Source organism: Sodalis sp. RH16, from assembly GCF_047324245.1.
Classification (GTDB): Bacteria; Pseudomonadota; Gammaproteobacteria; order Enterobacterales; family Enterobacteriaceae; genus Acerihabitans; species Acerihabitans ligni.
This window is the reverse complement of record NZ_CP178737.1, coordinates 5,170,147-5,400,832: the sequence shown is the minus strand read 5'-3', so window position 1 is coordinate 5,400,832 and position 230,686 is coordinate 5,170,147. Positions and strand designations below refer to the sequence as shown.

At 51.7% G+C, this 230,686-nt stretch carries 221 protein-coding genes, 3 tRNA genes and 9 pseudogenes (1 of these 233 cut by a window edge); 123 read left to right on the top strand and 110 right to left on the bottom strand.

What is annotated here, in order from left to right; all coding sequences use genetic code 11:
• Positions 1–289: 289 nt before the first annotated feature.
• The 5 genes from ACL2XJ_RS24820 (at position 290) to ACL2XJ_RS24800 (ending at position 4,003) form a co-directional block, all read left to right on the top strand.
• A complete protein-coding gene (locus ACL2XJ_RS24820) occupies positions 290–814 on the top strand; it encodes a sigma-70 family RNA polymerase sigma factor (RefSeq protein WP_413724863.1) in 525 nt (174 codons plus the stop codon).
• 9 nt (positions 815–823) lie between these two features.
• Entirely contained in the window at positions 824–1,780 is a 957-nt protein-coding gene (locus ACL2XJ_RS24815; protein WP_413724862.1) for a FecR family protein, read from the top strand.
• Between the two features lie 123 nt (positions 1,781–1,903).
• A complete protein-coding gene (locus ACL2XJ_RS24810) occupies positions 1,904–2,758 on the top strand; it encodes a TonB family protein (RefSeq protein ID WP_413724861.1) in 855 nt (284 codons plus the stop codon).
• 47 nt (positions 2,759–2,805) lie between these two features.
• Entirely contained in the window at positions 2,806–3,558 is a 753-nt protein-coding gene (locus ACL2XJ_RS24805) for a MotA/TolQ/ExbB proton channel family protein (RefSeq protein WP_413724860.1), read from the top strand.
• A gap of 22 nt (positions 3,559–3,580) precedes the next feature.
• Positions 3,581–4,003, top strand: coding sequence for an ExbD/TolR family protein (locus tag ACL2XJ_RS24800; protein WP_413724859.1), 423 nt, complete (start codon positions 3,581–3,583; stop codon positions 4,001–4,003).
• 456 nt (positions 4,004–4,459) lie between these two features.
• Here ACL2XJ_RS24800 and ACL2XJ_RS24795 read toward each other — a convergent pair whose 3' ends face one another.
• A complete protein-coding gene (locus ACL2XJ_RS24795; protein ID WP_413724858.1) occupies positions 4,460–5,005 on the bottom strand; it encodes a hypothetical protein in 546 nt (181 codons plus the stop codon).
• Positions 5,006–5,123: 118 nt separating this feature from the next.
• Here ACL2XJ_RS24795 and ACL2XJ_RS24790 point away from each other — a divergent pair.
• The 3 genes and pseudogenes from ACL2XJ_RS24790 (at position 5,124) to ACL2XJ_RS24780 (ending at position 7,067) form a co-directional block, all read left to right on the top strand.
• Positions 5,124–6,212, top strand: a pseudogene (locus tag ACL2XJ_RS24790) (IS3 family transposase).
• A complete protein-coding gene (locus tag ACL2XJ_RS24785; RefSeq protein ID WP_413726962.1) occupies positions 6,200–6,748 on the top strand; it encodes an enolase C-terminal domain-like protein in 549 nt (182 codons plus the stop codon). The pseudogene ACL2XJ_RS24790 and the gene ACL2XJ_RS24785 overlap by 13 nt, the downstream one beginning before the upstream one ends.
• Positions 6,749–6,773: 25 nt before the next feature.
• Positions 6,774–7,067: an IclR family transcriptional regulator C-terminal domain-containing protein gene (locus ACL2XJ_RS24780; protein WP_413724857.1), complete on the top strand. Its 294-nt coding sequence runs from the start codon at positions 6,774–6,776 to the stop codon at positions 7,065–7,067.
• A gap of 252 nt (positions 7,068–7,319) precedes the next feature.
• On the opposite strand, the gene ACL2XJ_RS24775 is transcribed toward ACL2XJ_RS24780, so the two are convergent.
• Complete coding sequence (locus ACL2XJ_RS24775; protein WP_413724856.1) at positions 7,320–8,210, bottom strand: LysR substrate-binding domain-containing protein; 891 nt, start codon at positions 8,208–8,210, stop codon at positions 7,320–7,322.
• Between the two features lie 539 nt (positions 8,211–8,749).
• Between ACL2XJ_RS24775 and ACL2XJ_RS24770 the strand changes: the two genes are divergently transcribed.
• The 12 genes from ACL2XJ_RS24770 (at position 8,750) to ACL2XJ_RS24715 (ending at position 20,980) form a co-directional block, all read left to right on the top strand.
• Positions 8,750–8,962 (top strand): tautomerase family protein, encoded by a 213-nt coding sequence (locus tag ACL2XJ_RS24770; RefSeq protein ID WP_132921094.1) that lies wholly within the window; start codon positions 8,750–8,752, stop codon positions 8,960–8,962.
• Complete coding sequence (locus ACL2XJ_RS24765; protein WP_413724855.1) at positions 8,959–9,780, top strand: 2-keto-4-pentenoate hydratase; 822 nt, start codon at positions 8,959–8,961, stop codon at positions 9,778–9,780. The genes ACL2XJ_RS24770 and ACL2XJ_RS24765 overlap by 4 nt, the downstream gene beginning before the upstream one ends.
• Positions 9,777–10,559 carry a 2-keto-4-pentenoate hydratase gene (locus ACL2XJ_RS24760; protein ID WP_413724854.1) on the top strand — a complete coding sequence of 261 codons (783 nt, stop codon included), beginning with the start codon at positions 9,777–9,779 and terminating at the stop codon, positions 10,557–10,559. The genes ACL2XJ_RS24765 and ACL2XJ_RS24760 overlap by 4 nt, the downstream gene beginning before the upstream one ends.
• Before the next feature lie 71 nt (positions 10,560–10,630).
• Positions 10,631–11,587: an acetaldehyde dehydrogenase (acetylating) gene (locus ACL2XJ_RS24755; RefSeq protein ID WP_413726961.1), complete on the top strand. Its 957-nt coding sequence runs from the start codon at positions 10,631–10,633 to the stop codon at positions 11,585–11,587.
• Complete coding sequence (gene dmpG / locus ACL2XJ_RS24750; RefSeq protein ID WP_413724853.1) at positions 11,587–12,630, top strand: 4-hydroxy-2-oxovalerate aldolase; 1,044 nt, start codon at positions 11,587–11,589, stop codon at positions 12,628–12,630. The genes ACL2XJ_RS24755 and dmpG overlap by 1 nt, the downstream gene beginning before the upstream one ends.
• Positions 12,631–12,905: 275 nt before the next feature.
• The gene (locus tag ACL2XJ_RS24745; protein WP_132921099.1) at positions 12,906–13,499 is read left to right on the top strand and encodes a DUF6640 family protein; all 594 of its coding nucleotides are present in this window, start codon (positions 12,906–12,908) and stop codon (positions 13,497–13,499) included.
• 641 nt (positions 13,500–14,140) lie between these two features.
• Positions 14,141–15,469 (top strand): ABC transporter substrate-binding protein, encoded by a 1,329-nt coding sequence (locus ACL2XJ_RS24740; RefSeq protein WP_413724852.1) that lies wholly within the window; start codon positions 14,141–14,143, stop codon positions 15,467–15,469.
• A 12-nt stretch (positions 15,470–15,481) separates the two neighbouring features.
• Positions 15,482–16,387 carry a carbohydrate ABC transporter permease gene (locus tag ACL2XJ_RS24735; protein ID WP_132921101.1) on the top strand — a complete coding sequence of 302 codons (906 nt, stop codon included), beginning with the start codon at positions 15,482–15,484 and terminating at the stop codon, positions 16,385–16,387.
• Complete coding sequence (locus tag ACL2XJ_RS24730) at positions 16,368–17,258, top strand: carbohydrate ABC transporter permease (protein ID WP_132921102.1); 891 nt, start codon at positions 16,368–16,370, stop codon at positions 17,256–17,258. The genes ACL2XJ_RS24735 and ACL2XJ_RS24730 overlap by 20 nt, the downstream gene beginning before the upstream one ends.
• A 3-nt stretch (positions 17,259–17,261) precedes the next feature.
• Positions 17,262–18,323, top strand: a complete 1,062-nt coding sequence (locus ACL2XJ_RS24725; RefSeq protein ID WP_413724851.1) for an ABC transporter ATP-binding protein — start codon at positions 17,262–17,264, stop codon at positions 18,321–18,323.
• Between the two features lie 46 nt (positions 18,324–18,369).
• On the top strand, positions 18,370–20,172 hold the full coding sequence (locus ACL2XJ_RS24720) for an alkaline phosphatase family protein (protein WP_413724850.1): 1,803 nt from the start codon (positions 18,370–18,372) through the stop codon (positions 20,170–20,172).
• Positions 20,173–20,218: 46 nt separating this feature from the next.
• Entirely contained in the window at positions 20,219–20,980 is a 762-nt protein-coding gene (locus tag ACL2XJ_RS24715) for an SDR family NAD(P)-dependent oxidoreductase (protein ID WP_132921105.1), read from the top strand.
• A gap of 81 nt (positions 20,981–21,061) precedes the next feature.
• Here ACL2XJ_RS24715 and ACL2XJ_RS24710 read toward each other — a convergent pair whose 3' ends face one another.
• From ACL2XJ_RS24710 to ACL2XJ_RS24700, 3 genes are all read right to left on the bottom strand, one after another.
• The gene (locus ACL2XJ_RS24710; protein ID WP_132921106.1) at positions 21,062–21,640 is read right to left on the bottom strand and encodes an NADPH-dependent FMN reductase; all 579 of its coding nucleotides are present in this window, start codon (positions 21,638–21,640) and stop codon (positions 21,062–21,064) included.
• A 132-nt stretch (positions 21,641–21,772) separates the two neighbouring features.
• Positions 21,773–23,272: a UbiD family decarboxylase gene (locus ACL2XJ_RS24705; protein WP_413726960.1), complete on the bottom strand. Its 1,500-nt coding sequence runs from the start codon at positions 23,270–23,272 to the stop codon at positions 21,773–21,775.
• 70 nt (positions 23,273–23,342) lie between these two features.
• On the bottom strand, positions 23,343–23,744 hold the full coding sequence (locus tag ACL2XJ_RS24700; protein ID WP_132921107.1) for an SRPBCC domain-containing protein: 402 nt from the start codon (positions 23,742–23,744) through the stop codon (positions 23,343–23,345).
• Positions 23,745–24,160: 416 nt separating this feature from the next.
• Between ACL2XJ_RS24700 and cyoB the strand changes: the two genes are divergently transcribed.
• The 6 genes and pseudogenes from cyoB to ACL2XJ_RS24670 all read left to right on the top strand — a co-directional run.
• Complete coding sequence (gene cyoB, locus ACL2XJ_RS24695; RefSeq protein ID WP_413724849.1) at positions 24,161–26,173, top strand: cytochrome o ubiquinol oxidase subunit I; 2,013 nt, start codon at positions 24,161–24,163, stop codon at positions 26,171–26,173.
• Between the two features lie 413 nt (positions 26,174–26,586).
• A complete protein-coding gene (locus ACL2XJ_RS24690) occupies positions 26,587–26,850 on the top strand; it encodes a hypothetical protein (protein WP_413724848.1) in 264 nt (87 codons plus the stop codon).
• A gap of 571 nt (positions 26,851–27,421) precedes the next feature.
• Positions 27,422–27,844: a DoxX family protein gene (locus ACL2XJ_RS24685; protein WP_413724847.1), complete on the top strand. Its 423-nt coding sequence runs from the start codon at positions 27,422–27,424 to the stop codon at positions 27,842–27,844.
• A 190-nt stretch (positions 27,845–28,034) separates the two neighbouring features.
• Positions 28,035–28,301, top strand: a pseudogene (locus tag ACL2XJ_RS24680) (IS4/IS5 family transposase); the annotation flags it as partial.
• A gap of 20 nt (positions 28,302–28,321) precedes the next feature.
• Positions 28,322–28,549: pseudogene (locus ACL2XJ_RS24675) on the top strand (DDE-type integrase/transposase/recombinase); the annotation flags it as partial.
• A gap of 352 nt (positions 28,550–28,901) precedes the next feature.
• A pseudogene (locus tag ACL2XJ_RS24670) lies at positions 28,902–29,375 on the top strand (IS66 family transposase); the annotation flags it as partial.
• Between the two features lie 51 nt (positions 29,376–29,426).
• Here the strand turns inward: ACL2XJ_RS24670 and ACL2XJ_RS24665 are convergent.
• Positions 29,427–29,888 (bottom strand): annotated as a pseudogene (locus ACL2XJ_RS24665) (tyrosine-type recombinase/integrase); the annotation flags it as partial.
• Between the two features lie 466 nt (positions 29,889–30,354).
• Between ACL2XJ_RS24665 and ACL2XJ_RS24660 the strand changes: the two are divergent.
• The 4 genes from ACL2XJ_RS24660 to ACL2XJ_RS24645 all read left to right on the top strand — a co-directional run bounded on the left by ACL2XJ_RS24660 (position 30,355) and on the right by ACL2XJ_RS24645 (position 35,013).
• Positions 30,355–31,428 carry an ABC-three component system protein gene (locus ACL2XJ_RS24660; RefSeq protein WP_413724846.1) on the top strand — a complete coding sequence of 358 codons (1,074 nt, stop codon included), beginning with the start codon at positions 30,355–30,357 and terminating at the stop codon, positions 31,426–31,428.
• Between the two features lies 1 nt (position 31,429).
• The gene (locus ACL2XJ_RS24655) at positions 31,430–31,924 is read left to right on the top strand and encodes a three component ABC system middle component (protein ID WP_040154917.1); all 495 of its coding nucleotides are present in this window, start codon (positions 31,430–31,432) and stop codon (positions 31,922–31,924) included.
• Positions 31,924–33,906, top strand: a complete 1,983-nt coding sequence (locus ACL2XJ_RS24650; protein ID WP_413724845.1) for a DUF3732 domain-containing protein — start codon at positions 31,924–31,926, stop codon at positions 33,904–33,906. The genes ACL2XJ_RS24655 and ACL2XJ_RS24650 overlap by 1 nt, the downstream gene beginning before the upstream one ends.
• 201 nt (positions 33,907–34,107) lie before the next feature.
• On the top strand, positions 34,108–35,013 hold the full coding sequence (locus ACL2XJ_RS24645; RefSeq protein ID WP_413724844.1) for an SMEK domain-containing protein: 906 nt from the start codon (positions 34,108–34,110) through the stop codon (positions 35,011–35,013).
• 181 nt (positions 35,014–35,194) lie between these two features.
• Here the strand turns inward: ACL2XJ_RS24645 and ACL2XJ_RS24640 are convergent, their stop codons facing one another.
• The gene (locus tag ACL2XJ_RS24640; protein WP_413724843.1) at positions 35,195–36,871 is read right to left on the bottom strand and encodes a hypothetical protein; all 1,677 of its coding nucleotides are present in this window, start codon (positions 36,869–36,871) and stop codon (positions 35,195–35,197) included.
• Between the two features lie 3 nt (positions 36,872–36,874).
• A complete protein-coding gene (locus tag ACL2XJ_RS24635; RefSeq protein ID WP_413724842.1) occupies positions 36,875–37,945 on the bottom strand; it encodes a hypothetical protein in 1,071 nt (356 codons plus the stop codon).
• Between the two features lie 649 nt (positions 37,946–38,594).
• On the opposite strand from ACL2XJ_RS24635, the gene ACL2XJ_RS24630 reads away from it, so the two are divergent.
• The 6 genes from ACL2XJ_RS24630 (at position 38,595) to ACL2XJ_RS24605 (ending at position 44,738) form a co-directional block, all read left to right on the top strand.
• Positions 38,595–39,539, top strand: a complete 945-nt coding sequence (locus tag ACL2XJ_RS24630; RefSeq protein WP_413724841.1) for an ArdC family protein — start codon at positions 38,595–38,597, stop codon at positions 39,537–39,539.
• Between the two features lie 366 nt (positions 39,540–39,905).
• Entirely contained in the window at positions 39,906–40,715 is an 810-nt protein-coding gene (locus tag ACL2XJ_RS24625) for a pentapeptide repeat-containing protein (protein ID WP_413724840.1), read from the top strand.
• 2 nt (positions 40,716–40,717) lie between these two features.
• Entirely contained in the window at positions 40,718–41,350 is a 633-nt protein-coding gene (locus ACL2XJ_RS24620) for a nucleotidyltransferase domain-containing protein (protein WP_413724839.1), read from the top strand.
• Positions 41,343–41,660 (top strand): hypothetical protein, encoded by a 318-nt coding sequence (locus ACL2XJ_RS24615; protein ID WP_413724838.1) that lies wholly within the window; start codon positions 41,343–41,345, stop codon positions 41,658–41,660. Before ACL2XJ_RS24620 ends, ACL2XJ_RS24615 begins: the two co-directional genes overlap by 8 nt.
• Positions 41,661–41,925: 265 nt before the next feature.
• Complete coding sequence (locus ACL2XJ_RS24610; RefSeq protein WP_413724837.1) at positions 41,926–43,467, top strand: hypothetical protein; 1,542 nt, start codon at positions 41,926–41,928, stop codon at positions 43,465–43,467.
• A gap of 338 nt (positions 43,468–43,805) precedes the next feature.
• Positions 43,806–44,738 carry a GIY-YIG nuclease family protein gene (locus ACL2XJ_RS24605; RefSeq protein ID WP_413724836.1) on the top strand — a complete coding sequence of 311 codons (933 nt, stop codon included), beginning with the start codon at positions 43,806–43,808 and terminating at the stop codon, positions 44,736–44,738.
• Between the two features lie 110 nt (positions 44,739–44,848).
• On the opposite strand, the gene ACL2XJ_RS24600 is transcribed toward ACL2XJ_RS24605, so the two are convergent.
• The 24 genes from ACL2XJ_RS24600 to ACL2XJ_RS24485 form a co-directional block, all read right to left on the bottom strand.
• Positions 44,849–45,136 carry a hypothetical protein gene (locus tag ACL2XJ_RS24600; protein WP_413724835.1) on the bottom strand — a complete coding sequence of 96 codons (288 nt, stop codon included), beginning with the start codon at positions 45,134–45,136 and terminating at the stop codon, positions 44,849–44,851.
• A 106-nt stretch (positions 45,137–45,242) separates the two neighbouring features.
• Positions 45,243–45,992, bottom strand: a complete 750-nt coding sequence (gene mobC, locus ACL2XJ_RS24595; RefSeq protein WP_413724834.1) for a MobC family replication-relaxation protein — start codon at positions 45,990–45,992, stop codon at positions 45,243–45,245.
• A gap of 10 nt (positions 45,993–46,002) precedes the next feature.
• The gene (locus ACL2XJ_RS24590; protein ID WP_413724833.1) at positions 46,003–47,877 is read right to left on the bottom strand and encodes a type IV secretory system conjugative DNA transfer family protein; all 1,875 of its coding nucleotides are present in this window, start codon (positions 47,875–47,877) and stop codon (positions 46,003–46,005) included.
• 731 nt (positions 47,878–48,608) lie between these two features.
• Positions 48,609–48,914: a hypothetical protein gene (locus ACL2XJ_RS24585; RefSeq protein WP_413724832.1), complete on the bottom strand. Its 306-nt coding sequence runs from the start codon at positions 48,912–48,914 to the stop codon at positions 48,609–48,611.
• Positions 48,915–48,928: 14 nt separating this feature from the next.
• Positions 48,929–49,231, bottom strand: coding sequence for a TrbM/KikA/MpfK family conjugal transfer protein (locus tag ACL2XJ_RS24580; protein WP_413724831.1), 303 nt, complete (start codon positions 49,229–49,231; stop codon positions 48,929–48,931).
• Between the two features lie 90 nt (positions 49,232–49,321).
• Complete coding sequence (locus tag ACL2XJ_RS24575; RefSeq protein WP_413724830.1) at positions 49,322–49,723, bottom strand: cag pathogenicity island Cag12 family protein; 402 nt, start codon at positions 49,721–49,723, stop codon at positions 49,322–49,324.
• The gene (gene virB11, locus ACL2XJ_RS24570; RefSeq protein ID WP_413724829.1) at positions 49,710–50,738 is read right to left on the bottom strand and encodes a P-type DNA transfer ATPase VirB11; all 1,029 of its coding nucleotides are present in this window, start codon (positions 50,736–50,738) and stop codon (positions 49,710–49,712) included. The genes ACL2XJ_RS24575 and virB11 overlap by 14 nt, the downstream gene beginning before the upstream one ends.
• A gap of 7 nt (positions 50,739–50,745) precedes the next feature.
• A complete protein-coding gene (gene virB10 / locus ACL2XJ_RS24565) occupies positions 50,746–52,011 on the bottom strand; it encodes a VirB10/TraB/TrbI family type IV secretion system protein (RefSeq protein ID WP_413724828.1) in 1,266 nt (421 codons plus the stop codon).
• Positions 52,008–52,901 (bottom strand): P-type conjugative transfer protein VirB9, encoded by an 894-nt coding sequence (gene virB9, locus ACL2XJ_RS24560; protein ID WP_413724827.1) that lies wholly within the window; start codon positions 52,899–52,901, stop codon positions 52,008–52,010. Before virB9 ends, virB10 begins: the two co-directional genes overlap by 4 nt.
• The gene (locus tag ACL2XJ_RS24555; protein ID WP_413724826.1) at positions 52,898–53,581 is read right to left on the bottom strand and encodes a virB8 family protein; all 684 of its coding nucleotides are present in this window, start codon (positions 53,579–53,581) and stop codon (positions 52,898–52,900) included. Before ACL2XJ_RS24555 ends, virB9 begins: the two co-directional genes overlap by 4 nt.
• On the bottom strand, positions 53,574–53,711 hold the full coding sequence (locus ACL2XJ_RS24550; protein ID WP_413724825.1) for a hypothetical protein: 138 nt from the start codon (positions 53,709–53,711) through the stop codon (positions 53,574–53,576). Before ACL2XJ_RS24550 ends, ACL2XJ_RS24555 begins: the two co-directional genes overlap by 8 nt.
• Positions 53,712–53,803: 92 nt before the next feature.
• Positions 53,804–54,844, bottom strand: coding sequence for a type IV secretion system protein (locus tag ACL2XJ_RS24545; RefSeq protein WP_413724824.1), 1,041 nt, complete (start codon positions 54,842–54,844; stop codon positions 53,804–53,806).
• A gap of 76 nt (positions 54,845–54,920) precedes the next feature.
• Positions 54,921–55,196: an EexN family lipoprotein gene (locus ACL2XJ_RS24540; protein ID WP_413724823.1), complete on the bottom strand. Its 276-nt coding sequence runs from the start codon at positions 55,194–55,196 to the stop codon at positions 54,921–54,923.
• Position 55,197: 1 nt separating this feature from the next.
• Entirely contained in the window at positions 55,198–55,926 is a 729-nt protein-coding gene (locus tag ACL2XJ_RS24535) for a type IV secretion system protein (RefSeq protein ID WP_413724822.1), read from the bottom strand.
• Between the two features lie 25 nt (positions 55,927–55,951).
• Positions 55,952–58,699 (bottom strand): VirB3 family type IV secretion system protein, encoded by a 2,748-nt coding sequence (locus ACL2XJ_RS24530; RefSeq protein ID WP_413724821.1) that lies wholly within the window; start codon positions 58,697–58,699, stop codon positions 55,952–55,954.
• Between the two features lie 9 nt (positions 58,700–58,708).
• Positions 58,709–58,987, bottom strand: coding sequence for a TrbC/VirB2 family protein (locus tag ACL2XJ_RS24525; protein WP_413724820.1), 279 nt, complete (start codon positions 58,985–58,987; stop codon positions 58,709–58,711).
• Positions 58,984–59,652, bottom strand: a complete 669-nt coding sequence (locus tag ACL2XJ_RS24520) for a lytic transglycosylase domain-containing protein (RefSeq protein WP_413724819.1) — start codon at positions 59,650–59,652, stop codon at positions 58,984–58,986. Before ACL2XJ_RS24520 ends, ACL2XJ_RS24525 begins: the two co-directional genes overlap by 4 nt.
• A 90-nt stretch (positions 59,653–59,742) precedes the next feature.
• Complete coding sequence (locus ACL2XJ_RS24515; protein ID WP_413724818.1) at positions 59,743–59,964, bottom strand: hypothetical protein; 222 nt, start codon at positions 59,962–59,964, stop codon at positions 59,743–59,745.
• Positions 59,965–60,374: 410 nt separating this feature from the next.
• Complete coding sequence (locus tag ACL2XJ_RS24510; RefSeq protein ID WP_413724817.1) at positions 60,375–60,584, bottom strand: TraR/DksA family transcriptional regulator; 210 nt, start codon at positions 60,582–60,584, stop codon at positions 60,375–60,377.
• Positions 60,574–61,158 carry a DUF2857 domain-containing protein gene (locus ACL2XJ_RS24505; RefSeq protein WP_413724816.1) on the bottom strand — a complete coding sequence of 195 codons (585 nt, stop codon included), beginning with the start codon at positions 61,156–61,158 and terminating at the stop codon, positions 60,574–60,576. Before ACL2XJ_RS24505 ends, ACL2XJ_RS24510 begins: the two co-directional genes overlap by 11 nt.
• A 26-nt stretch (positions 61,159–61,184) precedes the next feature.
• Positions 61,185–61,370 carry an AlpA family transcriptional regulator gene (locus tag ACL2XJ_RS24500; protein WP_413724815.1) on the bottom strand — a complete coding sequence of 62 codons (186 nt, stop codon included), beginning with the start codon at positions 61,368–61,370 and terminating at the stop codon, positions 61,185–61,187.
• 146 nt (positions 61,371–61,516) lie between these two features.
• Positions 61,517–62,443, bottom strand: a complete 927-nt coding sequence (locus ACL2XJ_RS24495; RefSeq protein ID WP_413724814.1) for a hypothetical protein — start codon at positions 62,441–62,443, stop codon at positions 61,517–61,519.
• Between the two features lie 381 nt (positions 62,444–62,824).
• Positions 62,825–64,159 carry an MFS transporter gene (locus tag ACL2XJ_RS24490; protein ID WP_413724813.1) on the bottom strand — a complete coding sequence of 445 codons (1,335 nt, stop codon included), beginning with the start codon at positions 64,157–64,159 and terminating at the stop codon, positions 62,825–62,827.
• Positions 64,160–64,592: 433 nt separating this feature from the next.
• On the bottom strand, positions 64,593–65,543 hold the full coding sequence (locus ACL2XJ_RS24485; RefSeq protein ID WP_413724812.1) for a YhfZ family protein: 951 nt from the start codon (positions 65,541–65,543) through the stop codon (positions 64,593–64,595).
• Positions 65,544–65,916: 373 nt separating this feature from the next.
• Here ACL2XJ_RS24485 and ACL2XJ_RS24480 point away from each other — a divergent pair, with 373 nt between their 5' ends.
• The 8 genes and pseudogenes from ACL2XJ_RS24480 (at position 65,917) to ACL2XJ_RS24445 (ending at position 76,311) form a co-directional block, all read left to right on the top strand.
• On the top strand, positions 65,917–67,317 hold the full coding sequence (locus ACL2XJ_RS24480; protein ID WP_413724811.1) for an FAD-binding oxidoreductase: 1,401 nt from the start codon (positions 65,917–65,919) through the stop codon (positions 67,315–67,317).
• Positions 67,318–67,429: 112 nt separating this feature from the next.
• Positions 67,430–68,923: an FGGY family carbohydrate kinase gene (locus ACL2XJ_RS24475; protein ID WP_413724810.1), complete on the top strand. Its 1,494-nt coding sequence runs from the start codon at positions 67,430–67,432 to the stop codon at positions 68,921–68,923.
• Positions 68,920–70,560: a glycerol-3-phosphate dehydrogenase/oxidase gene (locus ACL2XJ_RS24470; protein ID WP_413724809.1), complete on the top strand. Its 1,641-nt coding sequence runs from the start codon at positions 68,920–68,922 to the stop codon at positions 70,558–70,560. Before ACL2XJ_RS24475 ends, ACL2XJ_RS24470 begins: the two co-directional genes overlap by 4 nt.
• Positions 70,561–70,996: 436 nt before the next feature.
• Positions 70,997–71,506, top strand: coding sequence for an ureidoglycolate lyase (locus ACL2XJ_RS24465; RefSeq protein ID WP_413724808.1), 510 nt, complete (start codon positions 70,997–70,999; stop codon positions 71,504–71,506).
• Entirely contained in the window at positions 71,499–72,413 is a 915-nt protein-coding gene (locus ACL2XJ_RS24460; protein ID WP_413724807.1) for a PfkB family carbohydrate kinase, read from the top strand. The genes ACL2XJ_RS24465 and ACL2XJ_RS24460 overlap by 8 nt, the downstream gene beginning before the upstream one ends.
• Complete coding sequence (locus tag ACL2XJ_RS24455; RefSeq protein ID WP_413724806.1) at positions 72,410–73,741, top strand: sugar MFS transporter; 1,332 nt, start codon at positions 72,410–72,412, stop codon at positions 73,739–73,741. Before ACL2XJ_RS24460 ends, ACL2XJ_RS24455 begins: the two co-directional genes overlap by 4 nt.
• A 48-nt stretch (positions 73,742–73,789) precedes the next feature.
• Entirely contained in the window at positions 73,790–74,455 is a 666-nt protein-coding gene (locus ACL2XJ_RS24450) for a transaldolase family protein (protein ID WP_413724805.1), read from the top strand.
• 226 nt (positions 74,456–74,681) lie between these two features.
• Positions 74,682–76,311 (top strand): annotated as a pseudogene (locus tag ACL2XJ_RS24445) (ISL3 family transposase).
• A gap of 77 nt (positions 76,312–76,388) precedes the next feature.
• Here ACL2XJ_RS24445 and ACL2XJ_RS24440 read toward each other — a convergent pair.
• Positions 76,389–76,546 (bottom strand): annotated as a pseudogene (locus tag ACL2XJ_RS24440) (IS3 family transposase); the annotation flags it as partial.
• Between the two features lie 586 nt (positions 76,547–77,132).
• Between ACL2XJ_RS24440 and ACL2XJ_RS24435 the strand changes: the two are divergent.
• Positions 77,133–78,134: a LacI family DNA-binding transcriptional regulator gene (locus ACL2XJ_RS24435; RefSeq protein WP_413724804.1), complete on the top strand. Its 1,002-nt coding sequence runs from the start codon at positions 77,133–77,135 to the stop codon at positions 78,132–78,134.
• A gap of 114 nt (positions 78,135–78,248) precedes the next feature.
• Positions 78,249–79,406 (top strand): annotated as a pseudogene (locus ACL2XJ_RS24430) (IS4 family transposase).
• Positions 79,407–79,468: 62 nt separating this feature from the next.
• Here the strand turns inward: ACL2XJ_RS24430 and ACL2XJ_RS24425 are convergent.
• Genes ACL2XJ_RS24425 through ACL2XJ_RS24395 form a run of 7 tightly spaced genes read right to left on the bottom strand, consistent with a single transcriptional unit; the run spans position 79,469 to position 84,375 of the window.
• On the bottom strand, positions 79,469–80,134 hold the full coding sequence (locus ACL2XJ_RS24425) for a transaldolase family protein (RefSeq protein ID WP_413724803.1): 666 nt from the start codon (positions 80,132–80,134) through the stop codon (positions 79,469–79,471).
• A 60-nt stretch (positions 80,135–80,194) separates the two neighbouring features.
• A complete protein-coding gene (locus ACL2XJ_RS24420; protein ID WP_413724802.1) occupies positions 80,195–81,160 on the bottom strand; it encodes a KpsF/GutQ family sugar-phosphate isomerase in 966 nt (321 codons plus the stop codon).
• A gap of 60 nt (positions 81,161–81,220) precedes the next feature.
• Positions 81,221–81,571, bottom strand: a complete 351-nt coding sequence (locus ACL2XJ_RS24415; protein ID WP_413724800.1) for a transcriptional regulator GutM — start codon at positions 81,569–81,571, stop codon at positions 81,221–81,223.
• A gap of 49 nt (positions 81,572–81,620) precedes the next feature.
• Positions 81,621–82,400, bottom strand: coding sequence for a sorbitol-6-phosphate dehydrogenase (srlD, locus tag ACL2XJ_RS24410; RefSeq protein ID WP_413724799.1), 780 nt, complete (start codon positions 82,398–82,400; stop codon positions 81,621–81,623).
• A 14-nt stretch (positions 82,401–82,414) separates the two neighbouring features.
• On the bottom strand, positions 82,415–82,783 hold the full coding sequence (locus tag ACL2XJ_RS24405) for a PTS glucitol/sorbitol transporter subunit IIA (RefSeq protein ID WP_413724798.1): 369 nt from the start codon (positions 82,781–82,783) through the stop codon (positions 82,415–82,417).
• 14 nt (positions 82,784–82,797) lie between these two features.
• Entirely contained in the window at positions 82,798–83,811 is a 1,014-nt protein-coding gene (locus ACL2XJ_RS24400) for a PTS glucitol/sorbitol transporter subunit IIB (RefSeq protein WP_413724797.1), read from the bottom strand.
• Positions 83,812–83,826: 15 nt separating this feature from the next.
• On the bottom strand, positions 83,827–84,375 hold the full coding sequence (locus tag ACL2XJ_RS24395) for a PTS glucitol/sorbitol transporter subunit IIC (RefSeq protein ID WP_413724796.1): 549 nt from the start codon (positions 84,373–84,375) through the stop codon (positions 83,827–83,829).
• Positions 84,376–85,026: 651 nt separating this feature from the next.
• On the opposite strand from ACL2XJ_RS24395, the gene ACL2XJ_RS24390 reads away from it, so the two are divergent.
• Both ACL2XJ_RS24390 and srlR read left to right on the top strand, forming a co-directional pair.
• Positions 85,027–86,127, top strand: coding sequence for a glycerol dehydrogenase (locus tag ACL2XJ_RS24390; protein WP_413724794.1), 1,101 nt, complete (start codon positions 85,027–85,029; stop codon positions 86,125–86,127).
• 220 nt (positions 86,128–86,347) lie between these two features.
• On the top strand, positions 86,348–87,112 hold the full coding sequence (gene srlR, locus ACL2XJ_RS24385) for a glucitol operon DNA-binding transcriptional repressor SrlR (RefSeq protein ID WP_413724793.1): 765 nt from the start codon (positions 86,348–86,350) through the stop codon (positions 87,110–87,112).
• A 347-nt stretch (positions 87,113–87,459) separates the two neighbouring features.
• Here the strand turns inward: srlR and ACL2XJ_RS24380 are convergent, their stop codons facing one another.
• The 3 genes from ACL2XJ_RS24380 to mtfA all read right to left on the bottom strand — a co-directional run bounded on the left by ACL2XJ_RS24380 (position 87,460) and on the right by mtfA (position 89,919).
• Complete coding sequence (locus ACL2XJ_RS24380) at positions 87,460–88,728, bottom strand: tyrosine-type recombinase/integrase (RefSeq protein ID WP_413724791.1); 1,269 nt, start codon at positions 88,726–88,728, stop codon at positions 87,460–87,462.
• A gap of 161 nt (positions 88,729–88,889) precedes the next feature.
• Positions 88,890–88,965 (bottom strand) — tRNA-Asn (locus ACL2XJ_RS24375).
• A 144-nt stretch (positions 88,966–89,109) separates the two neighbouring features.
• Positions 89,110–89,919 carry a DgsA anti-repressor MtfA gene (mtfA, locus tag ACL2XJ_RS24370; protein WP_413724790.1) on the bottom strand — a complete coding sequence of 270 codons (810 nt, stop codon included), beginning with the start codon at positions 89,917–89,919 and terminating at the stop codon, positions 89,110–89,112.
• Positions 89,920–90,012: 93 nt separating this feature from the next.
• On the opposite strand from mtfA, the gene ACL2XJ_RS24365 reads away from it, so the two are divergent.
• Positions 90,013–90,102: transfer RNA gene (locus ACL2XJ_RS24365), tRNA-Ser, on the top strand.
• Between the two features lie 140 nt (positions 90,103–90,242).
• On the opposite strand, the gene ACL2XJ_RS24360 is transcribed toward ACL2XJ_RS24365, so the two are convergent.
• Positions 90,243–90,578, bottom strand: coding sequence for a hypothetical protein (locus tag ACL2XJ_RS24360; RefSeq protein WP_132921187.1), 336 nt, complete (start codon positions 90,576–90,578; stop codon positions 90,243–90,245).
• Positions 90,579–90,868: 290 nt separating this feature from the next.
• On the opposite strand from ACL2XJ_RS24360, the gene ACL2XJ_RS24355 reads away from it, so the two are divergent.
• The 8 genes from ACL2XJ_RS24355 (at position 90,869) to ACL2XJ_RS24320 (ending at position 96,882) form a co-directional block, all read left to right on the top strand.
• A complete protein-coding gene (locus ACL2XJ_RS24355) occupies positions 90,869–91,249 on the top strand; it encodes a S24 family peptidase (protein ID WP_413724789.1) in 381 nt (126 codons plus the stop codon).
• A 214-nt stretch (positions 91,250–91,463) separates the two neighbouring features.
• Positions 91,464–92,372: a cation diffusion facilitator family transporter gene (locus ACL2XJ_RS24350; protein WP_203521143.1), complete on the top strand. Its 909-nt coding sequence runs from the start codon at positions 91,464–91,466 to the stop codon at positions 92,370–92,372.
• A gap of 529 nt (positions 92,373–92,901) precedes the next feature.
• The gene (locus ACL2XJ_RS24345; RefSeq protein WP_413724788.1) at positions 92,902–93,324 is read left to right on the top strand and encodes a DUF6515 family protein; all 423 of its coding nucleotides are present in this window, start codon (positions 92,902–92,904) and stop codon (positions 93,322–93,324) included.
• Positions 93,325–93,806: 482 nt separating this feature from the next.
• Positions 93,807–93,983 (top strand): general stress protein, encoded by a 177-nt coding sequence (locus ACL2XJ_RS24340; protein WP_132921191.1) that lies wholly within the window; start codon positions 93,807–93,809, stop codon positions 93,981–93,983.
• A gap of 182 nt (positions 93,984–94,165) precedes the next feature.
• Positions 94,166–94,468 carry a hypothetical protein gene (locus ACL2XJ_RS24335; RefSeq protein WP_132921192.1) on the top strand — a complete coding sequence of 101 codons (303 nt, stop codon included), beginning with the start codon at positions 94,166–94,168 and terminating at the stop codon, positions 94,466–94,468.
• A gap of 272 nt (positions 94,469–94,740) precedes the next feature.
• Positions 94,741–95,802, top strand: a complete 1,062-nt coding sequence (gene apbE / locus ACL2XJ_RS24330; protein ID WP_203521144.1) for an FAD:protein FMN transferase ApbE — start codon at positions 94,741–94,743, stop codon at positions 95,800–95,802.
• A 177-nt stretch (positions 95,803–95,979) separates the two neighbouring features.
• Positions 95,980–96,333 carry a DUF305 domain-containing protein gene (locus tag ACL2XJ_RS24325; protein ID WP_413726959.1) on the top strand — a complete coding sequence of 118 codons (354 nt, stop codon included), beginning with the start codon at positions 95,980–95,982 and terminating at the stop codon, positions 96,331–96,333.
• A gap of 417 nt (positions 96,334–96,750) precedes the next feature.
• On the top strand, positions 96,751–96,882 hold the full coding sequence (locus ACL2XJ_RS24320) for a hypothetical protein (RefSeq protein WP_279433127.1): 132 nt from the start codon (positions 96,751–96,753) through the stop codon (positions 96,880–96,882).
• 375 nt (positions 96,883–97,257) lie between these two features.
• Here the strand turns inward: ACL2XJ_RS24320 and ACL2XJ_RS24315 are convergent, their stop codons facing one another.
• The 4 genes from ACL2XJ_RS24315 to ACL2XJ_RS24300 form a co-directional block, all read right to left on the bottom strand.
• A complete protein-coding gene (locus tag ACL2XJ_RS24315) occupies positions 97,258–97,632 on the bottom strand; it encodes a helix-turn-helix domain-containing protein (protein ID WP_413724787.1) in 375 nt (124 codons plus the stop codon).
• A gap of 201 nt (positions 97,633–97,833) precedes the next feature.
• Positions 97,834–99,054: a glycosyl transferase gene (locus ACL2XJ_RS24310; RefSeq protein WP_132921196.1), complete on the bottom strand. Its 1,221-nt coding sequence runs from the start codon at positions 99,052–99,054 to the stop codon at positions 97,834–97,836.
• A 45-nt stretch (positions 99,055–99,099) separates the two neighbouring features.
• A complete protein-coding gene (locus ACL2XJ_RS24305) occupies positions 99,100–99,927 on the bottom strand; it encodes a mannosyl-3-phosphoglycerate phosphatase-related protein (protein ID WP_413724786.1) in 828 nt (275 codons plus the stop codon).
• 506 nt (positions 99,928–100,433) lie between these two features.
• On the bottom strand, positions 100,434–100,667 hold the full coding sequence (locus ACL2XJ_RS24300; RefSeq protein ID WP_132921198.1) for a DUF2525 domain-containing protein: 234 nt from the start codon (positions 100,665–100,667) through the stop codon (positions 100,434–100,436).
• 202 nt (positions 100,668–100,869) lie between these two features.
• Here ACL2XJ_RS24300 and dsrB point away from each other — a divergent pair, with 202 nt between their 5' ends.
• Entirely contained in the window at positions 100,870–101,067 is a 198-nt protein-coding gene (gene dsrB, locus ACL2XJ_RS24295) for a protein DsrB (protein ID WP_132921199.1), read from the top strand.
• Between the two features lie 121 nt (positions 101,068–101,188).
• Here dsrB and rcsA read toward each other — a convergent pair whose 3' ends face one another.
• Positions 101,189–101,821, bottom strand: a complete 633-nt coding sequence (gene rcsA, locus ACL2XJ_RS24290) for a transcriptional regulator RcsA (protein WP_132921200.1) — start codon at positions 101,819–101,821, stop codon at positions 101,189–101,191.
• A gap of 1,019 nt (positions 101,822–102,840) precedes the next feature.
• On the opposite strand from rcsA, the gene otsB reads away from it, so the two are divergent.
• From otsB to flhA, 16 genes and pseudogenes are all read left to right on the top strand, one after another.
• Positions 102,841–103,629, top strand: coding sequence for a trehalose-phosphatase (gene otsB / locus ACL2XJ_RS24285; RefSeq protein ID WP_413724785.1), 789 nt, complete (start codon positions 102,841–102,843; stop codon positions 103,627–103,629).
• Positions 103,626–105,047 (top strand): alpha,alpha-trehalose-phosphate synthase, encoded by a 1,422-nt coding sequence (gene otsA, locus ACL2XJ_RS24280; protein ID WP_413724784.1) that lies wholly within the window; start codon positions 103,626–103,628, stop codon positions 105,045–105,047. The genes otsB and otsA overlap by 4 nt, the downstream gene beginning before the upstream one ends.
• A gap of 1,151 nt (positions 105,048–106,198) precedes the next feature.
• Positions 106,199–106,549, top strand: a complete 351-nt coding sequence (gene flhD / locus ACL2XJ_RS24275) for a flagellar transcriptional regulator FlhD (protein ID WP_132921203.1) — start codon at positions 106,199–106,201, stop codon at positions 106,547–106,549.
• Positions 106,550–106,551: 2 nt separating this feature from the next.
• The gene (gene flhC / locus ACL2XJ_RS24270; protein WP_132921204.1) at positions 106,552–107,133 is read left to right on the top strand and encodes a flagellar transcriptional regulator FlhC; all 582 of its coding nucleotides are present in this window, start codon (positions 106,552–106,554) and stop codon (positions 107,131–107,133) included.
• Positions 107,134–107,262: 129 nt separating this feature from the next.
• Positions 107,263–108,150, top strand: coding sequence for a flagellar motor stator protein MotA (motA, locus tag ACL2XJ_RS24265; RefSeq protein ID WP_203521147.1), 888 nt, complete (start codon positions 107,263–107,265; stop codon positions 108,148–108,150).
• A pseudogene (gene motB, locus ACL2XJ_RS24260) lies at positions 108,147–109,229 on the top strand (flagellar motor protein MotB); the annotation flags it as partial. The gene motA and the pseudogene motB, both read left to right, overlap by 4 nt.
• A gap of 404 nt (positions 109,230–109,633) precedes the next feature.
• Positions 109,634–111,784: a chemotaxis protein CheA gene (gene cheA, locus ACL2XJ_RS24255; protein WP_413726958.1), complete on the top strand. Its 2,151-nt coding sequence runs from the start codon at positions 109,634–109,636 to the stop codon at positions 111,782–111,784.
• 163 nt (positions 111,785–111,947) lie between these two features.
• Positions 111,948–112,445 carry a chemotaxis protein CheW gene (cheW, locus tag ACL2XJ_RS24250; protein ID WP_132921207.1) on the top strand — a complete coding sequence of 166 codons (498 nt, stop codon included), beginning with the start codon at positions 111,948–111,950 and terminating at the stop codon, positions 112,443–112,445.
• Between the two features lie 243 nt (positions 112,446–112,688).
• Positions 112,689–114,383 (top strand): methyl-accepting chemotaxis protein, encoded by a 1,695-nt coding sequence (locus ACL2XJ_RS24245; protein ID WP_413724783.1) that lies wholly within the window; start codon positions 112,689–112,691, stop codon positions 114,381–114,383.
• Positions 114,384–114,424: 41 nt separating this feature from the next.
• Complete coding sequence (locus tag ACL2XJ_RS24240; protein WP_413726957.1) at positions 114,425–116,044, top strand: methyl-accepting chemotaxis protein; 1,620 nt, start codon at positions 114,425–114,427, stop codon at positions 116,042–116,044.
• 33 nt (positions 116,045–116,077) lie between these two features.
• Positions 116,078–116,938, top strand: coding sequence for a protein-glutamate O-methyltransferase CheR (gene cheR, locus ACL2XJ_RS24235; RefSeq protein ID WP_203521152.1), 861 nt, complete (start codon positions 116,078–116,080; stop codon positions 116,936–116,938).
• The gene (locus ACL2XJ_RS24230) at positions 116,935–117,981 is read left to right on the top strand and encodes a protein-glutamate methylesterase/protein-glutamine glutaminase (RefSeq protein ID WP_413724782.1); all 1,047 of its coding nucleotides are present in this window, start codon (positions 116,935–116,937) and stop codon (positions 117,979–117,981) included. The genes cheR and ACL2XJ_RS24230 overlap by 4 nt, the downstream gene beginning before the upstream one ends.
• A 38-nt stretch (positions 117,982–118,019) precedes the next feature.
• Positions 118,020–118,409, top strand: coding sequence for a chemotaxis response regulator CheY (cheY, locus tag ACL2XJ_RS24225; RefSeq protein WP_203521154.1), 390 nt, complete (start codon positions 118,020–118,022; stop codon positions 118,407–118,409).
• Between the two features lie 12 nt (positions 118,410–118,421).
• Positions 118,422–119,057 (top strand): protein phosphatase CheZ, encoded by a 636-nt coding sequence (gene cheZ, locus ACL2XJ_RS24220; protein WP_413724781.1) that lies wholly within the window; start codon positions 118,422–118,424, stop codon positions 119,055–119,057.
• Between the two features lie 238 nt (positions 119,058–119,295).
• Complete coding sequence (flhB, locus tag ACL2XJ_RS24215; protein ID WP_413724780.1) at positions 119,296–120,438, top strand: flagellar biosynthesis protein FlhB; 1,143 nt, start codon at positions 119,296–119,298, stop codon at positions 120,436–120,438.
• Position 120,439: 1 nt separating this feature from the next.
• Entirely contained in the window at positions 120,440–122,521 is a 2,082-nt protein-coding gene (flhA, locus tag ACL2XJ_RS24210) for a flagellar biosynthesis protein FlhA (protein ID WP_413724779.1), read from the top strand.
• Between the two features lie 245 nt (positions 122,522–122,766).
• On the opposite strand, the gene ACL2XJ_RS24205 is transcribed toward flhA, so the two are convergent.
• Positions 122,767–122,982, bottom strand: coding sequence for a hypothetical protein (locus tag ACL2XJ_RS24205; RefSeq protein WP_413724778.1), 216 nt, complete (start codon positions 122,980–122,982; stop codon positions 122,767–122,769).
• Positions 122,983–123,097: 115 nt separating this feature from the next.
• Here ACL2XJ_RS24205 and ACL2XJ_RS24200 point away from each other — a divergent pair, with 115 nt between their 5' ends.
• On the top strand, positions 123,098–123,430 hold the full coding sequence (locus tag ACL2XJ_RS24200; protein WP_413724777.1) for a flagellar protein FlhE: 333 nt from the start codon (positions 123,098–123,100) through the stop codon (positions 123,428–123,430).
• A 51-nt stretch (positions 123,431–123,481) separates the two neighbouring features.
• Here ACL2XJ_RS24200 and ACL2XJ_RS24195 read toward each other — a convergent pair whose 3' ends face one another.
• From ACL2XJ_RS24195 to flgA, 3 genes are all read right to left on the bottom strand, one after another.
• The gene (locus ACL2XJ_RS24195) at positions 123,482–123,925 is read right to left on the bottom strand and encodes a flagella synthesis protein FlgN (RefSeq protein ID WP_413724776.1); all 444 of its coding nucleotides are present in this window, start codon (positions 123,923–123,925) and stop codon (positions 123,482–123,484) included.
• 12 nt (positions 123,926–123,937) lie between these two features.
• The gene (gene flgM, locus ACL2XJ_RS24190; RefSeq protein WP_413724775.1) at positions 123,938–124,240 is read right to left on the bottom strand and encodes a flagellar biosynthesis anti-sigma factor FlgM; all 303 of its coding nucleotides are present in this window, start codon (positions 124,238–124,240) and stop codon (positions 123,938–123,940) included.
• A 135-nt stretch (positions 124,241–124,375) separates the two neighbouring features.
• Positions 124,376–125,080, bottom strand: coding sequence for a flagellar basal body P-ring formation chaperone FlgA (flgA, locus tag ACL2XJ_RS24185; RefSeq protein ID WP_413724774.1), 705 nt, complete (start codon positions 125,078–125,080; stop codon positions 124,376–124,378).
• Positions 125,081–125,349: 269 nt separating this feature from the next.
• Here flgA and flgB point away from each other — a divergent pair, with 269 nt between their 5' ends.
• From flgB to flgL, 11 genes are all read left to right on the top strand, one after another.
• Positions 125,350–125,763 (top strand): flagellar basal body rod protein FlgB, encoded by a 414-nt coding sequence (flgB, locus tag ACL2XJ_RS24180; protein WP_413724773.1) that lies wholly within the window; start codon positions 125,350–125,352, stop codon positions 125,761–125,763.
• Positions 125,764–125,766: 3 nt separating this feature from the next.
• The gene (flgC, locus tag ACL2XJ_RS24175) at positions 125,767–126,171 is read left to right on the top strand and encodes a flagellar basal body rod protein FlgC (protein ID WP_413724772.1); all 405 of its coding nucleotides are present in this window, start codon (positions 125,767–125,769) and stop codon (positions 126,169–126,171) included.
• Between the two features lie 12 nt (positions 126,172–126,183).
• Positions 126,184–126,861, top strand: coding sequence for a flagellar hook assembly protein FlgD (gene flgD, locus ACL2XJ_RS24170; RefSeq protein WP_413724771.1), 678 nt, complete (start codon positions 126,184–126,186; stop codon positions 126,859–126,861).
• 62 nt (positions 126,862–126,923) lie between these two features.
• The gene (gene flgE / locus ACL2XJ_RS24165) at positions 126,924–128,168 is read left to right on the top strand and encodes a flagellar hook protein FlgE (protein ID WP_413724770.1); all 1,245 of its coding nucleotides are present in this window, start codon (positions 126,924–126,926) and stop codon (positions 128,166–128,168) included.
• Between the two features lie 19 nt (positions 128,169–128,187).
• Complete coding sequence (locus ACL2XJ_RS24160) at positions 128,188–128,946, top strand: flagellar basal body rod protein FlgF (protein WP_413724769.1); 759 nt, start codon at positions 128,188–128,190, stop codon at positions 128,944–128,946.
• A gap of 21 nt (positions 128,947–128,967) precedes the next feature.
• Complete coding sequence (gene flgG, locus ACL2XJ_RS24155) at positions 128,968–129,750, top strand: flagellar basal-body rod protein FlgG (protein ID WP_413724768.1); 783 nt, start codon at positions 128,968–128,970, stop codon at positions 129,748–129,750.
• A gap of 242 nt (positions 129,751–129,992) precedes the next feature.
• Positions 129,993–130,655, top strand: coding sequence for a flagellar basal body L-ring protein FlgH (locus tag ACL2XJ_RS24150; protein ID WP_413726956.1), 663 nt, complete (start codon positions 129,993–129,995; stop codon positions 130,653–130,655).
• Between the two features lie 16 nt (positions 130,656–130,671).
• Positions 130,672–131,799 carry a flagellar basal body P-ring protein FlgI gene (locus tag ACL2XJ_RS24145; protein ID WP_413724767.1) on the top strand — a complete coding sequence of 376 codons (1,128 nt, stop codon included), beginning with the start codon at positions 130,672–130,674 and terminating at the stop codon, positions 131,797–131,799.
• On the top strand, positions 131,799–132,794 hold the full coding sequence (flgJ, locus tag ACL2XJ_RS24140) for a flagellar assembly peptidoglycan hydrolase FlgJ (RefSeq protein ID WP_413724766.1): 996 nt from the start codon (positions 131,799–131,801) through the stop codon (positions 132,792–132,794). Before ACL2XJ_RS24145 ends, flgJ begins: the two co-directional genes overlap by 1 nt.
• Before the next feature lie 218 nt (positions 132,795–133,012).
• Positions 133,013–134,689, top strand: coding sequence for a flagellar hook-associated protein FlgK (flgK, locus tag ACL2XJ_RS24135; RefSeq protein WP_413724765.1), 1,677 nt, complete (start codon positions 133,013–133,015; stop codon positions 134,687–134,689).
• Positions 134,690–134,733: 44 nt separating this feature from the next.
• The gene (flgL, locus tag ACL2XJ_RS24130; protein ID WP_413724764.1) at positions 134,734–135,714 is read left to right on the top strand and encodes a flagellar hook-associated protein FlgL; all 981 of its coding nucleotides are present in this window, start codon (positions 134,734–134,736) and stop codon (positions 135,712–135,714) included.
• Between the two features lie 104 nt (positions 135,715–135,818).
• Here the strand turns inward: flgL and fliR are convergent, their stop codons facing one another.
• From fliR to fliF, 13 genes are all read right to left on the bottom strand, one after another.
• Positions 135,819–136,604, bottom strand: a complete 786-nt coding sequence (fliR, locus tag ACL2XJ_RS24125) for a flagellar biosynthetic protein FliR (protein ID WP_413724763.1) — start codon at positions 136,602–136,604, stop codon at positions 135,819–135,821.
• Between the two features lie 2 nt (positions 136,605–136,606).
• Complete coding sequence (gene fliQ / locus ACL2XJ_RS24120; protein ID WP_413724762.1) at positions 136,607–136,876, bottom strand: flagellar biosynthesis protein FliQ; 270 nt, start codon at positions 136,874–136,876, stop codon at positions 136,607–136,609.
• A gap of 33 nt (positions 136,877–136,909) precedes the next feature.
• Positions 136,910–137,683 (bottom strand): flagellar type III secretion system pore protein FliP, encoded by a 774-nt coding sequence (gene fliP / locus ACL2XJ_RS24115; protein ID WP_413724761.1) that lies wholly within the window; start codon positions 137,681–137,683, stop codon positions 136,910–136,912.
• Complete coding sequence (gene fliO, locus ACL2XJ_RS24110; protein WP_413724760.1) at positions 137,680–138,090, bottom strand: flagellar biosynthetic protein FliO; 411 nt, start codon at positions 138,088–138,090, stop codon at positions 137,680–137,682. The genes fliP and fliO overlap by 4 nt, the downstream gene beginning before the upstream one ends.
• Positions 138,091–138,510 carry a flagellar motor switch protein FliN gene (gene fliN, locus ACL2XJ_RS24105; RefSeq protein ID WP_132921235.1) on the bottom strand — a complete coding sequence of 140 codons (420 nt, stop codon included), beginning with the start codon at positions 138,508–138,510 and terminating at the stop codon, positions 138,091–138,093.
• Positions 138,503–139,504, bottom strand: coding sequence for a flagellar motor switch protein FliM (gene fliM, locus ACL2XJ_RS24100; RefSeq protein ID WP_132921236.1), 1,002 nt, complete (start codon positions 139,502–139,504; stop codon positions 138,503–138,505). The genes fliN and fliM overlap by 8 nt, the downstream gene beginning before the upstream one ends.
• 5 nt (positions 139,505–139,509) lie before the next feature.
• Positions 139,510–139,992: a flagellar basal body-associated protein FliL gene (fliL, locus tag ACL2XJ_RS24095; protein WP_413724759.1), complete on the bottom strand. Its 483-nt coding sequence runs from the start codon at positions 139,990–139,992 to the stop codon at positions 139,510–139,512.
• A 148-nt stretch (positions 139,993–140,140) separates the two neighbouring features.
• The gene (locus ACL2XJ_RS24090; protein ID WP_413724758.1) at positions 140,141–141,685 is read right to left on the bottom strand and encodes a flagellar hook-length control protein FliK; all 1,545 of its coding nucleotides are present in this window, start codon (positions 141,683–141,685) and stop codon (positions 140,141–140,143) included.
• On the bottom strand, positions 141,686–142,126 hold the full coding sequence (fliJ, locus tag ACL2XJ_RS24085; protein WP_413724757.1) for a flagellar export protein FliJ: 441 nt from the start codon (positions 142,124–142,126) through the stop codon (positions 141,686–141,688).
• 18 nt (positions 142,127–142,144) lie between these two features.
• Positions 142,145–143,503: a flagellar protein export ATPase FliI gene (gene fliI, locus ACL2XJ_RS24080; protein ID WP_413724756.1), complete on the bottom strand. Its 1,359-nt coding sequence runs from the start codon at positions 143,501–143,503 to the stop codon at positions 142,145–142,147.
• Positions 143,503–144,192 carry a flagellar assembly protein FliH gene (gene fliH / locus ACL2XJ_RS24075; protein WP_413724755.1) on the bottom strand — a complete coding sequence of 230 codons (690 nt, stop codon included), beginning with the start codon at positions 144,190–144,192 and terminating at the stop codon, positions 143,503–143,505. Before fliH ends, fliI begins: the two co-directional genes overlap by 1 nt.
• Positions 144,185–145,177: a flagellar motor switch protein FliG gene (fliG, locus tag ACL2XJ_RS24070; RefSeq protein WP_413724754.1), complete on the bottom strand. Its 993-nt coding sequence runs from the start codon at positions 145,175–145,177 to the stop codon at positions 144,185–144,187. The genes fliH and fliG overlap by 8 nt, the downstream gene beginning before the upstream one ends.
• On the bottom strand, positions 145,174–146,874 hold the full coding sequence (gene fliF, locus ACL2XJ_RS24065) for a flagellar basal-body MS-ring/collar protein FliF (RefSeq protein WP_413724753.1): 1,701 nt from the start codon (positions 146,872–146,874) through the stop codon (positions 145,174–145,176). Before fliF ends, fliG begins: the two co-directional genes overlap by 4 nt.
• A 235-nt stretch (positions 146,875–147,109) precedes the next feature.
• Here fliF and fliE point away from each other — a divergent pair, with 235 nt between their 5' ends.
• Positions 147,110–147,424 (top strand): flagellar hook-basal body complex protein FliE, encoded by a 315-nt coding sequence (fliE, locus tag ACL2XJ_RS24060; RefSeq protein ID WP_413724752.1) that lies wholly within the window; start codon positions 147,110–147,112, stop codon positions 147,422–147,424.
• A gap of 167 nt (positions 147,425–147,591) precedes the next feature.
• Here the strand turns inward: fliE and ACL2XJ_RS24055 are convergent, their stop codons facing one another.
• Positions 147,592–147,807: a hypothetical protein gene (locus tag ACL2XJ_RS24055; protein ID WP_413724751.1), complete on the bottom strand. Its 216-nt coding sequence runs from the start codon at positions 147,805–147,807 to the stop codon at positions 147,592–147,594.
• Positions 147,808–147,952: 145 nt separating this feature from the next.
• On the opposite strand from ACL2XJ_RS24055, the gene ACL2XJ_RS24050 reads away from it, so the two are divergent.
• Complete coding sequence (locus tag ACL2XJ_RS24050; RefSeq protein ID WP_413724750.1) at positions 147,953–148,792, top strand: hypothetical protein; 840 nt, start codon at positions 147,953–147,955, stop codon at positions 148,790–148,792.
• A 106-nt stretch (positions 148,793–148,898) separates the two neighbouring features.
• Here ACL2XJ_RS24050 and ACL2XJ_RS24045 read toward each other — a convergent pair whose 3' ends face one another.
• Positions 148,899–149,141 (bottom strand): general stress protein, encoded by a 243-nt coding sequence (locus ACL2XJ_RS24045; RefSeq protein ID WP_132921246.1) that lies wholly within the window; start codon positions 149,139–149,141, stop codon positions 148,899–148,901.
• A 616-nt stretch (positions 149,142–149,757) separates the two neighbouring features.
• Here ACL2XJ_RS24045 and ACL2XJ_RS24040 point away from each other — a divergent pair.
• The gene (locus tag ACL2XJ_RS24040; RefSeq protein WP_413724749.1) at positions 149,758–149,988 is read left to right on the top strand and encodes a hypothetical protein; all 231 of its coding nucleotides are present in this window, start codon (positions 149,758–149,760) and stop codon (positions 149,986–149,988) included.
• A gap of 49 nt (positions 149,989–150,037) precedes the next feature.
• Here ACL2XJ_RS24040 and ACL2XJ_RS24035 read toward each other — a convergent pair whose 3' ends face one another.
• The 4 genes from ACL2XJ_RS24035 to fliD form a co-directional block, all read right to left on the bottom strand.
• Complete coding sequence (locus ACL2XJ_RS24035) at positions 150,038–150,292, bottom strand: CsbD family protein (RefSeq protein WP_413724748.1); 255 nt, start codon at positions 150,290–150,292, stop codon at positions 150,038–150,040.
• A 304-nt stretch (positions 150,293–150,596) separates the two neighbouring features.
• Entirely contained in the window at positions 150,597–150,974 is a 378-nt protein-coding gene (fliT, locus tag ACL2XJ_RS24030; RefSeq protein WP_413724747.1) for a flagellar protein FliT, read from the bottom strand.
• Positions 150,975–151,114: 140 nt separating this feature from the next.
• A complete protein-coding gene (gene fliS, locus ACL2XJ_RS24025; RefSeq protein WP_413724746.1) occupies positions 151,115–151,507 on the bottom strand; it encodes a flagellar export chaperone FliS in 393 nt (130 codons plus the stop codon).
• A gap of 43 nt (positions 151,508–151,550) precedes the next feature.
• Positions 151,551–153,035, bottom strand: a complete 1,485-nt coding sequence (gene fliD, locus ACL2XJ_RS24020) for a flagellar filament capping protein FliD (RefSeq protein ID WP_413724745.1) — start codon at positions 153,033–153,035, stop codon at positions 151,551–151,553.
• Positions 153,036–153,315: 280 nt separating this feature from the next.
• On the opposite strand from fliD, the gene ACL2XJ_RS24015 reads away from it, so the two are divergent.
• The 3 genes from ACL2XJ_RS24015 (at position 153,316) to fliZ (ending at position 156,584) form a co-directional block, all read left to right on the top strand.
• Positions 153,316–155,007, top strand: coding sequence for a flagellin (locus tag ACL2XJ_RS24015; protein WP_413724744.1), 1,692 nt, complete (start codon positions 153,316–153,318; stop codon positions 155,005–155,007).
• A gap of 246 nt (positions 155,008–155,253) precedes the next feature.
• Positions 155,254–155,976, top strand: coding sequence for an RNA polymerase sigma factor FliA (locus ACL2XJ_RS24010; protein ID WP_413726955.1), 723 nt, complete (start codon positions 155,254–155,256; stop codon positions 155,974–155,976).
• Between the two features lie 98 nt (positions 155,977–156,074).
• Positions 156,075–156,584, top strand: coding sequence for a flagella biosynthesis regulatory protein FliZ (gene fliZ, locus ACL2XJ_RS24005; protein WP_132921252.1), 510 nt, complete (start codon positions 156,075–156,077; stop codon positions 156,582–156,584).
• A 336-nt stretch (positions 156,585–156,920) separates the two neighbouring features.
• Here the strand turns inward: fliZ and putA are convergent, their stop codons facing one another.
• Positions 156,921–160,991 carry a trifunctional transcriptional regulator/proline dehydrogenase/L-glutamate gamma-semialdehyde dehydrogenase gene (gene putA / locus ACL2XJ_RS24000; RefSeq protein ID WP_413724743.1) on the bottom strand — a complete coding sequence of 1,357 codons (4,071 nt, stop codon included), beginning with the start codon at positions 160,989–160,991 and terminating at the stop codon, positions 156,921–156,923.
• 391 nt (positions 160,992–161,382) lie between these two features.
• Between putA and ACL2XJ_RS23995 the strand changes: the two genes are divergently transcribed.
• Both ACL2XJ_RS23995 and phoH read left to right on the top strand, forming a co-directional pair.
• Positions 161,383–161,631: a hypothetical protein gene (locus ACL2XJ_RS23995; protein ID WP_413724742.1), complete on the top strand. Its 249-nt coding sequence runs from the start codon at positions 161,383–161,385 to the stop codon at positions 161,629–161,631.
• Between the two features lie 66 nt (positions 161,632–161,697).
• Positions 161,698–162,489 (top strand): phosphate starvation-inducible protein PhoH, encoded by a 792-nt coding sequence (gene phoH / locus ACL2XJ_RS23990; RefSeq protein WP_203521181.1) that lies wholly within the window; start codon positions 161,698–161,700, stop codon positions 162,487–162,489.
• Between the two features lie 71 nt (positions 162,490–162,560).
• Here phoH and ACL2XJ_RS23985 read toward each other — a convergent pair.
• The 4 genes from ACL2XJ_RS23985 to ACL2XJ_RS23970 form a co-directional block, all read right to left on the bottom strand.
• Positions 162,561–162,650: transfer RNA gene (locus ACL2XJ_RS23985), tRNA-Ser, on the bottom strand.
• Positions 162,651–163,272: 622 nt separating this feature from the next.
• Positions 163,273–164,121, bottom strand: a complete 849-nt coding sequence (locus ACL2XJ_RS23980; protein WP_413724741.1) for an ATP-grasp fold amidoligase family protein — start codon at positions 164,119–164,121, stop codon at positions 163,273–163,275.
• Entirely contained in the window at positions 164,102–165,412 is a 1,311-nt protein-coding gene (locus ACL2XJ_RS23975; RefSeq protein ID WP_413724740.1) for a flippase, read from the bottom strand. Before ACL2XJ_RS23975 ends, ACL2XJ_RS23980 begins: the two co-directional genes overlap by 20 nt.
• 446 nt (positions 165,413–165,858) lie before the next feature.
• Positions 165,859–166,575 (bottom strand): winged helix-turn-helix domain-containing protein, encoded by a 717-nt coding sequence (locus ACL2XJ_RS23970; RefSeq protein ID WP_413724739.1) that lies wholly within the window; start codon positions 166,573–166,575, stop codon positions 165,859–165,861.
• A gap of 967 nt (positions 166,576–167,542) precedes the next feature.
• Between ACL2XJ_RS23970 and ACL2XJ_RS23965 the strand changes: the two genes are divergently transcribed.
• Positions 167,543–168,484, top strand: a complete 942-nt coding sequence (locus ACL2XJ_RS23965; protein ID WP_413724738.1) for an NAD(P)-dependent oxidoreductase — start codon at positions 167,543–167,545, stop codon at positions 168,482–168,484.
• A gap of 89 nt (positions 168,485–168,573) precedes the next feature.
• On the top strand, positions 168,574–169,122 hold the full coding sequence (locus tag ACL2XJ_RS23960; RefSeq protein WP_413724737.1) for a molecular chaperone: 549 nt from the start codon (positions 168,574–168,576) through the stop codon (positions 169,120–169,122).
• Positions 169,123–169,158: 36 nt separating this feature from the next.
• Here the strand turns inward: ACL2XJ_RS23960 and ACL2XJ_RS23955 are convergent, their stop codons facing one another.
• Complete coding sequence (locus ACL2XJ_RS23955; protein ID WP_413724736.1) at positions 169,159–169,725, bottom strand: lipoprotein; 567 nt, start codon at positions 169,723–169,725, stop codon at positions 169,159–169,161.
• A gap of 126 nt (positions 169,726–169,851) precedes the next feature.
• A complete protein-coding gene (gene mdtH, locus ACL2XJ_RS23950; protein ID WP_413724735.1) occupies positions 169,852–171,057 on the bottom strand; it encodes a multidrug efflux MFS transporter MdtH in 1,206 nt (401 codons plus the stop codon).
• Between the two features lie 304 nt (positions 171,058–171,361).
• Between mdtH and rimJ the strand changes: the two genes are divergently transcribed.
• The 4 genes from rimJ (at position 171,362) to murJ (ending at position 183,492) form a co-directional block, all read left to right on the top strand.
• Positions 171,362–171,946 (top strand): ribosomal protein S5-alanine N-acetyltransferase, encoded by a 585-nt coding sequence (gene rimJ / locus ACL2XJ_RS23945; protein WP_132921261.1) that lies wholly within the window; start codon positions 171,362–171,364, stop codon positions 171,944–171,946.
• A 17-nt stretch (positions 171,947–171,963) separates the two neighbouring features.
• The gene (locus tag ACL2XJ_RS23940) at positions 171,964–172,869 is read left to right on the top strand and encodes a Gfo/Idh/MocA family protein (RefSeq protein ID WP_413724734.1); all 906 of its coding nucleotides are present in this window, start codon (positions 171,964–171,966) and stop codon (positions 172,867–172,869) included.
• A gap of 422 nt (positions 172,870–173,291) precedes the next feature.
• On the top strand, positions 173,292–181,811 hold the full coding sequence (locus tag ACL2XJ_RS23935) for a GH36-type glycosyl hydrolase domain-containing protein (RefSeq protein ID WP_413724733.1): 8,520 nt from the start codon (positions 173,292–173,294) through the stop codon (positions 181,809–181,811).
• Positions 181,812–181,956: 145 nt separating this feature from the next.
• Positions 181,957–183,492, top strand: coding sequence for a murein biosynthesis integral membrane protein MurJ (gene murJ, locus ACL2XJ_RS23930; protein WP_413724732.1), 1,536 nt, complete (start codon positions 181,957–181,959; stop codon positions 183,490–183,492).
• 70 nt (positions 183,493–183,562) lie between these two features.
• On the opposite strand, the gene ACL2XJ_RS23925 is transcribed toward murJ, so the two are convergent.
• The gene (locus ACL2XJ_RS23925) at positions 183,563–184,537 is read right to left on the bottom strand and encodes a GlxA family transcriptional regulator (RefSeq protein ID WP_413724731.1); all 975 of its coding nucleotides are present in this window, start codon (positions 184,535–184,537) and stop codon (positions 183,563–183,565) included.
• Between the two features lie 117 nt (positions 184,538–184,654).
• On the opposite strand from ACL2XJ_RS23925, the gene ACL2XJ_RS23920 reads away from it, so the two are divergent.
• Positions 184,655–185,296 carry an HD domain-containing protein gene (locus tag ACL2XJ_RS23920; RefSeq protein WP_413724730.1) on the top strand — a complete coding sequence of 214 codons (642 nt, stop codon included), beginning with the start codon at positions 184,655–184,657 and terminating at the stop codon, positions 185,294–185,296.
• A 184-nt stretch (positions 185,297–185,480) separates the two neighbouring features.
• Here the strand turns inward: ACL2XJ_RS23920 and argS are convergent, their stop codons facing one another.
• Positions 185,481–187,211 (bottom strand): arginine--tRNA ligase, encoded by a 1,731-nt coding sequence (gene argS / locus ACL2XJ_RS23915; RefSeq protein WP_413724729.1) that lies wholly within the window; start codon positions 187,209–187,211, stop codon positions 185,481–185,483.
• 707 nt (positions 187,212–187,918) lie between these two features.
• Between argS and ACL2XJ_RS23910 the strand changes: the two genes are divergently transcribed.
• On the top strand, positions 187,919–188,479 hold the full coding sequence (locus ACL2XJ_RS23910) for a VOC family protein (RefSeq protein ID WP_413726954.1): 561 nt from the start codon (positions 187,919–187,921) through the stop codon (positions 188,477–188,479).
• Positions 188,480–188,535: 56 nt separating this feature from the next.
• On the opposite strand, the gene ACL2XJ_RS23905 is transcribed toward ACL2XJ_RS23910, so the two are convergent.
• The gene (locus ACL2XJ_RS23905; protein ID WP_413724728.1) at positions 188,536–189,678 is read right to left on the bottom strand and encodes a MalY/PatB family protein; all 1,143 of its coding nucleotides are present in this window, start codon (positions 189,676–189,678) and stop codon (positions 188,536–188,538) included.
• Between the two features lie 98 nt (positions 189,679–189,776).
• Between ACL2XJ_RS23905 and cutC the strand changes: the two genes are divergently transcribed.
• Positions 189,777–190,535 carry a copper homeostasis protein CutC gene (gene cutC, locus ACL2XJ_RS23900; RefSeq protein ID WP_413724727.1) on the top strand — a complete coding sequence of 253 codons (759 nt, stop codon included), beginning with the start codon at positions 189,777–189,779 and terminating at the stop codon, positions 190,533–190,535.
• An 86-nt stretch (positions 190,536–190,621) separates the two neighbouring features.
• Here the strand turns inward: cutC and cmoB are convergent, their stop codons facing one another.
• The 4 genes from cmoB to ACL2XJ_RS23880 all read right to left on the bottom strand — a co-directional run bounded on the left by cmoB (position 190,622) and on the right by ACL2XJ_RS23880 (position 193,916).
• Positions 190,622–191,593 carry a tRNA 5-methoxyuridine(34)/uridine 5-oxyacetic acid(34) synthase CmoB gene (gene cmoB, locus ACL2XJ_RS23895; RefSeq protein WP_132921269.1) on the bottom strand — a complete coding sequence of 324 codons (972 nt, stop codon included), beginning with the start codon at positions 191,591–191,593 and terminating at the stop codon, positions 190,622–190,624.
• Positions 191,590–192,345 carry a carboxy-S-adenosyl-L-methionine synthase CmoA gene (gene cmoA, locus ACL2XJ_RS23890; protein WP_132921270.1) on the bottom strand — a complete coding sequence of 252 codons (756 nt, stop codon included), beginning with the start codon at positions 192,343–192,345 and terminating at the stop codon, positions 191,590–191,592. Before cmoA ends, cmoB begins: the two co-directional genes overlap by 4 nt.
• 143 nt (positions 192,346–192,488) lie before the next feature.
• Positions 192,489–193,304 (bottom strand): DUF72 domain-containing protein, encoded by an 816-nt coding sequence (locus ACL2XJ_RS23885; protein ID WP_413726953.1) that lies wholly within the window; start codon positions 193,302–193,304, stop codon positions 192,489–192,491.
• Between the two features lie 42 nt (positions 193,305–193,346).
• A complete protein-coding gene (locus tag ACL2XJ_RS23880; protein WP_413724726.1) occupies positions 193,347–193,916 on the bottom strand; it encodes a hydrolase in 570 nt (189 codons plus the stop codon).
• A gap of 383 nt (positions 193,917–194,299) precedes the next feature.
• Between ACL2XJ_RS23880 and aspS the strand changes: the two genes are divergently transcribed.
• The 6 genes from aspS to ruvB all read left to right on the top strand — a co-directional run bounded on the left by aspS (position 194,300) and on the right by ruvB (position 199,715).
• Entirely contained in the window at positions 194,300–196,090 is a 1,791-nt protein-coding gene (gene aspS, locus ACL2XJ_RS23875) for an aspartate--tRNA ligase (RefSeq protein ID WP_413724725.1), read from the top strand.
• Positions 196,091–196,534 (top strand): dihydroneopterin triphosphate diphosphatase, encoded by a 444-nt coding sequence (gene nudB / locus ACL2XJ_RS23870; RefSeq protein WP_413724724.1) that lies wholly within the window; start codon positions 196,091–196,093, stop codon positions 196,532–196,534. It begins immediately after the preceding gene.
• Positions 196,535–196,557: 23 nt separating this feature from the next.
• Positions 196,558–197,301: a YebC/PmpR family DNA-binding transcriptional regulator gene (locus ACL2XJ_RS23865; RefSeq protein WP_132921274.1), complete on the top strand. Its 744-nt coding sequence runs from the start codon at positions 196,558–196,560 to the stop codon at positions 197,299–197,301.
• A gap of 46 nt (positions 197,302–197,347) precedes the next feature.
• On the top strand, positions 197,348–197,869 hold the full coding sequence (gene ruvC, locus ACL2XJ_RS23860) for a crossover junction endodeoxyribonuclease RuvC (RefSeq protein ID WP_132921275.1): 522 nt from the start codon (positions 197,348–197,350) through the stop codon (positions 197,867–197,869).
• Positions 197,870–198,081: 212 nt separating this feature from the next.
• Positions 198,082–198,699, top strand: coding sequence for a Holliday junction branch migration protein RuvA (gene ruvA, locus ACL2XJ_RS23855; protein WP_132921276.1), 618 nt, complete (start codon positions 198,082–198,084; stop codon positions 198,697–198,699).
• 8 nt (positions 198,700–198,707) lie between these two features.
• Entirely contained in the window at positions 198,708–199,715 is a 1,008-nt protein-coding gene (gene ruvB, locus ACL2XJ_RS23850) for a Holliday junction branch migration DNA helicase RuvB (RefSeq protein WP_132921277.1), read from the top strand.
• 66 nt (positions 199,716–199,781) lie between these two features.
• Here the strand turns inward: ruvB and znuB are convergent, their stop codons facing one another.
• Both znuB and znuC read right to left on the bottom strand, forming a co-directional pair.
• The gene (gene znuB / locus ACL2XJ_RS23845) at positions 199,782–200,567 is read right to left on the bottom strand and encodes a zinc ABC transporter permease subunit ZnuB (RefSeq protein ID WP_413724723.1); all 786 of its coding nucleotides are present in this window, start codon (positions 200,565–200,567) and stop codon (positions 199,782–199,784) included.
• Entirely contained in the window at positions 200,561–201,319 is a 759-nt protein-coding gene (gene znuC / locus ACL2XJ_RS23840; RefSeq protein WP_413724722.1) for a zinc ABC transporter ATP-binding protein ZnuC, read from the bottom strand. The genes znuB and znuC overlap by 7 nt, the downstream gene beginning before the upstream one ends.
• Positions 201,320–201,393: 74 nt before the next feature.
• Here znuC and znuA point away from each other — a divergent pair, with 74 nt between their 5' ends.
• The 3 genes from znuA to lpxM all read left to right on the top strand — a co-directional run bounded on the left by znuA (position 201,394) and on the right by lpxM (position 204,766).
• Positions 201,394–202,338: a zinc ABC transporter substrate-binding protein ZnuA gene (znuA, locus tag ACL2XJ_RS23835; RefSeq protein WP_413724721.1), complete on the top strand. Its 945-nt coding sequence runs from the start codon at positions 201,394–201,396 to the stop codon at positions 202,336–202,338.
• 12 nt (positions 202,339–202,350) lie between these two features.
• Positions 202,351–203,679, top strand: a complete 1,329-nt coding sequence (gene mepM / locus ACL2XJ_RS23830; protein ID WP_413724720.1) for a murein DD-endopeptidase MepM — start codon at positions 202,351–202,353, stop codon at positions 203,677–203,679.
• A gap of 130 nt (positions 203,680–203,809) precedes the next feature.
• The gene (lpxM, locus tag ACL2XJ_RS23825; protein WP_413724719.1) at positions 203,810–204,766 is read left to right on the top strand and encodes a lauroyl-Kdo(2)-lipid IV(A) myristoyltransferase; all 957 of its coding nucleotides are present in this window, start codon (positions 203,810–203,812) and stop codon (positions 204,764–204,766) included.
• Positions 204,767–204,849: 83 nt separating this feature from the next.
• Here the strand turns inward: lpxM and pyk are convergent, their stop codons facing one another.
• Together pyk and ACL2XJ_RS23815 are read right to left on the bottom strand one after the other, a co-directional pair.
• Positions 204,850–206,292, bottom strand: a complete 1,443-nt coding sequence (gene pyk / locus ACL2XJ_RS23820) for a pyruvate kinase (protein WP_132921283.1) — start codon at positions 206,290–206,292, stop codon at positions 204,850–204,852.
• Positions 206,293–206,491: 199 nt separating this feature from the next.
• Positions 206,492–207,361, bottom strand: a complete 870-nt coding sequence (locus tag ACL2XJ_RS23815; RefSeq protein ID WP_132927720.1) for a MurR/RpiR family transcriptional regulator — start codon at positions 207,359–207,361, stop codon at positions 206,492–206,494.
• Positions 207,362–207,688: 327 nt separating this feature from the next.
• On the opposite strand from ACL2XJ_RS23815, the gene zwf reads away from it, so the two are divergent.
• Both zwf and ACL2XJ_RS23805 read left to right on the top strand, forming a co-directional pair.
• Positions 207,689–209,164 (top strand): glucose-6-phosphate dehydrogenase, encoded by a 1,476-nt coding sequence (gene zwf / locus ACL2XJ_RS23810; protein WP_413724718.1) that lies wholly within the window; start codon positions 207,689–207,691, stop codon positions 209,162–209,164.
• Positions 209,165–209,212: 48 nt separating this feature from the next.
• Positions 209,213–209,854, top strand: coding sequence for a bifunctional 4-hydroxy-2-oxoglutarate aldolase/2-dehydro-3-deoxy-phosphogluconate aldolase (locus ACL2XJ_RS23805; protein WP_132921285.1), 642 nt, complete (start codon positions 209,213–209,215; stop codon positions 209,852–209,854).
• Positions 209,855–210,072: 218 nt separating this feature from the next.
• Here the strand turns inward: ACL2XJ_RS23805 and purT are convergent, their stop codons facing one another.
• A complete protein-coding gene (purT, locus tag ACL2XJ_RS23800; protein WP_413724717.1) occupies positions 210,073–211,254 on the bottom strand; it encodes a formate-dependent phosphoribosylglycinamide formyltransferase in 1,182 nt (393 codons plus the stop codon).
• 229 nt (positions 211,255–211,483) lie between these two features.
• Between purT and ACL2XJ_RS23795 the strand changes: the two genes are divergently transcribed.
• Both ACL2XJ_RS23795 and ACL2XJ_RS23790 read left to right on the top strand, forming a co-directional pair.
• Positions 211,484–212,320: a YebF family protein gene (locus ACL2XJ_RS23795; RefSeq protein ID WP_413724716.1), complete on the top strand. Its 837-nt coding sequence runs from the start codon at positions 211,484–211,486 to the stop codon at positions 212,318–212,320.
• Positions 212,321–212,570: 250 nt separating this feature from the next.
• The gene (locus ACL2XJ_RS23790; protein WP_413724715.1) at positions 212,571–214,613 is read left to right on the top strand and encodes a S9 family peptidase; all 2,043 of its coding nucleotides are present in this window, start codon (positions 212,571–212,573) and stop codon (positions 214,611–214,613) included.
• Positions 214,614–214,639: 26 nt separating this feature from the next.
• Here the strand turns inward: ACL2XJ_RS23790 and exoX (ACL2XJ_RS23785) are convergent, their stop codons facing one another.
• Positions 214,640–215,323 (bottom strand): exodeoxyribonuclease X, encoded by a 684-nt coding sequence (exoX, locus tag ACL2XJ_RS23785; RefSeq protein ID WP_132921290.1) that lies wholly within the window; start codon positions 215,321–215,323, stop codon positions 214,640–214,642.
• 417 nt (positions 215,324–215,740) lie between these two features.
• Positions 215,741–215,968: a DNA polymerase III subunit theta gene (locus ACL2XJ_RS23780; RefSeq protein ID WP_203521207.1), complete on the bottom strand. Its 228-nt coding sequence runs from the start codon at positions 215,966–215,968 to the stop codon at positions 215,741–215,743.
• A 368-nt stretch (positions 215,969–216,336) separates the two neighbouring features.
• Here ACL2XJ_RS23780 and ftnA point away from each other — a divergent pair, with 368 nt between their 5' ends.
• From ftnA to ACL2XJ_RS23765, 3 genes are all read left to right on the top strand, one after another.
• A complete protein-coding gene (gene ftnA, locus ACL2XJ_RS23775) occupies positions 216,337–216,852 on the top strand; it encodes a non-heme ferritin (protein WP_413724714.1) in 516 nt (171 codons plus the stop codon).
• 330 nt (positions 216,853–217,182) lie between these two features.
• Positions 217,183–218,067: a copper homeostasis membrane protein CopD gene (copD, locus tag ACL2XJ_RS23770; RefSeq protein WP_132921293.1), complete on the top strand. Its 885-nt coding sequence runs from the start codon at positions 217,183–217,185 to the stop codon at positions 218,065–218,067.
• A gap of 42 nt (positions 218,068–218,109) precedes the next feature.
• Positions 218,110–218,451 carry a YebY family protein gene (locus ACL2XJ_RS23765; protein WP_203521210.1) on the top strand — a complete coding sequence of 114 codons (342 nt, stop codon included), beginning with the start codon at positions 218,110–218,112 and terminating at the stop codon, positions 218,449–218,451.
• A 333-nt stretch (positions 218,452–218,784) separates the two neighbouring features.
• Here the strand turns inward: ACL2XJ_RS23765 and ACL2XJ_RS23760 are convergent, their stop codons facing one another.
• The 17 genes from ACL2XJ_RS23760 to ACL2XJ_RS23680 all read right to left on the bottom strand — a co-directional run bounded on the left by ACL2XJ_RS23760 (position 218,785) and on the right by ACL2XJ_RS23680 (position 228,805).
• Positions 218,785–219,870, bottom strand: a complete 1,086-nt coding sequence (locus ACL2XJ_RS23760) for a tyrosine-type recombinase/integrase (protein ID WP_413724713.1) — start codon at positions 219,868–219,870, stop codon at positions 218,785–218,787.
• Positions 219,839–220,114 (bottom strand): excisionase, encoded by a 276-nt coding sequence (locus tag ACL2XJ_RS23755; RefSeq protein ID WP_413724712.1) that lies wholly within the window; start codon positions 220,112–220,114, stop codon positions 219,839–219,841. Before ACL2XJ_RS23755 ends, ACL2XJ_RS23760 begins: the two co-directional genes overlap by 32 nt.
• Before the next feature lie 66 nt (positions 220,115–220,180).
• The gene (locus tag ACL2XJ_RS23750) at positions 220,181–220,375 is read right to left on the bottom strand and encodes a hypothetical protein (RefSeq protein WP_413724711.1); all 195 of its coding nucleotides are present in this window, start codon (positions 220,373–220,375) and stop codon (positions 220,181–220,183) included.
• Positions 220,362–220,745 carry a hypothetical protein gene (locus ACL2XJ_RS23745; protein ID WP_413724710.1) on the bottom strand — a complete coding sequence of 128 codons (384 nt, stop codon included), beginning with the start codon at positions 220,743–220,745 and terminating at the stop codon, positions 220,362–220,364. Before ACL2XJ_RS23745 ends, ACL2XJ_RS23750 begins: the two co-directional genes overlap by 14 nt.
• 2 nt (positions 220,746–220,747) lie before the next feature.
• The gene (locus ACL2XJ_RS23740; protein ID WP_413724709.1) at positions 220,748–221,215 is read right to left on the bottom strand and encodes a hypothetical protein; all 468 of its coding nucleotides are present in this window, start codon (positions 221,213–221,215) and stop codon (positions 220,748–220,750) included.
• The gene (locus tag ACL2XJ_RS23735; RefSeq protein WP_413724708.1) at positions 221,212–221,463 is read right to left on the bottom strand and encodes a DUF4060 family protein; all 252 of its coding nucleotides are present in this window, start codon (positions 221,461–221,463) and stop codon (positions 221,212–221,214) included. The genes ACL2XJ_RS23740 and ACL2XJ_RS23735 overlap by 4 nt, the downstream gene beginning before the upstream one ends.
• Positions 221,460–223,061: a RecE family exodeoxyribonuclease gene (locus tag ACL2XJ_RS23730; RefSeq protein ID WP_413724707.1), complete on the bottom strand. Its 1,602-nt coding sequence runs from the start codon at positions 223,059–223,061 to the stop codon at positions 221,460–221,462. The genes ACL2XJ_RS23735 and ACL2XJ_RS23730 overlap by 4 nt, the downstream gene beginning before the upstream one ends.
• Before the next feature lie 65 nt (positions 223,062–223,126).
• A complete protein-coding gene (locus ACL2XJ_RS23725; protein ID WP_413724706.1) occupies positions 223,127–223,807 on the bottom strand; it encodes a hypothetical protein in 681 nt (226 codons plus the stop codon).
• Entirely contained in the window at positions 223,807–224,472 is a 666-nt protein-coding gene (locus ACL2XJ_RS23720) for an ATP-binding protein (RefSeq protein ID WP_413724705.1), read from the bottom strand. Before ACL2XJ_RS23720 ends, ACL2XJ_RS23725 begins: the two co-directional genes overlap by 1 nt.
• A gap of 1 nt (position 224,473) precedes the next feature.
• On the bottom strand, positions 224,474–225,133 hold the full coding sequence (gene exoX, locus ACL2XJ_RS23715) for an exodeoxyribonuclease X (RefSeq protein ID WP_413724704.1): 660 nt from the start codon (positions 225,131–225,133) through the stop codon (positions 224,474–224,476).
• Entirely contained in the window at positions 225,126–225,266 is a 141-nt protein-coding gene (locus ACL2XJ_RS23710) for a hypothetical protein (RefSeq protein WP_413724703.1), read from the bottom strand. The genes exoX (ACL2XJ_RS23715) and ACL2XJ_RS23710 overlap by 8 nt, the downstream gene beginning before the upstream one ends.
• Positions 225,263–225,658 (bottom strand): hypothetical protein, encoded by a 396-nt coding sequence (locus tag ACL2XJ_RS23705; RefSeq protein ID WP_413724702.1) that lies wholly within the window; start codon positions 225,656–225,658, stop codon positions 225,263–225,265. Before ACL2XJ_RS23705 ends, ACL2XJ_RS23710 begins: the two co-directional genes overlap by 4 nt.
• Before the next feature lie 140 nt (positions 225,659–225,798).
• Positions 225,799–225,984 carry a DUF1482 family protein gene (locus ACL2XJ_RS23700; protein WP_213993825.1) on the bottom strand — a complete coding sequence of 62 codons (186 nt, stop codon included), beginning with the start codon at positions 225,982–225,984 and terminating at the stop codon, positions 225,799–225,801.
• Positions 225,981–226,214, bottom strand: a complete 234-nt coding sequence (locus ACL2XJ_RS23695) for a hypothetical protein (RefSeq protein ID WP_413724701.1) — start codon at positions 226,212–226,214, stop codon at positions 225,981–225,983. The genes ACL2XJ_RS23700 and ACL2XJ_RS23695 overlap by 4 nt, the downstream gene beginning before the upstream one ends.
• Positions 226,198–226,419, bottom strand: a complete 222-nt coding sequence (locus ACL2XJ_RS23690; protein WP_413724700.1) for a flagellar FlbD family protein — start codon at positions 226,417–226,419, stop codon at positions 226,198–226,200. Before ACL2XJ_RS23690 ends, ACL2XJ_RS23695 begins: the two co-directional genes overlap by 17 nt.
• Positions 226,420–227,109: 690 nt before the next feature.
• Positions 227,110–228,153 (bottom strand): ParA family protein, encoded by a 1,044-nt coding sequence (locus tag ACL2XJ_RS23685; RefSeq protein ID WP_413724699.1) that lies wholly within the window; start codon positions 228,151–228,153, stop codon positions 227,110–227,112.
• A 259-nt stretch (positions 228,154–228,412) separates the two neighbouring features.
• Positions 228,413–228,805: a helix-turn-helix domain-containing protein gene (locus tag ACL2XJ_RS23680; protein ID WP_413724698.1), complete on the bottom strand. Its 393-nt coding sequence runs from the start codon at positions 228,803–228,805 to the stop codon at positions 228,413–228,415.
• 103 nt (positions 228,806–228,908) lie between these two features.
• On the opposite strand from ACL2XJ_RS23680, the gene ACL2XJ_RS23675 reads away from it, so the two are divergent.
• The 4 genes in view from ACL2XJ_RS23675 to ACL2XJ_RS23660 are tightly spaced (at most 42 nt apart) and all read left to right on the top strand, a layout consistent with a single transcriptional unit that may run on beyond the window.
• On the top strand, positions 228,909–229,136 hold the full coding sequence (locus ACL2XJ_RS23675) for a transcriptional regulator (protein WP_413724697.1): 228 nt from the start codon (positions 228,909–228,911) through the stop codon (positions 229,134–229,136).
• Positions 229,137–229,138: 2 nt separating this feature from the next.
• Complete coding sequence (locus ACL2XJ_RS23670; protein ID WP_413724696.1) at positions 229,139–229,699, top strand: toxin YdaT family protein; 561 nt, start codon at positions 229,139–229,141, stop codon at positions 229,697–229,699.
• Between the two features lie 42 nt (positions 229,700–229,741).
• The gene (locus ACL2XJ_RS23665; protein WP_413724695.1) at positions 229,742–229,987 is read left to right on the top strand and encodes a hypothetical protein; all 246 of its coding nucleotides are present in this window, start codon (positions 229,742–229,744) and stop codon (positions 229,985–229,987) included.
• A gap of 18 nt (positions 229,988–230,005) precedes the next feature.
• Positions 230,006–230,686, top strand: the 5' portion of a protein-coding gene (locus tag ACL2XJ_RS23660) for a DUF1627 domain-containing protein (protein WP_413724694.1). Its footprint extends 87 nt past the window's final position; the window shows 681 of its 768 coding nt (coding positions 1–681); the start codon lies at positions 230,006–230,008; its stop codon lies beyond the right edge, outside the window.

Here is a 230,686-nt window from a genome sequence, read left to right as displayed (position 1 = left end):
ATCAGACTAAATCGATATAGTGCAGTCAGTACAGGCCACACAGAATGTGGTGAGGAATCACATTTTGTAACATGTTAAACACATTTTTAAATATCAGACATACAACAGATATGTTAATAAATTAAAGATGTGATTTTCAGTTTTTGGTTGCCCGTTATGACAGATGCCTGAGGGTGGTTTTAAGGGATAGGATTGAGTGTTAAATATGTTATTTCATTCATATTTAATGGGATTATCGATGTCATCAGGAGGGTTTTGACTCGGTGAGTAAATAGTTGATTCATGTGATATGGGGATCATCATGGCGGTAGATTCCGGTGCACGTACCGAGGCATTAACCCTTATTTTTCGTAGCGATTATCGCTGGCTAACTGAGAAGCTCAGAAAGCGTATAAGCTATGGGACGGGGGCTGAAGATGTGGCTTCAGAGGCGTTTCTTCGCCTGGCAGAAGTTCCAGAGCTATTAAATATTCGTGAACCCAGGGCCATGTTAACCACGCTTGCACAACGTGTGTTATATGAAACCTGGCGCCGACGGGATTTGGAAAGGGCATACCTTCTGGCTCTGGCCAGCCATTCTGAACTTAGTCATCCTTCACCTGAAGAACGCGAAATGGTGCTTGAATCTTTGCTGGCTATCGACCGTGCTCTGGATGGTTTATCAATAAATGCACGTAAAGCTTTTTTATTTAACCAGCTGGATGGCATGACATATAGCGAAATTGCTGAAAATTTAGGGGTGTCAGTCAGTATGGTTAGAAAGTATATCGCCAAAGCATTAACAAATTGCTATCTGTCGATAAACTCTGATTGAGTATTTAAAATGAAATCGACTTCCTCAACTGAATCCATAGCTAAACAAGCCATTGAATGGATGGTATTTCTCCGTTCCGGCGAGGCCACGCACGTTGATTTTGAAAAGTTTGAAAAATGGCGCGCTGCAGATGAGGGTAATAACCATGCCTGTCGTCAGATAGAAGCGGCACTGGGAAAAATAGAGACGTTGTCTCAACTCATGCCTACGAAAGATATCCATCAGACGTTGTTGGCGCCCTCAAGCCGGCGTAAATTTATCCAGCATAGCTTGTGTGTGGCGGGCCTGGCAGGATTCAGTGGCCTGTTGGTCAATCAGCAATATCCGCTCGCCTTTACTTTTTCTGATGCTCATACAGATACGGCACAGCGGAAAAATATAGAACTCGACGATGGCAGTACCATCAGTATGAATGCGCGTACCGCTATCAATATCAGCTATTCAGATTTGGTAAGAGGGATAACATTAAAAGCGGGAGGGATCATTGCAAATGTCGTCAGCGATGCCAGGCCTTTTATTGTCGATACTGATTTTGGCCAAATCATCGCGTTAAATAGCCGCTGGCATGTCAGACAGGAAAACCAGGGCATCCACCTCGCAGTGTTAGATTCCGTGGTAAAAGTAAAAAATAATAGTGGCGCGACGCAGATTGTTAGGGCCAATCAGGGGTTATGGTTCAATGAAAATAACTTCATCCCGCAGACCATTTCGCCTTCGGCCGAGACAGCCTGGTTGCAGGGACGGCTTGAAGTCAATAATTCCTCACTTTCTTCGGTTATTAATACCTTACGTAGCTATACGCCTGCCTTTATCCACCTGGATTCCGCAGTGGCCGATTTGAGAGTCAGCGGGGTTTTTCCACTGGAAAACGTCCCTTATACCCTGGACTCGTTGGCACAAACGATGCCAATTGCAATCACGCGTACTACCGACTACCTGATCCGGATACACCCGGCCACCGTCTGATTTTTTTAAGGAAATTTTCTCCTGACGGTGTCACTTTTTCTTTCTTATTGTACAGAACTAGCAGGGCATTATGAGATTGCTCTGAACAGTGTCCTGGCAATCAGATGTATCGGAGAGGTTCGGGTGAAAGCACAGCAACTTTACGCACAAGGTACTATTGCAGTAGCGAAAAAACGAGAGTCTGTAATGTCGTTATCGCCAGTTCGGTTATTTGATATGAAAAAAAACAGACTGATCATCGCCGCGGTTATTTTGGCACATATCGGGATATTGGCGATTGCTATCACTAAAACCACGCAATATAAACCATTAAATATTATTAATCCGGCAGATCAGCAAAGCATTCAGGTCACGATGGTTGAATTACCGGAGCCTGAAGTTATTGCACCTGTTCAGACGCCGGACCCCGCGCCGAAAATTCTGGCCACGGAGAACAATGTCCCTGAAATAGTTGAGAGCCCGCCCGACATACCCGCAAAACCGGTTGAAAAGAAGCCGGTTATCCGGAAAGTCATCCCCAAACCTGTAGCAAAGAAAGTCGTGAAACCTTTGGTATCAGATAAACGACCCAGTGAACATAAAGCGGTTATCAGCCAGGAGAAGCCGCATCAGATTGAAGATGCCAGGGTAAGTGATAAGACAGCACTTCCGGCAACCGCGTCAGGACCTATGTTACAAAGTGCGCCACAGGCAGACCCTAAATCCGTTTTGACCGTAGGATGTGAGGTGCCGGCCCCGGAGTATCCGCGTCGTGCAAAACGTTTACAACAGCAGGGTCAGGTGCTTATCCGTCTGGTTATTGCCGCTGATGGAACCTTAACGCACAGTGAAATCGCACGCACCAGTGGCGTTGATGAGCTGGACCGGGCAGCACTTGCTGCTGTTTCCCGTATCCGTTGTGAACCTTATATAGAAAACGGACAGAGAATTTCTGTCATGACAATACAGCCAATAGATTTCAAAATCTCCGGCAACTAAAGAAATTATTTAGTTCATAACACTATGAAAAAGAAAGAGGCAATAGAATGAGTGAATTTGGTATTGAGCATGTGTGGAATCAAGGGGACTTCGTTACCCGTGCCGTGGCGGTGATATTAATGGTCATGTCGATAATGTCCTGGTGTGTAATTATTATTAAATTTACTCAGGGCGTCGGGCTGAATAAAGTGATAAAACGCAGTAAAGCTAAATTCTGGAAAGAAAAGAATTTAACAGCCGCAATAAATGTATTAGGTGATGAGCATTTTAATCCGATGAGGGAGCTGGCGATGTCCGGCCATGCCGTAATGTCTCATCAACACCACAAAGCGTCGGGTATCAGCCAGCAGCTGGATATCAGCGATCTGCTGGCAAGAGCACTGAAAAATAGTATTGATGATACGGTCACTCGATTGCAGGCCGGAATGGGGATTCTGGCCTCAATAGGGAGCACGGCACCTTTTGTCGGATTGCTGGGCACCGTCTGGGGAATCTACCATGCACTCGAGTCTTTAAGTCTGTTGGACCAACCTGATATCGCACATATTGCCGGTCCGGTGGGGGAAGCATTAATTATGACCGCGTTTGGCTTGTTCGTCGCCATTCCCGCGGTGCTGGGTTTCAATGCGATCAGCAGACGTAATCGTGGTTATCAACATTCCATCGCCGTTTTTGCGCACGACTTACATGCCTACTATCTGACAGGCGCACGGATGGTGATTGATCCGGCTGATTTGCAGAGAAAAAAATCCGTAAGTACCGGTCAGGTGCAACCCTTTCATGCAGATCAATCCCTTTAGTTGATGTACGGAGAGTATGGGTATGAGTATGTCATCGGGAACGCAATTTGAAACTGAAGAAGATTCATTAGTGAATGATATCAATATGACACCCTTTATTGATGTCATGCTTGTTTTATTGATCGTATTCATGGTGACCCTGCCGGTGGTTAACCATGCAGTGAAAGTCAATCTGCCTAAAGCCAGCGCAGCGCAAGTGGATAAAAATGTGCATTCTGAAGACATTTCTATTCTGCAAAACGGGGAAATCGCCTGGAATAAACAGCCGGTTGACGATATCACCTTCAGGCAAAAACTCGAAGAGGCGGCAAAGTTGCCACAGGCTCCCGGGTTAAGAATTTACGCCGATCAGGGGGCACAATATGGGCGTGTGGCGTTTGTAATGACAACTGCGCAAAGCCTGGGGCTTAATAAGTTTGAGTTTGTGGTGGACAACCCGAAATAAATGACTTCCAACGGCCATTATTTTAAAACTCTCTTCCCCGGCATTGATGATGATATTCCTATGCATGGCCGGATGGAGAAAAAGAAGAGGTCGGCAGACGATATTCCGAAACCCTGGAAACGAAGTGCCCTGCATGGATGGTGGTCCGGCAATCCTGTTGAATCGACATCAGATGAGGATTCGAAGGGAGGCATGAACACAGGAAATTGGCTCCTCTGACTGGGATCGCCTTAGCCAGTAAGTGGCTAATACATAAGCTATCTCAGTGGGGCAGTCCTGTCAAGATCACCAGAATGACCACCAATTTTTATTAATCTCTCGGTGGTAAATGCCTGCTATCACACCTGCGGTGATATCGGATATTTAGGTTCGATGTAACAATACTGTTAAGTTCTTTTATACTGTATTACTTAAAGCACCCTCAAGAAATTCAAAGTAGGGTCTATGTTACTAATTCTAATGTTTACTCTGTCGTGAAACATCTAAAACGAAAACATCGACTAAACCACGGAGATCAACCGCTAACACTGCTTCAATACTGGTTTTAAGTTCCTGAGCGGTTTTGATACCGTGGAGCTTGCGGCCTGCAACGGTCCCACTCTCTCCAAACCATATAACAAGAAAAATACCCTGCTGATCGGCATCTAGGTGGATGGAATAACGGTCATAGAGTTGGGCTGAAGCGGCAGAATATAACTCTCTGTGCCACTGGCCTTTGACTTCCGTAACCAGCAGCCGTCTTTTTCCGCCAATCAACTTAGATGCCGTGAAGTCACTCCTGTTTTGACCTTTCAACTGATGCTCAGGCGTTATCGATATGCCCTGAGGTTCGAGTCTTAAATTGAGACGTTCAGCAATGATCTCCGTAGACTTTACCTCATCAAGGTGTTCATTTTTTTCATAGAAGCGATCTGCCGAGTTAAACTCCCCGCCATCAATCGCTTTCTGGAAATCATGAAGCTCCTGAAGAACTAACTGACGCTGGCCTTCAACAGTAACCACTGAATCACAATCCAGATGTTGGACTATTTCATCTGGCGTCGGTGGTCCGGTAATCCCCCCGAAAAACTGGGGTACTCATAAGTAGAATTTTCTCGTAACATGAATCGAGGAGATTCGGATGAAAAAATCACGTTTTAGCGACAGCCAGATCATGACCATTTTGAAGCAAGCTGAGGCAGGTACACCAGTTTCTGAGCTTTGCCGCGAGCATGGTATGAGTAATGCCAGTTTTTATAAGTGGCGCTCACGCTTTGGCGGTATGGATGCCTCAATGATGGCCCGCCTGAAAGAACTGGAAGATGAAAATCGACGGCTCAAAAAGATGTATGCCGAAGAGCGTTTAAAATCCGAGATCATCCAGGAGGCCATGCAAAAAAAGTGGTAACGCCATCCCGGCGACGCGAGATGGCGCGGCACGCAGTCAGCGTTAAAGGTATCTCTATCCGGCCTGGCCTGTTCCATTTTTGGCCTCAGCGAAAGTGGCTACCATTATTGCACTAAATTGCGTGATGAAAATGTGCAAATAGCCAATTGGCTTACCGATTTAACGGCACGACACCGTAGTTGGGGATTTGGGCTGTGTTATTTATTTCTGCGTAACGTCAAAGGCTTTCATTGGAATCATAAACGCATTTATCGGATTTATTGCGAACTCAAATTGAATTTGCGGATCAAGCCAAAACAAAGGATTATCCGGTCTCATCCGGCCCCGTTAGTTGTGCCTGACAAGACCAACCATACCTGGTTAATGGATTTTATGCATGATCAATTAAGTGATGGCAGAAGTTTCCGCACATTCAATGTGATAGACGATTTTAATCGGGAAGGCCTGACCCTGGATGTTGATTTTTCCCTGACGTCAGAACGCGTTATTCGTTCACTTTAACAGCTCATCGAATGGCGCGGAAAGCCGGCCTGTATACGGTGCGACAACGGCCCGGAATACCTGAGTATCCAACTGCAAAAATGGACGATTAAACATCAAATAACCTTGCTTTATATCCAGCCGGGCAAGCCCCAGCAAAATGCCTATATAGAGCGCTTTAACCGCACGGTACGTTATGACTGGCTAAATCAATATATGTTTAGTTATATTGCCGAAGTACAAGATTTCGCAACGCGGTGGCTTTGGACCTATAACCATGAACGTCCCCATATGGGGCTAGGCGGCATAACGCCCATGCAGAAGCTCGCATTGGTGGCATAATTCTACTTAAAGCTCCCGTTGAAAACGGGGAGATTACCGCACGGGCTATCGAGGAATTCGATATATTTTATTACGAAGAGATCAATACTCCACTTAATCCGGAACTCCATAAATTAGCCAAAGAAAAAATCAATATTCCTATCGCTTCCGGCGAACGCATTTATACCCGCTGGGGATTTCTGCCCTTTCTGACCGAGCGTTCCCTGGACGTGGTACAGCCCGATTTGGGAACCAGCGGGGGGTTAAGCGAGCTGAAGAAAATAAGCGAATTAGCCCATATCTATGAAAGTACCGTCCAGGTCCATATCGCGGGTTCAGGGGTTATTGCCGCCGCCGCGCTGCATCTGGAAGCGACTATCCCCAATTTTATTATTCATGAACATCACCAAAAAACGCTGATACCCGGTTATATCGAATTATGTGAGCACAATTATCAACCGCTTGATGGTTTTCTTACCGTACCCGAAATACCGGGCATAGGTCAGGATTTGACCAAGACGGCATACCAAAAGTCCGATCGTGTGACGATCAAATAACCTATCCGATCATCTTGCTTCCGAAGTGGAAAAGCTGCGCGATACGCTTGGCCTGACGGTGGTTATTTCCTCATTCACCGATACCCAGGTGATAGTGACCAATATTATGAATGGGACGAACCAGCTGGGAATTTCGCTGCGGCTAGGCTCAAGAATTGAGCTGAACTCGGTGGCGCAGGGGAGAATCGTGCTGGCTTTTGGGCCGTCCTCGCTGGCCGAACATTATCTTTCCATGCCGCTTCCTTTCCAGACCTCCCGCACGATTACGTCGCCGGATAAATTGCGCGAAGAGTTGGCGTTGATTCGCAAACGGGGCTAGGCTGATGCGCCGGAAGAACTGTACGTGGGAATCAATGCTTTTTCGGCGCCCCTTTTCCAGGCTAGCGGCCGCCTGTTCGGCATTATTGCCATCATTGGCTCAATCCATTATTTACCGAAATAGCACAGCGACAAAAATATCGCTGCCTTACTCAATGCCGCGCGTGAAATTTCCCGCATCATGGGCTACAAATGGGAATTCAATTTCTGAATAAGGTTTCCGAGCACGTATTGAAGACCCATAGGCCTATGCTCATTGACCGACTCGTGACGTTTTAATCAACGCCAGGAAAGCGCGTAAAATAGGAGAATTATCTTCCCGGCGATAGAGGCAGCTCAGCTCAATATCTTTTAAATGCGCTGATTTCAATGGCCGGTACACTACGCCGGGCAAACGCAAATTACTGGCTGAAGCCGTTGTCACGCAGATACCAAAGCGGCTGGCCACCAGCGCGATGCAGGTCACCACGTCCTCCACTTTTTGCTCGATACGCAACGCTGCTTTTTCGGCCCGGAATGCGTCCGCGATCACGTCGATCAAACCGGCGACCGGCGCATTGGGATAGAGGATCATCGGTTCATTGTCCAAGTCGCGCAGTGTGAGCACCTTCTTTTTGCACAGGGGATGCTCTTCATAGAGCGCGACCAAATAAGGCTCCCGCTGTACCCAGTCCACTGCGACATCTTCGTCATAAGGCACTAACCGATTAAAGCCGATGGTAATGCGCCGTTCATGCAATGCGGCGATTTGCTCGGTTTTCGACATGCTGTACAAACCGATCTTCACTTCCGGGCGCAACGCATGGAAATCAGCCAGTAACCGCGGGATGATGTTCAGCACCCCGGAGGTAAAAATGCCGACATCGAGCCTGCCGATATACCCGCTGCCGGCAAGCTGTGCCTGTTGTTCCGCGCGCTTGGACAGGGCGAGAATATTCGGCACTTCCGCCAGCAGGGCTTGTCCGGCTTCGGTTAATTCAACCCCTTTATTGGTACGGATGAATAATGGCGTGCCTAATTCTTCTTCCAGCGTATGGATTTGCCGCGTCAAGGGTGGCTGGGTGATATGCAAACGTTCAGCCGCGCGACCGAAATTATTTTCCTGCGCCAGGGCAAGAAAGTAACGCATCTGTTTAATTTCCATATCTTTTCCTTTTCATCCACACATTCCGGCCTTCTATTAAGCTCATGGCATAACCCATGACAGGCCTTGAGATAGAAATGTTAACTACTTCACAATTTTGTCGACCTGATTTCCAGCCTCAATCGGATAAAAATGTGACATAGCACCGGCATATTTTATTGTCTGTCGGACTGTGCAGCATTCCTCGATCAGGTCTCACGCAGCGAAATTTTTATTACCCATCCGTATCGACTTGGACGTTCATAACGTTAACATTTTGTTAGAAAAACCATAATTTACCGGTGAAGCAGGCTGCCCCGGCGAACCACCGCCGGCATTTCTGCACGTCCGCGGATAGGCCTGATGGCTGTCTTCAATGTGATCCCAGAGCAATACTCAACCCGTATCGTAAATCATAAATTCGGTATTGGTCGCAGGTTAACGCCCTCACTATGATTCCACCATAAGGATCCGTCAAATTACTGATAACAAGGTCAGGATTTAACATCCATGGTAAATGGCGGATAGGTCTAATCGCTACAGATAAAAGGGGAATTACCATGCCTGTTGTTCATATTTCTTTTGTGGAAGGACGCAGCGATGACGTCATTAAAACCTGTCTGAAAAGCGTTGCCCGCGCGGTGCATGAAAGCACCGGGGCGCCGTTGGAGAGTATTCGAGTGTATGCCACGGTCGTCCCGGCGACGCATTGGGCCGTCGGGGACCGCACCAAAGATGAAATGCAACCCGTGACCGGAGGCAATACTAAATGATATCGCGCGACATGATTGAAGAGGCGGCGAGAGCACTTTTCACCGCCGGGGAAACGAGGGAATACCTCTCTCCGCTCAGCGAAAGGTATAGCGATTTATCAATTACCGACGCCTATGCCATTCAACAGATGAATATCGAAAGACAGGTCGCCTCAGGCCATCGCATAGTGGGCTGCAAGATTGGCCTGACCTCCAAAGCAGTACAGCAGCAGCTCGGTGTCGACACGCCGGATTTCGGCATTTTATTGGACAACATGCAATACGGCGACGGCGAACCCATCCCTTCATCGATTTTGGCGCAGCCCAAGATTGAAGCGGAGATTGCTTTTGTCATGGGGCGCGATATCACGGTGACCCATCCCGGCCATCTGGATGTGATTAACGCTATTGAATATGCGTTGCCGGCACTGGAGATTGTCGGCAGCCGCATCGCCAACTGGAAAATCCGCATCACGGATACGATTGCGGATAACGCTTCCTCGTCCGCTTTTGTATTGGGTACCAGCCCGCGCCTTATCTCCGAGTTCGATCTGCGTTTGTGCGGCATGGTGCTGGAGCAGCATGGTAATCCGGTCAGCGTAGGCGCCGGCGCCGCCTGTCTCGGCAACCCTATTAACGCTGTGGTCTGGCTGGCCCGGACCATGAGCAGCCTGGGGACCCCATTGAAAGAGGGTGATGTCGTACTTTCGGGGGCGCTGGGACCGATGGCTCTGGTGGCGCCGGGTGACATTTTTACTGCGCGCATCAATGGCCTGGGTACGGTTCGGGCGGTATTTGAGGCTCGGGATAATGAAGAAAATCATGAGGTGGCGGCATGAGCCAGGTAACAGAAATCGCAACGCTGCTCGATCAGGCCGCGCGCAACGGGACGGCAATCGGCCAGTTTGATCCCGAGGGGCATTTATCTCTTGAGCAGGCCTACGCCATTCAATCTGCGGTGGTTAAATGCCGTGAAGCCCGAGGGGAACGGCGCGTCGGGGTAAAAATGGGCTTCACCAGCCGGGCAAAAATGCTGCAGATGGGCCTGTCCGATGTGATTTGGGGCCGGCTCACCGAAGGGATGCAAATCGAGGAAGGTTCAGCAATAGACATTTCACGGTTTGTGCGCCCGCGCTGTGAACCGGAAATTGCGTTTATTTTGAAAAAAAACCTGGCGGGCAACGTAACCGGCCCACAGGCGCTGGCCGCGGTAGAAGCGATAGCCCCCGCGCTGGAAATTATCGATTCCCGCTATAAAGATTTTCGTTTCACTTTACCGGAAGTGATCGCTGACAACGCCTCATCAAGCGGTTTTGTCATCGGGCCCTGGTGCGATCCGCATATCGATTTTTCCAATCTGGGCCTCACGTTGAATATTAACGGACGTGTGACGCAGGTGGGTTCCACCGCGGCGTTGCTCGGCCATCCGCTACGCTCGTTGGTGGCCGCCGCACGCCTTGCCGCGGAGGCGAACGAACCCTTGCAGGAGGGCTGGATAGTGATGGCCGGCGGCGCTACCTCCGCAGACTGGATTGAAGCGGGACAATATATTTCAGTTGATATGGAACGATTGGGCAGCGCCGGATTCCGTCTCTCACCTTCGTCTGATGCTGAATGAGTAGCGCGCCCAGCCAGGTTCGACAGATAGCATCATATCAGCCGGCTGAATAATAATATGGAGTGGACATGATAAAAAAAGTGAAAGTGGGCATCATTGGGCCCGGTAATATCGGTACCGATCTGATGATCAAAGTGTTGCGTAACAGCAAATACCTGGAAATGGGTGCCATGGTCGGCGTGATTGCCAGCTCCGACGGCCTTGCCCTGGCTAACAAATGGGGCATTGCCACCACGTCCAAAGGCATTGAAGGCCTGCTCAAGCTTGATGTGTTCAAGGATATCGATATTGTTTTTGATGCCACCTCAGCCAGCGCCCATCCCCATCACAATGCGGTTTTACAGGCCCATGATATCCAGGTGATTGATCTGACGCCGGCGGCATTAGGCCCCTATGTAGTTCCCGCCATCAATCTCGATGGGGAAAATGCCTCCAACATCAATATGGTCACCTGCGGCGGGCAAGCGACTATCCCCCTGGTTGCCGCGGTATCCAGGGTCGCCAAAGTGCACTATGCCGAAATCGTCGCCTCCATCGCCAGTAAATCAGCGGGGCCAGGAACCCGGGCAAATATTGACGAATTCACGGAAACCACCCGCGCGGCAATAGAGAAACTCGGCGGCGCAACACGTGGCAAAGCAATCATTATCCTCAATCCGGCCGAACCGCCTTTAATGATGCGCGATACGGTCTATGTGCTTTCCGAGCCGGCCGACCAGCGGAAGATTGAAGAGAGCATTGACCTGATGGTCTCCCATGTACAGGAGTACGTACCGGGTTACCATCTCAAACAAAAAGTACAGTTCGAGATCATCCCGCCGGAAAAACCGGTCAATCTGCCGGGCCTGGGCATGACCCATGGCCTGAAAACCTCCCTTTTTATCGAGGTGGAAGGCGCCGCGCACTATTTACCTGCCTATGCGGGCAATCTGGATATCATGACGTCCGCCGCGCTGGCTTGTGCCGATAGGATCGCACAGCGTCGTATTGCCGCCGGTGTGGCCCGTGGCCAAAAGGAGACACTCTGATGACTGCCAGCACAAAAAAACTCTACATTTCCGATGTCACTCTGCGTGACGGCAATCATGCCGTGCGCCATCAATATAGCCTTGATAATGTAAAGGCCATTGCCACCGCCCTCGATCGCGCCGGTGTGGATAGCATTGAAGTGGCGCACGGCGACGGTATCGACGGGTCGAGTTTCAACTATGGCTTTGGTAGGCACAGCGATGTGGAATGGATCGCCACGGCTGCGGAAAACGTTAAGTCCGCCCGTATCGCCACGCTACTGATCCCGGGCATCGGCACGGTAAAAGATTTACGCAATGCTTACGATGCCGGCGCTCGCATAGTCCGTGTCGCCACCCACTGTACCGAAGCGGATGTATCACGCCAGCACTTGGAGTGCGCGCGCGAAATGGGTATGGATCCGGTGGGTTTTCTAATGATGAGCCATATGAACACGCCACAAGGTCTGGCTGAGCAAGCAGTGCTGATGGAAAGCTATGGCGCGAGCTGTGTGTATGTCGTGGATTCCAGCGGCGCCCTTGGCATGAGCGGCGTGCGCGATCGGGTGCGGGCATTGAAAGACCGGCTTAAGCCCGAAACTCAAGTGGGTATCCATGCCCATCATAACCTCGCCCTTAGCGTCGCCAATTCGCTGGTGGCGGCCGCGGAAGGCTGCGAACGCATCGACGCCAGTTTAGCCGGTATGGGCGCCGGGGCGGGCAACGCACCGCTGGAGGTATTTATCGCCGCCGCGGAACGTGAGGGTTTGCGGCACGGATGCGATCTCTATAGGTTGATGGATGCCGCGGATGAGATAGTACGCCCGCTACAGGAACGCCCGGTCCGCGTCGACCGTGAAACGCTGGCGCTGGGTTATGCCGGGGTTTATTCCAGCTTTTTACGTCATGCGGAAGCCGCAGCCGGCAAGTACAACCTCAAGACGGCGGATATTCTGCTGGAACTCGGCCGCCGCCGTATGGTGGGCGGACAGGAGGATATGATCGTCGACGTCGCCCTAGACCTTCTTAAGGACAAAGCGTCAGCCAATGAAGGAGGTTCTTAATGACCAAAATAGAGGGAAACCCGGTAGATCGCTTTTTATTTCCCCTATTGAATAGATAACATAATACAAGTTGAAATATGCTCGCAGATTGAATGACTTGTCTCATAGCTAAAGAATAGGTTGCATCTGTGTAATCGATTAAGTGCCTGATTATTTTTAATTCATCAATAGGTTTTGTTTGCCGTAAACCCGAACCCTGGGGATTCTTATTCAATGGCAAGCGGACTACAGATGATAAAAATAAAGTCAAAGACGCAGGAACCGGAGACAATATAATGAACATACTTACCCTACAAATTCTTCTTACCATAAGCACGCTGGGATACAGTGCTATCCCGGCGATATTCGATACTAACGACACGCATATGACTAACCCAAGATGGGTGCCCCATGCGCGTTTTCATGTTGTCTGGCAGGTTGCAAGTTATGTCGGCTTTGCCCTGATTGCCTTATTCTTTATTTGGGCGCCCAGTGATGAAGCAAGACTGCATTTATGGTTTGCCACCGCCATGTCGATTGCCGCCTACGGCGGCTTTTTCTTCGCGGTCCTGTCAAGGGCCTTTTACGACGGCGCCAATTACGACGAAAATGGCGTGGTTCCCTATCGCCCGCCATTTATTGGTAAATGGCTGGCGTTTGAAGTGAATATCACCCTTTTTAGCGCGGCGGTGCTAATCCTTACCCTGGCGGTCATTGGCTTATTGCTGCCGGAAAATGCACAAGGCGCGGCAATAAACGCTGTGTGGATCGTCATGGCTATTCTGTTCTTCATTCTGCTGAGCATTTTGATTGTTTTTGTCGGCGCATTTATTCTCGGCCGCAAGCACCCGCAGGATCAACACAACCTTTATCAGGTACAAAAAAAGTAACGTAGGGCAGGCCGCCAGGCTGTCTTGTCAGGGCAAAAGTGTCCGGGCAGTCTGGCCGCAGGGCTAACAACCTGCAATCCAGGGCGGCCCGTATGGATGTGGCACAGAAAGTAAGACCGGCGGCCCAATCACGCCAGATTCGCCCAGTGCGCTAAAGGCCGTCTTTCTGCGGGCGTAGCCGCAAACCCCAGTTTAGGCGCCATAATCAAACACTCCCAGGTAATAAGGTTTTCACCGACTTCCGCCATATGCACATCAGCGCCAACCAGTCTTTTTCGGGGAGCACTAATGTGGTTATCATTGCGTGGATTAATAGCTCATTATCTTTCTATGAACTCTCGCAGAGAGAATTTTGAATAGCGGGCTGATATGTAAAAATTCCATTTACTTTCCCTTATATGACCTAGACGGCTATAGCCTGTTAATAACTTAGCTTATGAGAATGTTGATAATATCAATATACCGAAATGGTCTTTTGGCGAGTTTAATTTCATTCCTATGATGTTTGCATGACAGCCGCGAAATAGCGTGTATTTTCGAATCATTGCAAAACCGTATTATTCGTCTGGCAAACACCGTGCGTTGGCAGCTGCGCCCTGCTGCGCCAGACGAATCCATCAATTACATCAAGGAAGCGGATAATGCAACGTCGTGATTTGTTAAAGGCAATGGCGGCCTTTGGTGTTTACGCCATGGTGCCCGCCATTGCGCGGGGTGCCGATAGCGCAAGGAAATACGAAGGGGTGACGCTCAACGTTTCTACCTTTAGCGCGGCCTGGCCGGCGCTCATACGCCGCTCCTTGCCGGAATTTGAAGCGCTGACCGGCGCTAAGGTTCAACTGGATACGCCGTCTTTCCCGGTGTACAACCAACGCGCCGACCTGGAGCTGTCCACACAAGGGTCGGCCTATGATGTGGTAAGCGTCACCTTTATCTACACCAGCCGCTGGATTAACGCCGGCTGGTTGACTCCGCTCGATGAGTTCATTGCAAATCCGAATCTCACTCCGGGCGATTGGGATCTGAAGGATTTTCTGCCGGGCACCTTGGCGCCGGAAACCGGGCGCGACGGCAAGCTGTATGGCATTCCCTGGGTGGTGGAAGCCATGCTGGCCGGGGCATCGCGCTACGACTTGATCCAGCAGGCCGGACTGGCGTTTCCACAAACCACAGATGACCTGCTGACAGTGCTGCACGCGATTAATAAAAAAGAACGGGTGGCAGGCTATATTACCGATAACCACTATGGTTGGACGTTTATCCCCTATCTGCAAGGGTTCGGCGGCAACGTCTTCCATTCCGCGCCGGATGATTTATTTCCCACCCTGGATACGCCGGAAGCGGTGGCGGCGGCGGATTATTTCGCCAATCTGATCCGCGAATTTGGCCCCAACGGCGGTATTACCTATAGCGCCGATCAGGCGCTCCAGGCACTGAAGCAAGGTCGGGTCAACTTCACGGATGCCAGCCAGACCTATCTCGCGCAATTAGGCGATCCCGCCACCTCCCGCACACTGAAAACCGCTCATTTCGGGCCGATGGTCAGCGGGCCGAAAGGGCGCTTCCCCGGGATGGCGGTACATGCGCTGGGAATCCCCGCCGGGTCGAAAAATAAAGAAGCGGCATGGGCCTTTATTCAATGGGCGCTGTCGAAGCCGCTTACGCAACGGGCGGTACAGGCAGGGTATGGTTCCCCGACCCGGCGCAGCGATATCGATTCGGCGGCATACCGTAGCAAACAGGTGATAAACGGCGTCGATCTGGCGCAGTTATCACTGGATGCCATTGAGCAGGCCGGTAAGGGCGGTTACATGAAGTACCGTACCGTCGACGTCTATCCTCAGGTAGACCAACAGCTCAATAAAGCCATCGCCTTGATTGCGTCCGGCCAGATGCCGGCGAAGCAGGCCATGGCGCAGGCGCAGGCCGGCACTATCGCGGACCTGAAACGGGCCGGCGTCAAAATATAATCGGGGCATGTGATGCAACAAACAAAAGTTACCTGGCATACCCGGCAGAGGAATGCATATCTGCTTGGATTGGCGCCTTCGCTGGTGGTATTGGCCGCGCTGACGCTGGTGCCCGCATTGGCGCTGGTGATCACCAGCTTGACGCCTTTTAGCCTGACCCATCCGCAGACATCATTTAATTTCGCCCATCCGTTGCAAAATTATCAGCAATTATTACATGACGATCGTTTTCTTCATTCTCTCGTCACGCAAATCAAGCTGTCGCTCTTTAGCGTTTTTTTTCAGGTGCTGACCGGTTTGCTGCTGGCATTATTGCTCAATGGCCGGACATGGATATTACAGGGCGCCCGCACATTGTTATTAATTCCCATGGTGTTGCCGCCGATTATTGTGGCGCTGGTTTGGAAGATTATTTACACCCCGGATATCAGCCCGCTGCATCAGGTTTTGGATAGGCTCGGTTACCCGCTGGACTCGCTGCTGGCCAATCCTTCCACGGCGCTGTGGGCCATTGCGGTGGCGGATGTCTGGCAGTGGTTTCCTTTTACCATGCTGATGGTGCTGGCTGCGTTGCAGATGATCCCGAATGAGCCTCAGGAGGCGGCCAGCCTTGACGGCGCGCGGGCATTCAACATTTTCCGTTTTATCGTTTTCCCCTATTTGAAACCGGTGCTGGCGGTATGCGTGCTGTTTCGTTTGATCGACAGTTTTAAAGCATTTCCGCTGATCTACGTGCTCACCGACGGCGGACCGGGTTCAGTGACTGAAGTGACCAATTATTATGGCTTTATCCAGGCGTTTAACTTTTCATGGTGGGGATATGGTAGCGCCATTGCTGTAGTCATCCTGGTGGGCGTCTTTGTACTAAGCTGGCTGATTGGCCAGGCGGGGTGGAATAATGACTATAAAACAACCTGATGGCGAAGCCAGCGCTGCGCTGACGCTAAACATGTCACAAAAGCGCTTGCGGCATCGTCCCCGGCGGGCGTACCTCAAAGGAGGGCGGGAGCTATTGACCCTTTTTCTGGTACTGCTGCTGCTGTCGCCATTTTTGTGGATGGTGATCATGGCGTTTCGGCCCGCCGCCGACGTCTTTGACCTGACGCTGTGGTTTCACCCCACCGTTGATGCGTTTAGGGCGCTTCGGGACGGCAATTTCCTTGCATCGTTCAGCAATAGCCTGTGGGTGAGCGCTATATCAACGGTATTATCTCTGGTGCTGGGCGTCCCCGCCGCCTGGGTATTGACCCGCTGGCGATTTCGCGCCCGAAGCCAGGTCGCGCTGTGGATACTGGTGACGCGCATGGCGCCCCCCATCGCCTTCACCATTCCGTTTTTCCTTGCCTGGCGCTGGTTGGGGCTGCTGGACACTGTCATCGGGCTGTCCATCGTCTATCTCACTTTCAATTTGGCTATTGTGATTTGGCTGATGCAGACTTTTTTTGCCGCGGTGCCGGTGGCGTTGGAAGAAGCCTCCTGGTTGGACGGCTGCGCGCTATGGCGCAGCTTCTGGCTGATATCCCTGCCGCTGGTGAAACCCGGTTTGGCCGCCACCGCTATCCTCTGTTTCATCTTTTCGTGGAATGACTTTTTTTACGCGCTGATTTTGACGCGCACTCACGCCATAACCGCGCCGGTCGCGATTGTGAATTTTCTTCAATATGAAGGTTGGGAGTGGAGCAAGATCGCCGCGAGCGGCACGCTGGTGATGTTGCCGGTGGTGGCGTTCACCCTGCTGATGCGCCGCTATCTGGTGCATGGCCTGACCGCTGGTGGACTCAAGGATTAACCCATGGCTACCCTGACATTACGACAGATAGAAAAACGTTACGAAGATAACCAGATTATCCGCGGTCTCGACTTGACCATCCTTCCGGGCGAGTTTGTCGCCCTGGTTGGCCCTTCCGGCTGCGGTAAATCGACTTTGCTGCGCATGATTGCCGGACTGGAAAGCATCACCAGCGGCGAAATCGCGCTGGATGGCGAGGTGATCAACGATTTGTCGCCCCAGGACCGCGATATGGCGATGGTGTTTCAAAACTACGCCCTGTACCCCCATATGACCGTGGCGGAAAACCTTGGGTTTTCGCTGCGGATGCAGAAGTTGGCCAAAACCGCTATTCAGCAGCAGGTAGAGCGGGTGGCCGTCACCCTCGGCTTGACGCCCTTGCTCAAGCGCCGGCCGGCCCAGCTGTCTGGCGGGCAGCGGCAACGGGTCGCCATGGGACGGGCTATCCTGCGCCATCCGCGCCTGTTTTTGTTTGATGAACCGCTCTCGAATCTGGATGCCAAGCTGCGTGTCGAGCTGCGTACCGAGATCAAAGCGCTGCACCAGCGCCTGAACACGACCATGATATACGTCACCCATGACCAGGTGGAAGCCATGACCATGGCGGACCGCATCGTGGTGCTGCGCGAGGGAAAAATCGAACAGACCGGCGCCCCGCTGGAGCTTTACGACCGACCTGCCAACGCCTTTGTGGCGGGGTTTATCGGTTCACCGTCCATGAACCTGTTTGCCGGACGGCTGGATAACGCCGGCTGGGTGGTTACGGATGACGGTATTCGCCTGCCGCTGCAAGAAATGCCTCGCCAGCCGGCGGGGCTGCGGGTGTTATACGGTATCCGTCCGCAGCACTTTGAGCTGCAGCAGCCGGGGGGGCTGCATGCACAGGTTAACGTGGTTGAACCCACCGGCAGCGAAACCCAGATCATGCTCAATATTGGTGACCAGAAAGCCACGGCATTATTTCATGACCGCATCACGGCGCGGCCTGGCGAAACGCTGAGCTTGCTGCCGGATACGCGCCGGGTGCATCTGTTTGATGACAAAAGCGGATTGCGGCTGAACTGATTCCCCCCAAAGGCTTGGGATAAATGCGCGAGAGAAGAAACCGGAAATGAGCAAAAAAGTCATTGTGTTCGGCGTCGATGGGCTAATGATGCCGCTTATCCAAAAATTCGCGGCCGAGGGCGCGCTACCCCACATCCGCACCATGCTGGAGCAGGGCGCGGCGGCGGAACTGTTGCCGTTTATCTCCGCCTGGGGGGACGTGAACTGGGTGTCGTTTTTATCAGGCCAAAGCCCGGGCACCGCCTGGGTGGGGCAGGCTATTCCCGCGGACAACGCCAGGAACGCTAATTTGCTGTATCAGCTTGAGCGCAACGGGCTGCGGGCCGCCCTGGTGCATTTCCCGGAAAGCATTGCCGCCCCGGCTCCGCATTTTACCTTTTCACCTTACTGGGGGCGCGCCGAGCCGTGCCCGTGGGAGCTATACCCGCCCGCCGTATTTACCACCCGCTATGAGGCTCGCCGCCAGGCACGAACCGAACGCAGCCAGACGCTGGGCTGGCCGCCGTCGTCGCCGCTGGCCTATCACGATAAAGGGCTCTGGCGGCCGCTGAACCCGACAGATGAAAAGAACCTCTATCGACTGGATTATCCCGCAACCGGTAAAACGTTTTTGCTGGACTGCCGCCATGCCACGCCGCTTATTCGCGACGGCGAACGGGGGACCGAGCTGGTGCCAGGCCGATGGAGCCCGTGGCTGGCACTGGGGCCGGATGAGGACTATGGGCAGGTGCGTTTCTACCCCGGGCGCTACGACCCGGAGCACAACGATATCGAAATCATCCAGAGCCAGGTTACGCTGCCTGGGCGCATGGCTTCTGATGCTCAGCTCGGCAAGGCGCTGGTGGGACAACTCGGTCCGTTTATCAGTCAGTGGGCGGTGAAAGCCGCGGTGCAGGAAACCTATATCCGCTCAACGTATCGGGATGCGGAAGATCAGTCGCTGTGGCTGGCGGACAGCGCGTTGTACCTCACCCATCAGCAGGGTTATGCCCTGTGGATCGCCGTACATCATCTGATTGATGAGTCGCACCATCTTTGCCTGGGCCAGTATGATCCGCGTTCGCCGTTTTACGATGCAGCGCAGGCGCCGCGCTACGAAGCGGTGATGCGCGAATGCTATCAGATTCTTGATCGCTCTATCGGCAAAATTATTGCCGCCATGGATGACGACTGCACGCTGCTACTGGCTTCCGATCACGGAGCGGTACCCAATGAGTACATGTGCGATATTCATCGTTACCTGGCGCGGCGCGGGCTGGTTACCCTGGATGCGCAGGGGCGGCCTTTGGCGGCCCGGAGCCAGGTCTATCTAAAGGACGAGCGCGGCGGTCTGGAAATCTTCATTAATCTTGCCGGACGCGAAGCGGGGGGCATTGTGCCTGCGGCCCGTTATGAAGCGGTGACGGAGCAGGTGCTGAAGGCGCTCGGCGAATGGCAGGTGATGCATGACGGCCAACCGCGCAAGGCCGTGGCCTGGGCGCTGCGCAAAGCCGATGCGGCGAGTGTGGGCTATTGGGGCGACCATGCCGGGGATGTGTTGTTTACCTATAATACGGGATTTGTCTGGGGTACCAGCCGCCATGGCGAGGATATCTGCCCGGTCAACGCCCCCGGCGCCAATCATGGTCCGCAGAAACCGACGGCGGAAACAGAGCACAGCGCTAATTATGGCGTGATCCTGGCCTATGGGGCGGGCATCAGAAAAGGCTACTACCGCGATCGTCTGCAACGGGGTCCCCATCGCATGACAGATCCGGCTGCCACCATCGCCCACTTGCTGGGCATGGAACACGACGCGCTGGATGGTAACGTTATGTATGACTTTCTGACGCGCGACGCGGCTCAGTGACCTTCGCCAGCGCGGCCGGGCAGCATAATCATAATAAGGAGTGCGCATGAGTGAACATCTTTATACCCAATACCAGAGCCTGGCGGGGAAAACGGTGCTTATTACCGGGGGCGCAAGCGGTATAGGGGCCGATCTGGTGGCGGCGTTTAGCCAGCAGCACAGCCGGGTGCATTTTCTCGACATCAATACCGTCGCCGGCGAGGCGCTGTCGGCGGTACATGGCGCGGTGTTTCATTATTGCGACCTGCGCGACATTCCGGCGCTGCGCACCGTAATTGGCGACATTGCTGCTCGCGAAGGGGGTATTGATGTGCTGATCAATAATGCCGCCGACGACGACCGACATGACATGTTTGCCGTTGAGCCGGAATATTGGCGCAATCGGATGGCGGTCAATCTCGATCACCAATTCTTCGCCACCCAGGCAGTGGCGATACCGATGCGTGAACGTCAGTCCGGAGCCATTATCCTAACCAGCTCCACCTCGGTGATGAAAGGACGTCCGGGCATGGTGGGCTACACCACCGCCAAGGCGGCGATCCTCGGCCTAAACCGGACCTTGACCCGAGAACTTGGGCCCTTTGGCATCCGGGTAAACTGCATCGTGCCCGGGGCCATCTCCACTCCACGACAGCAGGCGCTTTGGCGTACCCCGCTGGTTCAGCAGGAGATTATGGACATGCAGGCCATCAAGATAGATCTACAGGGCAGTGACATTGCCGCCATGGCGCTGTTTGTGGCCTCAGATGATGCGCGCGGCTGTACCGGCGCGCAGTTTGTGGTGGATGCCGGGATACGGCTGAATTAGGATTAGGGCACTCTGGTTATTCAATGGTCAAATGTTTTCACTGTTATAGTCATTGCCCCCTAGCGACTATAAAATAAAGCCTTATTTTTCATTGTTGCTGAAATGGCTGACGAAAGCAACGAACGCCTTGAGCTGTCCCGCGATGAAGTCGCGTGTCGTTGTATCAGTAAGTTCCAGCGTTTCAGAGTTCACCTTGCCAGCGACCTGTCCGATCATGACCTCAGGCTTATTAAGCACCTGGGCGTCAAGGAAAACAAGGCTTTGCCGCAGGTGATATTGCGCCCGCGCACCGCCGATCACCCCCTGTGACGCCGTTTGAATGGCAATCGGTTTGCCGGCGAAGGGTTGCGGAGTTAGACGGGACAACCAGTCGAGGCAGTTCTTAAGCACGCCAGGGACGGAGTAGTTGTATTCGGGCGAAACGATGATGACACCATCCGCTGCCTTGATTTGTTCAGCCATGGCTAGCACCGGCGCCGGAAAACCCGCTGCCTGCTCGTCGGCATCGTAATGCGGAAACTCGCGGACCGAACCCAAGGCGGTGATGTTTACGCCGTCAGGCGCCAGCGAGGGCAGGGCGCGTGCGACCGCCGCGTTGAAGGAACCTTTGCGAAGGCTGCCAAGAAGTGTGACGAAGTGAAGCGGAGTTGAATTGTTCATTTGATTATCTCCATGGGATGTTTACTGCTGATATGCATAAACAGGTAATTCAATAGACCCGTTCCATATGCGGCTAACGATGCCCACATTTGTGATTACGACAATGGGCAGTGTGTAGCGTGGGCGCCTCAGTCATACAGAATCCTTCCCGAAAAGGGACGGCGCCCATAGACTGGGGTCAACCTCCTTGAACTGCGCGCGGACGAAATGCTTTTTCAGATGGAACGGCACCGTGCAGTCGAAGATGGTCTTCGTCGTAGTGCCTTTGGCCGTCACTCGCGGGTCGTATTCCGGGGTCTGGGAGGGATCGAGCACGTGGCCCGCCAGTCCCGGTACGAAGATCGTATCCAGATCGCCTGAGAAGCGCGTCTGCATTGCCCAAAGCACGTCATTGGTATCGAACAAATCGACATCTTCGTCGACGAGTATCACGTTCTTAAGTTCGCGATAGACGGCGAGGGCGGTCATTGCCGCCTGTCTGGTCATCCCATCGTCGCCAGCGTTTTTCTTCTCCACCTGGAGGATGGCAAGAAACTTTCCGCCGCCGGCGCTGTGAGCATATACGTTCTTAACCAGTCCCGGCAGAGCGTCATGACATTCCAGATAAATGCTGGCTTCGGTCGGGATGCCTGCCAGGCTGACATGCTCTTCCCCGGGCCCAACCAGGGTTTGCAATATCGGGTTCTTGCGGGTAGTGATCGACTTGACCTTGATAACGGGCAGGGAAGGATTGGCATCGCCGGTATATCCGGGAAATTCCGGCATCGCTTTGCCGGTCTTGCTGTTTTGATCCTCGGCGACCCGCACATTTGGCAGAATCTCCCCTTCGATAACAATTTCGGCGCGGGCGATGGCCCATTGCGGCACGGTCAGGCATTCCACCAGTTCGACGGGACGGCCCCGCAGGCCGCCGGCCACACACAGCTCATCGAAACCGAACGGAGTCGTCGGCGCTTCAAAGGTTGCCCCGATGGGGATGGCCGGATCGAGCCCCATATTGATCGATACAGGCAGCGGCTTGCCATGGGCCTCGGCTTTCTGACGGAAGGCGTCGATATGGCGGCCGGGTGCAAAGAAAATCGACAATTCGTCCTTGCTCTGTACGCAAAGCCGGTGGATGGTTACATCGACATTGTCACGGTCATCAGGATCGCTCCCCAGTACCAGTCCCAGGCAAAAGTAGGGGCCTGCGTCCTCAGTGGTATTGGTTGGCGCGGGTAGGAGTTTGCGCAGGTCGAAACCTTCGTCATCGGCGCGATAGACCACTTCTTGGCAAGGCGCATCTTTCCTGTCGATCACCACCGGCGGTATCACGTTTTGTCGGGCCTGCGCCATTTGGATGCCAAGTTCCCGCACTGGCGCGCCGAGCAGGGCGCTGACGCGCTCTCGACTTGCCAGCATGCCCACCAGCACGCGCGAACCGGGATAACCTTTGATGGAATTGAATGTCATGGCTGGACCGATGCGCGTCGGTCGCATCACCGTGCCGCCGGCGCCGATATATCGGTAGACCCCGGCCAACTCGTCTTTTGGGTCCACCTCCCGGTCGGTTTCAATGTATTGACCGGGCAAGGTCTTAAGGAGTTCGATTGCCGAGCGCAGATCGTTCACCGGCGGGACCGTCCAGCCCATCGGATGAGGATCTCCCGGTTTTACGATGTGGTAGGTCGTTGCGCGTTTCTGCGGCATGTTTTTATATCCCTCAAATTTTTTCGATGTGAGTTTTAAGGCGATGCAGAACTTCGCCCCAATGTGTATTGCAGAATGCCCTGTGGGAGTCGTCCCGGGACCATTCACCATCGGTTAATTCAACAAGGGTACGGCCATCGTCCGCATCGGATATTTTTATGGTGAGTACCTTGCCGGGCGAGGTGCCCGATCCCTCGACGCAGGTCTGAACAATAGAGATATCGTGTTCGAGTTTATCTGTGCGCCAGCTGAAGCGCATGCCAGGCTTAGGCGCCAATGTCAGCACTTTGCCGGGTGTGATCTCACCTTCGATTCTGCCCAGATGCCAGGCGGCCATTTCAGCAATATCGGTGAGCGCTCGGTAAACTTCGGCGCGTGGCGCAGTAATCTTGATAGCGTGGTGAAGGGTGATCATGGCATTCTCCTTTGGGTTTCTTTGGGTTTCAGAAGCCGCTGACTTAAAACTATCCACTCCTTAATTTTTCACTGTATCTATTTTTCGTCTTCTCACGGGTTTTACGCCTGAATAAAATTACCCCCGGCTCCAATCAGGACGACAGCTGACATCGGAAGTGGAAATGGTTAATTTTCTCGCTGCATGAGTCATTCCCCGGTTTCAGCGATGGTCTTGTAACCCTTTATATCACCAAGTACCGGCATGGTGGGCCCCCGTTTTAGTCAATGCTCTGTTACCAAGAATAGAAGTACCGGCTATTTCAGTCTGCTGTTAGGTTAACGATAATGTTTACAATTTCTTCACTACGGTGCTGACATTACTCAACTTATCGATTTAGCTGTGGGCATTTTCATGCCCGGACCGAGGAATTGCTGATGTTCGGTTTATTAACGCTGGATTCGGTTCCGTATCATGAACCGATCATTATTATCACCGTGGCCGCCATTGTCGTTATCGGGCTGGCTCTGGTGGCGGCCATTACCTATTTTGGCAAATGGCAATATCTGTGGAATGAATGGTTTACCTCGGTGGATCATAAAAAAATCGGCGTAATGTACATGATTGTGGCCTTCGTAATGCTGCTGCGCGGCTTTGCGGACGCCATCATGATGCGCTCGCAGCAGGCGCTGGCCTCCGCCGGCGAAGCCGGTTTCCTGCCGCCCCACCATTATGATCAGGTGGTCACCGCTCACGGCGTCATCATGATTATCTTTATGGCGACGCCTTTCGTAATCGGATTGATGAATCTGGTTGTGCCGCTGCAAATCGGCGCCCGCGACGTGGCCTTTCCCTTCCTGAACTCCCTGAGCTTCTGGTTCTTCGTGGTGGGGGTGATACTAATTAATGTTTCCTTGGGGGTGGGTGAGTTTGCCCAAACTGGCTGGGTGGCATACCCGCCATTATCGGGAAAAGAGTATAGCCCCGGCGTAGGGGTGGATTATTGGATTTGGAGCATCCAGTTGACGGGTATTGGCACCACGTTGACCGGTGTGAACTTCTTCGCCACCATCATGAAAATGCGCGCGCCGAACATGCCGCTGATGAAAATGCCGGTGTTTACCTGGACGGCGCTGTGCACCAATATCCTGATTATCGCCGCATTCCCCATCCTCACCGTCACCATCGTTCTGTTGACCCTGGATCGCTATCTGGGCACCCATTTCTTTACCAATGACATGGGCGGCAACATGATGATGTATGTCAACCTGTTCTGGGCTTGGGGCCATCCGGAAGTCTATATTCTTATCCTGCCGGTGTTCGGGGTCTTTTCCGAAGTGGTGGCTACCTTCTCGCAAAAACGGCTGTTCGGCTACACCTCCCTGGTATGGGCCACCATAGCCATCACAATATTGTCGTTCTGTGTTTGGCTGCACCACTTCTTCACCATGGGCTCCGGAGCCAACGTCAACGCGTTCTTCGGCATCATGACGATGATTATCGCCATACCCACCGGGGTGAAGATCTTTAATTGGTTGTTCACTATCTATCAGGGCCGCATCGTTTTTCATTCCGCCATGCTGTGGTCCATCGGTTTTATCATCACTTTCTCCATCGGCGGCATGACCGGGGTGCTGCTGGCGGTGCCCGGCGCCGATTTCGTCCTGCACAACAGCCTGTTCCTGATAGCGCATTTCCATAACGTTATTATCGGCGGCGTGGTGTTCGGCTGTTTCGCCGGCATGACCTACTGGTGGCCGAAAGCCTTCGGTTACACCCTGAACGAGAAATGGGGCAAACGCGCCTTCTGGTTCTGGATTATTGGTTTCTACGTTGCGTTCATGCCGCTGTATGCGTTGGGTTTCATGGGCATGACCCGTCGTTTAAGCCAGCAAATCGACCCGCAATTCCATCCGCTGCTGATGGTGGCGGCCGGCGGCGTAGTCCTTATCGCCCTGGGCATTTTGTGCCAGGTGGTGCAAATCGTTCTCAGCGTCATCCAGCGGGATCAGAACCGGGATCTCACCGGCGATCCGTGGGGCGGACGCACCCTGGAATGGTCCACCTCCTCACCGCCGCCGTTCTATAACTTTGCCCTGGTGCCGGATGTCAACGATCATCGCGACGCCTTCTGGCAGATGAAGGAAGACGGAACGGCTTATCAGAAACCGCTGGCCTACGAACAGATCCATATGCCGAAGAATACCGGCGCCGGCGTCATTATCGCCGCCTTCAGCCTGTTTTTCGGCTTCGCCATGATCTGGCATATCTGGTGGCTGGCGATTGTCGGCTTTGCCGGCATGATAGTGACCTGGATTATCCACAGCTTTAATGAAGACGTGGACTACTACGTGCCCGCGGCGGAAGTGGAGCGTATCGAAAACCGGCATTTTGGGAAAATGAATGAAGAGAGCCTGGATGATGTCAGTATAAGAACCATCAAATCATGATAAACCGCCGTTCTCTGAGCGGGTTTAATTATTTGATCCCAGCATGGTAATCTGGCCAGTCCGCGATCTATAGGTTCTAAAATAGCGCTTCTGGTGGAAATCGGGAATTAGCGCGGGCAATCTCGTTTGTCCCCATTTATCCCCGCGTTCTTTGGATCGGTGTCGAGTAGTCGCGAAATGTGCGAACCAGTAAATGGGGAAGTCGTCCTTGGGGGCCTGGTTGATGGAAATGTACAGCTGGAATGGACACGATTAATTAGCCGTTAACATGTGTTCGCGATATTCGCTTGGGGTTGTTTATGCAGCTTAAAGTCTTTCAGAATATCCTTTGAAAAAAAACCTTAGAAAGACTTGAATATAAACTCATGTCAGTTTATTACGGTATAACCGATCAGCATTTAAGAGGGTAGATCATGTGTACAGAATTCAACATGGTCCGTATGCGCCAGCTTAGTAAATTCGCTATGACCCACAGTGCCGCTGGCGAATTTATCGTACTCCAAGTCTCTTACATCGATAGCCTCACCGGGACCAAATGGTTAACGTTGAAAGAGTTTCCCGATCAAATGGTCACTATTAAGCTGGTCGAAGCCAAGCGACTGCTCTCTGCACTGAAGAAATCAATTGACTACATTGAGGCCGGTATTGAGCACCCTGCCGATGAATTTCTTGACTGAGGATTGAATTCATTGAGGAAAATTTATGGTCATAGGAACATGTCTGTTCCAGACGAAAGGCAGATAGATTTATAGGCTGCTTGCGACTATAGGACACGCTGAAATAGTTCACCCAATATTATGGAATAGATTCCAACATCGACTTGGAAAATATAATGAAAAGAGAGAAATTTCAGGATATATGCCGCACCCTCTTATATCAATTAGTTATGTATTAGTGTAAATGACTTGCAAAATATATTTTTACCCTGGTAGTACTTCACCCGTTTATTCGTTACGGGATTTTTTTTCATTTAAAAGTCATCAGGTTATTTTGGTAAGGAAGTTGCGTTACCGGAGTGCAGATCGGCTTCTACATTCTTACGCTATACCGCGTTTCTCAGAGTATAGGGGAAATAAAACGATGCTACTTGTAAGGCGGCTCGGTTTGGGCAAATAATCCGCCGGGCCAAATATTGACCGCATTGATAGGACTTTTTTGACTAACTGTATCAGTTAATTTGATTATATTAGTTGGCGGATGTCGAGTAAATTAGTAATACACTCACGCATATATGAAAGAGAAGCTTTTATGTTTACGACAATGAATAATAAATTTGCCCGTTTTGTAGACGCTTCAGATGCGGGTAAACTGCTGTTAAGGTTAACTTTTGGTATTTTAGTACTGTTCCATGGTTATGCTAAAACCCAGAATGGTGTGGGTTGGATTGCCGGACTTTTGCAAACTCACGGTCTGCCCGGTTTTATTGCCTATGGCGCTTATATTGGCGAGATTGTGGCACCGATAATGATTATCGTCGGATTTCTAACCCGTTTGGCCGGTCTGGTATTTGCCTTTAATTTATTAGTTGCCACCCTGCTGGTCGGATTAGATCATTTTTTTAAAGTAACCGAAGTTGGCGCTTGGGCGCTGGAAACCGAAGCGCTTTATTTCTTCGGTGGCCTGGCGATTATGCTGATTGGCCCTGGGAAATACGCCATAATGAAAAACTGATCTTGACCTGCCGCCGGGTGGTTGACTACTGACTACCAGAGTGGTGGTTCGCCTGGAATGGCCCGCCTGAGTCCTGAGGAATACTGAGAAAGAAAGACAGGCATTGAGTTTTGTGATCTACTGATTATGCAACCAATTCAATGTGATCAACCCTATGCCTGCCCGCCAATTATACCTATGATTATTCAGAATTGCATTAGCTCCATTTCATACATACCGGCAGAATGCTCTGCGGGATGCCACCGTCGCGTTAATGAACGACGCGTCACGGACGGTCAATAGTGTCGGACGATTTATACCGAAATGAGCTCAGGTCAAAAACAAAATTACAGGTGTTGATCTTCCTCTTGGCAATAAGTCACTCCAGCAGGGGATCCCTCAGATTTACACCCGAATTATCGCCATGCTAACCCGTTATCTTCCGCTTTGCGTTATAGCCGCTGACTGGCGTGGATATCGTTGAATTCGGGCGGCACTGTGCAGGCCGACTTCCACGCGGCAGCCCCGAATGAGAAATGGCTCACTGACATCACAGAGTTCCATATCCCGCCCGGCAAAGTGTATCTATCGCCCGTGATCGACTGCTTCGACGGGTTGGTCATCAGCTGATCAATAGGTACGCGTCCGGATACCGAGCTTGTGAACACCATGTTGGATGCCGCCATCAAGACGGTGGCCAACAGCAACGACCGGCCAGTCGTCAACGTTGGCCTGTTGAAGCGATGTTACGCACATGCTGGCCCTGTTGGTTCAACGTTCTCCACAGGACTTTGGTTATCTTCGTTCACCCTGGGGTAGTGATATATTATCCATTTAAATCAATAATTTATTTAATAATGCTTCTCATCCGGCAACGCTGCTCAAGTGGTTGCCGAAAGCGGGTTTGGTCTGACGCAGGTCGGTCCTACCTTGCACTTCAGGCCGCTATCGAAGAGGGCGTTAGCCAGGAACTGTGCGGACCATCCAGTCTTTTATGAAGACGAAGTGGACATCGCTCTCAATCCAAAAATCGGTGCTGACTGGTAAAAGAAAAGACACCAAAAACGGATCCCGACACCGGATCGGTGAGTTGTATGCAATCGAAGCTGAGATCCGGGGGCGTCCGGCCGAAGAACGACGAGAGGTACGTGAAGCGCGAACCCGCCCGTTACTGATGAGCCTGGAGAGCTGGCTCCGGGAGAAGTTAACCACGTTATCTCGCCAGGCCGATACGGCGAAGGCTTTCAACTACCTGATGAACCACTGGCGGGCGTTGTATTATTACAGTACCTATGGCTGGACGGAGATCGATAACTACATCGCGGAAAACGTGCTTCGGGTGGTGAGCCTTAGCAGGAAAAATTATCTGTTCATGGGGTCTGGTAGTGGCGGTGAGCGAGCGGCGTTGATGTACACGCTGATCGGCAGTTGTAAATTGAACGGCGTGGAGCCGGAAGCGTATCTGCGCCATGTGCTGGCCACTATTGCAGATCACCCCACCAATAGGATCAAAGAACTCCTGCCGTGGAACCTCATAATACCTGCTGAATAAGCGTCAATACGTCACTGAGTTGACGCTTACGGCGTGTTCTCACTAATGTTTTTTTAACTGTTTTACGTTATCCGGCGGAATAAACCATAAACCGCGCGCCAGATCAAACTGCTCAGGTGTAGCCAGGCGTAGCTCGCCAGTGCGAACACCTGTCAGCAGCAGCAGGTGAAGCCCCAACTTTTACTAAAGCAAAGCGGAATAACTGATTCAACCAGCCGCGGACTTTTTCGGCAACGGTGAATGCGCCGCGATGTTCAATTCTGCCCAGGATTTGTAAGAGGTGGGTCCGGCGGAGATCATAAATAGATGTCTTCCCAATTCTCGGCAGGACATCATTCTTGAAAACTCGCTTGCATTGAGAAAGCGGCGACTTTCTACCTTCTTTCGACGTCAGTGCCTGGTATTCAGTCCATCATCGAATACGGTTTCAAAGCTGTTCTCAGAGGGTAGCAAGGTGACATAACGCTGCTGCTCGCGGGCAGCCCACGGATTAATGCCTTTCGCCAACAGGGCAGGCGATAGTTTTTATCTATCTTTCAATGACCTGTGGACATCAATAGACATCCACAGAACAGAAATTGGCTCCTCTGACTGGGATCGCCTTTGCCAGTAACTGGCTAATAAGTAAGCTAAACCTGAATTGCCGCTCTGTCAAGACCACCAAAATGACCACCTTCCGTGAAAGCTGTAATGCAGTAGCATTGTGGCTATGGTTGTAGAAAGATCACTGAAATGTCAGGGAATTGAACGTGGGCTACTGGGTATTACCTAGCTTTTCTCTATTGGCTTCTTGTAAAGTGTAGCAAAATGTGTGAGTTGGTATCTATTTGGAGGAAACAGGATGACGACTTCAAGAACGAAAGGTCAATCTCGAGCCAAGCGTAGAACCGAGGTTCCGGGCCAGGCGTTAGGATACAGCCTTCAATTTACACGACTTACTCATTTGTTGCTCCAAGCACCCGAGGGGAGTTTGTGCAGTTTGGAGCTTCTTGACGATGTAGCCCAAGAGGATGGCGCTGGCGGCGTTATACTGGTTCAGAGTAAAAGCGCACTTACAGCTAATCCTGTGGCTGACCGAGCAAAATCACTATGGAAAACGCTTTCAAATTGGATTGAGCTTGCAGCATCACCAGGGTTTGAAATAGACAAAGCTATTTTCGAGCTTTATGTTTCTCGCCCAGTAGAAGGGTCGATCGTTGAAAGTTTCGCAAAGGCTGATACTCCTGAAAGCGCTAGATTAGCCATCGCACAAGCTCGCACTTTGTTATGGGGGAGTGCTCCAGATTACAATATGAAGAAAAGAGTCTCTGTAGAAATTGCTCCATACGTCGAAAAGGTGTTTACAGCCGACCCGGATCTTTCAGAACGACTTATTTGCAATTTTCAGCTGACGCAGGGCAGTGGCAGTCCTCAGGCAGATCTTGAGGCGCTAGTTCGAAGTCACCCCGTATCACCATCTAAGGTTGGCGATATCACCAACCATCTTTGCGGTCAGGTGAAGCGCCACATCGATATGCTGCTAGAGACGGGAAAGCCTGCAGTCATTGCACGCAATGACTTCCATGTCTGGTACACATCGTTCGTACAAAAAATTGATCGACAAACAGTCCTATCGAGTCGTGCGCATCCACCATCAGAGGAAATATCACGGGAATATCTTCCTGATAATTTCATTCGACAACTAGATATCATTGGTCTGCCATACGAAGAGAAGCTCGAAGCTGTTAGCGATTACTTAATGGCTTCCTTCGATCGGACAGATTGGGCTGTTCGGGGAGAAGTTGACGAGAGCTCTTTTGACGATCTAAATGATGTCCTTAAGCGTTCATGGAAGAATAAACAGCGGGTTTGTAGGTTGAATCACAGAGAAAGATCCGAACAGGAGCAAGGGCAATTTCTTTATTCAGACTGCATGCAGTTCGCTGCCCCAGTGCAGGCAATGTATACGCCGGGGCACTTCATTCCTGGTTGCTTCCACATGCTTGCCGATGAGTTGGTTGTAGGCTGGCATCCTAACTACGAAACTCAGTTGAAGGGCAAGAAGGTGGCGTAATATGCTGGCAAGAGAAGTGCAAAATGTTCAGAATCCGGCACTAGGCGCTGCAATCGTCTGGCGTTTTTGTTGTGGATATGTCGAGACAAATCGTATAAGTGCCTCACCCCCTCTACCTCTTCTATTTCTAGTGCTCCCTATTATTCTTCATCAAGCAACCTCAGAATTTGTAAAGCGTACCTTCAAAAGTTCTGGCTTACGGGCGTTTGCGGCAAAGTTCGGGGACTCATCTGTATCCAAACAGGACTTGTTGTTGCAAATTCAAGAGCGCGCTATTCGTTGGCGTAAGCTCAGCTTGCTGTCCATTGAGCTCGCGGTTGCGGGAAAACTGATCAAACTTGAAGAAAACGGCGAAGTAATTTCATTATCGCAGACTAAGGCGAGGGGGTTATCCGATGAGGTGAGGCAACTTATGGATTTGGCCGAAAAACTTGGTGCTTGGTTCGGTGAACTCACCGTGCATGAAGTCGTAACAACATTGAGGGTGAAGCTCTAATGTATTTTCAAATTCGAGGTATCGTGCTTTGGCCGCGGAACAAAAAATTCCAACCTCGCAAATTGCGTTTTGAACTTGGTAAAGTCAACGTCATTAGTGGCGCCTCGCGCACGGGTAAATCAGCGGTCATTCCAATCATAGACTACTGTCTCGGCGCAAGCACTTGCTCTATTCCTGTAAATACCATTCGCAAATACTGTGAATGGTTTGGCATCGTTGTGGCGACCGAGCAAGGTGACAAACTCTTGGCCCGAAAGGAGCCAGGGTCTCAGCGTAGCACCAATGATATGTTCCTGTTGGAAGCAGAGAATATAACTAAGATTCCCAGCCGTCTTAGTAAAAATACAAACGTTATAGCAGTCAAAAGGCTACTTGATGACCTAGCCAATCTGTCTAATCTAGATTTTTCTGGTGGAGAGGATGTCTCGGGATTCGATGGGCGTCCGGCTTTTCGAGATTTGGCTGCTTTCACATTTCAACCACAGAACGTAGTTGCCAATCCGGATGTTCTATTTTTTAAGACCAACACTTACGAGCACCGTGAAAAATTGAGGAAGATCTTCCCCTATATACTTGGTGCAGTCACATCAGCATTGATGGCTAAGCAGTTCGAGTTGAACAGAGCCCGCCAACTTCTACGTCGTAAAGAGCGAGAACTCAGGGACGCCCAAGATGTCTCCGCACGGTGGCTTGCCGACTTGAGATCTAAGTACAGTGAGGCGCAGGAACTTGGTTTGATCCCCAAGCTGGAGGATGAAATATCGCGAAACCAAATGATTAAACATCTTGACGAAATAATCGCTCGAACAGACCTAACTTTGGCTGTTAGCACATTAACTATTTCAGATGCGCTAAGTGAGCTGAATGATTTGGAAAGTGAAGAGCGAGTTGTTTCGCGAGAACTTACTACGCTTCGTCATCGGCTGGAAGAAATGAACCGAATGCGAACTGGTGTGCAGCAGTACCAGACTGCATTATCAGTGCAGAGGGGGCGGCTTCAACTATCGAGTTGGTTGGTGTCGCATGCAAACGATGAATCGGATTGTCCCATGTGTGGTAGCCATAATGATTCAGCCAAACGAAAACTGCGGGTTCTGGCTCATCGTCTGGAAGAAGTCGAGTTGGCTGCGGGCGCAGATAAGGACAAAGAAGTACCTGCCGCCTTCGATCGTGAGTTTCAGCGCGTTACTGCAGAGGTTGATAGCGTGACCGAGCGACTGAGATCCGTACAAATCCGCAAAAGAGCGTTGACGAGTAGATCGAAGGAAGCTAATGACCAGCAATTTTCTGCGAAGCGTACCGAGCGTTTTATAGGCAACATTGAATCGTCATTGGATCTACATCGTAAATTGGGCAGCGACAGCGAACTTGTCGAAGAGGTGCGGATGCTCAAGGAATTGGTACAAACATTAGAAGGGGAACTCCGCGAACAAGATATCGAGGCTCGTAAGCATAAAGCTCTGCGAATTATCAACACAAACGCTGGGAAGCTTCTCCCCTATCTAGATGTTGAGAATCCACACGACCCGATTTCTTTAGAAGTCAATGATCTAACTATCAAAGTCCTTGGGGCTGAGCGCGATGACTATCTTTCAGAAATAGGAAGCGGTTCGAATTGGCTTTCCTATCATTTGGCAGTATTGCTCTCTCTTCACCAATTCTTTTTGGGCCAACGAAGCAGCCCTGTACCAGGATTTCTTGTGCTTGATCAACCTAGTCAAGTTTATTTTCCAAAACCCACGGTACATCAAGACATTATATTAGACGAAGAACCCAAGGTTCGGGATGAAGACGTGGAAGCTGTCCGGAAGGCATTCGAAGTTATGGGCAATGTCGTGCTTCAGGAAAATGGAAATCTCCAACTCATCGTTCTAGACCATGCTTCGAGTGTAGTGTGGGGAGAAATTGCTGGTGTTGTCGGCTTGCCGGAATGGCGTGATGGTACTAAATTGGTCCCAATGGAATGGTTTAGTGAAATTTAGCGGCGAAAATTTCCACTTCGAAGAAAGATGTCATTCGTATATATGAACATAGGACTTAACGATGATGATATGTCGGTGTTTATTCATAGAGAAAATTTTTTAGGATGTCCATGTAGTTACTTTCCTCTTCTTTAGTCAGTTGGATATTAATTCACTATGCCGCTGGATTTTAGTCGGAGCCAATCAAGTTAAGGAGCTATTTTGATCGAATCGCTGATGAAAAATTTAAATCAGGATATTGCTATTCTTCAACTTCGTATCGAGAGAGATAAGGACACGGGTTTTAACGATATGTCACGGCTACTTGAGGCAATTTCTATACAGTTATTCAAAGCATTAGGTATTGCTAACCTCAAAAGTAAAAATCAGATTAGAGTTAACTTTCCAGCCATTGATGCTGCGGAGGATAACAAAAATGGCGGAATAGCTGTCCAGGTTACCTCAGTAGCTAATGCAGCGAAGATAAAAAAGACAATTGAGACTTTCGAGAAAAAGGATAAAAACGGTAATTCCTTAAGGGACAGTTACGCGGTTCTTTACATTTTCGGTTTCTGTAAGATCTCAAAGGATGTGATAGTTCCGAATTATTGTAAAGTTGTGGAGCCGAGTTTTTTCCTTAACAGGCTTATTGACTTAAATGATGAAGAAAAGATACAGGTGGTTATCGATTCTATCCGTCGCCATGTAGACTATTCTTCTATACACCCCTACGATGATATTGACTGTTTGAAAATCATATTAGGTTATGTGAGCCGAAATGCGGTCAGACACTACATGTCCTGCGAAGGAAGTATTAATGATATGACAAAAGGACTTAAGGAAATCTCGGAGCTAATCGGAAAAGGTACTGTTAATGGTAGGCAGAAGTCAAAGGCCCACCACGAATTTGAAGATCAGAATATCGGGAGTTTTTTGAGGCAGGTGCTAAGCGAAATTGGTAGCATAATTGCGGTTATCAATCATGCGAGCCGGGATGGTTTTGTCTATCTTGACGAGCGTGATATGAAGAAAATTGATAATCAGAAGCGGGAAATTACAGTTGCAGCCCAGCGTGTAGCTGTTAACTACGGTATTGATATACAATTGGGAATGCATGAATTAGATTGATTTTCGTTGACGTGTGTAACAATAAGCTAAGCCCAGCTCTAGAGGGGGATAATCAGTTTTGAGATAATGGCGATACTTAATTTACAGCTTTCTACGAGGTTATAAAGAATATCAACTATGATTACTCTTGGAGTGGAGTGGCGCTTGAAATATTTTTTATGCCTTCTTGGATTTTAATGTTTTAATCAATCTTCTTTTTTGAAGTATCTAAATGGGGTATAAGTATTTCCGAAGAATTTATTGGTAACGCTTTAGGTTTTACCTGTTCTTTCGAATTGTCGGTAGAAACTTTATTTTTAATATTAGAGCTAGGTACAGCTACTTCTGTTGTTTGTGTGGTGCTAGTAATGTTAGAACTTGTTTGAGTGTTTTTACCATAAAAATATATTGCCGTAACTGTTAAAAACATCACTATATTAAATAAAATCCATATAGTACGATAAGTTCTTCTTCTATTCTGAATATATAACTGATCTTTTTCTTTTAATTTCTCGGTGTCAATTACCTTTTTTAAATCATCCTCATTAAGTAAGTCTTTATAACGATCTTTAATTGTAGTATATCGGTCAAAAAGGCGGGCTTTATCTTCATTAACTTCACACTCGGATAACCAGTGATATATGCCTGAGAAAAATATGAATATATATGTCATTATGGCAATTTCACCAGTGAATATGATACCTTCGCCTTTCGAAGTAATCAATCTAACTAATATGACTGTAATGAAAAAAGTAACAACACTCCAGAAACTCGTTTTTAATGTCCCGAGCATATTTTTCGTAATGTCAGATGCCTTATCAGATTGAGAAATTAAAAGTTCAGAAATTTTATTTTTAATCTCAATATACTGTTTTACATTTTCTTTAAGATAAATATCATAACCAGATTCAATAGATCTTAGAGCTCCACTTGAAAGTGAGGCTATGTCATTATTTGTCATGTGGATTGATATAATATTTTTTGCTAAACCTATTTTATCTACAAAATTTCCTTGATTATATATCCATTGATATATTCCATAAAGTTCCTTTACGGCTCTCAAATTAGCAGTGGAAAGGTCCATTTTATTACTAATGAGGCGGTAGCCTTTCATTTTATAATCAATAATAATTTTACTATCAATGTTAATTATTTCAGAATAATCGGAAAGATAGACTAAAGAAAACAACAATGTAAGTCGTTCTAGTTTTTCCTTTATTTCAGGGTATATACATTCAGTTGTTAAATTAAAATCATCTGGTGTGAATCTATATTCTGCATCATTAGTAAAGTGACAGCATTTATTTCGTTTGCTAATAATTGACTGCCTATCATCTAAGTTGTCCTCTGTTAGTAAAGGCTTATTTGAATCTTCAAAAATAATAGAGCTAGTCGAAAATTGGTTTAAAGACTCCCAGCATTTTATTTTGATTTTCTTAGATAAATCGAACTGCTTAAGGAAGTTTATGAATTCAAAATCTGATTTTAATATTGGACCGGAAATATAGTTTTTTAAATTAAATATATGAGACGTGTTGAGGTTGTTATGTGAGTTAGACTTATATATCTTAATGTCAATTTCAAGTTTGCAATTATCTTCAACAAATCGGAGTTGATTTACTATTTCAGTATGAATTTCCTCAGGGATACTGGCTTGGCTATAGGTGACCAGAGAGATACCATCACATTTTATTGCTATATCATAAGTTAACTGATGCAAAGCCAGCTGTTCTTTGACATAGTTAGCGCGAACAATATAATCATGTGAAACAGTTGTTTCATGCACCTGATAGATGGCACTGCAACGATTAAAATCATCGTTAATGTAAATTAGTTCAGCATTGAAGAATGTGTTTGCAATGCCATCCAAAAATTTCATTTGTTAATTACCTTGCCTTACAAAAGCATTATAACCAGTATCAGAGTATATTTTTATAAATTTACCATCCTGATCTGTCCCTGTGCGAATAATTTCTTTAATGTTTGGAATGTCTCCCATGATTCTTAATTCCAAATTTTCATCAAGAAATATATTGCTTTTCAATTTTGTCTTAATGACACTTTGGTCAAGATCGAATTGTGTGTCAAACTTGGCTTTCGGATTGGCGGGGAGTTTTTTTAATTTTTCAATAAAATCAGGGAATTTATCTTTAAAATCTTGGCTCTCAATATTGTGCGCTTCTAGGCGTTCAACTAACTCAGTATGTATAAAACTTTCATTGTTACGGAAATAAGAGTTAACGTCATTCCTCATGTATATATAATCAGGTTCAGAGAATTTTTTCACCGTTTGTTTCAACAAAAAATCTAGAGCATCATATGCAGTTTTAGTATTTAATCCGGCAGTCGTCATCTCCTTTGAACTAAGAAATCCTTCCCACCAATATTCACGTATAGTTCGACCACTATCAGAAAGGAGAAGCTCAGTTACTTCTCCGCTACTATTCAATGTAACAAGGCATGATTTCTGAAGTCTTTGCTTATTTAAGGGCAGTCCTCGACGGATTCTAGCCTCTATTTCATCAAAGAATGAGTCGACTTCTATTTTTAAAATAACAAATCGAGTTAACCCGTCATGCTCTAGGTGTAAAATTAGCAATGATCCTTTCTTTATTTTTTTATCCATTGCCGCGATTCTTTCTTGAGCTTTTATTTCTACTTCCAGCAATTTAAGAGCAATGCTTTCTGTTCTTTTTAACCAATTAGATTGTAACGAACTAGTGTTTTCAAGAAGCTCATTTTTCGTAATAGAACGAACATGAGAAACAACAAGCTCATTTTCATCAGTAAAAGAATACTGTTTACTTTTTTCATTTGCTATTAATTCGGTTAGCATTATCCTGCTAAATTCATCAAAATCCCGTCCATCAGCATCGGGTTCGACCAACTCTACACTGCAATCTTCAACACTAACGTTAAACAAGGCATGATTTAAAACAGCTGGGTCCGCCATATTTTTATTCCTTATCACTGTTCTCGCGATACTGTTTTTATATACAGTACCGCATGTTGCTGCATAGTCAAGATAAATGTTAACTTATTGTTTTTAAAGTAAATAAATATCACTGTCTCTGACATGTTACTTCATCTTCATACAGCATTTTATCAGCATAATAATTAAACTTTTTGCGGAGATAATCAATGGGTTATTTAAGATTAACTGTCAGTGATGTGGCGATAGCATGTTTTTTTTCGCTTACTCGAAAGTTAGATAACATTTTAAACTGCCTCGTTAGTCAAGTCCTTATTTTATGTCGTAATAGTTATGCCTAACTCGGGTAAACAGAACTTGATAACGAGATTTCCCTCGAGAAATTTGTGAGCCCCGCTACGACTAAGTTCTTTGTATCCTTGAAATAGCCCAAGCCCCTTTCACCGTTGCGGAGCAAGGGGTGCTATATCCGTGTATACAAAAACTGATTTTTTCTCCTGCGTGCTTTTCGTTCCCCGTATCTGCTTCCGGTTAATCGTTTCCCAACACAACCCGTCCCGCAAGGGTAAATGGCACGCATGCTGCGCCCTTGCGGGCCAGAACGATGCCGGAAAAGCGAACCGTCAGGCGATACGAAGACGAAAATCACACCACTGAAGGAGAAAAAACCATGACTATTTCCCTGCATACCCGGACTAGTGCCCCTAACACCGCAGCGGCGACCAGCGTATCCCCGCTGGACCCGTCAGGCTCCTCAAAAACGAAATTTTCCAAAACCACAACTGATATTTATCAGACCGTCACTGACAGCATCATTGCGGCACTGGAAGCTGGTGTTAAACCCTGGGCGTGTCCGTGGCAGCGTACCCCCGGTATGTCTGGTTTACCGTCCAATTACGCAACTGGCATGACATACAGTGGAATGAATATCATGTTGTTGTGGATCAGTGCGTCAGAACAGGGATTCAAAGATTCGCGGTGGATGACCTACAAACAGGCAAAAGCGGAAGGCGGGCAGGTACGCAAAGGAGAACACGGTACTACCGCCATTTTCTATACCACGCTGGAGAAGGAAAATGACGACGGAGAAACTGACTATATCCCGATGCTAAAGACGTTCACCGTGTTTAATGTTGAGCAAATTGGTGGTTTGCCCCTGAGGGACGAAGCAGTTTGCCCGGCAGAGACCTTTGAGCCGTTAGTGCGTGCGGAAGCGCTTTTCCGAAACAGCGGTGCAACCATCATTGAGAAGGGACAAAACGCCTTTTTTGCACCGACAACCGACGAAATCCGCTTACCTGAGCGTTGTCTTTTTACCGATGCTGCCAATTTCTACGCCACCGGCCTGCATGAGCTGATTCACTGGAGTGGGGCAAAAAGTCGACTGAACCGTGAAATGAAAGGGAAGTTTGGCAGTGAGGGGTATGCGTTTGAGGAGTTGATCGCCGAACTGGGAAGCGCGTTCCTGATGGCGGATCTGGGAATCGCTGGAGAGGTGCAGCATGAAAGCTATATCGCTTCCTGGCTGAAAGTACTGAAGAACGACAAACGCTATATTTTCAAGGCCGCCAGCGCGGCATCCAAAGCGCATCGTTACTTGATGGATAAAATCTGATCGGGAAGAAGCTGCAAAGGAATGCAGCTTTGTGTGTATAGGCAGGCTTAACAAGTATCGCTGTAGGGGCATGAGTGAGGCGGAGCGCAGCCAGGGCGAGCACCGAACAGTCATGCCCCTACAGCGAATAAAAAAGCTACGCTGTGTACTAATAATGTAGAATGGTACTCGCTGCTTAATGCAAAATAAGGGTGAAAACGCACGCCCCGAACTGGAGATAAAACGCTCGGTCCAGGATGTGGTCATCCTGATGGTCAGCTAAGTGCCACAAGCGGAAGTTGCTATAGTAGGTCAGCATGGCTTCAAATCAGCCAAAAAAAGCATTATGATTCATAAAGTTTAGTCTTTTAGCTTATAGAGAAAAAAATGATAAAAGATAGCGGAAGAGAAAAGCTGTCAGACAAAAGATTTGACTCTGTAGTAGCCAAGGATAAGTTTGTTAATAAATTATTTGAACGATTAGTTGCATTAAATATTGAATTCAAAAATGTGAACTTCAGCTTCTGTATTTTCGATGCTGCTTACATCAGAAACTGTAGTTTTCAGGACTGTGACTTTACCGGTTGCAGATTTTTAAATTGCAACTTAATGGGGTCAAGTTTTAGTGGCTGCAAATTTGACTATGCCACTTTTGATAAGACCCACATTGATAATGACATTCTCGAAAATGGGTGCCCTGGACTGGACAACCTTAAGCTCAAGTTTGCGCGTTCGTTACGCTTGAATTATCAGCAAATAGGTGATTCAAAATCAGCAAATAAAGCCATAGCAATCGAACTACAGGCTACAGGAGAGCACCTTCATAAAGCATGGAAATCCAAAGAATCTTATTACCGAAAGAAATATAAAGGATTTGACCGCTTAAAAATGTTTAGCGAATGGTTTGAGTTTAAGGCATTAGATCTTATCTGGGGAAACGGAGAGTCTGCTTTTAAATTATGCAGAGCTGTCATTGTTATTCTGTGCATAATAGCTTTACATCACGTCCTTAACTATGGTGATCCAAAACTAGTTAGCTCATATTTTGACGCGTTAGCAATGTCCCCACAGGTATTTTTGGGGACATTATTACTCCCTCAATATTCAGCATCGTTTCTGACAATGGTCGTTTTAGTAAGATTAATTATGTTTGGTTTCTTTATGTCCATAATAATTAAAAGGTTCAATAGGCGATAATTATGCATATCTATGCTTTTGGTTCGATATGTCGCGGAGAGGTTGATTCATTTTCAGACATTGACATGTTGGCTATTGTCAGTGGTCGGGATGAAAGGTTTAATCCGAGAGATTATTCGATTTACTCGTATGAACGGATAAATGAACTCTGGAAAGAAGGTAATCCATTCGCTTGGCATCTTTTTTTGGAATCCAAGCTCATTTATTCATCCGATAACGTTGATTATTTACGGAGCTTAGGTAAACCGAGCAATTATAATTCAGGCTTAGCTGATTGTGAAAAGTTTCTGGAGATATTTATCAGCGCTAAAAGCTCGATTGAAACATCTGATCTTACAGCGATTTTTGATCTATCTTCAGTGTTTTTATCGATACGAAATTTTGCGACATGTTTTTCTTTAGATTGTGATGTAAGGTCCGACTTTTCGCGAAATTCCGCGCGTAATTTGGGCATTCATAGTATACCAGTTTGTGATTTGACCTATCAATTATTAGAAAGGGCCAGAGTGCTTTGTACCAGAGGTACTGGTGAAATCCTGAATACTGATGACATTAAAAAAGTCAAAGCGCAATTACATTTGATTGAGCTTTGGATGCGAGAAAAACTAAAAATTATTGGCGGCAAGCATGAGTGAGTTTAGTAATAGAATTAAAGCTCAAAGAGAAGCATTAAAAGTAGTCAATGGTTCAGGATTATTCCGTGAACCGCTATTAAGTCTGACCGAGAAAGCCATAGACCGATGGTCTAATAACAATGATCTCAGCAATACAGATCGCGCTATTCTCTTGCTGAAAGCGATGTCAGGTACCTTATTTTTCCTAGCAAACAAGAGCCAAGAGCAGGTTACTGAAGACTATAAGACTCTTTCTAAAAAAGTAAATGACCAGTTATCTAAATTGGAAATTGAATTGAAGAATAGAGTTGTTTCAAAGACAATTCGTTGAGAACTGAATAACACATTCCTAGTGTAGTCAGTTTTGTTGAGGTTAAAAGTGCTAACCTCCGCTTCTAGCTCGAAGCAGACCTGACAGTAATTTGGTTTGTCTGCTCCGTACCATGAGCAGAAATTGCAGATTCCAGCGAAGCATCAAAATTAATAGGGCAGGATGATGCAGATCATTCTGCTGCAAAAGCCGTGACTTTTTTACAATAAGCATATGGTTTTAAACATTTATGAATCTTTAAATGTGACTTAATTCAGAGGTGATAATGGGTACCAATGGTTCATTAGCAGTCTTTGCCATACTTCTTGCCTGGTACACTCTCTTAACAGATGAGAGGCGAGTTGATTTAAAATTAAGAATATCTAAATTCAATATTCTATTTATTATCTTTTCTATATCAATAATCTTGGTGGTTATATATTCTAAGGTCTTACTAAGTTTCATCCCAATAAAACCAATCCCTTGGATATTGGGTTTTAACGAAGATACATTATCTTTTACTTGCCTTTGCATCATGATTGCATTTTTTGGCATTAAGATCCTAGGCAATAGAATACCAAAAGCAAATCTTACATATTGGATCAGTGTTTCAGAAAAATATTTGCGGGCAAAAAAAGTAGAACAACTGGGATATCTTTTTGATAAATACCATGAACAACTATTTAACATTATTAGTAATAAAAAATGGTATGTTCGCGTACATGATTATTTAAATCCTCCATTGCTGCCCTTGATAATAGACAAGGGTAATATCAAAAAAATACGATTTAAAAAAATCAGAAGATTTCTGTCAAAACCGTTTCCTTATAAAGACAAAAACCAAGAAGTCATTCAATTAAATATTTCTAAACTTCTTAAATCAAAACCATTCGCCCATCATTTAATTGATGCTCACCCTCATGTAGCAATGAAAGCTACCTGTTTACGGTTTAGGGATAATGATGAATATAATACAAACTTCTTTACGTATTTAATATCTAGCCAAAATAGCAATATTTATAGAGAGTTACGTGATAATCAGAATCGCTCTTATACTGGAGAGTATGCACTCGACGAAAGTAATGCCTTGCTCAATTTTTATTTAAATGATATTCGTACGGCGATAGATGTAGGGATATGGAAACCTGTGGGTGATTATATAGTTAGCTACATAAAAAAACAGAAAGGAAGTTCTAGTTTTTACAATCAACCGGATAATTACTTTTCGAGTAGTAATGAGCGATGGGACTGCCCTATCTTCGTTGGATTGGTATTTTTCGATGTCATGATATCTACAGCCATATTCAAACGTTCAAAACATCATATGTGGCTCATGTATTACCGTAATTTCCTAAAGGAAATAATTGAGAGTCATGAAATGTCGGGTAGTATAGATATAAATAGAGAGTTCCCAATACGATTTGATTATCTGATATTTGAATTAATCTATAACTGTAATATATGGGCAGGTGCAACAGAGCACCTTAGCTATGATGGTTGGACAACGGAAGATAAAAAACAATCTCCAGAGTACTTTGCCTCAACTACCTTGGGGGGAATGATGTATCTGATTATTACTTCAGACAAATTGCAGAGGAAGCAAAAAACATATCTTCTAGAAGTCATCATTAAAAGAATGAACTCCCTTGATCAAGAAAACAGGTCTTTTTACTCCGAGGAAATTTTCAACAATCTTATCCGACCGTACTCTTTTTCAGCCATTGATGCAAACGCAGTAAATGAATTGCGAAAACTTTATAAAGGTGTTGATCATGTTCTTAAGATAAACACGTCGACTTTTGAAGTGGAACTTTCAAAAATACCTTAGTCAATAAATTAACTTTTAATACTCTGTTCATTCATCACCTGCAACATAGGCAGGTGGTGACCTGCTTCCAGTTGGTCTATAGACCAAAATTTGAGTCATATAGTATTCAGATCTAAGAACAAAGGCAACTTCCGCTATTCACTGTGAGTACAATCGATGGTGATACCAAAATTGAGTGTTCCGATTATGCGAGATACTTACACAGCACTGTACAATCACTGGTAATAGTGAATATAACTTCACATGACTATAAAATTCATCAGACTTTAATTTAACTAGTTGATATCATTGTTAAATAATGATAAAAAATAACTTTAACGCAAAGATGGAATTTTAAAATGGAATGGAGATTTTTAGGTTCTATATCAGATGCCAGAAAGTCTGGCTGTAGTGGAGTTTATCTTATCGTTCATCAAGGGATTTTTAATCGTGTTGTGTATGTTGGAGTGAGTTGTAATGTAGGGAGAAGGATAAATGAACATTATGAAGGTTATCTGAGAGGAAATCGAACAATTTACAATGCAGGTCACAATGATGACGTCTATCGTCTTATGTCAACTTACAAAATTCGAAACCATATAAAATACTATCAGTCCTTGGCAAAGAGTTATGAAATATGGGGTTCAACTACACTGTATTTTGATTCACCTAAAAATATATTAGCAAAAAACCAGACTTTTGATGCTGCATGGGAGAGTATTGCATTTGAAAAGTATATCCCTCAACTGGTAGTGTGGGCCCTTCCAATGGCCAATTACTCTTATTCAAATGCAACTAAAATTGAAAGTGTAATCCAATCAAAGCTCATTAAATCTTTTGATTTAAGGGGCTTTTTTAATGCTACAGACTTAAGTATTTTGGGTAAAATTGAAAAGCCTTATTTAGAAAATATTAAATGTTTTATTATTGATTCTCCTGATGTAGACGCGGCGTCCAAAATTATTTTTAATAATTTATTTTCTAAAAAAATTGATGAAAACTTTAGCAAAGAATTCCATTCACAATTTGAAAGTGAGGTTTTTCAGAGAGAAAAAGAAACTCTGAGAAAGCGAGAAATTAGGAACCATAAGATTTCTCTTTATGAAAATCATGGCAAACCTTGGACTTTAAAGGAAATGGAAAAACTAAGAGTCATGCTAGTAGATTTTGACATGTCCCCAACAGAAATATCTGATTACCTTGGAAGGGAACCTCGCTCTATTTCTAAAAAAATAATCGAAAATGATAAAATTACTAATCATAAGTGGCGAGAGAGCGTCGGATGGTTGTGATGTTGCATATTGATAAAATAAACCAATCTAGCAACGTCAGCTCCTGGCACAGAGCTGCCTGTCAGATTAGGTTTGGCCCTGTGTCGTAGTTGTGCCAAGTCAAGTCTGAGCTAATACAAAATATCAGTATCTTTCTGAAGCGTCTGAAGGCGCTGTTCCAGGCTATCCAGTCTTTCTTCGAGGTCATGGCTCTGCTGCTCAATATCTTCCAGCGTTTCTGACAAAACATCACGTAGCAGCACAAAGTTTGCCTGTAGGGCGTACACAAAATCGCTGCCGCGAACCAGTAATGCTTCGCGCGGTATGTCGCGCAATGCGGAATGCGTCATCCATGTCACCAGCGCTTTTGCGCTCATTTCAGTTAGTACGTCCGAAAGTCGGTCAGTTTCTCTGTTCATTTTGGTGTCCTGTCTGTTCTGATTTTGGATGAGTATTTCGAGGGGTATTCTTTCAGGTCGTTGCGCTGCCGGTGGGCGGGGTGGGGCTGTAAGTGATACATAAGAACTATATGCAGTGGTGGCCTACATCGAGCCGTTGCAGCTCGTCTAGCGTGTAGATGCGAAAGACATTCCGGTGGCGGTTTTCCAGCGGGATGTGCTGATGGTTAACGATGACGTGCCGGATGCTGTCAAACAGCCGTTCAAGACCGCGCTTTTTCTGCGGGTCCGGCACGATATAAAAAACGTAAATCCAGTCTTTACGGGTCCGGGCCAGTAAATGGCTGGCGATGATTGACTGGTAACGGGCTTTGGTTTTCAGACGGCGCTCGGTCTCAATGGCGATCACGGTGCCGCCGGGCAGGGTGATCAACCCGTCCGGGCGGTGACTGACTTGATAACGGCTGAGGAAGGTTGTGCGATCGCCGTTTATCCATCCGGATGCGCCTTTTTGCTCAAGAATGATGCGGGCTGCCTGATTATCAAGGTGATGTTCCAACGTCCAGCCGGTGATTTTTGAAGGCTCAAACCGTGCCGGGAAAAGCGCATCGTCGGGGGTTAACACTATGGCCAGTCCGTCACTGGTAATGCCCCATAATGAAATTTTCATCGTGCGCGATACCAGGACATGCTTTTGTATCAAGCCCATACCCTCGACTTTTGAAAGCAGGGAATACAGCGATTTATGATCCCGGAAGCCGAACAGCAGCATCAGCGTTTTAAAGTCACTGTACGTTTCCTCCTTTAGAAAATTCAGCAGTCGTTGTATTTTTTCACGGTGTCGCCTCTGGCGTTCGCGGTATGCGGAGATCAGCATCGTTCCCCCTTTATATATCCAGCAATGGCGGTTTTTCCTCTTTATCGGCATTCGGTGTTGTCGTGTCTTTTTCGTCCGTATTATCAAAATAAAGATCGGATCGAGTTGTTGAGATATCCGGTGTTGATACGGGTTCGGGGGATGTTTCCTCCTCGTTAAAATCCAGGGATATGTTTACCGTTGCGGCGGTGGCGGCAATCGCGGGCGACACGGCACAGATCTTCAGTTCGCGTTTTTTCACCCTGATGGGCGAAATCAGAGAAGCAGAGGGGAGAGCCTTTGTCGTGAAGATGAAACTGACAAAATCGGGCAGGTTCAGGATCATATTGCTGTCGGTAAAGAAGCGCTCGGCCTGCCTGATGGTGCGTTCATCGTCGATAGTCTCTGTCAGCACGGCATCGGTTTTCGCTTTGCGGACCTCATCATCGACTAATATAGTACCGGACATTCTGGCCACCCATTCAGCGGTGTCCGGATCCATGACACGATAAACCAGTTTGAATTTGGCGTTCTCAACGACAGCGCCGACAACGGCGTCACCTTTCAAATCTGCCGGGCAGTCTTTTAAATCGGCAATAGACTGATGGTCCATAATAATATGCACGCCTTTATCGCGTGCCGCGCCTAAACCTTCCAGCGCGGGCCTGGATAAATGGTATTTCAGTTCGGAAAGATAAATAGCAATGGGGCGGGGCAGGTCTTTCACTCGCTCGCGCCTTTCTGCCAGCTGGTACAGGCGAACCAGCAGCATGCGCTGCGCGGTAATGATTTTGCTGTTGCGCATTGAGCCAATCACATAACAGCAACCGCCTTCCTCAAATATCTTTTTAAGCGAAAATCCGGTGGGGGCATTAATGGCATTGAGCAAGGCCAGTTCTTCAATTTTCCCGAAAAAGGCTTTTATCTTATCGGCAATACCCTGAACGTAGTCTCCGTTATAAACATCACGAATAGTTGCGGTGACATGTTGATTAACAAACTGTGCGGCTATCCGGGCCGCTTTCCGGTCGTCAATCCGGTAAAAGTCTGACTCCTGACCTTTCTCTGCCAGACTGAAACCAGCAACGAAAAGCTCTTCCAGTTCATCGGCGGTGATCTCTTCAATCAGGTTTAACTGGTATTGCGATTTTCGCAAGTCAATCAGGGCAAAAGGTTTTCCTGCATCCTCACAAGCTTTGCGGTAAAGGTGCGGAGCCCATTCATCATCCTTGGGGTCCATCACAAATACGCCTTCACCGGCCAGAATACTTTGGTAAAGCAATAACCCGGTGGCCACCCCTTTACCGGCGCCGGTGGTGCCGATGATATCCGCGTGTTGTTTTTGCCAGTCTTTTAACGGCAGGTACATCGGCTGAATATCGCGGTCCATGCCAATAAATAACCCTTTGTTCAGGTCGATATAATCCAGCGGGTCATAATGCAATGTTTCCGGCAGCAGTGATTTCACCGTACGGACATCGGTGCGTAATTCCCGTTCAAGCGTGGTTTTTCTGACGAGGCGTTTCTTTATTTTGTCTAATTCAGGTGTTAATACCCTGCGCAGCAGAATATGCAAAATAAAACCCGTTACGGTAAAAGTAATCAGGACCGGCCATGCCAGAACAGGAATGCTGGTGACTACACGGCCTTTATAAAGCCACTGGAAAATCCAGATAACAACCGGGGCCATCGTACCGGAAAGAAAACACAGCAGGGAAAAAGCAATCATCAGCTTTTGCCACAGCGGGGCTTTTTGCCGTTCATCGCTTTTCATCGACGCGAAAAATGGCATCGTCAGCCCCGATAACAGCGCCAGCATCAGCTGATGCTGTTTCATAAAAGCAATGAAGCTCAGCGCGCCATTCACTATCGGCGACAGTGAAACGGCCAGCTTATTCAAAATCACGATGCCTCCTTTGTCAGCAGTTCGCCCCATGACATCGCCCCATCAATTCGCCCCACGGTGTCGGGCGAAAAGGCGGGGCGAGCGTCAGGGGCGAAGAAGGTGGCCGCGTTGCGGCCATGTGCAGGAAAGCATGCTTTCCTGCACCAAACGGCGTGCGCCAGTACATGCGGGCTGGACGCCCTTATTGCCTGCCGCATGGGGGTAATGTCGCGGCTGTACGCCGCACCAAAACCCCCAGAGTCAACGGCGGCACACCGTCGCCCGCTACGCGCGACCACCCCCTTTAAGACGGTCGCTTTGACCCTTTTCTTCCCTTTGCTCGTTCCTCGCAGCGGGAATAAACGGGAAGCTGACCTTTAAAGGGGGTGGTCACGCCACGCTACCGGCTTCTGGCCGGAGACTTAGCCGCGACGGTGTGCGGGGCTGACGCCCCCCAAATAAACCGCTGTCGTGGGCGACAGCTATTTGCGCACTGGGGTGGCAAATTTTATTCGGCTCCCCCCGGCCTGCTCAGTTCGCGTGGGCGCGAATGTTCGCAGGTGGGTTCGGCGACGCAAATTAGCCATTTCTCTGAAATGGAATTTACTCGCCTTACGCCACGTTTTCATTCCTGCTGGCGCAGGCATGAAACCGCCTTAACCCCGCCACGCCCTGCGCCGGACTCGCCCAAATTACCCCCGTAATTTGCCCCGCCCCTGACGGGGTGACTGTCGTCATCCTTTGCTGCCGTATTACTGTTCACCGTGACGAATATCAGCCAGTGTCTCCAGACAACTCTGGCGACTGTCCTGAATACTGGCTTCATCCAGACTGAATCCGTGTCGGTCGGCGGCGTGGGTAAAAATAATTCTGTCAGCGGCGTTCATGTTTTCCAGCAACTGAAGTAGCTGACATAACACACGGTAGTGATAAATTTCGTAATACAGGCCACATCCGGGCATTGCATCATTTTCAATACGCTGAATAACACTGTCCGCGCAGAGTGAATCCCCGCGTTGATTCGTCCAGGGATGCTGTATAAAACCGGGCTTTGTCATTATCTTTTCCTTATTCAGTGGCGTATCCGGCCAAACTGGCTGATTATTTTGTCGATAATCGCCGGGTCGGCAGAAGTACATTGGTGAAGAAAGCTTTCACGGGCATCGGCGGTATGATCAGGCAGGAAACCGTATTTGTTCTTTCTCACAATATTAAAAAAAGACTGTTCAGCCGGGCGACATTCACTGCCACCGCCATTTTCGGTTGTTTTACCGTACAGGCATAAAACCATTTCGCAGGCATCGGCAGCCATGGCCGGAGACGAAAGGGGGAGGGCGAGAGTGATAAATAAAAGGGAGGTGATGCACTTTTTCATATTCATGACCGTTGGGGGTTGGATGTAATAAAGGCTGCATGGTGAGGGCGTGTTGTTATTAATGACTGGGATAATATGGTTGGTCTGTGATTACCGGGAGAATGTGATTACTGTTTTATGACAAGTCAGGCAGGTATTCTTCTCAGGCATAAAGGTAATGACGCCGGAATATCCCTTTTTTTGCAGCCATGATTTTGCGCGAAAATACTGTGCGCCATCAGGGGCGCTGACGATAACCTGGCGGGAATGGGCAAGGGCATACCCGATATCCGGGTGGTAGACATCATCCGAAGGGAAACGGATGCTGACTGACCCATGGTCCAGAATGTCAGGAGACGGGAAAATTGCATGGTTTTCTGACCATCGTGGCAGTGTGGTATTGATATTTTTCGCAGGTGTATTCCAGTCCGGTTGTGCAGGCTTGGGGGGAGAAGAACACGCGGAGAGAACAGCCAGTGTGGACATGGCGAATAAACCATTAACGGTGCGCATAGCCGAAGGCCTCCTTCATTTGAGTGAGGTGGACCGGTTTGAAATAAATATCACCCATCCGGCGAATGTCGCCGTGAATATCAATGCTGACGATAATGTCCACGCTGTTAAGCACCTTGCGTAACAGCACGTCAAACGGGATATTCTGGCAGTCGGGATGTTCATAGCAGCGGTCGATTATCCCTTCAATACATTCTTTTGCACTGCCTGCGTGCAGGGAAGTTATCAGCCCCTCATGACCGGAGCCGATAATTTTCAGCGCATCCCAGGCTTCCCGTCCGCGAATTTCTGCCAGCAGAATACGGTCCGGGTTCATGCGATAACAGGCCCGGATCAGCCGGCCCGGCGTGATAATGGCTTCGTCCCCGGCATCAGCCGGATAAAACAGATGCACATAATTGGTGTGGCGATAAAATTTTATTTCGGGATTATCTTCAATCGTGGTGAGCCTGAGAGTCAGGGGAATAAAATCCAGCAACGTCTTCATATAGGTGGTTTTACCGGAGCCGGTTTCGCCGACAATAAAAAGGGTCTTGCCGTACCCGACGGCCATCTCCATAAAACGGGGAATATCCCCGCTGTGATAGCAGCGGATGAGTTCATCCTCTTTGCTTTCGGCCCGCTCCCGGCCGGTCACCCGCTGATAAAATCCGGCATCGATCCAGGACTGATGGGTTGTCTGCCCGAATGACGGTTTGCGCAGCGTAATGGACACCGTATCCCGCTCGCAGGCCGGAGGGATCAGGGTCTGGATACGTTCGCCCGATCCCAGCGTGGCGGACAGGACGGGGGAGATATCGTCAATATTGTCCTCATGCCAGGAGGCCAGCGCCTTTGCAAAAGCATGGCACTGCCGGAGCGTGATCGGGGCATCATGCCGTTGCCACTTCCCTCTGACTTTGGTGTGGATCTCCCCTGGACGGTTAATGGCGATTTCCGTCAGCGCATCCAGCGGGAGAAAATCCCCGAACAGCTGATTTTTCATGAAATCAAGCGACAGGTTTTCAGCAGACATAGGGCCTCTATTGCATATGCAGTTGCCAGACGGAAGAGAAATCAATATCCGTACCGGTCATGATGCCGATAACGTCACCCTGGTTCAGGTACATTGTGGGCGGGATATTGATGCTGTTTTCCAGCGTGGTTTTCGCCATTTCTGACGTGGCGGCGCGGGTATTCTCGGTGTAGTCGGTGTTGCGATCTTTCCCCGGCGCAGAGTCCGCGGCGGCAGCGGCCACATCCTGCACGGTGCTCAGCATCAGGGCATTGCCGAAACGCTGCCAGAAATGGGTGTCGATCCAGCCTGCGATCCCGTTCTCACCGAGCGGACCGGTGGCGGCGGTCTCTGTCAGCGGTATCTGCAGGCTGCCGGGTTCCGGTGTGCGAAGTTCCGTCCAGATGACAAACAACCGGCTGCGTCCGTGTTGCAGTGCCCCGGTACGGTAGACCCCTCTGGCGACGGTGCCTGCCGGGAGCAGCTTCACATGGTTGCTGGCACTGTAAACGTCTTCGCCAATCAGACAGGAAAGCGTGCCGCCCACATCGGACACAAACCGGCGCATCATGGCGCACGGGATATACCGATCCACCGGGATATACAGATCCGGATCGAGTCCCAGTCGCCTGACGTCGGTCACACGGGCGACGCCCGGATTGTGGTCCCCGCTAGGCGACGTGACTGGCGCAGGGCACTGCAACTGCCCGTCCTCGCCGTTGACCATCACGGTAGTGCAGGGCGTGTACGGGGCGGGGGCCGTCGGGTCGCCGGTGGTCTCCGTGTCGTCGCGTGGGGCGCGCGTGTCGCCGTTCTGCGCCGTACCGGCTGTGCCGCTCAGCCCGTCGGCCAGTGCCGCCGCTTTGTTCAGCGCGGGCGGAGGCGTCGCCGCGACAGTCTGCACCGGAGTCCCGTTTGCTGCCGGTTCGGGCCTGTTCTGACTGAACAGACCGAACGGGTTGCTGTCCATACCGAGATTTTGGCGTTCATGCTGTACTGTGCCGGTTGCGGGGGGCGGAGCGGTGTCGGCTTCCTCTTCATCCCCCCTTTTCAGGGCACCCAGCAGGCGATCCCCGCCCAGTGCCAGCGCCATCAGCAGGATCAGACTCAGCAGGCTGACCATCAGCGTCCGGCGACCGGATGCTTTGCGAAAACGGGTCACTTCAGGCTGGCCGGGGGCGGCTTTGGGTTCCGGCGCCTGTGCTGCCAGGGCAGATCGGGCGCGTTCGCGGGCCTCTGCTTCCCGCTCTGCCGTTGTTTTTTCCGGTTCTTCAGGGAACGGTGTCGTTGTCATCGGGCCTCCAGCGTGACGGCGGGTGACACGGTGTCGCCACTGGCGACCGTGGCCTGCCCGAAAGCCGTGTTTTCAATACCGACCACCGCGCTGCCGTAGCGCAGGATCAGGCGTGGCGACAGCGCCTGTATCACCATGACGGTGTAATTTCCCTGTCGGGTGATACGGGGCGTAACGGCCTGCTCCTGACCGTTCACCTCCCGGACCGCGGAGGGCAGGATTTTGACGGGAGAAAAGCCGAGGTACATAAAGCGACCATCGTCGTAGGCGAAGTCGGGCGTGATGGACGCCGATCCCGCTGCGACCCGCTTGGTATAGCGCCAGTTGCGCGGTGCGGTGGTCTGCCGGAATGCCGCTGCTATCTGCTGTTTTTCCTGCGCTTCCTGTTGCTGTTTCAGGCGGACGGCGCGGGCCGCTTCTGATTGCATACGGGCATCAACCGGATAGCGGTAACGAATGACGAAAGCCTGTGCGGGGGTATCGCGGTCCAGTACGTTCAGCTCCAGGCTGTAGTTCCGCTTTGATGTCACCACAAACAAATTGGTTTTCCAGTCCTTTGCCGTGGGGAGAAATACCTGACTGACGTTATTACCGCTGGCATCGGTCACCGGCTGGGTGATGGGGTTCGGGCTGACCCCCACCCGGTTAGCGCTGCGGGTCACAGTCCAGCCTTTTGGAAAGCCCGCCTGCGCATCGACCACCTCTTCATCGTCATCAAACAGCAGCGTGGTGACGTAGCCGGGGCGGGTATTGGCCACCGTGGCGTTCTGGCTGTTGTACGTGACGTGCTGTATCCGGCTGTCATACGCGCTGCCACGGGGGACGGATGCGCCCCAGGCGGTGCAGGACGCCAGAAAAAGCCAGACAGTGAGTATCTTTTTCAGCATCATTCACTCCTCAGTTCTTTATCGCGCTGGTAACTGGTGACGATGAACCCCAGCGGATTGACTTCGCGCTGGCTGTCTGTCAGCTGCTTGCGGGGGAGATAGCGGTACGTCAGACGAATATTCCAGATATCCGTCTTCACCGAATTGTCGGCAATGCGGCGCAGGGTCCGTTTGATCCGCAAGGTTGCCAGATGATCGGGGGCCGTTGCGGGAGCGTGGACGTTGGAAATAATATCGACCGACACGACAACGTCCGCTTTATTAAAAATGACATCCGGTGCCTGACTGCCGTTAAATTCGTCGAGATAATCTTTATTAACGCTGTCGCTGTTAAATAACTGCACCTCGTCATAATCCCGCTGAAGAGAAAAGTAGTTATACCCTTCGCGGATTTTGACGTAACGGGCGGCGAAGGCCTGCGCAAGTGCCTTTTCTGAGGCAATATCCCGCGCTTTAATCCGGTTCATATAGTCATAGCGCCCGGTTTGCTTATCCACCGACCACAGTTCAATGTCAGTGGTTTTCAGCGGCAGCAGAATAATCAGGGCAGTGATGGCCATCGCGGCCAGAATAAAACCGAGCGAGGCCATCAGCCAGGCCACTTTTTTTTCGCGTGCATCCTTTTCCAGCATCACCGTCTCAAATGTCCGGGAGGCGGCAATGACGTTTTCTGTTTCAGACATGGCGTGTCAGTTCCTGAATGAGGGAGGGCGAATTTACCGGTTCGGGCGTGCCGGAAACGGCGGGGAGCGGGGCGGTGTGGTGTGCGCAGCCCGTGAGCACGCACAGCAGCAGGAAGAGGCTGAATTTCATGGGACACCTTTGGGTTAACGAAGACAGTACCGCCGCGCCGGACGGCGTGACGTGATAACGGGAAAGAGGGGAAAAAGTTTGTGGAGAAAGGATCAGCGGTGACGCTGCTGATTAAAACGCTTCATGCTTTCGATGGATGCCGCGCGTTTCTGCCAGGCGGTCAGGACCCTGTTCGCGCCCGTACCGACCAGCCTGCCTGTGGCCGTGGCTGCCGCCATACCCCCTTTGGCCGCCAGCCGGGCACCCGCCGCTCCGGCTTTCATGCCGGGTCTGGCGGCATCCGAAGATTGACGCATCAGCCCGCTCAGTCCACTCATGGCGGCCCCCTGTAAGACGGCCTGAACGGCCGCACCGCTGAGGGCACCGGCAATTTTTGCCGAGAAATACACCACCACACCGGTGGCAACCCCGGCCAGCAGGCATTGTGCCGCCAGTGTCACCATGTTGCTTTCATCGGCAGCGTTGGTGGCAGCGTCCAGTATCTTATTCAGGTAGTTGATGGCGATCCGGATAGATAAGGCGGAAAACATGATCGTCAATATTGCCGTGAAAAGGGTTTTCAGCCAGTTATCAAACATCGGCTTAAGAAAACCGTACAGCAGACAGAAAATAAAGAGCGGTGCCGTGGTGGTCATTAACAAAATAGTGATTTCGGCGAGCAGATTGACAAATGTTGCGGCCAGTAAAAGCACCGTTGCGCCGCCCCAGACCAGCACTTCGGCAAAGCCACCGTTCAGTTTAACGTAAGTTGACGTATCCTGATTAAACAGCGTTTGTCCGAGTGTCTGGGCTTTTCCCCAGACGGTATCGAGTAACGCCCAGACATTATCATTGCCGCTGACACCTTCTTTAAGTCCCTCGATCGCGGTGATGGTGGCATCCAGCCAGCCATCACGGTTTAAAATAAACGTGGTAATGAGCAACATCCGGCCCACATCCCAGGCGACATCTTCCACTGGCGTCTGGAGTTTACCGCCCAGGGTCTGATAACCGCGATACAGAATAAATAATGTGAACGAGCTGACAATAATAATGCTGATCATTGAACCGTACACAGAGGACTGTCCCTGTAATACGGCATTGAGTCCATCCATGATATTTTTGTCCATACCAACAAAAATGCCACCGGACATGGTGCCTCACTGAAGTGTTAAGCAGACTGGAATAAAAAACAGGAAGGGATCCTTGTTTTATCGAAGGAGGGGGGAATTACCCGGTGAACGCTTTTCTTTTGGCCGCTTCCTGCTGAAACAGTGCCTCGAACTTTTCCTTTATACCTGGCTTGCCTGTCTGAGCGAACATAATGGCTGCCCGATGGGCAAATTCACAATTATCACTGGTCTCACCCTCTTTAAGGCATTGCGTATAGACGTTATAGGTTTCATCGGGGTGTTGCTTATACCAGGCTTCGGATTTCGTCTCTTTACAGCCGGATAATATGACCGCGCCTGACACGACGCATAAGGTTAATAAACGTTTAAACATGTTAACCTCCCTGGATATTATTCAAATCGGCAACCGGAGCGTGCAGCTGCTGTTCCCTGAATGCATTCTGCTTTTGCTGCTCCAGCAGTTTTGTCCGCTGTTCAGCCTGTTTCACTGACATCTCCCACTGGCTGGTCAGTGCATTTAATTGTACGCTTTTTGCCGCAATGGCGTTAGCCAGGTCCTGGGATTCTTTGGCGTCCCAGGCGTTCGCTATCCGCTCAGATAAGTCTGATATATCGCTAAGTGTGCTGCTGATCCGGTTTTCAACGTCGGCCGTATTTTCGATGGCGACCGCCTGATTAAGGACCAGCTGTTTGCAGCTCGCCAGATAACGCGGTGAAGAACGGGACGGGGGGCAGGTATCGAAAGCCTGATATTTACTGTATAAACGCTGAAGTTCAGCAGAGTATTCCCCGTTCTGATTTGCGAGCAGATCATCCAGTGAAATACCGTTCCTGCGCAGTTGTTCAATATCCGTTTTAAGGCTTCTGGCCTCGTTGAGAAATCCCTGAATATCCCGGATGCCCGTTGCCGTCGCTAATTGTCGTTTATACGCATCCAGCTCGCTTTTATAGTGGGTGACGGTATCCTGCCATTGCTGAAGTTTCTGTATCCACTGATTAATGGATTCGGTATTTTGTATGCCATCGAAAACCGGTATTCCGGCACTGATGGCCTGCGTGGAAATAAAAAACACGAACGTCAGTATAATGTGTCGGGTAGACATCGTCGTGACCTCATCAGTCTATGGATTATATTGCCAGCTCAAGGAACTTCTCTTTCCATTCGTCGGGTGGCATGCCCTCCTGAAAGAGGGCATCAAATATTTTCAGGTTGTCTTCACTACCGCTCAGGATGCGGGTCAGTTTTCCCAGTCCCGACAGGTCCATTTTTGCCAGCGACATGAAGGGATGGGTTTCACCGGCACGCAGAGGGGTTTTCAGGATAACCATGTAGTATTCCCCCGGATCGAGTCGCCGGACAATGTCGTAAACCGGCAGCGGGACGTGCATCTTCTCCACATAATCCGCCTGGCTGGCCTTCGGGTTGGCGAGGAAAATCTGCGTACTGCACTGTTCGATAATGGCCGGGGCGATGGGATGCTTCACAATTTCATCCGGTGACTGGGTGGCCGGGACAAAAATACCGTTCAGCTTGCGAATGACTTTCAGCATGTTGAGCGAGAACGTAGAAAATTCCACGTCGGCCAGCCATTTCCAGAATTCATCCATGAACATCACCAGCCGCCGCCCGTCCAGCAGGCTGGTCACGCGATACAGCAGGTAAAAGGTGACGGGGCCGCGTATGTCGTCGTCATCGAGAAACTCCGTGCCGTCAATGCCGAAATTATCGATGTCGCCGAGGGTGAACGTGTCCTCTTCGTTATCGAATACCCAGCCGAACTCGCCCCCCTGCGCCCACTGTTTCAGCCGGATGCGCAGTCCGTTGGTGCGGGCCTCTTTGGTCGGCGGCTCCGGCAGCACCTCCAGCAGGCGGGTGATGCCATAACGGCGGTATTCCCCGGGGTAGTCCAGCATGATGGTGTCCACGGCGACGCTGATGCGCTCTTCATCGCGCGGATCGAGCGGTTTGCCGTCGCGGCGGCACAGCATTCGCACAAGTCGTTTGATAAAGTGGATATTTCGCCGGGTGGGCGGCAGTGAAAACGGATTAAAACCGGTGGGGACGCCGGTACGCAGGCGAAAGTAGCGGCCCCCCATCTGGCGGATCGCCATCTCTGCCGCCCGGTCTTTATCAAAGTAAATGGTCGTCAGCCGCTTGACGGTGGACGCGGCGGCGAAGGTGGCCGGATGGCGGTACTTCTGCATCAGTTGCATCATCATTGTCATCAGCAGGGTTTTGCCCGATCCCGTTTTACCGATAATGGCCGTATTCCCCGGCGTTTTTTCGTTGAAGTCATCCCGTCCGGCCTGGCTGTCATGCAGATTCAGGTAATAACCGCCCCCGCCGGGGGAGGTCAGAATGGCGATGGCCTCGCCCCAGGGATTGCCGTTCCGCTTGTGGGGATGGAAGTTATGCAGACCCGCCATATCCGCATAGTTCTGGCTGCTGATGGCAACCAGCCGGGGACGCAGGGTGTATACCCCCGGCAGTTGCGCCAGGTAGGCGGCGGGTAATGACAGCGTGGACAGGGTGGTCATGATGCCAAGGTCGGCAAAGGGTTGTGCCAGGGCGTTGGTCTCCCTGACCACCTGGTCGGCACTGTCTGACGAGACCAGCAGAGAAAAGTGGTATTTCCCGCACGACACATGCCCGGACTGAAGCAGGTCGCGTAACACAATCAGTTCTTCCCGTTGTGAAAGGGCGTCATCATCCGCCGAGTTCAGCCTTTTTTCCGCCAGCCGGATGTGCTTCTGTGCTTCATCCCGCGCCATACAGGTGAAGGACTGCGTCAGGACATACTCGCTTTCGGCATACAGCAGCGCATCCAGCAGGCCGGTATGGGTCTCCGGCGCGTAGTCCTTGATTTCCAGACTGCGGAAAAAGCGGGAGCCGCCGACCGTCTGACATTCGGCCGTATCGGTGGTAAAAAACACGTCCGGGGTACTGAGCGTCTCGTAAAACGGCGTGCGCGTGACCGCCACACGCTGCCAGTTGCCGGTGATGAGACGATGAAAGAACGCCAGCTGTGAGGAGTACACCCGGCCCTTTTCCTCAAAAACGCCCAGCGGGGTGGCCATATAGCGGGACAGGGCGGCATTCAGCGTTTCCCGGTGCTCCAGCATCACCAGAAGGGCCTCATCCAGCGCGGATTTGCGTTTACCGACCGGCTGCGCTTTCATGGCCTTTTTCTCCAGGACTGAGAATGGCGCATAACAGAGGGTAAAAAACAGCCGGTGCCGCCAGAACGGCCTTTCGTTGGCTGGCCGGTAATAGCGCCGGGTGACCTCATCGGCAAAGGGAATGCCCGACCCGGCGTCGAAGGCGTCATGGTACTTTTCCCGGAGGCGGTGAATATAGAAAGTGACCGGCAGCCCCTCAAAGGAACGAATGACATTATTGAGGTGGCTGGTCATTAACGTCAGCTGATGTTCATCCTCGCACTCAAAGACGGTGCCCCCCAGTTCCCAGGTGGCGACGAAATCCCGGTGGCGGTTCAGGATGACATACGGATGAATGTGAGAGGAACAGGGGATATATTTCTCCAGCGTGATGCGCTCGTTCAGTTTCATCTTGTCAGTCAGCTCCGCAATATCGACGGCATCATAGGGGCTTGCCAGCAGGGTATTCGCGCCAAAATGCCGACTGGTGGCGACGCGGCCACGGGTTTTAAAGGCCAGCCAGAGGAGGCCAAAGTAATGGCTGTCGGTTCTGGCTTTTGCCTTCATCTCCGCCCAGGCGGGGATCAGCAGTAACATCAGGTAATAGCTGATATAGACCGACAGCAGGACAATCGTCCCGCTGACGATCACGAACGGCACCAGGGGGATCCCCATGATGGCGGCGGGGCGCGTCAGCGCCTTGTTCAGCGTGGTCATCGGCGCCTCCTAGGCTGCCCAGTAAGCGCCGAAGCCCGAGGCACCGACAATCAGGATCGCGCCGATAATCACGTTACGCATGTCATGCAGGCTTTTGCCGTCAAACAGGACCTTGTAACCCACCCACATGGTTGCCAGCGTGATGGTGACGGCGGCCAGTCCGAGCAGACCGGAGGAGGTATTGCTCAGCGTATCGTTGGCTTTATTAAACCCACTGTCGGCTGCCGGGACGCGGGCAGACAGAAATGCGGCGACAGCAGGCCAGTACTTAAGTTTTCGCATAATCATTGCTCCTCTTGGGTCACTGTGGCGGACACCTCGCCACGAATAAGCGTGTCGGGATAATGCAGGTGCAGGGCGCTCTGCGCGGGGGGAGGCGTGGCGGGTTCACCGCGCAGCACCGCAGGGGGATAGTGAATGGCCGGTAGTGTGCTCAGCGCAGAAGGTCGTTGCCGGTCCTTCCGGGTTGACGGCACGACATAGCCGATACGTTGTACATAGCTCGCGTGGTTAAAGGCGGGTTCCGGTCGCTGACCGGTGGTGAAGTTGCCGGAGTAGTAGCAGCTGAGCGCACGTTTCAGGGTGCCGCCGCGCCGGTAGCAGTCGGTCAGGATGCGCTCAAACACGGACAGGTTCGTGCAGGGATCAAGCAGGTCGGCGGCGCTCACGCCATACTGGCGGAAATTGGTGCTGGTGATCTGCATCAGCCCCACCGAATAACGCCGCTGTTTCGCCGCCAGTCGCCTGACGAGTCTGAGCGCGTCATTCCGTGTCGCAGGTCGATGAGAAATGACCCCGTGACTGCCGGGTGCACGCTCACGTACCGGAACAATTTCTGCGACAGCGTACGGGTGAAAGCCGGATTCGACCCGTGCAACGTCAAGTGCGGTATCCGGATGAATGCTGGCGGCGCACTGCATGGCCGCCGCCAGAAAGACAGAGGTGGAAAGCATGGTGGCCCCGGAATTGTCTGCCGGTCAGCGCACCGCCTGCTGGCGGTGCTGTACCGAAGGAAGGAACACAGAGGTTTGCCGTGAACCGGGTTAACCGGGCGGGGCTTCCTGTGACGGGGGGTTATCCTCACGGGGTTCGAGCAGGACCAGTTTGCCGGAGACGGCAATACCGGGTGTCAGCACAATATTCAGACCGGGTTTGCCGTGATGAGCGAAGGCCACGCCGACTTTTGTCCAGTACGTGGTTTTTTCGCCGTCCGGACCGGGCGGGCTCTCCTGGGCGACATACGCGAGATAGACCGGTTTTCGCATGGCATTTTCCTGTTTACAGGTGGAAGCAGTAAATAAAATACGTCGGTCACATCCCGATCCTGCATTCCGGTTTTAACGGGTCAGCGAGAACATTCAGCGGCACCCTGAATTATGGTTGCGTGACAGCCCGATCCCTATTATTAAAGAGCGATACCCGACCCGGACGAATAAACGTCCATCAGGTCTGCCATTGAATAACGGCGTGCTCAGGGTGCAATTTCAGACGGGCGTTTAGAACAATAAAATCAAAACGCAGGCAGGAGAAAAAAATGAAAGATCACTGGGCTGGGCTTTTATTTTTATATTGCGGACCGTGAATGCCATCAATAAAGCACACGGGATGGTATTGCCCGGAATACAGAAAGACGTGTGGAGAAAACCCGTTCTCCACACGTCATATTGATTGTTTCTTAGCGCGGGTGGCGTTCAAGTCGTGACTGGCATTCCGTGCAGGTGGTCACACCCGGTAATGCCTGCCGACGTTTATCGGGGATGGGGCTGCCGCACAGACGGCAGTAATACAGGGAAGGCGTGGCAGCCGGTCTGAAACGGTTCTGTTCAATCATGGCCTCCAGGCACTGTTCATTAAATTCCTGATCGCGATCGATCTCATCCGGCATGGGTGGCCCTCCTGTTCGTCATGTCCTGTTCGCACAATGTGATACGGTTGTGGACTGCCGTAAGCGAGGGGATGTCGGGCCGGGAAGCCAGCGCCTCGGTGACCTGCATCATCGCTTCCAGCGCCTCGGGCGAGTCGAGGTTTTCCTGACGGCGCTGTTGCCACTGTCGCCAGATTTCGGCATCGGTATCTTCATCCGGGATCGGTGTCCGGCCATGCGGGATAGTGACTCCCAGTAACCGGCGGCGCAGGCAAACGTCATTGGAGGTGAGACCAAAGTACTGATTCAGCAGCGCAATGGAGCCGCCCAGCCGGACAGCCCGGTTGATCCGCTGCTGGCGGAGTGTTTCCTGGCGGGACAGCGTCAGCAACTGACGGAATACGTCATGGCGTACAGAGATATCCATGAGTGGTGCCGATGCCCGGCTCAGGGTAAAGAGTTCGTCCAGTGACAGCTGACTGAGGGCGTTCATTTCGTCGAACGTGAATCCCAGCGCTTCGCAGTGACGGATATTGCCTTCTTTCAGGGCATGCAGGGCGTCTGTTAGTACGGCGTAATTCAGTGACGGGATCATAATAGGTTCCTCACGCGTAACTGTTTTCAACGGCGGGTTAATTTAAGGTTGATCCATTCGTCAATTTCAGATTCGAGCCAGGCCACACTGGCGGGTCCGATTTTTATTGAGCGGGGAAAGTCGCCGCTTTTCATATACAAATAAATCTGTGAGCGTTTCAGACCGGTTTTTTCTTCAACCTGTCTCAGACGTAATAACTGATGGGATGTCATGATTTTCTCCTGTGCCGGAAATAAACGGGGCAGACCCGGAGAGGACAAAAAAACACAGGAAGGGTGGGGGAGGGAAGTGGTTAAGCCCGTATTACGGATGTCGTTATCCTTAATACGGACTTCTGTGCTGACAGATAACTATCATATTATTTTGAAGAAGAAGAGGAGTATGGAGAGCCACGCTCCAGTGCGGTTTTCAGCGTGTCGCCGCTGAGCCGGTCAGTGATGCCATCATCGGAGGCCCATTGTTCGAAGATGGACAGGAGCTTGTAAGGCTGCCGAATTAAGGGACTAATCTCCTCATTATGTTTGCAGGCAAGCCAGAACAGTCGGGATAAGGGTGTAGATATTCGTGTAGAATAGGGAGGGGGTGTTTTATTTATAAACGGGGTTTTTATTAATTTATCCAGCTCTGTATTCTTGATGACAAAACAGGCATCATTAGGTAGTATATGTATTGGAAAGTACCCTTTGCGATGAAGCTTACTGATCGTCTGTGAAGTAATGAGTTCATTAATGTCCAACGCTAGCTCTTTGGGTAACGACATAGCTTGCTGTTTTATCCTTTCTGCCCATGTCTTTCTTTCGAATATCTGAAATACCTCTCCTGAAAAAATTACAGTAATTCCATAATTGATCTCATTAGCACCTGTGATCGGTTGTGGTATACCAAGAGAATGAGCCAGTAATCTCTGGGTAAGGACATACTCATATCCGGTTAAAGTGGTATCAAGAATTCTTAGGGAAGGGTAAATATATCTACCTTCAGTGCTCAGAATTAAATTCCTTCCATTGAAAAAGCATTTTTTTTCAAGCTGACAAATTCGATTGATAGGTGAGGCGGTTATCAGCCGTAACTTTGCTTTATTGTCTGACATTCTAACTTTGCGTAATATTATTGGAGACTGAAAGTAGATAGAAAGGAATATATCACCACATAAAGCATGGCGATAAATACATCCTTCCGTCAGGTCAACATTTGCAGTTTGCTTAGCTATTTGGACAGCCTCCTTTATAGTAAGCCAATCTTTCATATTATTTTGGATATTAAATATGTTGTTATTTTTTGACATGATACATCTCCTTATACGAAGAAAATGTTTTTGAAAACTGACGGGGTTATTAGGTGGGTATTGATTAGTGTCAGTGCGGATTATATGAGGCTGCGTATATGGCTGGAAGGGAGCGATTTCTACTGTTCGCATAACTACACTATTACTATTTTTTACTCATGATTATTTTTTATTAGAATGCATAAGTAAGTGTCATCGTTCGAATCAGTAGTTGCATAAATATGAAGTAAAAGAGAGGTAGGACTAAATATAATAATAAAATTGTGAGTTAGTTTATTGTGTTAATGTGAGATTAATAAAGAGCGTTGCATTGGGCGACAGGAGTCTCCCGATGCATATAGAGAACAATTCTTAACACTTACTCTTTATTCTATGAAAAAATCAGCATTGTGAAGTGGCTTGTACTACAATATTTTTTCTCTGAGAGTGAGATAGCCAACAAAATATCAATCCCAGTAGGGTTCCGGTATAAATGGCGTAAAACCCACTGGCCCAACCAAAGTTATCAACGAGGAAACCAAATAATGTTGTGCCAAGTGAAGTACCGACTATATATGCCATAAAACCACACAGACCTACAGCTGAACCAATAGCAAAACTAGGAATAACTTCCATCGCTTGGACTCCTGCTAAAGCATGTGGAATGTAAATAAGACAACCAATTGCTGCTGCAAATATAGTTGCGATTATAATTGAATCTGTTGATACGTAACCGGCAACTGATACTCCCACAATACAGAAACAGAAAAAACACAGTTTCATAACCTTACCGACAAAAAATCGGTCAACCAACCATCCGGCAATTAACGTTGATGATATTGCTGCGAACTCAAAGAACATAAAAGCGGTACTCATCTCTGCTTTTGAGAATCCTTTTACATTAAGAAGATAAATTGGGATCCAGGTTATTGTCCCGAAACGCACCATATAAGTGAAAATAACCACACCTACTAAATACCAAGCATGAGGACTTTTCAATACATAGTGATAAAATATTTGGAATGCACTAAAACCGGGCGGTGCAGACTGCGTTGGTATGTAAATACCATGTACCGAATCCTCGACCTCGGGATAAATATCTTCAACTGGAGGCATACCAACACGAAATGGACGTTCCTTGATGAGGATAAAAGCTAGGACAACACCAACCATAGCAAAACAGGCCGGTACCAAGAATATTGCTATACGCCAGTGTTCGGTTCCTAGCCATGCGAGGGCAACACCAGTAATAGGGGCAACCAGGCCACCGCCTATGTTATGTGAGATGTTCCAACCTGTATTTGCTCTACCACGTTGATTGCGTGGGAACCAGTAGCTAATCACAACGAGCGCGGGTCCGGCCCCAGTACCCTGAAATATGCCAAGTAAGAAGACCAGCATGAGGAATAGATAGAATGACTCTGAGAAACCCATCACAATATTTATCAGTACACATGCAAGTAAACCAAACCCATAGAAATACTTAGGATTTCCAGTATCAGCTAAGACACTGAAAAATCCTTTACTCAAACCATAAGCAATGAACATCAAAGAAGAAATAAATCCAATTTGGGTAATTGATAAGTTCAACTCACTTTGTAAATAAGGAGAGCTTAAGATGAAATTATTTCTCACCAAATAGTAAGATATGTAACCCAGAAATATCCCTACAAGTGATTGGTACTGATAGGAGATAAATCGCTTTTTTACCTTAGCATCTACTATTAACTGTGTCATGCTAATAATTCCTCATATTAATTACTGTTGTGGTGTGTTTTATTTTTTTTGTGATTTTCGAGTAAATTAAATGGTGTGTTTACGAAAAGTATATAAATGTGATTTAATAACAACATAACACATCAATTTTAATCTAATTTATTACACCTTTTAAAAATACATTACATGGCAAGTTAGCGTAAAAACCTGCGGGACATCACATTTATCTTTTTAGAACTATATAAGTCGAAAGTGTTTTTCTTTCGTTTTTCGTTCTTGAATGGTATTACGGTCTTGGGAAGAGAGACGGTTGAGTTGTGTTCATTAAGGTTTGGCAGTCTGAAAAGTATAAATACTTTACATCTGGATTTACTTTGGAATGAACAGAAAAAACTAAAGAGAAAGATTGCTAGCGATACCAGCATAATAGTAGTGAAGATAAATATTCACCCGCTTATATTTCAAAAGGCATGTTCAATGGATCTTCTTTTTGTATACATTTTTGTTGTAATTCATGGATCATTTTATTATCTAATTTCGCAAGGATCGCAGATAACTCAATACGATGTGGATTTACTATAAAAACCCCAGCTGAAAGAGCATCATGTGCCTCTAATGATTCTTTCCTTGATAAGAGTTGACCTCTTAAACCTGCCTCCGATAACGGTATGGGGCTAGATGTCATGTGCCATAGACCAGCATCAATCTCTCCTTTCAGAATTTTAACTGGGATATGTCTATATTCTGTTTCTACATAAGAAAAACCATCTTTCTCGGGAAACTCAAGTTGCGTAAGTTTTAGATGGTCTAAAGACGAAGAATCAATTCCTATTCTCTGTGGAGGAAATAAATCATTTAAAGTCCTTGTGACTACTATAAGTCTGTTTATTGCATAATAGCTTCCCGTGTTTAGGATTTTTATTGTGTTATTATCAACGGGATTATAATGAGAATTTATGACTCCCAGAGAAGTTAATACAATATCAGATTTTCCCGATAATACTGAGTTTAAGCGAAAAGCTCCACCTGCCGCATAATTAATGAAATAGGGTATATTTAATCTACCAAGCTGTTGGGTGATAATTGACACAAGAGTATCCACTTCGACGGAACCGCTGTGTGGCATCAATAAATGAACTGGATTAAGTTTCGCGAGGTTCCAGCATAATCCAACATCAATGTATTCTATTATCCTACCTAAATGCCCCTTGGATACAGTTACGAGCGCACCACTATCAATTAGATTACGTAGAGCACGTTGTACGGTTCCTGCAACGATTCCATACTCGTCGAATAGCTGAGCATTAGTAATAAGTTTCTTGCCACAGCCAGAACTTAATGCATGCACAGCTATAACCTTTTTTGCATTCACTATAGCTTGCTGATCAATAACTTCTTTATTCATATTTTTGCCATTTATGCCTTTGTCACTACATCCATAAAATCAGCATTAAGTTTATTGAAATTAACAGCAGCATCGTAACGAACACCCATGAATATGGCAATCAACACTTTCACTTGGGGTTTTAGGTTGAAAAGCCAATGACAATTGTGATTAGTGTCGATGGAGAGAGAAATGAGCATTAATTGAATCTATCTTTTTGAATTATATGTATTTTATTTATTTTTGTTATTTTTTATTAGATCTAAATCACATACTGGAAACTTATTTTTGACATTTCCTGACTGATTAACAGATAGTCAATCGAACTAATACTCCATTTATGGATTATTGAGGCTTAGACGGAACAATCAGGTGTGTAATCAGAAGAGGATTTATGGATAATTATCAGCAAGTTGAAGAAATTTTAAAGTTATCAGTTGGCGGCGATAAGGTTCTAACCACTCAGGCGGCACTTGACGCTAGCAGTCACGATACATGGCCGTTAATGACCAAGCTGGATATGCTTGGACAGCATCCGAACAAAGCTGACATTGTCGTAAAAGCCACCCAAGTCGAAGACATCAGAAAAGTGCTTGAACTGGCAAATCAGAAGCTGGTTCCAGTAACAGTCCGCGCACTGGCATCTTCCGTTACTGGTCAACCATTACCTACCAAGGGTGGTATTGTTCTCGATATCTCGGGATTACCAGCTTCATACTCTGTAAATGAAAAAAACATGACAGTAACGGCAACCTGTAGTTTCAATGGTGGGGAGCTTGAAGATCTGCTACAAAAACAGGGGTGGACGATGGGGCATTCTCCCCAGTCTCTTTACCGTTCAACAGTTGGAGGATGGTTGGCGACTCTTGCGACTGGTCAATTCTCTTCGATGTATGGAGGCATAGAAGATCTCGCAGTGGCCTATGATGTCCTGCTTGCTTCCGGAGAAGAAATTAAATTACAGGCTAATCCACGAGCGGCCATGGGTCCAGACCTGCGACAGGTGTTCATTGGTTCTGAAGGTACTCTGGGCGTAATCACTTCGGTCACCTTAAAAATTTTTCCTCTGCAGGAAGCTGAGTCGTTAATGACATACTCGGTACCTAGTGTCGAGAACGGTCTGGAATTGATGAGAGAAATCGTGGCCTCTAATCTAAAACCTTTCTTGGTAAGGTTCTATGATACTGAGGAAGCTAAGCATGCTATGCAGGATAAAACGTTCAACTCACCTGTACTGTTTCTTGGAAGTCGAGGGCTTTCTCAGGTTGTGGAAACAGAACAAAACGTTCTCGCGAATATTGCTATTAAACATGGTGCAAAACCACTCGGACCGGAAGGTGCATTGAACTGGATGAATCGTCGCTTTGACTTTTCAACTGTAGAGAATTTACTGGCGAAGAAAGGTTGTTTCGGTGAAACAATCGAGATTGCCCATAACTGGGATTCAATTCATGAGCTATGGAAAGATCTAAAAACAGCCCTGTCTCCGTTCGCAGATGAAGTACTATCGCATTTTTCGCATATTTATACTCAGGGAACCTCAATGTATGTGATCCTTTTGGGGAAAGAGAATAGCGATGAAGAAGCTGTAGAATGCCTCAAAAAAATATGGGAAACGGCAATGGAGGTCTGCATCATACATGGTGCTGAATTATCACATCATCATGGCGGTGGACTCGCACGCTCTCCATACAGTCGTCGCTCATTAGGCTCTGCTCATACGGTGTTGCAGAAAATTAAAAAAGCATTGGATCCTAATGCGATTTTAAACCCGGGTAAATTAGGTCTGGATTAATTTATTGTATTTTAAATACTAAAGATGGATAAAATCGCTTTTATCCATCTTTGTTACTTACGTTTTAAGTCGTACTTATCACATGCAAAAAAAAATCAGAAAGGACAATAAGATGACTCCCTATATTTTAGTAATAGATGCCGGTACTACAGGGATCAGGGCTCTGATATACAATGACAGAAGTCATATCTTATCACAGGCTTATAGTGAGTTTCCGAAATATCATCCTGATTCAGAGTGTGTAGAGCAGGATGCTAATGAAATCTGGAGCACAACCTGCCGAGTAATTGGTGCAGCTTTAGGTAAACTACACATCACTTTAGGTGACATCAGTTGTATTGGTATTGCTAACCAGCGAGCTACTACTGTTGTCTGGGACCGAAAAACTGGGGTTCCTGTTTCCAGGGCCATCGTATGGCAAGACACCCGAACGGCCAATCGGGCTAAAGACCTTAAGCCTGTTTGGGGGGAAAAGGTATACCGAAAAACAGGATGGGCCTTAAGTCCTGTTTTTTCTTCTCTTAGCCTAGAATGGCTCCTGAATAATGTTGACGGTCTACGGTTAAAGGCTGAGAAAGGTGAATTGGCATTTGGCACTATAGATTCATGGCTTGTTTATTGCTTAACCGGTGGAAAAGAACACGTTATTAGTGCTTCTAACGCTTCTGTAACGGGTTCATATGACTTAGAAAATGATGAATGGTATTGGGAATGGCTAGAAGAGTTAAATATTCCTCTGAGTATGTTTCCAAAGGTGTGTGATGATTCTGGTATTGTAGGTTATACGGACGAATCAATAATGGGGTTCAGTGTTCCTATTTCTGGTTTAATAGCGGACCAGCATGCAGCGTTATTTTCTCAGGGATGTATAGAACCTGGAATGATTAAATGTACACATGGAACAGGTACATTCCTTGATATGTTGATTGGTGAAAAACCAATCGTGAATACCGAAAGCGGGATATGCTGTCAGATTGCTTGGCGAAAAAACGGTAAAACAAATTATGCCCTGGAAGGCTATGTCAGTTCGACGGGAGCCGCTATTCAGTGGTTACGAGATGGATTGGAAATTATCGACTCATCAGCAGAATCGATGGTGGTAGCATCACAGGTTGAAGATACTGGTGGCGTCTATTTTGTTCCTGCACTGACTGGATTGTCTGCACCTTACTGGGACCCGTATGCCCGTGGAACTATGTTTGGAATATCTCCAGGTACTACAAGAAGTCACATTGTGAGAGCAACGCTCGAAGCCATTGTTTACTCGGTTCGTGATTTTTTACAGACAATGGAGTCTATTTCTGGATTCAAAATAAAGAGTATTGCTGTAGATGGTGGTGCTTCAAAGAATGATCTCTTATTACAATTTCAGGCAGACCAATTAGGTGTTGATGTAATTCGCCCACGAAATGTAGAGGCTACAGCTCTTGGTGCAGCGTTAATGGCTGGGCTGGGAATAAAACTATGGGAGAATGAAGAGTCAGCTTTCCCTGTAGAAAGAAATAAAACAGTTTTCAGACCATCAATGGATGAAACATTACGTCAAGATAAATATGAAATGTGGATACGTGCTGTAGACAGATCAAGAGAATGGAGTAAAAAATGAAACGAGCTCGGCTAGAGGAAGTTAATAATAATGTCTTTGACATTATTATTATCGGTGGAGGTATTACGGGGGCGGCTATCGCTAGAGACGCTGCATTAAGAGGGTTAAAATGTATTCTTCTTGAAAAAGAGGATTTTGCTTCTGGAACCTCCAGCCGCTCATCAAAACTTATACATGGTGGGTTACGATATCTGGAAACTCTTGAATTTGGTCTTGTTGCAGAATCAGTGAAAGAGCGAGAATTAGCTTTAAAAATGGCGCCACATTTGACGAAAGTAGAATCTTTCATGTATATGTTTTATGACAATTATCCTGATAAAAAATGGTTGATGAATCTGGGATTATCATTTTATGATTTTGTTTCTGGTGACTGGAAAAACCGTAGACACAAGATGCTGAGCAGTGAAGATGTACTCAATATACAACCTCAATTTAAAAGTGAAGGACTAAAGGGTGCTGCATTATTTTATGATGTAGCAACCGACGATGCCCGTATTACCATGGATACAATAAAGAGTGCATACGAAAATGGTTCGATAGTCATGAATCATTGTGAAGTGGTAGGTCTTATTTTTGATGATAACAAATGTAACGGAGTCAGGGTCATTGATCGTATCACTAGGGAAGAAGGTGTTATTTATGGGAATTATGTCGTTAATTCTACCGGACCATGGAGTGATACCATATTAAATATGGAAGAAAGAAATGAAAGAGTCCTTAGGCCGACTAAAGGTGTCCATATTGTCCTCGATAGAAAGGACTTCCCAATAAAAAATGCTGTTTTTATGCGTTCACCAGATGATGGTCGTGTGGTTTGGCCTGTCCCTTCGATGGAAGAAGATCGCGTATATATTGGAACAACAGATTCAACCTTTGAAGGAGATCTTAATGACGTATATCCAGATAGAAGAGATGTCAAATATTTGCTGAATGTAGCAAATAGTCTCATGCCGAAAAATAAATTAACTGAAGAGCATATCATCGGTTCCTGGGCCGGACTTAGACCATTGATAGCACCAGGAAGTGAAAAGAATAACAGTAAAATATCGCGTGAGCATCAGATACTGCAGAGTAAAAATGGTCTTTTTTCAATTATTGGAGGGAAACTTACAAGTCATAGAATAATGGCAAAACACCTTCTTGATGCAATTATTGAAAAGGATAGAGGAAGCCTTCTTAAACATTCATTGGCAGTTTATAAATATGATACATCCCCAATTTCAGGGGGCATTGATGAACGGGGAAGGAAGTTTAACAAAACTGTGATAGTTAATGAACTAAAAGCAATGGGAATTGATATTGAACTTGCAGAACGATGGGTCAAACGTTATGGATGCAATGCATTAAAAGTATTAAAATATTGGATGAGAAATGACTTAAATAAAAAAATTCTGAGCAAAAGATTATTAACCGTAGCAGAAGTACATTATTGCGTGTCCGAAGAATCCACCTTTACAATAAATGACCTGATGATCAGAAGAACGTCTAGCTTCTTTTGGGAAAAAGATGGAGGTATGACTGAGTTAAATATAATAGCAGATGAAATGCAAAAACTTCTAGGCTGGAGTGATGAAATTAAGGAAGATCAAATGAAAGCGTATGAGATCGTTGTGAAAAAACACAGATGGGAAGTATAAGAAGAATAATCATCTCATGAATTTATACAGATAAAAGGTGGTATAAATGGCTGCCTTTTATTTGTATAAATATATTATTCATGCTCTGAATTTTATCATATATCTGCATGTTTAATCATCCCCCTTACAAACCTGCTAATTACCCCTCTAATTTTTTTGTCTTATATGAATCTTGGAAGCTGCTCTGCTAAAGCAGTGATGTCTGTTATCTAAGGATCCCGCAAGAAGATCATCCCCATACAGGATCGTAGATCTGTGATCAAAGTCTCTTTTGAACTTCAAAACAGGCGTTAGAATGCACATAAATGACAACGATGTCATTTGATTTTTACTTTGCGATATCAATTTATGTAATTGAATTGTATCATGTATTATATAATTTATATTTTTATTTTTTTATAAAATGACAACGATTGCATATATTTAGGAGCCTGAAATGACAAACACGATTACCATCCCCATGATTGCTGCAACACCAGAGAATCTCGCCCCATATGCTAAATATATCGGCTTACCGACCAGTCGTACTCCTTCGGTTGACCGTCATGACATCACCTATTTTCATGACATATGTGACACAAGTGATTTCACTGATAACCCTGTAGCAAGTTTTCTAAAAGCTAAGCCGCACGAGTTTAAATTATCAAATATTGAGCGCCATATGCAGACAGAAGAGGCCGTGATCCCCCTTACAGGTGAAAGTGTGATGATCCTTGGGCCCGCAGGCGAATTCGATGCTAATAAACTTGTTGCAATTCATCTGGACGGTACGTACGGAATTATCATGAACCGCAACACTTGGCATTTTGCCCCGTTTCCTTTGAATAATGACAATGCAACTTACATGCTGCTTTCTGGACGACATACCCCTAAAGATATTGAAGTTCTGGATATTGAAGCCGTACTTGTCCCTGAAGTAAAAAATCGGGAGGTTGCTGGTGTCTGATAAGAAACCTTCATCTCTACTTGCATGTGAAATTCTGTGGGACTGTGTTGGGGATAAACCACCCCTGTTGGGAGGAGCAACGCTGAATGTTGCATATCATTTAAATAAACTGGGCTGCAAAACCATTCCAGTATCAAGTGTAGGGTCCGACCAATTAGGCGATCATTCGCTTAGAGTTATCAAGAATGAATGGGGTTGCGATATCAGTGAAATTGAAGTTTTGAAAGATGTGAACACGGGGATTGTTAATGTAAACATTAACACTGAAGGTGACGCGACTTATGTGATTCATTCTCCAGCGGCATGGGATTATATCAATGTAAAGCCGTCAGCAAAAAATCTTGAGTGTGAGGCATTCATCTATGGTTCAGTTGCACTTCGTAGTACCTATAATCAGAAGTCATTTGAGAATTTTCTAAAAATTTATCAGGGGTTTAAGTGTTTTGATGTAAATCTGCGTGAAGGCCAGAATGATATTGCTGTCGTATGCAAGTTTATGCAGTCAGCAGACTTTATAAAATTAAACGAGGATGAGTTGAGTAAAATTGCAACTTTCCTCGGATTGAAATCGGGTAGTACTGAAGGTTTAATATTGTCTCTTATTGAGGCAACAGGCAATAAAATTATTTGCACCACACGAGGGAATAAATACCCTGTCCTCTACTGGAAAGGTAATCTTTACAGAGGTAAAGTGGTGTCAGTAAATGTTAATAATACTATTGGGGCAGGAGATGCGTTTTTTTCATCAATGATTCATTCATTGATAAGTTCTGATTTCGAGCCCGTCTTAGCTTTATATAAAGCTTCAGAATTAGGCTCTTGGGTGGCCACCAAGAAAGGTGCACAACCGGAATACGATGATTATATATTGAAAAGACTACTCAACCATGAGGCGTTACAGCAATGACTAAGCAAGGGTTATTCATTTCTTCGGATGGATGTAATCAATTAAAGATTTTCTGCCTCATCTCCTTATTGTTTCTTGTTCTTGGATTCAGTACGGGAATGATAGACATTCTTAATAAACATTTCCAAAATACACTTGAAATTACTAGGGCAAAATCTGCCCTGATACAATTTGCTAATTATATAAGTTACTTTTTTGTTGCTATCCCGGCTGGTATTCTTGCTCAAAAATATGGGTACAAGGCAGGGATAATTGTTGGTTTGTCTTTGATTATTTGTGGTACGAGTACATTCATGGTAGCAACTACAATCGGTGAATATATATTCTTTCTTGCTGGTATATTTATTCTGGCAGCTGGTTTGACCTTCATTGAAACCATCGCTAATCCGTACGTCATTATACTTGGAAGCAAGGATGGTGGCGCTGCCAGACTGAATATTTCACAATCAATAGCCGGTCTTGGTCTAATTTTTGGTCCATTGATTGGTGGTCATTTCGTTCTCTCTGCAACGGGAGAGGTTTCCAAAACAAATGATGGATTATTTGTACCTTATCTTGGTATTTTTATTGCGGTAACTTTAATTCTCTTGGTCTTTTCAAGAACGAAAGTTCCAGAAGTCGTACCGGAAGCCGATGAGAGAATTCGCATTTCTGATAGGACCTTCTGGAAATATCCACACTTTGTTTTTGCGGTTATAGCTCAATTTCTTTATGTGGCAGGGCAAACGGGGATTTTTAGTTTTTTCATCAACTATGTAGTTGAACATTCACCAGCTATGAGTGCAGAGGTAGCAAGTATACTTCCAGTAACATGGAGCTATAATGCTGCTGATCTTTATAGAATAACAGAGCGAGGTGCTTCGCAAATGCTGGCCTTCGGTGGTTTTGGTCTATTTATGATTGGACGTCTGACTGGAGGGATTCTCCTAAGTAAAATAAAAACTCATGTGGTTTTAACAACATTTGCACTTATTAATTCAGTACTGATGGTTGTCATTATTTATTCTGACGGTTATGTGGCTACGATATCTTTGATTTTAAGCTTCTATTTCATGTCGATAATGTTTCCTGCGATTTTCTCCCTTGGTATTGCAGGATTAGGCGGGCAGACAAAAAAAGCGTCATCAGTAATTGTAATGTCCATTGTTGGCGGTGCGGTAATGCCAATTGTTATGGGAGCTATTGCTGATCATTATGATATGGCTGTCGGCTTTATTATGCCGCTGCTTTGCTTCTTATTCATTCTTTTTTACGCGATAGTCTGGCCGAAACTCTATCGAGGCCCGAAGTCATTAGGTGGTGAAGGCCGACCAGCTACTACGCACTAAATCAGCAGTAACATTTTTAATAGCTCCTATGAATCAGAGGAATCAAATATGAAAATTTATGTAGATACAGCAGACCTGAACAAGATCACCGAGCTTGAAAAAAACCTGCCTCTTGGCGGCGTCACAATGAACCCCAGCATCACGGCAAAGTCAGGGCTCGCGCTCTCTGAACTCGTTCCGCAGATCCGTACTGTATTGGGTATGGAACGGCTGATTTTCGCGCAGGTTATCGCCTCAGATGCGCCAGCTATGATTGAGGAAGCCAAACATCTGAGCGCGCTGGACGATAATATTGTCATTAAGATTCCCGTAACAACGGAAGGCCTGAAAGCTATCAAGGCACTTAAAGACAGCAATGTCAGAACCCTGGGGACAGCGGTTTATAGCGTCACTCAGGGTCTTCTGGCTGCTCTGGGCGGTGCCGAATATGTGGCGCCGTATTTCAACCGCATTGATGCGCTGTCCGGTAACGGACTGGAAACAGTGAAGTCGCTGGTCAGTATCCTTGAAATGCACGCACCGCATTGCAAGGTGTTTGGTGCCAGCTACAAAAATAATCAGCAGTTCATCGACAGCCTGCTGGCTGGTTGTGAATGTGTGACGCTGTCCACAGAACTGGCAGAGAAGCTTCTTGATAACCCTTCTGTGGATGCGGCTGTGGGGCAGTTCCAGCATGACTGGCAGGCCGCCTATGGAAGCCTTGAAGTCAGATAACAATTGGATTGCCCCTATCCGCATATAATTTCTGTCCTCGTGGCGAGGCCTTTTCAAAGGCCTCAGGACTGATACTACCGTATCGAGTAATTCAAGGTAATGCCCGAGCCGAGTCCCGGGTTTTACATATCTGTCGCTACCGATGTAATTATGGGTCTTCCGCAACATAAGTGGAGAAATATTGATGACACTTTCTAACTAACAAGGATCTAAGCTGTTTTAAGTTATGCACAACGCAATGCTCTCACTTAAGACATTTTTTCAACTGCCCTGCGGATGGTTATTGACCCAACAATCCGTTGGTTCTGTTAGGGTTACCATCAATCTACGGTCCTCTCGGCAGACCGCTCACTTCCCGAATGCCTTAAACGCAGCAGTTCCGTACACAGCTTCCGACGGCGTCGGATACAGCATTTACCCTGTTCAGGCCAGACGCTCTGGCTAGTATTTGCCGTCCGCCACTGGTACTGCCGTAATCCATCCTGTTCGCGCAAAATTTTTGCCGAGTCGCTGGCTCCCCTTGCAGGTTCACGGCAGCAGTCTTCGCAGGCATTGCAAAATTTACAGCGCCAGTTGGGATTAATCGCCGGTGGTGAGGCTGGAAGACGGACTGCAACGGCAGTGGGCCTCCAAACCAGCGCAGATACTATTCTACGCCGAGTGATAAATATCCCGTAGGCAAAACCTCTAGGTACGCGCCACGTCGGTATTGACGTGTGGGCATGGCATCGGGGCTACCGTTACAGCACTTTAATCGTCAATCTTGATACTCACCGTCCCCTCGTCCTGCTTCCCGGCCGCGATCAGCTTACGCTGACTGCCTGGTTCTGGTTCAGAAAATATCCAGAAATACAGGTTGTCTGGCGCGATCGTGGTGGTATCTATGCTACAGCAGCACGCGAAGGTGCTCCTCAGGCTAGTCAGGTTGCAGATCGTTGGTACTTGCTGAAAAACATTGGCGATGCGCTCGAACGGATGATGTACAGACATATGCCTCTGATACGTCCTGTCGCCAGTGAGTTGTAGCCCAAGAAATCACCTGAGCCAGCACTGGTAGTACCGGCGCCATATATCCGTCGTCCGGAACGACTTAAGCAGCAAACACGTAATAAACGCCATCAACGCTGGGTGGAAGTAATCACTCTGCGTAAGAACGGATGTGGGCTCCGTGAAATATCCCGTACCACCGGGCTATCACGCGTAACGGTCAGGCGCTAGCTTCAGTCCGGTACATTCCCTGAAATGTCGACCCGACCTCCAAAACTAGACCTTCTGGAGCTTTGCGTGGGTGGCTCGAAGAACGGTGCGAAAGCGGGGATCATAATGCCAGCCAGATCCAGATATGGAGAGAAATGGCGGCAAAGGGCTTCCTTGGTAGCGAAACAACCGTCAGGGATGAGGTTGCCAAATGGGGTAAGGGTGGGGCAGCCCTGGTAACTGCTCCAGCTCGTCTTCCGCCAGCTTCGGACGTAAGTCGTTGGTTGATGCCCTGGCGAATAATAAGGGGTGAAGAAAATTATGTCTCCCGCTTCATCGGGCTGATGTGTGAAAAAGAGCCGCAGCTGAAAATAGCACAGTATCTGCCGCTGGGCTTCTACAGGATCCTTAAAACCAAAAACAAGCCGCAATTAAGCAGGTGGTTCACCCATGTCAGCGAAAGCGGTCCTGTTGAGATTCAGCGCGTTGCCGCCGGGATGGAGGCTGATGCAGCAGCAATATGTGAAGCCATTACCAGCAGATGGAGTAACGGTATAGTCGAAGGGCATGTAAATCGTCTGAAGATGCTGAAGCGGCAGATGTATGGGCGTGCCGGGTTCGAGTTACTGAGGCGACGAGTGATGAGTCCCCTAGATTGAAGGGGGGTACCCAAGTTTGAAGGGGGGTACCCAAGTTGCGGAAGACCCACTTTTACTTTGGCAGGGGACACAATTCAATCAATATTGACATATATCTGCTTTCTGATATGTTTTTTTGAGTGAACTGAAGAATGATATTGCCACCGCATTATACTAGCAACAGTCTGGGCAGCTCATATTCGGCCAAGTTATTGGTCCGGCAGAACCGCTGCCGGTCATTACTGCCATACTGGCTATCCTAGCCACAGGTTTCTAGTTACGCTCTGCGGATTTGTCGTAACCACGAGTATACCCCTTGACGGCTGCGTTTGCGAATGAGCTGGTGACCCAGGAAGCTAAATCCGTCGTTTACATGTCATGACTGGTCCGAATATCAGCCTGTCTTCGAGTACGCCCCGGAGCTCCCCCTGCTGGTTTCCTGATATGTTTTAGTACTTTTGACGGCGAGTAGGAGTCATCGGTGTATCGGCAGTACGCGATGGCGGGTTTGCATTGCTCGTTTTTCCAGATGGTGGTATCTCGGCGTCTCTGGATACTGTGATTCCAATAGCACTGATCCTTTCTGGCTTTCCCTCATAGGTAACTTGAAGATAAAGCTTGTCTATTGAACACTGATTAAGCACAAATTGATGCCTGTAGGATGATGTCGTGATAGAATCATCAAAAAGATAAAGGAGGGGGCATGTTTTTTATTTATTTCATTATTGATGAACTACACATGTAAAATTTAATTCTGGCAACGTTTTTTGAATGCGGTGTATAACTAAAAGTACAAGGTGATAATTGCATTTAATGTTGATTGAAATGGATTGAGGAAAAATATGGCAAGCATCGCAGATATAGCCAAAAAGCTTAATTTATCGAATTCTACAGTTTCACGAGCTTTACGTGATTCTGAGTTGGTAACTAAAGAAACACGTGAAAGGGTATTATTTGCGGCACAAGAGATTGGTTATGAAGTCAATGTAATTGCAAGAAATTTGAGAAGTGGGAAATCGAAAACAATAGGGGTGATTGTATCTGATATTACAAATCTCCTGCATGGTGAAATAATCACCGCCATACAAAAAGTTGCCATTGAAAATGGTTATACTGTAATTTTTGGAACTTCCTCCGAAGATGACAAAATTGAAAAAAAGTTATTAGATCTTTTGAAAAGTAATATGCTCCAAGGCTTGATTATTGTACCAACCTATAAGTCTATAGATAACCTAAAAACGCTTACACATTTGCCAATTGTTGAAGTTGATAGATTGTCGGGTCTTGAGTCAAGTGATCAGGTTTTGATTAGTAATAATGAAAGCATGAAGCTTGCGACTAATTATATTATAAGTCAAGGGCACAGGCATATTCTTTATTGTACTGGTGACTTGTCAATCACAACGTTTAATGAACGTTTAGCCGGTTTTACGAGTGCATTATCTGAATCAGATCTTAGTATTAAAAAAGATGTGTTGTTGATTCAAGATACTGAGAAGTTACAAGCAAGAACTTGTAGCGAAGTAATTAATTACCTCACAAAAAAAATCAAACCAACCGCAATTATTGCCGCTAATGACTATATTGGAGAAGGTGTTATCTCTGCAGTTTATAAATGTGGCTTCTCTGTGCCAGATGATATTTCATTTCTAATGTTTGATGATCCAAAATGGGCAAGTTTTTTCCCTACGGCATTAACCGTTGTAAAGCAACCGGCCTATCAGTTGGGACTAACTGCGGCACAACTGTTAATTTCAAGAATTGAAAAAAAAATTAATAAGAATAAAAAAATAATGCGTTTAACCGCAGATCTAATTGTTAGACAGTCAGTTACAAAAATTTGATATTTATAAGGGGCATATGCCATGAGCAATCCCCAGAAAAAAGAAGGATAAACGGGACAGGCATAGACCAGTGTGATCTACTATTTTTTCAACAAATTCAACAGGATCATTGCTATGCCTATCCGCCGCTTATGTCAGGACTTTTTCAGAGATGCTCTGGGGTCATTTCACAAATACCATCAAAATGCCCTGATAGATGCAACGACAACTCTGGTTACCGGCGCATCCCTCACCTTAACTAGTATTGGCCACTTTCTCCCGGTGGGGCCCGGGTTAAAAACAAAATTAAACGCGTTGACCGTCTGCTGGGCAACAAATCTCTTCAGCAAGATATTCCCATGATTTCAACAAAATTATTTCAATGCTGACCAACAGGTTCTCATTGTGCGTTATTGCCGTTGACTAGAGCGGCTATCCTTCCCAGGAATACCATGTGCTTCTGGTTGGTCTGATTTGTGATGGGCATTCTATTCCTTTGCTGAGCCATATTGCTCCGCCGGGCAAACAGAATAACGGTGACGTTCAGAAGGCGTACCTGAGCACACTCGCCAGAACAATAAGCCCGGATAAAAAAGTCATTATCATTACTGACGCCGGATTCAAAAATGCCTGGTTCAGACATATAAAATCACTGGGATGGGATTTCGTTGGTCGTATTCGTGGTAATACACAACTCAGACTGGAATGTAAAGGCGATGCCTGGTTAAGACCCGGAGATATTTTAGCCAGCAGCAGGCCAGAGCATTTGGGGCCCGGAACACTTTCACAGGCCGCTTATGCTCGATGTGACGGCCATTTTATCTTCAGAAGACAAAACCGAAAGGGCGGAATACGAAGGAGCAAGCAGGTTCGCTGTGGTTGCTCAGCAGCGAAAGAGCCCTAGTTGCTGTTCAGCAGTACCGCCGAGTTTAAGCCTCGTGAAACTATGAAGTTATACAGTCGCCGCATGCAGATAGAGCAAAACTTTTGTGATGAGAAAAGTGAACGCTTTGGATTTGGTCTTCGAGCTAAATACAGTCGTACCGAAGGGAGGATTCTGGTCCTGAGCCTGCTTGCGACACTGAATACGATAGTTTGGGCTACTACGCAGAAAGTAAAGGTCTGCACCTGAGGTATCAGGCCAACAGCATTAAATCGAGAAGGGTAATCTCATTCCTGACATTAGCGGAGAATGTCTTGAGACACTCTCCGCTAGTTTTAAGACGAATATCACAGTGTGATGTTCTCATCCATTTAACAAGGATCTACCGTAATATGGTGCTGATTTATTAGCTCCGGTTTATGGGGATCCCTCAGGGCATATGTCCCTAATGTGATACTAAAGGATCCAATTGTTAACTGACTTCAAGGCTTCCATAGGCGGCCTGCCAGTCATGCTGGAACTGCCCCACAGCCGCATCCACAGAAGGGTTATCAAGAAGCTTCTCTGCCAGTTCTGTGGACAGCGTCACACATTCACAACCAGCCAGCAGGCTGTCGATGAACTGCTGATTATTTTTGTAGCTGGCACCAAACACCTTGCAATGCGGTGCGTGCATTTCAAGGATACTGACCAGCGACTTCACTGTTTCCAGTCCGTTACCGGACAGCGCATCAATGCGGTTGAAATACGGCGCCACATATTCGGCACCGGCCAGAGCAGCCAGAAGACCCTGAGTAACGTTATAAACCGCTGTCCCCAGGGTTCTGACATTGCTGTCTTTAAGTGCCTTGATGGCTTTCAGGCCTTCCGTTGTTACGGGAATCTTAATGACAATATTATCGTCCAGCGCGCTCAGATGTTTGGCTTCCTCAATCATACCTGGCGCATCTGAGGCGATAACCTGCGCGAAAATCAGCCGTTCCATACCCAATACAGTACGGATCTGCGGAACGAGTTCAGAGAGCGCGAGCCCTGACTTTGCCGTGATGCTGGGGTTCATTGTGATGCCGCCAAGAGGCAGGTTTTTTTCAAGCTCGGTGATTTTGTTCAGGTCTGCTGTATCTACATAAATTTTCATAAAAATTTCCTCGTATTATTTAAGTTTCGGATCAGTTATTCAATTAAGTGAATGGCTTAACTAAAATATGCCTTCGTCATGGATAAGATGTATATTAATAGCTCCTATTATAAACCCACTATCATCTATAACGGGAGCTGCTGATATTTTATGGCTATGTAATAAGGTCAGTGCTTCAGTTGCTAGTTTATTCACAGAAAGAGTTTTGGGATTTCTGGATATTCCTTGAAGTATATTTTCTTGAATATTACCTCCTCGCATGAGCCAACGGCGTAAATCCCCGTCAGTAAAAACACCTATTAATTTTTCTTCATCATCTGTTACTGAAACCAATCCAAGACCAGTTCGAGTTAATTCAAAAAGAGCATCTCTTATTTTTAGATCTGAAGTAATTTTTGGGGTTTTATCTCCGCTTACCATAATGTCACTAACTCTGCATAGCAGACGAGTACCTAAATTTCCCGCAGGATGGGTTTTGGCATATTCATCCTCACCAAAATTTTTGGCTTGCATTAGAGCCATAGCTAAAGCATCACCCATGATTAATGTATTTACTGCAGATGAGGTCGGAGCAAGGCCAAGTGGGCAAGATTCTTTATTAGTATGAATATTAATAACGAAATCTGCACCTTGGCCCAAAGGGGATGAAATATTGCCAGTAAATGCAATAATACCAACTTTCATAGATCTTAATAAAGGTATTATGCGAATGAATTCTGTTGCAAATCCAGAATAGGATATAAGGATGACTACATCTCCAGGAGAAACCATTCCTAAGTCACCATGCAGGGCTTCTGCTGGATGCATATAGAATGATGATGTACCAGTACTGGATAAGGTTGCAGAGATTTTTCTGCCTATATGGCCCGATTTCCCAATACCACATACAATAATTTTTCCTGGGGCAGAAATTATCATTTGGCAAGCGTTTGCGAAAGATTTATCAATTCTTTCTGTTAATTCTGAAGCCCCGATGAGTTCAGTTTTAATAGATTCTCTCGCTGTTTTTAACATTAACTCTATCATATTTAACTCTTTGTTAATATTATAGCAAAACGATGTGTTGATAAGTTGTTAATGTTATTATTATTTTAATGCTGTCAGAGCTTGTTGGAGTTTTCTATCCTTTGGAAATAACTCCCTTGGTTTTATTTCTGTAATCATCTCTCCATTTAGTTTGCTTTCAGTAAAAGAACGAGAGAATACAGTCAAACCCTTCATTATAAAATTACCGGTCACTCGCTCTTGCTCATCCACACTTACTGCTACCACTATTCTAGGTGAGAAGCGACCTGTTGAGCGTCCAATATATATTTTACCTTTCTCCGAAAGTCTAGCCAAGGATTTGTTAAAGTGTTGAATTTGAAACCATCCTAATATAATTTGTACAACCCAAGAAAATAAGGCTAAAAAAATCAATATATTAATGGTGTGCATGTTATTCTTTTCCCTTTTATTTGGCTGGCAGCATAGCTGCCAGCATGTTTCAGAACATTACTTGTCCACCAGTAACATTTATTGACTGACCAGTACAATATGATGCTTTGTCACTTGCATAGAACAGTAGAATATCTAATACGTTCTGATATTCTAATCCTCTCTTCAATGGAACTTTATCAATATAATACTGTTCAACTTGTTCAGGTCTGATCCCAAGTTTTTTTGCATATTGAGGTAGAACTGACTGGAACATCGGCGATTTAAGCATATTCCCGAGCATGAGAGAATGCACGGTAATGCCGAATTCTGCTAAATCAAGTGCTAAGGATTGTGTTAAGCCAACACCACCGAACTTTGCTGCACTATATGCTGTGTTATGTTTGCTACCTACCTTACCGGATTTTGAGTTAATCTGAATAATTCGGCCTTCAATACCGTCACGTACCATCAGTTTTGAAAACTCACGAGAGCAAAGGAAATACCCGGTCAGGTTCACTTTAATTGATAAGTCAAAATCACTGAGTAATACATTAGAAATCGGTGACGATTTCGCCATCCCTGCACTATAAACAAGGAGGTCTGCACGACCAAATTTTTCGTCTACAGCGTGGGCAAGCTTTTCTACATTTTCTTCGTTTGTGGCATCAACGATGAATCCTGAAGCTACTTCCTTCCCCGAAATGTTATTGATCTTGGCGGCGACATTATTTGCATTTTCTCCATTAAGATCTGCAACAGCCACACGATAACCGGCCTCTGCAAGACCTTCGCATAAGAAGGCACCTAAAGTTTGGCCTCCACCAATTACAACAGCAACTTTATTCATTCTACATCTCCTAGCTAGTCACATAAAACACGAAATTTTTGGCCGGACTCGATACCTAGCGGTATCATGCCGGACACATGTATTGTTCCTGGAAACTCAGCAATTTCAGCGTTATCGAACCGAACAGTAATATGTCCAAGCTCACGAAGATTTTGTGAGGCAACATCACCAACAGCAGTAACGGAATATACAGAGTCTCCGATATTTATAATTGCCCCTACTTTAATATGGTCATCATTTTTGAAAATATTACGATGTATATAACAATATTCGACAACGTCTTTAGGGGCTCCCTCACCGAAAAGAATTATGAAGTTATCTTCAAGCGATTCACTAGCTAACTGACCGCTATCTGTAAAAGTAGACTCATATATAATTTTCATATTACTCTCTGTAATTATTGATAAATAAAACCTGATGCTACCCAGGCAATAAGTACTGTTGGGGCGCCTGTGAGGAAACGACCTACGAGAACAGAGGGAACTCCGACACGCACTGTTTCCTGTCGTGCTTCACTTAACGAAAGACCTACAGGAATAAAGTCACATGCTGCTTGAGCATTGATTGCAAAAAGTGCAGGAAGTGCCAGATGTGGAGGAATTGAACCTTGGCCTATCTGTACACCAACTAGTACTCCAATGACTTGCGCAATAACGGCACCAGGACCAAGAAAAGGAGACAAAAGTGGAAATGAACAGATTAAAGCCAGAGTTACCAGACCGATTGGACTATTTGCAAGAGGTGTCAGACCATGTGCGATAAAATCACCTAAACCGGACGCCATAATAATACCGATAAGTGCAGATACAAATGCCATAAATGGCAGGATAGTCTTCAGTACGGTATCAATCGTATCACGGCCAGCTTGGAAGAAAACCGCAACAACAGAACCCATACCCATACCTACTTTGGCTAGAAGTCCATCGCTTTGTTCTGTGATTTTCTTACTGCTATCATAGTTTCGTCCCCCAGATGAGTCAGAATTTGCGGAGGCATTTTTTGGCTCATTCTGGACTTTAATTTCCGGAATTTCCCTGTCATTCTCGTCAACTAATTGAATATTTTCAACTTTCACACCAGATACATAAATATCCTCAGTGATAAATTGAGCTAGCGGACCTGATTTTCCAGTGGCATGGATGTTGATAGTCGGAATACGCCTCTTTGGGTAAAGCCCACAACGCAAGGTCCCTCCGCAGTCGATTACAGCAACACCAATCTCTTCTGCCGGTGGTTCCCCTTCTTTAAAGCCATCAACTGCTTCCCAGCCTGTTAGTTCTTTAAGACGATCAACGATTGCAGGACGAGTTCCGGCTGTTACATAAACAATTTTTTTACCTAGTGTGGCAGTTAGCAGGAGAGGGCCACCCCATCCACTTTCACCTTTCTTTATTTCGATTCTGCTATCCATCTCTAGCTCCGCTTTTTATAAACGAACTTCACGATCTAATTTGATTCCCATCTTCTTCTCGAAGATGCTCGTAGTAAGGTCTGTTATCCAACCTCGGAAGAAATTCGTTAACATTCCAACTAATAAATAACTCACAGCTAAGGGGCCGAGTGGTAGATTAAGTGTCGTAAGCCCATTAGCTATGCCTAAATAAACGAATAGTTCACCGGGGTTTATATGCGGGAACAAGCCATTCATTGAATGACAACTATACGAAGATGCCGCATAGTAGCTTGGTTTATATTTTTCCGGTAAAAAACGGCCTAAACTAAGAGTCATAGGATTACAGAAAACAAAAGTACCTATTACTGGCAGGAATAGATATCGTGATACCGGATTGCCAGCACATCGCTGTGCTAGATTTTCAATGCGACGTTGTCCCACAAATACTATTAATGCATTCATTATAACCAGTAAACTGATGAGAAGGGGTAATATTCCTGTCACCATTCCTACAAACGTTTCACCACCTTTCTGAAAAAGGCCAATGAACCATTCAGCACCATGAGTAATGCCTTCGATCATTATTATGTCTCCTAATGCAGGGTGCTCTTAAATAATTATTTGGGTGAGTTTTAATCGCCAAGTATATTTTGGGTTTAACACGAAATATATCTATCAAAAAGAATCGTTAACATTAGTGCTGGGCGTTAACTTGTTTGAAACAGTAGACTAAAATAAACCTTTAAAATCCAATAGAGATCACAAAAAAATCATGTTTTCTTTCGTTTAGAGAACAATATGAAAGTTTTTTTGTTTCGTATAGGTGGGGTGTGGGATAAGGTAAGTTCACTTTGTGTTGTTTAACTATCTGATATTTAATAGTTGTTTATTTATAGTGAATCGGCATGGAGTACAAAGTGCCAAAAGCTTCTGGGTTTTTAGTGAATATCTAATTCTTGTTTTCAAAAATGAATTTTTATATCTAACGTCGTAGGTGATATAAATACCGAAAGATAAAAACTTTCGATTTCATAACCTGCCGGGGCATAAATGTGAACTTAAGCAGGTTTTGGATTTACATCATCTTGTAACGTTTTGTTTGAGGCGATGGTATTAATAATTTCTTGTGATTTTTTTGTATATGCTGCAAAGGAAATATTAATCATTGTGTGAATTAGTCAAGTGTTAGAAATACTTAGATTTTGGTTTATTTGACTGAAATGAGGATGTGTTATGAATGCAAAAATTATCCAGGCTCCAGGTAAATATATTCAAGCAGCTGGGGTGCTAAATACAGTCGGTATATATGTTAAACACCTGAATGCTAAGTTTCTTATTCTTGGGGATGACTTTGTTCTTGGGTTGACGAAAGATGTGTTCAAAACTAGTTTTGACAAAGAAAATATATCTTATCATTTTTCAACCTTTAGCGGTGAATGCTCAAAAAATGCAATTAGTAATATTAAATCTGATGCTGAGGAAAATAAATGCACTGCAATAATTGGTGTCGGGGGCGGTAAAACGATCGATGCAGCTAAAGCTGTAGCGTACTATCTTAATATTCCTTTGATAATTATTCCTACTATTGCATCAACAGATGCCCCTTGTAGTTCATGGTCAGTAATATATACAGATTCAGGTGAGTTCGATACTTATCTTGATTTACCGTTTAATCCAGCATTAGTTCTAGTGGATACACAGATTGTTGCAAATGCTCCTGCTCGGCTGTTGGCTGCTGGTATTGGCGATGCGCTAGCTACTTGGTTTGAAGCCAGAGCTTGTCTACAGCGGGGGGCTTTGACGATGGCTGGAGGTCTTCAGACGCTTGCCGCCGTTGCTATTGCGAAACAATGTTACGCAACCCTTTTAGAAGATGCTAGAAAAGCTATGGTTGCCGTTCAGCTTAATGTAGTTACCGAAGCTGTTGAACATATTGTTGAGGCAAACACTTACCTGAGTGGTCTAGGTTTCGAAAGTGGGGGGCTAGCTGCAGCACATGCTATACATAATGGCTTTACTGTATTACCTGAAACCCATCATATGTACCATGGTGAGAAAGTTGCTTTTGGATTATTAACTCAATTGATCCTAGAAAATGCTTCTTCGGAAGAACTAGAAACAGTAGCACAGCTTTGTACTGATATTGGTTTGCCTGTGACATTGAAACAATTGAAAGTAGTTGATAATATTGAAAATAAAATGAGACAAGTTGCTAAACTGGCTTGTACGCCGGGTGAAACAATTTTCAACATGCCATTCGAAATTAATGAAGATAAAGTATATGCCGCTTTGTTAGCTGCTGATAGTTATGGTTCTTTATTTGCTTTCGAATAATTAAGAATTTTAATGACTTTTGGTCTGACCAATTATATTGGTTGGGCCCTTTTTTTCATTAATTCACTCAATTATTTCAAGTTTAGCTAATGATTATGTTCTTTTAAAAATTAGTAGGTCGACTTCTGTCATTTATTGTGTATTTTTTCTATTTAAATGACTGTTTCATTTATGTGTTAATCTATGATATTATATGTTGGTTTTTTGATTGGGGGATATTATGAAGCCCAGAGAACGGCAGTTAGCAATACTTGAATTATTACAATCTAGAGGGCGGTGTGTTGTTTCTAATCTTGCCCGGTATTTTGATACTACCGAAACGACTATTCGTAAGGATCTAACTATTTTAGAAAATGATGGGTCAGTGGTCCGTACTCATGGCGCCGTTGTTCTCAATAGAGAGTATAGTGAGCTCACCTTTTATAACAGAAATAATGTTAATCTAGATAAAAAGAAATTGATAGCATCTGCCGCATCATGTTTAATTAATGACGGTGACTCAATGATATTTGATGTGGGCAGTACTGTATTGCAATTGGTTCCCTATGTTTCGAATTTTAGAAATTTAACAATTATGACCAATAGCCTTTATATAATTAATGCATTGGTGGAGCTTCCTGGAGATCATAATATACATGTCCCAGGGGGATCTTACAGAAGAAAATCATCTTCTTTTCACGGTAGCCTCGCAGAAGAAACTTTTAAGCATTTTAAATTCAATAAGTTATTTATTGGTGCGGATGGCGTAGATCTCACTACAGGTGTAACTTCTTTTTTTGAGGGGCATGAGGTTAGTCGTGCAATGTGTGATGCAGTTGAAGAAATAATTTTACTGGTTGATTCTTCAAAGTTTGGAAGAAAAGGTCCAAATGTAGTCTGTAGTGTTGAGAAGGTCGGAACGATTATCACGGATAAAGATATTACTGAAAGTTGTTTTTTAGATCTCAGAAAAAAAGGAGTAAAAGTACTTATTGCACGTGATTAAACATATTTATATTTATATTTATATTTATATGGTTTTTTAATATTTTCGAATTAATTGTTGTAATATAAAATTTCTCTAATGTGAAAAGTATAAAGTGGCCACTTCCTTAGCATAGAATGCATAGCATCACTGAAAGGCTGCAATTTTTAGTTGGGGCTTTCTAACCTTCCAATCATGATGGTTGAATCAGTTACTATACACACTAAACAAAAAAATATAGCCTGGTTCAATATTTTAGGATATTACAGTCGCCGTAATGATAAGTTATTAATGTATTAAATGATTAAAAGCAGTACCTGCGTTTGTAAATACTGCTTTTATGTTATTCTGGTCGGGGTCCTGTTGACTCAGATAATTCCATGGCTATTTCTGCAACTTCGGATATATGGCGGGATATAGGTTTTTCGACAAGTGTCCAGATAATCCGACCACCACTGCATCATCGCCTTGCGGGCTTCAAGGTGTTCCGCTTTATGGATGTAGGCCAGCCGCACGCTGTTGCGCTCCTGATGGCTCATCTGGCGTTCTACCGCATCCTGTGACCAGAGTCCTGACTCCATCAGGGCGCTGCACGCCATCGTCCGGAATCCGTGTCCACAGATATCCGCTTTCGTGTCATAGCCCATCAGTCGTAGTGCCTTGTTGACCGTATTTTCACACATCGGCCTGTAAGGGTTATGGTCACCGGGGAATACCAGTTCCAGATGGCCGGAGATTTCCTTTATTTGTTTCAGTATACCGATGGCCTGCTGGGACAGAGGCACGATATGCGACGTGCGCATTTTGGCTCCACGTCCGGAGTAACGAACGCCAGGAAGAGCTTCACGGATGGCGGGAAGAGTCCAGATTCTGTTTCTGAAATCAATCTCACCCCATCGGGCGAAACGCAGTTCACTGGAGCGGATAAACAGATGCAGGGTGAGCAGGACGGCAAGCCGGGTGAGTTCACGGCCCTGCTGATAGCCTTCAATGCGTTCCAGCAGTTCCGGCAGGCGCTCCAGGGGCAGGGCGGGATAGTGATGCTTAGCGGGCGGAGCCGTCACCCCATCCAGATTCGCCGCCGGGTTGTTTTCGATTAACCCCTGATGCACGGCATAACGCATGACGTTACACAGGTGCTGCCGCGTGCGGGACGCGACTTCCAGCAGACCTTTTGCCTCAATACCTTTCAGCAGGTCGATGAAATGACGGGGTTTCAGTTCCGTGACCGGCAGATGCCCAATCACCGGAAAGATGTGGTTGTTCATACTGGCAAGCAGACGGTCGGCGGTATTCTGCGACCATTTATTGTTGCTTTTATGCCAACCCAGCGCCACGGACTTAAAGACTTTATCCGGCGAGCGGGCGGCTCTTTCGGCGATACGTTGCCGGGCGGGGTTAATGTTCTGCGCCAGCAGCTTGCGGATACCGTCACGTTGTTGCCGAGCGCCAGAAAGGGATACATCAGGATAAGCGCCTAAACCAAGACGAGATTCTTTACCGTTGATACGGTACTTGAGATACCAGAGACGTGAACCGCCTGGATTGACTAAAAGGTACAAGCCGTGTGAATCGGAGACTTTGAAGGATTTATCTGAAGGCTTGAGACTGCGGATTTTTGTGTCGTTAAGAGACATATGGGGGTCACTCCATAATCGAACCAACATGACCCCAAATCTGACCACCAAATTCTCCCGATGCAGAGGGTAAAATCAAAACACATCGGGAAGATTTTTCACGCTAACTTATTGAATCTAAATCACATAAGGATTCGCAAAGCAGCATGAAAACAAGAATTTGGCTCCTCTGACTGGACTCGAACCAGTGACATACGGATTAACAGTCCGCCGTTCTACCGACTGAACTACAGAGGAATCGTTTGAACGGGGCGAATCATATCCGGCCCCTCCAAAGGTGTCAATGCAAAATAAAAACTTGCAGCGTGATTGCCTAACCCTTAGCCAAATTGTTCATCATTGGCGCTGTAAAGGGGGGTTTAGGGCGCTTAGACGGCTGTTTTAGTTTTCCGGCGCGGCTAAATCGCCGGGAGAGGCTGTCGGAGAGGAACGCTGCGCGTTAAGCCGCGCCAACGGATCCTGGCGGTAAAACTGTACAAAGCAGCGATAAAGTTCGGGAAACCTGTCGGAAAACAATTCTGTCGAACTGAAAAAATACTCCGACAGCACGGCAAAACATTCCGCCGGATCGCTGGCGGCATAAGCATCCATACTGGCCGCGTCTTCTCCCACCAAATCCACTTCGTCCTGCAAATCCTCCATTGCCGAGCGCAGGAGATTTTCCCAGCGGGCCACCTCACGCAGGGGGATCAGCGGCATACCGTTCACCACGCCGGTATTGCGTCCATCCAGCTTATGCGCGGTTTCATGGATAATCAGGTTGAAGCCGGAAAGATCGAACGAATCCTGAATTTCCTGCCAATTAAGCACTATCGGCCCCTGATCCCAACTTTGGCCGGAATGCACCATCTCGCCGCGGTGCACCAGTCCCGCGTCGTCTTGCCACTCATCGTTAACCACAAAGGGCGATGGATAAATCAGTATTTCATGAAAACCATCCAGCCAGTCCAGCCCCAACCCCAACACCGGCAACGAAAACAGCAGGGCAATTCGCGCCTCCATAACATCATTGAGCACCAGCCCCTGCAGGAGGACCAGCTTTTTTTGCTCCAAGAATTTGTCGGCCAGCAGGACCAGGCGATGCCGCTCTTCAGCAGACAAAGGCGAGAATAACGGGATCGCCAAGGCCTCTTGCCATAAGGCAAGCGTCTCCGGCGAGGGGGCAGAGCTTTTCCAAGGCCATTTCATCATCTACTTGCTCGATAAGTCGTCACTTGAATCGTCAGGCGCGGTTAAACACTATTAAAATGCCGCAAAACAGGGCATGATAGCAACCGCTAAAAAGGAGAGATGCCGGAGCGGCTGAACGGGACGGTCTCGAAAACCGTTGAAGGAGTAATCCTTCCGAGGGTTCAAATCCCTCTCTCTCCGCCACTATTCAAGCACTTATCCCCTTTGTTTTTTGTGACGAAAAGCCCGCGGAACGATTGTTTGTCCTTGTTTCCCCACTCATAATCTCACTTCACAAGCATATCAAACAGCAGCGGCGGCGAAGGCGCGCTACAGGACGAAAGCTAGGGGCAAGTGTAAGTTATCCATCTATCCTTGCGTGAATCGATAAGCGTGAATTTTTTATCTGAAACACGTTGAGCCAGATAACCTTCTGTTGTAACGGCGGAGGGAATATAAAGGGAGCGATCGGCGGACTGAAGCGTTCCGCTTTCAACCTTTTCTTGCGGCATAGCTACCGAAAACGAATTGTATCTGTCCTCAATCAATGCGCTGGTAGCCCCCAGCGGCTGGCCTGCCAGACTTTTTATATCCCCTTGGCATTGCACCCCCCGATAATGTGGCGAACAGCCGGAAATCAGCAATAAAATCGCCGGAGCTGATATCCATAACCGGTTCATAAGCTCATTTCTTCCTTAGACGGATTAGAGGATTGATTAAATATCTTGATTAATGAAGCAATTATAGTCCGGTTTTTTTAAAGTGTGCCGCGCTTAAGCGAAACGCTGCGGCACGGTGCGGTTGGATGTACATAAATGATAGCCTTCCCTTGGCGGCATCGGCCTGCCTGCGCCGGGCCATAATTTTATCCGCTGGATCAGTCGGCTATACTTTTACCGCCAAAGAACCCTTCACAGGTTGGGCAACCGTGTTTATACTGTATAAAAAATCAGTATTAAGGTGTTTGACCATGGGCTTCCCTTCTCCGGCACAGGATTACATTGATAGCAGGATCAGCCTGGACAAAACCTGTATTCTCCGTCCAGCCTCGACCTATCTGGTGCGGGTAGAGGAGGGCTGCATGGCGGTGGGCATTTTGCACGGCGCGATCCTGGTGGTGGATGCGGCGGTAAAAGCGGCCCATGGCAGTATCGTTGTTGCGGTGATCGACGGGGCTTATGTGATTCGGCGCCTGCGTTTGTTTCCGTTGCCCGCATTGGAAAGCCTGGGAAAACGCGGCGAAATCACCACCATCGATCTGGAGGAGGGAGAGCTGGTGATTTTCGGGGTGGTCACTTTTGCCATAAACGATCTGCAGGAGGTAAAAGACAAAGAGAATCCGTGTTTATGATGTGCGTCCGGCATCAGATAAATTTACATAGACTGAAAGACATTGATTTTGATAATATATTGCACCCTTGTTGAAGTTGGGCCATGTAAATCCTTCACATGTCTTCGCTGGCTGTTTTAGCAACAGCGAATTTCATCCAATATATTCGCTTTCGCAGCGTGCTATTTAATCGGTAAACATATGAATGTTAAAACTGATACTTGGGGATTCGCCAATGCTGTTTAATCTCCCAAGCAAAAAGCTCACGCGCCTGGCCTCATTAATATCTCTTAGCGTTGCGCTGATGCTCGTGGGCATTAAAATCTGGGCATGGCTGCTTACCGGTTCCATTTCCATGCTGACTTCCGCGGCGGACGGTTTGGTTGACGTGATGGCATCCATCGTCACCCTGGCGGGGGTTTATTATGCGCAGCGCCCGGCGGACAAGGGGCACCGCTACGGCCACGGCAAAGCTGAGGCGGTGGCGGCCTTTGTCCAGGCGCTGCTGCTTGCCGGGGCCGGGCTGGTGCTGGGTATTGAATCCGTGGGACGCCTGATCCATCCTCAGCCGCTTTCGCAGCAAGGCCTGGGTATCTGGGTCATAGTCGGCAGTACTTTCTGCGCCGGCGTACTGGTGACCATGCAGACGTTTGTGGTCAAGAGGACCGGTTCCACCGCCATAGCCGCCGATCGCGCGCATTATGTCACCGATATCGCCGTCAATATCGCCGTGCTGGCGGCGCTGGTTCTGGACGGCTTGTTCGGCTGGGCGCGCTCCGATGCGGCGGGGGCACTTGGCATTTCCTGCTATATGCTATGGAATGCCCGCGGCATGGTGCTCTCCGCGCTTATCCAGCTTTTGGATCAGGAACTGGACGTGAAGGACCGGCGGCGCATTCGGGCTGCCGCCCTGAGCTGCGAGGGGGTGCAGGGTGTCCATGATATCCGAACCCGTAACGGCGGCGATCGGGTGTTTGTTGAATTACATGTGGAAGTGGACGGCCAGCTTACCGTCGACGTGGGCCATGAAATCGGCGATGCCGCTGAAGCGGCGGTGAGAAAACTTTTCCCGGCGGCGGAAGTTTCAGCCCACCTTGAACCGGCGGGTATTGACGATGAACGTCTCGACAATCTGGTGAAGTGAAACCCCACCCCCGGTCTTCAGGCAAAAAAAACACCCACACAAAACAAAAGTGGGTGTCCAACATCACATTACCCCGCTCTGGAGCGAGAGGGGTAATGGCAAAATAACATCTGGCCTTCAATGCATCAAATCATAATGATTAATTATTATGTCAATAATATTCATATATATTATAAGTTTACACAACCTTTCAAGACTTTACCAAACCTTAGCATATCAACGGCAGCTTTCCGTCATTCACAATTGCTAATGAAAAAGTCATGGTTTTGTTCAGGCTTTTATATCCGCAAAGCTTCGCTATCGACTAAAATTCAGATAAAGCCCGGGGCAAAGGAATGCCGCGTGTTTACCGCTTTCAATGAGGGTGAAACACAGGGATGGTATTGATTTGCAATACACTTTTACGTATAGGTAAGGATTTCGTTAAACCTGACAAAAGATGCGTAAATGGTCTTGCATAATGGTCAGGGAAGGTCTGTTATGAAAGCATCGGCATGTATTAATAGGTGAGAGTCTTAATAGGTAAATTATGATGAAAAAAGTTCTGATTCTTTTATTTTCCCTTAGCCTGGTTATGCCGGTAGCCGGTTTTGCCGCGCCCGGCTGGCACGGCGGTCATTATCCTTATCATTACGGCCCCCATGGCTGGATAGGTGGCCGGCCTCACTATGGCGAAAGGTTTGGTTTTTTGCCTGGGGTGGCGGCGACCATCTTAGCAGCGGGTCTGACCTATTATGTGTTGGACGGGGTTTATTATCAACGCCAGAACAATGAGTATGTGGTAGTCAATCCACCGGCCGTAGTGCCCGCGCCGCAGGCTTATGTTTCCGGACCCGGCAATATGACGGTATTGGATATGAATGGCGAAAGATATTATGTCAATCAAGGACATTATTATCGTCGCGATATTAACGGCCAATATCTCGAAGTGCCCAGACCAGCCGGTCTTTAAAGCCACTTTATCCACAATGCCTGCTCAACGCAGGCATTTTTTTTAGCCATGCTAACGCCATTCATTATCAATATACTTAATACGCTAATGAATAAATAATAATAAGTTATTGACTGATTGTTGGTTTTTGCCGATTATTTCCGCTATCTTGCAATAATGGTTAATAAATCACGATAATCAAAGGGTTAAATTATTTAATTGAATATTGCAGTTAAAGCTTAGATTCTTGAGTGTATTAAAATATATATTCTTCAATGCGTTATAAATTAATCTATGAATGTAAATGACGCAAGGTGATAGATGTTTGGCTGGTTTTTCGTTTTTAAATGAGAATTAGGTTGAGAATCACTTTGGCAATAATAAGAATCATGTTCTAGGATAAAAACGTTGAGAGGCATAACATCACGCTTCTTCAATGTCTTGGCAAAAGACCTGGTGAAATATCAATTTATTGATTTCGACATTCACGTTTGGAGGTTTACATGGCAGATCAACGTAAAGGTTCTGGTAATTTTGCGGACGATAAACAAAAAGCATCTGAAGCGGGTAAAAAAGGCGGCCAGCACAGCGGCAGCGGGGGTTTTAAAAACAACCCGGAAAAGGCGTCAGAAGCCGGTAAAAAAGGCGGTAAAAGCAGCAATAGCGGCAACCACTCTTAATTGATGGTTCCACCCGATAAACTGTCGTGACCTGTCACGACAGTTATTCAGTTCTCACCCGCGCTTCGCTCCCCCGCGATCTCTGTATCGGGCATTTGTTGTATACTCAGTTTTTTAGCCGGCGTGATGCATATGCATACATTGCCTCGTGCCGGCGCCGGCTCTACCAGGGGGAAGCCGAGATGGATAATGATCCGCACTATCTAGCACTGCTCGAACGCATTAAAGTATTGGAGGCCCGCGAACGGCAGTTAACCGTAACGTCCCATGCCTACCAGGTAGTGATCACCACTATTTTGGGTAATCTGGATGCTGAAACACGCGGCCGTATTATCAGCATGGTGGATGAAGCGCATGAAATTGCCTATTCACAGGCGGTCAACCGCAGCGACAAGAATCTGTCGGAAATTATCAAAGGCGCTGATGAAATCGTGCAGCGAATGTTTAATTATGCCCAGGGCGGGTCTCACTCCGACCTGTCGTAACCTCATCATCCCGGGGCGGCATACGCTTGGGTTAGTGATGGTCCTTATCTCAAGCATACTCCTTTGCCTTCACCGTGCCTGGCAAGTCCGGTGACCCCGTTATTTCCCCGTCAGCCTGCCGCTTTAGCTCCGCGCATCCCTTCTTCGTTCCGCTCGCTGCGACTCCGCTGTGCCTTTAGGCGGATCGGTCTGATTTTTGCAAAGCCCATAATAGGTAATAATAGGGTGCTGGCTGCATGGCCTGATGTGGATTTTTACAATAGGGAAGAACAATGAACAAGTATGCGGTGATTATAACCGGCGCAGTGATGTTATTGGCCGGCTGCGATAAACCCTCGCCGCCCTCGGCGGACAATCAGGCCTGGATGGCGGAAGGGAAAACCATGGGCACGTTTTATCGGGTTACGTTGGCTTCGCCGCCGGCGGACGCGCTGGTGGGATTGAAGGAGCAGATAAGCCAGGTGTTGGAACAGGACAATCATGAATTGTCTACTTACCGACAGGATTCGGTGTTGTCGCGGTTTAATCACTATAATGGTACCGCGCCGCAGCCGATTTCCGCCGCTATGGCCGACCTGATAGCCACCGCGCTGCGCATTGGCGCCAAAACCGGCGGGGCAATGGATATCACCGTGGGTCCCTTGGTTAATCTTTGGGGGTTCGGGCCGGATAAACAGCCGGTGTTGATGCCGACCCAGGCCCAGATCGACAGCGCGCGGGCGCGGGTGGGGCTGCATCATCTCCGTCTGACCGAAGAGGTAAGCGGACAATGGCTGCAAAAAGATTTGCCGGACCTGTACGTTGACCTTTCAACGCTGGGTGAGGGATATGCCACCGATCATCTCGCGGCTTTGATGGAACGCCGGGGCATCACCCGCTATCTGGTCTCGGTGGGCGGGGCGGTAATTTCCCGGGGGCTGTCGCCACAGGATAAACCCTGGCGGGTGGCCATTCAAAAGCCCACCGATCGCGAGGTGGATGCACAGGCCGTTGTGGATTTACAGGGGCACGGCATCAGCACCTCGGGCAGTTATCGTAATTACTATGAATTACAGGGTAAACGGTTGTCCCATATTATCGATCCCGCCACCGGGAGGCCCATTGATCATAAATTGGTGTCCGCGACCGTTATCGCCACCACCGCGATGGAGGCCGATGGCTGGGATACAGGCCTGATGGTGCTTGGCACTGAAAAGGCAAAGGCACTGGCGGAACAGCAGGGATTGGCGGTGTATCTCATCACTAAAACCGAGACGGGATTTGAGACCTGGATGTCGCCGCAATTCAGGCCATTTATTATTCAGGCAACGGATACGCAGCCGGAGAAGCGTTGAATTGTCGCCGGATCGACGTTACCCGGCCGGCGTTGCGTTAGGCTATGGTTCTTAAGGCGAATCAAGCGGATGTTGTGATGCGGGATGCCGCCATAGCGGACGCCTTGGTGTTCGGAGCATGCGGTATTAGACAATAAACAGGAGAAAATCATGAGAAAAAGCATGGTCGGATCGTTAATGGCTATCTTGTTCCCCCTGGTGGCGCAGGTCGCCGTGGCCGACGATAACATGGCCGGCATGAAGATGGATAACGCGCAGGGATTAAGTCCCGCCAGCCAGTCTTATATGAATTCAATGAAAGACATGCACGCTAAGATGGCTGAGGGGGTGAAAGCAAGCGATCCGGACGTTGCCTTCGCCCAGGGCATGATTCCTCATCATCAGGGCGCTATTGAAATGGCGCAAACCGAATTGCAATACGGTAAAGATCCTCATATGCGGCAGTTGGCGGAGAATGTGATTAAAGCGCAGAAAGGGGAGATCAAGACCATGCGGGACTGGCTGGCGGCACATCCAAAGGCGGCGGACTGACGAGACGTACAGCCGGCTTGCAATTCGTCCCCAGGTTTGGTAACTCTAGAGTACCCAGGTGTTATCGGGGAGCCTTTTGGACTAACCACCTAATCTGACAAATAAGCGAGGCGTTTATGAGTAGAGGTAAGGATAAGTCAGCCAAGAAGAAGCCGGAGAAAACACTGAAGGAAAAACGGGCAGATAAAAAGAGCAAAAAGGGGCTTGAAATATAGTCTGATTTTTTTGCTGCCCAAACCCCGCCATGCGGGGTTTTTTTGGCCCGACAGGCCGCCGTCGTACTGAACGTGGCGCTTTCACTCAACTCAAGACCCGCGTTCGCGGCGCCTTTCTTGCTCCGCCAAAGGCCATGATTGTGTCTCTTTTACCCATAAAGTCGTTATACTGTACCGACAGTTGAAAAGGAGGCTTGAAGCCATGAATGACGACGTATTTGAATTTGATATTGATGCCGAATTGGCCGTAGCGGAAGAAAACGCCAGAAAAAAAGCGCAGGCAATACCGGAACCGCCGGCAGAAGAAGAGGATTGTGAAGGCTGCAAGATTTAACCTTTGCCCACCGGAGACATTAATATCACCAGATAAAAGCGCTCTTGACCTTGGGTAGCCGATCATATCTAGGCAACACAAAAAGGCCCGCTAAAAACGCGGGCGAATAATTGCTTAAGTTACACCAGGGAAATTGGAGATATCAGGGTATACTACGCCAAATTTTCAGAATTACTATAGGACCTCGTGAGGTTTGTGCTGTTTTATATCATTAATTTTTAATAATTTCTTGCTTGATCAAAACACAAAACTGAACAATTCTGGTTAGCTGATTGATTATGTTGATTTATAATATGATTGCCGTAAAAAGCTAAAGAGGATCAATCAAAAAACTATATAACTAAAGTAAATAACATAAGTTATTTACTTTTTAGATCATTTGAAACGAAGCGGGTGAGTTAAGTTAAGGGGTAATGAAGGATCATTACGGCACAGTTGAGGCGTCACGCCAAAATATTTTTTGAACAAGGTAGTAAATTGAGATTGTGAATTAAATCCATAATCCAGCGCTATGTCAATTATACGGTGATCGGTATTGCGCAAACGCAGCACGGCCTCGGTCAGTTTACGTTCCCGTATATAGCGGCCAACGGCGATACCGGTGGTGGCACGGAACACGCTTTGCATATGCCAGACCGAATAGCCGGACCGTTCCGCCAATTCCGGCAGGGCTATATCGCGGTCCAGATGATCCTCTATCCAGCCGGCGAGGGCCGCCGCCAGAGGTTCATTGGGTTTAAGTTCGCGCATATCGGCACTTTCCGCTATAGCGGCTACTGAAGAAAGAGACGTTCATTCTAAAGGTCATCCCGTCAGGAGCAAGTTAAAACATCGTCTTTTTCAGCGGCATCACGAACTCACCGTGGGAAATATCCCCCGCCGGGCAGGGGAGTGATTTACGACAGCGGCGCAGCCGCCAGCCCTATAATGTCGCGCCTGCGCCTTCCGGGGTCAGACATCCCCTTTGTTGTCTTCTTCCACTGCGTCGTAGATGCGTTGCATAATATCGGGAAAGGCGGATTGCACCCGGCTCCAACTGGGAATAAAGGGCTTATCGTTGGGCCGTTCGATAAACGCCTGTCCCGCATCCAGAATACATTGCATGAATAATTCCACCGCCGCTTCCTCGCTGTGCTGATCAAACTTGAGCCCGTTCATAATGGCATCATGGTGATAGAATTCCAGAATATCGAGAGCATTGCGGTAATAGGTGGCTTTTAGCACCCGGAATGAATCGCTGGTGAGATTGACCCCCATGGTGGCCAGCTTACGGTACAGCGACTGTATAATATCGTTGCTCATGCGTTTTAACCCGCCCGAGCCATCCTCTTCCGCCAGGGGCTGGTGTTTATGGTCGTAGTTATCGGCGATTTCAACCTGGCAAATATGGTTCGGTGAATAGTTGCGATAGATCTCCGACAGCAGGCCGATTTCCAATCCCCAGTCGCCGGGAATTTTCATGTCATGCATAACCCGGGTACGCATGGCAAACTCACCTGACAAGGGATAACGAAAACTATTGAGATAATCGAGATAGGGCGACTGACCGTAGACATTCTCCAGGGAACGCAATAACGGACCCACCAGCAGCCTTACCACCCGGCCGTTCATTTTGCCGTTGGCCACCCGGGCATAGAATCCTTTGCAGAATTCATAGCTGAATTTGGGATGCACGACCGGATAAAGCAAACGGGCCAGCATGCCTCGTTCGTAGGTGACTATATCGCAATCGTGCAATGCCACCGCCAGGGTACGATCCGAGGCCAGAGTGTAGCCGGTGCAAAACCAGACGTTCCTGCCTTTTCCCGGTTCGGTGGGTGAAAGGCCCTCTTTTTCAAGCTCGGCGTCAATGGCTTTTAAACGCGGGCCGTCATTCCACAGGATGCGATGATGCTGAGGCAACCGGGAAAAAAATTCACGGGCATAGAGGAACTGATCGCGGTCGGCGCGATCGAGCCCGATAACTATTTCTTCCAGATAGGGTACTTTTGCGATCTCATCGATAATGTTGGCCAAAGCCGGACCTTCCAGCTCTGAAAACAGCGAGGGGAGTATCAATCCCATTTTGCGTTTTTTGGAAAATCCAATCAGTTCGGTTTCCAACTCGGTGACGTTGCGATCCGATAGATTATGAAAATTTGCAATGATCCCATTTTGATGAAAATCACTCATAAATATTCTCCCCAATCATAAAAATTTCTTTTGAATTATTGTCAATCACTCCAATCCGTCTGAAGTGATAAAATGTTCCAATCCTTCGCTCCAGCCTTCGGGGCCATAGGCAGCGGTTCTGTAGACATTTTTTTGTGATGGGCCGAGATCCAGCGGGGTTTTGCTGTAACCGCGGATAATAACCGCATAGTCCACCGCCTGCAGCATCAAGACGTCATTAGGGCCGTCTCCCAAACCCAATGATTGCCATGGGCGTCCGTCATTCCGGCGAAACAGACTCAATAGCCAGCGTACCGCGGCGCCTTTGTTGCTGCCTTTTGACAACACGTGGTAAAAGCGTCCGCCTTGAATCAGCGCCAGGGACCGGGCTTCAAGCTCCTGGACGAATTCGGTCATCCTTTCGTCACTATCGCGCCAGATCAATGCTTCCGAGGCCTGGCGCTGTTGAGCCAGGAGCGCATCGTGGGGAGCCAGACCGGTCCATTCTCCAATCAATTGTTCATTAACGTCGCCGAAGCCAAAAAATTTAAATCCATGGGATCGGCGCAGCGTTTCCAGCGCCTCCCTGATGGCGGCATAATCCTGCCCCAATAGGGTGGTTACCGGTTCGTCGGGCTGTTGCCCTTGTCCTAAGGCGCCGGCATGCAGCAGAGCGCCGTTTTCAGCGATAAAAGGCGCGCCTTCCAGGCCCATGCCTGTTTGCAGCGTTTTTATTTCCGCCGAGGTCTTGCTTGAGCAGATAACCACCGGGATGTGGCTGGCCTTGAGTTTTTCCAGCCAGCCCGCGGCGGCTTGCCAGCTATAGGTATGATGGTCAAGCAACGAACCATCCAAATCGGTCACGACTAATAAGGGATCTTTTAAGCTGGGCATTTTGAGTCCGCCTTGTCCGTCAATAGTGACAATCTTTCTGTCACCTCTATTACTCATGAGTATATACGATGCTTCGCTATACTATGGGAGATTATGCCGGGCCGGTCACGTTTCTTGCCTGACGCTTGGGAAATACTGTATTTTAGCTAATTAATATTGGGAAAAATCCTAATTATAAATTGCCTGAGCGTTATGTTTATCCAGGATGATAACCGGAAAAAATCAGAATGGTGGGAATGTTATACATTGATATACATGTATTTTATTTTCTTTCCGCCAGGTTGATTCCCGTTTGCCGCTCCGGTGGTAGCCTTAAACGATTCAGTAGCTGGCGTAATCAAACTTGCCAATCCCTCTTGGCTGATTATTATTAAAAAGCAATCTGATTTCCCTGTGTAACGAACTTTAAAATCATCCCGCACGGCGGGCAGTTTCCCCGGAGCTTTTTGCCGGGGATTTTTTTGCCCAGGGCGTGGTTGCCTGGCGCAAGCGGGCATAGGTGACCGCTAACGGTTAACTTCCGTGACGGTATAGTTGCGGATGTCCAGATGGTAGGCTTCGGCCAACGCGCCATAGTTGTTATAACGTTTACCTTCAGCCGTCACCATATGGGCGTGATCGTTGCTTTGATGCTCATGCACATCATGGCCGGCGGCCTCTCTTACCGCTTTAAGCAATGAATCCACATCAATGCTGATTTCCCGCTGCAAATGTTGGTTATACTCTTTCGCGAAAGGCATGGTATTTTCCTCATCTTAGCTGTCATTTTGCCTATTGTTCCCTTTATTAAGTATAGCGCCTAGGCTCGCGGGCGCATGACCGCTGCGCGTGAGATCTCCGTTTTGCCAAAAAGCGGAAATTTACAGGTATAAAGCCATCACCGGCTGACCGCTCGGGGCCTTTTGTACTAAACTATTAGCTTGGCATATTATGAGGTAAGTCATGAAATTACATGATCGGGTGTCGGTCAAAACCGACGGCGGACCGCGCAGAAAAGGAACCATCCTGGCCATTGAAGAGTTCAGCGAGGGGACCATGTATCTTGTGGCGTTGGATGATTATCCCACCGGGATCTGGTTTTTCAATGAAACCAGCCATCCAGATGGCATTTTTGTGGAGCAGCTGGCAGGCGATGCCTGAACGGATTCCCCTGCGCCCTGATCACCAGGGCAAAGAGGTGGAAAGACAACGGGCCGGTATCATGTTAAACAGGATACCGGTTTTTTCAGTTCCCTTCGGCCAGCGGTAGTCATGGCGCACTCTATCGCACATTGACATAGATGCCGCTGGTGACGGTATCGGTTAACCTGACCACGTGATAGATGACCTGTTTGTTATGCGTCTTGATTTTCCGTTTGATATTGCCTTTATGGGAAGAGACCGTTTTGGCTTTGATTTGCATACTGTCGGAAATCTGGATGGTATCGTGGCCGGACATCCACATCCGCAACATATTTGACTCGGTTTGACTTAAACGGACCGGGTTGAGATCCAGCGGGGATTTATGGGAATTGTCCGCCGCTTTGTTCTTGCTGCAGCCCAGGATCAGCGAGTTCAGCGTCTCGGGTTTGATGGACTTGGAGGTGATAATCAAGTTCTTGCGCACAAAAAGAAAATCTTCAAAATGAATATTGGTCATGGCCATAAAGATGAAAAACAGCGTGTCGGGATGCTGGGTGATGACCCTTTTGATCTTTTCCGTGGCGTCAGGCTCGTTAATAAAACACTCTTCGTTAACAAAAACCACATCGGGCTTGATACGAGCACATTTGCTTTGCAACTGGCTGAAGTCGTTTACCGTGTTGATATTTCGCTTTTTTACGCCGGTATCGGTTAGAAAACCCGTTAGACCGAGGCGGGTATAGCTGCATGAATCCATGATGATCGTTGGCATAGCGCACCCTCATTTAAATTCGTTTATCTGTTTTAATCAACGATAAAATGCTTCTCTCTGGCCTGAAAATTTCATAAAGCGTCACAGTTAGCCAATGTTTTATCAACAATCTATAAGCGAGTTCAACGACATTTTTTTGGGATCAGTCTCCCAAAAGAAGATCTATAAATTTGACTTAAGTCTGAAGTGGGCGCTTTTAGAAACTTACCCTTTTGCTACCTCTACATGACGGCAGGGGGGTCGAGAAAATTATCAAGCCGTGCGCGCTTTCATGTAAAGGCAAGCAGATTTTATACGCAATCATATTATAAAATTATCTAACTAAACATAAGAAAAATTCACCTTTTTTGGATGGGCTTTTCTTTACATATCTGTCCAACGGAAATCGCTTGTAACGCTTTTGACAGGATGTTTTTTTTAAATTTATCAATTTATTAATGAAGAATGCATATCAAACGGTATTGATAATCATTTACCATTGCTCAATAAACATCCACATAGGCTAATTATTACGCAGATATGTAAATAAAATGACAAAATTTTAAACATTTTTTTCCTTTTAAAGCGTGGATAGCATACAAATCATCTGTGCTAAGTGGCACAAACTGTGTGGACTTATCGGAATTATTGAAGTATCCGGACGGCTTAAAAGGTGAAGGGCGGGGATTTATGACATACCCTACATTATTGTCTATACTAACTAATGTCTTTAGCCGTCCGAGGGATAGGCGGGATAGAAAGCGGTTTCAAAGCTGGCTTCGCGTCATGACGGCGCTGTTTCAAGGAGAATGACGATTATCAGAATTCACTCCCTTATCATGTGTACTCCTTTGTTACCCGCTTACCTTTTCACCTATCTCCGTCGGGCTGTTTGCGTAAAACGATAGCGCGCCAATAATTAATCTGCGAAGCGCCTACAGCGCTGCGCGCTTATCCAGCGAGGTGCACCAGCGCTGTCCGCTTGTTCGCGAGGCGTTTGGCACGCTGTTCGCTTGCGGTTTTAAACGAGGATAAAAGGTATGACTGACAGTGAACCATTACCCCCGATCCCCCTGAAATCATTTGCGCTATTTTTTGATTTGGACGGCACGCTCGCCGGTATCGAAAAACGGCCTGAGTGGGTGTCCATTCCCAACGATATCAAGCAGGCATTAATGGAACTTCTCTCTTTAACGGGCGGGGCCGTAGCGCTGGTCTCCGGCCGCGCCTTGCAAGAGCTGGATGCGCTGTGCGCGCCGCTGAAGTGTCCCGCCGCGGGAGTGCACGGCGCTGAACGGCGGGATGCACGGGGGCATATCCATCGGACCGAATTATCGCCGGCGTTAATGGCAACGCTCGGTACGGAACTTAACGTGGCCATTGCCGCCTATCCCGGGTGCCATGTGGAAGGAAAAGGCATGGCATATGCGTTGCACTATCGGCAGGCTGAGGCTTATGCCGATGAGATACTGGCTCTGGCTGAAACCTTTACCCAACGCTACCCGGAACTGGCCTTGCAGCCGGGAAAATGCGTGGTCGAACTTAAACCCCGTGGTGTAGATAAAGGCGCCGCCATTCACGCTTTTATGCACGAAGCGCCTTTTGCCGGCCGAACACCGCTTTTTATCGGCGACGATCTCACTGACGAAGCCGGTTTTTCGCAGGTTAACGCCCTTGACGGCGTTTCCATCAAGGTAGGGCCAGGAGAAACCACCGCGCGATATCATTTGGATGATGTTGGCCAAGTCCATCAATGGCTGTTGTCATTGGCAAAACAACAAGAGAGTCAATCTATTAAAACCATCATCTCGGTTGGGGAGGATTTATGAGTCGCTTAGTGGTCGTTTCAAATCGCATTGCCGCCATGGAAGGCAAAAAAGAAAGTGCGGGCGGACTTGCTGTTGGCATTATGGATTCATTAAAGGACGCCGGCGGTTTGTGGTTCGGCTGGAATGGGAATATCAGCGAGGAGGAACTCCCGCTGGAACATCATCAACAGGATAATATCTCGTTTGCCGCTTTTAGTCTCAAGCAGAGTGAATACGATCAGTATTATTTGAATTTCTCCAATACGGTGATTTGGCCTGCTTTCCATTACCGTCTCGATCTGGTGCAATATCAGCGGGAGGATTACGATGGTTATTGCCATGTTAATGAAAAATTGGCAAGACGTTTAAAACCTTTGGTTAAAAAAGATGATATCTTATGGATCCATGATTATCATTTATTACCCTTTGCCGCCGCGTGCCGCAAATTAGGCATGACCAATCGTATCGGCTTTTTCCTGCACATCCCTTTTCCCACCTCGGAAATATTCAATGCGCTGCCGCCGCGTAAAGAATTACTCGAAATGTTATGCGAATATGACCTGATTGGTTTCCAGGCCGAAACCGATCGTTTGGCATTTATTGAAAATTTATCGTTAGTGACCGACGTGGAAGAACTTGGGGAAGATCAATTTTCCGCATACGGGAAATTTGTTACTGTCCGCGTTTATCCCATCGGCGTCGAGCCGGACAGTATTCGCGAACTGGCGGAAGGGCGGCTGCCGCCCAAACTGGCCCATTTGCGGGATAAGCTCAACGGGCAGCTGATTATCAGCGTCGATAGGCTTGACTACTCGAAGGGCCTGCCGGAGCGATTCCAGGCTTACGAAACCCTGCTGGAAAATTATCCTCAGCATCGAGGCAATATACGCTACTTCCAAATTGCGCCGACTTCCCGGGGCGACGTTCAGGCCTATCAGGATATCCGCCACGAGCTGGAGATGGAAGCAGGGCGCATTAACGGTCATTTCTCCACCCTGGAGTGGACCCCCCTGTTTTACCTGAACCAGCATTATGAGCGCAGCCTGCTGATGAAAATTTTTCGGCATTGCGATGTCGGACTGGTGACGCCTTTACGCGACGGCATGAATCTGGTGGCGAAAGAGTATGTGGCCTCCCAGAACCCCGCCGATCCCGGGGTATTGATTTTATCCCGCTTCGCCGGCGCGGCCAATGAATTGACGTCGGCCTTGCTGGTCAACCCTTACGATCGCGACGGTGTCGCCTCCGCCCTTGATAAAGCGCTCCGTATGCCGCAGGCGGAAAGAATCGAACGCTATAAGGCGATGATGGACGTCATTACCAAAAATGATATCGTCCATTGGCGTAAATCCTTCCTGAATGATTTGAAAGCCGTACCGCACCAGCTTGAACCCGGACGGCAGCCGCTGAAAGAAGGGTCGCTGCCTAAACCTGCATAAAGTGTCTTCTATATAAAGAGGCTTTCACGCCGTGTGCCGTCCGTCCTGTGGCTACAGGACGGCGGTATGCGCCGTATCCGCCGGGCGCCTGTGGCAAGGTAAAATGATGCCCCTCTCTGCATAGCCTACGTGTTCATTTCCAGGCGCTGTAATACCGTTCATACCGGCTTCCGGGAAGCTTTAGCCAATAAATCCATATCCGATTGTTGAGTGATGGCAAGGATTTACGACTATTGATGCATTTCAATCGATAGGCCTTCTTTTATTCCGTCTTTGGTATAAGAATTAAGCTAAATTAAATTTTCCGCCTGTCCGCTGCTAAAATATTGATCAATTTTTGACTCAAGTTTTGGTTATCAACGCCGATGATAGAGTGACACAGCTAATTTCTGCCGTGGTATTCATTACGCCTCCGCTATCTCCACACACTGATTTACCATTGATTTCACCATAATGATTGAATATGAACAGTCTTAACGTTTTTTGGTAAAGAGGTTAAAAAATGTACAACTCCCAGAGGTCAATTCCTGTCGCCGGTAAGCATATGTTTCATGAATGTTATTGATGCATTCAAAGTAGAAATCAGCCATAAACAGCATATCTGCTGGAAATTCATTTTTAACAACATATTTTAGGCCGAGAATTTGAATAAAGGAATGATATTCTGTCATTTTGCGTCAATTTGGCATAAAGCGCTGAGGAAAACATCGTAAATGATAATTATTATCATTTAAAACGGTTATGTGCTTATTATTTAATCACTCATCATGTCTGACCAGTAGCAATTCTGATCAAGTAAACTCATTTTCTGTGATGTAGATCACACTTTATCTAAAATTTGCCTGGGGGTAGATTGTATGAACGACGGATTCAGCGTTAGAGTTGCGGCGCTATTAGGAATAATCTCACTAAATTGTAAATATGTTTCAGGGAAGAAACCCTAATGAACCAGGACGATTGTGGGCAAACTTATTCGGAAGACTATTAACGGTTTGGCTTTAAAAAATTGGCCGTTGGGCTTGCCGGATAATTAAATCATCGTCTGGTACCGCTGATTTTCATTAGCCACCCAGGGGAAAGATCCCCGGATACCGGGCGATATTTTTATCACCCAAGTTATGTTTTTAAACATAGTCTAGAGGGATGGGAAAATGAATACGAGTGAAATACGCAAACATGTTTACGATATTAATTTATCGTATCTTTTATTAGCGCAACGACTAATCAATCAAGAAAAAGCATCAGCTATGTTCCGTTTGGGTATAGATGAAAGAATGGCGGATGTATTACTGCAATTGACTTTGCCGCAAATGGTCAAATTGGCTGAAACGAATCAGTTATTATGCCTGTTCCGCTTTAACGATCATCAAACCATAACCCAGCTCACGCAAGATTCGCGAGTGGACGAATTGCAGCAAATACATACCGGTATTTTATTATCGAGCCAATTACAAGAACGGCTGGCCTCGAAAGAAAGTCAAATGCCGAAAAAAAGGGCTTAGCGATGGTCGGAAAAAGTATTGTGCAAGAGGCGAAAGATATCCAGCTTGCAATGGAGTTGATAACGCTAGGGGCAAGATTGCAAATGCTGGAAAGCGAGACGCAGCTGAGTCGCGGTCGGTTAATCAAACTGTATAAAGAACTGCGCGGGAGCCCGCCGCCCAAGGGAATGTTACCGTTTTCAACGGATTGGTTCATGACATGGGAGCAGAATATCCATTCTTCCATGTTTTATAATATCTATCAGGTTCTGGTGCAGAATGGTCAGTCACTCGGCGTCGAAGCTGTCATCGGCGCCTACCGCCTGTATTTGGAACAATGTCCGCAAGCGGACGGTGAAGTGCCGCTGCTGGCGCTGACCCGTGCCTGGACGCTGGTAAGATTTGTCGATAGCGGAATGCTGCAGTTGACGCCATGCAGTCATTGCCATGGCCATTTCATCACCTATGCCCACCAACCAGAATACGGGTTTGTCTGCAGTTTATGCCAGCCCCCTTCACGAGCAGTAAAAAGACGTAAACTTTTGCCGAGCACGGCCGATATTAACCCCAAGCTGCTGGATGAACCGGCAATACGCGCGGTCTGAACGGGTCGTTTTCCCTGGATGACAACACTCATGGCGTCGCCTCGGAAGGAGGTCGCCATGGTTAACGTCTTTCGGTTCCGGCCGATTTGACTACGTGTTAGCCGACATCTTTTTACCGGGGGATCAGGCGTGTTAGTGATATTGGGATACTTAGTCGTCATTGCCGCGGTGTTTGGCGGTTATGCCTTGGTTGGCGGTCATTTGGGCGCGCTGTATCAACCTTCCGAATTTTTGATTATCGCAGGCTCGGGAATCGGCTCGTTTATCGTCGGTAACAATGGGAAAGCGATCAAATCAACGTTTCATGCCCTTCCGCTCCTTTTCCGCGGCTCAAAATACAATAAATCTCTTTACATGGATCTCATGGCGCTGCTGTTCCGATTGATGGCGAAATCGCGTCAGCAAGGAATGTTGGCGTTGGAATTCGATATCGACAGTCCGCAGAACAGTGAAATATTCAAGCGCTATCCGCGTATTCTGATGGATAATTTACTGGTTGATTTCCTTACTGATTATTTGCGGCTGATGATTGGCGGCAATATGAACGCCTTTGAAATCGAATCGCTGATGGATGAGGAAATCGAGACCTATGAGCATGAGTGCGAGATTCCGGCCGGGAGCCTCGGACAGATGGGGGATTCGTTACCGGCGTTCGGTATCGTTGCCGCCGTGCTGGGCGTGGTGCATGCGCTGGCCTCGGCCGATCGTTCGGCCATTGAACTGGGTGCGTTAATCGCCCAGGCGATGGTGGGGACGTTTTTGGGCATTTTGCTGTCTTATGGTTTTATTTCGCCCCTGGCGTCGTTATTACGGCAAAAACGCGCTGAAACCACCAAAATGATGCAATGCATCAAGATCACCTTGCTCTCCAGTATACATGGCTATGCGCCGCAGATTGCGGTGGAGTTCGGACGCAAAACGCTTTATTCCGCGGAACGTCCTTCGTTTACCGAACTTGAGGAACACGTCAGGCATGCCAGAGAGCCGGTGAAGGCTGCGGCGGAAGAAGATGCATGAAGAACCAGCCGGTAGTGGTGATACGCAAACGCCGATCGTCCCATGGTCAAGCGCAGCATGGCGGGGCCTGGAAGATTGCCTACGCCGATTTTATGACCGCCATGATGGCGTTTTTCCTGGTGATGTGGCTGTTGTCCATCGCCAGTCCGCAGGAATTGACCACCATAGCCGAGTATTTTCGTACGCCGCTTAATGTGGCCTTGACCGGCGGCCCGCGAAGCAGTACGGACAGCAGCCCGATTCCGGGCGGTGGCGACGATCCGACCCGCCAGCAGGGGGATGTGCACAAGAGTCTCGATAATCTGATGGAAAAATTGGAAAAGAAGCGGCTCAATCACCTGCGTGAACGGCTTGATCAACTTATCGAATCCGATCCGCGCCTGCGGGTGTTGCGGCCTCAATTGCTGATTAACATGGTGCAAGAGGGATTGCAGATACAGATTCTGGACAGTCAGAACCGGCCGATGTTTGAAACCGGCAGCGCATTGGTAGAGCCCTATATGCGCGATGTATTGCGCGGCATTGCCCCCATTCTTAATGATATTCCTAATAAAATCAGCATTTCCGGCCATACCGATGCCGCCCCTTACGCTAACGGCGAGCGGGGTTACAGCAACTGGGAATTGTCTGCCGACCGCGCTAACGCTTCAAGGCGTGAACTGATTTCCGGCGGGTTGGCCGAGGGGAAAATTCTGCGGGTGGTGGGGATGTCTTCCACCATGAGTATTGCGCCGAAACAGCCCTATGCCGCGATAAATCGCCGTATCAGCCTGGTGGTGTTGAATAAGCAAACGGAAGAGATGATCGAACATGAAAATGTGCAAAACCCGGCGGTAGAGGTAACCGGATCTGAAGAGCTCTCGGCGCAGCCGGCCCTCAAGGAAGCGGCCGATGCCCGCAGAGGCGCGTCGCCGGCGCCGCAGGCCCAGCCGTCGGTTCCGGCAGCGAATCCGCCGACGCCGCAGGCCCAGCCGCCGGCACCGGCAGCCAATGCCCCGGCGCCGCAGGCCCAGCCGTCGGTTCCGGCAGCGAATCCGCCGGCGCCGCAGGCCCAGCCGTCGGTTCCGGCAGCGAATCCGCCGGCGCCGCAGGTCCAGCCGCCGGCACCGGCAGCCAATGCCCCGGCGCCGCAGGCCCAGCCGCCGGTTCCGGCAGCGAATCCGCCGGCGCCGCAGGTCCAGCCGCCGGCACCGGCAGCCAATGCCCCGGCGCCGCAGGTCCAGCCGCCGGTTTCGGCAGCGAATCCGCCGGCCGCGGCCCGCGCCAGGATAACCACGGACATTCCCCCGGCGCCGAATGCTTTTCCGGCGGCGCCGGCCAAACGCCAAAGCGCTCCGGTGCCCTCCGCTTCAGGTGCCCGGGTCAACAGATTGTCAGGTACCCTCTACGGAGTCAGGGTTCATCTGCCTAACGAGGATATAACAGCGTCGCCGACGGCCTTGTGGCCTAAGGGACGTGATTCAGCAGGGGTAATGTCATGAGCATGGATATTAGCGCATTTTACCAAACATTTTTTGATGAGGCCGCCGAGCTGCTGGCGGATATGGAGCAGCACCTGCTGATACTGGATCCGGAAAATCCGGATAGCGAGCAGCTGAATGCGATATTCCGCGCGGCGCATTCCATCAAGGGCGGGGCGGGGACGTTCGGCTTTACGGTATTGCAGGAGACGACCCATTTACTGGAAAACCTGCTGGATGAGGCGCGTCGGGGTGAAATGGCCCTCAGCACGGCAATCGTTAACCTCTTTTTGGAAACCAAAGATATCATGCAGGATCAACTAGACGCCTACAAGACGGCTCAGGAACCGGATGCGGCGAGCTTTGAATACATTTGCGCCGCGCTGCGCCAGCTGGCTTTGGAGGCCAAAGGCGTGGCGGCTGACGACGGGTCGAAAAGCGGTGCGGAACCTGGCGCGCTGATATCGTCGGACGCGGTGCTGCATATTCGCTTGAGCGCCTTGAAGGAAACCGAGATCCCCCTGATGCTTGATGAGCTGGGCAATCTGGGCACCGTGCTCGAGCACGGTCAAACCGGTGACAGCCTGAGCGCCACGCTGCAGACCACCGTAAGCGAAGACGATATCTGCGCGGTGCTCTGCTTTGTGCTGGATGCGGAACAAATCCATTTCGATGAAGCCGCTATCGCGGATGAGACGCCGGAGAAGGGCGGCAATACTGCGTCCGAGGACGATGGGGACTTACCCGTAAGCGCCGCGGGCGGGCTTGAAAACACTACGGCGGAATCCTTGCCCGAGCACGGCGGCGCCGTGATGAATGATGCCGCCGGCGACACGGCGGCCGATGCTATTACGCCGCTGAATCCGCCAACGAACATTGCCGCCGGCGAAGGCGACGGCAGCCGTGATAACGTGACGCCAATCCATGCCGCTGCCCAGCAATCGGGCCGGCAGGCGGACACCGCCGTTGCCGCGCCGCGCATAAAGCCGGCTGATACCAGTATCCGGGTGGCGGTGGAGAAGGTGGATCAGCTCATCAATCTGGTGGGGGAACTGGTTATCACCCAGTCGATGATCGCCCAGCGATCCGGCAATCTGGATCCGGCCCGCCACAGTGATTTGCTCAACAGCATGGGCCAACTGGAGCGCAACGCCCGCGATTTGCAGGAATCGGTGATGTCCATCCGTATGATGCCGATGGAATATGTCTTCAGCCGGTTCCCCCGTCTGGTGCGCGACCTGGCCGCCAAGCTGGATAAGCAGGTACAGCTGACTCTTGAGGGCAGTTCCACGGAGCTGGATAAGAGCCTGATTGAGCGGATCATCGATCCCTTGACCCACCTGGTGCGCAATAGCCTGGATCACGGTATTGAATCCCCCGATATCCGCAGCGCACTGGGTAAAAATCCCGTCGGTAATCTGTTGCTGCGCGCCGAGCATCAAGGGGGAAATATCTGCATCGAAGTCATTGATGACGGCGCCGGACTGAACCGGGAAAAAATTCTGGCCAAGGCGCTGTCTCAGGGCATGGCGGTGAGCGACAGCATGACCGACGAGGAGGTGGGTATGCTGATCTTCGCGCCGGGGTTCTCCACCGCTGAACAGGTCACTGACGTTTCCGGGCGCGGCGTCGGCATGGACGTGGTGAAGCGTAATATCCAGGCGATGGGCGGCCATGTGGATATTCTGTCCCAGGCGGGCAAGGGCACCACTATCCGTATTCTGCTGCCGCTCACCCTGGCCATCCTCGACGGGATGTCGGTCCGGGTCAATCAGGATGTCTTTATCCTGCCGCTGAATACGGTGATGGAGTCCCTGCAGCCGCAGGCGGAGGATTTGCATCCCCTGGCCGGCGGCGAGCAGGTGTTGCAGGTCAGGGGGGAATACCTGCCCTTGGTTGAACTGCATCGTTTGTTTGATGTTTCCGATGCCAAAACCGACCCCACCGAGGGTATTGTGGTGATTTTGCAAAGTGCGGGCCGTCGCTACGCACTGCTGGTGGATCAGTTAATCGGCCAGCACCAGGTGGTGGTGAAAAACCTGGAAAGCAATTACCGCAAGGTACCGGGCATTTCTGCCGCCACTATTCTGGGGGACGGCAGCGTGGCGTTGATCATTGATGTATCCGCATTACAGGCCCTGAACCGTAATAAACGGATGGCCGGTGCTGCTTAATTTTTTAAATTTATACCCTAAATAACTCGAGTTGCAGGAAGGCGGCGACGCAGCGAATCCCCGGGAGCTTACTCAAGTAAGTGACTGGGGTGAGCGAGAAAAGCCAACGTACCTGCAACTTGAAGTATGACGGGAATAGCCGACTGATTAAAAGGTGAAAACCATGGCAGGACTCGCAAACGTCACCGCGCTGACGGGGGAAACCGTAGGGCAGGAATTCCTGATCTTTACCCTGGGCGATGAAGAATATGGCATAGATATACTTAAGGTCCAGGAGATCCGGGGTTACGATCAGGTTACGCGTATCGCCAATACGCCGGCCTTTATCAAAGGCGTCACCAATCTGCGCGGCGTTATCGTGCCGATTCTCGATTTGCGGATTAAATTCGCGCAAACAGACGTTTTGTATAACGACAACACGGTAGTTATTGTACTGAACCTGAACCAACGGGTAGTGGGAATCGTCGTAGACGGCGTCTCGGACGTGCTCTCCCTTACTGCCGATCAGATTCGTCCGGCGCCGGAATTTGCCGTTACTCTGGCCACCGAGTATCTCACCGGTCTCGGCTCGCTGGGGGAACGGATGCTGATTCTGGTGGATATCGAACGTTTATTGAACAGCGAGGAAATGGCGCTAGTGGATACCGCCGCCGCTCATTGAGTGTTTGCCCGCCGGCGGAATCGGCTGAATCCGCCCATGGGCGCTTATTTACCCTATAGCTTTCACGCTGCAGCAAGGCGGCAAACTCGCTCACCCAAGGAGCTTAGATAACTAAGTAACTGGGGTGCGCGGGCGCAGCCAACACCGCTGCAGCGTGAAAGATGACGGGTATATGCAATTAGCGATAAAGTTTGCCTGCCCCCTGCCGATAAAAATAACACCAGGTGTAGTGGGACTTCAGGCATGTTTAACCGAATAAAAGTTGTTACCGGCTTAGTTCTTATATTGATCATTTTTGGTTTATTGCAAATCTCATCGGGAGGCGTGTTTTATCGCTCGCTAAATAAAGATCAACAGTATTTTGATATCTATCAGAATATCCGTAAGCAGCAAACCTCTCTCAGCGCAAGCTGGGTGGCGCTGATACAAACCCGCAATACCTTGAACCGCGCGGGCATACGTTTTCTGCTGGATGCCAACAAGATGGGCAGCGGCCCGACGGTGACCGAACTCTTGACGGAAGCCCAGGGAACCCTGACCCGCTCTGAACAGACCTTCGCCGCTTTTGCGGCTATGCCCCCGGTTGCCGGGCAGGATGAAGGCACGCTCAAGTCGCTTAAGCAGCAATATGACCTGCTGCATACCGCGCTGGCGGCGCTGAATACCAGCCTGAGCGGCGGCGATATCAATGCATTTAATGCCCAGAGTACGCAGGATCTGCAAAATAAATTCGAGGATTATTATAACCGGTTTCTGGCGGGTAATATCCAGCTGTACAACGATGCGGTGGACAGCAGCAACCAGGCTTATACCCAGTCCATCAGCGTTTTGGCGGGAGTATTGGTTTTGGTGGTTTTGATCTCCCTGCTGGTTTGGTTGGGTATCCGCCGCCTTCTGCTGCATCCGCTGAATTATCTCATTAAACATATCCGCGGTATCGCCGATGGGGATTTAACCCATGAGCTGGAAGTGCAAAGCCGTAACGAGATGGGAAAACTGGCGGAAAGCCTGCGGGATATGCAGCAATCGCTGGCCGGCACGGTACAATCCGTGCGCCTGAGCGCCAACACCATTTACAGCGGCGCCACCGACATTGTCGCCGGCAATAACTCCCTTTCCTCTCGTACCGAACAGCAGGCTTCCGCACTCGAGCAAACCGCCGCAAGCATGGAACAGCTTACCGCTACGGTAAAACAGAACGCCGAGAATGCGCGCCAGGCTAAACAGCTGGCGTTGAACGCTTCCGAAACCGCGCAAAAGGGCGGCAAGGTGGTGGATAACGTGGTGAAGACCATGCATGAAATTGCCGGCAGCTCGCAGAAAATCGCCGATATTACCGGCGTGATCGACGGTATTGCCTTCCAGACCAATATCCTGGCGCTCAATGCAGCGGTGGAAGCGGCACGGGCCGGTGAACAGGGCCGGGGATTTGCGGTGGTGGCCGGTGAAGTCCGCAGTCTGGCGCAGCGCAGCGCCCAGGCCGCGAAGGAAATCAAGGGGCTTATCGACGACTCGGTGAATCGGGTGGATGTGGGGTCGACATTGGTGGAAAGCGCGGGTGAAACCATGTCGGAAATCGTTAACTCGGTGACCCGCGTAACCGACATCATGGGAGAAATTGCTTCTGCTTCAGATGAGCAGAGCCGTGGCATCGATCAGGTGGGGGAAGCGGTGGCCGAAATGGATCGCGCCACCCAGCAAAACGCTGCCCTGGTGCAGCAGTCCGCCGACGCCGCCGCGGTACTGGAAACCCAGGCCGGGCTATTGACCCAGGCGGTTTCCGTCTTCAGCCTGGCTGATAACACGGCGCCGGCGGAAGGGAACGCGCAAGCAGACGCCCCTCGCCCCGTTCCCCCCGCCGGTCCGGCCAAAACCCCGGCCCGGACGCCGATAAAAACGCTTGAAGCAACGTCTCAGGAAAATTGGGAAACCTTTTAATTACGCATTGTATTAGTTAAAAAACCAGCAAGAGGTTAATGATGTTAACGCGTATTCGGATTTCCACCAGCCTGATCATGATTGTCCTGATCTTTGGTTTAATGCAATTGTTAAGCAGCGGACTCTCCTTTGAAGCATTCAGACACAGCAAAGAAAATTTCACTCACGTTGAGACGGACAACCTGAAACGGAATTCCCTGAGTCTGAGCTGGACGGAAATATTGCAGACCCGTAATTCCCTCAACCGGGCCGCCACCCGCTTTGCGTCCTATACGCCGTTGGAGCAAATTACACCGATTATGGACGAGGCTAAACGGACCCTTGCCCATTCACAAACGGTGTATAAGGAATTTAACGATTCACCGGTAAGCAACGATACGGAACGAGCGCTGCGCGCCCAGACCGCCAAACGTTTCAATGAATTGATCGGCGCGCTGAATGATGCGGTGGGCATGCTGGATAACGGTAATGTCCAGGCCTTTATGGCGCAGCCGACCCAACAATTCCAGGACGCTTTTGAGCAGCAGTATACTGCCAACATGAATTATCTCTCCGGCGTCATTGCCGATTCCGGTGACGACAATCTCCATGCCTACCGGCTGTCCGGCTGGATACTTGGCGGGGTTACCGGGGTTACCCTTGTCCTTATCCTGCTGTCCCTGGTATGGCTGAAAAATATGCTGCTGCGCCCGCTGGCGGTGATGAGCGGGCATTTTAACGCCATCGCCGGCGGCGATCTGGGCAATCCCATCGTCGCGAGCGGACGTAATGAAATCAGCCGGCTGTTCCATCAGTTGGAAGCCATGCGCGACGAACTGGCGAAAACGGTATACGCCGTACGCGAGGGAACCGATTCCATGCTGAGCGGTATTCAGGAGATAGCCAGCGGTAATAACGACTTATCGTCTCGTACCGAACAGCAGGCGGCATCGCTGGAAGAGACGGCCACCAGCATGGAGGAGCTGACTTCCACCGTGAAACAAAACGCCGAAAACGCCCGTCAGGCCACGCAATTGGCCCGGGATGCTTCCGCCACCGCCCATAAGGGGGGCGAGCTTACCGGCAACGTGGTGCAGCGCATGGCGGACATAGCCACCAGCTCACGTAAAATCAGCGATATTACCAGCGTTATCGACGGTATTGCCTTCCAAACCAATATCCTGGCGCTGAACGCGGCGGTGGAAGCGGCGCGGGCCGGCGAGCAGGGCCGGGGATTCGCGGTAGTGGCGGGAGAAGTACGCAGTCTGGCGCAGCGCAGCGCCCAGGCGGCCAAGGAAATCAAGGGATTGATTGACGAATCCGCGTCACGGGTGCAGCAGGGGTCCGAACTGGTGGCCTCCGCCGGCAATACCATGGACGAGATTGTCCGCTCGGTAAGCCGCGTCACCGATATTATGGCTGAAATCGCCTCGGCCTCGGATGAGCAGAGCCGCGGTATCGACCAGGTGGCCGCCGCCGTGAATCAGATGGACGCCGCTACCCAGCAAAACGCGTCGCTGGTGGAACAATCCGCCGCCGCCGCCGGGGCTCTGGAGTCGCAGGCGGAATCCCTGATGCAGGCGGTACGCGTTTTCAGACTGCAGCATCATGACCAGCAGGAAGACGCCGGCGAGCAGCAGGCAGTGGATCTCATTTCCCGTCCCATCGGGCAATCAACCTAAGCCCGGCGCAAGCATGGCTCAATGAGAAAGCGTATGCCTAATCAGGCTGAAAATGCCGCACCATGGTCAAATTTGGCACTTCCTGTGCCCTTATCCGATGCGCATTTCCAGCGCATCTGCCAGTTGATATATCAGCGGGCCGGCCTTGTCTTGGCCAGCCACAAGCGGGAGATGGTTTACAACCGCCTGGTGCGGCGGTTGCGCACCCTTGGGATGTCCGATTTCGGCACCTATCTGGCGCGTCTGGAAGCTGACGCCAACGGTGAAGAGTGGGAGGTGTTCATTAACGCCTTGACCACCAACCTGACCGCTTTTTTTCGCGAGCTGCACCATTTCCCGATCCTGGCGCGCCACGCCAAGGAGCGGCCGGGGGCCTACAGCGTCTGGAGTACCGCGGCCTCCACCGGCGAGGAGCCTTACTCCATTGCCATGACGCTGTTGGAAACGCTGCCGGGTTCCCTGAGCCAGGTGCAGGTCATCGGCAGCGATATCAATACCCAGGTGTTGGAGAAGGCCCGGGCCGGGGTTTATCGCCATGAGGAGCTGCGGGGGCTCAGTACCGCGCACCGGCAACGGTTTTTCCTGCGTGGTACGGGTCCCCATGACGGTCTGGCGCGGGTTCGTCCGGAAGTGAGCGCGCTGGTGCGTTTTCAGTACCTGAATCTCCTGGCCTCGGACTGGGCCCTGCCGGGTCCTTTTGACGCTATTTTTTGTCGTAATGTGATGATCTACTTCGATAAAGTGACCCAGGAGCGGATCCTGCGCCGTTTTGCGCCGCTGCTGAAACCCGGTGGCCTGCTGTTTGCCGGCCATTCGGAAAATTTCAGCCAGATCAGTGATGACTTCAAGCTGCGCGGACAGACGGTCTATCAGCTGACTAAGGAAAGAAGATGAATAAAATCAGGGTGCTGTGTGTTGATGATTCCGCATTGATGCGTCAATTAATGACTGAAATCATTAATGGTTTTCCCGATATGGAAGTAGTGGCAACCGCCCCTGATCCCCTGGTGGCGCGGGAACTGATTAAAAAACTCAATCCGGCGGTATTAACGCTGGATGTGGAAATGCCGCGCATGGACGGGTTGGATTTTTTGGAAAAGCTGATGCGCCTGCGGCCGATGCCGGTGGTGATGGTGTCATCCCTCACCGGCCGCGGATCGGAAATTACCCTGCGGGCGCTGGAGCTGGGCGCGATAGATTTTGTCACCAAACCGCAAAGCGGCCTGCGTGACGGCATGTTGGCCTACAGCGAATCCATTGCCGAAAAAATCCGCACCGCCGCCCGCGCCCGTTTGCCCAAACGGCAGGGGGGCAGCGCGCCGGCGGTGCTGAACGTTCCGCTGCTGAGCAGTGAAAAATTGATCGCCATCGGCGCGTCCACCGGCGGTACGGAGGCCATCAGGCATGTGCTTGAACCGCTGCCCGCCACCAGTCCGGCGCTGCTCATCACCCAGCATATGCCCCCCGGATTTACCCGATCCTTCGCCGAACGCTTGAATAAGCTGTGCCAAATCACGGTAAAAGAAGCGGAAGACGGGGAACGTATATTACCGGGACATGCCTATATCGCCCCCGGCGCGCGGCATATGGAGCTGGCGCGCAGCGGCGCCAATTACCAGATCCGACTGCACGACGGCCCGCCGGTAAACCGGCATCGCCCGTCGGTGGATGTGCTGTTCAAGTCGGTGGCGCAATACGCCGGTCGTAATGCCGTCGGCGTCATCCTGACCGGCATGGGCAACGACGGCGCGGCCGGGCTGCTGGCCATGCGCAATGCCGGCGCCTATACCCTGGCGCAGGATGAAGCCAGCTGCGTGGTATTCGGCATGCCCCGGGAGGCTATCGCCATGGGGGGCAGTAACGAAGTCGTGCCGTTACATCAAATGAGCCAACGGATGATGACCCAGATAAGCGCCGGCCAGGCATTACGTATTTAGCGACCCGATAGCGGGCAATATTGATAACAGGAGTAGGTATGGCTGATAAAGAACTCAGGTTTCTGGTGGTGGACGACTTTTCGACAATGCGTCGCATCGTTCGTAACCTGCTGAAAGAACTGGGCTTCATTAACGTGGACGAAGCTGAGGATGGCATTGATGCCCTCACCAAGCTGCGCGCCGGCAACATCGATTTTGTCATTTCCGACTGGAATATGCCGAATATGGACGGTCTGACATTGCTGAAAAGTATCCGCCAGGACGGAGCCCTGGCTTCGCTGCCGGTGCTCATGGTCACCGCGGAAGCCAAAAAAGAGAATATCATCGCCGCCGCCCAGGCGGGGGCCAGCGGTTATGTGGTGAAGCCCTTTACCGCGGCCACGCTTGAAGAGAAGCTGAATAAAATATTCGAAAAGTTGGGGATGTAATCAGGAGAGAGTATGAATAATACACCAGCCATGCCGAACGCCAGCGCCACGGATCTTATTGCCCGCATCGGGCAATTGACCCGCATGTTGCGGGATAGTCTGAAGGAATTAGGTCTGGATCAGGCTATTGCCCAGGCTGCTGAAGCCATTCCCGATGCCCGTGACCGGCTGGATTATGTAGTGCAGATGACCGCTCAGGCGGCTGAACGGGCGCTTAACAGCGTCGAGGCGGCCCAGCCCCGGCAGACTGAAATGGAAAAGGGCGCCAGGACCCTGACCACGCGGTGGGACGATTGGTTTGAAAATCCTATTGAACTGGCGGATGCCCGTGAACTGGTGACCGATACCCGCCGTTATCTGAAAGAAGTGCCTGACCATACCGCTTTTACCCATAAGCAATTGCTGGAAATCATGATGGCGCAGGATTTTCAGGATCTCACCGGCCAGGTGATCAAGCGCATGATGGATGTGATCCAGGAAATCGAAAAGCAGCTGCTGATGGTGCTGTTGGAGAATATGCCTGAGCCGGTTCAGGCCAAACGCGCCAGCGACGGTTTGCTTAACGGTCCGCAGCTCGATCACAGCGTCGACGGAGTGGTGGCCAATCAGGATCAGGTGGACGACCTGCTTGACAGCCTCGGTTTCTGACAGGTTCTGACGAGCGTCTCGGTCGGGCGGGAAAACCACGCCCGATTCGACCCCATCAGCACGATTTCCCTTTAACAGGTTTGCCGCACGTTAGGCGATAGCGGGCTTACCGCGCTGTCCAGGCGCGGCTATCCGTTAAATAGCCCCCCCTTTAGCCCGTTGTTCACGCCATAAGATCGGGGCGTTTTTGTCATGCTATACAGCGAATTTGCATGCCAAGGGCTGACCGGGACAATTGATGGCGGACGACAGCGATCTGGAAAAAAGCGAGGCGCCCACCGCCCACCGATTGGAGAAGGCCCGCGAAGAGGGGCAGATTCCCCGATCCCGTGAATTGACCTCGGTGCTGATGCTGCTGGCCGGGCTGGCCATACTGTGGATGGGCGGCGAATCATTGGCCCGCCAGCTGGCGGCGATGATCGCGCAGGGAATGCGTTTTGACCACGGTATTATCAGTGACGATCGCAATATTCTGTTCCAGGTCGTCTCGCTGCTCAAGCAGACGCTATGGGCGCTGCTGCCGGTGTTTATCGGCCTGGTGATTATGGCCTTGGCTGCGCCGACGTTGCTGGGCGGCATTATGTTTAACCCCGGATCGATTAAATTCGATCTGGCCAAGCTCAATCCGCTGCCGGGACTCAAACGCCTCGTCTCCTCCCAGTCCCTCTCTGAATTGTTCAAAGCCGTCTTAAAATCACTGCTGGTGGGGTGGGTGACCGGATACTATCTCTGGTATCACTGGCCGCGCATGCTGCATCTGGTGATGGAACCGCCGGTAACGGCCATGGGCGATGCGCTGAAGCTTATCGCCGTTTGCCTGCTGATGATTATCTTGTCCCTTACCCCAATCGTGGCATTTGACGTGTTTTGGCAAATATGGAGCCATAACAAAAAGCTGCGCATGAGCCGTCAGGACATTCGGGACGAGTTCAAGGAACAAGAAGGCGATCCCCATGTCAAGCAGCGCATTCGCCAGCAACAGCGCGCCTTGTCTCGCAGGCGCATGATGAGCGATGTGCCGAAGGCGGATGTTATCGTCACCAACCCCACCCACTATGCCGTGGCGCTGCGTTATGAAGACGGTAAAATGAGCGCGCCGAAGGTCATTGCCAAAGGGGCGGGAGAAATTGCCTTGCGCATTCGCGAATTAGGGGAAAATTACCGTATTCCGACGCTGGAAGCTCCGCCGCTGGCCCGAGCGCTCTATCGGCACTGCGATATCGGCCAATCGATCCCGACCACGCTCTATGCCGCCGTGGCTGAAGTGCTGGCCTGGGTTTACCAGGTGAAACGCTGGCGCCGAGAAGGCGGATTGATTCCAAAATCACCGACACATTTACCGGTGCCGGCGGCACTGGATTTTGCTCACGAGAAAGAGTGACATGGCTTACCTGATAGCGTTATTACGATTGCCCGGCGACATCAAATCCATCCAATGGCAAATATTGGCAGGTCCGGTATTGATCTTGATGATCTTGTCGATGATGGTGCTGCCTTTGCCGCCCTTCGTCCTGGACCTGTTGTTCACCTTTAATATTGCCCTGTCGATTTTGGTGCTGCTGGTGGCGATGTTCACCAAACGTACGCTGGAGTTCGCCGCGTTCCCCACCATATTGCTGTTTTCCACCTTATTGCGCCTGTCTTTGAATATCGCCTCTACCCGTATCATTTTGCTGCATGGTCATACGGGTACCGCGGCGGCAGGACGGGTGATTGAGGCATTCGGCCATTTTTTGGTGGGCGGTAATTTCGCCATCGGTATCGTGGTATTCATTATCCTGGTGGTGATTAACTTTATGGTTATCACCAAGGGGGCGGGGCGGATCGCGGAGGTTGGAGCGCGATTTGTCCTCGACGGTATGCCGGGCAAGCAAATGGCCATTGATGCCGATCTTAATGCCGGACTTATCGCCGAGGCCGAGGCAAAAAACCGACGCAGCGAGGTGGCGCAGGAAGCGGACTTTTACGGTTCAATGGATGGCGCCAGTAAATTTGTCCGCGGCGACGCCATCGCCGGCTTGTTGATCATGGTGATCAACCTAATAGGCGGTTTGCTGGTGGGGATGATTCAGCACGGCATGGCCTTGGGCGACGCCGCCTCGAGCTATACTTTGCTGACCATTGGCGACGGACTGGTGGCGCAAATCCCGGCGCTGGTGATTTCCACCGCCGCCGGGGTCATTGTTACCCGGGTGGGCACCAACGAAGATGTCGGCCAGCAGATGGTCGGCCAATTGTTCAACAACCCGAAAGTCATGGTGTTGTGTGCCGGCGTTCTGGGATTGCTGGGCCTGGTGCCCGGCATGCCGAACATGGTGTTTTTGCTGTTCACCGCCATGTTGCTGGGTCTGGCCTGGTGGTTGCGGGGTAAAATCACCACCGAGCCGGCGGCCGGGGCCCTTCCCGCCAAGCGCGACGACGCCCAGGCTAAGGAGGCCAGTTGGAATGATGTCCAATTGGAGGACCCGCTTGGCATGGAGGTGGGGTACCGATTAATCCCTATGGTGGATTTTCAGCAAAATGGCGAATTATTGGCCCGTATTCGCAGTATCCGGAAAAAATTCGCCCAGGAGACCGGCTATCTGCCGCCGGTGGTGCATATCCGCGATAATCTGGAGTTACAGCCCGCCAGCTACCGGATCCTGCTCAAAGGCGTTGAGATGGGACATGGGGAAGCCTATCCCGGGCGCTGGATGGCGATTAATCCGGGTAGCGCGGTAGGAGAGCTGGCGGGGGATAAAACCCAGGACCCGGCCTTTGGTCTGCCGGCGGTCTGGATTGACAGCGCCCTGAAAGAACTGGCGCAGACCCAAGGCTATACCGTGGTGGAAGCCAGCACCGTGGTGGCCACCCATCTTAATCACCTGATCAATTTACATGCCAGCGAACTGTTGGGCCGGCAAGAGACCCAGCAGTTACTGGATCGGGTAACCAAGGATATGCCCAAGCTGACGGAAGATTTTATCCCCGGAGTGTTGACGCTGACCATCTTCCACAAGGTACTGCAGAATTTGCTGGCGGAGAATGTGCCGATCCGCGATATGCGCACCATTATCGAAACCCTGGTGGAACATGCGCCGATTCAAAAAGACCCGGCTGAATTAACCGTGGTGGTGCGGGTTGCCCTGGGCCGGGCCATAACCCAGCGCTGGTTCCCAGGGGAGAGCGAAATACAGGTTATCGGTTTGGATCTGGCGCTGGAACGGGTGTTATTGCAGGCACTGCAAAATGGCGGCGGTCTGGAGCCCGGCATGGCGGATCGGGTATTGGCCCAGGCCAGAGAGGCGCTGCAAAAACAGGAAAGCCTCAACGCGCCGCCGGTATTATTGGTTAATCACAGCCTGCGTCCGCTGTTGGCCCGTTTCCTGCGCCGCACGCTGCCGCAGCTGGCGGTACTGTCCAATCTGGAAGTGAGCGACCAACGACAGATCCGCATGACCTCCATGCTGGGGGGAAGCAAGTGACGGATCGGCAATGGTGCGCATACCGCATCCGCGAACGCCGGAACCGCACGGCCTTTGCCGGGCGGAAGCATACGGCAGGCGACCGTTGCCGCAACAGGGCTTCACTAAGGCCCGGTCCGGACGCCGGACCGGGGTACCGGGATGAAACTTAATAAAACGCCATGCCATCATTCAAGGCATCTGCTTTTTTTATTTTACTCGATTTTGTTCCTCTTGCCGCAGCGAGTCGCGGCGCAGGAGACGAATCAGCAACTGCCGCCGGGTATCAAGGCGCTGGTGAGTAACGGCAGCAGCACAAACACACTGGCCGCAAAATCACCTTTATCCGGAACCGCAAAATCGACCTTGTCCTCCGCCCTGGCCGCTAAATCACATCCAATCTTATCCGCCACCGGGTCCGCCAAAGCAGGCCTGCCCCCCGCCTTGACCTCAACATCAACGTTGGATTCGACATTAACCACCTCTTCGCCCCCGACAGGCGCCGCCGTTGCCCCCAAGCGACATCCGATCTCATGGGCAAAAGGCATCATGTCAATAGAGCGCAGCGCTGACGGGGGGTGGTCCGCAGAAGGGCATATGTTGATATTGAGTCAGCGCGGGTATGTTAAAAGCAGTCCGCCGATGCGTCCGCTAAGCCATCTGCCCGCCGCCGCGCAGGTGACGTCGGTGTATTGGCGGATTAACACGGACGGCGCGTTGCCGCCGGGAGTGTCCATGATGATTTGCATGCCGGGTAAATGCTTGCCGCTGGATGGGCTGGCGGGACGAAGCGATGCCCTGGCCGGTATACCGGCGGATAATCCGCTGGTGCTGGAGCTCAATATGGCGGGCGGCGGCGCTATCGTCCCGCCGGTAATGCTGAAATCCTACCAGATACAGGTGAATTACCGCACCGGGACGATACGCTAAAGCATGCGTTAAACGCTACGCAACAAGCGGTATGCACTCAATAAGGTGGGTCTACACGCTGAACTTGCGGCCGAGAATATAGCCGCCCTGGGCTTGTCCGTCCGGTCCGTAAAGGCGCTGGCGGGATTGATATTCTTCCAGTACCGCCATGATTTGCCGGTTTTGTTGCATATGCTGATTCAACAACATACCGTTACGTGTATTGCTGCGATGTAAACTTGCGGTCAATTGGGTAATGGTCTGCCATAACTGATGCAATTCCGGATAGCTGCTGTAGGGAGGAGCTCCTGCGCCCAAGGATTGCGCCGCCTGTTTCCGTAGCCCGTCCGCATATTGCAGGGTCGCCAACTGCTCGTTTTTATTTTCCGTCACGCGATGCAATAGGGCAGAATTCACCTGACCGGCGCTAAGCAAACGCTGTTCTTCTATCAAAATCAATTCCAGCTGTTGCAGGATGCCTAGCATTCGGCTGCAAAGTTTTTCCAATTCGTTCATGGGTTTGCTTATTTATTCCGGGTCATTCAGCATCTCTTGTGTCTGGCTGATGAGCGCATCGGCTATTTTACCTGTATCCACTTTTAACTCGCCGTTGCGGATGGATTGTTTTAGGCTTTCTACCTTTGCGCTATCAATATCCAGGCTGCTTGACTGGCGCAAGCTGCTTTGGGCGTCGCTGAGATTAACCTGGGTCTCTTCGCCGGTGGCCCCCGTACTGCCGGTCGCTTTGTTTTTTTGCGGCTGGAGAGTACCTATTTCTGAACCCTGTATCGGGGTCAGCGGGGTGATTGGACGGGTACTATCAATACTCATACAGCCTCGCTTATTGCCATGTTTTGTAATACTGTTGGATTGCTTAGAGTTATCGGTCTTAGTAAGGGAAACTTTAATGTTTTATAGCGTTACCAGAGAATAATAAATATAGCATTTATTCATAACAATGCGTGTTCATAAGCCCATCCGGACGCTGCCGTCGGGCATCAGCCGGCCGTTGACTACCTGGCCGGAATCCATGCGTACTTGCAAGGCATCGTTAACCGCCGCGTTATTCATCGCCTTGCCGGTGCTTCGTATGGCAAAACCCTCGCCCTGAGCCGACACCTGTACCGGCTGGCCCATCTTTATTAGCCAAGGTCGCCGCAACATGGCGGCGGTGAGGGGCTGGCCGCTGCCGATGGCTCTTTCGGCGACGCTGCCGGTCGCCCAGAGCTTGTCGGTTAACGGCAGCGAAGAGAGCAGATCCAACCGTCCGGTTTGCCAGGCGATATCATCCGCCGACAAGGTCTCGTTGCCGGAGATGGGCCGTGCGGCCACCAGGTAACGATCGGTCACTTCAACCTCAGCCTGCAGATAACGCTTTTGCGTGCCGCAGACCACGGCGATACTGATATTGCCCCAAACACGATTGCGGGAGGGCAGTGAAAACTGCGGCGCCTCGCAATCCGGTCGTTGTCTGGCGGGAGTTTTAACCACTACCGCTAAAGAGACCGGCGGAGTGGCAAATTGCCTTTGCATAAACGTGGTTAATTGATCGGTTAATGGATCCGCCGCACTGATCGCCGAGAACAGCAGCAGGCAAATCGCCGTAAGTTCCCGGCAGCGAAAGGAAGCAAGTCGATGCCGCGGAGCTTGGCCGTTTTTGGCCGGGGTCATAGAACTTATTAATTGCCGGCCGTCACTGTTGACACCTGCATCAAATAGTTTGATTACGCTCACGTCTTGCCTCTGATCGGTTATTTCGCCTGAAGGTTGCCGCGTCGCTCATATAACGCGTCAATGCGATCGGGCAATCATAGTGTACTGATTCCTTTTCCGGCCAATGGCGAAAATAGCGCTGCAATTAATGCTTATTCCGACGATAGGTAAGAGGGTGTTGCGTCTAAGCTGACATCCAATAATTATCACTGTCTCGCGGAAATACCATGCTTGATAAACTCGATGCCGCCCTGCAATTCCAGCAGGAGGCCCTTAACCTGCGTGTTCAGCGCCAGGATATCCTGGCTGCCAATATTGCCAATGCAGATACCCCTGGTTATCAGGCGAGGGATATCGATTTCGCCAGCGAATTAAAAAAAGCCCTGACACAGGGCCGAGACAGCGGTAGCGGACTCTCTTTAACCACCACCTCTCCCCGTCACATTGAGGCCTCCGGCGCAGGTGAATCTTTCAGTCAATTGCTTTATCGCGTGCCGGATCAGCCTTCTCTTGACGGCAATACCGTCGATATGGACAGGGAAAGAACCGCTTTTGCCGACAACAGCCTGCAATATCAAACCAGCCTGACGGTATTGGGCGGCCAGATTAAAAACATGCTCGCTGTCCTACAGGATTCATAAGCCATGAGTATGACCTCCATTTTCGATATTTCCGGTTCGGCTTTGACCGCCGAATCGCAGCGTATGAACGTGGCCGCCAGTAACCTGGCCAATGCCGACAGCGTTACCGGACCGGATGGCCAACCCTATCGAGCTAAGGAAGTGGTTTTTCAGGTGGCGGCGCCCGCCGGACAGGAGATTGGCGGCGTACAGGTCAGCGGCGTAGTGGAATCACCGGCGGCGGACAAATTGATCTATGAACCGGGCAATCCGTTGGCCGACGGTAATGGCTATGTCAGGATGCCGAATGTGAACGTGGTGGATGAAATGGTCAACAGCATGTCGGCATCGCGCAGCTATCAGGCCAACGTCGAAGTGTTGAATACCGCTAAAACTTTAATGCAAAAAACCCTGACATTGGGCCAATAACCGGAGGATCGAATGGGCGTCTCAGTCAGTCTTAATGACCCGGTGGACAACACGCAAGTTACGAATACCAGCAGCACCGGTGACAGCAGCGCGGATTTGCAAAATCAATTTTTGACCTTGTTGGTGGCGCAAATGCAAAACCAAGATCCCACCAACCCGATGGACAATTCCCAGCTCACCAGCCAGCTGGCGCAAATCAGCACCTTGAATGGTATTGAGAACCTCAATACCACTCTGGGTTCCATTTCCGGACAAATCAATACTTCCCAGTCGCTGCAGGCCGATACGCTGGTGGGGCATGGGGTAATGATTGACGGGACGTCCATTCAGGTAGGCAGCGACAGCTCCACGACGCCCTTCGGCATCGAGCTTGATTCCGCCTCAGCCAATACCACCGTGACCATCAGCGACTCCACCGGCAAAGCGGTTCGTACGGTACAGCTTGGCGCGGTAGGCGCGGGCGCGCACAGCTACACCTGGGACGGTACCGACGATTCAGGCACGGCAGTGGCGGCGGGCAATTATACCGTGTCGGCAACCTCAACCTCTTCCAGCGGCGGCACGGTGGTAACCACGCCGCTGGAGTACGCGGAAGTATATGGCGTAAGCACCGACAGCAGCGGCGCAACGGAATTGAATCTCGGTCTGACGGGTAATGTCACCCTCGATAAAATCGTCCAAATCATTTAACCGGTAACCGGCACAAGTGCCCGGTCGCGGCATGCCTGCCGTTATCACCACAGGAGAGTATTATGGGTTTTGCACAAGGTGTCAGCGGGCTAAATGCCGCCTCCAGCAATCTTGATGTGATCGGCAACAATATCGCTAACTCGGAAACCACCGGTTTCAAGGCCGGCACCGTCTCGTTTGCCGATATTTACGCCGGTTCCCAGGTGGGGTTAGGGGTGCAGGTCACTGGAGTGACGCAGGATTTCAGTGACGGCTCGGTGAATTCCACCGGTGAAGGGCTGAATGTCGCCATTTCCAATAATGGCTTTTTCCGGGCGGTGGACTCCAGCGGCACGGTGTATTACACCCGCGACGGTGATTTCCAATTGGATGACAATCGCAACCTGCTCACCAGCACCGGCATGAACGTGACCGGGTATCCCGTCAGCGGCACGCCCCCCACCGTTCAACAGGGCGCCACGCCGGTGAATCTGAGTATCCCTCTGACCGGCATGTCGGCTACCGCCACCACCACCGCCACCATGGCGCTGGATCTGGATTCCGACTCCACCACGATTGACACAACCGCGACTCCGTTTGACGCCAATGATTCCTCCACATACAGTTTCTCCGAGCCGTTGACCACCTATGACAGCCTGGGCAATCCGCATAATATCAGCCTGTATTTTACCAAAACCGCGGACAATACCTGGGATGTTAAAGCCGTGGACGGCAGCGTTTCCCCCGCCTCGCAACAGGATCTCGGCACCCTGAAATTTAATACCAACGGCACGCTGGACACCGCTGACTGTACCGATGCCGCCGGCGATGCTAATGGCGGTATCAGTACCATTAGCATGGCCAGTCTGGACGGTTCCGCAGCCTCCACTTTCACGCTTAACTTTGCCGGGAGCCAACAGCAATACAACTCCGCCAGCAGCGTCAGCGCCCAGAATGCCACCGGCTACCCCGCCGGTGATTTGACTAAATATACCATTAACGACGACGGAACCATTACCGGCACCTATTCAAACGGTCAGACCCAACTGCTGGGTCAGATTGTGCTGGCCAACTTCGCCAACCCGCAGGGCCTGACTTCCGACGGCAATAACGTCTACAGCGCCACCTCCGCGTCGGGCCCGGCGGTACTCGGCACCGCCGGCACCGGTAATTTCGGCACCATGACCAGCGGCGCGCTGGAAGGCTCCAACGTCAATCTCAGCAACGAGCTGGTGGATTTGATCGTCGCGCAGCGTGATTACCAATCGAATGCGCAGACCATCAAGGCGCAGGATACCATCATGCAGACCCTTGTCAGCATGAGCTGATAGCCCGGACGGACTCACCATGGATCACGCAATTTATACCGCAATGGGCGGGGCCAGCCAGTCACTTGAACAGCAGGCCATTATTAGCAACAACCTGGCTAATGCCTCCACCACCGGGTTCCAGGCCCAACTGTCGGCCATGCGGGCGGTACCCATCCAGGGAGAGACCTTGCCGACGCGTACGCTGGTGGTGGCCTCAACCCCCGGCACGCTGACCACGCCGGGGCCGCTGGACTACACCGCGCGACCGCTGGATGTTGCGGTGCAGGATCAGGGCTGGCTGGCGGTGCAGTTGCCCAATGGACAGGAAGCCTATACCCGCAACGGCAATATCCAAGAGGACAATACCGGCCAATTGCTGATCCAGGGTTATCCGGTGGTGGGACAAAACGGACCGCTGGTGGTGCCTACCCAGGCGTCCCTCACCGTGGCGGCCGACGGCACGGTGTCAGCGCTGGGGGCCGGGGATCAGCCCAATACCGTCGAAGAGGTGGGACAGCTGAAGCTGGTCAAACCCACCGACGGTCAATTGGTGCGCGGCGATGACGGTCTGTTTCATTTGACCGCCGCCGCCGCGGCGCAGGTGGGCCAAGCCTTGCCGGCGGACAACACCGTCAAGGTGATGCCGGGGGTACTGGAAGGCAGCAATGTGAATACCGCTGAATCGCTGGTGGACATGATTGGCACCGCGCGACGCTTTGAAATGCAAATGAAGGTGATTTCCGACGCTGATGATAACGCGGATAAAGCCAACGAACTGTTATCGGTGAGCAGTTAAATTACTCGGGAGTACCAACGGATGATCCGTTCACTATGGATTTCCAAAACCGGTCTGGACGCTCAGCAGACCAACATGGATGTTATTTCTAACAACCTGGCTAACGTTAGCACCAACGGATTCAAGGCCCAACGGGCGGTGTTCGAGGACTTACTGTACCAGACCGTGCGCCAGCCCGGCGCGCAATCCTCTGACCAAACCACGCTGCCCTCCGGCCTGCAACTAGGCACCGGGGTCAGGCCGGTTTCCACCGAGCGGCTATTCAGCCAGGGAAACCTGCAACAGACGTCCGAGTCCAAGGATTTGGCCATCAACGGTCAAGGGTTTTTCCAGGTACTGCTGCCGGACGGCACCACGGCCTATACCCGCGACGGGTCGTTTCAGGTGGATGCCAACGGGCAATTGGTGACCTCCAGCGGCTATACCATTCAGCCGGCCATTACCATTCCGGCCAATGCACAAACTATTACCGTCTCCCGCGACGGGGCGGTGAGCGTGACCGTTCAGGGGCAAACCAATGCCCAGCAGGTGGGACAACTGACCTTAAGCAACTTTGTCAATAACGCCGGGCTGGAAAGCCTGGGTGAAAATCTTTATCAGGAAACCGAAAGCTCGGGGGCGCCAACGGAATCCAATCCCGGCCAAAATGGCGCCGGTTTGCTTTATCAGGGCTACGTGGAAACCTCCAATGTCAACGTGGCCGAAGAGCTGGTGGATATGATTCAAGTGCAGCGCGCTTATGAAATCAACAGCAAAGCCATAACCACTTCCGACGATATGCTTGAAAAGCTGACTCAGATGTAATGGCTGAACAAAGCGGGATTGCCAACCGCGTTTTTGCGATAGAGCGGCGCTAGTGCGGCGGTTGTCTTGGAATAATTCACGGCGATCATGGTCAGATAAAGTGACGCTGTAACATATGCGCGTCTCTGGTGGGTATGTCTGCCGATCAGGACGCAACGGGCCTTATGAAACAAAAAGAGACGATTTTCACCACGCCGCCGCGCGGGGCGCGATGCGACGGTTTATCCACGACGGGCGCCTTTATGGCGCTGGCCGTGCTGATATTGGCCGGGTGCGGCTCACACCACGAAACTCTGGTGCAGGGGCAGACCACCGCGCAGCCGGCACCGGCGTCGGTGCCGGTGGCCAACGGTTCGATTTTTCAATCGGTACAGCCGATGAACTACGGCTACCAGCCGTTATTTGAAGACCGCCGTCCGCGCAATGTCGGCGATATTCTGACCATTACCCTGCAGGAAAATGTCAGCGCCAGCAAGAGCTCCACCGCCAGCGCCGATCGGGCGGGCAGCGGTACCCTGAAAGTCACCACGGCGCCGACGGCATTGAATGGCCTGATAGGCAATGGTAAAGCGGATGTCAATACCAACGGCACCAATGACTTCTCAGGTAAAGGGGGCGCCACTGCCCAGAATACCTTTACCGGCACGATCACGGTAACCGTTGACCAGGTCATGTCAAACGGCAATCTGAGGGTGGTGGGCGAGAAACAAATCGCTATCAATCAGGGAACGGAGTTTATCCGTTTCTCGGGCGTGGTTAACCCGCGCACCATCACCGGCGATAACTCGGTACTGTCGACGCAGGTAGCGGATGCCCGGATCGAATATGTCGGCAAAGGTTATATCAATGAAGCGCAGGAAATGGGTTGGCTGCAACGCTTTTTTCTTAAATGGTCGCCTTTTTAAACAGGTAACGATAAGCATGTGGATTTCAGCCTTGATATTTTCCCGGCGCTACCGTGGGATTTTTTTGCTGGCGCTGACGGTGCTGGCCACCCCCGCCGGCGCGGAACGGTTAAGGGATCTGGTGGATATCCAGGGCGTGCGGGGGAATCCGCTGATTGGGTACGGGTTGGTGGTGGGTCTGGATGGCACCGGTGATCAGACCACCCAAACGCCGTTCACCACCCAAAGTCTGACCAATATGCTGTCGCAATTGGGCATTACGGTCCCCACCGGCACCAATATGCAGCTTAAGAACGTTGCCGCCGTGATGGTGACCGCCAATTACCCGGCCTTTGCCCGCGCCGGGCAAAATATCGATGTGGTGGTGTCATCCATGGGGTCGGCCAAAAGCCTTCGTGGGGGTACCTTATTGATGACGCCGCTAAAAGGCGCGGATAACCAGGTCTATGCGCTGGCGCAAGGCAACCTGCTGGTGGGCGGGGCGGGGGCCTCATCCGGCGCCAGCCGGGTGCAGGTCAATCAGCTGGCCGGGGGGCGCATTAACGATGGTGCCGTCATCGAGCGGGAACTGCCCAACACGTTCGGCAGCAGCCGTCTGCTTACGCTGCAATTGAAACAGGAAAATTTCAGCCTGGCGCAGCGGGTCAGCGATACCATTAACGGACAAGGGGGCATGGGTTTGGCCAGAGCTGTGGATGCGCGCACCATTGAATTGCAACTGCCCGCCAATAATAGCAGCCAGGTACGTTTCCTATCGCAAATCGAAGATATCAATATCGATATCGGTGAAATAGATGCCAAGGTCATCGTCAATTCACGCACCGGGTCAGTGGTGATGAACCGCAACGTGATGCTGGAAAACTGCGCTGTGGCCCAGGGTTCCCTGTCGGTGGTGGTAGATAACCAGCAAAACGTCAGCCAGCCGGATACGCCGCTGGCGGGAGGACAAACGGTGGTGACCCAGCAAACGCAGATTTCGGTCAACCAGGGTGGCGGTTCGTTGAAAAACGTCAGATCCAGCGCCAATCTCAGTAGCGTGGTGCGCGCGTTAAATGCCTTGGGCGCGACGCCAAACGACCTGATGTCCATCCTGCAAGCCATGCACAGCGCCGGGTGTTTACAGGCCTCACTGGAGATCATCTGATGCGGGTGAATGACCCGGTCGATCCCACCTCCGCCGCCTATGACGCCAATTCATTGGCAAAGCTGCATACTGCCGCGGCACAGTCATCTCCGCAGGCGCTTAAGGCCGTGGCGAAGCAGGTGGAGGGGCTGTTTGTGCAGATGATGCTCAAGAGCATGCGCGAGGCGTTGCCAAAGGGCGGATTGACCGACAGCAGCCAGGCTGATCTCTATACCAGCCTCTACGATCAGCAAATGTCCCAGCAGATGTCTTCAAAAGGCCTGGGGCTGGCGGATATGATGGTCAAGCAACTGAGCCGCAACGGCAGCGGACCGGACGATGCCGGGGTCGCCGCCGCCGGGGACTCCGCCAAGGCGGCGCCGATGGATATGACCATCGTCCATGGTCACGCCGCCGGCAGCGTGGCCTACAGCCCTTGGTCGATGCCGGGGGGATCCTATCAACAGGGACAGCGCCAATCCCGGCAGGGTGAAGAATCCGGCAATAACACCGCCGGCGGACAGGGTTTTACCGACAAGCTCACCATACCGGCCATGGTCGCCAGTCAGCAAAGCGGTATCCCGCACCATCTGATTTTGGCCCAGGCGGCGCTGGAATCGGATTGGGGACGGAGGGAAATCCCCGCCGCCAACGGCCAGCCCAGTTATAACCTGTTCGGTATCAAAGCCTCCGGCGATTGGCATGGTAAAACCACCAGCGTGATGACCACGGAGTATCAAAACGGCCAATCGGTTAAGGTCATGCAGCGCTTTCGCGTGTATGACTCCTACCTGGACGCCATCAAGGACTATGTCCATGTGCTCACCGATAATCCCCGTTATCGCGAGGTGGTGAACGCCGTTCAGCCTGAAGCGGCCGCTTACGCATTGCAGCGGGCGGGTTACGCCACCGATCCCGACTACGGCGCCAAGCTGGTGCAGATCATCAGTCAGTTGAAGAACGCCGCCGCCCGCGGGGCATCCGCGTATACCCGCGATATCGGCGGGCTGTTTTAGCGCCGCCGTGAAATCACAGCAAGCAGCCACTGCCGGCCACGATTTTTTTTTCCGACACTCAAGTTTGGCCCGGCCGGGACGATATAACAAAAAAGGGTGTGGCGGATTGCCGCGATTGAGAACGGCGCTATAAACCCTGGATAGTTCGGCTGAGGGATACCTACGTACCCACAGCTTGAAGTATGACGGGTATACGCTCCCCGGAATAAGGAAAAACGATGTCCAGTTCATTAACCAATATAGCCGCCAGCGGTATCCAGGCTGCGCAGATTGCTTTGAATACGGTGGGGAACAATATCTCCAATGAGCCGGTTGCCGGCTATAACGAGGAAAAAACCCAGCTTTCCGAAAGCCTGGGATCCGGGTTGAGCGGTAATGGCGTGACGGTCACCGGAGTGACCCGGGTATATGACTCGCTGGTGGTGAGTCAGTTGCAAACCGCGTCGGCCACTGCCGATGCCACTACTACTTATTACAATCAGGTGTCTCAGATAGACGATATGCTCTCTACCAGCGATACCGATTTGTCCTCGGCGATGAGTACATTTTTCACCAGCATCCAATCGATGAGCAGCAACGCCTCTGATACCTCCGCGCGGCAAACCGTCATCGGCAGCGCCGGCAGCATGGTGGATCAGTTCCAAAGCGCCGCTACCTATCTGCAAAGCATGGGTACGTCGGTGAATCAGCAGGTGAGCACCAGCGCGGCTGAAATCAATAATTACACCAAGGAAATCGCCAGCCTTAACAGCGAGATTGTCAGCTCCGGCGGCAGCCAGGCGCCCAATTCCCTGCTGGATCAAAGGGATGAGCTGGTAAGCGAACTCAACGGTATCGTCGGCGTGACCTCCAGCGTGCAGGATAACGGCTCCGTCAATCTGACCTTTGCCAACGGCATGACGCTGGTGCAGGGCAGCAGCGCCTATCAGGTGCAAGCGGTGCCCTCCAGCGCCGATGCGTCTAAAACCGTTCTGGCCTATGATCGGGGAACCGGCACCCCGGTGCAGATTAATGATGCCAGTATCACCACCGGCAGCCTCGGCGGGCTACTGTCGTTCCGGGACGGGGCACTGACCGATGCCACCAACGCACTCGGCCAGTTGGCCCTAAGCCTGGCCAGCAATATGAATCAAACCAACGAGGCGGGGGTCGATTTGAACGGTGACGCCGGCAGCGCGTTTTTCACTTATGCCGATCCTACCGTTACGGCCAATAGCAAAAACAGTGGCACTGCTCAGGCCTCCGCCACTTATGACGGCGACAATACCGACCAGGTGCAGGCCAGCCAATATCAGGTCAAGTACGTTAACGGCAACTGGCAGGTAACCCAAAGCAGTACCGGCACTGTCCTCGCCGCGGCCGATGTCCAGCAGGTTACCGATAGCACCACAGGGGTTACGACCTTGACCTTTGACGGGTTGAACGTGGCCGTAACCGGTACGCCGGCCAACAACGACAGTTTTACCGTCGATCCGGTGTCCAATGTGATCGGCAGCATGAAGGTGGCGATTACCGACCCGGGGGATATCGCCGCCGGCCTGCCTGATGATGACGATGACGGCACCGAAACCGGCGCCAGCGATAACCGCAATGCCGAAAACATGTTGGCGCTGCAAAACGACCAGATCGTCGGCGGTTCCGCCACCCTGAGCACCGCCTATGCCACACTGGTAAGCAATGTCGGCACCGAAACCAGCAATGCCGAGGTCACCAGCACCGCCCAGGCCAATATCGTTACCGCGCTGACCAATCAGCAGCAATCGTCATCCGGTGTCAACCTTGATGATGAATACATTGATTTGACGCGCTATCAACAATATTACCAGGCCAATGCCCAGGTGATTTCCACCGCCAGCGACTTGTTCAACTCATTGTTATCGGCGGTGGCAGGTTAAGCGGCCGTCCGCTTTTTTCAGTATTATCGTAAAGGATAAACGCCATGCACATGAGCACCAGCATGATTTATCAGCAAAGTTTAAATGCCATTGATAACAACTACAGCTTATTGCAGTCCAGCCAGATGCAGCTTTCCACCGGCAATCGGGTTAATGTGCCCTCCGATGATCCCATCGCCGCGTCGCAAGCGGTGATCATAAATCAGACTCAATCGATGAACACTGAATACAGCGCGGCGAGCACCTCGGCCAACAACAGCCTTTCGCTGGAGAGTTCGGTGCTCGGCCAGATCACCACCGTGATCCAAAATGCCCAAACGCTGATCATCCAGGCGGGAGACGGCACTTTGAGCGACTCGGATCGCCAGTCGCTGGCGACCACGCTTGAATCCTATAAAGCGCAGCTATTGTCACTGGCCAATACCAAAGACAGCAACGGCAACTATATCTTTGCCGGTTATGACACCGGTTCCGCGCCCTATAGCGAAGCTGCGTCCACCGGCGCCATCAGCGGCGTCGTCAGCTACAGCGGCGGGAACCAGGCCATCACCCAGCAGGTAGATGCCACCACCAGCATGGCGGTGGGGGATGTCGGCTCGGATGTGTTCGATCGCCTGCAGGCGGGCGCTACGCCGGAACCGGACGGCTCGGACAGCGACGCGGATATCTTTAGCACTATCGACGATGCGCTTACCGCGCTGACGACGCCGCAGGATGACGCGGATTCGGACACCACCGCCGCCTATACCGCCGCCATGGCCAAAGCCACCCGCGGTTTGGGCAACTCGCTGAACAATGTACTGGCCGTCCAGTCATCCGCCGGCACCAAGCTGAATCAATTGGACGCTATCGACAGCATCAGTACCGATCGTTCCACCATGTATCAGACGCAAATCGGCGATTTGACCGGGACTGACTGGTATTCGGCCATCTCGGCTTACAGTATGCAACAAGCGGCCCTGCAGGCCTCCTATACCACCTTCAGCGCCATGAGCAAGCTGTCTTTATTCCAGATGAACAGTTAAGCACTGCGCCCCAACCCGTCCGGTGGCTCTGGCGGGTTCTTTGGGAGGCTAACGCTTACGCCTCCTGTATTATGCCGCGCGTCTGGCGACGGGCGGCACATTTTTTATCCCTGCGGCAATTCCCGCAACATGCCGGCCATTAAATCAAAGGCTTCCCCCATTAGCCTTTCCCAAAAAGGCACCATCAAGGGCAGCAGCAGGCTAAAAACCAATATGCCGATGGTCAGGGTCAGCGGAAAGCCGATGACAAACACCGTCAGCTGCGGGGAGACACGGTTCAACAGGCCCAAGGCGATATTCATCGTCAGCAGCAAGGTTATCATCGGCAACGCCAGCATCAGGCCGTTGATGAAAATCATCCCACTGGCGCGGCACAGTGCCATAAATCCCTCGGCGTTCAGCGGCAAGGCGTTAATGGGCAGCGTTTGAAAACTATCGGCCAGTAAAGATATCATCCACAAATGGCCGTTCAGGCTAAGAAAAACCAACAGAGTAAGCATGTTCATGAACTGAGCCAGTATCGGCATATTCAGGCCGCTGGCGGGGTCCAAAAAGGTGGCGAAAGAGAGCCCCATTTGCAAACCGATCACTTCCCCCGCCATTTCAATGGCGGCAAACGCAAACTGCATCATCAGCCCCAGGGCGGCCCCAATCAGAAATTGCTGGATACCCAGCCAGAAACCGGCCACCGAATAAATCGGCGTCGCCACAGCGGGCAGCAACGGCGCGAGAAGCGAGGTTACGGCAACCCCCAATCCCACCTTGACCCAGGAGGGAATGCTGGCCTGGCTGAAAAGCGGGGCGGTGCCGATCAGCGCCAAAATGCGGACCAGCGGCCAGAAACCCTGGGTGATCCAATGGGACAACTGGGCAATATCAAAGGGCATCATCGTTAACCGGCGAGGGAGGGCAGGCTGGCGAACAGGGCGCGCATATAATCCAGTATCAGGTTGAGCATCCAGGGACCAGCGATAACGCCGGTGGCAACCACCGCCAGGATTTTGGGGATAAACGATAGCGTCATTTCATTGATTTGCGTGGCGGCCTGAAGCAGACTGACTATCAACCCGCTGAGCAGCGCGGCGATCAATAACGGCGCCGCCAATGCCAACGCCACCAATATTGCCTGATGGCCCATGGACATCACTGATTCCGGTGTCATTTTTTTGCCTGGGTTATGGGTGAATATTCTGGGTTAGGTATAAAAACTTTGCGCCAGCGAACTGAGCAACAGCTGCCAGCCGTCCACCAGCACAAACAGCATAAGTTTAAACGGCAGTGAAATGGTGGCCGGCGGCACCATCATCATCCCCAGCGCCATCAATACGCTGGCCACCACCAAATCAATAATCAAAAATGGGATAAAAATAGTAAACCCGATTTGAAAGGCGGTTTTCAGTTCACTGGTGGCATAGGCGGGCAACAGAATCCGCATCGGCACCGCTTCCGGTCCCTGCAGCGGGCCCTGATTGGCTAAACGGGCAAACAACGCCAAATCCGCCTGCCGGGTTTGCCGCAGCATGAAGGCTTTCAGGGGTAGCGCGCCTTTATCAATGGCGTCCTGCATGGTGATTTTGTTTTCGCTCAGGGGCAAATAGGCCTCGGTATATATGTTATCGAATACCGGGGCCATCACAAAAAAGGTCAGAAACAGCGCCAATCCCAATAACACCTGATTGGGCGGCGCAGAGGGCGTGCCCATGGCGCTGCGCAGCAGGCTCAGCACAATGATGATGCGGGTAAAGCTGGTCATCAACATTAACGCTGCCGGGATAAAGGCCAGGGACGTGAGAAAAACCAGCGTTTGTACCGGCAGCGACCAGCTTTGACCGCCGCCGGCCAAGGGATGGATGGCGATGCCCGGCAATTGCGCCCAACCGGCGGGGGACAGACTCAGTAATCCCACGGCCAGGGCCGCAAGCGCGACGCCGCGGGACGGTAAAAATAGCCGAAGCCGTCTGTTGCTCATTGATCCTTTCCTGTCCGGCGCATGACCTGGCGCAAACGCCGGCGAAAATCCCCCGCCAGGGCGGCGGAGCGGGCATTCGCATCCGCATCGGCAGCCGGCGCGGGCAGGCTGTGCAGCGGGGTGATGTTCTGCGCCGTCACCCCAAGCACCAGCCAGGTGCCTTCCACTTCCACCACCACCACCCGCTCCCGCGGTCCCAGGGAACAGCTGGCCTGCAGCGTCAGCCGCTGCGACTGTTTGGCCGCCGGCGCCAGGCCGAGCTTGCGCACCAGCCAGGCCACGATGATGATTACCAAAAGTATGCCGCCCAGCGCGCTGCCCACCTGGGTCAAGGCGCCGGCGGCGTCAAATCCACGGGCAACGGGTACGGCGATTTGGACGGCGGATTGGGGCTGCGCGTCGCTCATTTAGCGGCTTAACCGGCGCATACGTTCGGAGGGAGTGATAATATCGGTAATCCGCACACCGTATTTGTCCGCCACCACCACTACTTCTCCCTGGGCTATCAGATAGCCGTTGATGAGAATGTCCAGCGGTTCTCCCGCCAGGCCGTCCAGCGCCACCACCGAACCCTGCGACAGCCGCAGCAATTCCTTGATGGTCATTTTGGTGCGCCCCAGCTCGACGGTGAGCTTCACCGGGATATCCATAATCATATCGATATCCTGCAACGGTCCGGCGCTGTCTTCCGCGGTCAGTTGATGAAATATGCCGTCAGTGGACGCCGGCCGTTCTTTGCTCACGGCCTGCTGTTCGTCAAACGCCTCTGCCCACAGATCGTCGGCGGATGGCTTATCTTCACCGGACGGTTTCTTTGGGTCACTCATCGGGCAGTTCCTCATCAAGGGAGTTCAATACGGGATTAATCAGTTGTTTTACGCTCAGTGCGTACTGACCGTTCAGGGTGCCGTAGTTACTGGTCAGCACCGGCACGCCGTCCACATGGGCAATCAAATAGTCAGGTTTATCTATGGGCAGTACATCACCGGGCGTCAGTTTGAGAATTTCCGACAGCCGCAGGGTGACTTCGGCGAAGTTGGCCACCAGCTCCAGTTCAGAATGCTGCACTTGCTTCACCAGGTTTTCGCGCCAGCCCTGGTCTTCCATACGGGAGTTTTCCAGCGGCGGATTGGTCAGCAATTCCCGCAACGGTTCGATCATGGAGAAGGGTATACAGATATAAAACTCACCCACCATCGAACCGATTTCCACATGGAAGGGGGTGGTGACCACGATATCGTTGGGAGAAGTCGTGATATTGGTGAATTTCACCTGCATTTCGGCGCGAACGTATTCCACGTTCAGCTTGTAGATGGCATTCCAGGCGTCTTCATAGCCGTCCAGCGCCAGCTTCAGCATCCGGCGGATGACCCGTTGTTCGGTATGGGTGAACTCACGGCCTTCCACCTTGATGGGGAACCGGCCGTCGCCGCCGAACAGATTATCCACGGCAATAAACACCAGGCTCGGTGAGAAGACGAATAACGCAGTGCCCCGCAGCGGCTTGAGGTGGATCAGATTCAGGTTGGTGGGCACCGGCAAATTACGGGCGAAATCATGGTAAGGCTGGATCTTGATGGCGCCGACGGTAATATCCGGACTGCGGCGCAACAGGTTGAACAAACCCATGCGAAAAGATCGCGCAAAGCGTTCATTAATGATTTCCAGCGCTTGCAGCCGTTCGCGCACCACCCTGCGCTGGGTATTGGGATCGTAGGGTTTAACGTCATTGTCGCTGCCGCTGCTCACCGGCAGTTGCTCATTGTCGTCGCCGTTCAGCAGCGCATCGATTTCAGCTTGAGAGAGAATGCTATCGCCCATGGTATTCAGCGCAATATAAAGGCGGTAAAAAGAACATCGTTGACGACCGGTCGCGGTTGACCGTTCACCAAGGGTTCGCTCAGCACCTGTTTAATTTGATCCACCAACCGTTGCTTACCCTGGTCGTTGGCCAGGGCGTCCGCGTCCTGGCGGGAAAGCAGTAATAACAGTCGACTGCGTACTGCGGGTAAAAAGTCGTTAAATTCCTTGCGCGTTGCTTCGTCCGGCAAGCGCAAAGTCAAACCGATATAAAGCACCCGGTCGGGATCGTTGGTCGGATTAACCAGGTTTACCGTAAAAGTGTCCAGCGGCAAAAAGATGGGGGTCGGCGGCACCGGCGGGGCGCTGGTGACGGTGGCCAGCTCACCGGGCAAGCGGTGTTGCCACCAGTAATAACCCGCTGCTCCGCCGGCAGCCAAAATAATGACTGCTAAAACTACTTTCCATTTGGTTTTTTTACCAGCCGAAGGAAGCACATTCTGAGACATAACGTTTAGATATTCCTATAATCATGACGGCATTTTTCCTTTGCAGAACCCGCAAAATGCCGATTATTGTTGGCATTATCCCGTCTCCATTGGATTTCAATAGGACGAATAGACGGGATAATTTGCGTTAACTTGAGCGTTTGCTGACTTAGACAAAGGTATCGATGCCGGCGGCGCGGCCGATGGGGGGCTGCGTCGGCGTTACCTGGGTATTATCGGCCTGGGCGGCAACTCTGTTAATGGAAAATGTCTCACCCGTTTGACCGCCGGAGGAGGCATTCTGGCCGTTGCCTCCCCAGTTAGGCATGGCATCGCCGCCGACGCTGCTTTGCCCAAGATTAATGCCGCTTTGCGCCAGCGAGTCGCGTAGCTGCGGCAGCGCATCCTCCAGAGCGGCGCGTACCTGGCTATGTCCCGACGCCAGGTGGATTTGCATCTGGTTATTGGTGTCCACCTGCATACTGATTTGCACCGTGCCGAGACTGTCCGGATGCAGGCGCAGTTCGGCGCTTTGCTGACCGTCGCGGCTGTACATCACCACTTGCTGGCCGATGGCTTGCTGCCATTCATCACTGCCTAATTGCGCGCTTATCAAGGCGCTGGCGGGCGTCGGCGTGGTAGCGGCATTGCCGCCGGGGGCGCTTAAGGTCGGCATGACTACCGACGCGGTGCCGCCCTGGGATGAACCGCTGTCCATAGACACATCGCCGATTTTTTTCAGGGTGATAACGGTATCGTTTGTTCCGCTATTGGTCTGGGCTGAATTCGTGGTCTCAAGGGAAACGGGAACTACCGCCGCCTGAGCGGCGTCGCTGTCGGTTGTCGAAGGTTGATCCTTGGCCTCCGTGGCCACGGGTGAAGCCTTGTTGTCCTGGGACTCGAGGGCCATGGCGGTGGTGGATTTTTTCAGGGCCGCCGACAGGGCCGCCGGAATCGTGGTCTTGGACGCATTGTGGTTATTGGCGACGGTTTGATGATAATCGGCGTTGGTCTGTGCGAGGAGTGCACTGTTATCCGCCGCGGCGGACGTTTGATTTTGCGTCGTCGCTTCCGGTGCTGCATTACCACTGTCTGCGTTTTTGTCCGGCGCAGTATCGTCCGCGGCGCTGTTATCGGCGGTGAAAAACGTTGACGCCGTGCCGATGGCGGCACTCGCCGCGGTGTCAGCAAGGGAAGGGATGCCGCTGACGTCGGCCGCCAGGGCTTGCCCGTCTGAAATCGTCTGGGCAATCGGCAACGAGACCGAACTGGTCTGAGCCAATAATGCCATCAGGTTTTGTGCGGCGCTGCTGTCCAGGGCGGGATCGGCGTTTTTTTCCGCCGCGCCGCCGGCGGCGGTTTTCGTTGCGGGGTCAATACTCTTAGTGATGCCGGCGGGCGCCGGCGTAATTACGTCCGAATCGCTACTGCCATCGCGATCTTCTTGCTCGTTTCGTTGACGCGCCGCGGAATCCGTCTGTGTCGATAGGCTGTTAGGCGTTCCCTGCACATACGGCGAGGCGTCGGAGGAATCATTGGCGGACGTGGTTCTGCTTTCAGCGGACGAAGCAGGCTGCTGCGGTTGCCGATTGTTAAGCTTGCTGTTCAACAGCGAGCTGAAACCCTGGTCGCCGCCATCGGCAGCCACCGCCGTCACGCTTCCGACGGCGGCAACTCCCGCCGTCGGGGTGATCTCATTGGGCAGTGTTATCATTTATAATTTCCTCGCCGTAGCCTGCTGGGCAAACTCATCCATTTGTTTCTGGTCAAGCCGATTTTCTTTAGACTGCTGAATCCGCATATAGCGGGAATTCAACGTGGAAAGGGCATTGAGACGCTGCTGCTTGGTCTGCCACTGCTGGATCGCCTGCTGCACCCGCTGGCCCCATTGGGTCAATAAATTGCGATGCTGCTCAATGGCGGTTTCCAGCGTGTTGATAAATTGCTGGTAGTTATACCAACTAGCGGAGGCCATGCCTTTTGTCATGCCGCTTTGCAATTTTTGCCGGTACTCTTTTTCGTATTGCTGCAATTGCTCCAGTTGATTTTTGGCCGATAGCTGGGACTGGCGGACTTCACCCAATCGGATCGCCGCCTGGTCCAGCTCTTCTTTCGCCTTTTCCCGCAAAATATCAAGGGCAGTGTGACTGTTCATCTAACCTCGTTACCCGACTTAGCCAAATAATCCCTGCAGCTGCTCGCAAGCCTGCGGATAATCGCTGCGCTGATGCATATTCTGCTGCAAAAAAGCCTCTATGGCCGGATAGAGCGCGATGGCCCGGTCCAGTAGTGGGTCGCTGCCGGCGGCATAGGCGCCGACGCTGATTAAATCCCGGTTGCGCTGATACCGGGACAAGAGCTGTTTGAATTGCCTCACCAATTGTTCCTGTTCCGGAGGAACGATGGCGGTCATGGCGCGGCTGATGGACGCTTCAATATCGATGGCCGGATAATGGCTTGATTCCGCCAGCTGGCGCGACAGGACGATATGGCCGTCCAGAATGGCCCGCGCCGCGTCGGCGATGGGGTCCTGCTGGTCGTCGCCCTCGGTGAGCACGGTATAGAACGCCGTAACGGAGCCGCCGCCGCTGACCCCGTTGCCGGCGCGCTCCACCAGGGCGGGCAGCCGGGCAAAGACCGAAGGAGGATATCCTTTGGTGGCCGGTGGTTCCCCCACCGCCAGGGCGATTTCCCGCTGCGCCATGGCATAGCGGGTCAGGGAATCCATAATCAGCAAAACGTGATAACCGCGATCGCGAAAATCCTCGGCGATACGGGTGGCGTATGACGCGCCCTGCATTCGCAGCAGCGGCGAGACATCCGCCGGGGCGGCTATCACCACCGAGCGTTTCAAGCCCTCGGCGCCAAGGATATTATCGATAAAATCCTTTACCTCGCGGCCGCGTTCGCCAATCAGGCCCACCACGATCACATCCGCCCGTGTGTAGCGCGCCATCATGCCCAGCAAAACGCTTTTGCCCACGCCGGAACCGGCAAACAGCCCCATACGCTGTCCGCGACCCACAGTCAGCAGCGCATTGATGGTGCGCACTCCTACATCCAGCACATCGGCGATGGGGGTGCGCTGCAGCGGATTCACCGGCGCGGTGTTCAGCGACGCGCTATAACCGGTATCCGCCGCGGGCAAACCGTCCAGCGGCTTTCCGCTGCCGTCCAGCACCCGGCCCAGCAGCTCGACGCCCAGGGGCAACTGTTTGCCGGACTGGCCGTCTTCACGTACGCGGGCATAGACCCGGGCGCCGGGCACAATACCCTCCACCTCTTCCAGCGGCATCAAAAACAGCTTATCGCCATTGAAACCCACCACTTCACAATCAATTTCGTCAATAACATCCTGGCGCAGGCGTTCGATAAGACAGGGCGCGCCGAGGGGCAATTGCAAGCCGGTGGCCTCCATGATAAGGCCGGTGGCGCGGGTCAAACGACCGTAATGACGCACCATCGGCGTCCCTTCAAGGCGCTGTTCGAGGGAATCCAGCGACTTCAGCCAACGCCCGAGGCGCGCGGTCATTATAATTCTCCCGGAGCGGCCAATCTGCACAGCTCATGCCAGCGGGTAGCCAGGCTGGCGTCAAGGTCCCCTTCCTGCGCCGTTACCTTACAGCCGCCGGGATGCACATCGGTATCGGGAATGAGCCGCCAGCCGTGCAAATCAAGCGTCGCCCCCAATTGTTTTTCCACCAGAGGCACCAGCGACGGATGCACGTGCAGTTGCGGTTTCCCGCTGAGCATCGGTTCTTGCTGCATTAATTGCTGAATCTGCCGCAGCATGGCGGTGCCTTCTCCCACCGGGGCCTGGCCCAAAACCTTTCTGGCGGCGGTCAGCGCCAACTGCGCCAGGCGTTCCGCCATCACGCTGTCCAGCGCATCCAGCGTATGCTGAAATTCGCTCACCAGCAGCTGCAGCTGCGCCACGGCGGGCTGCTGCTCCTGGAATATCTGCTGGCGGCCTTCCTCCTGGCCGGCCCGCAGCCCGGCCTGATATCCGTCCTGCCGGCCTTGCTTAAAGCCCTCATCAAATCCGTTGCGCTGCGCATCCGCCTGGATTTTTTTGCGCATCTCATTAAGCGCCGCCTGCTTGGCGGATTCTTCCGTCGCCGGTTCATCCAGCGGCGAGGGCATTACCGGCGGCAATACCGGCTGGGCCAGATCGTCCAATGCCCAAGGCCGCCAGGGTAAATGATTGAATGCATCAGACATACGTATCCTCCCCACCGCCAATAGCCATCTCGCCGCTTTCCGCCAAACGGCGGACAATCAGCAGAATGGCCTTTTGTTCGTTCTCCACCTGAGACATACGCACCGGTCCGCGGGTGGCTAAATCGTCGCGCAGAATCTCCGCGGAACGCTGCGGCATATTGCGCAGGAATTTTTCCCGCAGCGGCGGGGCGGCATTTTTCAGCGCGATAAGCAGGGATTCCGATTCCACTTCCTGCAGCAAACGCTGGATGCTGCGATCGTCCACTTCCACCAGATTTTCGAACAGGAACATCTCGTCGATGATTTTTTGCGCCAATTCGCCGTCGAAGTCCCGCACGGCGCTGATAACCGCCTCTTCCTGCTGGGTTTTCATCAGGTTGATTATCTCGGCCGCGGTACGCACGCCGCCCATTTTACTGCGTTTCATGTTCTGGCCGTCGAGCAGGCCGTTAAGCACCTCGGTCAATTCCGCCAGAGCGGAAGGCTGTACGCCGCCGAAGGTGGCGATACGCAGCATTACGTCGTGGCGCAGTTTTTCATCAAACAAGGCCAGAATATCGGCGGCCTGGCCGCGGCGCAGATGCACCAGAATGGTGGCGATAATTTGCGGATGCTCTTCGCGGATAAGGTCCGCCGCGCTTTGCGGCTCCATAAAGTTGAGGGTCTCCATGCCGGTGGTGGTTTCCCGGGTTTCGAGAATATCCTCCAGCAGGCTGGAAGCGCGCTCCTCGCCAAGGGCTTTGATCAACACCGAGCGTAAGAAATCCCCGGCATTGATACTCAGCGCGGCATACTGTTCCGATTCCGCCTCAAACTCTTTCAACACCTCCAGCAGCTGCTGCTGGGAAGTTTGCTGCATGTTGGCCATGGCGCTGCTGAGCTGCTGCACTTCCCGCGTCGATAAATGCTTGAAAACCTCCGCTGCCCGGTCCTCGCCCAGCGTCATCAGCAGGATGGCGCTTTTTTCGGTTCCATTCATCGTCATTGCTCGTTGCTCATCCATTGGCGAATCACTAACGCCACAATTCGTGGATCCCCATCCGCCATATCCCGGATGCGCTGACTGCGGGCCTCGGTATTTTCACGCTGCTGCGCCCGTTTCTGCTCGTCTTGCTGATCGCGGCTGAGCTTGACCACCACATCTTCCGCCGCGCGAGGAGCCGGGGGCTGCGGCGCTACAGGCTCAGCTGCTTTAGCCCTCAGTAGCGGCCTGACCACTTTGTACCAAAGGATCACGGCCACCAGCAGTACCAGCAGCCAGCGTCCGGCGGTCATCAAGCCATCAAAAAATCCGGCCTGTTGCCAGAACGGTAGGTCACCTACGCTGAGTTCAGAATCAACGAACGGTGTATTAACGACATTGAGCGTGTCTCCCCGTTCAGCGGAAAAGCCCATGGCTTCGCGCGCCAGATCTTGCACCTGCGTCAATTGCTGCGGCGTCAACGCCACCGGTGGTTTACCGCCTTCTCCCGGCAGATAATTTACCACCACCGCCACAGATAGCCGCTGCAGGTTGCCTACGCTGCGTTCCACATGAACCACTTTATGGTCCAATTCGTAATTGATGGTTTCATCATGATGCGTATTGGACGGCACGGACAGTGTTGCCGGAGCGTTGCGGTTTTGCGCGCCGTTTACTCCGTTGGGATTATTGGCTGGCTGTCGACCGGTTTGCGTGGCGACCGTGCCGTTGATAGGCGCGGTCGCGGCGACCGACGGCTGGTTGGATAAAGCCCCCGGTATTCCCCCCGGCTGGTTCGCCCCTAACTGTTCGCTTTGCGTATCCTGTTTAGAGCGAATAGCCGAATTGTCATTACCGCCGTTAGGCTGATAGTGTTCATCCGTTTGTTCCTGAGCATCAAAATCTATCTGCGCGGTAACCTGCGCATGCACGTTGGCGCTGCCCACCATCGGGGCTAGGATATTTTCAATATTTCGCTGATAGCGGCTTTCCAATTCAGTGCTGAATTTCAGCTGGCTGGCGTTAAGCATCCGGCCATTGGCATCGGCCTGGGTCAGCAGGTGGCCTTGCTGATCCACCACCGTGACATTGGCGGGGGGCAACCCGGCCACGCTGCTGGAAACCATGTAAACGATGGCGTTGACCTGTCCATCATCAAGTGCGCGACCAGGTTGCAACACCAGGGTGACCGACGCGGTTGGGTTTTTTTGCTCCCTGACGAACAATGAAGGTTTCGGCATGGCCAGATGGACCTGCGCCGACCGAACCGGCCCCAGCGTTTCAATGGTCCGCGCCAGCTCGCCCTCCAGGCCGCGCTGGTAATTAATCTGTTCACTGAATTGGCTGATGCCGAATTTTTCCTGATCCATCAATTCGAAACCCACCGAACCGCCTTTCGGCAGACCCAGGCTGGCCAGTTTGAGCCGGGTTTCATACACCGACTCCGCCGGTACCAGCAAGGCGGTACCCTGGTCGCTGAAATGATAGGGGATGTTCATTTGGGTCAATTGCGCAACGATATCGCCGCCGTCCCGATCGTTAAGATTACTGTACAACACGCGGTAATCGGGACTTTTTGCCCAAAGCGCCATTACCACTACTATCGCAATCGCGGCGGCGGCGGCGATTGCAGCGGAAATTTTTGGATGGCTGCGCAGATGTTTCAATATCGGCATGAACAAATTCTTGCCCGGTCCGGAACCGTTTTTAACCGTACTCATGACATTGTCCTGGCATGAATTGAACGGGGCTGCTTAATGGCTAATAACAAAACACTCTCCATGCTTGTGCTTATCGGGCGTTGCCGGCGGTTCTGGATTTATGTGGATGTCATTATTTGCTTTTAGTGAGGCATTCGATGGCTGAAATAACCGGGTTTTTTAGCGTTATTTAGCCCGTTAGCCGATTTAGGCTTCTGGTAAGGTAGCTTATCGTAAAAAAATCTAGGGGGATCATATGGCTATTCCAGGCATTGAATCAGCGGTACAGCAGCTGCATCGCGCGGCGTCCCAGGCGGCGGGCAACGCCGGCGATACACCGGTGACCGGCGGCAGCTTCGCCGATCAGCTCAGCGCGGCGCTGGATAATATCAGCGATTCGCAAAACAAGGCCACCATGGAATCGCAAGCCTACACCACCGGCAACTCGCCGCTGGGACTGAATGACGTGATGGTGGATATGCAGAAATCTTCCATTTCCCTGCAAACCGGCGTACAGGTGCGCAACAAACTGGTTGCCGCTTATCAGGATATAATGAATATGTCGGTATAATAGTATCAACGCTATGATTAATATGAGTTAAATCATCGCATATTTCGCTGGGGGGCCTAAGACGATAACGTTGGGAATTGAGCCCCGCCGGCACAAAGCGCTCCGTGCGAGGCGGCTACCGGGGGATAATTCGGCGAGCAACCGCTTGATGCTCGCCAGAGTTTCTCTTAACGCCCCATTAAGTTTAGTGGATGTGTTTTAATCACTTGAGATCCCGGCTTATCTTTCAATTCCGCTGCTTTTGGGTCACCCGTGCTTAGCCATTTGTCGTAATCCTCATACACCTCCATAAAAGTACGGAAGAACACATGATGAGTCGACAAATTCTGTGTTAGAACATACGATTTTGCCAGCTCGTAAGCAGCTTCATTTTCCAACTTCATAACAATCTCCTTATGTTGAATCAAAATTGACCTTAGGCTGCTTCGAGCATGCAGGTATCTCGATAAAAAATCAGTGATCAATTGCATCCCTTTGCGATCCGTCAGTGCTAGGATGTGACGCAGTGTTGAATACGGACTTTGTGTTATGAAGATGAATGAATTGAAACCCATAGTCACTTTGGTTGCGGTGATTTTTTTTGGCGTGGTGGCCTACCTCAATAGCGGCGGGGAGGAGACAACAGCCCCTGCCATGCCCGCTGTTAACCCGCCGGCGCAGGCGAAGCCGGCAAAGGCCGCGGTAAATAAATTCTTGAATACGGCTAATTGCGCTTCATCTTCTTGCAAGTCAAGCGTCCCAAAACCCGCCAAATCCCTGCCTTTCGTCATTGAACATATTACCCTCAATAACGCCTTCAAGGATAATCACCGGCTGGTGAAAATCGAAGCGGGCGTTACCGGCGGGAACAGGATGGAGTGGGCGGCGACATCCATCGCCATCGCCGAAATCGCCTCCAGGACCGGGGCTGATTCTATTGAGGTATTGCTGAATAGAAATGAAATACCTGCCGATCAATCAACGATGTTCCGGCAATTATCTAATGTATATTATGCCCCGAACCAAAAAAAGAGCATTTGGGGTAACGCAATAAAAAGTAAATGGGAAATCTACGTGGCAAAGGAAAAAAATATCGCTACCAAGAGAGATATCGATATCAATAATTTTTTCGATAAAACAAATCAAAAGCTTATCGATAGCGGAGTGGATTACGATAAAGCCGATGAAAAAGCCGGCGTCATTACGGTGAATAAATTCCACTTAAAAAATGATTGGATTCTCTTTAGCGGTAATTTGAATGAAAGCGATGACGGCATTCCGAGGCAATCTATCCGTATCGTTCATAATAGCAAGGATGATTCACTTAAGGCATTGAATCAATGTCTTTCAGCAACCAATGCCAGTGTGGATTTATGCCATAAGTCCTAAGCCTAGAAAATAAATAATTATCTTTTAAGGTGTTCTGACGGGAAAAAGATGATGAAATACAAAACCACCGGCAATAATAACCGGTGGCTTTATATCAAAAGGTTATTCAAGAGCTGCGGCCGCCGCCATGGCTGTGTTCACCGCCCTTTCTACCGGCTTCCGACGCTTTTTCAGGGTCATTCTTGAAGTTGCCCCCGCTATGCTGCCCGCCTTTCTTGCCGGCTTCGGAAGCTCGTTCAGGATCGTTTTTGAAATTGCCGCCGCTGTGCTGGCCGCCTTTCTGGCCCGCGCTTGATGCTTTCTCTTTATTTTCGGCAAAGTTACCTGAACCACCGCGATGTTCTGTCATGATAAACTCCTGCTCTAGTTGATGATGCTATTGAGAAATTGATAATTATAAATGGCATCATTTAAGATACCTAGATGGAAATATAAAGCTATTATGTGATAAAGCATAAAATATATTAATGCTTTTCACCTTTTAAATATTAGAAGAGGTTGGGATGTCTCGCAATAAAAAGCTATCGTTTAGGATTAATCTCAGCCGTAAATGTTAATTATTTTTAGCGGCGATTGTGTATGTCATTAATATTTTCATTTCAATTCAAACCATTATATTCGTTCATTAATCTTGATTTTATTAAATAGCGAAGCGGCAAATTAAATTTTGACATGGTAAATTTATTAGCCGCTTCGCTTACGCTAAATTAACCGCTTCGATGCGGTTGGAAGTCACTTAAAATAGGCATAACCTTATGAAAATTTTTAAGGTTGTCTCATTATTGTATTAGCAAATAAATATTTGCCCAATGCCCCAATGCCCCAATGCGCATGGTGTCCGGGTCGCCTCGCCACAGGGACGAGGGCGGTCTATGCCGTTAACGTATCCAGCGGCGCCGTCGTGTCTTTAGCCGGCGCATTGAACGAAGAGCGTCTTCATTTTTCTGTCATAAAGGGACGGTAAAGTGGGCAGGAATGATTGGGAGGCGATAATGGGCATACCCGGACAAGCGTTGCAGCATAGCCATGAAACCTTAAGCCAGATCATCGGTCAGGCGATAATGGAGCTGCACCGGCAAGGGGTCAACATTCAGCTAGGCAATCTTCTGGCTTACCTGACCGGCGAACAGGAAAAAGAATCCGACGAGGCCAGGCGGTTTTTCATCGGCTTAGCCATCGGCCTGTTGTCAATCTGACCTGGCCGACAGCAGCTTATCAGTCCGGTTATTGCTCAGGCTGATTTTTCTAATGATGGCGAGCCCGGAAGATTTTTGCCAGCAAGAAACCCACACCGCCGGCAATCAACAATGCCGGTATCGGGTCCTCTGAAGTTTTGGCTTTGATGGAATCAATGTAATCATTAACGCTGTAGCAAGCCTTCGCCGCCTGTTTGCGCACTTTTCCTTCCAGCGTCATAGCGCTGTCGCCGGTGGCCTTGCCCAGTGTTTCCTGACCTTTGCCGGTCACTTCTTCCGCTTTATTTTTGGCTTTATCGAACATGGTTAATTTCCTTCTATATATGGAACCCATTTAAATATAGGCGAAAATTTGTATGTTTTCTTGAATAGGCGGGGCGGGGGCTGCTTTTAAGAGCATTCCATACGCGCTCTATCAAGTAATGGGCCCAGGATTTCCACATGACGTTTCAAAATGAAGTTCTGTGGATCAACGAAGGGATTGCCTTTGCGCCGGCATTAATCGGGGAGTGATGCCTGCTGAATGAGTAGGCATCACTGTTTGATATAGGCATTCAGACCAACTTCTCATACTGGGCTGCAGGATTTTTAACCAGTTATGCATGAGGTTATTTTTTTATTTCACCCGGCAACATGGAAGTTCTATCTGAAAATTTGTGATAAGTGGAGTTGATCTTTTGCTGGCGATTAGATTGGCCAATGAGATTGCGTAACTGGTTTAGACGCGCCTGTAATAATTGATTAATCTCCTTTTCATTATCCAGCAGTTGACGCAATATCAGAGTAATTTCGTCCTGCGTCGCGCCGGAAAGCGGGTCCTCTTGTTTGACATTCAATTCGGAAATCTTCGCTACAGCATGTACATATTTTTCTTCGATATAGACCAGGTTATCCCATTCTGATTGACGAGCCATTAACAGCATGTTTTCACTTAATAGAAGTATTTGCTGATAATGAGCTAAAAGGGAGGGGCAAGCATCCATCATGGCTATCCTAAAAGGTATTTAACACAAAAAGTGGGTTATTCCTGCTCATTCACTCGCGACTTTCATCACACGTCTCAATATATTGGGATAACCATTATCAGCAGTGTAACATGTCTAATCTCGCTAAATCCTTCTTATTGTTAGGATTTAACGGGGCTTCCCGGAGCGATTTCTTTCCATGCATCGGCGATTTCGCTTAACAATTGACGGATTTGTTGAAGGAGCTCACGGTCATTATCCCGATTAACCCGGATCAATTTACGAACGAAATAATCGTAAAGACCAGAAAGATTTCGGCTCAGTTCCCCACCGTTCTCGATATCCAAACCCAGCTTCAAGCCGTTATTAATGATATTGATGGCATGGGTGATGGCCTTGCCTTTGGCGATGGTATTGTTCTGTTGGATATAGATATCCGCCTTAGCCAGGGCGCTAAGCGCCCCGTCGAATAACAGCGTAATCAATTTATGCGGATTGGCGCTCATCACTCCGCTTTCTAAGCCGACAGTGGCGTAGGCTTGTGAACCATACATACGAAATTCCTTTTGTTTTTCCCGCTATCGCAACTATGGCATATCAACTGCTGGTGCTGCTGGTGCCTAAGGAGGTGCTGGAACTGCTTGAACTGTCAAACTGCTGCGTCAGAAAGTTACTGGTCTGCTGCAACGAGGACATCAGCACGTCCAGATTGGTGAACTGTGTTTGGTAACGGGCAATATCGGACGTGATTTTGTCCTGGACCTGGGTGTATTGCTTGCCAAGATCGGTCAGTACGCTGTTGACGCCGGCTTCGGCCCCGCTGATGACTCCGCTGGTGCCGGTAAAGTCATTGGTGATATTCACCAGTTGGGTGGCCAGACCGGTGGTCTTGCCGTCCCCGACGAAAAAGGCCGACACCTGACTGGTATTGTTGGTGAGGCTGTCCACCAGCGTGGTTTCATCCGTGGATAATTCGCCGGTGGAAACGTCTTGGGTGATGCCTAATTGGGATAGCACTTTAAAGGTGGAACTAGACTGGGCGGTAGTCAGTGCGCTCTTAACCTGATTTTCTACCGAATCCAGCACGCTATCGCCCAATAACGGACCGTTGGTGGAAGACTGTGTCTGCCCGGCGGTCACCGCGGTGTATTGGCCCAAGGTATTAAAGGTGGTCAGCAGGCTATTGTAAGCGCTGACCCAATCGTCAATAGCGGAGTCGGCGTCGGTAACGCTTAGGCGTAAATTCAGGGTCTGCGTCGAGGAAGTGGTGGAATTCAGCGTCAAGGTTACGCCTTGGGGCACATTGCTGATGGTGTTGCTGCTGCGATCGATGGACACGCCGTTAACCGTCAACAAGGCATCTTGCCCGGCCACGGTCTGCGTCATGCCGGAACCGGTGCCGGTGGTGGCGGTGGCACTGGTCCCCGTGCTGGAAGTCACATCAGCGCTGGAACTGTAGCCGAGAATGGCATTCAGGGTATCGTCGCCGCTGACGCTCATATTGATATTTGAGCTGGCGCCGGAGGCGTTGGAGGTGATCACCAATTGATAGCCGCTGTCGCCGGATTGCACATAGCTGGCGGTGACGCCGGCGTTGGCACCGTTAATGGCGCTTATCAGGCCGGACATACTGGTTTGGCTATCGGACAGGCTGATGTTAACCGCGGCGCCGGTGCCTACCTGAATGGATAAGCTGCGATCGGTGGCGCCGGTGGTGCCTAACTGGGTGGAAATGCTGGAAAACGTTTGTCCGCTCACCAGGGATTGCGCCTGTGCCAGCTGCGAAATATCGATACTGTAGTTGCCGCTGGTGGCACCGGTGCCTACCGTGGCGGTGAAATCGTCATTGGTGCTGGCGACCTGCTGAGTATAGAGCGTCGGGTCCGCCAGCGCGGCTGAGGCGGTGTTGAAGGACTCAAGCGCGCTGGCGAGCGTGCCGTAAGCGGTAAGTTTGGTATTCTCGGCGGTTTGTTTCGTGGTTATCGGTGTCAGAGCTTCTTCTTCGTTGGTCTGCAACGACGTCAGCAGACTGCTGAGATCCAAACCCGATCCGACACCTAATGAAGTGATGGCTGCTGTCATTTTGTTCCCTCTTTATGCATGCATGATAAGCACAGCAGTTATCGGCAAGGAAGGCAGGAAGTTTATCGGATTTTTTATGTGGCAAAGGCAGGAAAAAAACCGCTGTTGTTAGGGTAATTCCACCTATTGGTTTTTTAAGGGTCAAAATCAAAATTTATGATTTTAGCTAAAGGTTGCCTTGGGTTCGCCGATACAAGGGGGGACGGGCATGCAGGCCTTGCGGCATAAGTGCCTGAATTTATTACTTCAGTTTTGACGCTTCTTTAAAAGGAACATTGCCATGGCAGAGTTTATTAACACAAATACCATTTCGTTGATTGCGCAAAACAATCTGGCCAAATCGCAGTCCGCGCTGGGCAACGCCATCGAAAGTTTATCGTCGGGCCTGCGTATCAACAGCGCCAAGGATGACGCCGCCGGCGAAGCCATCGCCAACCGCTTTACCTCGAATATCAATGGATTGACCCAGGCCTCAAGCAATGCCAACGACGGTATCTCCCTGGCGCAAACCACTGAAGGCGCGCTGGATGAAATCAATGACAACTTACAGGCCATCCGTACCCTGACCACCCAGGCGCAAACCGGCACCAACTCCGCCAGCGACCTGCAATCCATACAGGATGAAATCACTCAGCGTCTGGCTGAAGTCGACCGTATCTCCCAGCAAACCGACTTTAACGGCGTCAAGGTGCTGAGTGATAACAAAACCCTGAATATCCAGGTGGGCGCCGATGACGGCCAGACCATCAGCATCAATTTGAAGCAGGTAGATTCCCAGACTTTGGGCCTGGGCACATTTAATGTGAACGGAACTCAGGGTCAAACCACCACTGTGCAGGCGGGGAGCGTTGGCGATGTAAGCTTGGCTGGTACTACGTCTCCCACTGCGGTGACTGCTGGTTCAGTTAGCATAGGCGGTACCACAGCCACACTCAGCAGCTCGGTGTCATTTACAGACGCTTCCGGTAATGCCGTCACTGGCACTTTGGTAAAAGACGCTGATAATAATTATTATGTGACAACATCTGATACTGATGGCGATACCACCATGTATAAAGCCACAGGCATTAGCAGCGATGGTTCAACCATTACGGTCGGCGATGCCACCAGCGGGAAGCTTGACGGCCTTGATTTTACAGCCAATAGCGATAAAAGCCTCACTGATCTGAGCGCTGCCGGCGCCACTACTTCGGCCGTCACCTTGACTGCCGGCGGGACCACGACATCGATCGCATCAGGCTCTGCCTTAACCTTTAAGGATGCATCGGGTAAAACCATTTCTGGCGGCACATTAGTGCAAGACGGTGACAATAACTATTATGTCGCTACCAAAAACGGCCTCTACAGCGTTGCGGGCGTCTCGCAGAGTACATCAGGCGGCACTACCAGCACCACCATCACCATGGGTAATGAAACTGCCGGTACTGTCGATGACGCCACCGCTCCCACCAAATTTACGGTAAGCACTTCCGCCAGCACTATCGATGGCACCGATGTTTCCGCCATCAATATCACAGATATGAGCGGCAATAACAGCTCCGCCCTCACCGGCGGCACGCTGACTGAAGACAGCGACGGCAATTATTATGTGCAGGATGCACAGGGCAATGACTACGCCGCCACCGTGTCCATCGACAATACCACCGGTGTGGCCACGGTAACCGCCGATTCCACCAAAGCCATCTCCAATCCGGCTTCCTCGGATCCGTTGGCCACCCTGGACCAGGCTATCTCCGAAGTGGATACCATGCGTTCCAACCTGGGTGCTATCCAGAACCGTCTGGATTCTACCATCGATAACATTAGCAACACCACCACCAACCTGAGCAGCGCACAGTCACAAATTCAAGATGCCGACTATGCGACAGAAGTCTCCGCCATGAGCAAGGCGCAGATTCTGCAACAGGCCGGTACCGCTGTATTGGCCCAGGCTAACCAGATTCCGCAAACCGTATTATCGCTGTTGAAATAATAAACGGCTCAAACGCTTTTTGGTCATGCTAACTCAAACCCCGCTTCGTCGGGGTTTTTAGCTAAAAGCGTGCTTTTATATTTACTTTTTTTGAATGCAAAGAAAGCGTTATCTCATCGTCGGCTTTCACTGCGGTTGGGTGACAAGGTGTAAATAGAGGGTAATTGAGTGACTATTCCGACGATTGATCCGGCACGGTGAAGGGATAATAACATCGATAACGGGATCAATGTAGGGTGAGGCATGGTGAGCGATTTGTATACTGCCGCGGGCGTAATCGATAAGCAGACCCTTTGGCAGCGCTATATCCCCCTGGTCCGTCACGAGGCCCTGCGATTACAGGTCAGGCTTCCCGCCAGCGTAGAGCTGGACGATTTATTGCAGGCCGGGGGAATCGGCTTGTTGAGCGCGGTGGAACGGTACGATTCCCTGCAGGGAACGGCCTTTACCACCTATGCGGTACAACGCATCCGCGGCGCGATGCTTGATGAACTGCGCAGCCGGGACTGGGTGCCGCGCAGCGTGCGGCGCCATGCGCGGGAAGTCGCACAGGCCATCCATCAGGCCGAGCAGCAATTGGGCCGGTCCGCCTCGGAACAGGAAGTGGCTCAGACGCTGAATATTTCGCTGCAGGAGTACCGGCAGATATTATTGGATACCAATAATAGCCAGCTCTTCTCCTATGATGAATGGTGTGAAGATCATGGCGACAGCGTCGATAATTTACTGCCGGGGCACGAAGAAGCCAATCCGCTTAATGTATTAATGGAAGGCAAGTTACGCGAACGTGTAATAGAAGCCATAGACGCATTACCTGAAAGAGAAAAAATGGTGTTGGTGCTTTATTACCAGGAAGAACTGAATCTGAAAGAGATCGGTGCGGTCTTGGAAGTGGGCGAATCGAGGGTAAGCCAATTGCACAGTCAGGCAATTAAACGTTTAAGGTCGCGATTAGACAGCGATATCTAACCGCATTCTTACCTGGACGGTTTTAGTTTATACACCCTTACCAACACTCTTTAACATCGCTATTTATTAGCTCTATTATCAGCACTAGGGAAAACACTATGTTAGCCAAAGTGGAAAAAAAGCGGCCGCTGAGCCGTTATTTAAAAGATTTCAAGCATAGCCAAACGCACTGCTGCCAATGCGGCAAGCCGTTGGACCGCATGACCCTGGTATTTCGCGGGCAGATCATCAATAAAGAAGCCATCGCCGGCATGGATCAACTGATTGACGATCAGGTCTGGCACAATCTGAATAAAGAACTCATGGCATTATGCCGGTTTTGCAGCGTAATATCCTGCCATGCCGAGCCAAATTATTTCGACATCAAAGCTTTCAAACAATATCTATTTGAGCAGACGGCAATGAGCCACAGCACTATTCGCGAATATGTGGTTCGCCTGCGGCGCCTGGATGAAATACTGGCGGCAAGGAATTATCCCCATGATAAGTTTGAGCGCCCGAGCGGACCGCAAAACCTTATCGACGAAGTGCCCGATGCCGGGCAAAGCAATTATCGCATAGCGCTGCGAAAATATAACCAATATCTGGATTGGCAACGCAGTTTCTGATATGCAGGGAAAATAATCCTTCCCTTCCGGACCCGCTGCGAAATATTCATTCAGTCGAACAGCGCCGAGGCTTAAATCTAGCGTGTTAAAGGGAGACCGCGCCAATGGGGTCGAAGCAGGCGTGGTTTTACCGCCTGCCGGAGCGCCCCATGGCACGGTAGGCCCGCGATCGCCGGTCGCGCAACGAATGTGTGTTAAAGGGAGACCGCGCCAATGGGGTCGAAGCAGGCGTGGTTTTTCCGCCTGCCGGAGCGCCCCATGGCACGGTAGGCCCGCGATCGCCGGTCGTGCAACGAACCTGTCACGATGAAACCGCGCCGATGCCGCTTAAAATCCCTACCCCAACGTCATCAGGCTGGTATTGCCGCCGGCGGCGGCGGTGTTCACGCTCACCGAACGCTCAATCAGCAGCGGCTCCAGCAGAATGGCCGTGTCGCCCCGGGCGTAACCGTGCACCTGAATGATGGGGCCGGGGCGCCGGGCCACAGCGCCGCACAGGGTAAGCAGTTTATCCGAATCGCCGTGAAACAGTACCGCATGTATGGGTTCGGCGGCGGCGGCCCAGTCCGGATTGAACAGGATTTTTTGCCGGACAGGCAATGGCAGGGCGTTGAACAATAAACGCGCCGCCGGCGTATCGGCCCACAGCGCGGTGGCGTCCATGGCGAACACAGCGGCCAGTTGGGTCAACAGGTCCGTATCGTCTTCCGCCAGACACAGCACCCGCTCCCTGGGCAGCAGGCGATAGGCATTCTGCTCTCCGGTGGGGCCGGTCAACAGACGCGTTGTCCCGGCCTGGGACAGCGTGCCGAAACGACGGAACAGAGCGGCCCGCTCGGCGCCGTACTCTTCCTCCGCCCAAACCGCCAGCGCCCGGAGCGCCGGCGTGAGTTCTTCCATCGGCTGCACCGCCGCCGGGCCGTTATCCAGCACCCGCAGCGATGCCGGTGGGCAGTCTATCGGGCGGTGGGACAGCAGGCGATAAAGATAAAGGGGACCGCCGGCTTTGGGACCGGTGCCGGAAAGGCCTTCGCCGCCGAAGGGTTGTACGCCCACCACGGCGCCTACCATATTGCGGTTGATATAAACATTGCCCACCCGCGCCAGCGACACCACCTGCTCGATGGTCTCATCAATGCGGGTATGCAACCCCAGGGTAAGCCCGTAGCCGCTGTCATTGATTTGGCCCATTAACCGGGCCAAATCGCTGCGCCGGTAGCGCACCACGTGCAGCACCGGACCAAAGATTTCTTTATCCAGTTGGCCGACATGGTCCAGTTCGATCAGCGTCGGCGGCACAAAGGTGCCCGCTTCAAGTTTCTCAGGCAGTGGGGCCGCCTGCGTATCGGCATCGTCCCGAGGAGCCTGCCACACAGGATGCCCGGCCTCGCCCATGGCGGCAATATGATCTTCAATCAACCGTTTGGCTGACAAATCAATGACCGGCCCGATATCGGTGGAGAGGCGGCGGGGATCCCCCAGTACGCACTCCGCCATGGCGCCCCGCAGCATGGTGAGAGTGCGTTCGGCCACCTCTTCCTGTAGACACAGCAACCGCAGCGCCGAACAGCGCTGGCCGGCGCTGTCAAAGGCCGAGGCGATAATATCGGTCACCACCTGCTCGGTAAGGGCGGAGGAGTCCACGACCATGGCGTTAAGCCCGCCGGTCTCGGCAATCAGCGGCACCGTGCGTCCGTGGGGATTCAAGCGGGTTGCCAGGGTTTTATTAATGGCGGCCGCCACGGTTGTGGACCCGGTAAACAAGACGCCGCGTATCCTTGAGTCCGCCACCAGGGCCGCGCCGACGGTTTCTCCGTCGCCGGGCAACAGCTGCACCGCGCCGGGAGGCACTCCGGCTTCCAGCAGCAGCGCGACGGCCTGGGCGGCAATCAGCGGTGTCTGTTCCGCCGGTTTGGCCAGCACGGTATTACCGGCCGCCAGCGCCGCCGAAACCTGGCCGATAAATATCGACAGTGGAAAATTCCACGGACTGATACAGGCCACCGGGCCCAATGGCCTTAGATCGCCGTCGTCGATGCACTGAATCTGGCCGGCGTAATAACGGAGAAAATCCACCGCTTCCCGTACTTCGCCAACCGCATTGGCCAGGTTTTTACCGGCCTCGCGTACCAGTAAGCCCATCAGCGTCTGCATCCGCGTCTCCATCAGCGCCGCCGCCCGCTCCAGGATTGCCCCCCGCTCATTGGCCGGCGTGGACGCCCACATAGGGGCATAATGCAGCGCAGCGTCTATGGCGCGGCGCACCTCGCTCTCGGTGGCGTCGCGGCAAATGCCTACCCGGTCGCGGCGGTCGGCGGGATTCACGATCGGACGGGATTCACCCCTGGGCAGTCCCTCCGCCGGGACGATTAGCGGGGTATCGGGACTGTCGTGAACGGCCGGAAAAACAGGCTGGTTAGCCGCCGGGTCATTGGGCAATCCGCCGGCGATGACCGGTTCGGCCAGCCACAGCCGCTGACCGCTGTTAAGCAGGCCGCTGGAGAGGGACGCCAGACGGTGTTCATTGGCCAGGTCGAGACCGGCGGCATTGAGCCTATCCGCGCCATAGAGATGGCGGGGCAGGGGAATGGCCGGGTGCGGCAGACCGATACAGCCCTCCTGCTCCCCCAGCCGGACCACGTCCTCCACCGGGTCGGCAATCAGTTGGTCCAGGGGAATGGCGGGATCAGCGATACGATTGACAAAAGAACTGTTGGCGCCGTTTTCCAACAATCGGCGCACCAGATAGGCCAGCAGGGTTTCATGGGTACCCACCGGCGCATAGATGCGGCAGGGACGGTTTAGCTTGTCCTCGGTGGCGTTGCCCACCACCAGGTCGTACAAGGGTTCGCCCATGCCGTGCAGGCACTGGAACTCATACTGGCCAGGGTAATAATTCTGTCCGGCAGCGTAATATATCGCCGCCAGGGTTTGTGCGTTATGGGTGGCGAACTGTGGATAAATATATTGCGGCACCGCCAGCAAACGGCGCGCGCAGGCCAGATAGGAAATATCGGTGTAAGCCTTGCGGGTAAATACCGGGTAGCCCTCTAGCCCGTCAAGCTGGGCGCGTTTGATTTCACTGTCCCAATAGGCGCCCTTGACCAGCCGGATCATCAGTCGGCGGCGGCTTCTTTTGGCCAGATCCACCAATTCATCGATAACCCAGGGGCAGCGCTTCTGGTAGGCCTGGATCACAAAACCCACACCGTTCCAACCCGCCAGCGCCGGCTCAAAACAGAGTTTGGCGAGCAAATCGAGGGAAAGCTCCAGCCGATCGGCTTCTTCGGCATCGATATTGATGCCGACATCATAATGCCGCGCCAGCAGGGTTAGCGCCAGCAGGCGCGGGTAGAGTTCCTCCATTACCCGCCCGTATTGAGCGCGGCTGTAACGGGGATGCAGCGCCGACAGCTTGATGGAGATGCCCGGTCCTTCATAGATTCCTCGGCCGTTGGAGGCTTTGCCGATGGCGTCAATGGCCTGCTGATACGAGACCATATACGTCTGCGCGTCGGCATCGGTCAGGGCGGCTTCCCCCAGCATATCATACGAATAGCGAAAGCCTTTTTGCTCTAGCCGGCGGGCATTGGCCAGCGCCTCGCCGATATTTTCGCCGGTAACGAACTGTTCCCCCATCAGCCGCATGGCCATATCCACCCCTTTGCGTATCAGCGGTTCGCCGCTTTTGCCGATGATACGGTTCAAAGACCGTGTAAGGCTGGCTTCGTTATGGGTGGAGACCAAACGGCCGGTAAACAGCAGGCCCCAGGTAGCGGCATTGACGAACATCGACTGGCTGCGGCCGACATGGGCCTGCCAGTTGCCCTGGCTGATTTTGTCTCGGATCAGCGCATCGCGGGTGGCTTTGTCAGGGATACGCAGCAACGCCTCCGCCAGGCACATCAGCGCTACCCCCTCTTGTGACGACAGGGAAAATTGCTGCAATAAATGTTGTACCATCCCGGCCCGGCCGGTGCCGCTTTTTTGCGTGCGCAGCGTTTCGGCCAGCCGCGCGGCCAGCCGGTTTACGGCCTGCGCCTGGGGAGCCGGCTGGCGGGCCTGCTCAAGCAGTAGCGGGACCGTATCGGGTTCGGGCCGCCGCCACGCCGCGGTGACGGCGGCGCGCAATATGGACTGGGGCAGAATGTCCTGAGCAAAATCTAGGAAAGGGCGAGGCGCCGCTTCCAAGCCAAGGTCGACGATATTTTCGCTGTCGGCTATCTCAGCGGCGGCGCTGTCGGCATCATTATCCGGCATGGCGCCGTCGCGCTCCAATACCTCAAGGTAGCGGAAAATGGCCTGTTTTATTAACCAGTGCGGAGTACGATCAATGCGTTGGGCCGCCAGTTTTATCCGTTCCCTGGCCGCCTCATCCAGTTTAACCCCCATCGTCGTGCTTGCCATGCTGACACCCTGCTGAACAATAGATGCAACACTATCGCTAAAGTTGCAACTAAGTGCAACTCAGTTAAGAAATGTTTAACTTATGGTTAAAGTCTTGGCCGACCGCAGTGAAAATGAGAATTGTCCGGCTGCGATTATTATATAAATATAATATTATTCATAATCTAACCATTTTATTTGTAATAAATAATTTCACCGTAAAGCGAAGCGGTAATTCCCCATTTAGCGATGAATTGATTATTTATTGGCCTCTTGCAAAAAAAATTGTTGCAATGAGGCAGCAGTTTGTAGCAATGTCATTATACTCAAGTTAGGAAGCGCCAGTTAGCAAGCGCGTCGGTTCCGGCAGTAGCGGCGACGCGAAATATAAACCTCACTATGGGGATCGCTAATGACAGTGTCCTTTTATGGGCTGACTTTACCACCGGATGTTTTTCAATCGCCACCGAAGCGCTCGGCGATTACCACCTCAACACTATTCCCGATTTACGGCAACGCTTTCGCCCCCCGCAATTCCCGATATCCCTATTTTCCTCCTGATGAAAAAACCGCCACGCATTTTTCAGACATATGCAAAGGGTTTATTTCATCCCGTCCAACGGCTCGCTATGGCTTTAAAGGAAGCCACAACCTCATCTGAATGTGAAGCGTAATCACCGGGGTTTACTCCCTTGTGAATGGTGAAACAAACTGTAAGGTGCCACTTATGGGAAGACAAAAAGTAGTGATCAAAGCTCGTCGCGAAGCTAAACGTGTTATCCGGCGTGAGTCACGCAACCATAAAATGCGTGAAGAGGACTCGGTCACTTCTCTTGTTCATATGAGCGGGATTGAATCGATTGGCATGGCGCGGGATTCCCGCGACACTAAGTTAATTGAGGCACGTAATGAAGTTCAGGAATATTACTTAACTGCCATAGAAACCAAACAGTTGATATTCGCAACCGGCGAGGCGGGTTGTGGTAAAACCTTTCTGAGCGCCGCCAAGGCGGCGGATGCGTTAATACATAAAGAGGTCGAGCGCATCATTGTTACCCGGCCGGTGTTGCAGGCCGATGAGGATCTGGGTTTCCTGCCCGGGGATATTGCTGAAAAATTCGCCCCTTATTTTCGACCGGTCTACGATATATTGTTGCGCCGGCTGGGATCGTCTTTTATGCAATATTGCCTGCGACCGGAAATCGGCAAAGTGGAAATAGCGCCATTTGCCTATATGCGGGGTCGGACTTTTGAAAACGCGGTGGTCATCCTGGATGAAGCGCAGAATGTCACCGTCAATCAAATGAAAATGTTTTTAACGCGCCTCGGGGAAAATGTCACGGTAATTGTGAATGGCGATATCACCCAGTGCGATTTACCTCGCGGCGTTAAATCGGGTCTGGAGGATGCCCTGGAGCGATTTACTGAAGAGGACGACATGATTGCCGTCGTGCGTTTTGGTAAACAGGACTGCGTTCGTTCGGCACTGTGCCAGCGCACGCTTAACGCCTATCGATAAAGACCGGGGAAACAACTTCCCCACGTTCAGGTAATAAAAAGCCCGGCATAAAAGCCGGGCTTTTTTTATTCTGGCGGTGAGAGAGGGGTTCGAACCCTCGATACGCTTTCGCGTATACACACTTTCCAGGCGTGCTCCTTCAGCCACTCGGACACCTCACCACGTCGTTACCGCAGGGGTAACGGGGCGGTACTATAGGGATTCGGTCCATTCCGGTCAAGTATAATTTCTCGCTCACCGCCTGTTTGCTCAGGCTTTGAGCGTAGGAGACGAATTTCTAATGTCCGGCGGCCTAAAAGAAATACAAGGCCGTTAACGTTGATCGCTGCCGGTATTCATCCCGGCTGTTTACTATGGCTAAAAAGCTCTCCGGCCTGGCAATTTTCCCGAGCTTGGGTAAAGCAGGGAAATTTTCACAACTTCTGTTAGTCTCATCCGGGGCAGGGGAGGGGGCTTTTCAAGTACTGCCATAACGGATTGCATCTGCAGATGGCTGCGCAACGCCGTGCGGCGTTGTGCTGAATCGGCGATACTGTTTTCCTTTGCATAAGATTGACCGGCATAAAACAGCCAAGGCAAGCCGGAAGCTGCAAAAAAAACGCTAACCCAATTTTGACAACCGGATTTGAACACGTGTAAAACGGGGGGAGACCGGCCGCAAATTTCCTTCCTGCAGCGGCATAGTTTTTCCCCCGGCCTTCAAGCACCGAAATGGCGAGATAAGAAACATCACAACAACAAGCGGCACTGAACAATCGGGTCGATAAATATAAGTATTATTAATCAATCGGTGAAAAAATCACCCCATTGCCGCTGCGTCTCCTGCGGATACATTTTGCAAAGTCCACCGCCTGGAGTGAATGTCAATTCGCCAAAATAGATTTTGCCGTCAGCCTCATAAAAATCAATTCGCAAATAAGAAAATTGCTCGGTGATACGCGTGGCTAAGGATAGCATTTCTTCCAGATTGTCTGGAGCGGGCATAGGTTCCGGATTGTTGGGCAGCCCCATCCGTATATTGGTTCTGTTCCACTGGGTATCGAATATATCACGCCGATGAATGCCAAACCGATCGTAGTCCACTTGGATGAATATATGCATTTCTCCCATGCGGTTAAAACAATGAAATTTTATATCGTTAGGAACCTTGCCCTTATGAAGCAATAATTGTTCAACTAAAATACGCGGTGGAATAGCTTTGTAATGCTTTTCTCGAGAAAGTTTATAATAATTACTTTCTGTCCATTGCTCGGTAATTGTGCTTAATTTCTCAAATGTAATTTCAGATTTGTTATGGACAATCATATTAAAGCCACAACCATGGTTAGCCTTAATCACAAAAGACTCAGGTAATTCATCAAAAATTGAGCGAGTGAGTACAGGAAATGAAGCATGCAATTTAATGAGATATTTTTCACCGATAGTGCTAGCTATATAATCCCGCACTTTTAATTTGTCCGCCAGCTCGGTATAAATTGACTTAGGCTTAAAATTGCGCACGATTATTTTTTCACTAAAGGTCTTGGGCTTGATGACGTTTGGCCATTGTTTGAAGACCCGAGCATATTTTATCTGATGATATAATACATCGGGTAACAGCTTACTGGCCTGTTTAGCGAGCGGATTTAACATAGCTTCGAACCTCGTTTATTAAGAGTGGGACGCTTTTATAGGCACAAAACAGCGGGTATGTAACGAGCCCATTTTTGAACAACGCATTAAGACATATTAATGAGACCATTTCGGCGGTTAAGGTGGACAGAGCAGCGCCCTTAATCCCATAGAGAGGTATAAAAAAATAATTCAGACCAATATTAAGCAAAGCAATCACGGCCATTTTCACGGAGACAAAATGATAGCCGGAGTGCAGAAGGATGACTCGGTAAGACAGCGTGCCCAATACGCTGCAAAGTGAGGTCAAGGCACACATCCAGAGAATATCCGCGGCGTCGGCAAAACGAATGCCATAGATTAACAGTATGATTTTATTGCTAAATATTGAAAATGTCAGTATCACTGGCAGCGATAAAACCAGAATAATCAAATAAAGCGAGCGAATCCTCTCAGTGCTTCGGCGGCTATCCCGCTCTGCGGCGATAATGGTCATGTAAGAGGTAATGAAGGCCATCGGCACGATGGCCCAGCCCTGGCTTAACGTCAACGCGGCGTTATAAATCCCCACCGCCTGGAAGCCTAAAAATTTACCCAGTAAAATCTGATCAATGCGGGTATAAATTACAATAGAGAGGCTGGAAATCAGCAAAGGCATGCCGACCTTCAGCAGATAAATATTATAAAAATCGAAATATTTAACCTTCAAAGGTTTTTTTAACACTGCCCGTGCTTTTTTCTGGGTGCGATTGAATAATACTCTACGCCATAAATAGGGTATAAAGCTGCGTACGACCATTGAAAAAGCAAACCAGATCAGGCTGAATTGATAATGCACCCAGATGAGATTGAGGCAAACAAAAATAACCAAGGAGACATTGTTAATGATGAGGTTGGTTTTTGACGCCAGGGTGGCGTCATAATAAAGCTTATAGATATCTCGTAGCGTGAAGAAGTTCGCCACAATCAGTACTATCATCACTTTTTGCTGGGCAATCGGCAACGCATGCTTTGCCCATAACAATAACCCCAGGCTAAATACTATAAACAGAACCAGCTTTAATCGTAGTGAGGCCGCCATTAGCAATACGCCACTGGCAGGCTTTTTGGCGATGCGGTTAAATAAAACGTTATCGCTGCCTAACTGAATAAAGGGTGTTACCAGCGCCATGATGGAAAGTAAATAACTTAATGTGCCGAAATTTTCTGGCCCAAGAAAACGGGCTACATACATGGCGGAAATGATGCCGGCTAACGCGAAGCACGATTTCTCCAAGATAACCCATAAAGAGTTAAAAATGATTTCCTTCATAATCCCCTTACTTCTCACGTTCGCCATTTGACAGAAGATTATCTTTAAATTGAACAGCCCAATTTAGAACCCTTAATAAGCAGTCATGCCAGCATCAGGCTGTCGTCAATACGCATTGTTATGTTTTCTTAGATATAACTTTATCGAATGGTTAACAAATAGCGGACTAAGAGAGTTTCTACAAGTGAAAAAGTATAAAACGGAGTGGGTGACATAAAATGAAATATATCTCACTATAAAATGGTATGAAATTTATCTAATAAGAAGTGAATTTTATTTTTTCTGCACGTTGATTTTTTATATCGGATCAAAAAAAGCCCGCTATACAACGCGGGCTTAGGGGTAGTTTGGAGGAAAACCCAGTTAATAATGCTCAATCTCGACTTAATTGCTTTAATTAGCAGTATCAATATTAAAATTGAGCATTGACTGTTAGCGAATTATGTTCATGAGCCATCAGGTTCGTATTTGAAACCTAAAGGGCAGGTTAGCTGCACCGATGAAAACCTGTTATTAAAGTTCAGCCATTCCAGATTGTAAGAGGCAAGGGATATTTTGATGATGGTATAGAAATAAACTAGAACTATCATTAAGATAACTGAAGTTAAAAAAACAAGGATTAATCTATTTTTATATTGATAAAATTTCTCTGCATAAATATAAAAAATCTTTTTAAATCTATTCAACTGGAACACTGTTGGCCTGGAAACGGTTCTCGACAGCCGAGCGTGGGTCGGGAAATCCCACATGGGCCCTGAATATATCTCCTCATCAACTGACCGGGTCGGTTTTGCAGCCGTCTCTATGGCCTGCTTCGGCAGGTCGAGCGTCGGCGGGCCTTCGGTGGATATTTTGTCGAAACTTATATTAACCATTTGTTTTTCTTCAATAATATAGCCAATACGCGGTATGGTCTTTATGATCCTATGCTCATGATCGCCCAGTTTTTGACGTACAGATTTGATGGTTTGATTAATCGTCGAGTCTGAGCAATACGTGCCTTTCCAAATATGGTTTACCAGCTGTTCTCGCGTCACCACTTGGGGTGAGTTTTGGACCAATAGACTTAGAATTTGATACTCTTTCCAGCGTAGTCGTGTATGTAAATCAGGTGCAATTCTTACATCGAGATGATCGATGATGATAGTTGGTGTAGGTTTCATCTCAAAATACCTCACTTTTAGATTTTTTTTTATGGCATTGCTGTTGAAAGCGTTACATGTAAAAAAAAAGTTTTCAAGAACTCCTAATCTTACCAAATATGGCTATTTTATTTTTTTCATCTGTTATTGGCATGTCATTGACCCCTCCTGTTAGCGTTATGCTTGATATAAAAATTATTCAATAGAACGCATATAACGATAGCTGAGGCCGTCAGGCTATGGGAGGGTAATAAATCTGAAATTGATCTGACGTCAGTGCGTGAAACTTGCAGTTATGAAATTTTTTTTGACCTGGTTTTTATGTGGATATAAAATAAATTTCATTGAAATTTTATTAGATTTCATCTATCAAACTGAATTTTATATTGACTTAAATTTTAGCAATGGTCTTTAGGTATGATGATTAAAAAAAGTAAGAAAAATCTGTCTCAAAAAGGAGGAAGAGAAAACGCTTGCGATAAAGATGATATAACTATATGAAAAATAAGATCTTAAAATTCATGGAGGAAGTTGTTTTTTTTAAAAAGCTATTTTAAATTCATCAAAATGAATAATTATTCAAGCCAGTCCATAATTAATGCGATCCAGTTATGGTAAAAAACGCTAACGATTGGCATGCTTATAAATTTAATGACATCATACAAATTATTTTTTCTTCATAATTGTTTTTCATAAACCTAAGTCTTTTCTTAAGGGACCAACGCTTTTTTTATGGCGTCCTTCCGGTTTTATGGACAAATCCTGGCAATGGGATGGCAAAAAAATCCCAAAAAAAGAGCATTAAATGTTAAATCAAATCCTGATTTCCTCATTTTTTTTCGTAAAACGTCATGTGGTGTCGTATTCATGATTCTTGCCAATGCGTGCAGCTCTTTTAGGCCGACTGTTTGCAGGGATTGTTCACCGCCTCGTCAGACGGTATGTTCAGATAGATTAAAGCGTTGCATTCATCAATAGGACCCGCGCCGTGGACATTATCTTTTATCATCCTTCCGAGCCTGTGGCACCGTGGATAGCCGGCATGGGGGCGCGTTTATCCGGCGCACATCTGCGGGCATGGCTGCCTGGAGACAGGCTGCCGGCGGATTATGCCCTGGTTTGGCATCCGCCGGTGGGCATGTTGACCGGGCGTACCGCCTTGAAGGGCGTTTTTATTCTGGGGGCCGGGGTAGATGCGTTAATGCAGACCCTGCGACAGCATCCGCGGATGCTGCCCGAGAGCATTCCTCTGATGCGCCTGGAGGATGCCGGCATGGCGGAACAAATGGTTGAGTATGTGCTGGCCGCAGTGCTGCGTTATTATCGCCGGCTGGACGAATACCTGTTGTGCCAATCCCGAGGAACATGGCGGGAGCTGCCGTTGTACGATAAGCGCCGCTTTATCATTGGGGTGGCGGGGGCCGGGGTCCTGGGACAGAAGGTGGCGAAATCCCTGGCCGATTGCGGCTTCCCGGTACGGTGCTGGAGCCTGACCCGCAAGAGCATACCTGACGTCGACAGCTTTGCCGGAGACGGGCAATTGCCTGGCTTTTTAGCCGGACTACAGGTATTGGTGAACCTCTTACCCAACACGCCCCGGACCGAAGGCATACTTAACGCGGAACTCTTCGCCCTCCTGAATCGGGGAGCATTTGTGATTAACGTCGCCCGCGGTGCCCATTTGGTTGAGGCCGATCTGCTGGCGGCGTTGGCGCAGGGGCAAATCGCCGCCGCTACGCTCGATGTTTGCCGTCAAGAGCCCCTGCCGCCCGACCACCCGTTTTGGCATACGCCACGGATCACCCTCACGCCGCATATCGCCGCCGTCACCGTATCCTCTTTAGCGATGGATAGCATAGCCGAAAACATAAGGCGCATTGAGGCCGGCGAACCTCCCGTTGGCTTGGTGGATCGCGACGAAGGATATTGAATTTACACGAGCAAAAAAACAAGCCGCCCATTGCGGAATTCATCAAATTATGACAAGGTCTGCAACCGTTTAATAATGCGGGTATTGCAATGAATGATTTTTCGATGGTTTGCCGGGTATTGGGAACCCTGTTTTACCGGTCGCCGCAGGATGCGGTACTGGCGCCGCTGATGGTGCTTATCACGGAAGGCAAGCTGACCGAACATTGGCCCCTGGAGCAGGATGCGTTATTGGCTCGCCTTGGCAAGAGCTGCGTGCCGCAGGCGTTAGCGGACGACTTTTCCGCCCTGTTCGCCGGAGAAACGGCCAAGGTGCCGCCTTTTCGCTCTTCCTGGCTCGACGCTCCGGAAAGCGACGTCCGCGCTTTTTTGGGAGAAGTAGGCATGCCGGTGTCGGAATCCGCCACCGACCATTTCGGAGCGCTGCTGCTGACGGCTTCATGGTTGGAAGATCATGCACAGCAGGATGAGATTATCGCCCAGTCCCGGCTGTTCGATGAGTTCCTGCTGCCCTGGAGCGACCTCTTTTTAGGCAAGGTGGAAGCCCATGCCGGCACCGATTTTTATCGGGTCCTGGCGGCTATCAGCCGGGAAGCCTTGCAGGCGATGCGAGAAGAGCTGGCGGAGGAGTCCGAGTAGGTGCGAAGCCGGCTCCGTTAACCGGCATCACGCCGTTTAGCCGCCGGTGAAAGGAAAAATCAGTTCGCCGGGTTTTACTTCCAGTCCCTTGGCCAGCTTTTTGGCCAGCGCCTCGGTTTTACTGCGGTCGGCTTCCAGCACGTAGGCCGGCGTACTATCGAAATAAGACTTCAGAGAATTATCAAGATAAGGCGCCAATACCTTGAACGTCGACTGGAGTTTTTCCGGCTGCACCTGATAATCCACCAACTGCATGTCTTTGAGATAAATAGCTCCCTGATCTCTATCGTAATAAGGCTGCGCCTGCAGGGTGAGTTTCAAATCCGCCCGTTGGGAACCCCACAATGACTGGATATCCAGATGGGCATTGCCGGACAGGCGGACTTTATCCGGCTCGGTCCGGCCAATCTGGCTGCTGAGTTCGGTGAGTACGATATTGGCATTCAGCAAGCCAGGCACGCCGATGGCCTTCTGGAAATTATTATGTTTTTGCAGATAGCCGTTAACGTCCTGCTCGCTGAGCCGGTATTCGGTCAGCTTATTACAGCCGGTCAATGCCAGGCTCAATATCACGGCCAGCGCCGCAAAAGTTCTTTTTTTCATTCCTTTTCCGTTTTAGCTCGTCACATGATTTGACCTGCCGCAGCATATCATGCGACGCGGCGGGATAAGAGCGAAACAGCCCGCAATATCACCTGGGATAATCACCGGGCGGCCGACCGAAGGGAATCAGTGGCCGCTTAACATGGCCGGTTCGATGCGCCGCTGGCGGAATTGCCGGTATAAACCAAAGAGCGTCGCCAGCCCGATAGCGCCGAGCATGCACCAGGGCAGTTCCGGCAGGTCCAGCCGGTGCCCGGCATCGTATAACCAGCCGCCGCCGCTGTAGCCGATGGCGCCTCCCAGGGCCAGGCCCAGACGGCTAAAACCCAGATAGCTTCCGCGGGCGCGGCTGTCCGCCAGCGAGGCCCCCAGGGTTTCCCGCGCCGGTTCGGCGATGATTGACCCGATATAAAACAGGCCGATCAGGCCGAACAGGGTCTGCAGGCTATCCACCAGCCCGATGGGGAACATGCTTAAGGACATGATAAACAGACCCGCCATCAAGCGCATCTCCAGGCTGAAGCGCTTCTCGCTCCAGCGGGCGACGGGATACAGGAACAGCAGGGACAGCATGGCTTCGATGGCATACATCCATTTCACCGCCGAGGGCCGGCCGGCCACCTCATTCACTTTAATGGGCAGCATCAGCAACACCTGCACCGCCAGCATATAATAGCCGGTGAGGGTCAGGACGAAGGTGACAAAGCGGTGATCCCGCAGCACCCTGCGCATGCCTTCAAGGATCGGCGCGCGGGTAGTGGAAATACGGTAGGCCGGCAGCATCCAGGCGTTAAATATCGCCGCCAGTATAAACAGCAGGGCGCCCGCCCAGCATACCAGGTGGAAGTCATATTTCAGCAGCCAACTGCCGATAAGCGCCCCTATCACCGAACCGGCGCTGTCTTGCATCATCAATAGCGAGAAAAAGCGGCCCCGTTCGTTAGGACGGATAAGCTTAACCACCATTGCGGTCCGGGGCGGATCGAACAGCGTCCCGCCGAGGCCGGAAAGGACGCATGACAGCCATAACAGCCAGGGTTCGTCGGCAATGGCCATCAGGGCGAATGCCACGGCGCGCAGCAGCATGCCGGCGATGATCATCGGTTTGGCCCCCAGGCGATCGGCAATGGCGCCGCCAAAGATGCCCAGCCCCTGTTGGACAAATTGGCGTAATCCGAGGCCGATGCCCACCATCATCGCCGCCCAGCCCAACTGGTCGACAAATCGGATGGAAATGAGCGGAAACACCACAAAAAAACCCAGCACCACCAACATATTATCCACGAGGAGGAAATATTTACCCAAGCTCCTAGCTTGCGAAACCGATGACATACTTCACCAAAAGGTTAAATCTTTGCAAAGGATCTTCATTCTGACCGTTATGACGCCATAACGAAACCCCTGCCGACAGGATATTTTTCATCGAAAAATAATAGTAAAAACGATAATTTATGAGGACGATCTCTTTTCTGTCCCCCTGGGATGAAAAAAAAGTTCCCGCCGGCTTTTATTATGGTGAAATGAAAAGGTTATAGTTATTACAGCGCGCGACGAGGCTCTTGCCGTAAGGGTGATGATGGCCCATGATCGGGGTGCCCCATGATGGTTGTTAAATAGCCCTGATAGCGGAGGAAAGATGTTTGGCTATCGCTCAGCGTCGCCGAAGGTGCGACTGGTTACCGCCAGAATGGTGGTACGTTTGGTCCACGAACGCGACGCGTATCGCCTGGCCGATTATTATGCCGGCAATCGGGCCTTCCTGAAGCCCTGGGAACCCATTCGTGATGAAAGCCACTGTTTCCCGTCGGGCTGGCAGGCGCGGCTGGGGCTGATAACCGAGATGCACCGGCAGGGAACCGCCTACTATTTCATTTTGCTCGATCCGGAAGAAAATGAAATTTATGGCGTGGCCAATTTCAGCAATGTGCTGCGCGGCTCTTTCCATGCCTGTTTTCTCGGTTACTCGCTGGGGGAAAAATGGCAAGGGCAGGGGCTGATGTACGAAGCCCTGCAATCCGCCATCCGCTATATGCAGCGGCAGCAGCAGATGCACCGCATTATGGCCAACTATATGCCGCACAATAAGCGCAGCGGCAATCTGCTGGCGCGGCTCGGGTTTGAACGGGAAGGATATGCCAAGGATTATTTGATGATCGACGGCAAATGGCGGGACCATGTGTTGACCGCGCTGACCTATACCGGCTGGACGCCGGGACGCTGACATTCTCTGGAGAATATATGACCCTACGCATCGGCATTGTCGGATTGGGCGGCATTGCGCAAAAAGTCTATTTGCCGCTGTTGTGCCAGGAGCAGGACTGGCGGCTAATGGGCGCGTTCTCTCCCAACCAGGCCAAGGCGCAGGCCCTTTGCGCGGGTTACCGCATTGATTGTTTCGGTAGCCTGGACGCCTTGGCGCAACGGTGCGATGCGGTATTCGTGCATACCAGCACCGCCACCCATTTCGACGTGGTGGCGTCTCTGCTCACCCGCGGTATTCACGTCTATGTGGATAAACCCCTGGCGGACAGCCTGGAACGGGCGGAACAGCTGGTGGCCCTGGCCGCGCGCCACAAATGCGCGCTCATGGTGGGGTTCAACCGCCGTTTCGCGCCGCTTTATCTGCAGTTGAAACAGACCTTGCGCCAGCCGGCCTCCATCCGGATGGATAAACACCGCGAGGACAGTATCGGTCCACGGGATCTGCGATTCACGCTGCTTGACGATTACCTTCACGTGGTGGATACCGCGCTGTGGCTGGGGGGCGGAGCGGCGACACTGCTCAGCGGTACGGTGCGGGCCAACGAAGCCGGCCAGATGCTCTACGCGGAGCACCATTTCCAGCAGGGAGAGTGCAGCGTTACCACCAGCATGCATCGCCAGGCCGGCAGCCAGCGCGAAACGGTGGACGCGGTGACCTCGGGCGCGCTGTATCATATTGAAGAGATGCGGCTGTGGCGCAGCGAAAGCCGGGGGATTATCAGTGAATTACCGGTCCCCCCCTGGCAGACCATTTTAACCCAGCGCGGCTTTACCGGCGCGGTGCGGCATTTTATCGAGGCGGTGAGCAATCAGACCTCCCCTTCGGTGAGCGGCGAGCAGGCCATACTCGCCCAGTCCTGGATAGAACGGTTGCCGGTGTAGACCTGGTCTCCGGTCCGGTATCCACTCCTTGTCAACGTGGCGGGGCGGCGTGATGTCGTGCCGCAAACCGCCTATTTTTTATGCTGTTTGCGATAGCGGATGCAAATTTTTATCGGCTGATTGGCGCAAATGGGGTTTATGGTCCATATTCAGAGGACCCGCTCACTGCCTCAAGGTTTCACTGCATAAACGCACAGGCCGAGCGGGTCTGGCAATCCGGTTGCCTTCATATTTATTATCACATGTCATTTATGCCTCAAAAGGCATATCTCATCCCGGCACTGCCGTAAGGTGCTGCTTTTCCCAGGGTTAAGAAACCGGCCATGACATGGCGGAATGTATTATCCGCCGGAACGGTATTTCGTTTTTTTTATTATTTTATTCACCCCCCTGTGACACGATGCCGCAGGTTTAAGGCTCCTATGAAAAAGATGCTCGCTGATATTCTGCATTTGCATAAAACCACGTCCCCCTGGAATGACAGCGCTCCCGTCAGGAAAGAATTATTCGGCGCCGAACGCCTGGAGCAGCATGCCGAGAGCCTGGCGGCGGCCCAGGACGTCACGGACCGGCCGCCGAAGGTGTTGTCGCTGCATGAGCGCCTGAACGACAATGCGACGGTATTGCTGGCCGCCTATCGCTCCAGCGCCATGGAGCTGGAAAAGGGCAATACCGTGGTTCCCGCCGCCGAGTGGCTGCTGGATAATTATCATTTGGTTGAAGCTCAAATACGTGAAATCCGCGAGGATTTGCCCCCCAGTTTTTATCGTCTGCTGCCGAAACTGTCTCAAGGGCCTTTTGCCGGCTATCCCAGGGTATTCGGGCTGGCCTGGGCGTTTATCGCCCATACCGATAGCCATTTCGACCCGGAAAACCTCAAACGCTTTATCAATGCCTACCAGCGGGTCCAGCCCCTGACCATCGGTGAACTTTGGGCGGTGGCCATTACCCTGCGCATTGTATTGATTGAGAATTTGCGGCGGCTGGCGGATCAGATAGACGAAGGGCGCGAGGCCCGCCAGCGGGCGGAAAATCTTGCCAACCGCCTGTTGACCAAAGGCGACGCGCTGGCGGCCATGGCTGCGGCGCATCTGGACAGTTACGCCTCGCCGCTGAACGAACATTTCGCCGCGCAGCTGGCTAAACGCTTGCGTAATCAGGATCCACGCACCACACCGGCATTGAGCTGGCTGGAAAAACGATTAGCCCAGCAGGACAGCTCCATTGAAGCCATCGTGCAGAATGCCCAGCAGCGTCTGGGGGCATCCAACGTCACGGTGCGCAACATCATTACCAGCATGCGCTTAATTTCGGATATTGATTGGGCGACGCTGTTTGAAAGCGTCAGCCTGGTGGATGAACGGCTCGGTCAGCACAGCACCTTTGACGAGATGAATTTCACCACCCGAAATCTTTACCGCAGCGCCATCGAACTGTTGGCGCGCGGTTCGTCTTACAGCGAACTGGACATTGCCGGACGGGTATTATCCCTGGCCCATGACGCCGCCGCCGATCAAACCGACCCTGACGAAGCCGCCCGCGTGGGCGATCCGGGTTATCATCTCATTGCCGGCGGACGGCAGGCATTGGAGAGGGATCTCGGCTTCAAGGCGCCCTGGCGCCTGCGTATCAGCCGCTATGTTATCCAACCCGGCATTACCGGCTATGCCGGCGCAATCGTCCTGCTGGGATTGCTGGCGGCGGTGGAAACGGCGGCTCTGTTCCGTCACGCCGCCGGGATCGGCTGGCTTATCGGATTCGTCATCCTGGTACTGCCCGTGGCCAGCGAGGCCGCCTGCGCCTTGGTCAACCGCCTGGTGAACTGGCGGCTCGGCGCCTCGCCCCTGGCGGGACTGGCCCTGAACGAGGGCGTGCCGACCCGGCTTCGCACCATGGTTGTGGTACCGGTACTGCTCGGCGATGAAAATGATATCAATGAACAGATTGAACGCCTGGAAGTGCATTTTCTGGCGAGCGGCGAAGGGGATTTAACCTTTGCGCTGCTCTCCGACAGTTTGGATGCCCCGCTGGAAAATCTGCCTGGGGACGAGGCGTTGATCGCCTGCGCCAGGGAGGGGATCGACCGGCTGAATCAGCGCCACGGTCCCGGCCCGGCGGGGGAACGTTTTCTGTTGCTGCACCGCCGCCGCGTGTTCAATGAACAGGAAGGCTGCTGGATGGGGTGGGAGCGTAAACGGGGAAAACTACATGAACTGAACCGTTTTTTGCGCGGCGCCGCCGACACCAGTTTTATTGACGGCAGCCGGGTGCCTGAAAACGTGCGCTATGTGATAACCCTGGATGCCGATACCCGCCTGCCGCGTGATACCGCGCTGCAATTGGTGGGTAAAATGGCCCATCCCCTTAACCGGCCGAAATTTGACCGCCTGGGTAAACGCATCATCGCCGGCTACGGCATCCTGCAACCCCGTGTGACCCCTTCCTTGCCGCTGGGTACCGACGGTTCCGTCTACCAACGGGTCTTCTCCGGCCCGGGCGGCCTGGATCCTTATGCCTCGGCGGTGTCGGATGTCTATCAGGATTTATTCGGCGAAGGCTCCTACACCGGTAAAGGCATCTACGATGTGGACGCTTTTGAAGCGGCCCTTAACAATCGCATCCCCGCCAACACGCTGCTCAGCCACGATCTGTTCGAAGGTATCTATGCCCGGGCCGGGCTGGCATCCGATGTGGAACTGGTGGAAGATTCTCCGGCACGTTACGACGTGGTGCTCAAAAGGCAGCATCGCTGGACCCGGGGAGACTGGCAATTATTGCCCTGGATCCTCAACGGACACGGTGGATTAAGCCCGGTTCCCGCCGTGGGCCGCTGGAAAATGATCGACAACCTGCGCCGTTCGCTGATGGCGCCCTGCTGCCTGCTGGCCCTGGGCTGGAGCTGGCTGCTGCCCGCGCCTCTGGCGCTGACGGCCACCGGGTTTATCCTGGCGGCTATCGCCATTCCTTCGCTAATACCCATTTTCTGCGATCTTCTGCCGCGCCGCCGTCGGATTCCCCTGAGCAAGCATTTAATCAATGTCGCCAGCGATTTTCGCTATGCCCTGCTGCGGATCCTGATGCAAGTGGTTTTTATGGCCGATCATGGCTGGCAGATGTGCGACGCCATTGCCCGCTCGATTTATCGCATCTGTTTTAGCCATCGCAAACTGCTGGAGTGGACCACCTCTGCACAGACCGGCGGCAGCCCGCGTCCCACGTTATGGAATTATTGCCGGCACATGTCGTTCAGTCTCCTGTTGGCGCTGGTCATGGTGGCGGCGGTACTGGTTTTCGCACCCTGGAATTGGCCGCTGGCGGGGGTATTTGTCCTGCTGTGGCTCTCGGCGCCGGTGATGGCGTATTGGGCCAGCCGGGCGCCGGTCATCAAGCCGAAGTCTAAGCTTGATGCCGATGAAACCCAGGAAATGCGGTTGATTGCCCGCCGTACCTGGCGGTTTTTCGAAACCTTTGTGACGCCGGAGGACAATATGCTGCCGCCGGATAACTTCCAGGAAGATCCGCGGCCGGTTATCGCCCACCGTACCTCACCCACCAATATCGGCCTGTATCTGCTGTCTTCGGTAACGGCGCGGGATTTTGGCTGGACCGGAACCGGCGCGACATTGGAACGGCTTGAAGCGACCTTTGAGTCCCTGCTCAAGCTGCAGCGCTACCGCGGGCACTTTTTCAATTGGTACGAAACCCGGACGCTTGAGGCATTGACGCCGGCCTATGTCTCGTCGGTAGACAGCGGCAATCTGGCCGGCCACCTCATCGCATTGGCCAATGCCTGCGAAGAGTGGCTGAATCACCCCATCGCTCCCACCTGGCGCGCCGGCACCCGCGATCATTTGCTGCTGATCCGCCAGGCGCTGAAAGTAACGCCGGAACTGGACAATCTGCCGCTGACGGTGGCCCTGGATGAAATCGATCGCCAACTGACGGAAGGCCAGCCGGAGGAAATCCTGCTGCCAAAGCTACAGGTACTGGCGGAAGAGGCGCACGGGCTGGTTATCGATATGCTGGCCTTGATGGAGGAGACCCCCGAGTCCACCCTGCTGTTCTGGCTGGAGTCCCTTAAAAACGGTCTGACCGCCCACTATGAAGATCTGCAAATCGCCCTGGCGCCGGCGGCGACCCTGAACGTTCGTCTGCAATCCCTGGCGGACACCGCCCGCGCGCTGGCTCTGGACATGGATTTCCGTTTCCTGGTGGACGACGAACGCAAACTGCTGTCCATCGGCTACTCCTTCACCGATAACCAGCTCGACAGTAGCTGCTATGACCTGTTGGCGTCCGAAGCCCGCCTGGCCAGCCTGTTCGCCATCGCCAAGGGGGATATACCCACCAAGCACTGGTTCCGGCTGAGCCGCGCCGCTATCCGCTCCGGCAAAGGCGCCGCGCTGATTTCCTGGTCGGGTTCCATGTTTGAATACCTGATGCCGTCGCTGGTAATGCGCGCGGCGGCCGGCACCCTGCTGGAGCAAACCAACCGGGTGGTGGTGGCGCATCAGCAGGCCTACGGCCACTCCCTGCATATCCCCTGGGGGATTTCGGAGTCGGCCTACAATGCCCGCGATCTGGACTTTACCTATCAATACTCCAATTTCGGCGTGCCGGGCCTGGGGCTGCAGCGCGGATTGGCGCAAAACAGCGTAATCGCTCCCTACGCCACCGGTCTGGCCTCCATGGTGGACAGCCTGGGGGCGGTGGAAAACTACCGCCGGTTGGCGCAGCTGGGCGCGAAGGGTACATTCGGTTTTTACGAGGCCCTGGATTTTACCGCCGCCAGACTGCCTAAAAAACAGAAGGTGGCGGTGGTGCGCAGCTATATGGCGCATCACCAGGGCATGACGCTGGTGGCGCTGAATAATACCCTGCAGCAGGGTATTATGCGTGAACGTTTCCATCGGGAACCGATGATCCAGTCGTGCGAACTGCTGTTGCAGGAAAGAATGCCGCGCGAAGTGGCCATGGCCAAACCCCATGCCGAAGAAGTGAAACGGGCAGTGGATAAATCCGGTCTCAACCTGATGAGCCAACGTCGTTTCTCCGCCATACCCGCCGGCGCGCCGGTGGTCCATATGGTTTCCAACGGGCATTATGCGGTGATGCTTACCGTCGCCGGCGGCGGCTACAGTCGCTGGGGCGATATCGCCATCACCCGCTGGCGGGAAGACGTCACTCGTGACGACGCCCGCTCGTTTATCCGTTTTCGCGATCTGCGCAGCGGAAAAATCTGGGCGGCGGGTTTGCAAACCCAGGGCATGACCGCCATGAGCGAACGACGGGTTCGCGCCTTGCAAGGCAAGTCCTTCAACCAGGTGATTTTCAGCGAAGACGACGCGACCTTCATTCACCATGACCGTACCCTTACCACCACCTTGAATGTCCTGGTGTCCGGCGAGGACGACGGTGAAGTCAGGCGCGTCATGCTCACCAACAGCGGCCGCCGCGTGCGGGAAGTGGAGCTGACCTCCTACGCGGAGCTCGTGCTGGCCTCCGCCAATACCGATGCCGCCCATCCGGCGTTCGCTAAAATGTTCGTACAGACCCACTATTTGCCGGAGTTCACTGCCCTTATCGCCACCCGCCGCCCCCGCACGCCGCAGGAACCGCGGGTATGGGCGGCCCATTTGGCCATTGTCGAAGGTGAAAGCATCGCTGACCCGCAATATGAAACCGATCGGGCGCGTTTTATCGGCACCGGTATTTCACCACTTCACAGCGAGGCGATCCAGGGCCGGCAGCCGCTGTCCAATACCGTCGGCACGGTGCTTGATCCCATCTTCTCCCTGCGCCGCCAGGTGCGTATTCCCGCCGGCAGTTCGGTGCGCGTCACCTTCTGGACGCTGGTGGCCGGCAGCGAAGCGGAATTACTGGCCCTGATTGATAAACATCATGACCGCAGCGCCTATAAGCGCGCAAAGACCCTGGCCTGGACCCAGGCGCAGGTACAGTTGCGCCATTTGGGCATCAACGCCGAAGAGGCGGCGGATTTCCAGCGCCTGGCCGCGCCGCTGCTGTATACCGACGCCCGTTTCCGTCCGCCTTCCGATACCATTATCCGTGGGGCGGGCAAACAATCCGATCTTTGGCCTTTGTCCATCTCCGGCGATCTGCCCATCGTATTGCTGCGTATCGACGATATCCAGGACATCGCCCAGGTGAAACAGCTGCTGCGCGCCCAGGAATATTGGCACATGAAGCTGTTAAGCGTTGATGTGGTGATCATCAATGAGCACTCTTCCTCTTATATGCAGGATTTGCAGGTGGCCATCGATACCGCGGTGCGCAGCAGCCAGTCGCGTCCGCGTTACGCCGGTGAATCTTCCAGGGGCAGCGTCTATACGCTGCGCGCCGATTTGATAAGCCATGAGGCGCGGATGCTGTTGCAATCCGTGGCACGGGTCTCGCTGTTGGCCAGACGGGGCCGCATCTCCACCCAATTGGCGGAGCTGGAACTGCCGCCGGTGACGATGCTGCCGCAGCGCAGGTTGAAACTGCCGGTGGCGGCGCAGATCCCGTTGCCGGCGGATCTGGCGTTCTTCAACGGCACCGGCGGCTTTGCCCGCCATGGTCGTGAATATGTCACGGTCATGGATGCCCAGACGAGGCCGCCCGCGCCCTGGATTAACGTTATCGCCAATCCGGACTTCGGGTTTCTGGTATCGGCCCGGGGCAGCGGTTACAGCTGGTCGCAAAACAGCCGCGAAAATCAGCTCACTCCCTGGCTGAACGATGCGGTGGCGGACAATGGCGGCGAAGCCATTTATATCCGTAATGAAGCCACCGGCGAGCTATGGAGCCCCACGCTGCACCCCATCGACGATGGCGGCCGTTATCTGGCCCGCCATGGTTTCGGCTACTCACGTTTTGAACACCATACCCAGCACACCGCCGTCGAACTGTTGCAGTACGTTCCGCTGGAAGATTCCATTAAAATTTCCCGGCTTACCATACATAACCTTAGCGATCAGCCGCTGCGCTTATCCATCTCCGCCTATACGGAATGGGTGCTGGGCACCTCCCGCGGCGCGTCGGGACCCTTCATTATTACCGAGCGCGATGAAAGCACCGGCGCGTTGCTGGTGCGCAATTCGTGGTCCACGGCCTTCCAGGGCCGCGTCGCATTCGCCGATCTCGACGGGCGGCAGGATGGCTTTACCGCCGATCGTACCGAATTCCTCGGCCGCAACGGCAGCATGAATTCCCCGGCCGCCCTGGTGAACGGCAGCCGTCTCAGCGGCGCATGCGGTGCCGGTTTCGACCCTTGCACGGTGTTGCAAACCCATATTGAGCTGGGGGCCAATCAAAGCCAGGAAGTGGTGTGGTTTATGGGTCAAAGCGACTCGGCGCAGGGTGCGCGGCAGATGATTGAAACCTACCGCGCCGCCGATCTGAACGCGGTGCTGAATCAGGTCACCCAGCATTGGCAGCAGCGGTTGGGGGCGATACAGGTCACCACGCCGGATCCCGCCATGGACATCATGCTTAACGGCTGGCTGCTCTATCAGACCCAGGCCTGCCGAATCCAGGCCCGGTCCGGCTTTTATCAGGCCAGCGGCGCTTATGGCTTTCGCGATCAGCTGCAGGACGGCATGGCGCTGACCTTTGCCCAGCCCCAGCTGACCCGCGGCCATCTGCTAAGGGCGGCGGGACGCCAGTTTATCGATGGAGACGTACAGCATTGGTGGTTGCCGCATTCCGGCCAGGGCGTCCGCACCCGCATTTCCGACGACCGGGTCTGGCTGTCCTATGCCGTTGCCACCTATATCAACTGCAGCCGCGACGAAACGGTGCTGGATGAAGTGCTGTACTATCTGGACGGGCCGCATCTGGCGCCGGAAGAGCATGATGCTTTCTTCCAGCCGATGGCCGCCGCCGAAAGCGCCACCGTTTACCAGCACTGTGTGCAGGGCCTGGAGCAGACCCTGACGCTCTTTGGCGAGCATGGACTGCCGCTGATGGGAACCGGCGACTGGAATGACGGCATGAACCGGGTGGGAGAGGGCGGTAAAGGGGAAAGCGTCTGGCTCGGCTGGCTGCTGATCAGAACCCTGGCGCTGTTTACCCCCTGGGTTGAGCAACGGGAACCGGAACGGGCAGCCCAATGGCGGATTCGCGCTGAAGCCCTGCGCGCCGCCATCGAGCGGGAAGCCTGGGACGGAGAATGGTACCGCCGCGCGACCTTCGATGACGGCACCTGGCTGGGCAGCAAGGATAACGACGAATGCCGCATTGATTCCATTGCGCAATCCTGGTCGGTATTATCAGGCGCGGCCGATCCCAAGCGGGCCGCCCAGGCCATGACATCGCTGGACAAGCTGTTAATCCGTCGCGAGGATATGCTGGCGCTGCTGTTTACGCCGCCCTTCGATAAAACCGAGCACGATCCGGGTTACATCAAGGGCTATCCGCCCGGACTGCGGGAAAACGGCGGTCAGTATACCCATGCCGCCATGTGGGCCATCCTGGCGTTCGTCGGGCTCAATCAAGGGGATAAAGCCCATGATTTGTTCTCGCTGCTCAATCCCATCAATCACGCCCGCACGCCGGACGACGTGGCGCGCTATAAGGTGGAACCCTATGTAATCGCCGCCGATGTCTACTCAGTGGCGCCCCATGTCGGCCGCGGCGGCTGGACCTGGTATACCGGTTCGGCGGGCTGGATGTACCGCGCCGGGGTGGAAGGCATCCTGGGCATCCGCCGGGAAGGGGATAGGCTGGTGGTCGATCCTTGCATCCCGTCAAGCTGGCCGGGCTTCGATGCCGAAGTGAACGTCATGAATACCCGCTTCAGTATTGAGGTCACCAACAGCGGGCTGCGCTCCCGCGGCATTACCGAGGCGCTGTTGGACAATCATCCGCTGGACTTGACCGAAGGCCGGGTACACACCCTATTGGATGGCGGCAGCCATCTGCTGGTGCTGAAATTGTAGCCCTGGTCTTTACCGCAGGTTACAACTGATGGTAGCGATTTCTGAAACAGAGGGTAGACTAGGCGCACCATAAAAGATAAGGATGTCGGCGGGGGCCGGTTGCGTTTGCTTACCCCCGGCATCCGGGCGTAGTAGAAATCATTCTATGAACTTATTGAAGTCACTGGCCGCCGTCAGTTCCATGACCCTTTTTTCGCGGGTGCTGGGTTTTGCCCGCGATGCTATCGTTGCCCGTATTTTCGGCGCCGGTATGGCGACGGATGCGTTTTTTGTCGCTTTCAAGCTGCCGAACCTGCTGCGCAGGATCTTTGCCGAAGGCGCCTTTTCCCAGGCTTTTGTTCCCATTTTAGCGGAATACAAAAGCCAGCGGGGAGATGAGGCCAGCCGCACGTTTGTCGCCTATATCGCAGGCCTCCTGACGCTGGCGCTGGCGCTGGTGACCGTGGCCGGCATGCTGGCCGCGCCCTGGGTTATCATGGTTACCGCCCCCGGCTTCGTGGATTCGCCGGACAAGTTTGTCCTAACCTCATCGCTGCTGCGTATTACCTTTCCCTATATCATGCTGATCTCCCTGGCATCCTTGGCGGGAGCGATCCTCAATACCTGGAATCGTTTCTCGGTGCCGGCGTTCGCCCCGACCTTGCTTAACGTCAGCATGATCCTTTTTGCCCTGTTCGCCGCTCCCCATTTCCACCCGCCGGTTCTTGCGCTGGCCTGGGCGGTGGTGGTGGGCGGCGTATTGCAGCTGGGTTATCAACTACCCCATCTGAAAAAAATCGGCATGCTGGTGATGCCGCGCCTACAGTTCAAGGATGCCGGCGTCTGGCGGGTACTGCGGCAAATGGGCCCGGCAATCCTGGGGGTTTCGGTGAGCCAGATATCGCTGATTATCAATACCATCTTCGCCTCGTTCCTGGTGTCCGGCTCGGTTTCCTGGATGTACTATGCCGATCGTTTGATGGAGTTTCCTTCCGGGGTGCTGGGTGTGGCTCTGGGGACGATTTTATTGCCTTCCCTGGCGAAAAGCTTCTCCAGCGGCAATCACGATGAATACTCCCGCCTGATGGATTGGGGGCTGCGGCTTTGTTTCGTTCTGGCGCTGCCCAGCGCCGTCGCCCTCGGCATCCTGGCGAAATCACTTACCGTCGCGCTGTTTCAGTACGGACGTTTTACCGCTTTTGACGCCTCAATGACCCAGCGGGCGTTGATGGCATATTCGGTGGGGCTTATCGGGCTGATTATGGTCAAGGTACTGGCGCCGGGCTTTTACTCCCGGCAGGATATCAAGACGCCGGTAAAAGTGGCGATTTTCACCCTGATCATGACGCAGGTGATGAACCTGGCGTTTATCGGTCCGCTGAAGCACGCCGGATTGTCCCTCTCCATCGGGCTGGCCGCCTGTCTGAACGCCGGGCTGCTGTATTGGCAACTACGCAAAAAGAATATGTTCCAGCCGCAGCCGGGCTGGACCTCGTTCCTGATTCGTCTGGTGATCGCGGTACTGGTGATGTCGGCGGTGTTGCTGGGCATGCTCTGGGTGATGCCCGATTGGGCCCAGGGCAATATGCTGGCCCGACTGCTGAGATTGGCGCTGGTGGTGGCGGTGGGGGCTACATCCTATTTTGCGGCGCTGGCCGCCATGGGATTCCGGGTGCGGGATTTCGCCCGTTCCGTCAACTGACGATACCGAGTATTTCCGTCAATTGACGGTCCCGAGCACTTCCGTCAACTGATGGTCCTGTGCATTTTCGTCAGCTGATTCCGCCGTTGCTGGCAAAATACTTACGGTATTGCGCCGGTGTGATATGCAATTGTCGAACAAAGGCACGCCGCAGAATATCAGTGCTGGAAAAACCGCAGTCGGCGGCAATTTGCTTGAGGGGTGACCCGACGCTTTCCAAAAGGCGGCGGGCATGGGCGACCCTTGCCTGCTCCAGCCACTCTCCCGGCGTCAAACCCATTTGCTGCTGATAGAGCCGGTTGAAATGACGCGGGCTCAGTCCCATTCTCGCCGCCATGGTCTGCACATTATGACTTTCGCTGATATGGGCCTGTACGTAGCGTTGCACATCCTGCAGCGCCGAACGCCCGCTCAATGAGGCCTCCCCCTTGCGGCTGAATTGCGACTGGCCCCCCGGACGCTTGAAATACATTACCAGCTGCGCGGCCACCGCCAGGGCGGTTTCCCGGCCGACATCCTCTTCCACCATGCTTAATGCCAAATCCAGGCCGGACGTCACGCCCGCCGCGCTGCGCACCGGACCGTCAGACAGGGTGATGGCATCCGTATCCACCATCACCTCGGGATAGCTGTCGGCCAAATAGCCGGCTACCGCCCAGTGGGTGGCCACATGGCGCCCGTTAAGCAGGCCTGCCGCCGCCAGCATTAACGCACCGCTGCAAACCGACCCGAACCGGCGGCTGTTAAGCGCCCAACGGCGCAGGCCCTCCAGCAAGGCCGCGTCGTCGATAAAGGACCGAATTCCCGGCGCCCCCGCCACCAGGAAGGTATCCACCGGTTCGGTCAATTCATCATCCAGCATCAGATCCGGCATAAGCCTTACGCCGGAAGAGGAATGAATCACCTCCCGCCGCCAGCCCATCACCCGAAGGCGATACACCTCCCGACCCCGCTGTTCATTCGCCTCGGCGAATACATCAAGGGGACCGGAAACATCCAGCAACTGCACCCCCGGCAAAGCCAGGATTACCATATTCTTGATCATTCGTCGGTCTCCATGTCCCCAGCGATAGGAATGTCCTAAAACGTATCTTTAATACGATTGAGGACATTAATTTTGCGCTTTATGCTGGACGTTATCAACCACAGGAGGAATTTAATCATGACTTTCACCGTTAACGGCATCCGCATCCCCGATAGCCGGCTGGCCCGCGCCGCCACTGAAATGGTACGTGACACCGAGTCGCCGCTGTTGTTTCATCACTCCAGCCGGGTCTATTATTTTGCCGCGCTGGCCGGCCGCCAGCGTCAACTGGCGTTCGATCCCGAACTACTGTACGTCGGCTGCATGTTCCACGATATGGGACTTACCCATGAACACTGCAGCTGCGATAAACGTTTTGAAGTAGACGGCGCGAATACGGCGCGGGAATTCCTGGACAGCCACGGCATCGGCAAGGCGGATATCGATAAGGTCTGGACGGCCATTGCCCTGCATACCACGCCCGGTATCCCGGAATTCATGGATCCGGTTATCGCGCTGGTCACCGCCGGCGTTGAGATGGACGTTTTGGGTATTAACTACGAGGGATATGAAGATGACATCCGGCGGAAGATCGTGGCCGAACACCCCCGCAGCCTGAATTTCAAGGAAGAGATCATCCAGGCGTTTTATGAGGGCATTAAAGACAAGCCGCAAACGACCTTCGGCAATGTCAAAGCCGACGTCATTGCCGACAAAGAGCCTGACTTCGTAAAAGGCAATTTCTGCTCGGTGATTCGCGCCTCACGCTGGCAGGGCTAGGCTAGTAGTCCCGCCATCACCGATCGTGCAACGAACGTGCAACGAACGTGTCAAAGGGAGAGCGTGCCGATGGGGTCGAAGCAGGCGTGGTTTTACCGCCTGCCGAAGCGCCCCATGGCGCGGTAGGCCCGCCATCGCCGATCGTGCAATGAACGCGTGTTAAAGGGAGAGCTGACCCACCTCCCTACATCCGTTCCACCGTCTGAATACCCAGCAAATCCAGACCCTGCTTCAAAGTGCGGGCGGTCAGCCGCGCCAGCTTCAAACGGCTTTGCAGAATATCCTGACTGTCCGCGGTGAGAATTGGACAACGCTCGTAAAACACCGAAAACAACCCCGCCAGATCGTATAAATACGCGCACATAACATGAGGCGTCCCGTCGCGCGCCACCGTGGTAACGGCTTCCTCAAACTGCAGCAAGCGGGTTGCCAACAGCGCCTCATGATCGTCGTTCAGCACTACCGGTAAGGTCAATTCACCTTCATCCAAACCGCTGCGTTTAAACACCGAGGCCACGCGGGTATAGGCATACTGCATATAGGGCGCGGTATTGCCCTCAAAGGCCAGCATATAATCCCAATCAAATACATAATCGGTGGTACGGCTTTTGGACAAATCGGCATATTTCACCGCGCCGATCCCCACCACCTGCGCCAGCGTTTCCAATTCCTCCTCCGTCATATCCGGATTTTTACCGGCTATCAGGCGGCGGGCGCGTTCCAGCGCTTCATCCAGCAAATCCGACAGCTTGATGGTGCCGCCGGCGCGGGTTTTGAAAGGTTTGCCGTCCTTGCCGAGCATCATGCCGAACATATGGTGTTCCAGCGGAACGGATTCCGGCACATAGCCCGCTTTGCGCACGATGGCCCAGGCCTGCATTAAATGCTGATGCTGCCTTGAATCGATATAATACAGGACGCGATCGGCTTTCAGCGTCTCGTAGCGGTATTTGGCGCAGGCGATATCGGTAGTGGTATAAAGGTAGGCGCCGTCTTTTTTCTGGATAATCACCCCCATCGGCTCGCCTTCCTTGGTCCTGAACTCCTCAAGGTAGACCACGGTGGCGCCGTCGCTTTCCACCGCCAGCCCCTTGGCCTTCAGATCGGCCACAATACCCGGCAGCATGTCGTTATACAGGCTTTCGCCCATCACATCCTTGCGGGTCAGGGTGACGTTCAGGCGATCATAAATCTTCTGGTTTTGCGCCATGGTGATATCCACCAGCTTACGCCACATCCGGCGGCAATAGTCGTCGCCGCCCTGAAGCTTCACCACATAGCCGCGGGCGCGCTCGGCGAACGCGGCATCTTCATCGTACGTTTTCTTGGCGGCCCGGTAGAACTCTTCCAGGCTGGACAACTGCATATCCGGCTCACCGCTGGATTGAATCTTTTCCAGGTAGGCTATCAGCATGCCGAACTGCGTGCCCCAGTCACCCACGTGGTTGGCGCGGATAACGTTATGGCCCAGAAATTCCAGGGTCCGCACCGAGGCATCGCCGATAATGGTGGACCGCAAATGGCCCACGTGCATCTCTTTGGCCACGTTTGGCGCGGAGTAGTCCACCACCAGGGTCTGCGGCGCCACCGGCGAAATATTCAGCCGCGGCGAAGCCAGGGCGGCTTCAACCTGGGCCGCCAGCCAGCGGCGGTTCAGGAAGATATTGATAAAACCCGGTCCGGCGATGTCGACTTTATCCGCAATGCCTTCAAGCTCCAGCAGCGCTACTGCTTTTTCAGCCAATTGTCGCGGCGGCATACCGAGTTTTTTGGCCACGGTCATCACACCGTTAGCCTGATAATCGCCAAACTGCACTTTTGCGGATTGACGCACCTGCGCTTCACTTGCCGCGGGAGCACCGGCGGACAATAACGCCTGACTGACTTTATCTGAAAGGAGAGCCTGAATATTCACCGTATTACCTTTGTTACCCGCGCCGTGGCTGCGAGGCGCTGCCTCACATCCCGGCCGTTTGATATAACGATCCCTGCCGACCGATGGCTGAAGGCCCCGGCGCAAGCCGTTAAGTAAAAAGAAACACCGCTTATACCATAAATGGCGGCCCGCGTCAGTATGGCCGGCTACGCTTAGCAGAAAGTTGCAGCGTCGTAAGATCCGGTCAAACCGATGGATATGAGCAGGTGAAAGAAAGGACAAAAGGATTCGGTGAGCAGCGCCATAACCCGAAAGGAGATAAATTGCTAGCGGCGGCGGCTTTTACGTGACACGCCCAGCTGATTACGATTCCTGGTACGAAGATGTAATATAATAGAAAATACAGCAATTACAACAAGTACCATACACAATATAAGTAACATCATAATTATATTCTCATATCACTATTGATCTTGAAATTAACTTATTTCCAATGTCTATACAATCCCCCTCCAGAGCTTTAAGATTATACTGAGCATTAAAAGTCCATCTTGGCCGCAAGCCCGCTTCTGACGGGCTTTACAGCACAATTTGTCAAATGAGGGCGCTATTCCCATATAACAAATAAGCTTAATCATTAGCAATATGATCATTACAAAATTAATAATAATATTTGTAATAGTTAATTTTATATTAATTTTACTTTAGCCCTAACATAAAATATGCCGGAAAGAAAAGTGAAAAAAATGAAATGGCAACAAATAGACCAATTAACGGATTTATCCGAAGATATAATAGGGTTCGGAATGCAACTGGCAACGTTGGCTCACCGCCTTGGTTTGGATCTCAGCGTTTGTCATATCGATCATATCGCGCTGCGCTGCCATCAGGATACCACCGCCCGGCGATGGTTCGACGGCTGGGAGCAATGCGGCCTCTGTTTGAAAAAGAGCGCCGTTAACGGCCGGGACATTGCGCTGTTCCATTTGACTGAACCCATTGAATTCGGCGGGTTACGCACAGACTGTGTGGAGCTGCCCTGGCCTGGTAAACGCCGTTATCCCCACGAAGGCTGGGAGCATATTGAGATAGTCCTGCCGGGACCGGCGCCTTTACTGGCGCAACGCGCGCTATCCTTGCTGAGCGACGGGGCGCTGGCGTCTCCCGATATCAGGATCAGGCACAGTGCGCCGCAGGGAGAAAATGAATCTTTACCCAACCCGACGCTGGCGGTGACCGATGGCAATGTGACCATCAAGTTTCATCCCCATAGCCTGCGCTCCATTGTGGCCGGGGAGGGGGATTAATTTTTGCGGCATCATTCTGGCCCGGCATTCAATACCCCTCCTAAGACGGACAAGAATCAGCCGGCATTGACGGCAGCAGCCATGCGCTCAACGCCTTCTTCCAGCAATGCCCGTGGGCAGCCGAAATTTAGCCTGACGAATCGCGGGTCGCCGAATTCGGCGCCGGGAGAGAGACCGACGCCCGCCTGTTCAAAAAAGCGCTGAGGATTTTCCACCGCCAGCTCATGCGCATCTATCCACGCCAGATAAGTGCCTTCGGGAGAGGCCATATGCAAACCCGGTAATTCATTGATGCGCGCCCTGAGCCAGTCCCGATTCCCACGCAGATAGGCCAAATGCTCGTCCAGCCATGGTTGCCCGTCACGCCAGGCTGCGGTGGCGGCCACAAAAGCCAGCACATCTACGCTTGGGACGATGCCGCTGCGTTGTGCGATAAAACGCATCCTTAGCCGGGGATTGGGGATCACCGCCAGCGACGCGCCCAGTCCGGCGATATTAAAGGTTTTTGACGGCGACATCAGGGTCACCGAGCGCTGTTCCGCGTCACTGTCCAGCGAGGCGAACGGTATATGCTCCACCCCGGGTTCCAGCAGCAGATCGCAGTGAATTTCGTCGGAACACACCAATAAATCGTGGCGTTGGGCAAAGGCCAACTGCTGTTGAAGCTCTTCGCGGCGATAAACGGTGCCGCCGGGATTATGGGGATTGCATAACATCAGCAGTTTTTCAACGCCGGTCAGTTCGGTTTCAACCGCGGTCAAATCCGCCAGCCAGCGCCCGTCATTCAACACCATGGGGGCGAGGCGTTGCCGTCGGCCGGCGCCGCGCGCCGCGGCGCGAAACGGCGGATAAATAGGGGTAGGGATGACAATGCCTTCATCCGGCCCGGTTAAAGCGCGGACCGCCAGATTAATACCGCTCACCAGACCGGGCAAAAAGACCAGCCATTCCGGTTGCACCCGCCAGTGATAGCGCTCGGCCATACGTGCGATAAACAGTTCCGTCAATTCCGGAGGAGGGAAACCGTAACCAAAGACGCCATGGGCGATACGTGCCTGCAGTGCCTCGATAATGCAGGGCGGTGAGCGAAAATCGGTATCGGCGACCCAAAGAGGAATGACATTCTGTTCATAATACTTTTGCCACTTAAAACTGTCGCTGTGACGTCGGTCGATACTTTCGTCAAAGTTGAATGCCATAGTAATTTCCTTGGGCGATAAATAAGAATCTATCGCAACAGATGGATGGTCACGTTTTCATATGCCTGTTAACCTGGCGTGTCAAGAAGGAGTATACAATGCCTAAACTGGAAGTCTGCTGCTATAGCGTCGAGTGTGCGTTGACGGCGCAGCAAGCGGGCGCGGATCGTATCGAGCTGTGTTCGGCGCCCAAAGAAGGCGGTTTGACACCAGGCTACGGGACGTTAAAGCTGGCCCGCGAGAGGGTAACGATACCCGTGCATCCCATTGTCCGGCCCCGGGCCGGCGATTTTTGCTACAGCGACATTGAGTTCGAAATCATACTTAATGAGCTGGCCTTTATCCGCGACATGGGTTTTCCCGGCGTGGTGGTGGGCGTGCTGGATGCCGAAGGGCACATCGATTTAGCCCGCATGCGGCTGATTATGCAGCAATGTTCAGGGATGGCGGTGACCTTTCATCGTGCCTTTGATATGTGCTTCAACCCGCATCAGGCATTAATCCAGTTAACCGATCTGGGAGTGGCCCGCATCCTGACATCCGGTCAGCAGCAGAGCGCCGAAGCTGGTTTGGCATTATTAAGGGAACTGACGGGGCGTAGTCGTGGTCCAATCATTATGGCCGGTGCGGGCGTACGCTTAACCAATTTGCATAAGTTTCAGCAAAGCGGCATACGTGAATTGCACAGTTCGGCAAGGCAGGTCATACCGTCCGGTATGCGTTACCGGAAAGCGGGGGTCAGCATGAGCGTTGACTACGAAGCGGATGAATTCAGCCATTACTGTGTTGACGGCGACATGGTGGCGGCGATGAAACATGCGCTGACGTTATCCACTCTCTCTCCTCGTTTGGCCTGAAGACAGTTTTTGCCGCGCACACGAACTAACCCACGTGATGCTTGCAAGTACCAAGCCCCAACATTTTTCTTGGGGCTTTTTTTTGATCAGGCTTTGCGCGCAACCATGATGGCCCGCAGCGGCGCGGGGTAACCCTCCACCGTTTTACGCGGGTCGTCCGGGTGAAGAAAATCCTCCAGCGATTCGCTGGTCATCCAGGGGGTGCGGCGTTGCTCCTCGGTGGAGGTTGCCGTCATATCCACCAGCCGGATTTGGCCGAAGCCGCATTTTTCCAGCCAGGCCGTCAATGCATTTACCGAGGGGATGAAATACACGTTCCGCATCCGGGCATAACGTTCTCCCGGCACAAGCACCTGCCGGTCATCCCCTTCAATCACCAGGGTTTCCAGCACCAGTTCGCCGTCATCCGCCAATTGGTTTCGCAACTGCAACAAATGATCCAGCGGCGAGCGGCGATGATAAAGCACGCCCATGGAAAATACCGTATCAAACGCCCGCAGATCCGGTAATTGCTCGATGCCCAACGGCAACAGGTGCGCCCGCAAATCACCGCCGAGCAGTTTACGCACCGCCTCGAATTGGCATAAAAACAGCTGCATCGGATCGATTCCCACCGCCAGCCGCGCGCCGGCGCCCACCATACGCCACAGGTGATAACCGCTGCCGCAGCCCACGTCCAGGATCAGCCGTCCGGCCAAGGGGCCGATATGGGGCAAGACCCGCTCCCATTTCCAATCCGAACGCCATTCCGTCTCTATTTCAATATCGTAAAGGGAAAAAGGGCCCTTGCGCCAGGGCATCAATTGCCGCAGCAAGGCTTCAATACCCTCTTTCTGGCCTGCGGCAAGCGGTGTCTCGCCCTGGGCGGTGACGCCGTGCAGCAAATCGAGCCGCGCCGGCGTCATCACCGGCAATCTTTCCACAGCGTTAAACCACTGTCTGAATTTGCCGTGCAGGGATTCCTGCTGCCAGGCGCTTAACTGAGCGGGCAGGGTGTTGAGCCAGGGGCTGAGGGGACCTTTGGCAATCAGCTGATAAAAATCACCAAAATCGGTCATCCCGCGTTCTCCGGCCTATGGGCGGGTTTGATAGCGATAAGGGAGCCGAAATTGAAACACTGAAACCAGATTTCCCCGTGGCCGAATCCGGCCTGCCGCAGGCGGTCCTTGTGGGTCTCCACCGAGTCCGTCAGCATGACGTTTTCAAGCATGCTGCGTTTCTGGCTGATCTCAAGCTCGCTGTAGCCGTTGGCGCGCTTGAAGTCATGATGCATATTGAACAGCAGTTCGCCAATTTCCGCGTCCTGAAAACTCATTTTTTCAGACAATACCACGGCGCCGCCGGGATTGAGGCCGGCGAAAACGCGATTAAGCATCTGCTGGCGATCCTCCGGCTCAAGAAACTGCAAGGTGAAGTTCAGCACCACCAGCGAGGCGTTGCTTATCGGCACATCGCGAATGTCGGCATGCAGCACTTCTACCGGTATATCGGCGCGAAATGCCTCGAGATGCCGCCGGCAGCGATCCACCATCGGGGCGGAGTTATCCACTGCGATAATCCGGCAGTCCTCGGCGGTAACGGCGCGGCGCATGGCCAGGGTCGCCGCGCCGAGGGAGCAGCCGAGATCGTAAATCCGGGAGCCGGGGCGGGCAAATCGTCCGGCCAGCATGCCGATCATGGAAATGATGCTGGCGTAGCCGGGCACCGAGCGCTGGATCATATCCGGGAAGACTTCGGCGACACGTTCATCGAACGTCCAATCGCCCAAATTGGCAATGGGCGTCGAGAAAAGCTTATCTGGGTTAGTCATGGCGATATCGGGGATTATTCATGGAAAGGCCATATTCTACCAGATCCCCGGCACAAAGCATGCGGCGGCATGCATCTAGGTGTAAGCATTCCGCTGCGGCGACGCTCTTCCGTCTGGATGCGTCTCGCCGCGGCGGCCGGCGTTCAGAACAGCGTATCTTGCTGCGGCCAGCCTGGAAACGGGCCGATGGCGGGAATTCTCGCTTCAAGCAGCGGCCACAGATGCTGGGCCAGGCGCGGCGCCTGCGCGATGTCCGGCGTATGAATAAACAGGAAGGGCGTCTGATGCGCTTGCCATTGCGGCAGTTTGTCCAGCCAGGGTTGAAACAGCCGCAGGCTGTCCTTGATGTCGTCATTGCCGATATAACGAATCAGCGGACGGTGGGCGGTAAGCAGCGCATGGGGCGGCACCTTGGGTTTCTGGCGCTGAGCCGCCAGCAGGGCGGGACTGGAGGCGCGGGACAGATGGACCGGACGGCTGTCGAGAATCACCCGATTGACCCCCCGCTCCCGCAGACCGCGGTTTAACGCCAGTTCGTCTTCGCCTTTGGCGAAAAACTGCTCATGGCGGACTTCCACGCCATAGCTGAATGCGGGGGAGAGCGCGTCGAGAAAGGTCCACAGGGCGGGAAGGTCCGGCGGCCCGAAGGTCGCCGGCAGCTGCAGCCAGTATTGGCCGATCCTGTCCGCCAGGGGCTCCAGGGTCTGGTAAAACTGCGCCAAGGGTTGCTGAAAATCCCGCAGCCCGCCCTGATGGCTGATGGTCGCCGGAAATTTAAAGCAAAACCGGAAATCTTCCGTCGTCATGGCGCGCCAGTCGTAGACGCGATCAAGGGCGGGCAGGGCATAGAGCGTGGTATTCCCTTCCACGCAGTTGAAATAACGCGCGTAATCCGCCAGGGTGCGCATGCCAAGCTTACCCCAGCCGCTATGCTGCCATTGCGGCAAGCCAATATACATCATGGCCTGGGCCCTCGCCGGCCGGCCCGTTGCGGACAAAACTCACCCCAGGGCGGCAAGCACCTCGTCGCTGCTGCGTACCCGGCCGATGCGCGGAAAAATATTCTGCATGCTGTTATCATGCTGCTCCTTATCATGGGCACTGCAGACATCTTCCACTACCACCAGTTTAAAACCCATTTCCCAGGCGTTGCGCGCGGTGGATTCCACGCCGATGTTAGTGGAGATACCCGCCAGTACAATAGTATCGATGGCGCGGCGACGCAGCTGCATCTCAAGATCGGTGCCGTAAAATGCGCCCCATTGACGTTTTATAATGCGAATATCGCTTTCCTGTACCTTTAGCTCTTCGGGGAATTGCCACCAGTTTTCCGGCAATCCGTTGCCGCCCATGGCGGCATCCACCGGCTGTTTCAACGCTTCGCCAAAATCCGGCGACCAGCCCACCCGCACCAGAAATACCGGCGCGCCGATCTCCCGAAAGCGGCTGGCCAGCTTTCCGGCTTTGGCCACCACCTGCTGGGCGCTATGCGGTCCGCCGGCAAAGGGCAGGATACCCTGTTGCAAATCAATCAATACCAGCGCGCTACCTTTGGGATCGAGTTCCAGCATAATACGTCTCCTATAATTCATAAAACCGGACCAACGGGTGTCAGTCTATTCAGAAAGTGACCGGGAAAGGGTATGTTAGTCGATGGACATGGGAATAGCCCCCGGCGGGAAAATTTTGTTAATAAATATGTTAATGATTAATTATTTGACCTGACCAAGGGGGGGAATGGCCTTCGGACTTATCCTGTGCGGGAAATTACTTTATAATGGCCGCCTTTCGAATGTCGGCAAAATGCCAATGCACAGCCGTCAGCCCCAATGATTATACCCAATAGCTTTTACGTTGCGGCCCATCCGGCTGCAATGTGAACGATGAGGGATATTACAGCCTTTACCCGCTAAAAATGGCAGGACGGCATGGGCTTAATTTTAAGGATATCGTGATGCGTACTGTATATTGCGGACAGCTCGATCTGTCCCATGTTGGCCGGGAAGTAACATTGTGCGGCTGGGTTAACCGCCGCCGGGACCTGGGCGGCCTGATTTTTATCGACATGCGGGATCGGGAAGGGCTGGTGCAGGTGTTTTTCGACCCCGATCGCCAGGAGGCGTTCGCTCGCGCCTCGGAGCTGCGCAACGAATTTTGTATTCAGCTTACCGGCACGGTAAGGGCGCGGCCCGACAGTCAAATCAACAGCGAAATGGCCACCGGCGAAGTGGAGGTGCTGGCAACATCGCTCACGGTCTTCAACCGTTCCGAGCCGCTGCCGCTGGATTCCAATCAAAACAATACCGAAGAGCAGCGGCTGAAATACCGTTATCTGGATTTGCGCCGTCCGGAAATGGCGGCGCGGCTGAAAGCCCGCGCCCGCATCTGCAGTTTTGTGCGCCGCTTTATGGATGGCGAAGGATTTCTGGATATCGAAACGCCGATGCTTACCAAAGCGACGCCGGAGGGCGCGCGCGACTACCTGGTGCCGAGCCGGGTGCATAAAGGCAAGTTCTACGCTCTGCCGCAGTCACCGCAGCTCTTCAAGCAGTTGCTGATGATGTCCGGTTTCGACAGGTATTATCAAATCGTCAAATGCTTTCGCGACGAGGACCTGCGAGCCGATCGCCAGCCGGAATTCACCCAGATCGACGTCGAAACCTCCTTTATGACCGCGCCCCAGGTGCGGGAAGTCATGGAACGCCTTATTCGCGAACTGTGGCGAGAAATCAAAGGCGTCGACCTGGGCGCCTTTCCGGTGATGACCTACGCCGAAGCCATGCGCCGCTTTGGTTCCGATAAACCCGATTTGCGCAACCCGATGGAAATCGTTGATGTGGGCGATCTGGTGAAAAACCTTGAATTCAAGGTGTTCTCCGGGCCGGCCAATGACCCCAAGGGGCGGGTGGCGGCGATCCGCGTACCCGGCGGCGCGCAGTTAAGCCGCAAGCAAATTGACGAGTACGCCAAGTTTATCGAAATTTACGGCGCCAAAGGTCTGGCCTATATTAAGGTTAATTCGCGCTCGGCGGGACTGGAAGGGGTGCAAAGTCCCGTCGCCAAATTCCTCGATGCCGGCGTGCTGGAGTCGATACTGACGCGTACCGACGCCCGCGACGGCGACATGATTTTTTTCGGCGCCGATCGTGCCAAAATCACCACCGATGCGCTGGGAGCGCTGCGCCTGAAGCTGGGCCGCGACCTGCATATCACCGACGAGCAGCGCTGGGCGCCGCTGTGGGTCATTGATTTCCCGATGTTCGAGCAGGACGACGAAGGCGGACTGGCGGCCATGCATCACCCCTTCACCGCGCCGCTGGATGTCGACCCGCAAGCGCTGGCGGCCGATCCGCTGTCGGTGGTGGCCAATGCCTACGATATGGTATTGAACGGTTATGAAGTGGGCGGCGGCTCGGTGCGTATCCATCGCAGCGAAATACAGCAGACGGTATTCAGCATCCTGGGTATCGAGGAACAGCAGCAGCGGGATAAGTTCGGCTTCCTGCTGGATGCGCTGAAATATGGCACCCCGCCCCACGCGGGGCTGGCCTTCGGCCTGGATCGCCTGGTGATGCTGTTGACCGGCACCGATAATATCCGCGACGTTATCGCTTTCCCCAAAACCACCGCCGCGGCCGATCCCATGACCGATGCGCCGAGTTTTGGCAATCCTGACGCGCTGGCGGAATTGTCCATCGCTGTCATCGGCAAAGGCAAGGAAGCGGCGGAACGCGGACAGCAATAAATGGCCTGGAAGCGACCGGTTTCGGTGTTGATTGTGATTTACGCCCGGGATAGCGGCCGGGTCTTGATGATGCAGCGTCGGGACGATCCCGATTTCTGGCAATCGGTCACCGGCAGTCTGGAAGGAGAGGAAACTCCCGCCGAGGCGGCGAAACGGGAAGTGTGCGAGGAAACCGGCATCAATATCGATGCCGAGCGCCTCCGGTTGCTGGATTGCAAGCGCTGCGTCGAGTTTGAAATTTTCAGTCATTTGCGCCACCGATATGCGCCGGGAGTGACGCGTAATACAGAATATTGGTTCAGTTTGACGTTACCCTCTGAGCGGGAGCCTAAGATAAGCGAGCATCTCGCTTTCCAATGGCTCCGCGCCCCACAGGCCGCCTTACTGACCAAATCCTGGAGTAATCGGCAGGCTATTGAAGAATTTGTTATTTATCCGGCCTGAAGAGGCTTATTTCGGAGAGAGTTATGGCAGGTCATAGCAAGTGGGCCAATACCAAGCATCGTAAAGCGGCCCAAGACAGTAAACGCGGCAAAATCTTCACCAAGATCATTCGTGAATTGGTGACCGCCGCACGGCTTGGCGGCGGCGACGTGGGGGCCAATCCCCGTCTGCGTGCCGCGGTGGATAAAGCCCTGGCCAATAATATGACGCGCGATACCCTCAATCGCGCCATCGCGCGGGGCGTGGGCGGCGATGACGATACCCAGATGGAAACCATTATCTATGAAGGCTACGGCCCCGGCGGAACGGCGGTGATGGTTGAATGCCTGAGCGACAACCGCAACCGTACCGTCTCCGAGGTCAGGCACGCCTTTACCAAAACCGGCGGCAACCTCGGTACCGATGGCTCGGTTTCCTACCTGTTCACCAAAAAAGGCGTCATCTCCTTTGCGCCCGGCCTGGACGAGGATCGGGTGATGGACGCAGCGCTGGAAGCCGGTGCGGATGATGTGGTCACCTATGACGACGGCGCCATCGATGTCTACACGACGCCGGAGACGTTCGGTTCGGTGAAAGATGCGTTGGAAGCGGCCGGTTTGCACGCCGAGGAGTCCGAGGTGGCGCTGATTCCGTCCACCAAGGCGGATCTGGACGAGGAAACCGCCCCCAAGCTGCTGCGCCTGATAGATCTGCTGGAAGATTCGGACGATGTGCAGGAAGTCTATCATAACGGCGAGATCTCCGATGAGGTGGCGGCGACCCTGTGACCGGCATGTTGGCTTGGCGGCCAAACCCGGCGGCCGGTATCGGGCGATGACGATTATTCTCGGTATCGACCCCGGTTCGCGCATCACCGGTTACGGTATCATCCGTCAGCAGGGACGGGTGCTTACCTATCTCGGCAGCGGTTGCATCCGCACCAAAGTGGATGATTTGCCTACCCGGCTGCAGCTTATTTATGCCGGCGTCAGCGAGATCATTACGCAATTTCAGCCGGATTTTTTCGCCATTGAGGAAGTTTTTATGGCGAAAAACGCCGATTCGGCGCTGAAGCTGGGTCAGGCGCGCGGGGTGGCTATCGTGGCGGCCATGAACCAATCGCTGCCGGTGTTCGAGTATGCCGCCCGTCAGGTGAAGCAAACGGTGGTGGGCAATGGTTCGGCGGACAAAGGCCAGGTACAGCATATGGTGAAGCTGCTGCTGAAGCTGCCCGCCAGCCCGCAGGCGGATGCCGCCGACGCGCTGGCCATCGCCATTACCCATTGCCATGTCAGCCAGAACGCTATCCGGGCGGGCAATAGCCGGCTGAATCTGGCCCGCGGCCGGTTAAGCTGAGGGGTGGGGGCTGGCGCCAGCCGGGGTTGCGGGCCTGTGCCGACTGGGCACGTCGAGGCTCCATCAGCATGGTCTCCCTTTAACACGGTCGTTGCACTTCCGATGATCGCGGGCCTGTCAGGCTATACGGCTGGATATTCATCCAGCCTTTATTATGTTATAAATGTTAGCCATGGGTCGCTGACTCAACGACAATCAAAAGGAAGGTCAACGTGATTGGACGCCTAAGAGGCATCATTCTTGAAAAGCAGCCCCCGCAGGTGTTGCTTGAAGTTCAGGGAGTCGGCTATGAAGTGCAAATGCCCATGACCTGCTTTTACGTCCTGCCGGAAACCGGCAAGGAAGCCATTGTGTATACCCACTTTGTGGTGCGCGAGGATGCGCAACTGCTGTTCGGTTTCACTAACCGCCAGGAGCGCGCCCTGTTTCGCGAACTGATTAAGGTCAACGGCGTCGGCCCGAAGCTGGCGCTGGCTATTCTATCCGGCATGTCGGCGCAGCAGTTTGTCAATACGGTTGAGCGCCAGGAAATCAGCGCCTTGATCAAGCTGCCCGGCGTCGGCACCAAAACCGCCGAGCGGCTGGTGGTGGAAATGAAAGATCGCTTTAAAGGGATGAACGGTGAATTATTCGCCCTCGGCGGCGGCGATCTTCCCGCCAGTATCCCCGTTAACGCGGCATCTGCGGACGATCCTGAATCTGAAGCGGTTGCCGCCTTGGTGTCATTGGGTTATAAACCTCAGGAGGCCAGCCGGATGGTGAACAAAGTGGCGCGGCCTGATGCCGACTGTGAATCGCTAATCCGCGACGCCCTGCGCGCCGCGCTGTGAGGTAATGGATGATTGAAGCAGATCGTTTAATGTCCCCTTCCGTGGTGATCCCCGACGAGGTGGTGGACCGGGCCATCCGGCCGAAAACCCTCGACGATTACATCGGACAGCCGCACGTGCGCGAGCAGATGGAGATTTTCATCCAGGCGGCGAAGCTGCGAGGCGACGCGTTGGACCATCTGCTGATTTTCGGCCCGCCCGGCCTGGGTAAAACCACCCTGGCCAATATCGTCGCCAATGAAATGGGCGTGAATTTACGCACTACTTCCGGGCCGGTTTTGGAAAAACCCGGCGATCTGGCGGCCATGCTCACCAATCTTGAACCCCACGATGTGCTGTTTATTGATGAAATCCACCGCCTTTCCCCGGTGGTGGAGGAAATTCTCTACCCGGCGATGGAAGATTACCAGCTGGATATCATGATCGGCGACGGCCCGGCGGCCAGGTCAATTAAAATCGAACTGCCGCCCTTTACCCTGGTGGGAGCCACCACCCGCGCCGGTTCCCTGACCTCGCCCCTGCGCGATCGGTTCGGTATCGTGCAGCGCTTGGAGTTCTATCAGGTAGCGGATCTGCAGCATATCGTCAAACGCAGCGCCGACTGCCTGGAATTAAGCATCACCGAATCCGGCGCTCATGAAATCGCCAAACGGGCGCGGGGTACGCCGCGTATCGCCAACCGGCTGTTGCGCCGGGTGCGGGACTTCGCAGAAGTGCGCGCCCAGGGCGTCATTACCGACGATGTGGCGGTGAATGCCCTGGATATGCTGAATGTGGATACCGAGGGCTTCGACTTTATGGACCGCAAGCTATTGTTGGCCATTATCGATAAATTCGTCGGCGGCCCGGTGGGATTGGATAACCTGGCGGCGGCCATCGGCGAAGAGAAAGAAACCATTGAAGATGTGCTGGAGCCCTTTCTTATCCAGCAGGGATTTATGCAGCGCACATCACGGGGGCGCATCGCTACCGCCCAGGCCTATAAGCATTTTGGTATCGCGCGGGACGAGCTGTAGCTGCTCATTGGCGTCATGGCGGGGCTTATCATCGCCCCCGGCGAACCGTAAAGCCGTGCCCTGAGTTCAGGCCCGTTGCCTGCTGAACAAACTCAGCAAAAACAGCACGGAGGCGCAAAGCACCACCGACGGCCCGGCGGGGGTGTCGTAAAACGCCGAGAAAGTGAGTCCGCCGGTGACGGCAATCATGCCGGCCGCTATCGCCAGCAGCGCCATCTGCTCGGGCGTACGTGAAAACCGGCGGGCGGCGGCGGCCGGAATGATCAGCAGCGACGTGATGATAAGGGCGCCGACAAACTTCATCGCCAGTCCGATGGTGAGCGCGGTCAGCAGCATCAGCAGCAGCTTGACCCGCGGCAGGCGGATACCGTCCACATGGGCCAGCTCCGGGCTGATGGTTACCGAGAGCAGCGCCCGCCACCGCCAGGCCAGCAATGCGAGCACCACCGCCACGCCGCAGGCGATCAGCACGATATCGTCCAGGGTCACCGACAGCAAATCGCCGAACAGATAGGCCATCAGATCCACCCGCACGTTAGACATCAGGCTTACCACCACCAGTCCCAGTGAAAGCGCGCTGTGCGCCATAATCCCCAGCACGGTGTCAATGGCCAGCTGCGGGAAGCGTTCCAGCCACACCAGGCCCAACGCCAATACCAGCGTCACCGCGATCACCGCGTAAAACGGATTGACATTCAGCAGCAATCCGAAAGCCACTCCCAGCAGCGACGCATGGGCCAGCGTATCGCCGAAATAGGACATTTTGCGCCAGACCACGAAAGATCCCAACGGACCCGCCGCCATGGCCAGCAGGATGCCGGCCAGCCAGCCCGGCAATAGCAGCGCTAGCATGACCGGCAGCTCTCCCGTTCCGCTACCGTCTCTCCGCTCAGGTCGTGGCCATGGTTGTGGTGGTGACGGTAGACGGCCAGCGCATCCGCGCCCTGATAACCGAACATCGCGATATAATCGGGATGGGCGGAAACGACTTCCGGCGTGCCCGAGCAGCAAATATGCTGATTAAGGCACAGTACTTCATCGGTTTTGGCCATGACCAGATGCAGGTCATGGGAAACCATCAGTACGCCGCAGCCCAGGGTATGGCGGATTTGCTGGATAAGCTCATAAAGCGCCGCCTGACCGGCGATATCAACGCCCTGGGTCGGCTCATCCAGCACCAGCAGCTGCGGCCGATTGAGCAGGGCGCGGGCCAGCAGCACCCGCTGCATTTCGCCGCCGGACAGTTTCTGCATCGGCTGCGCCAGCAAATGGGCCGCATGCACCCGCGCCAGCGCCTCGGGCAATTCCTGCTTTTCCACGCCCGGACGCAGGCGCATGAAACGCTCTACCGTCAGCGGCAGGGTGGTGTCCAGATAAATTTTTTGCGGAACATAACCGATACGCAGCCTGGGGTCCCGCACCAGCGTACCCGCGTCAGCGGGTATCAGGCCGAGCACCACCCTAACCAGCGTGGACTTGCCTGCGCCGTTGGGCCCCACCAGCGTCAGGATCCGTCCGGCACGCAGGGAAAACGAGATATCGCTGAGGACGCGCCTGGCGCCGAAACTGACGGATATATGGTTGAGTGTGACCAGAGTTGACATGTTAATTACGGTTGCGAAACGGCAAGAATGTTATAATATCACACGCCCAAGAGTTGCCGAAGAGAATTATCATTATGAATCCCCGCCATAAAAAAGGGTTCCGGCTGTGGCTGGCCGGCATTTTACTCCTGTGCGCCATCGGCGGCCAGGCACGGGCGAATATACTGGTCTCCATTCGTCCGTTGGGGTTTATCGCCTCGGCCATCGGTGAAGGCGTTACCGGGACAGATGTGCTGCTGCCGGACGGCGCATCGCCTCATGACTACGCCCTGCGCCCCTCCGATATCGGGCGCATCCGGGATGCCTCCCTGGTGGTCTGGGTCGGGCCGGAATTGGAAGCGTTTATGGCCAGGCCGGTGACGGCGCTGCCCGCGGCCAAGGCGCTGACATTGTCCGCGATCCCGGCGATTAAACCGCTGCTGATGAAAGGCGGCGACCATGACGACGATGCCTCCGGCGCCCATGATCCGGCGGATGATGCCGACGACCATCATGGCGAATACAATATGCATATCTGGCTGTCGCCGGAAATAGCCGCGCAAGTCGCCATTGCCATCCACGATCGTTTAGTGCAGCTGTGGCCGGATAAGAAAGCCCAAATAGACGAAAATCTGCTATTTTTCACCACATCCTTGACAAAAAATGACAAAATAATCGCTACAATGCTATCGCCAGCGAGCGGGAAGGGGTATTTCGTGTTTCACGATGCCTATGGTTATTTTGAAAAACACTACGGTTTAACCTCCTTGGGTTATTTCACCATCAATCCCGAGATACAGCCCGGCGCCCAGGCACTACATAACATTCGAACTCAGTTGGTTGAGCATAAAGCCTTGTGCATTTTTGCTGAGCCACAATTCAGGCCGGCCGTCATCAATGCCGTGGCCAGAGGGACCGATGTGCGCATGGGCACGCTGGATCCCCTGGGAAGCGGTATCGCTTTGGGCAAGGACAGTTATAGCCATTTCTTGTTTCAATTGGCGAACCAATATATGAGCTGCCTGAATAAAAAATCATGAGGATAGGAATCGGTGCAGCAGTTAGTTCGTTCTATTACCTTGGCGTATAACAATCTGCCAAGACCCCATCGCGTGATGTTGGGGTCATTAACCGTCATCACTCTGGCCGTGGCCGTATGGCGGCCTTATGTCTACTCTCCCGTTATGGGACCCTCCACCAGCCGCACCGTGCCGGCGGGAGCACAGCCCGCGCGTGACCTGGCGCCGGAAGCCAGCGAACCCATTGATCAGTCCCCCGCCGATAACGACGACGATGTTCCCCTTGCCGACGATCTTGACGAAAAAGTCGCCGGCGAAACCGGTGTGCATGAATATGTCGTTTCCACCGGCGATACCTTGGGCAGCATATTGACCCAATACGGCATCGATATGTCGGATGTTTCGCTGCTGGCCCAGCGGTTTCCCCAGTTGCGTAATCTGAAGATAGGCCAGAAAATCTCCTGGACGCTGGATGGCGGCGGCGAGCTGCAGCGCCTGAGCTGGGAGATGTCGCGCCGGGAAACCCATACCTACGATCGCCTCGACGGCGGTTTCAAGGAGAGCGTGGCCAATCAGGCCGGCGAATGGAGCAATGCCATGCTGACCGGCACCGTGGACGGCAGCTTCGTCACCAGCGCGCGCGCCGCCGGCCTGTCCGGCCCGGAAATCAATTCGGTTATCAAAGCGCTGCAGTGGCAGCTTGATTTCCGTAAGCTACAGCAGGGCGATCGGTTCGCGGTGCTGACATCAAGGGAAATGCTTAACGGCCGCAGCGAACAGAGCGAATTGATCGGGGTGCGCCTGCGCACCGGCGACAAGGATGTTTATGCGTTCCGCGCCAGCGACGGAGAGTTTTACAACCGGGACGGCGCCGGGCTGGCGCAGGGCTTTATGCGTTTTCCCACCGTCAAGCAATTCCGGGTATCGTCCAATTTCAGTCCCCGGCGCCTTAATCCGGTTACCGGTCATATCGCCCCCCATCGCGGCGTGGATTTCGCCATGCCGGTGGGCACGCCGGTGTTGGCGGTGGGCGACGGCGAAGTGGTTGAGAGTAAAAACGGCAGCGGGGCGGGCAACTATGTGACCATCCGCCATGGCCGGCAATACATGACCCGCTATATGCATTTGAAAAAACTGTTGGTGAAGCCGGGGCAACAGGTGAAACGCGGCGATCGCATCGCCTTGTCCGGCAATACCGGCCGTTCCACCGGTCCTCACCTGCACTATGAAATCTGGATAAACCAGCAGGCGGTGAATCCGTTAACGGCCAAGCTGCCCCGCACCGAAGGGTTGACCGGCAAGGATCGGCTCGACTATCTGGCGCAGGTCAGGGAAGCAATGCCGCAGCTGCAATTCGATTGATATGGTATCTTAGGGCAACCGACAAGTCATTGGTTGCCTTATGATGTTTATTAACCGAGCGGCGTAAATGGGAAGAAGAGGCTGGCACCCTCCGGTAATCGACAGTAGACAAAAGACAGTTGAGATTTGCATGGAAAAGAATAATAAAACCAACGTGGTGGAATTTGTCCCCGAGTTCAAGAGGGAATTTTTCTTGCCCCGTTACTGGGGCGTCTGGTGCGCCATCGCCTTGATTACCGGCGCGGCATTTATTCCGGCCCGCTGGCGGGATCCGATGTTGGGCGCCATGGGACGCCTGGTGGGGCGGTTCTCCAAGGGCGCCCGCCATCGCGCGCGGGTTAACCTGCGCTACTGCCTGCCGGAACTTACCGATGACCGGCGGGAAGCCATCATCGACGACATGTTCGCCCTGGTGCCGCAATCCACGGTGCTGCTGGCCGAGCTGGCCTGCCGCAGCCCGGAACGGCTGCAAAAAAAAGTCATTTGGCACGGCAGGGACGTCATCGAGGCAGTACAGGCGCAGCAGCGCAATATCATCTTTCTGGTGCCGCACGGCTGGGCGGTGGATGTCCCGGCCATTCTCATGTCCTCAACCGGCCAAAAGGTCTCGGCGATGTTCCACAATCAGCGCAACGAACTGGTGGACTATATGTGGAACCGGGTACGCCGCCGTTTCGGCGGTCGCATGCACGCCCGTAACGACGGTATAAAACCGTTCATCTTCTCCATACGCCATGGCTATTGGGGCTATTATCTGCCCGATCAGGATCATGGCGCCGAACACAGCGAATTTGTGGATTTTTTCGCCACCTATAAAGCCACGCTGCCGGCCATCGGCCGCATGATGAAGATATGCCGGGCGGCGGTGATTCCGCTCTTTCCGGTATACAACGGCAAGACCGGAGAACTGCATATCCATATTCGACCGCCGATGGACGATATCGCCGATGCCAGCGATCATGATATCGCCCGCCGCATGAATGAAGAAGTTGAAATGCTGGTTCGGCCGAACCCGGAACAGTACGCCTGGATCCTGAAATTACTCAAAACCCGCAAACCCGGCGACCCGGATCCCTATAAGCGCTAGTCCCGCCGCGGCGGCAATAGGGCAAAATAAAGCCGGCTGATGGCCGGCTTTTCCTGTATTGACGCAACGGTCGCCTGGGCGGGTTACTCCACCCGCAGGATCCGGCTGGTATTAGTGGTGCCAACGGTACTCATGACATCCCCTTGGGTAACAATCACCAAGTCCCCCGACATCAAAAAGCCCTTATCCCGCAGCAAATTAGCCGCCTCGGTGGCCGCGAACACCCCTTCGCCGTCGCTGTTGAAATAGACCGGCGTTACCCCGCGGTACAGCGCCGTGAGGTTCAGCGTATGTTCATGACGGGACAGAGCGAAGATCGGCAAACCTGAGCTGATACGGGACATCATCAGCGGTGTGCGGCCGGATTCCGTCAGCGTAATAATAGCGCTCACCCCTTTCAGGTGATTGGCGGCATACATGCTGGACATGGCAATAGCTTCTTCGATGTTGTCGAACTGTACGTCCAGGCGGTGCTTTGACACATTGATGCTGGGGATTTTTTCGGCGCCCAGGCATACCCGGGCCATGGCGGCCACGGTTTCCGCCGGGTACTGGCCGGCGGCGGTCTCGGCGGATAACATCACCGCATCGGTCCCGTCCAGCACCGCGTTCGCCACATCCATCACCTCAGCGCGCGTGGGCATCGGGTTGGTGATCATCGATTCCATCATCTGAGTGGCGGTTATCACCGCGCGATTCAGTTTACGGGCGCGGCGGATCAATTTTTTCTGGATACCCACCAGCTCCGGATCGCCGATTTCCACCCCCAGATCGCCGCGCGCCACCATGACCACATCGGAAGCCAGGATAATATCGTCCATGGCTTCGTCGCTGGCCACCGCTTCGGCGCGTTCCACCTTGGAGACAATCTTGGCGTTACAGCCGGCATCGCGGGCCAGGCGGCGAGCGTAGTTCAAGTCTTCACCGGTACGCGGAAAGGAAACCGCCAGATAATCCACGCCGATTTTCGCGGCGGTTAGAATATCGAGTTTGTCTTTTTCAGTCAGGGCCGGGGCCGACAACCCGCCGCCCATCTTATTGATGCCCTTGTTATTGGACAACGGGCCGCCCACGGTGACCTCGGTAAACACCTGCGTACCGATGACTTCCAGCACTTTCAGCTGTACCCGCCCGTCATCAAGCAGCAGAACGTCGCCGGGCACCACATCGGCGGGCAACCCCTTATAATCGATACCGACTCTTTCCCTATCGCCTTCACCCTTGCCCAGATTGGCGTCAAGTATGAACTTGTCCCCCAGGCTCAAGAACACTTTGCCTTCCCGGAAGGTAGACACACGGATTTTTGGCCCCTGTAAATCACCCAGGATCGCCACATGCCGTCCCAGTTTTGCCGCAATCTCGCGTACCTTGTTGGCCCGGATCAGGTGATCTTCAGCAGTCCCGTGGGAAAAATTAAGGCGAACCACATTGGCGCCGGCAGCAATAACTTTTTCAAGATTATTGTCACGATCGGTGGCTGGCCCCAGCGTGGTTACAATTTTGGTTCTTCTGAGCCGTCTGGACATGGATAACTCCGTTGACTTGGACATTATTGGTGTAGCAAAAACGTCGTATCATCGTTTCATCGCGGTCATGGTTTATTCTCGACTGCGGATGAAACTGATTCGGCTGTGTTAAAGCATTCCTCGTCTTAGTGGCATACAAAGCTCTTTCCGTAGCTTTTTTCGTACCCCAGTGAGAGGTTATTTTTCATATAATACCGTATCAATCAAATTTATATGCTGCTGAGTCTACCTTATCAAAGCGTGATTCCTTCAGGGCCTCCTTGACCCGCTTCAGGTTATCCCTGAATTTGGCCCCGCGGCGCAAGGTAAAGCCGGTGGCCAGAACGTCTATCAGCGTTAATTGCGCGATACGCGATATCATGGGCATGAAGACATCGGTATCCTCGGGCACATCCAGGGCCAGCGTCAAAGAAGCTTCACGAGCCAGCGGCGAATAAGGCGAGGTTACCGCGATAACGGTTGCATCATTCTCGCGCGCCAGCTGCGCCAGGTCCACCAGCATTTTGGTTCTGCCGGTATGGGATATCAGCACCACCACATCCCCTTCGCTGGAATTCATGCAACTCATGCGCTGCATAACAATATCCTCGGAATAGACAATGGGGATATTGAAGCGGAAAAATTTGTTCATCGCATCATGCGCCACCGCGGCGGAAGCCCCCAAGCCGAAGAAGGAGATTTTTTTGGCCTGGGTGAGCAAATCCACCGCCCGGTTGATGGCGGCGATATCCAACCGGGTTTTTACCTGCTCCAAACTGGCCATGGTGGATTCGAAAATTTTCAGCGTATAGGAATCGACGCTGTCGTCTTCATCCACATTACGGTTTACATAAGGTGTACCATTAGCCAAACTCTGAGCAAGCTGTAATTTAAAATCAGGATAACCCTTAGTATCCAAACGACGACAAAAACGGTTGACTGTGGGCTCGCTGACTTCGGCCATCCGGGCCAGAATGGCGATACTGGAATGGATAGCGGTCTGGGGCGTGGCGAGGATGACTTCCGCCACTTTACGTTCAGACTTACTCAGCAACTCCATATGGCTATTAATCTTTTCCAGCATGTTCATAAGTGGATTGCTCATGGTTTTAACCGATTTCACACAAAGGAGAAATCATTACCGATTTGATGAAATATACTACGAGCCGGAAGGCAAAGGCAGCTAATCCGGCGAACACAACGAGTTTTTTACCAGACTATGACCCGTGTCTAACTTTCAAAAGTGTAATATATTGACATTATTGTTTGTAAATTACATTTTGTTTGCGGTAAGTAAGATGTTGCATGCTGAAAAATGTGATTTATTGGGGATTTTTCTGGTGATTTACTGGTTGGCGTCAAAAAAAACCTTTTAAAATGTAATAAAATTACAAACATCCTGCACGAGGAGAGGAACATGGCGTTAACATCCATTGCCCAGGCATGCGATCTGGTGATTTTCGGCACAAAGGGCGATTTGGCCCGGAGAAAACTGCTGCCTTCGTTGTATCAGTTGGAGAAAGCCGGATCCATAAACCCCGATACCCGTATCATCGGGGTAGGCCGTGCCGATTGGGACGTGAAAGCTTATACCAAGGTGGTACGCGAAGCGCTGGAAACCTTCATGAAAGAGACTATCGACGAAAAGCTCTGGAAGACGCTCAGCGCGCGCCTGGATTTTTGTAATCTCGATGTAAACGAAACCAAACATTTCTCCCGCCTGGGGGAAAAGCTCGACCAGGAAAACCGTGTTACCATCAACTACTTTGCCATGCCGCCCAATACATTCGGCGCCATTTGCCAGGGTTTGGGAGAAGCCGGGCTGAACAAAGAGCCGAGCCGGGTCGTCATGGAAAAACCCCTGGGTACCGATTTAGCCTCTTCTCAGGTCATTAACGATCAGGTGGCGAAGTATTTCAAAGAGTGCCAGGTCTATCGCATCGACCATTATCTCGGTAAAGAAACCGTGTTGAATCTGTTGGCGCTGCGTTTCGCCAACTCCTTGTTCGCCAGCAACTGGGATAATCGCACCATTGATCATGTGCAGATAACCGTGGCCGAAGAAGTGGGCATTGAAGGGCGCTGGGGATATTTTGATAAAGCCGGCCAGATGCGCGACATGATTCAAAGCCATTTGCTGCAGATTCTGACCATGATTGCCATGTCGCCGCCGTCGGATTTAACCACCGATCGCATCCGCGACGAAAAAGTGAAGGTACTGCGCTCTCTGCGGCCCATTGATCATACCAACGTGCGCGACACCACCGTTCGGGGACAATATACCGCCGGGTTTGTCCAGGGTAAGAAAGTACCGGGTTACCTGGAAGAAGAGGGCGCCAATAAGGCCAGCCATACCGAAACCTTTGTTTCAATCCGGGTGGATATCGACAACTGGCGCTGGGCGGGGGTTCCTTTTTACCTGCGCACCGGTAAACGCCTGCCCACCAAATGTTCCGAAGTAGTCATCTACTTTAAGAATCCGGCGCTCAATCTGTTCCGCGACTCCTATCAACAGCTGCCGCAAAACAAACTGACCATCCGCCTGCAGCCGGACGAAGGGATGGATATTCAGATCCTTAATAAAGTCCCTGGTCTTGATCACAAGCATCGCCTGCAAACCACCAAACTGGATTTGAGCTTTACGGAAACCTTCAACCAGGAGCATCTGGCGGACGCCTATGAGCGGTTGCTGCTGGAAACCATGCGCGGCATCCAGGCGCTGTTTGTTCGCCGCGATGAGGTTGAGGCGGCGTGGACATGGGTGGACTCCATCATGGAAGCCTGGGAGTCGGACAATGACGCGCCGAAACCTTATCAGGCGGGCACTTGGGGACCGGTGGCCTCGGTGGCCATGATAACCCGTGACGGCCGCTCCTGGAATGAATTCGAATAAGTTAACTTATACCCTTTGCCTAACAGGCAAGACTGGAGACACCAAGTAATGAAGAATTGGAAAACAAGCGCGGAAAGCATCCTGACAGCGGGTCCGGTTGTGCCGGTTATTGTTATCAATAAGCTGGAACAGGCGGTACCGTTGGCGAAAGCGCTGGTGGCCGGCGGCGTTCGGGTGCTGGAAGTGACCCTGCGCACCCCGTGCGCCATCGATGCCATCCGCGCCATTGCCAAAGAAGTGCCGGAAGCCATCGTCGGCGCCGGCACCGTTACCAATGTTCAGCAATTGGCCGAAGTGACCGCCGCCGGCGCGCAGTTTATCATCAGCCCCGGGGTAACCGAGCCGCTGCTGAAAGCCGCCACTGAAGGCAACATCCCGCTGATTCCGGGGATCGCCACCGTGTCCGAACTGATGCTGGGTATGGAATATGGTTTACGGGAGTTCAAGTTCTTCCCGGCTGAAGCCAACGGCGGCGTGAAAGCGCTGCAAGCCATCGCCGGACCCTTCTCCCAGATCCGTTTTTGCCCCACCGGCGGGATTTCACCCAAGAACTACCGTGATTACCTGGCGCTGAAAAGCGTGCTGTGCATCGGCGGCTCCTGGTTGGTGCCCAACGACGCGCTGGAAGCGGGCGACTACGCGCGCATCACCGAACTGGCGAAAGAAGCGGTCGCCGGCGCTAAAGCGTAATAACAAAGGCTCCTTCAAGGAAGACTTTCAGACTGCTGACAAACGTACTCGGCGATAATAAGGAGGGACAGGCTGCCGGAAGAGTAAACCGTCCGCGCCAGGGATGGCGCGGATCGAGCCCCCAGGGACGGGTTCACGGCGTGTTTACGATCTGGTAGCCTGTCTCGACCGGGCACCTTGTCAACAAGCTCAAAGGCCCCTGCATTGGGGCCTTTGCTTCACTTCCCCTGCACGTTAATCGCCGCCGCCGCTGCTTTAGCCGCGCTCACGGCGTCTTCCACCGTATCCGCCATGGCCAGAGTCACGCCCAGACGGCGTTTGCCGCTGATGGCGGGCTTGGCGAACAGCCTGATTTGTACTCCGGCCGACAGCGCCTGCTCCAGGCCGCTGAACGTCAGGTTATCACTCTCCAGCTCCGGCAGAATCACCGCCGAGGCCGCCGGACCGTATTGCCTAACGCCGCCCACCGGCAATCCCAGAAAAGCCCGTACATGCAGGGCGAACTCGGATAAATCCTGTGATATCAGGGTGACCATGCCGGTATCGTGCGGTCGGGGTGAGACTTCGCTGAAAATCACCTCGTCGCCGCGCACAAACAGCTCAACGCCGAACAGGCCAAAGCCGCCGAGGGACGTCACCACTTTTTGCGCGATATCCCGCGCCCGCTGCCAGGCCAATGGACTCATGGCCTGCGGCTGCCAGGATTCCCGATAATCCCCGTCCTCTTGACGGTGGCCGATGGGTTCGCAAAAGTGAATGCCGTCCACGGCGCTGATGGTCAGCACGGTAATTTCAAAATCGAACTGCACCAGCCCCTCCACAATCACCTTGCCGCCGCCGGCCCGACCGCCGAGCTGGGCATAATTCCAGGCGGCGTCCAAGGTATCGGCATCCCTTACCAGGCTTTGTCCCTTGCCGGATGAGCTCATTACCGGCTTGATAATAAGCGGAAAGCCGATAGTCGCCACCGCCTGTAAAAGCTCCGCGGGATCCTGGGCGAAACAATAGGGCGAAGTGGGCAATGCCAGCGTTTCCGCCGCCAGGCGGCGTATGCCTTCGCGGTTCATGGTCAGCCGGGTGGCGCGGGCGCAGGGGACGACACGATGACCGAGCTGTTCAAGGGTTACCAGCATATCGGTGGCGATGGCTTCGATTTCCGGCACGATAAAATCCGGCTGTTCCCGCTCGATGAGCGCGCGAAGCGCGTCACCGTCCAGCATATTGATGACATGGGAACGATGGGCCACATGCATCGCAGGCGCATCGGCATACCGATCGACGGCAATCACCTCTACCCCCAGCCGCTGACACTCAATGGCCACTTCCTTGCCAAGCTCGCCGGAACCCAACAGCATGACTTTGGTTGCGCCGGGACGTAAAGCCGTTCCGATAGTTACCATTTTTTCCCCCTGACCTGATAAAAATTGCGCGCAGTATAAACGAAATCGTTTGCCTATGCAGCAGGACCAGGTAGCATGCCGGTAAATCCCTTTGTATCAATGGTTAAGCCAAACGGTTAAAGTGTTATCTTTTGCTTCGGTAACTATAAATCCCTTTCTCAAGCGAATTTTAACAGGCTATTATCATCTAATACCCTGAATACGGATAAACAGTACATGTGGAGGATCTATGCATAAAACGGGACCCGGTCTGTTGGGGGCATTGGTGCTGGGACTGATCTTGTCCCCTCTGGCGACGGCGGCCGATCAGACTCAGTCAGGTACGGCGGAACCCGCCGCCCAGTCATCGTCCGACGCCGGCTCTGCGGCGCAATCACCCTCCGCCCAAACCCAGGCGACGCCGAACGCTACCGATAACGCCACCCCCCAGCCACCGGCGACGGGGCAAAACAGCGCCCCTGCGGCCGCGACACCCCAGACGCCGTCCGCCGCCGCTCCCGCGCAGCCATCGCCCCCGGCCAACGCCGTTCCAGCGCCGGCCGATACCTCGCCGGTACCGCCTCCGGCCCCGACCGATACTGCGCCGGCTCAGCCTTCCGCACCGGCTAACGCTGTACCCGCCCAACCGCCGGCGCCGGCCAATAATTCTTCCGCACCGGCTAAACCGGCACCGGCCAAACCCGCGCCCGCCAAACCGGCTCCGGTGAAAAAGGCTACCGGCGATAAATCCAACGCGGCCAAAACCACCGCGGCGGAACAGGCCAAAACAGCTGCCAAGAATCCGCCGGTGCAAACCTTCGCCGTAGCGCCTTGCCCGGATTTGAATGCGACGCAAGTAGCGGAATTAATCCAGCAGGATTACACCCAAAACCGGTTCCCACGTTTTGCCGATGATAAACAGGCTTTAGGCGACACCATGGTGGCCTGGATCAATCCGGAAGAGGTGACGGGCACCGGCGACAGTTGGCAGGCGCCGTTGAAAATCCGCGGACAAACCGCCGATCGCAGCTACGGGGTTACCCTTGACTGCCAGAAAGGCGTAATCAGCTATACCTTGAGTAAATGAGTTAATATTTTTCCCCATAATTGTCTCAATATACCCTAAATAATTCGAGTTGCAGGAACGCTAACGCGCCTGCAACTCGAAGTATGGGGGTATAAACTGAATACCGCCGAATGCCTGTTTCATTGAGGTGCATCCGCAAGCTCCCCGGTCATTGTTTTCCCCGACGCATCACTTGTGGCCCGGCACCGCTTGGCATCCTGGAATATTCGTGCCACTCTGTTTCTTATGCAGAATTTAAGTAAGGGTATGTATGATTTTTCCACCAATAGCCGATAAAAGACCGCACCGCCTCACCATGCACGGTGATACCCGCGTGGATGATTATTACTGGCTGCGTGATGATAAGCGTGAAGACCCGGCGGTGCTCGATTACCTGGCCAAAGAAAATACCTATGGCGAGGCCATGATGACCGGCCATGAAGAATTGCGCCATAAGCTGTTTACCGAAATGGTGGAGCGTATTCCGCAACAGGATCGATCCGTACCCTATGTCCGGCGCGGCTATCGTTACCAGAGCCGTTATGAAGAGGGCAATGAATATGCCATCTACACCCGCCAGTCCGTGGATCTGGACGAACAGCAGGACGAGTGGGAGGTATTGCTCGACGGCAACAAACGGGCGGCGCAAAGCGAGTTTTACACCATGGGTTCGCTGGATGTCAGCCCGGACAATTCCATTGTCGCCGCCGCCGAAGATTTTCTGTCGCGGCGGCTTTACGGTATCCGCTTCAAAAACCTGGCGCGGGATTCCTGGTATCCGGAAGTCATTGAAAACGCGTCGTCAGGCTTTGAATGGACCAACGATTCCCAATATCTCTACTACGTGCGTAAAAACAAAAAAACGCTGCTGCCCTACCAGGTTTACCGCCACAAGGTGGGAACCGCAACCGAGCAGGACGAGCTTATCTATGAGGAAAAAGACGACTCCTTTTACGTCAGCGTCCATAAAACCACGTCTGAACGCTACATTATCATTGCCCTGGGCAGCACCACCTCCGGGGAAATCCTGTTGCTGGACGCAGACTCCCCACATGCCCGGCCGCAGCTCTTCCTGCCGCGCCGCCACGACCATGAATATTCGCTGGATCATTTCGGCGGGCATTTTTACCTGCGCTCCAACCGGGAGGGGAAAAACTTCGCCCTCTATCGCAGCGAAACCGCGGATGAATCCTTTTGGGAAACTTTGATCCCGGCCCGGGACGACGTGGTGCTGGAGAGCTTCACGCTGTTTCGCGACTGGCTGGTCCTCGAAGAGCGCCACCAAGGCCTCACCAGCCTGCGCCAAATCCATTGGCAAAGCGGCGAGGAAAAGGGCATAGCATTCGACGATCCCACCTACGTAACCTGGCTGGCGTACAATCCCGACCCGCAAACGCCATGGCTGCGTTATGGCTACTCTTCCATGACCACGCCCACCACACTGTTTGAATTGAATATGGATACCGGCGAGCGAAAATTGCTCAAACAGTCCCAGGTCAAGAATTTCGACGCGGAAAATTATCGCAGCGAACGGCTGTGGATCGCCGCCCGGGACGGTACTGATGTTCCGGTATCGCTGGTCTATCGCAAGGATCTGTTCAAACCCGGCCATAATCCGTTACTGGTCTATGGTTACGGATCTTACGGCAGCAGCATGGATCCCGATTTCAGCGCCAGTCGTCTTAGCCTGCTGGATCGCGGCTTTGTCTTTGCCCTGGCGCACATTCGCGGCGGCGGCGAACTCGGCCAGCAGTGGTATGACGACGGCAAGTTGTTCAACAAAATGAATACCTTTAATGACTTTATCGATGTCAGCCGCGCGCTGCTTGCGCAAGGCTACGGCGATACCAAACAAGCCTTCGCCATGGGCGGCAGCGCCGGCGGACTGTTGATGGGAGCAGTTATCAACATGGCGCCTGATCTGTTCAAAGGCGTCGTGGCGCAGGTGCCGTTCGTTGATGTCATCACCACCATGCTGGATGAATCCATCCCCCTCACGACCGGCGAATACGATGAATGGGGCAATCCGGAAGAGAAGGCCTATTACGACTACATGAAGCAATACAGCCCTTATGACCAGGTCAAGCCCCAGGCTTACCCGCATTTGCTGGTGACCACCGGCCTGCATGATTCCCAGGTGCAGTATTGGGAACCGGCCAAGTGGGTCGCCAGGCTCAGGGCCAATAAAACCGATGACCATCTGCTGCTGCTCTGTACCGACATGGACTCGGGCCATGGCGGTAAATCGGGCCGCTTTAAGGGCTATGAGGGCGTATCGATGGAATACACCTTTATTCTTTCCCTGGTGGAGTAAACCCTGCCATTACAGGGCCGTTGCCGTCAAATGCTCCGGTCCTGCGACGCCGCGCTAAGAAAATGATTAATGCTGTAGCGCATATCTGCCGACAGGTCCTTCAGGTTTTTCAACATCCAGTCAAGATAGCCCGGATCTTCCCGGGCGATGCGCTCCATGGATTGCCCCCGGTATTTACCGAACTTCAGCGTGGTCAAGAGCGTAACCTCATTACTCATTGCCGCCATTTGCTCCGCGCTCCAGCCGGAATCATTGATGATTTTCATCAGCAGCGCCGCGGTGACGTAACAGTCATACAAAGCGCGGTGGGGATAGAGCCCGTCAGGCACGGTAACCGACAAATTGAGGGCGTAGCGCAGGTATTGGTTGCTGTATTTCAATCCGGGATAGAGCTTGCGCGCCAGTTTCACCGTGCAAATCCACTGCCCGTGCATTTCGGGCAGCATACGGCGATCGAAAGCGGCATTGTGGGCGACGTAATAGGGACTGCCGTGATAACGGCCTATGACCTTGGCGATCCGGGGCTTATCCTCAATCATATCTTCGGTGATATGATGGATAGCCATGGCCTCATAGCCAATCGGCCGTCCGGGATTGACCAGGTCGCTCATTGCGTTGGCGAGTTTTCCGTCGATGACGTCCACCGAGGCGATTTCCACCACGCCGCCATCGAGGCCGCAGGTTTCTGTATCGATGACACGAAATGTCATGGCCTTTCCTGTGTCGAGAGTCAAAGTCCCATTATGACCCCATCGGCAAAAACAAAAAACCCGCATCAGATGCGGGTTTAATTTCGGTTGCCTTATACGATATCCGGCTGGACCTTTTTGTTGCGCTTTTCGGCACGCTTTTCTTCAGGTGACTTCTGCGGTTTCTTTTTTGCGTCTTTCTTACGATCCATTCCCTTACTCATGATTTACCTCTCTGTAAAAGAATCGGAAATGTAGGAATGATTAACTGCCTGTTGGCCTCGATAATCAAGTCAAATCGTGCTATTTGATACCTTCAAAAACGTCGTTCACTGACATCCGTTTTTCAACGGGGCACCGCGCGGCAAGGGTTGGCGAACAATACGGCGCTCCTGTACCACCGTCCCGCCGAGGCGAGAGGGGACCTGCGATCCGGCATCATTTTTTCGGTTCGTAAGGCAAGCGTGAAAACCCCAGCGAGGCTTTACGATACTCCCCCATCCGTTCACGAAAGTAAGCACGCAAATGCTCCGGCTGCTCCCGTTCAATCTGCTCGGCTACCACCGGCATGTTATAACGCTCTTTAAAGGCCACCCCGGAAGCGGCCAAATCAACGTTGATCTTGTCCATCGTTTCGCTGTCAAGTTTAGCCAGATTATACGCCATCACTCCTCCGCAAGCGCTTATGGGGTCGCTGCTAAAAATAAAGTACCCGGCAAAAAAACGCAAGGAGACTTGCTGCCTCACAATACAAATAATAATCGTTTGTATTAGCTGATATAATGAGAATAAGATTTAATTCGCATGCTGTTATTTTTCAATAAAGTTTGATCTTAATCATAATACTAATCAATCTCAGTTAGGATTTTATACATAAAAGAACATTTCACAAAAAGGGATAATTTCAATGTATTGATAAAATTAGGTATTTTTATTATTTTTTATGACAGGTTAGTTAAAGGTTTAAAAATTGTTACCATGTAGGCATAATGATTGAGTATATTTTCTTTTAACGAATCACAGGAATTTCGCCCATGCTAAAACAAGAAATGGCAAAAAAACTGAATGAACAATTAAATCTGGAATTCTTTTCCGCCAATCTCTATTTGCAGATGAGCGCCTGGTGCAGCGATAAAGGTTACGAAGGCGCTTCCGCTTTTTTAAAGACCCAGTCCCTGGAAGAGATGGATCATATGCGGCGGTTGTTCGATTATCTCAACGACACCGGATCCATGCCGGTCCTGGGCGCCATTGAAGCGCCGCCCACCGATTTTGCCTCCCTGGCGGAATTGTTCAAGCGTACCTATGATCACGAACAGATGATCACGCTCAAGATCAACGAACTGGCTCATGCCGCCATGACTCAGCAGGATTATTCCACCTTCAACTTCCTGCAATGGTATGTTGCCGAACAGCATGAAGAAGAAAAACTGTTCAAGTCCATCCTGGACAAATTGTCCCTGGTGAATACCAGTAGCAGCGGCCTGTTCTTTATCGATCAGGATTTGAAAAAAATGAACGGCGGCGAGAGCACCGGCGCGCCGGTCTAAAAGCTGAATGATAGCCCCCGCCGGTGGCGATCCGGCCGGCTAAAGCCGGTTGGGATTCTATCAGGTGAAGATGGCGGCAGTATTAGAGTATGCTCGACTTAAGTCCTTGCAATCGTTATTATCTGCTGGCGTCCAGCTTAGCGGAGTCACATTGCCGGGGCTTTTTTGTTTCTGGCATACTGACGGAAAACCGGTAACGGCGCGTTGGACGGCACAGTGTCGGTTGATCCGACATTGCTAATATTCAGTATAAGGAACAGCCGTAGATGCCAATGAAACGTATTGTCCTGCCTTTCTTCGCGCTGCCGCTCGCGTTTTAACGTCAAATAAATGCTAATCCTGGAAGCCTGTTTTTCGGCCAGTCGTTTTATTCACGTTGCTGCGGTGATGCAACTGTTCGGTATCGCCCTGTTTAGCGAGTATCTTGCGCCGCCGGGACTTCGGCAGCGCCTGCGCTGCGCTTTCACCCGCACGGTACGCGTGCTGGGGTGGCTCTGCCTGCTGACCGCGGCGGCCATCCTGGCGCTGCAGAGCGGACAAATGGGGCAGGGGTGGCCGGATACGCTGCGCCCAAGCATCTGGCTGGCGGTCATCCACACCGAGTTCGGCATGGTGTGGATTTGGCATCTCTTCATCACCCTCGCCACCGTACTGATTATCGGGCGTTCCGGTTTAGGTCCCTGGCGACAGCGGTTACTGCTGGCGGCGGCGAGCGCGTTGCTGGTCACCCTGGCGCTTACCGGCCATACCGCCATGAGCCAGGGTCTGCGCGGTCTGCTGCAGAGAGCCAATCAGGTTATTCATCTGTTTTCCGCCGCCTGGTGGCTGGGCTGTCTGGCGCCTCTGCTTTGGTGCCTGCCGCAGCTACGCCAGGCCACACGGCCGGAAGCGATGCGGGCGCTGATCCATTTTTCCCAGAGCGCCCATGGGGCGGTAGCGCTGGTCATATTGACCGGTATTGCCAATAGCTGCCTGATCGTCGGGCAATGGCCCCTGGATCTTTCCGTCCTTTATCAGCGCATGTTGATGATTAAAATCGCCGTGGTGGCCATAATGGTCCTGTTGGCGGTGACCAACCGCTATCGGATCGTACCCATGATGGCGCGCCATCATCCGAGGAGTATTCATTATCTGACGATGCTGACACTGGCGGAAGTGGTGCTGGGGAATGCGGTACTGATTTTAGTGAGTATATTTGCCACACTGGAACCCTAGATAACCGTTCCGGCGTTTGGCTTTCAACCAAGAATAGGTTTGATGATGAAAATCCAGTCTCTCTTCGTTTTAGTTGCGCTGATTGCCCAAACGGCAGGGGCGGCGCAAATAGTGACTATCAGCAAGTTTCAATACGGCAAACAATGGGCTTTTGACAAGGAAGAGCTGCAGCTCCTGTGTCGGGCGGATCGCTCCGTATTCGCCCTGAACATGAGCACGCTGATGCAGTATCCCCTTAATGAAAAAGCCAATAGCGAAATGCAATCCGGTCAGGTTAAAGCCGTGCCCGTCGAAACCATTCTTTTGGACGACCCGGCAATACCCGGCCGGAAGATGAGCATTGCCCCCTTCACTGCCCGCGCTGAGCAGCTCTGCGATAAGTAAGAGTGATACCCTATGTGATTACTATGATAACAATTGTTAGTGTTAATAATTATAATCGTGCGTGATATCACAAAGTTATGATTTTGTGAATGAAGTAGGCACTTAATGCGACGCTGTCGATGGAAAACCCCCCGTAAACTTCTATACTCAGTTACGTAAGATTAAACAGCTTACATTAATGCCAACTTTTAGCGCACGGCTCTATCCAAGAGCCATTTCCCTGGACCGAATATAGGAATCGTATTCGGTCTTTTTTTTATTTTTTGATTTTAAAGGATATTTTTGTCCTTCCCCCGAAAATCCCCGAAATTTCCCCGAAAATCTATATTCGGTCTAAATGAAAACGTACTCAGCCCCGCGGGCATCCAGATATTTTTTGGTCATCGACATGTTTTTATGACCAAGCAATTTCCGGGCAAATTCTTCCCCATATTCTACTTCATAAAGTCGCCCGGCCAGACTCCGCATTTCGTGAAAAGAAGGGGGGTTCGCGCTGAACGGGAACCTGCTTGCATCCCTAACATCTGAAAATGACTGTGTTAAACCATCCGCTGTTAAAGGGCCCGGCCGCCGGCCGCCGCGGCGAACGTCAGAATAAAGAAGGAAGTCAGAAGGGTTGTTCTGCCGGCATTCATCCACGATATCCCCCAATAGCATGTCGGCCGCCTCCAGTTTTAGATCCAGTGGTATGGCCAACATGTACCCTGTTTTTTCCTGATCGACAAATAGCCTGCCATCTTTAATATCTGAAAACTTAAAGCGGGTGATATCTTCCCGCCGCTGAGCCGTGGCCAGCGCCAGATCCATGGCGTTTTTAATCCAGGGGCTAGACAACTCGGCCGCCTTGCGGACGGCATTGAAACTGTCGAGGGTTAGACGTTCGCGTTTTACATCTGGCGCCGGCGCACGGGTGGGTTCAACTGGGTTTTTCTCGATATATCCCTCAACGATCGCCTCCCTGAAAATATCAGAAAGAACGCCCCGCAGGCCAACCGCCATGCTTTTCTTCCCGCTTTCAATATAGCCCTGAAGAAAAACGGCAATGTGCCTGGTGGTTATCAAATCCAAGGCCATGGTCCCGAATTCGTCTTTGATCGTGATGAGCTGATTTTTTCTCACTTTCATCGTGTTGGGTTTTAACTCCCTTCGCTCGAGTATGACAGAATACCGCTCCAGCCATTTTGCGACCGTGAAGTCAGGTGTTTCCTTTATTTTTTCAAGCAGGCTGGACGGGATGTAATTCTGGTCAAGATAGTTATTTGCCTCAAGTGCTTGCGCAACGGCTTCCCTGCGGGAGATCCGGCCAAGGGGATACTCCTGACCGGTTATTGGATTGCGCCATGCATAGGTGTGTTCTCGTTTGCGAAAGGTCAGATTACGGGGCAGGTTAGCGTCGTAACGTGGTGGCCTTCTCGCCATGCTGCAGTTTCTCCAATAGTGTGCCAGCCGAGCGCGCCCGTTTTTGGCCCGCGGTTATGCGTTGGTATTTTTTCTTCTTGATATCGACGTACACCGCGTCAGGCAGCAGCCGATATTCTTTGCCGTGCAGTTCCGGTGCCGGGTAGATCCGGCCCTCCCGCACCCAGCGGCGCAGTGTGGAGAGTGACGGCGGCGTGGAATAAACCTCGCTGGCCCATTCCTGCAAATTCATTAGCTTTGGCATAGCAGCTCTCCTGCAGCCGGCCTTAAATTATAGAGTAGCCGGCTGCGTAGGTTTGATTTCACGAAATCAGCTTTTGATCGGCTTGATACTGTCGAGCAACAACCTGGCCCGGCCGCCCATCCCACCGCCGCGAATTCCGGTTTCCCGGTAATAATATTCGTGGCTGGAAACAGCCCAGGTCGTCGGAGTCATGCTCAATTTCACCCAGCATTTACCAGTGCTGCGCACCACCACGCTGGTATGCGTTTTAGTTTTTGCCATGGCTGCCACCTATTGCGCTCGCCGTCGGGAATACATGACCCTGGTCGCATGTTGAATTTCCATCTGGCCGGCGTTCGGTCGCTACCAGTGACGATCCGCAGCGCGGGCAGCGGCGGATAACCGTCGGCTCAGCCTTTTGCACGTAATCGGCCCGTAATTGCAAAGTGCGGCCATCGGCTAATGTCCAAGAGATAATCCGGTCCTCCTTAACCAATTTTTCGGCAACAGCAGCAAGAGCCAGAGAAGTAACGTCAACCTTTTCACCAGTGAACTGCATGGCGCCGTTAGTGTTGCCTTTTACCGGCTTTGCGGTACCGGCAAATATGGTCCCGGTAAGCGGCGACAAACCGATGTGAATATTTTTAGCCATGGCTAATTATCCTCCGCCAATTTTTCCAACCAATCCGGCGCGCATTGCGAACAGATGCCGGTGCCGGCGGCGCGATCCACTTTTACCCAATGACAGGGTGTGTCGTGCTCATCGACGCATGCATGGTCATCGGTGCAGCCGCAACTCATGCAGGTGCATAAGTGGCGCAGCCATATGCAAACTGGATAGTCTTCGGTGTCATGGATCGAGCCGATAAACCATCCGTCGCCGCGGGGCGGTGAAGGGTGCCAGTCGGCACAGCCAAATTCGTCCTCATGCCCGTCATCGCGTTCATAAAAGTCGATCTCGTACTCCAGCCCCTTAACCTCAAGCCAAGCATTGAACTCCCCCAGTTCGCCATACTCGCGCCCGTCAGCCGGTTCAAAAAAGTCCGGATGAGTCCAGAAGCCGTATTCGTCGCGTTGCGGCTCCATCGGCAAGATCCGTTGTTCGCTAATTACGTTTGTCATATCGCCCCCACAAAAGCTTGACCCGGCAGGTTGCGCAGCCGGCGGAATCCATTCCGCGCGGTGGCCACATAGCTGGCGTAACGATTGACGACTTCGACGGTTATGATCATGCCGTCCACCTCAACGCGATATTCCGTGTGGACCTTCTGCAGACCGTAATTGCCGAACTTGTCATGGTGTTCGGCCAATGCCGCTCGGCATGCGCGCCGGGCGAGAGGTGACTTGGTGTCACGGATGATTAATTTCATTCGAGCGACTCCAAACCGATACGCTGGAACTCGATGCCGATATTGCTCAGGAACGCCAGCTTGCGTTCGACCAAGGCAATTCGATGCTCAAGATTGTCCAGCGCAATCAGGGGTAGGGACGGCGCTTCCTGCTGTGCATCATCGCTTTCGCCCGCCGGCAGTTGAGTGCCATCTTCGACTTCAGGACTATCCGTCTTTTCCATCTGCACATTGCCGGTGTTCTCCGTATTGGGAGCGTGCTCTACCTCTTCCACGCCACCGGCAAACGACACATCAAGATATTCATTAAAAGTCATCTCAACGTATCCGCTTGCGAGGAGCGCACGCAGTTTCACCGGGTTATAAATCTGGCGGCATTTCCCGGTGTTCGGGTTTTTCAGATAGAAGGGGCCTTCGCGTTCCGGCACTTCCAAATCAACGGAAAACTTACCGTCGCCCAGGTTTTTGACTTCCGGCTGAGCGACCGGCCCGGCGGTGGTGAAAACAGTGCTATCCAGCAACGGATCCGCACCGAGATTGGGTTCTGTGGTGGTGGGAAACTCGCCGCGCAGACGCGCATCGATCCATGTCTGGTGTGACGTTGGGAAATGGTAGAGATCGGGTTTAGCATCCCGGATGAGCGAAAAGATAGTTGCCCGGGAATGCGTCAGGATGTCGGGCACCTGGCGCAGCTTCTGGCTCCACTGGCGCCAGGGTTCCTCCCGTTTTTCCACCATTTCTTTTGCCCGGCGCGCAATCGGCCCGGGGATCTCATGGATATCAAAATCCATCGGCAGCAGGGCGCAGGCAATCTCAATATCGAGCGAGTCGAGCGTGAACGGGAACCCGGCCGGCCGGTCCAGTTTTGGCGCCGCGGCGGCTTGGGGATTTTGCTTGGCAACCCATTTTGCGGTAACGTCCAGGCGATTCGGCCTATCACCTCCGGGAATAGCGTAGTTATGTGCCTGCATCCATTCTTCAGCAAACGACAGGATATGGCCGAGCTCAGGTGATTTGCCGTTTGCTGGCCAAACCTTTTTAAGATCCCCAACCAGGTCAAAAATCGTTTCCGGAAAACAATGTTTCAACTGAGCGATATTGCCCAGGGCCAACAGGACGTTTTGCGGATACGTTGCGTCCATGTCCATCTGCAGGCGGGCTATTTCACTGCTCTGTTCAGTTGTCAATGTATCGAAAGCCCCGAACAGCCAGGCGCCCAGCGTGCGCTGATAGAAATTCGCGTCGCTGGCGGTAATAACCCGCGGAGCCGCTTCCAGTTTTGTCCCCTCATTTAAGGGGGTTGTGACGGCCTGCTGTTCCGCCGGCGCCGGCGGCGCGACTACGATTTTGCAGAACGTTTTACCGTTTTCCGCCAGCTCGTACCGGTCGCACCATGTGTCATCGAGCGCAAATTCCGCCGGCAAATCATCGAAGACCGGAAAGTCCGTACGAACTGGTAACTGGTAATCAGCGCCGCGGCCGGTGGTAATGTCGGCGTCTTCCAGAATGTTCATGATTTCCCGCTCTGCACGGGAATCCGATTTACTTTCAAACCAGCAGAACAGGCTTTTCTTTTCGGATTTAGCCCGGCCTTTGATGAGAAACGCATAATTTGGCATTTTTGGTTCCTTGATTATTGGTCAATACTCGATTTTTTAAAATTTAATACTTTAAAATCAATAACTTAAAATGGGATATCATCGTCGAATTCAGGTTGCTGCTGTGCGGCCATGGTCCTCTGGTTCGCGGCCTGCTGCAGGCGCGACTGCGGGACGTTGTTTTGTGCGTTGAGCATGGATTGCTGCGACTGCATGCCGGTGTGCTGGGGGACGTTAACTTGGCGGTCATCCCTGTCTTTCAGAACGGCTAAAAGTTTATCAACAGCTTCAGCTGGTAAATTGTCGATAGCTTCTCTGTAGGTCTTACGGGTGTTGGCACCAAAAACCTGTTTAACGTCAAATTTATATCCATCAGTGCCATCAGTGGCTTTTGTATAAAGGACCTTTTGCAGCACGAATCCAACGGGTTTCCCTTCCAGTTCTTTGCAATGAAATTCCGGCTGGTTTTCAGAATTTGTAACTTGGACTGAGGTAAGCTGTTTAACTTTTGTCAGTCCCATAATGGCGTTAATCAATGCCGAACCGACTTTCAACATTTGGCCTTCACGGCCCCGGTAATTGATTCGGATATAGCTAATTTTTCCGGCGTCGGAATCAATACTGAATTCCATGGCTTCAGATTGAGAATCGCGACCGGTAGTAAAAATGGCAGAGCTTATGTGCCCAGCATAGGCACCGGTTTCTGATACCGCGCCAGCGCCAGCCGCACGGGCTGACTCATCGTCAAAAGTGAATATGGGTTGCATTATTTGGTTACTCCTTCGTTCAGTTCGTAATAGTCACGGATCGCCGTATCAACGGCATTCAGGTCATTATCAATTTGGAAATTTTCGAATAAGCCGATCGGGGATTTCACGGGATCGGTACCGTCTGATTGCGTTGTGAAGTAATAGCGGCCATCCATGACGCCGGCGCGCAGCGCAATACTGAACATGCCCTCGACGGTTATTTTCTCATCAAGCATTTTGCCGATGGTTTTCATCTTTATGCGGCCTGCCGGGGTTTCTTCGGTATGAGCCAAGAAATAGACGATCAAATCATCTTCAGCTGCCTGCGCTGCGCGAATTACATCCCAAGCGCCGCCTCCGATTTCTGTGAATTTCTCATAAGATTTTTCACTACGGCGCCGCATGAACTGATTCCCCATCACGTACTGGAAATCATCAACCACAACGATCTTTTTCCCGGCCCGGCGGGCGTATTTGATGATCATGACAATGTCAGCCGGGATATCCGTAAAAAAAACGTTGCCTGTTTTGGCCGCGAAATCTCTCGGTTTCCAGCCGGTGGATTTAAACGGAAGTCGTTTATTTTCCGGATTAACCAGAAACGCAGCTTCGGGATTTAATCTCATCATGCTGGCCGATTTTCCAGAACCGGAGTCGCCCAGGATAAGTACAGGGGTACCCATATCAGGCCCCCAGCCAATGGCGGATGGTGAACTGCAGGTCTTCGTCCAGGTCGCTGGTGCTCAGAAGCCAGCGCAGATACTGCGGGTCGATGACGGCAATCTCGTCGAAGGACTTCCCCTTGTGCTTGCCGAAACGCATGGTGTGCAGCAGGGACGGGGCGTTGGAGATTTCGCGCATCTGGCGCATGGTCCACTTCGCCAGGCTGCCCATGTAGATCAGCAGTTCGGCGGTGACGTAGCAGTCATAGAGCGCCCGGTGGGCATAAAGGCCTTCCGGTACCGCCGGCTTGAGGCCCAGGCTGTATCGCAGGTATTGGTTGCTATGGCTGGAGTGGGCCGGGAACAGCTTGCGCGCCAGCTTCTGCGTGCAAATCCACGGCGCATCGATTTGCGGCAGCTTTGAACGGTCAAATTTGGCGTTATGCGCTACGTACGCATCAGCGCCCAGGTAGCGGTCGATGACATCGCTGATTAGTGGGGCGTTTTCCACCATGTCCTCGGTGATATGGTGAATGGCCATGGCCTCGAACGAAATCGGTTCCGGCGGTTTGACCAAGTCGCTCATCGGGTTGCAGATAACGCCGTTGACGATATCGACACTGGCGATTTCCACTACTCCGCCCTCGAGGCTGGTTGTTTCGGTATCTATGACCCTAAGCATGCTCTCTCTCCGTCCGCGCATCGTTGATTGCTTCGAATGCGGCGAGCTGGTGCGCCAGCTCATCCAGTTCTTGAGGCGTCACGCCGTTGCACAGGCAGAGCAGGGCGATCAGCGTTATGACATCGCTGTTCATGACACCCTCCGGCGCGGGGCGGGAACCTGTTCGGGATGGCGAGCGAAATAGCGTTTTGCGCAATCGCTGTCAGCGCAAAATTGGACGAAGCGGACATCACGATAGAACGCAATCACGCGAGTGATGCAGTCCGATTTCGACCGGAGCGCGTTGCAGTTCGTGCAGCGCACGGCGTCGAGGTGCTCGGTAGCGGATTGCAGAAAAATGCTTTCTTCAAAGCTGCCGGCAATGCCCCGGCTATCGACGTATTCCACAAACATTTCTTCGTGGCCGTCAGGGAACTGCATGGCGCCGCGGCGAACGAATTCGACAACGTACGTGCCCAGCTTCAGCTTTGCGCCGGCGGGCAGTTCGGCGAGGCGTTCCCGGGTAATTGTTTGGTATGGCTGCATGGTGGCATTTCCCTCCAACAGGTTGTAGAATCCCATTAGCCAGTGAATGCGCCTTTAGGTGTGGTTATTGGTCAAAACTCGATTCCAGCAAGGTTTGGTCGCCGAGCTGGCGGAAGAACGCGCTTCGGCGCGTTTTTTCGTTATTGGGGCGGCTGCTCGTCTATCTGATGCATAACGCCATCAACCGGATAGCAGGCACCATCAATACGCTGTTCGTACGCCGCCTGGTGGCAAGCCGCTTCGGATTCATAAACATCCACCACAGCGTCGGTGCAGGCGCCATGCGTACTGCAAATGCTGATAACCAGTGCGAATAACGTATTCATTGAACCCTCCGCATCGCCTGGCCCAATTTGACCAGCGCTTCTCGCCACATTTTTTCATCACCCAAAAAACGGGCGATCACCGCTTTGTTGCGCGCCGCAGCAGCCATTGCCGCTTTGCTCTTCACTTCAACCACCAGACCATCATTCCCAGCGCGACATAAATCACCGTCATGATGAGCATCAGGAAGGACAGGGACCGCCAGGCGTTGCGGCTCATGACCGCGACCCATGGATGAGCTCGATGATTTCGCCTGGTTTTTCTTTCACTTCCAGGCATTCGCCTGAAAAGAGCGAAACGACCGAATTGATGCCTGACGAAATGATTTCAATCCGGTCCGCGTTGATAAAAACAGGTTCGATAACCGTGATCGGCACGCCGGGCAATTGCTCGCTTGTACTGACATTGCACTGGTGAAGCATGATGAATTTAGGCATATAACCTCTGGCCGTTGTCGCCCGGCTGGCGGAACATTGTGTTGACCTGCTGCGCGTTTGTGTCTGTCACCGCATCCCGGTCTTCATGCGCCCCGGGCGGCTACTTCGTGGGCTTCCTGCCTGGATGACTCGTTGCTGCGTTGAATTAAGTAAACTATAACTTTACCTTGTAGTCAAGTAATTATTAACTTAAAGGTAAGGTTGTGCTTTACTCTGTAATTGTGCTTTTGAGAAGGAAAAGGTGGGGACTAGTCAGTGGGGAGGGGATCAGGCTGTTTATCCTGGGTAAATGTCTGAGCCAAATCGGCTATAATTGCAGGCGCAAAAAAAAGCTCGCACTGGGCGAGCTTTGATTGGTACTAAAAATCTGGACTAAGGCCAATTCGTTGTTTTAGCAACGAACAAGGAAGACCCATGCATGGTAACCATAATCATGCGCATCAAGCATTTTTCCAGACTTTCCACGTACTCTGCGGAAACGACAAAAAATATACCTAAATCCTTTAGGAGCTGATTTCTGAACGATAGAACGTAATCCCATAGCTTTGCTCTCACCTATGGGTAGAAGCACTCCCCATAAGTGTATTGATTAAAAGCCGGGGATCCGTTACCTTATTGGTGTCTTAGCAATATGGTCGCGGGTGCCTTTATCCCCGATCCAAAGAAGCTCCCCTGCCAGGGAGCTTCTTTTTATAGGATACTTGCGAGGTAACGAAGCTGTTTTTGATATCGTGTAACAGATTGGTTGACCTGGAGCCTTTTCCCTTCGCTTACGGTATGAAAACGGCCGACTTTAAGCTGTGAAATAGGAATACTTTCTGCACCACTTATCTGTCCGCTTGAAACGAAGTCGTCTGTTACAACGAATGCTTTACTTACATCTTCATCAACAAACAAACGTTTATATTTTTCTGCAATATTAACCGCCCTTTCAATATACATTTGCGATGCTTTACCGGGTGTAGAAGATAATCTACTTTTTGAGCCAGCCATGGTCATTACAATTGCGGCAACTTTAGGGGAGGTGAGTCCACCTGCACGGGTATTCCACATCTGAAAATCCTTTTTGGGGTTTGAGAGCATATCCAAAGTAAGATTTAGAGATTCAATAGAATGTTCGTCAACTCGAACTGGAATAATTAGCGCTTCTGCTGCGCACCATGCTAAATGGGTACCGCCAGCATAGAAAGGACTAGTATCCATCAATAAAATATCACATTTCTTATCTTTGGCTTCTTCATTCATTATTGAGCGTAGTGAGCTTAATAATGTATTTACGGCTTTAGGTTCGCCTCTTGAAAGGGCTACTTGAAGTTGTTGGTACATATTTGAGGGGAAAGCGAATAATTCGGGATCGCCTGGTATTGCGAAGCAGGATTTTCCCCCCTTGAAATCTTCAATATATGAACTTACACGATAAGAAATGTCTTCTGGTTTATCACCAAATGCAGGGCCCAGCATTCGAGGAGTTAAGGCTTTTGCAATAGTAACTTTTGGGGTGGCATTTCTTAAAATTGTTTCTGTCAAATTACACTGTGGACATAAATCAGCAACAAGTAGAGAATTATTTCGTGAAATTTCGTACGCAAGATTGAACGCCATAGTGGATTTGCCAACTCCTCCCCGAAGATTAGAAACTGCATAACTCTTAAAGCGGGGTGAGCCTTCCGAAATATAGCCTTCGTCTACTACCTCGGCGTATCTCGCTAATACATTTTCAACTAATGAAACCATTTTCGCCTCCTTGTGCGCAATTACGTCATTAAATCATTACATCTTTGCAGGATCAAGTGAAAAGTGCAGGTTTACAAAAAAAATGCAGGTTTAAATTTTTAGTGCAGGTCATGAAGTTAATTGCAGGAATTGAATTTTGCAACGATATTTTTTTAACTGTTTGATTTTTATTAATTTTAGTAAAGGTGTTTTAGTTCTTTAAAACAAAAAATCCATCACCATACTAAGCACTCCATCAATCGATGTTGTTTACCCTATGCTAAGAATCTTTTTTTTCTATAGGCTTATACCTCCCCCGTAAGTACTTCTCCATGTAATCGTCCAACTCTTTCAGGCGTAACTGGAACATGTCGATCATGCGGTCTTGTTCGTCCCCAGGGAGCTGACGAAAGAGTTCGAGCATTTTTTGTTCTTTGGTTTTTAAACCAGTCCCTTCATCAACATTCTCACCCAGAAGCCAAGCCAACGACACTCCACCAGCTTCAGCTACAGCGATTGCTGATGTTTTACTGATTGAGCCAGTCCGGAACCAACCAGTAACGGCTTGTTTGCTCACATTTGCAACGCGCGCCATGTCCGACTTCGAGAGCCCTTTGTTATTAAGTTCAGTTAGTCGCGCCACGAGGTCGCTATCGGTTTTTTTGATCGTCATGAGCATCATTGTAAATGTTTGCTTTACCTTGTGATAGAAAGAAGATATTGACTATATAGTAAATTATTGCTTTACTAACTTTCACGTTTTAACGGAGGTAAAAATGACCGGTCTTGATACCGCTATTAGATCAGCTGGTTCAGCCAGCAAGCTTAGCGCAGTGCTTGGCATCAGTAAGATGTCTGTCAGTCTTTGGAAAAAAAATGGCATCCCTGCTGATCGCGTTATTCCGATTTACAAAGCGACCGGCGTCACGCCCCACGAACTGCGCCCCGATCTCTATCCAAATCCATCTGATGGGTTACCACAACCACAACAACAGGAGTCATAGCTATGCGCGCCAGCCCATTGAATGATAACGACAACCACCTGACAAGGTTGATTTACAGCAATCAGAAAACTGCGACGCCCATCACCAAAAGTCACGACGTTCCACACGAAAAGATCCGCTGTGCCGTCCGCGCCTGGGCGGCCAAGTGGCGCAGCAAAGAAGCCGTTGCGGCCGAAATTGTCATCGCCTGGCGGGAGCAGGGCGGCGAGGGAATTGGCTTCCATGAAAATCACCAACGCAACGCCCAAAAGATTTTTCGCTGGATAGATGGCGATTCCCCGCGGTACCGCCGCTATGTCGCCATGCTGGCGCCGGCCATCCTTGACGTGCTCCCCCTGGAATTTCGTACGGACATCATCGAACCGGACGACCGGCTGGTGCGCGTCGCCGTGGCCACGAAAGAATGCGCCGAAGCGAGTAGGGCGTCTTTGCTTGGCGCGCCCGTTCGCGAGCTGGAGAAGGAAATCCGGGAGGGTATTGAATCGCTCGTCCGCCTGGCGCCACAGGAGCGCTGGGCCACTGTCATGGCCAGCGTCGCAGCCATTTTCAGTAACTGCCTTTAATCGAGTTTTGACCAAAGACCATATTAACCAGCGAGGTACGCAATGAGCTGGGAAAGTTTTATCGAAAAGAACGTCCGCGAGGCCCTGGTCAAGCAGGGCTATACGCCGGCAATCGCGCAGGGGGGGGCAGACGAAGCTGTCGTCCTGTACCGGCGCTTATCTCGGGCGAGCCGGAAGGGGGCCATTTATGACGATGTTTATCGGTACGCGAAACGGTGGGCCGAGAATTATGGTCTGCCGGGCAGCAAATCGAAGCCCATACCCGCGGCGCCGCGCAAACGGCGGTAACCAAATTTAGGAGAACCGATGGAAACATTACTTGATGTGATCGGGAAGATGGAAAGGGCAACCGCGCGGGAGATCGCCACCCGAATGCAGATTGATATTCGACCGGCGCTTGAAATGCTGCGCGACCACGAAGATCGCGACGAAATCGTGCAGATTAATGGTTTGTGGCAATTGCCAAGCACTGGAAAGCGAATTCAAATCGCTGCACCTGCACCTGCACCTGCACCTGCACCTGCACCTGCCGCCAAAGTCGATAAGTCGCATCGCGCTTTATCAGCTGATGACCTGATAAATATCATTGCCGATAAGGGGCCGCAGACGACCGAACAGTTGGCAAAGCTAACCGGCGCAACGACTCGGAAAATCGCTTCAACGCTCGCATTACCCACTAACCGCGGACGGGTATTGCGCCAGATTGTTGCGGGTAAATTTCATTACTGTTTGCCTGAAGCGCAATCAGCCGAGGCGCCCGATACGGCCCCTTGCATTGCCGAACTGCCGCCGATAGAAATCACGGGAAAAATCCCGGATGGACAGCCAGCCGGCCCGGGCGAACGCGACGCTGAATTCATGAAATCAATTCCCGTTTTCGTTAAACCCTCAACGAGCATAGAAGTCCCGACATTGCGTGAGCTCGGGAAGGAAATTTCACGGACCAAAAACAGGCTGGCGCGCCTGGAGAAATGCCGGGCAGCATTG

Coding starts and splice junctions, on each gene's coding strand:
- ACL2XJ_RS24820 (WP_413724863.1), top strand. CDS start 290: ATGGGGATCATCATGGCGGTAGATTCCGGTGCACGTACCGAGGCATTA.
- ACL2XJ_RS24815 (WP_413724862.1), top strand. CDS start 824: ATGAAATCGACTTCCTCAACTGAATCCATAGCTAAACAAGCCATTGAA.
- ACL2XJ_RS24805 (WP_413724860.1), top strand. CDS start 2,806: ATGAGTGAATTTGGTATTGAGCATGTGTGGAATCAAGGGGACTTCGTT.
- ACL2XJ_RS24800 (WP_413724859.1), top strand. CDS start 3,581: ATGAGTATGTCATCGGGAACGCAATTTGAAACTGAAGAAGATTCATTA.
- ACL2XJ_RS24775 (WP_413724856.1), bottom strand. CDS start 8,210: ATGGAAATTAAACAGATGCGTTACTTTCTTGCCCTGGCGCAGGAAAAT.
- ACL2XJ_RS24770 (WP_132921094.1), top strand. CDS start 8,750: ATGCCTGTTGTTCATATTTCTTTTGTGGAAGGACGCAGCGATGACGTC.
- ACL2XJ_RS24765 (WP_413724855.1), top strand. CDS start 8,959: ATGATATCGCGCGACATGATTGAAGAGGCGGCGAGAGCACTTTTCACC.
- ACL2XJ_RS24760 (WP_413724854.1), top strand. CDS start 9,777: ATGAGCCAGGTAACAGAAATCGCAACGCTGCTCGATCAGGCCGCGCGC.
- dmpG (WP_413724853.1), top strand. CDS start 11,587: ATGACTGCCAGCACAAAAAAACTCTACATTTCCGATGTCACTCTGCGT.
- ACL2XJ_RS24745 (WP_132921099.1), top strand. CDS start 12,906: ATGAACATACTTACCCTACAAATTCTTCTTACCATAAGCACGCTGGGA.
- ACL2XJ_RS24740 (WP_413724852.1), top strand. CDS start 14,141: ATGCAACGTCGTGATTTGTTAAAGGCAATGGCGGCCTTTGGTGTTTAC.
- ACL2XJ_RS24735 (WP_132921101.1), top strand. CDS start 15,482: ATGCAACAAACAAAAGTTACCTGGCATACCCGGCAGAGGAATGCATAT.
- ACL2XJ_RS24730 (WP_132921102.1), top strand. CDS start 16,368: ATGACTATAAAACAACCTGATGGCGAAGCCAGCGCTGCGCTGACGCTA.
- ACL2XJ_RS24725 (WP_413724851.1), top strand. CDS start 17,262: ATGGCTACCCTGACATTACGACAGATAGAAAAACGTTACGAAGATAAC.
- ACL2XJ_RS24720 (WP_413724850.1), top strand. CDS start 18,370: ATGAGCAAAAAAGTCATTGTGTTCGGCGTCGATGGGCTAATGATGCCG.
- ACL2XJ_RS24715 (WP_132921105.1), top strand. CDS start 20,219: ATGAGTGAACATCTTTATACCCAATACCAGAGCCTGGCGGGGAAAACG.
- ACL2XJ_RS24710 (WP_132921106.1), bottom strand. CDS start 21,640: ATGAACAATTCAACTCCGCTTCACTTCGTCACACTTCTTGGCAGCCTT.
- ACL2XJ_RS24705 (WP_413726960.1), bottom strand. CDS start 23,272: ATGGGCTGGACGGTCCCGCCGGTGAACGATCTGCGCTCGGCAATCGAA.
- ACL2XJ_RS24700 (WP_132921107.1), bottom strand. CDS start 23,744: ATGATCACCCTTCACCACGCTATCAAGATTACTGCGCCACGCGCCGAA.
- cyoB (WP_413724849.1), top strand. CDS start 24,161: ATGTTCGGTTTATTAACGCTGGATTCGGTTCCGTATCATGAACCGATC.
- ACL2XJ_RS24690 (WP_413724848.1), top strand. CDS start 26,587: ATGTGTACAGAATTCAACATGGTCCGTATGCGCCAGCTTAGTAAATTC.
- ACL2XJ_RS24685 (WP_413724847.1), top strand. CDS start 27,422: ATGTTTACGACAATGAATAATAAATTTGCCCGTTTTGTAGACGCTTCA.
- ACL2XJ_RS24655 (WP_040154917.1), top strand. CDS start 31,430: ATGCTGGCAAGAGAAGTGCAAAATGTTCAGAATCCGGCACTAGGCGCT.
- ACL2XJ_RS24650 (WP_413724845.1), top strand. CDS start 31,924: ATGTATTTTCAAATTCGAGGTATCGTGCTTTGGCCGCGGAACAAAAAA.
- ACL2XJ_RS24640 (WP_413724843.1), bottom strand. CDS start 36,871: ATGAAATTTTTGGATGGCATTGCAAACACATTCTTCAATGCTGAACTA.
- ACL2XJ_RS24635 (WP_413724842.1), bottom strand. CDS start 37,945: ATGGCGGACCCAGCTGTTTTAAATCATGCCTTGTTTAACGTTAGTGTT.
- ACL2XJ_RS24630 (WP_413724841.1), top strand. CDS start 38,595: ATGACTATTTCCCTGCATACCCGGACTAGTGCCCCTAACACCGCAGCG.
- ACL2XJ_RS24625 (WP_413724840.1), top strand. CDS start 39,906: ATGATAAAAGATAGCGGAAGAGAAAAGCTGTCAGACAAAAGATTTGAC.
- ACL2XJ_RS24620 (WP_413724839.1), top strand. CDS start 40,718: ATGCATATCTATGCTTTTGGTTCGATATGTCGCGGAGAGGTTGATTCA.
- ACL2XJ_RS24615 (WP_413724838.1), top strand. CDS start 41,343: ATGAGTGAGTTTAGTAATAGAATTAAAGCTCAAAGAGAAGCATTAAAA.
- ACL2XJ_RS24610 (WP_413724837.1), top strand. CDS start 41,926: ATGGGTACCAATGGTTCATTAGCAGTCTTTGCCATACTTCTTGCCTGG.
- ACL2XJ_RS24605 (WP_413724836.1), top strand. CDS start 43,806: ATGGAATGGAGATTTTTAGGTTCTATATCAGATGCCAGAAAGTCTGGC.
- ACL2XJ_RS24600 (WP_413724835.1), bottom strand. CDS start 45,136: ATGAACAGAGAAACTGACCGACTTTCGGACGTACTAACTGAAATGAGC.
- mobC (WP_413724834.1), bottom strand. CDS start 45,992: ATGCTGATCTCCGCATACCGCGAACGCCAGAGGCGACACCGTGAAAAA.
- ACL2XJ_RS24585 (WP_413724832.1), bottom strand. CDS start 48,914: ATGACAAAGCCCGGTTTTATACAGCATCCCTGGACGAATCAACGCGGG.
- ACL2XJ_RS24580 (WP_413724831.1), bottom strand. CDS start 49,231: ATGAAAAAGTGCATCACCTCCCTTTTATTTATCACTCTCGCCCTCCCC.
- ACL2XJ_RS24575 (WP_413724830.1), bottom strand. CDS start 49,723: ATGCGCACCGTTAATGGTTTATTCGCCATGTCCACACTGGCTGTTCTC.
- virB11 (WP_413724829.1), bottom strand. CDS start 50,738: ATGTCTGCTGAAAACCTGTCGCTTGATTTCATGAAAAATCAGCTGTTC.
- virB10 (WP_413724828.1), bottom strand. CDS start 52,011: ATGACAACGACACCGTTCCCTGAAGAACCGGAAAAAACAACGGCAGAG.
- virB9 (WP_413724827.1), bottom strand. CDS start 52,901: ATGATGCTGAAAAAGATACTCACTGTCTGGCTTTTTCTGGCGTCCTGC.
- ACL2XJ_RS24555 (WP_413724826.1), bottom strand. CDS start 53,581: ATGTCTGAAACAGAAAACGTCATTGCCGCCTCCCGGACATTTGAGACG.
- ACL2XJ_RS24550 (WP_413724825.1), bottom strand. CDS start 53,711: ATGAAATTCAGCCTCTTCCTGCTGCTGTGCGTGCTCACGGGCTGCGCA.
- ACL2XJ_RS24545 (WP_413724824.1), bottom strand. CDS start 54,844: ATGTCCGGTGGCATTTTTGTTGGTATGGACAAAAATATCATGGATGGA.
- ACL2XJ_RS24540 (WP_413724823.1), bottom strand. CDS start 55,196: ATGTTTAAACGTTTATTAACCTTATGCGTCGTGTCAGGCGCGGTCATA.
- ACL2XJ_RS24535 (WP_413724822.1), bottom strand. CDS start 55,926: ATGTCTACCCGACACATTATACTGACGTTCGTGTTTTTTATTTCCACG.
- ACL2XJ_RS24530 (WP_413724821.1), bottom strand. CDS start 58,699: ATGACCACGCTGAACAAGGCGCTGACGCGCCCCGCCGCCATCATGGGG.
- ACL2XJ_RS24525 (WP_413724820.1), bottom strand. CDS start 58,987: ATGATTATGCGAAAACTTAAGTACTGGCCTGCTGTCGCCGCATTTCTG.
- ACL2XJ_RS24520 (WP_413724819.1), bottom strand. CDS start 59,652: ATGCTTTCCACCTCTGTCTTTCTGGCGGCGGCCATGCAGTGCGCCGCC.
- ACL2XJ_RS24515 (WP_413724818.1), bottom strand. CDS start 59,964: ATGCGAAAACCGGTCTATCTCGCGTATGTCGCCCAGGAGAGCCCGCCC.
- ACL2XJ_RS24510 (WP_413724817.1), bottom strand. CDS start 60,584: ATGCCGGATGAGATCGATCGCGATCAGGAATTTAATGAACAGTGCCTG.
- ACL2XJ_RS24505 (WP_413724816.1), bottom strand. CDS start 61,158: ATGATCCCGTCACTGAATTACGCCGTACTAACAGACGCCCTGCATGCC.
- ACL2XJ_RS24500 (WP_413724815.1), bottom strand. CDS start 61,370: ATGACATCCCATCAGTTATTACGTCTGAGACAGGTTGAAGAAAAAACC.
- ACL2XJ_RS24495 (WP_413724814.1), bottom strand. CDS start 62,443: ATGTCAAAAAATAACAACATATTTAATATCCAAAATAATATGAAAGAT.
- ACL2XJ_RS24490 (WP_413724813.1), bottom strand. CDS start 64,159: ATGACACAGTTAATAGTAGATGCTAAGGTAAAAAAGCGATTTATCTCC.
- ACL2XJ_RS24485 (WP_413724812.1), bottom strand. CDS start 65,543: ATGAATAAAGAAGTTATTGATCAGCAAGCTATAGTGAATGCAAAAAAG.
- ACL2XJ_RS24480 (WP_413724811.1), top strand. CDS start 65,917: ATGGATAATTATCAGCAAGTTGAAGAAATTTTAAAGTTATCAGTTGGC.
- ACL2XJ_RS24475 (WP_413724810.1), top strand. CDS start 67,430: ATGACTCCCTATATTTTAGTAATAGATGCCGGTACTACAGGGATCAGG.
- ACL2XJ_RS24470 (WP_413724809.1), top strand. CDS start 68,920: ATGAAACGAGCTCGGCTAGAGGAAGTTAATAATAATGTCTTTGACATT.
- ACL2XJ_RS24465 (WP_413724808.1), top strand. CDS start 70,997: ATGACAAACACGATTACCATCCCCATGATTGCTGCAACACCAGAGAAT.
- ACL2XJ_RS24455 (WP_413724806.1), top strand. CDS start 72,410: ATGACTAAGCAAGGGTTATTCATTTCTTCGGATGGATGTAATCAATTA.
- ACL2XJ_RS24450 (WP_413724805.1), top strand. CDS start 73,790: ATGAAAATTTATGTAGATACAGCAGACCTGAACAAGATCACCGAGCTT.
- ACL2XJ_RS24435 (WP_413724804.1), top strand. CDS start 77,133: ATGGCAAGCATCGCAGATATAGCCAAAAAGCTTAATTTATCGAATTCT.
- ACL2XJ_RS24425 (WP_413724803.1), bottom strand. CDS start 80,134: ATGAAAATTTATGTAGATACAGCAGACCTGAACAAAATCACCGAGCTT.
- ACL2XJ_RS24420 (WP_413724802.1), bottom strand. CDS start 81,160: ATGATAGAGTTAATGTTAAAAACAGCGAGAGAATCTATTAAAACTGAA.
- ACL2XJ_RS24415 (WP_413724800.1), bottom strand. CDS start 81,571: ATGCACACCATTAATATATTGATTTTTTTAGCCTTATTTTCTTGGGTT.
- srlD (WP_413724799.1), bottom strand. CDS start 82,400: ATGAATAAAGTTGCTGTTGTAATTGGTGGAGGCCAAACTTTAGGTGCC.
- ACL2XJ_RS24405 (WP_413724798.1), bottom strand. CDS start 82,783: ATGAAAATTATATATGAGTCTACTTTTACAGATAGCGGTCAGTTAGCT.
- ACL2XJ_RS24400 (WP_413724797.1), bottom strand. CDS start 83,811: ATGGATAGCAGAATCGAAATAAAGAAAGGTGAAAGTGGATGGGGTGGC.
- ACL2XJ_RS24395 (WP_413724796.1), bottom strand. CDS start 84,375: ATGATCGAAGGCATTACTCATGGTGCTGAATGGTTCATTGGCCTTTTT.
- ACL2XJ_RS24390 (WP_413724794.1), top strand. CDS start 85,027: ATGAATGCAAAAATTATCCAGGCTCCAGGTAAATATATTCAAGCAGCT.
- srlR (WP_413724793.1), top strand. CDS start 86,348: ATGAAGCCCAGAGAACGGCAGTTAGCAATACTTGAATTATTACAATCT.
- ACL2XJ_RS24380 (WP_413724791.1), bottom strand. CDS start 88,728: ATGTCTCTTAACGACACAAAAATCCGCAGTCTCAAGCCTTCAGATAAA.
- mtfA (WP_413724790.1), bottom strand. CDS start 89,919: ATGATGAAATGGCCTTGGAAAAGCTCTGCCCCCTCGCCGGAGACGCTT.
- ACL2XJ_RS24360 (WP_132921187.1), bottom strand. CDS start 90,578: ATGAACCGGTTATGGATATCAGCTCCGGCGATTTTATTGCTGATTTCC.
- ACL2XJ_RS24355 (WP_413724789.1), top strand. CDS start 90,869: ATGGGCTTCCCTTCTCCGGCACAGGATTACATTGATAGCAGGATCAGC.
- ACL2XJ_RS24350 (WP_203521143.1), top strand. CDS start 91,464: ATGCTGTTTAATCTCCCAAGCAAAAAGCTCACGCGCCTGGCCTCATTA.
- ACL2XJ_RS24345 (WP_413724788.1), top strand. CDS start 92,902: ATGATGAAAAAAGTTCTGATTCTTTTATTTTCCCTTAGCCTGGTTATG.
- ACL2XJ_RS24340 (WP_132921191.1), top strand. CDS start 93,807: ATGGCAGATCAACGTAAAGGTTCTGGTAATTTTGCGGACGATAAACAA.
- ACL2XJ_RS24335 (WP_132921192.1), top strand. CDS start 94,166: ATGGATAATGATCCGCACTATCTAGCACTGCTCGAACGCATTAAAGTA.
- apbE (WP_203521144.1), top strand. CDS start 94,741: ATGAACAAGTATGCGGTGATTATAACCGGCGCAGTGATGTTATTGGCC.
- ACL2XJ_RS24325 (WP_413726959.1), top strand. CDS start 95,980: ATGGCTATCTTGTTCCCCCTGGTGGCGCAGGTCGCCGTGGCCGACGAT.
- ACL2XJ_RS24320 (WP_279433127.1), top strand. CDS start 96,751: ATGAATGACGACGTATTTGAATTTGATATTGATGCCGAATTGGCCGTA.
- ACL2XJ_RS24315 (WP_413724787.1), bottom strand. CDS start 97,632: ATGCGCGAACTTAAACCCAATGAACCTCTGGCGGCGGCCCTCGCCGGC.
- ACL2XJ_RS24310 (WP_132921196.1), bottom strand. CDS start 99,054: ATGAGTGATTTTCATCAAAATGGGATCATTGCAAATTTTCATAATCTA.
- ACL2XJ_RS24305 (WP_413724786.1), bottom strand. CDS start 99,927: ATGCCCAGCTTAAAAGATCCCTTATTAGTCGTGACCGATTTGGATGGT.
- ACL2XJ_RS24300 (WP_132921198.1), bottom strand. CDS start 100,667: ATGCCTTTCGCGAAAGAGTATAACCAACATTTGCAGCGGGAAATCAGC.
- dsrB (WP_132921199.1), top strand. CDS start 100,870: ATGAAATTACATGATCGGGTGTCGGTCAAAACCGACGGCGGACCGCGC.
- rcsA (WP_132921200.1), bottom strand. CDS start 101,821: ATGCCAACGATCATCATGGATTCATGCAGCTATACCCGCCTCGGTCTA.
- otsB (WP_413724785.1), top strand. CDS start 102,841: ATGACTGACAGTGAACCATTACCCCCGATCCCCCTGAAATCATTTGCG.
- otsA (WP_413724784.1), top strand. CDS start 103,626: ATGAGTCGCTTAGTGGTCGTTTCAAATCGCATTGCCGCCATGGAAGGC.
- flhD (WP_132921203.1), top strand. CDS start 106,199: ATGAATACGAGTGAAATACGCAAACATGTTTACGATATTAATTTATCG.
- flhC (WP_132921204.1), top strand. CDS start 106,552: ATGGTCGGAAAAAGTATTGTGCAAGAGGCGAAAGATATCCAGCTTGCA.
- cheA (WP_413726958.1), top strand. CDS start 109,634: ATGGATATTAGCGCATTTTACCAAACATTTTTTGATGAGGCCGCCGAG.
- cheW (WP_132921207.1), top strand. CDS start 111,948: ATGGCAGGACTCGCAAACGTCACCGCGCTGACGGGGGAAACCGTAGGG.
- ACL2XJ_RS24245 (WP_413724783.1), top strand. CDS start 112,689: ATGTTTAACCGAATAAAAGTTGTTACCGGCTTAGTTCTTATATTGATC.
- ACL2XJ_RS24240 (WP_413726957.1), top strand. CDS start 114,425: ATGTTAACGCGTATTCGGATTTCCACCAGCCTGATCATGATTGTCCTG.
- cheR (WP_203521152.1), top strand. CDS start 116,078: ATGCCTAATCAGGCTGAAAATGCCGCACCATGGTCAAATTTGGCACTT.
- ACL2XJ_RS24230 (WP_413724782.1), top strand. CDS start 116,935: ATGAATAAAATCAGGGTGCTGTGTGTTGATGATTCCGCATTGATGCGT.
- cheY (WP_203521154.1), top strand. CDS start 118,020: ATGGCTGATAAAGAACTCAGGTTTCTGGTGGTGGACGACTTTTCGACA.
- cheZ (WP_413724781.1), top strand. CDS start 118,422: ATGAATAATACACCAGCCATGCCGAACGCCAGCGCCACGGATCTTATT.
- flhB (WP_413724780.1), top strand. CDS start 119,296: ATGGCGGACGACAGCGATCTGGAAAAAAGCGAGGCGCCCACCGCCCAC.
- flhA (WP_413724779.1), top strand. CDS start 120,440: ATGGCTTACCTGATAGCGTTATTACGATTGCCCGGCGACATCAAATCC.
- ACL2XJ_RS24200 (WP_413724777.1), top strand. CDS start 123,098: ATGTTGATATTGAGTCAGCGCGGGTATGTTAAAAGCAGTCCGCCGATG.
- ACL2XJ_RS24195 (WP_413724776.1), bottom strand. CDS start 123,925: ATGAACGAATTGGAAAAACTTTGCAGCCGAATGCTAGGCATCCTGCAA.
- flgM (WP_413724775.1), bottom strand. CDS start 124,240: ATGAGTATTGATAGTACCCGTCCAATCACCCCGCTGACCCCGATACAG.
- flgA (WP_413724774.1), bottom strand. CDS start 125,080: ATGACCCCGGCCAAAAACGGCCAAGCTCCGCGGCATCGACTTGCTTCC.
- flgB (WP_413724773.1), top strand. CDS start 125,350: ATGCTTGATAAACTCGATGCCGCCCTGCAATTCCAGCAGGAGGCCCTT.
- flgC (WP_413724772.1), top strand. CDS start 125,767: ATGAGTATGACCTCCATTTTCGATATTTCCGGTTCGGCTTTGACCGCC.
- flgD (WP_413724771.1), top strand. CDS start 126,184: ATGGGCGTCTCAGTCAGTCTTAATGACCCGGTGGACAACACGCAAGTT.
- flgE (WP_413724770.1), top strand. CDS start 126,924: ATGGGTTTTGCACAAGGTGTCAGCGGGCTAAATGCCGCCTCCAGCAAT.
- ACL2XJ_RS24160 (WP_413724769.1), top strand. CDS start 128,188: ATGGATCACGCAATTTATACCGCAATGGGCGGGGCCAGCCAGTCACTT.
- flgG (WP_413724768.1), top strand. CDS start 128,968: ATGATCCGTTCACTATGGATTTCCAAAACCGGTCTGGACGCTCAGCAG.
- ACL2XJ_RS24150 (WP_413726956.1), top strand. CDS start 129,993: ATGGCGCTGGCCGTGCTGATATTGGCCGGGTGCGGCTCACACCACGAA.
- ACL2XJ_RS24145 (WP_413724767.1), top strand. CDS start 130,672: ATGTGGATTTCAGCCTTGATATTTTCCCGGCGCTACCGTGGGATTTTT.
- flgJ (WP_413724766.1), top strand. CDS start 131,799: ATGCGGGTGAATGACCCGGTCGATCCCACCTCCGCCGCCTATGACGCC.
- flgK (WP_413724765.1), top strand. CDS start 133,013: ATGTCCAGTTCATTAACCAATATAGCCGCCAGCGGTATCCAGGCTGCG.
- flgL (WP_413724764.1), top strand. CDS start 134,734: ATGCACATGAGCACCAGCATGATTTATCAGCAAAGTTTAAATGCCATT.
- fliR (WP_413724763.1), bottom strand. CDS start 136,604: ATGATGCCCTTTGATATTGCCCAGTTGTCCCATTGGATCACCCAGGGT.
- fliQ (WP_413724762.1), bottom strand. CDS start 136,876: ATGACACCGGAATCAGTGATGTCCATGGGCCATCAGGCAATATTGGTG.
- fliP (WP_413724761.1), bottom strand. CDS start 137,683: ATGAGCAACAGACGGCTTCGGCTATTTTTACCGTCCCGCGGCGTCGCG.
- fliO (WP_413724760.1), bottom strand. CDS start 138,090: ATGAGCGACGCGCAGCCCCAATCCGCCGTCCAAATCGCCGTACCCGTT.
- fliN (WP_132921235.1), bottom strand. CDS start 138,510: ATGAGTGACCCAAAGAAACCGTCCGGTGAAGATAAGCCATCCGCCGAC.
- fliM (WP_132921236.1), bottom strand. CDS start 139,504: ATGGGCGATAGCATTCTCTCTCAAGCTGAAATCGATGCGCTGCTGAAC.
- fliL (WP_413724759.1), bottom strand. CDS start 139,992: ATGTCTCAGAATGTGCTTCCTTCGGCTGGTAAAAAAACCAAATGGAAA.
- ACL2XJ_RS24090 (WP_413724758.1), bottom strand. CDS start 141,685: ATGATAACACTGCCCAATGAGATCACCCCGACGGCGGGAGTTGCCGCC.
- fliJ (WP_413724757.1), bottom strand. CDS start 142,126: ATGAACAGTCACACTGCCCTTGATATTTTGCGGGAAAAGGCGAAAGAA.
- fliI (WP_413724756.1), bottom strand. CDS start 143,503: ATGACCGCGCGCCTCGGGCGTTGGCTGAAGTCGCTGGATTCCCTCGAA.
- fliH (WP_413724755.1), bottom strand. CDS start 144,192: ATGTCTGATGCATTCAATCATTTACCCTGGCGGCCTTGGGCATTGGAC.
- fliG (WP_413724754.1), bottom strand. CDS start 145,177: ATGACGATGAATGGAACCGAAAAAAGCGCCATCCTGCTGATGACGCTG.
- fliF (WP_413724753.1), bottom strand. CDS start 146,874: ATGAGTACGGTTAAAAACGGTTCCGGACCGGGCAAGAATTTGTTCATG.
- fliE (WP_413724752.1), top strand. CDS start 147,110: ATGGCTATTCCAGGCATTGAATCAGCGGTACAGCAGCTGCATCGCGCG.
- ACL2XJ_RS24055 (WP_413724751.1), bottom strand. CDS start 147,807: ATGAAGTTGGAAAATGAAGCTGCTTACGAGCTGGCAAAATCGTATGTT.
- ACL2XJ_RS24050 (WP_413724750.1), top strand. CDS start 147,953: ATGAAGATGAATGAATTGAAACCCATAGTCACTTTGGTTGCGGTGATT.
- ACL2XJ_RS24045 (WP_132921246.1), bottom strand. CDS start 149,141: ATGACAGAACATCGCGGTGGTTCAGGTAACTTTGCCGAAAATAAAGAG.
- ACL2XJ_RS24035 (WP_413724748.1), bottom strand. CDS start 150,292: ATGTTCGATAAAGCCAAAAATAAAGCGGAAGAAGTGACCGGCAAAGGT.
- fliT (WP_413724747.1), bottom strand. CDS start 150,974: ATGATGGATGCTTGCCCCTCCCTTTTAGCTCATTATCAGCAAATACTT.
- fliS (WP_413724746.1), bottom strand. CDS start 151,507: ATGTATGGTTCACAAGCCTACGCCACTGTCGGCTTAGAAAGCGGAGTG.
- fliD (WP_413724745.1), bottom strand. CDS start 153,035: ATGACAGCAGCCATCACTTCATTAGGTGTCGGATCGGGTTTGGATCTC.
- ACL2XJ_RS24015 (WP_413724744.1), top strand. CDS start 153,316: ATGGCAGAGTTTATTAACACAAATACCATTTCGTTGATTGCGCAAAAC.
- fliZ (WP_132921252.1), top strand. CDS start 156,075: ATGTTAGCCAAAGTGGAAAAAAAGCGGCCGCTGAGCCGTTATTTAAAA.
- putA (WP_413724743.1), bottom strand. CDS start 160,991: ATGGCAAGCACGACGATGGGGGTTAAACTGGATGAGGCGGCCAGGGAA.
- ACL2XJ_RS23995 (WP_413724742.1), top strand. CDS start 161,383: ATGACAGTGTCCTTTTATGGGCTGACTTTACCACCGGATGTTTTTCAA.
- phoH (WP_203521181.1), top strand. CDS start 161,698: ATGGGAAGACAAAAAGTAGTGATCAAAGCTCGTCGCGAAGCTAAACGT.
- ACL2XJ_RS23980 (WP_413724741.1), bottom strand. CDS start 164,121: ATGTTAAATCCGCTCGCTAAACAGGCCAGTAAGCTGTTACCCGATGTA.
- ACL2XJ_RS23975 (WP_413724740.1), bottom strand. CDS start 165,412: ATGAAGGAAATCATTTTTAACTCTTTATGGGTTATCTTGGAGAAATCG.
- ACL2XJ_RS23970 (WP_413724739.1), bottom strand. CDS start 166,575: ATGAAACCTACACCAACTATCATCATCGATCATCTCGATGTAAGAATT.
- ACL2XJ_RS23960 (WP_413724737.1), top strand. CDS start 168,574: ATGAATGATTTTTCGATGGTTTGCCGGGTATTGGGAACCCTGTTTTAC.
- ACL2XJ_RS23955 (WP_413724736.1), bottom strand. CDS start 169,725: ATGAAAAAAAGAACTTTTGCGGCGCTGGCCGTGATATTGAGCCTGGCA.
- mdtH (WP_413724735.1), bottom strand. CDS start 171,057: ATGTCATCGGTTTCGCAAGCTAGGAGCTTGGGTAAATATTTCCTCCTC.
- rimJ (WP_132921261.1), top strand. CDS start 171,362: ATGTTTGGCTATCGCTCAGCGTCGCCGAAGGTGCGACTGGTTACCGCC.
- ACL2XJ_RS23940 (WP_413724734.1), top strand. CDS start 171,964: ATGACCCTACGCATCGGCATTGTCGGATTGGGCGGCATTGCGCAAAAA.
- ACL2XJ_RS23935 (WP_413724733.1), top strand. CDS start 173,292: ATGAAAAAGATGCTCGCTGATATTCTGCATTTGCATAAAACCACGTCC.
- murJ (WP_413724732.1), top strand. CDS start 181,957: ATGAACTTATTGAAGTCACTGGCCGCCGTCAGTTCCATGACCCTTTTT.
- ACL2XJ_RS23925 (WP_413724731.1), bottom strand. CDS start 184,537: ATGATCAAGAATATGGTAATCCTGGCTTTGCCGGGGGTGCAGTTGCTG.
- ACL2XJ_RS23920 (WP_413724730.1), top strand. CDS start 184,655: ATGACTTTCACCGTTAACGGCATCCGCATCCCCGATAGCCGGCTGGCC.
- ACL2XJ_RS23910 (WP_413726954.1), top strand. CDS start 187,919: ATGAAATGGCAACAAATAGACCAATTAACGGATTTATCCGAAGATATA.
- ACL2XJ_RS23905 (WP_413724728.1), bottom strand. CDS start 189,678: ATGGCATTCAACTTTGACGAAAGTATCGACCGACGTCACAGCGACAGT.
- cutC (WP_413724727.1), top strand. CDS start 189,777: ATGCCTAAACTGGAAGTCTGCTGCTATAGCGTCGAGTGTGCGTTGACG.
- cmoB (WP_132921269.1), bottom strand. CDS start 191,593: ATGACCGATTTTGGTGATTTTTATCAGCTGATTGCCAAAGGTCCCCTC.
- cmoA (WP_132921270.1), bottom strand. CDS start 192,345: ATGACTAACCCAGATAAGCTTTTCTCGACGCCCATTGCCAATTTGGGC.
- ACL2XJ_RS23885 (WP_413726953.1), bottom strand. CDS start 193,304: ATGTATATTGGCTTGCCGCAATGGCAGCATAGCGGCTGGGGTAAGCTT.
- ACL2XJ_RS23880 (WP_413724726.1), bottom strand. CDS start 193,916: ATGCTGGAACTCGATCCCAAAGGTAGCGCGCTGGTATTGATTGATTTG.
- aspS (WP_413724725.1), top strand. CDS start 194,300: ATGCGTACTGTATATTGCGGACAGCTCGATCTGTCCCATGTTGGCCGG.
- nudB (WP_413724724.1), top strand. CDS start 196,091: ATGGCCTGGAAGCGACCGGTTTCGGTGTTGATTGTGATTTACGCCCGG.
- ACL2XJ_RS23865 (WP_132921274.1), top strand. CDS start 196,558: ATGGCAGGTCATAGCAAGTGGGCCAATACCAAGCATCGTAAAGCGGCC.
- ruvC (WP_132921275.1), top strand. CDS start 197,348: ATGACGATTATTCTCGGTATCGACCCCGGTTCGCGCATCACCGGTTAC.
- ruvB (WP_132921277.1), top strand. CDS start 198,708: ATGATTGAAGCAGATCGTTTAATGTCCCCTTCCGTGGTGATCCCCGAC.
- znuB (WP_413724723.1), bottom strand. CDS start 200,567: ATGCTAGCGCTGCTATTGCCGGGCTGGCTGGCCGGCATCCTGCTGGCC.
- znuC (WP_413724722.1), bottom strand. CDS start 201,319: ATGTCAACTCTGGTCACACTCAACCATATATCCGTCAGTTTCGGCGCC.
- znuA (WP_413724721.1), top strand. CDS start 201,394: ATGAATCCCCGCCATAAAAAAGGGTTCCGGCTGTGGCTGGCCGGCATT.
- lpxM (WP_413724719.1), top strand. CDS start 203,810: ATGGAAAAGAATAATAAAACCAACGTGGTGGAATTTGTCCCCGAGTTC.
- pyk (WP_132921283.1), bottom strand. CDS start 206,292: ATGTCCAGACGGCTCAGAAGAACCAAAATTGTAACCACGCTGGGGCCA.
- ACL2XJ_RS23815 (WP_132927720.1), bottom strand. CDS start 207,361: ATGAACATGCTGGAAAAGATTAATAGCCATATGGAGTTGCTGAGTAAG.
- zwf (WP_413724718.1), top strand. CDS start 207,689: ATGGCGTTAACATCCATTGCCCAGGCATGCGATCTGGTGATTTTCGGC.
- ACL2XJ_RS23805 (WP_132921285.1), top strand. CDS start 209,213: ATGAAGAATTGGAAAACAAGCGCGGAAAGCATCCTGACAGCGGGTCCG.
- purT (WP_413724717.1), bottom strand. CDS start 211,254: ATGGTAACTATCGGAACGGCTTTACGTCCCGGCGCAACCAAAGTCATG.
- ACL2XJ_RS23795 (WP_413724716.1), top strand. CDS start 211,484: ATGCATAAAACGGGACCCGGTCTGTTGGGGGCATTGGTGCTGGGACTG.
- ACL2XJ_RS23790 (WP_413724715.1), top strand. CDS start 212,571: ATGATTTTTCCACCAATAGCCGATAAAAGACCGCACCGCCTCACCATG.
- exoX (WP_132921290.1), bottom strand. CDS start 215,323: ATGACATTTCGTGTCATCGATACAGAAACCTGCGGCCTCGATGGCGGC.
- ACL2XJ_RS23780 (WP_203521207.1), bottom strand. CDS start 215,968: ATGGCGTATAATCTGGCTAAACTTGACAGCGAAACGATGGACAAGATC.
- ftnA (WP_413724714.1), top strand. CDS start 216,337: ATGCTAAAACAAGAAATGGCAAAAAAACTGAATGAACAATTAAATCTG.
- copD (WP_132921293.1), top strand. CDS start 217,183: ATGCTAATCCTGGAAGCCTGTTTTTCGGCCAGTCGTTTTATTCACGTT.
- ACL2XJ_RS23765 (WP_203521210.1), top strand. CDS start 218,110: ATGATGAAAATCCAGTCTCTCTTCGTTTTAGTTGCGCTGATTGCCCAA.
- ACL2XJ_RS23760 (WP_413724713.1), bottom strand. CDS start 219,870: ATGGCGAGAAGGCCACCACGTTACGACGCTAACCTGCCCCGTAATCTG.
- ACL2XJ_RS23755 (WP_413724712.1), bottom strand. CDS start 220,114: ATGCCAAAGCTAATGAATTTGCAGGAATGGGCCAGCGAGGTTTATTCC.
- ACL2XJ_RS23750 (WP_413724711.1), bottom strand. CDS start 220,375: ATGGCAAAAACTAAAACGCATACCAGCGTGGTGGTGCGCAGCACTGGT.
- ACL2XJ_RS23745 (WP_413724710.1), bottom strand. CDS start 220,745: ATGGCTAAAAATATTCACATCGGTTTGTCGCCGCTTACCGGGACCATA.
- ACL2XJ_RS23740 (WP_413724709.1), bottom strand. CDS start 221,215: ATGACAAACGTAATTAGCGAACAACGGATCTTGCCGATGGAGCCGCAA.
- ACL2XJ_RS23735 (WP_413724708.1), bottom strand. CDS start 221,463: ATGAAATTAATCATCCGTGACACCAAGTCACCTCTCGCCCGGCGCGCA.
- ACL2XJ_RS23730 (WP_413724707.1), bottom strand. CDS start 223,061: ATGCCAAATTATGCGTTTCTCATCAAAGGCCGGGCTAAATCCGAAAAG.
- ACL2XJ_RS23725 (WP_413724706.1), bottom strand. CDS start 223,807: ATGCAACCCATATTCACTTTTGACGATGAGTCAGCCCGTGCGGCTGGC.
- ACL2XJ_RS23720 (WP_413724705.1), bottom strand. CDS start 224,472: ATGGGTACCCCTGTACTTATCCTGGGCGACTCCGGTTCTGGAAAATCG.
- exoX (WP_413724704.1), bottom strand. CDS start 225,133: ATGCTTAGGGTCATAGATACCGAAACAACCAGCCTCGAGGGCGGAGTA.
- ACL2XJ_RS23710 (WP_413724703.1), bottom strand. CDS start 225,266: ATGAACAGCGATGTCATAACGCTGATCGCCCTGCTCTGCCTGTGCAAC.
- ACL2XJ_RS23705 (WP_413724702.1), bottom strand. CDS start 225,658: ATGCAGCCATACCAAACAATTACCCGGGAACGCCTCGCCGAACTGCCC.
- ACL2XJ_RS23700 (WP_213993825.1), bottom strand. CDS start 225,984: ATGAATACGTTATTCGCACTGGTTATCAGCATTTGCAGTACGCATGGC.
- ACL2XJ_RS23695 (WP_413724701.1), bottom strand. CDS start 226,214: ATGGGTCGCGGTCATGAGCCGCAACGCCTGGCGGTCCCTGTCCTTCCT.
- ACL2XJ_RS23690 (WP_413724700.1), bottom strand. CDS start 226,419: ATGCCTAAATTCATCATGCTTCACCAGTGCAATGTCAGTACAAGCGAG.
- ACL2XJ_RS23685 (WP_413724699.1), bottom strand. CDS start 228,153: ATGGTTTCATTAGTTGAAAATGTATTAGCGAGATACGCCGAGGTAGTA.
- ACL2XJ_RS23680 (WP_413724698.1), bottom strand. CDS start 228,805: ATGACGATCAAAAAAACCGATAGCGACCTCGTGGCGCGACTAACTGAA.
- ACL2XJ_RS23675 (WP_413724697.1), top strand. CDS start 228,909: ATGACCGGTCTTGATACCGCTATTAGATCAGCTGGTTCAGCCAGCAAG.
- ACL2XJ_RS23670 (WP_413724696.1), top strand. CDS start 229,139: ATGCGCGCCAGCCCATTGAATGATAACGACAACCACCTGACAAGGTTG.
- ACL2XJ_RS23665 (WP_413724695.1), top strand. CDS start 229,742: ATGAGCTGGGAAAGTTTTATCGAAAAGAACGTCCGCGAGGCCCTGGTC.